This is a genomic window from Paucibacter sp. M5-1 (genome assembly GCF_027498415.2).
Lineage (GTDB): Bacteria > Pseudomonadota > Gammaproteobacteria > Burkholderiales > Burkholderiaceae_C > Roseateles_E.
Map to the genome: position 1 here is coordinate 3202650 of NZ_JAPZLM020000001.1, position 224285 is coordinate 3426934.

Consider the following 224285-nt stretch of genomic DNA (forward strand, 5'->3'; position numbering starts at 1 on the left):
GCCCCTATTTCTTCAACGCCGGTCTGTTCGACGACGGTGCCAAGCTGGGCCGGCTGGCCGGTTTCTACGCCCAGCGCCTGATCGCCTCGGGCCTGGCTTTCGACATGATCTTCGGCCCGGCCTACAAGGGCATCACGCTGGCGGCCGCCGTCTCGATGGAGCTGGCGCGGCTGGGCCACAACAAGCCTTTCGCCTACAACCGCAAGGAAGCCAAGGACCATGGCGAGGGCGGCACCCTGGTCGGCGCACCGGTGCGGGGTCGGGTCTTGATCATTGACGATGTGATCTCGGCCGGCACCTCGGTGCGCGAGTCGATCGCGATGATCCGGGCCGCCGGCGCCACGCCCTGCGGCGTGACGATCGCGCTGGACCGCCAGGAGAAAGCCGCCGAGAACGGCGTCGACATGAGCTGGTCGGCCGTGCAGTATGTGTCTGAGCAATTGCAACTGCCTGTGATCTCGATTGCCGGACTGGCGGACTTGCTACAGTATCTGCGCAGCACCAGCGACACGGTGGCCGCCGGCCACTCGGCGGCGGTGCAGGCCTACCGAGACCGATACGGAGTCTGATGCGAGCTTCCAGCCCTGCCCCTGCCGTCCTGCTGCTGCTGCTGGCCGAGGCCGGCCTGGTCTGGGCGCAGGCCAAACCGGCATCGATCGGGGCCATCTACAGCTGCACCACGGCCGATGGCCGGCGCCTGACCTCGGACCGGCTGATCGCCGACTGCAACAACCGCGAGCAGCGCATCCTGAACACCGATGGCTCGCTGCGTGCCATCGTGCCGCCGGCGATGTCGCCCGAGGAGCGGGCCGCCTATGAAGCGCGCGAGCGTCGCCTGGCGGCCGAGCGGGCTGCCCAGGCCGATGCGGTGCGGCGCGACCGCAATCTGATGACGCGCTACCGCAGCGCCGAGGCCCACCAGCAAGCCCGCGAGGCCGCGCTGGACGATGTCATCAAGGGCATGCGCCTGTCCGAGAACCGCATCAAGGACCTGGCCACCGAGCGCAAGCCCTTGCAGGACGAGGCCGAGTTCTACAAGGGCCGGCCGCTGCCGGCCAAGCTCAAGCAGCAGCTCGACGCCAACGACGCCTCGGCCGAGGCACAGCGCGTGCTGATCGAGAACCAGAAGGCCGAGCTGGTGCGCATCAACAAGAATTTCGACGCCGAGCTGGCGCGCCTGAAGAAGCTCTGGGCCGGCGCGCCCCCCGGCAGCCTGGACTGATCAGCCCATCAGCCAGGGCATGCGGGACATGCCCTGGCCTTCGCTAGGCGTCGCCCGGTCCGCAGGGACCGGCCTCGGTCCTAGCTCAGCTTCTTTTTCAGCAGCTCGTTGACCGCGGTCGGATTGGCCTTGCCCTTGGTGGCCTTCATGGCCTGGCCGACCAGGGCGTTGAAGGCCTTGTCCTTGCCGGCGCGGAACTCCTCCACCGATTTCTGATTGGCGGCCAGCACCTCGTCGAGGATGCGCTCCAGCTCACCGGTGTCATTGGACTGCTTGAGGTCCTTGGCTTCGATGATGGCGTCGACCTCGCCGCCCTTGGACCACAGCTCCTCGAACACCTGCTTGGCCGAGTTGTTGGAGATCGTGCCGTCCTGGATGCGCAGGATCAGCGCGCCCAGGGTCGCGGCGCTCACCGGGCTGCTGTCAATCTCGCGCTCCTCGGCATTGAGGCGGCGCGCAATCTCGCCCTGCAGCCAGTTGGCCACCAGCTTGGGCGCCTTGCAGATGTCACGGGCGGCTTCGTAGAAACGCGCGGTCGCGAGGCTGGCCGTCATCAGGCTGGCGTCATAGGCCGGCAGACCGTCGGCCTCCTGGAAGCGTGCGGCCATCACGGCCGGCAGCTCGGGCAGCTCGCCGCGCACCCGCTCCACCCATTCCGGCGCGATCACCAGCGGCGGCAGATCGGGGTCGGGGAAGTAGCGGTAGTCGGCCGCGTCTTCCTTGCTGCGCATCGCCCGGGTCTCGCCAGTGTCGGGGTTGAACAGCACGGTGGCCTGCTGGATCTCGCGGCCGTCCTCGATCTCGTCGATCTGCCAGTTGACCTCGTAGTCGACCGCCTGCAGCAGATTGCGGAAACTGTTCAGGTTCTTGATCTCGCGGCGCGTGCCATAGGGCTCGCCGGGCTTGCGCACCGAGACATTGACATCGCAGCGGAACGAGCCCTCCTGCATATTGCCGTCGCAGATGCCCAGCCACATCACCAGCGCATGCAGGGTCTTGGCGTACTCGCAGGCCTCGGCGCCGGAGCGCATATCGGGCTCGGAGACGATCTCCAGCAGCGGCGTGCCGGCGCGGTTCAGGTCTATGCCCGATTGGCCGTGGTAGTCCTCGTGCAGGCTCTTGCCCGCGTCCTCTTCGAGGTGGGCGCGGGTCAGGTTGACGATCTTCTTCTGCTCGCCGACGAAGAACTCCAGCTTGCCGCCCTGCACGACCGGGATCTCGTACTGGCTGATCTGATAGCCTTTGGGCAGGTCGGGGTAGAAGTAGTTCTTGCGCGCGAAGATCGACAGCGGCGCGATCTTCGCGCCCACGGCCAGGCCCAGCCGGATCGCTCGCTCGACCGCGCCGCGGTTCAGGACCGGCAGGGTGCCGGGCAGGGCCAGGTCCACCGGCGAGGCCTGGGTATTGGGCTCGGCGCCGAAGGCCGTCGAGGAGCCGCTGAAGATCTTCGATTGGGTGGACAGCTGGACGTGGTTCTCCAGCCCGATCACGACTTCGTAGCCGCGGATGAGTTTGCTCGTCATGTCAGATTCCTGCCGGGGCTTGTTGGTGCCAGTCGGTCGCCTGCTGCAAGGCATTGGCCGCGTGCAAGAGCTGACCCTCCTTGAAGTAGTTGCCCAGCAACTGCAGGCCCACCGGCATGCCGCCCTCGCCCAGGCCCACCGGCACGCTCATGCCGGGCAGGCCGGCCAGCGAACCGGGCAGCGTGAAGATGTCGGCCAGATAGGCCTTGACCGGATCGTCCGCGCCCTCGCCATGCTTCCAGGCGACGGTCGGCGCCACCGGGCCGGCGATCAGGTCGCACTGCGTGAAGCAGCGCTGGAAGTCGTCGGCAATCATGCGGCGCAGCTTCTGCGCCTGCAGGTAGTAGGCGTCGTAATAGCCATGGCTCAGCACATAGGAGCCGATCATGATGCGGCGCTTGACCTCGGCACCGAAGCCCTCAGCGCGGGTCTTCTTGTACATGTCCAGCAGATCGTCGTACTTGGCGGCGCGGTGGCCGAACTTGACGCCGTCGAAGCGGGAGAGGTTCGAGCTGGCCTCGGCCGGCGCGATGATGTAGTAGACCGGAATCGCCAGCTCGGTGCGCGGCAGGCTGACGTCGACCAGCGTGGCGCCGAGCTTTTCCAGCTCGGCCAGACCGGCGCGCACCGCGCGCTCGACATCGCCGCTCAGCGCGGCCGGGAAGAACTCGCGCGGCAGGCCGATGCGCAGACCCTTGAGCGGCTGGGCCGCCGTGGCACCATCGCGGGCCGCCAGCATCTGCGCATGGAAGTCCTGCGGTGGCTGCTCGATGCTGGTGGCATCGCGCTCGTCGAAGCCGCTCATCGCCGACAGCAGCAGGGCGCAGTCTTCGGCCGAGCGCGCCATCGGGCCGGCCTGATCCAGGCTGGAGGCGAAGGCGATCATGCCGTAGCGCGAGCACACGCCATAGGTCGGCTTGATGCCGGTGATGCCGGTGAAGCTGGCCGGCTGGCGGATCGATCCGCCGGTGTCGGTGCCGGTGGTGGCCGGCACCAGGCGGGCCGCCACCGCAGCGGCCGAGCCGCCCGAGGAGCCGCCCGGCACCCGGCTCGCGTCCCAGGGGTTGGCCACCGGCTTGAAGGCCGAGTTCTCGTTGGCCGAGCCCATCGCGAACTCGTCGCAGTTGAGCTTGCCCAGCGAGACCGTGCCGGCCGCGTTCAGCTTGGCGACGACGGTGGCGTCAAAAGGGCTGCGGTAGCCGACCAGCATCTTGGAGCCGGCGGTCGTGGGCATGTCGCGGGTGACGAAGATGTCCTTGTGCGCCAGCGGCACGCCCAGCAGGGGCCCTGCCCCGCCAGCAGCACGGCGCGCATCGGCAGAGCGCGCGCTGGCCAGCGCGCCCTCGGCATCGACATGCAGAAAGGCCCCCAGCGCCTCGGCGGAGGTAACACGTGCAAGAAGGTGTTGCGTGATTTCGAGGCTGGAAACCGTCTTGTCGGCAAGGGCACGGCCGAGTTCGGCGACGCCCAGGGTGTGCAGCATATTCATTCGATGACCTTGGGAACCAGGAACAGACCGTCTTCGACCGCCGGCGCGCTGCGCTGATTGAGCTCGCGCTGATTGCTCTCGGTGACCGCATCCTCGCGCAGGCGCAAAGCCACCTCCTGCACGGCGGACAGCGGCGTGTACAGCGGCTCGACGCCGCTGGTATCGACCGCGCTCATCTGCTCGACGATGGTGAAGAAGCCATTGAGCTGAGTCAGCAGCGCCTCGGGTTCGCCGCCTTGCAGCTCCAGCCGCGCCAGATGGGCGATGCGGCTCACGTCTTGTGGGGTCAGGGCCATGGGGTAAACGGTTTGGGGCCGGGAAAAACCAGGTCCGTAAGTGTCAGAAACTGAGGTCCCCTCGGGTCTGCCAGGGCAGGAAACCCAGAGGTGATCGGGTATTATCTCCGCTTATCTCCATGGTTACGGGGCTGCATGGCCGCAAGGTTCAAGCGGCCTCGTTGCATATGGTGCGAACAAATCCGCGCAGCCCTCAATCCGGCTGCACCGTTTTCAGAACCGCTCAGCCCCAAGCCAGCTCCAGGTCGATCTCACCCACAGGCTCAGATGCCCTGACTGGCGCTCCACACACACCATGTTCGCTTCCCTGCGTCGCTACTTCTCCACCGACCTCGCCATCGACCTCGGCACCGCCAACACCCTCATCTACGTGCGCGGCAAGGGCATCGTGCTGGATGAGCCCTCGGTGGTCGCCATCCGCCACGAAGGCGGCCCGAACGGCAAGAAGACCATCCAGGCCGTCGGCCGCGAGGCCAAGGCCATGCTGGGCAAGGTGCCCGGCAATATCGAGGCGATCCGCCCGATGAAAGACGGCGTGATCGCCGACTTCACCGTCACCGAGCAGATGCTCAAGCAGTTCATCAAGATGGTGCACGACTCGAAGATGCTCAAGCCGAGCCCGAGAATCATCATCTGCGTGCCCTGCGGCTCGACCCAGGTCGAGCGCCGCGCGATCCGTGAGTCCGCGCTGGGCGCCGGCGCCTCCGAGGTCTACCTGATCGAAGAGCCGATGGCCGCCGCGATCGGTGCCGGCCTGCCGGTGTCGGAAGCCTCGGGCTCGATGGTGGTCGACATCGGCGGCGGCACCACCGAGGTCGGCGTGATCTCGCTGGGCGGCATGGTCTACAAGGGCTCGGTCCGCGTCGGCGGCGACAAGTTCGACGAGGCCATCATCAACTACATCCGCCGCAACTACGGCATGCTGATCGGCGAGCCCACCGCCGAGGCGATCAAGAAGAACATCGGCTCGGCCTTCCCCGGCTCCGAGGTCAAGGAAATGGAAGTCAAGGGCCGCAACCTCAGCGAGGGCGTGCCGCGCAGCTTCACGATTTCGAGCAACGAGATCCTGGAAGCGCTGACCGACCCGCTGAATCAGATCGTCAGTGCGGTGAAGAACGCGCTGGAGCAGACCCCGCCCGAGCTGGGCGCCGACATCGCCGAGCGCGGCATGATGCTGACCGGCGGCGGCGCGCTGCTGCGCGACCTGGACCGTTTGCTGGCCGAGGAGACCGGCCTGCCGGTGCTGGTGGCAGAGGATCCGCTGACCTGCGTGGTGCGCGGTTGCGGCATGGCGCTGGAGCGCATGGAGCGCCTGGGCTCGATCTTCACCTCGGAGTAAGCGCCTCCATGAAGCGCTCCGAGCCGGCACGCTTCACGCGGGGCCGGCTTTTGCACATCTTGCCCCCCGCCTGAGCCATGCCACTGGGCACCCTGGATCGCACGCCACCCCCGTTTTTCCGCCAGGGCCCCTCGGCCCTGACCAAGCTGCTGCTGTGCGCGGCGCTGGCCATCTTCCTGATGGTGGCCGATGCCCGCTTCAAGCTCGCGACGCCGGCACGCGCCGCACTGGCCCTGGTGCTGCACCCGGTGCAGCGGGCGCTGCTGGCGCCGGTCGATGCCTGGGAGCAACTGGGGGACTATCTGCGCGGCACCGAGCGCGCGATGGCCGCCGAGGACCAGGCGCGGCGCCAGCTGGTGCAGCAGGCCGAGCGCCTGTCGCGCGCCGAGCAGCTGCAGGCCGAGAACCAGAGCCTGCGCGCGCTGCTGGCACTGCGCCCGGCGCTGCAGGTGCCGACCATCGCCGCCGAGGTCCTGTACGAGGCGAGCGATCCCTACTCGCGCAAGGTGGTGATCGACCGCGGCAGCCAGCAGGGCGTGCGCGCCGGCGCGCCGGTCATCAACGATGCCGGCGTGCTGGGCCAGGTGACGCGGGTCTATCTGCTGTCGGCCGAGGTCACGCTGCTCAATGACAAGGACGCCGCGATCCCCGTGCTCAACACCCGCAGCCAGCAGCGCGGCGCGGCCTTTGGCGGCACCGACGGCCTGGGCATGGAACTGCGCTTCATGGCCACCAACGCCGACATCAAGCAGGACGATCTGCTGACCACCTCCGGCCTGGACGGCGTCTATCCGCCCGGCCTGCCGGTGGCCCGCATCAGCGCGATCGAGCGGCGCGGCGACAGCAGCTTTGCCCGCGTCAGCCTGCGCCCGGTGGCCCAGCTCGACAACGTCCGCCATGTGCTGGTGCTGGGCGCGCTGGCCGAACTCGAGCACGCCCGCAACGAGGCCGTCGCGGCCTCGGCCGCCGCCGCATCGGCCCCGGCACGCGCCGGCAGCAAGGCCAGCGGAGGTCGACCATGATCATGCCGCGCGGCTCCGGCCAGCTGCTGCTGCCGGCCAACCCCCTCTTCATCGCGCTGAGCCTGCTGCTGGCCCTGGTGGTGGACATGGTGCCGGTCGGGCGCCAGAGCGCGATGCCCGATGTGCTGGCCCTGGTGCTGGTGTTCTGGAATGTGCACCAGCCGCGCCGGGTCGGGGTCGGCTGGGCCTTTGTGTTCGGTCTGCTGGTCGATGTCCAGCATGGCGCGCTGCTGGGTCAGCATGCGCTGTCCTATAGCGTGCTGAGCTTTGGCGCGATCGCGCTGCACCGGCGCCTGCTCTGGTTCAGCCTGCCGGTGCAGGCCCTGCACATCCTGCCGCTGTTCGTGCTGGCCCACGCGGTGTCGCTGGCGGTGCGGTTGATGGTCGGCGGCATGTGGCCGGGCTGGCCGCTGCTGCTGGCGCCGCTGTTCGAGGCCTTGCTGTGGCCCATCGCCACGGTGCTGCTGCTGGCGCCGCAACGCCGCGCCCCGGATCGAGACGCCAACCGGCCCCTGTGATGATGCTGCTGAAGAATTCCGAGCAGGAGCAGTCGCAGTTCCGGCTGCGCGTGCTGGCGGCGGTGGCCTTCGTGCTGTTCTGCTTCGGCCTGCTGGTGGCGCGCCTGGTCTGGCTGCAGGTGCTGCAGCATGACGAGCTGGCCGAGCAGGCCGAGAGCAACCGCACCGCCATCGTGCCCATCGTGCCCAACCGCGGCCTGATCAAGGACCGCAACGGCATCGTGCTGGCCAGCAACTACTCGGCCTACACGCTGGAGATCATGCCGTCCAAGGCCGGCGATCTGGACAAGACCATCGATGCCCTGTCCGAGGTGATCGAGATCCAGACGCGCGACCGCCGCCGCTTCAAGCGCTTGCTGGAGGAGAGCAAGCACTTCGACTCGCTGCCGATACGCACCAAGCTGACGGACGAGGAGGTGGCCCGCTTCACGGCCCAGCGCTTTCGCTTCCCGGGCGTCGAGATCAAGGCCCGGCTGTTCCGCAGCTATCCGATGGGCGAGGTCGGCAGCCATCTGATCGGCTATATCGGCCGCATCAACCAGGCCGAGAAAAAGGCCATGGACGACTGGGACGAGGAAGACATCGCCAACTACCGCGGCACCGAATACATCGGCAAGCTGGGCTTGGAGCAGGCCTACGAACGAGAGCTGCATGGCATCACCGGCTTCGAGCAGCTGGAGACCAGCGCCGGCGGCCGCGCGGTGCGGCGCCTGGCCCACAAGCCGCCGACGCCGGGCAACACGCTGATGCTGTCGATCGACATCCGGCTGCAAGCCCTGGTCGAGGAGCTCTACAAGGACCGGCGCGGCGCGCTGGTGGCGATCGATCCGCGCAATGGCGAGGTGCTGGCCTTCGTCTCCAAGCCGACCTTCGACCCGAATCTGTTCGTCGACGGCATCGATGCCGACAGCTGGCGCGAGCTCAACGACAACATCGACAAGCCGCTGTTGAACCGCGCGCTGCGGGGCACCTATCCGCCCGGCTCGACCTTCAAGCCGCTGATGGCGATGGCGGCGCTGACCAGCGGCAAGCGCGCGCCCGGCACCATCGTGATGGACAACCTGGTCTACAGCTTCGGCGGCCGCACCTTCGGCAGCCCGGAGGCGGACCGGCCCGGCCCCAAGGACATGCGGCTGGCCATCGTCGGCTCCAGCAATGTCTACTTCTACAGCCTGGCCAACGAGATGGGCGTGGATCTGATCCACGACGAGCTCGAACCCTTCGGCCTGGGGCGCAAGACCGAGATCGACCTGCAGGGCGAGGTGACGGGCGTGCTGCCTTCGCAGGCCTGGAAGAAGCGCTATTTCGCCCGCAGCCCGGCCAACCAGAAGTGGTTCCCCGGCGAGACCATCTCGCTGGGCATCGGCCAGGGCTACAACAGCTTCACGATGCTGCAACTGGCCACTGCCTATGCCACCGTGGCCACCAGCGGCCAGCGCTACAAGCCACGCCTGGTGCGCGAGATCGAGGACGTGGTCAAGCATGAGCAGCGCCGCGTCGCCAGCGACGCGCTGGAGCCGCTGCCGCTCAAGCCCGCCGATGCCGAGGTGATACGCAATGCGATGCATGGCGTGACGATGGAAGGCACCTCGCGCGCCGTCTTCATGGGTGCGCCCTATACCAGCGGCGGCAAGACCGGCACGGCCCAAGCCGTGGGCCTGCGCGCCGGCGAAAAATACAGCAGCATCAAGGCCGATGAGCGCAAGCGCGACCACTCGCTCTATGTCGCCTTCGCTCCGGTCGAGTCCCCGACCGTCGCACTGGCGCTGATCGTCGAGAACGCCGGCTGGGGGTCGACCGCCGCCGCGCCGATTGCGCGCCGAGTCTTCGACTTCCTGCTGCAAGGCGTCTACCCCAGCGAGGAAGATATTGCACTGACCCAGCAAGGCCTGACCAAGGCGCCGGTCGGCACGCCGCGCCCCATCGCTGCCGTGCCGCTGCCGGGTCAGGCGGCGGCGCCCGTGCCGGCGGCATCCGCCGCTGCTTCAGCCGCCACATCAGCCGCCTCGGGAGTCCGCCGATGAGCCATGTCTTCAACAAGCCCTCGCTGCTCAGCCGCCTGCGGCCCTGGGTCAGCGGCTTTGACGGACCGCTGCTGCTGATACTGGCCTGGCTCGCCGGCCTGGGCCTGATGTGCATGTACTCGGCCGGCTTCGACCATGGCACGCGCTTCGTCGACCATGCCCGCAATATGGCGCTGGCGGCGGCCATCATGTTCGTCGTCGCCCAGGTGCCGCCGCAGCGGCTGATGGCGCTGGCGATCCCGCTGTACACCGTGGGCATCGCGCTGCTGGTGGCAACGGCGCTGTTCGGCATCAGCAAGAAGGGTGCGACGCGCTGGCTCAATATCGGTATCGTGATCCAGCCCTCGGAGCTGCTGAAGATCGCCACACCGCTGATGCTGGCCTGGTGGTTCCAGCGGCGCGAGGGCCAGCTGCGCACGGCCGACTTCGTCATCGCGCTGCTGATGCTGGCCGTGCCGGTGGGCCTGGTGGCGCGCCAGCCCGATTTGGGCACCTCCATCCTGGTGTTCGCCGCGGGCTTTTATGTGCTGTTCTTCGCCGGCTTCAGCTGGCGCATCATCTTGCCGGCCGTCGCCGCCGGCGCGATCGCGATCACAGCCCTGGTGCTCAGCGAGGACCAGATCTGTCAGCCCGATGTCGAGTGGCCGGTGCTGCGCGAGTATCAGAAGCACCGGGTCTGCACCCTGCTCGATCCGCACAAGGACCCGCTCGGCAAGGGCTTTCACATCATCCAGGGCGAGATCGCGATCGGCTCGGGCGGACTGACCGGCAAGGGCTTCATGAAGGGCACGCAAACCCATCTGGAGTTCATCCCCGAGCGCACTACCGATTTCATCTTCGCCGCCTATGGCGAGGAGTTCGGCCTGGTCGGCGCTTTAGGCCTGCTGCTGGGATTTGCCGCGCTGATCGTGCGCGGGTTGATGATCGCGGCCGAGGCGGCCAACCCGTTCGGCCGCCTGCTGGCCGGCGCCATCACGTTGAGCTTCTTCACCTATGTGTTCGTCAATATGGGCATGGTCAGCGGCATCCTGCCGGTGGTCGGCGTGCCGCTGCCCTTCATCAGTTATGGCGGCACGGCGATGGTGATGCTGGGCCTGAGCCTGGGCATCCTGATGTCGATCGCGAAGAGCCGGCGCTTCATGTCGCGCTGAGCGCTTCGCGGCCCGGATGGGCCGCGAAGCGCACGGTGAAGCGTGCGCCAGGCCCTTGGCCGTCCTCCTGCGCCTGGCCGGATCGCAGCTCGCGGGTTTCGTCCAGCGTGATCTCGGCCTCATGCTGCTGGACGATCTCACGCACGATGGCCAGGCCCAGCCCCGAGCCGTCGACATTGGTGCCCAGGGCCCGGTAGAAGGGCTGGAACACCTGCTCGCGCTCCGACTCCGGAATGCCCGGCCCCGAGTCCTCGACCTGCAGCACCGTGACCTGGCCGAACGGGTCTTCGACGACGCGCACCGTCACCGTGCCATGCGGCGGCGTGTAGAGCAGGGCGTTGTCGACCAGATTGCGGATCAGCTCGCGGATCAGCAGCGGATGGCCGTTGATGCGCAGCGCGCTGTGCTCATCGTCCGGCCCCTCGAAGCCGAGGTCGATGCGCTTGTCCATCGCGCGCGGCACGAAGTCGCGCACCGTCTCCATCGCCAGCTCGGACAGATTGACCTCGCTGCGCCGCGCCGCATGCTCCTTGTCCTCGGCGCGGGCCATCGCGAGCAGCTGGTTGACCATATGGGCGGCGCGCTGGCTGGACAGGGCGATCTGCTGCAGCGAGCGGCGCAGCTCGGCCGGCTCGCTGCGACCCTCGTCGATCTCGCGCTGCGCGAACTCAGCCTGGGTGCGCAGGCCGGCCAGCGGTGTCTTCAGCTGATGGGCGGCATCGGCCAGGAAGTGCTTCTGCGCGCTGATCGACTGGTCGAGCCGGCCCAGCAAATCATTGATCGCGCGCACCAGCGGCGCGACCTCGTCGGGGATGCGGCGTTCGTCGATCGGGCTCAGGTCCGAACTCTCGCGCGAGCGGATACGGCGCTGCAGATCGTTCAGCGGTGCGATGCCGCGCGCCAGCGCCAGCCACACCAGCAGCACCGCCAGCGGCAGTATCACGAACTGCGGCAGTATCACGCCCTTGATGATCTCGTTGGTCAGGCGCGCCCGCTTGCCCAGGGTCTCGGCCACCTGGACCAGCATGGTCTGGGTCGAGCCGGCCTGGCCCTCGGGCGCCACCCATAGATAGGCGACCCGCACCGTGTCGCTGCCGACCTCGTCATCGCGAAAATGCAGCTCCCAAGGCACGATGGGATCGTCGGCGGCCGGCACCGGCAGCTGGCGGTCGCCGCTGAGGAACTCGCCGCGCAGACCCAGCACCTGGTAGTAGACCGTGTCGGCCTCGTCGGCCCGCAGCAGCGCGGCAGCCTCCGGCGACAGCGCGTAGCGGGAGCGCGCGCTGCTGCCGGCGCGCGGCGTCTCCGAGGCCGCCTGCAGGCCCAGATTGCGCGCCATCTCGCCGAGCTCGCGGTCGTAAGGCCGGTTGGCAATGCCCTGCGCCACCAGCCAGGTCAGCGCCACGCTGATGGGCCAGATCACCAGCAGCGGGGCGAGCATCCAATCGAGGATCTCGCCGAACAGCGAGCGTTGTTCGGTGTCTCCGGCCATTCAGCGGTGCAGGCTCAGCCTGGAATTTTTTCGAGACAGTAGCCCAGGCCGCGCACCGTGGCGATGCGTATCGGCCCCTGCTCGATCTTCTTGCGCAGCCGGTGGATATAGACCTCGATCGCGTTATTGCTGACCTCCTCGCCCCATTCGCACAGGCGCTCGACCAACTGATCCTTGCTGACAAGGCGGCCGGCGCGCTGCAGCAGCACCTCCAGCAGGCTCAGCTCGCGCGCCGACAGCTCGATCATCTGCTCATTGATATAGGCAACCCGGCCGGTCGCGTCGAAGCTCAGCGGCCCATGCTTGATGATGCTGGAGGCGGTGCCCAGGCCGCGCCGTGTCAGTGCCCGCACCCGAGCCTCCAGCTCCTGCAGCGAGAAGGGCTTGGCCATGTAATCGTCGGCGCCCAGATCCAGGCCCTTGACGCGCTGCTCGACACTGTCGGCCGCCGTCAGTATCAGCACCGGCATCGATGCGCCGCGCCCGCGCAGCTTGCGCAGCACCTCCAGCCCATGCAGCTTGGGCAGGCCCAGATCCAGAATCACCAGATCGAACTCGTGCGAGGCCAGCGCCGCATCGGCCTCGGTGCCCGAGCCGACCTGGTCCACCGCATAGCCGGAGGCGCGCAAGGAGCGCAGCAAACCATCGGCCAGCACTTGGTCGTCTTCCGCAATCAGGATGCGCATGCTTTGTCCCCAGTCTTTACGAGCATTCTAGGGACGCCCGGCCTGCTGACATTGCATGTCAGCAGCCAGCCCCTAAACTACTGTACGAATATACAGATTGCGCCATAATGCGCGCAGCCTCAACAGGAGAAAAACATGGACGCCCCCGTCAAAGCCATCAACACCGAAAAAGCCAAGGCCCTGCAAGCCGCCCTGTCCCAGATCGAGAAGCAGTTCGGCAAGGGCTCCATCATGCGCCTGGGCGAGGGCGAGGTGATCGAGGACATCCAGGTGGTGTCGACCGGCTCGCTGGGCCTGGACATCGCGCTGGGCGTCGGTGGCCTGCCGCGCGGCCGGGTGGTCGAGATCTATGGCCCGGAATCCTCGGGCAAAACGACGCTGACCCTTCAGGTGATCGCCGAGATGCAAAAGCTCAGCGGCGTCTGCGCCTTCATCGACGCCGAGCACGCGCTGGACATCCAGTACGCACAGAAGCTGGGCGTCAATCTGCAGGAACTGCTGATCAGCCAGCCGGACACCGGTGAGCAGGCGCTGGAAATCGTCGATGCGCTGGTGCGCTCCGGTTCGGTGGACCTGATCGTGGTCGACTCGGTCGCCGCGCTGACGCCCAAGGCCGAGCTGGAGGGCGAGATGGGCGATTCGCTGCCCGGCCTGCAAGCCCGGCTAATGAGTCAGGCGCTGCGCAAGCTGACCGCGACGATCAAGAAGACCAACTGCATGGTCATCTTCATCAACCAGATCCGCATGAAGATCGGCGTGATGTTCGGCAGCCCCGAGACCACCACCGGCGGCAATGCCCTGAAGTTCTATGCCTCGGTGCGCCTGGACATCCGCCGCATCGGCTCGATCAAGAAGGGCGAGGAAGTGATCGGCTCCGAAACCAAGGTCAAGGTTGTCAAGAACAAGGTGGCACCGCCGTTCAAGACTGCCGAGTTCGACATTCTCTATGGCGAGGGCATCAGCCGCGAGGGCGAGATCATCGACATGGGCGTGGTCGCCAAGGTGGTCGACAAGGCCGGCGCCTGGTATGCCTACAACGGCGAGAAGATCGGCCAGGGCAAGGACAATGCGCGCGAGTTCCTGCGCGAGAACCCCGATATCGGCCGCGAGATCGAGAACAAGGTGCGCGAATCGCTGGGCGTGCCGCTGCTGACGGTGGACGGGCCGGCTGACAAGGCTTGATGCTTCTTCGTCGGGCTGTGCCGAGTTGGGCACCTGACGCCGGCTTGCCATGAAGCCCCTGTCCCTGAAGATGCGGGCCATCACGTTGCTGGCGCAGCGTGAGCACAGCCGCAGCGAGTTGCGCCGCAAGCTGCTGCGCATCGCGCGGGCGCAGCGCGACGCGGCCGGCGCCGAGGCTGTAGAAGCGGCAGAGATCGAGACCGAGGTCGACGAATTGCTGGTCTGGCTTCAGGCCCAGGGCTATCTCAGCGAGGAACGTTTCGTCGAGTCGCGCATCCATGCCCGCGCCCAGCGCTACGGCCATCTGCGCATCCAGCAGGAGTTGGCCCAGCACGGGCTGAGCCTGAGCGCCGACAGCCAGGCATGGCTGAAGGACAGTGAATTCGAGCGCGCGCAGGCGATCTGGCAGCGCAAGTTCGGCAGCCCGGCCGAGGACGCCAACGGCCGGGCCAAGCAGACTCGTTTTCTGCTGGCGCGGGGCTTTTCAGCCGACGTCGTGCGCCGGGTTTTGCGTGCGTCACAGACCGGCTGACAGCTTCGCGACAGGCTTGCGGCGGCGCAGCATGCTACATTGCCGGACTGTGCAAAGCCTGCTCGCAGCCACAATAAGGGCCTGCGGGCCTGTTTTTGTGCGTCCGTGTTTGTCCAGCGCCCCATGTCCTTGCTCAACCCCTCCACTGCGCGCCGTCTGCTGCACCGTCGAGCTCTCGATGTGCAGGTCTATGCGCGCGACGACGGGCTCTACGAGGTCGAGGCCACGCTGAGCGACACCAAGACACGCGATGTCCCGATGGCCGGCGGCACCCGCCATGCCGGCGAGCCCATCCATGACATGCTTCTGCAGCTGGTCGTCGACACCGAGTTGACGATCCACGAGGCCGGCTCGCAGACGCGCTGGATGCCCTATCCCGGCGCCTGCGACCAGCATGACGATGCCTATGCGCGCCTGGTCGGCCTGAATCTGTTGAAAGGATTCCGGCTCGGCGTCAAGGAACGCCTGGCCGGCACCCGGGGCTGCACCCATCTGACCGAGCTGTGCCAGATCCTGCCAACTGCGGTGATCCAGGCCTTTGCCGGCCTCGTGATCGACACCCGCGAAGGCGATGGCTCGGGCCAGCCGCCCTTCCAGCTCGACAAATGCCATGCCTTGCGCCGCGACGGCGCGGTCGTGCGCACCCATTACCCTCGCTGGTATCGCGACGGCCAGGCAGCCTCTGCTGCCGGCGCCGCCACGCTGCCTGCGGCTTCCTCATCCTGACTTTTCCAAGAAGCGAGACCCCTATGAAGATTCACGAGTACCAGGGCAAGGAAATCCTGCGCCAGTTCGGTGTGCCGGTGCCGCGTGGCATCCCGGCCTTCACGGTGCAAGAAGCGGTGGAAGCCGCACAGAAGCTGGGCGGCCCGGTCTGGGTCGTGAAGGCGCAGATCCACGCCGGTGGCCGTGGCAAGGGTGGCGGCGTCAAGCTAGGCCGCTCGCTGGACGATGTGAAGAGCCTGGCCGAGCAGATTCTCGGCATGCAGCTGATCACACACCAGACCGGTCCGGAAGGCCAGAAAGTCCGCCGCCTCTATATTGAAGACGGCGCCGACATCAAGAATGAGCTGTATGTCTCGCTGGTCACCGACCGCGGCACGCAGAAGGTCGCCTTCATCGCCTCCAGCGAGGGTGGCATGGACATCGAGGAAGTGGCTCACTCCACGCCCGAGAAGATCATCACCGAGATGATCGACCCGCTGACCGGCCTGACCGAAGCCCAGTCGCGCAAGATCGCCGCAGCCATTGGCCTGACCGGCGCTTCGGTGGACCAGGCCGTCGACCTGTTCGCCAAGCTCTACAAGTGCTATATGGACACCGACGCGTCGCTGGTGGAGATCAACCCGCTGAACTGCGACTCCAAGGGCAATCTGATCGCGCTGGACGCCAAGTTCAACTTCGACGCCAACGCGCTGTTCCGCCACCCCGAGATCGTCGCCTACCGCGATCTGGATGAAGAGGACCCGGCCGAAGTCGAAGCCTCGAAGTTCGACCTGGCTTACATCTCGCTGGACGGCAATATCGGCTGCCTGGTGAACGGCGCTGGCCTGGCCATGGCCACGATGGACACCATCAAGCTGTTCGGCGGCGAGCCGGCCAACTTCCTGGACGTCGGCGGTGGCGCCACGGCCGAGAAGGTCACCGAAGCCTTCAAGATCATGCTGAAGAACCCCGAGGTGAAGGGCATCCTCGTGAACATCTTCGGCGGCATCATGAAGTGCGACACCATCGCCGAAGGCGTGATCACCGCCTGCAAGGCCGTGAATCTGTCCGTGCCGCTAGTTGTGCGCATGAAGGGCACCAATGAAGAGCTGGGCAAGAAGATGCTGGCCGAATCCGGCCTGCCCATCATCGCCGCCGATTCGATGGCCGAAGCCGCGACGAAGATCGTCGCCGCCGTCGCTTAAAGCCCTTTAGGAAAGAAATCATGTCGATCTACATCAACAAAGACACCAAGGTCATCACCCAGGGCATCACGGGCAAGACCGGTCAGTTCCACACCCTGGGCTGCCAGGCCTATGCCAACGGCAAGAACGCCTTCGTCGCCGGTGTGAATCCGAAGAAGGCCGGCGAGAAGTTCTCCGACATCCCAATCTACGCCACCGTCAAGGAAGCCGCCGGCCAGACCGGCGCCACCGTGTCGGTGATCTATGTGCCGCCCGCCGGCGCCGCCGCCGCGATCTGGGAAGCCGTCGAAGCCGACCTGGACCTGGCGATCTGCATCACCGAAGGCATCCCCGTCAAGGACATGCTGGAAGTGCGCAACAAGATGAAGGCCAAGGAAGCCGCCGGTGGCAAGCGCACCCTGCTGCTGGGCCCCAACTGCCCCGGCCTGATCACGCCCGAAGAAATCAAGATCGGCATCATGCCCGGCCATATCCACCGCAAGGGCCGCATCGGCGTCGTGTCCCGTTCGGGCACGCTGACCTATGAAGCCGTGGCGCAACTGACCGAGATCGGCCTGGGCCAATCGTCGGCCGTCGGCATTGGTGGCGACCCGATCAATGGCCTGAAGCACATCGATGTGATGAAGGCCTTCAACGACGATCCGGACACCGACGCCGTCATCATGATCGGTGAGATCGGCGGCCCGGACGAGGCTGAAGCCGCCCGCTGGTGCAAGCTGAACATGAAGAAGCCGGTGGTCGGCTTCATCGCCGGCGTCACCGCTCCTCCGGGCAAGCGCATGGGCCACGCCGGCGCGCTGATCTCCGGCGGTGCCGACACGGCCGATGCCAAGCTCGCCATCATGGAAGAGTCGGGCTTCACCATCACGCGCAACCCGTCGGAAATGGCCAAGCTGCTCAAGGCACTGCTGTAAAGACGACGCCACGGCCGCCCTCGCAAATGCGTAATTTCACGCATCGAGCCAGGGGGGCGTGGCATCGCACAATTAAGCAGCAGCCCGAGCGGCCGGACTGAGAAAAAGGGGCGACAGCCCCTTTTTCGTTTTCCGGCAGCGATCCGGCCGGCCTCGTTATAGTCGTTCACTGTTTCTGTGCCGGCCGCAGAACACCCAACAAAGCAAATACCCATGGACATGCTCTCCAGTCCCGAGTTCTGGCTCGCCGTCGGCCAGATCATCATGATCGACATCCTGCTGGGCGGCGACAACGCGGTGGTGATCGCGCTGGCCTGCCGCAAGCTGCCCGACGCGCAGCGTCGCAAAGGCATTCTGTGGGGCACGGCCGGCGCCATCGTGCTGCGCGTCGTGCTGATCTTCTTCGCGCTGACGCTGCTGAAGCTGCCTTTCCTGAAGCTGGTCGGCGGCATCCTGCTGCTGTGGATCGGCATGAAGCTGCTGATGCCCGAGCATGATGATGAGCATGCCAATATCCAGGCCAGCGACAAGCTGTGGGCGGCGGTCAAGACCGTCATCGTGGCCGACTTCGTGATGAGCCTGGACAATGTGATCGCGATCGCCGGTGCCGCCGAAGGCGCGGGTGGCGACCACCAGATGCCGCTGGTGATCTTCGGCCTGCTGGTCTCCATCCCCATCATCGTCTGGGGCAGCCAGCTGGTGATCAAGCTGATGGACCGCTTCCCGATGGTCATCACCTTGGGTGCGATGCTGCTGGGCTGGATTGCCGGCACGATGATGGTGGGCGACCCGGCGCTGGCCAGCTGGGTGCCGACCCAGGCCGGCGACAAGCCCGGCTCGACCGAGGTGCTGCCGGCGCTGTACTACGGCTGCGGCGTGGCCGGTGCGCTGCTGGTCTTGCTGTTCGGCAAGGCCATGGCCATGCGCAGCAAGGCCGCCTGAGGCACAGGCACGATGGCAGCGCCCGGCTTCTGGAAACGTGTGCTGGGCCGCAAGGCCAAGCCGGGCAGCCCGGGTGACAGCGTCAGCGGGCCCAGCACGCTGCCCAGCACCCAGCCCCAGCATTTCCAGACCGACAGCGGCGCCAGCCTCGACAGCTATGAGATCGGCCCCGAGCTGGGCCGCGGTGCGATGGCCGTCGTGCATCTGGCCACCGAGCGGGCCAGCGGCCGCCAGGTGGCCATCAAGCGGCTGGCGCTGCAGCGGGAGTTCGCGGCCGAGGACCTGATCGATGTGCGCCAGCGCTTCATGCGCGAGGCCCGCGCGGCTGGCCATCTGGCCCACCCTGACATCCTGCAGGTGCTCGACGCCGGCCCGACCGGCCAGGACGCCTGGATTGCGATGGAGTATGTGCAGGGCCAGGATCTGAGCCATTTCACCCGTGCGGGTGCGCTGCTGCCGGTGCGCGAGGTGCTGGCGCTGGCCATACGGCTGGCCCGCGCGCTGGCCTTCGCACACAGCCAGGGCGTGGTGCACCGCGACATCAAGCCCTCCAATGTGATGCTGGACCGCAGCAGCGGCACGCTGAAGATCATGGATTTCGGCATTGCCCGCATTGCCGACGGCAGCCGCACCCGCACCGGCCTGGTGCTGGGCACCCCCTCCTTCATGTCGCCCGAGCAGCTCGCCGGGCTGCAGGTCGACGGGCGCAGCGACCTCTATTCGCTGGGCGCGCTGCTCTACCAGCTGCTGACCGGCCAGCTGCCGCATCAGTCGGACTCGATGGCCCAGCTGATGTACCAGATCGCCAACCAGGCGCCGCCGGATGTGCGCCACCACCGGCCCGAGCTGCCAGAAGCGCTGGCGCTGGTGCTGGCGCTGGCGCTGGAGAAGCGCCCCGAGCTGCGTTACCGTAGCGGCGAGCTGTTCGCCCAGGACCTGGAGACGGTGCTGGCCCAGCTGCCGGCGGCCGATCTGGCAGGCCCGCCGGGCCGCGAGGATTTCACGGCCGCCGACCCGTTCGCGCAAACATTGCGTCTGAACCCCCAGGAACCGGGGCAAAATCCCTGACCCAAGCGACACAGCCCAGCCCGCCCATGACCGTGGAGATCTTCAGCGCTACCGATGTCGGCCGCGCCCGCGACAACAACGAAGACTCGGTGGCGCTGGACCCGGCCGTGAGCCTGGCCGTGCTGGCCGACGGCATGGGGGGTTACAACGCCGGCGAGGTCGCCAGCCAGATGCTGACCTCCTTCATCACGGCCGAGCTGGGCCGCTGGCTGAAGGAAACCAGCAACAAGGCCACCGCTGCCGACGTGAAGCGGGCGATGGACATCTGTGTCGACAACGCCAACCGCGCCATCTTCAACGCGGCCAACACCAATCCGCGCTATGCCGGCATGGGCACGACCCTGGTGCTGGCCGTGTTCCGCGACGAGGGCCTGCTGCTGGGCCATGTCGGCGATTCGCGCGCCTACCGTTTGCGCAACGGCCAGCTGAGTCAGCTGACCCGCGACCATTCGCTGCTGCAAGAGCAGCTCGATGCCGGCCTGCTGACCCCCGAAGAAGCCGCTTATTCCAACAACCGCAATCTGGTGACCCGCGCGGTTGGCGTCGAGGACACGGTGATGCTGGAGCTGCATCAGCACGAGGTTCAGCCGGGCGATCTGTTCCTGCTGTGCTCGGATGGACTCTCCGATATGCTGGACGACGACGCCCTGGCTCAGTTGCTCTTAAGCCACCCTTCGCTGTCGGAAGCGGCTCAAGCCTTGATTGATGCGGCCAATGACATGGGCGGCAAGGATAATATTGCGATTGTGTTGGCCCGCGCCGAGGGTCCCGCCCGGGCGACCGGCCGGACATGGTGGCCCTTCGGTCGTAAATAAGGTCGGGTCCGAATCGGCGGCTTGGAGCGGCCGGCCGGCACGCAAAACAGACAACAGGACTTGAGGTCAAGCATGGGCAAGCTGGTGGTTTCGCTCGATGGGGTGGTGATCAAGGAGGTGCAGATCACCAAGGACAAGACCACCCTGGGGCGGCGGCCTTACAACGACATCGTGATCGACAACCTGGCGGTCAGCGGTGAGCATGCTGTGCTGCAGATGGTGGGCGCCGATGTCTTCATCGAAGACCTGAACTCCACCAACGGCACCTATATCAACGGCAAGGCGATCAAGAAGCAGTTGCTCAGCAACAGCGACGTCGTCGAGATCGGCAAATACAAGATCAAGTTCCTGCTGGAAGACAGCGTGGACTACGAGAAGACCATGATCCTGAAGCCCGGCTCCGCCGTGCCCAGCGGTTTCGGTCTGCCCTCGTCCTTCGGCGCCCTGGGTTCGCCCGCCAGCACCGCGCTGCCGGCCACCATCAAGGTGCTGACCGGCGCGGCCGCCGGCCGCGAGGTCAGCCTGACCAAGGTGGTCACCACGGTCGGCAAGCCCGGCGTGCAGGTCGCCTCCATCACCAAGCGCCCCAGCGGCTATGTGTTCGCCCATGTGGAGGGCGGCGCCCGCCCCAGCGTCAACGGCATCCCCCTGGTCGGTGAATCGGTCGCGCTGAAGAGCGGCGATGTGATCGAGCTGGCTGGCACCCAGATGCAGTTCGTCCAAGCCGGCCTCTGAACCCGACGGCTGAAACCGGCAGCCTAGGCCGGGCCCGCCGTGCAGCAAATCACGCCACCGCCCGACATCGCCACGGCCGTCCCCTGATCGGCTGAGAAACGCGAACTACGCAGCTAGGCAGGGCTGCCCGGGGCGCGTAAATTGAGACGGCGCCCACAATCTCGTGCGCCATCTCCGACTCCGACGCATGAACATACATGTCCTGGGCTGCTCCGGCGCCATTGCAGCGGGCTACAAGACCAGCGCCTTCCTGCTCGACGACGACATCCTGATCGATGCCGGCACCGGTGTCGGTGACCTCGGCCTGGACGCCCTGGCCCGCATCGACCACATTCTGGTCAGCCACTCGCACCTGGACCACATCCTGGCCATCGGACTGCTGGCCGACACCGTGCTGCGCCTGCGCGCCCAGGCCGGCCGCCCGCCTATCCAGGTCCACGCGCTGGCAGCGACGCTGGACGCGCTGCGCCAGCACATCTTCAACGGCGTGATCTGGCCCGACTTCACCCGCCTGCCCAGCGCCGAGCACCCGGTGCTGAGCCTGCAGCCCTTCGAGATCGGCCAGCGCCTGAACCTGGGCGGCCGCGAGATCGAGGTGCTGAATGCCGAACACACGGTCCCGGCGGTCGGCTTTGCGGTCGACTCACCTGCCGGCTACTGGGTCTACACCGGGGATACCGGTCCCAACCCGGCCCTGTGGCAACGCCTGTCCGAGATCAAGGTCGCCCATCTGGTGATTGAAACCGCTTTTGGTGACGACGAGCGCCAACTCGCCCGCATCAGCCGCCATCTCTGCCCCACCGCGCTAGGCCGCGAACTGGCCCAGTTGGGCGGCAGCGTCGCGGTCCACATCACCCATATCAAACCCGGCGAGATCGACGCGGTGATGAGCGAGATCGGTGCCCTGAGCAGCCCGCACAGGATCAGCGCGCTGAAGGCCGGCGACATCCTGAGCCTCTGAACCGCGCCGGCCGCCGGGCCGACTGACAAAAATGGTCAGATCCCCGAAGCCAGGACAAAACGCGCGGCCCCGGGTGACCAAAATGGTCGCTTCAAGCCCGCAAGCCCCCAGAATTCCGTGAGATCCGTCACGGCAAAGGCGATCAAAAGCCTGGCACGGCCCCTGCATTCAGGGGGAGTGTCTCTACCCCTCAATGCATTTCTTTTCTTCCCAGGAGTCCCCATCATGAGCATGAAGCGCGTCCAACAAGGTTTCACCCTGATCGAACTGATGATCGTCGTGGCGATTATTGGTATCTTGGCTGCTGTGGCGATTCCGCAGTACAAGGACTACACCGCCAAGTCCAAGGCTGCCGCTGCGCTGGGGAGCTTGAACTCCCTGAAGACGGCGATCGGTTTGTGTGCGCAAGAGCAAGGCGCACTGACCAATTGCGACACCGGTCAACCCGGCATTCCGGCCTATACCCCCAGCAAGGAAATTACTGAAGCAACCGTCGCGGATGGCGTTATCACCGCAACGTTGGCCGCCGGTATCGGTGCCGCCGGCGCCGTGACGTTCACCGTCAGCCCGAACTTTGCAGCCAACGATACCAATTCGAATATCGTCTGGACGGTAAATGCTACCAACGTCACCACCGATGCAGTGAAGAATTATCTGATCAAGGGCAACGTGTAAGGGCCTCCGACTCCATACGTGACCATAGGGCAAGATACAGCCAGCTTTTACTGCTGTCTGAACTGAAACCCTCTCCAAAGAAAGCGCCTTCGGGCGCTTTCTTTGTTTTCTTGTTCCTGAGTGAGTCGAGCAGGAGCCATGCGCAATGGACTTCTGTCGCTCGTCGCGCCATAAGACAGGGACCTGTTTTCGCGATCAACCTTGTTGCCGTCCGCGAGGAACCGAAATGCGTCCAAATAGCGGCGCTATTTCGCAATAGCTAGCTCCGCCCCGCCCACCTGAAACACCCCCTCCCCGCCCCCTTCGCCCGATACAGCGCCTCATCCGCGCTGGCCAGCAGCTCTGCCGCCACAGGTGGGTCGCCGGACCCACCGTCATACGCCGCAATCCCCATGCTGGTCGCCAGCTGCAGCGGGCCGGTGGGCAGCTGCACCGGTGCCTGCATCGCATGCAGGATCTTGCCGGCCACCAGTTCGGCCTCGTCGGGCTGGTGCAGGCCCTCCAGGATCAGCACGAACTCGTCGCCGCCCAGCCGCGCCACCATATCGGTGCCGCGAACGCAGCGGCTCAGGCGCCGGGCAAACTCCTTCAGCACCTGATCACCGGCCGCGTGGCCGAGTCCGTCATTGATCTGCTTGAACTTGTCGATGTCCAGGAAGATCAGGGCCATGCCCTGGGAGTTGCGGCGGCTGCGGGCCAGCGCCTCGTCCAGTCGCTCGTCGAACTGGCGCCGGTTCGGCAGGCCGGTCAGTTCGTCGACGCGCGACAGCCGGTCCAGATGCTGCTCGACCAGCTTGGCCGCCGTGATGTCGGTGGCTAGCGTGTAGACGCCGGCCACAGAGCCGTCCTCCAGCAGATCGGGGATGTAGTCGGCGCGCAGCAGGCGCTTGACGCCGCCCGCCTCGGCCTCGGTCTCGAAGCTGGCCCGCTCGCCGTCCAGGGCCTGCTGCAGGGCCTGGCGACGCGGCTCATAGGCCTCGGGGCCGATCAGCTCGGGCAGACGCTGGCCCAGGGCGCGAGCCGGGTCGATGTCCATCCAGGGCTTGAAGGTCGCGTTCAGGAACTGCAGGCGCTGCTCGCGGTCGATATAGGAGATCAGCACCGGCAGGTTGTCGGCAATGGTGCGCAGCCGCCGCTCGCCCGCCTGCAGCTGGCGCAGCGCCTGCTGCAGCTCGGCGGTGCGCTGCTCGACGCGCTGCTCCAGCGAGGTGTTGAGCTCGGCCAGCGTTGCGTCCTGCCGGGCCTGGCGGGCCGACAGATCGGCCAGCGCGCCTGACAGCAGGGCCACCTCGCGATAGCCCCCCACCCGCGGCAGCGGCTCATCGCCCAGATGGCGCCGGGCCGAGATCACGGCGGCCAGGCGCTCCAGCGGCGCCGACAGGCGGCGCGCCAGCAGCCAGGCCAGCGGCACGGACAGGGCCACCAGCGCCAGCGCCACCATCACGATCTGGCCGCGCAGCCTCTGGTAGTCGGCCAGCGCGACGCTGGTCGGCGTGCGCATCAGGATGGTCCAGCCCAGGCCCGGGTAGCTGCCCTGGCCGCGCGTCGCGGCCGTCACCGCGAAATAGTCGATGCCGGCATCGCTGTAGCGCCGGGCCGTGCCTATCGTGCCCATATCGAGCGCCAGCTTGCGTCCTTCCAAAGCCGGGGGGCCCAGCAGCACCGTGCCGTCCTGCCCGATCACCAGGGCCTCGGCCGCATGCGACTCCATCGCCGCGTCGATCAGTTCGTTCTTGATCTGGCGCGCCCAGGCCCAGCTCAGATGCACGCCGAACACGCCCAGATAGCGGCCGCGCTCATCGCGCAGCGGCAGCGCAAAGTCGACAAAGCGCCAGGGCTCGCTCTGCTTGGGCAGCAGCTTCTCCAGCAGCACCGCCGCATGCACATCGCCGACGAAGGGGCCGGCCTTGCCGCCCTGCCACCAGGGCCGCTTAGCGACATTGACCCCTTCGAGCAGGCCGCCGCCGGCGGCCAGCACCTGGCCCTCGGCATCGGTCACGCCCAGCCAGGCGAAGTGACCAAAGCCCAGCCGGATCTGCTCCAGCGCGCGGCGCATCGCCGGCACATCGTCGTGGCGCTGAAACAGCTCCAGCTGCGACAGCACCTTGACCTCCTGGAACTGCTGGGCCATGCCGCGGTCCAGTGCATCACGGAAGTCCAGCGCGATCTGGCGCAGCGACTCGGTCGCGCGCCGCTCGGCATGGGCGCGTGCGAAATTCTCGATCAGCCAGGCGCAGCTCAGCACCGCCAGCAGCACCGCCGTCAGCACGGCCGCGGTCAGCCAGCTGCCCAGCGAGAGGCGGTCCTTGCGGGGGCGGGTCAGGTCTTGCGTCGCGACAGTCATGGGCCGCTTTGTAGCCCGGTCGTCGATGCACCGCAAGTCGGGCGACGGGCATCGCGCACCAAGCCAGCACATGGCCGATTCATCAGCCGCTGGCCGAACGCACCAAACTCGGGCAAGCTGCACTGCAGGCAAGCAAAGCAGGCCTGGGCACAGCCCTTGCGTCTATCGCGATTCAAGCCGACGGAGTCTTTCTCAACATGCATGCGCTCACCCTTCCCGCCCCGGGCCACTATGACGAGATGCTGCTCGCCGACGGGGCCATACGCCCCCATTACCAGGCCTTCGACCAGTGGCTGCAAGCCCAGACGCCCGAAGCCCTGGCCAAGAAGCGGGCCGAGGCCGACCTGCTGTTCCACAAGGTGGGCATCACCTTCGCCGTCTACGGCGACGAGGCCGGCGCCGAGCGCCTGATCCCTTTCGACACCGTGCCGCGCATCGTGCCGGCCAGCGAATGGCAGATGCTGGAGGCCGGACTGCGCCAGCGCGTCACCGCGCTGAACCGCTTTCTGTGGGACATCTACCACGATCACGAGATCATCAAGGCCGGCCTGATCCCGGCCGAGCAGGTCTTCGCCAATGCCCAGTACCAGCCGGCGATGCAGGGCCTGGACCTGCCGCACGGCATCTACGCCCACATCACCGGGGTCGACCTGATACGCCACTCGGACGGCGGCTACTACGTGCTGGAAGACAATCTGCGCGTGCCCTCGGGCGTCAGCTATATGCTGGAAAACCGCAAGATGATGATGCGGCTGTTCCCCGAGCTGTTCTCCCGCTATCCGGTGGCCCCGGTCGCGCATTACCCGACCCTGCTGCTCGACACCTTGCGGCATGCGGCCGAGGTCGAGAACCCGAATGTGGTCGTGCTGACCCCCGGCCCCTTCAACAGCGCCTATTTCGAGCATGCCTTCCTGGCCCAGCAGATGGGGGTGGAACTGGTCGAGGGTCAGGACTTGTTCGTGAAGGACGACTACCTCTATATGCGCACCACCGTGGGCCCGAAACGGGTCGACGTGATCTACCGCCGCATCGATGACGCCTTCCTCGACCCGCTGGCCTTCCGTGCCGACTCGATGCTGGGCGTGCCGGGTCTGCTGTCGGTCTACAAGCAGGGTCATCTGATCCTGGCCAATGCGATAGGCACCGGCGTGGCCGACGACAAGTCCATCTACCCCTATGTGCCCGACATGATCCGCTTCTATCTGAAGGAGGAACCCATCCTGCACAACGTGCCGACCTGGCAATGCCGCAAGCCGGCCGATCTGGACCATGTGCTCAAGCACATGGCCGAGCTGGTGGTCAAGGAAGTGCACGGTGCCGGCGGCTACGGCATGCTGGTGGGCCCGGCCTCGACGGCCGCCGAGGTCGACGACTTCCGCGCGCGGGTCAAGGCCAACCCGAGCAACTACATCGCCCAGCCGACCCTGTGCCTGTCGAGCTGCCCGACCTTTGTCGAGGCCGGGATCGCACCGCGCCATATCGATCTGCGGCCTTTTGTGCTGAGCGGCCGCGAGATCAGCATGGTCGCCGGCGGGCTGACGCGTGTCGCCCTGAAGCAGGGTTCCCTGGTCGTCAACTCCTCGCAAGGCGGCGGCACCAAAGACACCTGGATCCTGGAAGGTGTGGAGCCCCCAGGTTCACTTCGTTCACTGCCCCCCGAGGGGGCGCAGGCCTCCCTTGGGGCGGCCCGGCGGGAGTCCTGATCATGTTGTCACGTACCGCCTCCCAACTCTTCTGGATGAGCCGCTATCTGGAGCGCGCCGAGAACCTGGTGCGCATGCTCGATGTGACGCACTCGCTGTCCCTGCTGCCGCAAAGCCGTGGCGCGATGACCGAGCTGGCCGCGCCGCTGGCCGTCACCGGCACGCTGGAGTCCTTCACACAAAGCCAGTCCTCGCTGGACCCCGAGCATCTGTTCAACTTCATGGCGCTGGACCTGAGCAACCCGGCCTCGGTGCTGAGCTGCCTGAAGGGCGCGCGCGAAAACGCCCATGCGGTGCGCGGCCAGATCACCGCCGAGATGTGGGAGGCCATCAACAGCACCTGGCTGGAGGCGCGCAGCTTCCCCAAGCGCGGCATCCCCAGCGTCTCGAGCTTTTTCGACTGGGTCAAGGAGCGCTCGCACCTGTTCCGCGGCGCCACCTACGGCACCCTGCAGCGCAACGATGCCTACAACTTCATCCGCCTGGGCACCTTCATCGAGCGGGCCGACAACACCGCCCGCCTGCTCGATGTGAAGTCGCAGCTGATCGAGCCGGCGGTCGAGAGCCTAGTGCCGGTGGACGTGCCGGTCGAGAGCGCGCCCGACTTCTATGCCTGGAGCGCGCTGCTGCGCTCGCTGTCGGCCTTCGAGGCCTATCACGCGGTCTATCGCGAAAGCCTGGACGGCCGCCGCGTCACCGAGCTGCTGATACTGCGGCCCGATATCCCGCGCTCGCTGCGGGCCTGCTGCGACGAGATCGTCGCGATCCTGCCGCATATCGAGGCGAAACCGGGCGCGCAGGATGCCGGCCGCGAGGTCAAGCGCCTGGCCGGCCAGCTGGCGCTGCGGCTGGAGTACGGCGCGGTCGACGAGATCCTGGACGCCGGTGTGCACCGCTGGCTGACCCAGTTCCTCGAAGAATCGGCCCAGCTCGCCAACGCGATCCGCGAAGCCTATCTGGAAGCCAACTGATGCGCCTCGCGATCAGCCATGAGACGGTCTACCGCTACGACCACCCCGTCAAGCGCAGCACCCAGTACCTGCGCCTGACACCCACCGACGGCGCCGGCCAGCGCGTGCTGCGCTGGGTGCTCAGCCTGCCGGGCCGGGCCAGCCGGGGCAAGGACGCCTATGGCAATGTGATGCATGTGCTGAGCATGGACCGGCCGCACAGCGAGATCCGGCTGCGCGCCGAGGGCCTGGTCGACACCGTTGACGGCCCGCCCCGGCCCGACCCGCAGGATGCCTTCCCGCCCGAGCTGTTCCTGCGCGACTCGGCCCTGACCCGCGCCGATGCGGCGCTGCGCGCCTTCGCCCAGGCCCATGCCGGCGGCGTCGCCGCCGACACCCGCGACGGCCTGCTGGCGCTGATGCAGGCGCTGGGTGTGCAGATGCCCTACACCCCCGGCTTCACCGATGCCGCCACGCCGGCGGCCGAGGCTTTCGAGCGCCGGCTGGGCGTCTGCCAGGACCATGCCCAGGTGTTTGCCACCTGCGCGCGCCTGCTGGGCGTGCCGGTGCGCTATGTGTCCGGCTATCTGGCCACCGACGACCACCATGTGGCCAGCCATGCCTGGGCCGAGGCGCGGCTGACCGAGGGCTGGCTGGGCTTCGACGTCAGCAACCAATGCCTGGCCGACGGTCGCTATGTAAAGCTGGCCATCGGCGCCGACTATCTGGACGCCTGCCCGGTGCGCGGCATGCGCCTGGGCGGCGGCGGGGAGGCGATGCAGGCCCAGGTGCAGGTGACGCTGACGCCGCCGGCTCAGTAGTGCGGCGGCAGCTCGTCGCGCAGGCTGCGAAAGCCCACGCTCTCGGCCGGCGCCGTGGCGCGCTCGCGCAGCGCGGCCAGCTCGTGCAGCAGCGCATCGATCTGCTGCTGCTGGCGGATCACGGTCTGGTTCAGGTGGTCGACCAGGTCTTCGGTGAAGCTGGCCTTGATCTCCAGATCGGTGAGGCGTTGCTCGGTGTCTTGGGCTTTGTCCATGGCGATATTGGACCTCAAGCCGGCCCCTCGCTCACCACTGCGTGGTCGGCAGGGTGGCCAGCCCGGTCCAGCGCTTGATCATCGCTGCCAGCTGCGCGCGGTTGACCGGCTTGGTCATGAAGTCGTTCATGCCGGCCTGCAGGCAGCGCTCGCGGTCGCTGGCCAGCGCATCGGCGGTCAGCGCGACGATGGGGGTGCGCCGGCTGCCGTCCTGCTCGGTGGCGCGGATGCGCTGGGTGGCCTCGTAGCCGTCCATCTGCGGCATATGGCAGTCCATAAAGATGATGTCGTACTGCCCCTTGCGCGCCACCGCCTGGGCGGCCTGGCCGTCGTTGACCACATCGACCTGGCAGCCCAGCATCTTCAGCATGCCCTCGACCACCATCTGGTTGACCGGGTCATCCTCGGCCACCAGCACATTGACCGTCACCGCCTCATGGGCGCTCTCCAGCGGCGCGGCCACCGTGACGGCCTCCTCGCCGGCGACCTGCAGCGGCAGGTCGATCCAGAAGTGCGAGCCCTGGCCCACATCGCTGTCGACATTGACCTGGCCGCCCATCAGCTCGGTCAGCTCCTTGACGATGGCCAGCCCCAGGCCGCCGCCGCCGTGGCGCCGGGTGCTGGAGCTGTCGACCTGGGTGAAGGTGTCGAAGATGGTCTCCAGCTGCGAGGCCGGGATGCCGATGCCGGTATCGCGCACCGAGAAGCGCACGCGCAGCGGCTGCGCCTCCAGCACCAGCACCTCCAGGCGCACGCTGCCCCGGTCGGTGAACTTGACCGCGTTGTGCAGCAGATTCACCAGCAGCTGGCGCAGGCGTGTCGCGTCGGCCAGCACCCGGGGCGGCAGCTTGACCGAGGCATGGGCGCTCAGCGTGACCGGCTTGTCGCGCGTCGTCGCCATCACCAGCTCCAGCGCCTCGCCCACCAGGGCGCGCAGGTCCAGCACCACCGGCCGCAGCTCCAGCTTGCCGGCCTCGATGCGCGACAGGTCCAGCACATCGTCGATCAGGCCCAGCAAGGCGGTGGCCGAATGGTGGGCGGTCTGCACATAGCGCTGCTGGATCGGGGTCAGGGTCGTGCCCATCAGCAGCTCGGCCGCGCCGAGGATGCCGTTCATCGGCGTGCGGATCTCGTGGCTGGTGGCCGCCAGAAACTGCGACTTGGCCTGGTTGGCCTGCTCGGCCTGGCGCCGCGCCGCGTCCAGCTCTATGGTCTGCAGCTCCAGCGCATGGGCTTTCTGCTCCAGCTGCTCGACCAGCAGATGGGCGGTGCGCACCGCCTCGCGGGCACGCCGGCGCAGCCGCTCCATCACCAGGCCGGTGGCGGCCAGATAGACGCCCAGCAGATACATCGAGGCGGCAATGCCCAGGCGCTCGTTCCACAGGGCCCGGGCCGGGTCCAGCGCGGCGATGCCCAGCCCGTAGGCCAGATAGGCCAGCGTGATCACATGGACGAAATAGAAGGCGCGCCTGAAGCCGAAGCCGATCTGGTCGACCACCCGCACCAGCATGAAGTAGGCAAAGAACAGCTGCCCCTGCTCCAGCAGATAGAGCGTCGGCAGCCAGGCCAGCACATCGAGATTGAAGAAGACCAGGCTCAGATCGACCCGCCCGCTGCGCCCCCAGCCCAGGCGCAGCGCCAGCCAGCCCAGCAGCGCATAGCCCATATTGAAGGCCATCAGCACCATCAGCTCGGGCCGGGCCAGTCCGCCGCCGGGCATATTGAGCAGCGCGATCACGCTGAGGATCGCGAAACCCAGCAATCTCAGTGCCGGAATCTGCTGGGTATACAGCCGACGCGCCCGCGCCGCCTTGCGCTGGGCGAGCAGGCCCGCATCCAGCGTAAAGCCGGTGTCACGGTCGAGCACTGCTGCTGTCTTGCTGTCCACAAAGCCCTCGCTGCCAACGCATCGCCAAATGGCGGGCTTCGCAGAATACCCGGGCAATCCCTAGTCTGTCGTACTGTTGCCGACGTTTACATCTGGCCAGCTCAGACCGGTCCCAGCACCCGCATCGAGTAGTCGACCGCCTTCACATCCTTGGTCAGCCGACCGATCGAGATGCGGTCGACGCCGGTGGCAGCGATCCAGCGCAGCTGGTCAAGCTCGACCCCGCCCGAGACTTCCAGCAGCGCCCGGCCGGCCGTCACGGCCACCGCCTCGCGCATCATCGTCTCGCTGAAATTGTCCAGCAGCACGCTGAGCGCACCGGCGTCCAGCGCCTGCTGCAGCTCGGCGATGCTCTCGACCTCGATCTGGATGTCCACGCCCGCGTTCAGCGCCTGGGCCGCACGCAGCGCCGCTGCGACACCGCCGGCCGCCGCGATATGGTTTTCCTTGATCAGAATGCCGGCATAAAGGGCCAGGCGCTGGTTCGCGCCGCCGCCGATGCGCACCGCATACTTCTGCGCCAGGCGCAGGCCCGGCAGGGTCTTGCGCGTGTCCAGCACGGCGCAGCCGCGTGGATTGGTGCTGGCGCCGGCGATCGCGTCGACATGGGCACGGGTCAGGGTCGCCGTGCCGGACAGCAGTTGCAGAAAGTTCATCGCCGGCCGCTCGGCCGACAGCAGGGCCCGGCCGTCGGCCTCGATCTCGCAGACCACGGTGTCGGCGCTCATGCGCGCACCTTCCTCATACAGCCACTCGATGCGGGCCGTCGCATCGAGCGCGGCGAACACCCCGTCGAACCAGGGGCGCCCGCACAGCACGGCGGCCTCGCGCACCCGCAGCTGGGCCTTGACGCGGCGACCGGCCGGCACCAGCCGGGCGGTCCAGTCGCAGACCCCGATGTCTTCCATCAGCGCCTCGCGGATATTGCGCTCGCGGGCTTGGTCCAGGCTCTCGTTGTGATCGAACATCGCTCAGTCGGGGTCTTTGATCGTGAGGCTCAGATTATCCAGGCCCTCGATCACGCCGGTGATCACATCGCCGGGCTTGACCGCGCCGACGCCCTCGGGCGTGCCGGTGTAGATCAGATCGCCCGGGCCCAGGTGGTAGTACTGCGACAGATTGGCGACGATCTCGGGCACGCTCCAGATCATGTCCGACAGATCGCCGCGCTGCTTCTCGACACCGTTGACCGCCAGCGTGATCGCGCCGGCCTTCGGGTGGCCGATCTCGCTGGCCGGCACCAGCTCGGTGATCACGGCCGAGTTCTCGAAGCCCTTGCCGATGTCCCAGGGCCGGCCGTTGGCCTTGGCGGCGTTCTGCAGATCGCGGCGCGTCATGTCCAGGCCGGCGGCATAGCCCCAGATGGCCGCTTCGGCGGCCTCGGGCGCCACCTTGAAGACCGGCGCGCCGATCGCGATCACCAGTTCCATCTCGTAATGGAAATTGCTGGTGCCGGGCGGATAGGCGATGCTGGCGCCGGACGGCACCAGCGCATTGGCCGGCTTGCTGAAATAGAACGGCGGCTCGCGATCCGGATCGCTGCCCATCTCGCGGGCATGGGCGGCGTAATTGCGGCCGACGCAGAAGATGCGGGCGACGGCGTAGCGCTGGCGGCTGCCGCGCACGGCGACACTGGGCTGGGCCTCGGGAGCGAAAACATAGTCGGTCATGATGGGCGGGACGATGCTGTGGATGGCGCAGCATAGCCAAGTCGACGGGGAGCCGGGTTGCGGGCTTTGCGTAGTCGGGCAGCGCCCGTGCGCATCCCGGCTACCATCGCGCCCAATGCTGATGTCCAAGTCCCTGCCCGCCCTCGTGCTGCTGGCCCTGCTGGTCGGCTGCGCCAGCCGCGCGCCCGCCCCCAGTACCGCGCCGGCCCCGCGACCGACGCCGCCGGCCGGCGGCTGGCCGGCCCGCGATGGCCCCGATGCGGTGATCCCGCCCGATCTGCACAAGGTGCCCGATGCGGCGCCCAAGCTGGAAAACATCCGCAAGGGCGGGCCCAACAAGCCCTACGAGGTGCTGGGCCAGCGCTACGAGCCGATGGCGGGCGACGAGCCCTTGATCGAGCGTGGCCTGGCCTCCTGGTATGGCCGCAAGTTCCATGGCCGGCCGACCGCCAGCGGCGAGATCTACAACATGTATGCGATGACGGCCGCGCATCCGACCATGCCCATCCCCAGCTATGCGCGGGTGCGCAATCCGAAGAACGGCCGCGAGATCATCGTCAGGGTCAACGACCGCGGCCCCTTCCATCGCGGCCGCATCATCGACCTCAGCTACACCGCCGCGCTGAAGCTGGACCTGCTGCGCGGGGTCGGTGCGGTCGAGCTGGAGCGGCTGACCTATGAGGACATCCGCACCGGCGCCTGGATGCGCGGCAGCGAGCCGGCCGCGCCGGTCGAGCCGCCGCCCGTCTATGTGGCCAGCGAAGCCAGCGGCGCGCCGGCGCTGAGCACCACGGCCAGCGTCGCAGCGGTGCCGCCGGCCGCCATGCCCGCTGCCACCGCCGTGCCCACCACCGACCCCGCCGCGCTGCTGGCCGACGAGGCCCCGCTGCCGCAGATACGCACGGTAGCCGCACCGGGCTTCTGGGTGCAGCTCGGCGCGTTCTCGCAGCTGGCCGGGGCCGAGTCCTTTCGGCAGCAGCTGCTGAAGGAGGCCGACTGGATGGCCCCGTTGCTGGCCGTCTTCAAGGACCGCGCGCTGCACCGCCTGCAGGCCGGCCCCTACCCGACGCGCGAGGACGCGCGCCAGGCGGCCGAGCGGGTGCGCCAGGCGCTGGCGCTGCAGCCGGTGGTGGTGGAGCGGCGCTGACCCCCTAGGAAATTGGATAGCGGCTGCATCCGATCGGGGATGCGGGGCGTAAGGACAGCAGGTTGGCATTGGGCCAACCGCCATCCGGAGACGCCTCATGCAATGCAAAGCCTCATCCCAGGTGCGCCCGCGCGCCACCTTGATCGCGCTGGCCGTCGGCCTGTTGTTGGCCGGCGGCGCCCAAGCCTCCAGCCACCGCGAAGCCCCTTTCATCACGACCGTGCCCAAGGTCGATGCCAGCGACTTCTATATGTTCGCCAGCTACGAGGCCGGCCGCAGCGACTATGTGACCGTGATCGCCAACTACCTGCCGCTGCAGGATGCCTACGGCGGCCCGAACTACTTCTCGCTCGATCCGAACGCGCTCTACGAGATCCATATCGACAACAACGGCGACGCCAAGGAAGACCTCAGCTTCCAGTTCCGCTTCAAGAACAAGCTCAACAGCGTGACCTTGCCGATCGGTGACAAGAATGTCGCGATCCCGCTGATACAAGCCGGTGCGGTCAGCGAGCCGCGCGCCGCCACCCTCAATCTGAACGAGAGCTACACGATAGACATCGTGCGCGGCGACCGCCGCAGCGGCAGCCGCCAGGCCGTCAGCAATGCCAGCGGCGGCGGCACCAGTTTCGACAAGCCGGTCGACAACATCGGCGTCAAGACCATTCCGGACTACGCTGCCTATGCCGGCAAGCATGTGCACAGCATCAACATCCCCGGCTGCGCGATGCCGGGCAAGGTCTTTGTCGGCCAGCGCAAGGACCCGTTCGCGGTCAATCTCGGCACCATCTTCGACCTGGTCAATGCGCCGGTCGGCGTGATCACCGACCCGACGCTGATCGGCGCGGTCAAGAACACCATCGACGACAAGAACGTCACGACCCTGGCGCTGGAGCTGCACAAGAGCTGCCTGACCGCCGGCACCGAGACCGTGATCGGCGGCTGGACCACGGCCAGCCTGCGCCAGGCCCGCGTGCTCGACCCGAGCCCGAAACCCGGCCACCAGAGCACAGAAAAGGCCGGTGGCGCCTGGGTGCAGGTGTCGCGCCTGGGCATGCCCCTGGTCAACGAGGTGGTCATCGGCCTGCCCGACAAGGACCGTTTCAACAGTGCCAAACCCAAGGACGATGGCCAGTTCGCCACCTATGTGACGAACCCCAGCCTGCCGGCCCTGCTGGAGATCGCGCTGGCCCTGCCCGGCACCGCGCCGAAGAACCTGCCGCGCACCGATCTGGTCACGACCTTTCTGACCGGCATCAAGGGCGTCAACCAGCCCGCCAATGTGGTGGCCTCGGAGATGCTGCGGCTCAATACCGCGATCGCGCCGGTGCCGTTTGCGCAGCAGAACCGGCTCGGCGTGGTCGGCAACATCCTGGCCGGCGGCAACGATCTGGCCGGCTTCCCGAACGGCCGCCGCCCCAAGGACGATGTGGTCGATGTCTCGCTGATCGCGGTGATGGGCGGCCTGTGCATGGCCAATGGCGATACCAATGCGCTGGGCTTCGGTGCCGACTGCAAGCCCTCGAATGTGCCGCTGGGCGCCACCGCGCTGAAGCTGCACGACGCGGTCGACCAGGCCACGGCACCGCTGCTGGCCGGCTTCCCCTATCTGTTCACGCCGGTCGGCGGCACCAAGTAAGGAGCAGGCCATGAGAACCTTCAACAAGACGATTCTGCTCGGCTTGCTGGCCGGCGCGTTGCTGAGCGCCTGCGGTGGCAGCGATCATGAGGACGTGGTCGTCGTGCCGCCGCCGGTCGGCCCGGCCCAGGTGCCGGACAGCGCGCTGGCCTCGTCGGCCAGCTTCACGCAGTTCGCCATCGAGCAGAGCCAGACCGCCAGTGACAGCGCCGAGCCGCTGGGTGCCGACAATGTGTCGGTGCCGCCCAGCAGCGAGACCGACGAGCCGGTCTCGCTCGGCTGAGCCGGGGGCAGGGTCATGCGTATCACATTGTTCTTGCTGTGCTGCCTGGCCCTGCCAGCCGTCGCTGAGCAGCCCTACACCCCGACCAGCGACACCGAACTGGTGGAGCGACTGCCCAAGCGCCTCGGCGCCGAGCAGCGCCGCCTGCGGGACCAACTGGGCGCGGCCCCGACCAACCTGCCGCTGGCGCTGCAACTGGCGCGTGAGGCCATCGCGCGGTCGCGAGCGCTGGGCGACCCGCGCGAGCTCGGCCTGGCCCAGGCCGCGCTCGCGCCCTGGTGGAGCCAGCCGGCGCCACCGGCCCCGGTGCGGCTGCTGCGCGCGACGATTGCGCAAAGCCAGCACCGCTTCGACGCGGCGCTGGCCGATCTCGATGCGCTGCTGGCCACACCCGGCACCTCGCCGACCATCCAGGCCCAGGCCGAGCTGAACCGCGCCGCACTGCTGCAGCTGCGCGGCCGCCTGTCCGAAGCGCAGGCCGGCTGCCAGCGCCTGGCCGATTCACGCGGCGATGGCGCGCTGCATGGCCGGGTCTGCCTGGCCGAGCTGGCCAGCCTGCAGGGCGGGGGCGACGCGGCCGCTCAAGAGCTGGCGCGGCTGGCCCGCCAACCCGGCGCACCCGCCGGCTGGATCGCGCTGCTGCGTGCCGAGCTCGCACACCGACGCGGCGAACCGACGGCCGAGGCCCTGTACCGCAGCGCACTGGACCTGAACAACGATGTCTACACCCGCGCCGCCTATGCCGACTGGCTGCTGGAGCGCCAGCGCTGGCCCGAGGTGGTCGCGCTGCTGCAGGGCCAGGCGTCGGCCGACGCGCTGCTCTTGCGCCTGGCGATTGCCTGGCAGCGCAGCGGCGACACGGCCCGCGCCAAACCGGCCGTGGCCGAGCTGCAGGCCCGCTTCGAGGCCGCAGGGCTGCGCGGCGACGGTGGCCATGAGCGCGAGCTGGCCCGCTTCGCGCTGGACCTGCAAGGTGATGCCAAGGCCGCGCTGGCTCATGCCGAGGCCAACTGGGCGCAGCAGCGCGAGCCGGCCGATGCGCTGCTGCTGGCCCGCGCGAGGGAGGCCGCACGATGAGAGCGCTGACATGCCTGTTGTCGATCCTGCTGTGTCTGCTCGCGCTACCGGCCCAGGCCCACAAGCCCAGCGATGCCTATCTGCGCCTGAACCTGCAGGGTGCGACGCTGGAGCAGCGCTTTGACATCGCACTGCGCGATCTGGACCGCGAACTGGATCTGGATGCCGATGCGGACGGCGCGCTGCAATGGGGCGAGCTGCGCTCCCGCGCCCCGGCGATCCAGGCCCTGGCCGAGCAGGGCCTGAGCCTCGATCTGCGCGATGCCAAGGGCCAGGCCTGCAAGCCCGACGCCTATCGGCCGCTGCAGATCAGCTCGCACAGCGATGGCCGCTATGCGGTGCTGAGCCGCAGCTGGCACTGCGAAGCCCCGCCGCAAGACCTGACCCTGAACTACCGGCTGTTTGCCGCCAGCGACCCGACCCACCGCGGCATTGCCCGGCTGGAGCAAGGTACGCACGAGGCCCGGCTGCTAGTGCTGGCACCCGATGGCCGGCCACAGCAGCTCAAGCTGGGCGACGCCGCCGCCGCACTGGGACTCGGCGGCTTCTTCCTCGAAGGCGTGCACCACATCTGGATCGGTATCGACCACGTGTTGTTCCTGCTGGTGCTGCTGCTGCCGGCGGTGCTGCTGCGGCTGTCGGTCAGCTGGGCCCCGGCCCCGGTGTTGCGGCCGGCGCTGGTCGAGGTGGTCGGCGTCGTGACCGCCTTCACCGTCGCCCATTCGATCACGCTGGGCCTGGCCGTCTTCGGGGTGCTGGACCCACCATCGCGCTGGGTCGAATCACTGATTGCGGCCAGCGTGCTGCTGGCCGCGCTGAACAACCTCTGGCCGGTGGTCAAGCAAGCACGCTGGAAGCTGAGCTTCGTCTTCGGCCTGATCCATGGCTTCGGCTTTGCCGGTGCGCTGAGGGATCTGGGGCTGGGGCAGGGCGCGCTGGCCGGGCCGCTCTTGATGTTCAACCTGGGCGTCGAGGCCGGGCAGCTGCTCATCGTCGCGGTCTTCGTGCCGCTGGCCTGGTTGCTGCGAAAGCAAAGTTTCTACAGCCGCTGGCTGCTGGGCGGCGGCTCGCTGCTGGCGGCGGCGCTGGCCCTGGTCTGGCTGCTGGAGCGGGCCTTCGATCTCAAACTGCTGGAGTTGTCATGAAACACCGGATTGCCGCGCTGGCCCTGCTCGCGCCCTTGGGCGCGCTGGCCCAGGTCGAGAAACTCGACAAGGTCGAACTGCTGGGCCACTACCAGCTGGGCCTGGGCCAGGCCAGCGCCGCCAGCGAGGGCTCGGTGCGGGCCAGCCTGATCGAGGCGCGGCCGGTGTTGCGGCCGGCCGAGCTGCTGGAGTTCGTGCCGGGCATGATCGTCACCCAGCACAGCGGCGACGGCAAGGCCAACCAGTACTTTCTGCGCGGCTTCAATCTCGACCACGGCACCGACTTCGCGACCTTTGTCGACGGCATGCCGGTGAATATGGTCAGCCATGCCCATGGCCAGGGCTATAGCGATCTGAATTTCCTGATCCCCGAACTGGTCCAGCGCATCGACTACCGCAAAGGCCCTTACTTCGCCAGCGACGGCGATTTCGCCTCGGCCGGCAGCGCCCGGCTGCGGCTGCGCGACGAGATGGGGCCAGGTCTTGCCAGCCTGACGCTGGGCGGGCACGGCCATGCCCGCGCGCTGCTGGCCGATGGCGGCGGCGCCGGTGCCGGGCGCTGGCTGGGCGCGCTGGAGCTGCAGGGCAACGACGGCCCGTGGGAAACACCGCAGCGCGCACGCAAGTTCAACGGCCTCTTGCGCTACAGCGAGCGCACGGCCGAGGGCTCGCGCTCGCTGAGCCTGATGGCCTACCGCAACCGCTGGACCGCCACCGACCAGATTCCGCAGCGCGCGGTCGATGCGGGTGATCTGGGCCGCTTCGGCAGCCTGGACGCCAGCGACGGCGGGCGCAGCCAGCGCTGGTCGATCTCGGGCCAGCTGCAGCGCCAGATGGCCGATGGCAACTGGCAGGCCAGTGCCTACCTGATCCACTCGCGTCTGAACCTGTTCTCGAACTTCACTTTTTTCCAGGACGACCCGGTCAACGGCGACCAGTTCGAGCAGGCCGAGTCGCGCCGCGTGCTCGGTGGCGAGCTGAGCCGGCGCTGGCAGTTCCAGTGGGCCGGGGCCGAGCAGCAGATCAGCCTCGGCAGCCAGGCCCGCCACGACCGGCTGAGCCCGGTGGGCCTCTATGCCACCGCGCAGCGCCAGCGCCTGGGCACGACGCAGGAGAGCCGGGTGCGCGAGAGCAGCCTGGGCGTCTACGCCGAACTGGCCAGCGGCTGGACGCCCTGGCTGCGCAGCGTCGTCGGCCTGCGTGCCGACGCGGCGCGCTTTCACGTCGACAGCTCGATCGCGGCCAACAGCGGCCGAGCCAGCGACCGCCAGCTCAGCCCCAAGCTGGCCCTGGTGCTCGGTCCCTGGGCCAGCACCGAGTTCTTCATCAACTACGGTCGCGGCTTCCACAGCAATGACGCGCGCGGCACGACGGCGCGGCTCTCGCCCAAGCAGGGCACGGCGATAGACGCCGTGCCGGGTCTTGCCGCCAGCCGCGGCGGCGAGCTGGGCCTGCGCGGCGAGTGGCTGCCGGGCTGGCAGACCAGCTTGGCGCTGTGGCGGCTGGAGCTGGACTCGGAGCTGGTCTTTGTCGGCGACGCCGGCGATACCGAGGCCTCGCGCGCCAGCCGGCGCCAGGGCCTGGAGCTGAACAGCCACTGGCGCCTCGGCCGCGACTGGCAGCTGGACCTGGACTGGGCCGCCTCCCGTGCTCGCTACCGCGACCCGGCCCCCGAGGGCCAGCGCGTGCCCGGCGCGGTCGACAAGGTGGCCTCGCTGGGCCTGAGCTGGGCCGAGCCGGGCGCGCCCTGGTCGGGCCAGCTGCAGCTGCGCCATTTCGGCCCGCGCGATCTGGTCGAGGACGGCTCGCAGCGCTCCCGTGCCACCACCCTGGCCTACGCGCGCGCCAGCTGGCGTGCGACGCCGCGCGTCACCGTGAGCCTGGATGTCTTCAATCTCTTCGACCGGCGCGCCAGCGACATCGACTATTTCTACGAGTCGCGCCTGGCCGGCGAAGCGGCGCCGGTGGCCGACCGGCATTTCCACCCGGTCGAGCCGCGCGGCCTGCGCCTGACGGTGGCGATGGCGCTGCGCTGAGGCCACGGGGCGGCCGGCATGCCATGATGCCGCCCCATGGATCGCCCGACGCACCCCCTTCATGCCTCACCCGCGCTGCTGGCCGCCCTGCTGGCGGCCTGTGCACTGCCGCCGCTGATTGCCTACAATCTGACGCCGATGGCGACGCTGTTCAACCAGCTCGCCGCGCTGGCCGGCTGGGGACTGTGTCTGTACCTGCTGGCACCGGCGAGGCAGGGCTTGCGCCCGAACGCGGCGCTGCTGGCGCTGGGGCTGCTGCTGCTGGCGGCGCTGGTCGCGCCCAATGGCTTGTCGAGCGCCGCCGCGCTGGCCGCAGCGCTGCTGGTGCTGCTGGCCGGCCTGCGCGCCGGTGGCGACGCGCGGGCGCGCGAGCCGGTGATGGACCTGTTCTGCCTGGCCCTGCTGGTGGCCGGGCTGCTGAGCGTGGCGGTGGCCCTGGTCCAGGTGTTCGCGCCGGGCTGGGCCGATGGCAGCGTGATCGCACGCTCCGGCGTGGTCGGCCGGGCGGTCGGCAATATGCGCCAGCCTAATCATCTGGCCAGCCTGCTGATGTGGGCCTGCGTCGCAGCGGTCTGGCTGGCCAACTCGCGCCGGGGCCGGCCCTGGGCGGCCGCGCTGCCGGCGTTGCTGTTCGCCTTGGTGTTCGCCGTGGTGCTGAGCGCCTCGCGCACCGGCATGATCGGTGTCGGCCTGCTGGCGCTCTGGGGTCTGCTGGACCGCAAGCTGACCCGGCTCTCGCGCTGGGCCCTGGTGGCCACGCCGCTGATGCTGGGCCTGAGCTGGCTGCTGATGTCGGCCTGGGCCGCCAGCTCGGGCCAGGCCTTCGGCGCCGAGTCGCGGCTGGCCGAGGGCGCGGGTTCGCCCTCGCGCCTGGCCATCCTGGCCAATGCCTGGCGCCTGCTGCAGCAATACCCGCTGACCGGCGTGGGCTGGGGCGAGTTCAATCTGGCCTGGACCATGACGCCCTTCCCGGCTCGGCCCACCGCCTTCTTCGACCACACCCACAACCTGCCGATGCAGCTGCTGGTGGAGCTGGGCTGGCCGCTGGGCCTGCTGGTGATCGCGCTGCTGCTGTGCTCGGTCTGGCGCGCCTTCCTCTCGGGCCTGCGGGCGCCGGATGGCGAGGCGCCGCTGCTGCGCTGCGCCTTCATGATCGTGCTGATGATTGGTCTGCACAGCCTGCTGGAGTACCCGCTGTGGTACGTCTACTTCCTGCTGCCGGCCGTGTTCGCGCTGGGGCTGTGCCTGGGTGCCGCCGCGCCGACCAAAGCCGGGCAAGGCCTGACCCTGCCGGCCGGCGCGCTGCGCCCGGCCGGCGTGCTGATGATTGCCGGCAGTGCCTTCGCGCTGTGGGACTATCTGCGCGTGGTCGAGATCTATATGCCGCCGGCACAGTCCGCGCCGCTGGAGCAGCGCATCGCGCGCGGTCAGCACAGCCTGTTCTTCGGCGCGCAGGCCGACTACGCGGCCGCCACCAGCCTGCCCGCCGGCCCGGCCGCCTTGGAAGCGACCCGCCGCACCGCCCACCAGCTGATCGACACGCGGCTGATGATGGCCTGGGCCAAGTCCCTGCACGCCAGCGGCGACACCGACCGGGCCCGCTACGTCGTGCAACGCCTGCGCGAGTTCCGCAACAAGCAGGCCGAGGACTGGCTGGCCGAATGCGAGGAGCCCGAGGTCAGGGCGCTGAAGCCGCCGCCCTTCCAGTGCGAGCAGCCGTCGCGCGACTACGACTTCAGGGAGATGCGCTGAGCAGCGGCGCGGCCGACCAGTCGCCGCTCTTGCCGCCCTGCTTCTCCAGCACGCGGATCTCGCCCATCACCATGCCGCGATCGGCGGCCTTGCACATATCGTAAATCGTCAGCAGTCCGATCTGCACCGCCGTCAAGGCCTCCATCTCGACGCCGGTGCGGCCCAGCGTCTCGACCTGGGCCGTGCATTGCACGCTGGCGCCAGCCTCATCAATCTCGAACTCGACCGCCACGCGGGTGATGGGCAGCGGATGGCACAGCGGGATCAGCTCGGCGGTGCGCTTGGCCGCCTGGATCGCGGCGATGCGGGCAATGCCCAGCACATCGCCCTTCTTGGCCGTGCCGCTGGTGATCAGGGCCAGCGTGGCCGGCAGCATGGAGATGCGGCCGGCGGCGCGGGCGATGCGATGGGTTTCGGCCTTGGCCGACACATCGACCATATGGGCCTGGCCCTGGGCGTCGAAGTGGGTGAGTGCGGAAGTCATGGCAGCGGCAACAATCTGGAAACCTGCGATCTGCCATCATAGGCGCCTGACCTGCCTGGAGAATGCCGCGAATGCCTAGTTTGATGACCCGCCCGCGCCGCCTGGCCGTGGCCTTGTCGGCCGCCCTGATGCTGCTGCCGGGCCTGCCCGCAAAGGCCCAGGTCAATCTGCCGGCCCTGGGCGACTCGGTGTCGCAGGACCTGGACGTCAATGACGAGCGCCGCATCGGCGACCAGATCATGCGGCAGATCCGCATCGACCCCGACTATCTCGACGACCCGCTGCTGCTCGAGTATGTGCAGTCGCTGTGGACCCCTTTGGTGAATTCGGCCAAGCAGCTGGGCCAGATCGGCGACGACACGCAGCAGCGCTTCGCCTGGGACATCTTTCTGGTGCGTGACCGCAGCGTCAACGCCTTCGCGCTGCCGGGCGGTTTCGTCGGCACCCATCTGGGCTTGATCGCGATCACCAGCGCGCCCGACGAGCTGGCCTCGGTGCTGGGCCATGAGCTGGCCCACATCACCCAGCGCCATATCGCGCGCCGCATCGCCGGCGACTCGCGCAACAGCCTTCTGGCCACCGCCGGCCTGATCGCCGGCCTGCTGGTGGCCTCGCGCTCGGGCAGCCCCGATGCGGCCCAGGCCGCCATCGTCGGCAGCCAGGCCGTCGCGGCCGCCGCCTCGCTGAGCTTCTCGCGCGATATGGAGCGCGAGGCCGACCGCGTCGGCTTCAACTTCATGACCCAGGCCGGCTATGCGCCCTCGGGCATGGCCAGCATGTTCGAGCGCATGGAGCAGGCCTACCATCTGATGGACGCCGGCAACTACCCCTATCTGCGCTCCCACCCGCTGACCAGCGAACGCATCGGCGAGGCGCGCGCGCGCCTGGGCACCGGCACGATGGAGCGGCCGCATGGCCTGGCCCTGCATGCGCTGATGGCGGCGCGCTCGCGGGTGCTGATGGACCCGCGCGCTGAGACCTGGACCAAGCTGCAGGAGCTCGATGCCGGCGTGCGCGACAGCCGCGGCGGCACGGCCGGCAATGGCTTCGAGCAGCTCGGCGCGCGCTATGCCAGCGCGCTGGCCTCGATCAAGATGCGCAACTACGGCCGCGCCGACAGCGCGCTGCGCAGCGCCGAGCTGCTGCTGCAGATGATGGGCAGCGACCCGCGCTCGGCCCGCGTGCTGACCCTGGCGCGCGCCGAGCTGGCGCAGGCGCGCGAACAGGGCGAGGCCGGCTTTGCCGCGCTGGCGCCGCTGGCGCAGGACCGCTCGCGCGTGCTGCTGATCCAGCGCGCCCAGCTGGCCCTGGTGGACACGCGCCTGGCATCGGCGCGCGAGGCGGCCGACAGCTTGCAGACCCATGTCAGCCTGAACCCCAATGATGCCCAGGCCTGGGCGCTGCTGGCCCAGCTCTGGCAGCGCCTCGATCAGCCGCTGCGCGCGGTGCGCGCGCTGGGCGAGACGCGCGCGGCGGCCGGCGACCTCAATGGCGCGATCGACCGGCTGCGCTCGGGCCTGAATCAGTCGAGGAGCCGCAGCGCCGACCAGATCGAGGCTGCCGTCATCGACGCGCGGCTGCGCCAGCTGCTCTACGAGCGCCGCCAGCTGCTCAGCGAGATGTACCGCGGCAATGTGCCGCCGGGGGCCGAGCTGCCCAATCTGCAGGCACGGCCGCTGACACCCCGGCTGGCAACCCCCTGACGCAGATGACTCAGTGCTGGGTCACGCCGCTGGCTTCGGCGCAGATGGCCCAGATGCGGATCGCGCGGTTGTCGCCGCCATGGTTGCGCAGATTGCACTGGTAGACCTGGGTCGAGTAGTCGGGCCGCGGGCCGGCATAGTTCACATTGATCTCGTCCTGGGCGCTGTTGTTGTCGCGGTGGCCGCAGCCGCCGCCGACCAGACGGGTATTGCCGGGGCAGACCGCCGAATAGCCGGACCAGGTGTTGCCGGCCAGCGTGTGGGTGTGGCTGACATAGTGCAGATGCACCGGTCCGGCCGGCCCCTGATTGCCTTGCGGTCCCTGCGGGCCGACCGGCCCGGTGAAGCCGCGCGGCCCTTGCACGCCCTGGATGCCCTGGATGCCCTGCACACCGGGCGGTCCCTGCAAGCCTTGAACCCCTTGCGGACCTTGCGGCCCCTGGTCGGCCAGGGTCAGGTCCAGCCGGGCCACATGGGCGGTGCCGGTGTTCTCTTTGCTGTCGAAGAAGGCCACGGTGCCCGGGCTGTTCAGCGCGGGCTGCAGCTGCAGGCCATGGTTGCTGGCAGGGTTGGCGATCCAGCCCTTGACGGTCTTGCTGACGTCGAGGCTGATGAACTGCTGGGCCTTGCCGACCGCAAAGCTCTGGCCGCTGCCGGCACCGCCATTGACCGGCGCGGCCGCATGGCTGACGCCGGCCTCGTCCCAGGGCGCGTAGACACTCAGCAGCTCCAGCGTGCCGGGGGTGCCGACGCGGTTGACGTAGAGCAGCAGATTGGCCTTGACCAGCTGGGCCGGCTTCAGCCCGCTGGGCAGGCCGCCCAGATCGAAGCGCAGCAAGGCGCTGGCGCCGCCGCCCACGTTCAGCGTCGGCAGGGCACCGAAGTTCTGCGCCGGCAGGCCGGCGTTGATGTGCGTGTCGGCCACCAGCGGCGCATCCAGCGCGGCCGCCGGCAGGGCCAGGCCCAGCAAGGCAGCGCCGGCCAGGCGGCGGCGCCAGGCCAGCAGGCCCAGGCCGCCCAGCATCAGCGCCCAGGTGCCCGGTTCGGGCACGACATTGGCATGCAAGCTGAAGGCCCAGGCGCCGCTGCGCGGGCTGCCGTCGACATTGATGAAGCGTTGCTCGCTGCCCAGATAGCTCAGCCCGGTGTAGTCGGGCTGGCCGCTCATCAGATAGCCCTCGTCCCAGTTGGAGCCCAGCGGGGTATTGCCGTCCTGCGACAGCACCAGCCGGTAGCTGCCGGCCGCCAGGCTGATCGCGAAGCGGGCGTCCCAGCAAAAGCCGCTGACCGGATCGCCGGCCTCGCCGGGGCCGCAGCTGTTCTGGCTGCCGCTGGCCAGCGCCAGCAGCTCGCCGCTGGTCAGATCAAACAGCGACAGCACCGGCGCGAAACCGCCTTGCAGCCAGGAGCTGCTGAAGGCCTGCACGGGCTCATCGGCAGCCAGCGTGAACTGGGTGACGAAGAGCTGGTCGTCGGTGGTGAAAATGCCCTGGTAGTCCAGGGCGGCGGCGTCGGCCGCCAGGCTCAGGGTGAGGGCGCCTAGGCCCAGCAGGTACTTGCGCAACATGCCGATCTCCGGGTCGAACGCAGACATTGCGTCCTTCTCTTCGGATCAGACGTTTTTACGCCGCGGCCGGCGCCATCGATTCTGGGGGGGTCAGTCGCGCCCCGGGAACAGGCGCTCGATCACCACATCGATCAGCATGCCGCACAGGCTGTAGATCAGCGAGCCGATCAGCGCGGCCCAGAAGCCGGTGACTCTCAGGCCGTCGAGCACCGAGGCGGCGGCCCAGAACATCAGCGCATTGATGATGAAGAGGAACAGCCCCAGGGTGATCACCGTGACCGGCAGGGTCAGCAGCACCAGGATGGGCCGCAGCAAGGTGTTCAGCAGGCCCAGCACCAGGGCCGCGATCAGCGCGGCGCCATAGCTGGTGACGACCACACCGGGGTAGAGGGCGGCCACCAGCAGCAGGGCGCCGGCGAGCAAGAACCATCGCGTCAAGGTTTTCATGCCGCCTAGCATACAAGCGGGCGATGACGCGGCAGGGCTTCACGAATCGGGTCTTTCCCCTGGGGGCTTGCCGATTGATCTGGCGCAAACCCTGGCATACTCGCGGCCAACCGAAAGGGGAGTAGCTACACGACGCCTTGTCGTGGCGGCCGTCCGTCATTACGTTGCCAGCGCCCGCTGGCATCCGGACCCCGCAGCTGGTGGATGTGTCCCCCACATCCGCATCCTGCCCCGCAAGACCTTTCGGTCCGTTGCTTCATCAACTTTTCTACTTGCGGGAGTCTCTGCATGAGCTCGATTGCGCCCCTGTGGCTGTGGATTTTCTTTGCCGGCTCGGTGCTGGTGGCCTTGTTCGTCGACTTCGTCGTGCTGCGCAAGCAGGGCGCGCACGAGGTCAGCGTCAAGGAGGCGATCAACTGGTCGCTGGTCTGGGTGGCCCTGAGCCTGGCCTTCAACGGCCTGTTCTGGTGGGCCGTCAAGGACAGCACCGGCGACGCCGATCTGGCCACGACCAAATCGCTGGAATTCCTGACCGGCTATCTGATCGAGAAGTCGCTGGCGGTGGACAACATCTTTGTCTTCCTGATGATCTTCACCTACTTCTCGGTGCCGCCGGCCTACCAGAAGCGGGTGCTGATGTACGGCATCATCGGCGCCATCGTGCTGCGCACCGTGATGATTCTGGTCGGCAGCTGGCTGATCGCGCAGTTCCACTGGGTGCTCTATGTCTTCGGCGCCTTCCTGCTGATCACCGGCATCAAGATGTGGTGGGCCGCCGGCCAGGAACCCGATCTGGAGAGCAATCCGGCGCTCAAGCTGCTGCGCCGCCTGATCCCGGTGAGCCAGAACTTCGATGGCGAGCGCTTCTTCACCAAGGAGAACGGCAAGCGCCTGGCCACGCCGCTGCTGCTGGTGATCGCGCTGGTGGGTGTCACCGATGTGATCTTCGCGGTCGACTCGATCCCGGCGATCTTCGCGATCACCAACGATCCCTTCATCGTGCTGACCTCCAATATCTTCGCCATCCTGGGTCTGCGGGCGATGTATTTCCTGCTCGCCGCAATGGCCGCCAAGTTCCATCTGCTGAGCTATGGCCTGGCCGTGGTGCTGGCCTTCATCGGCACGAAGATGATGCTGATCGATGTGATCAAGATCCCGGTGCTGGCCTCGCTGGGCGTAGTGGTCGCGATCCTGGCCGTGACCATGGTGCTGAGCCTGCGCACCGCGCCGAAGATCACGAGCACCGAGCAGGCCGGCGAGCGCTGAGCCCGCGCCGAGCCCGGCGCCCCGGACGGCGAACGCCGTCCATCCATCTCCCACACAGCCCCCGGCGGTTCGCCCCGGGGGCTGTCGCATTCTGGGGACGGTCAGGGCGGGATCTTGGTAGAAATGCCCATAAGTAATAGGAATAGTTCGCATTAATGTTACGATTCCGGCCGATCTCAATCCTTGCGTTCGCGCCTTTGCTGTGACTCAAGCCACTCTTGCCGCCCGACCCGGCGGCGTCCCGGAAGCACCGCGCGCGGCGGCGGCCCTGCCGACGCCTCGGATCACTGCGCCGGCGCCGGTCGATGAGCTGGGCCCCACCGCGCGCCGTGTGCTGACCGGCGGCGTGCTGGCCGCCCATGTGCTGGGCGGCTGGGCCTTGCTGCAGGTCGATGCGGTGCGGCAGGCAGTGATCGAAGCGGCGCCCATCATGGTCAGCCTGATCGATGCGCCAGCGCCGCCCAAGCCCGCGCCGCCACCGCCGCCCAAGCCCCAGGTCCAGAAACCCCGACCGGCGCCCGCGCCGGTGATCGCGGCCGCGCCCAGCCCGGCCCCGGCACCGCCCGCCTTCGTCGTGCCCGCCCCCGAGCCGGCCCCGGCCCCGGTGGTGGCGGTCGCTCCCGCGCCGCCGGCCCCTCCGGCACCGCCGGCCCAGGTGGCGCCCGCCGTGCCCCGGCAGATCCCGCCCAGCGCGGTGCGCTATGTGGTCGAACCACGCCTGACCGTGCCGCTGCTGTCGCGCCGCCTGGGCGAGCAGGGCCTGGTGCACCTGCGCATCGTCGTCGACGCACGCGGCCAGCTGAAGGAGGCCTCGCTGAAGAAGTCCTCGGGCTTTGCCCGCATCGACCAGCAGGCCTTGCAAGACATCCGCAGCGCCCGCTTCGCACCCTATCTCGACAACGGCCAGCCGGTCGAATGGGAAACCACCGCCCTGCTGTCCTACGAGCTGGACCGCTGAACCAGAACACCAAGAACCCTGAGCATCATGGACGTCACCACCGCCACCACCACCGTCAACTCCGCCCAGGCCATGGGCTTCGGTCACTTCATCACCCAGGCCGATTTCGTCGGCAAATTCCTCTTCGGGGTGCTGGTGCTGATGTCGGTCGCCTCCTGGGCGCTGATCATCGCCAAGGGCCTGACCCAGTACCTGCGCAACAAGCGCAGCACCGGCTTCCTGGACTTTTTCTGGAACGCCCGCTCGCTGGACGCGGTGCAGGCCGAGCTGAACACCCATGGCGCGCGCGATCCCTTCTCGCATCTGAGCGCCCATGCGCTGCACGCCCAGGCCCACCATGCCCGCCACGGTTCGGCGCGGCTGGCCGAGGCCGGCACGGCCAATGATTTCATCACCCGCACCATCAAGAAGGTGTTGGATGAGGAGACCACGCGGCTGGAATCGGGCCTGACCACGCTGGCCACCATTGGCGCGACCGCCCCCTTCGTCGGCCTGTTCGGCACGGTCTGGGGCGTCTACCACGCGCTGCTGGCGATCGGCATGAGCGGCTCGGGCACGCTGGACAAGGTGGCCGGCCCGGTCGGCGAGGCGCTGATCATGACCGGCATCGGCCTGGCCGTCGCGATCCCTGCGGTGATGGCCTACAACGCCTTCAGCCGCAGCAACCGCGTGCTGTCGGCCCGGCTGGATGCCTTCGCCTACGAGCTGCACAGCTTCCTGACCTTGGGCGAGGCGCCCGGCGCCACGGCCCAGGGCCAGGCCGCCAATGTGCGCCCGCTGAAGCCCGCCACCGCGTCCTGAGGAGCCCACGATGGCATTCGCTTCCTTTGACAACAAGCGCGGCGGCGGGCCTATGGCCGAGATCAATATGGTGCCGCTGATCGATGTGATGCTGGTGCTGCTGGTGATCTTCATCGTCACCGCGCCGCTCTTGACCCATGCGGTCAAGCTCGACCTGCCCAAGGTCAGCTCGGCGGCCAACGAGCTGCAGCCTGACAAGATCGAGTTCGCGATCGACGCCGCCGGCCAGCGCTTCTGGAACGGCGAACCGGTCTCGCGCGAGGACGCGGCCCAGCGCTTCGCCGCCGAGGGCACCAAGCCGGTCCAGCCCGAAGTCCATCTGCGCGCCGATCAGAACGTCGCCTACCGCCTGGTCGCCGAAACCCTGGCCGACGCGTCCAAGGCCGGCCTGAGCAAGGTCGGCTTCGTCAGCGAGCCCGAGCGGCCCTAACACCCCGTCCCGATTTCAAGAACAAGGCGGCCAAGCCATCGCCAGGCCGCCATGGGCAGCGCCTTGCCCACCCCTCATCAAACTGGAGAGTCCTCATGTCCCGCATCAAACACAAGGCCACCCTGCTCCCCCTGGGCGCGCTGGCCGCCGGCTTCGGCCTGGCCTCCGCCGCCATCGCACAAACTACGCCGGTCGATCCGGTCAAGACCGAGAGCGCCCTGCCCGTGGTGCGCGCCAAGGCCAGCGCCGAGCGCGCCGGCAAGGACGACTACCAGGCCACCGAGACCCGCATCGGCAAGGGCAAGCAGCAGCTGCGCGACATTCCGCAGTCGGTGACCGTGATCACCGAGAAGCTGATCGATGACCGCAATCTCGACGACTTCCGCGATGTGCTGCGCTCCACCGCCGGCATCACCTTCCTGTCCGGCGAAACCGGCGAAGAGGACATCCGCCTGCGCGGCTTCTCGCTGAGCCAGGCCGGCGACATCTATGTCGACGGCATGCGCGACACCCAGATGACCGAGCGCGACACCTTCAACAACGACCGCGTCGAAGTGCTGAAGGGCTCGGCCTCGATGCTGTTCGGCAAAGGCTCGACCGGCGGCGTGGTCAACCAGGTCAACAAGCAGGCCCTGCTGATGAATCAGCACGAGGTCGACATGAGCATGGGAAGCGGCGAGGACCTGCGCCTGACCGGCGACTTCAACTTCAAGACCGGCGAGAGTTCGGCGCTGCGCATCAACGCCGTGCTGCAAGAAGCCGACAACTACGGCGCCAAGATCTCCAAGCACGGCATCGCGCCGACGCTGCGCTGGGGCATTGGCGAGGCCGACGAGTTCTCGGCCAGTTTCTACCACCTCGAGTTCGACAATGTGCCGAGCTACAACCACCCCTGGTTCATCGTCAACGGCACGATCAAGCCCACCTTGCCGGCCAAGAACTTCTACGGCTTCTCCAGCGACTATCTGCGCGGCAACACCACCTATGCCACGCTGAGCCATACCCACCGCTTCGGTGACGGCGGCGAGCTGCGCACCACCTTCCGTCAGGGCCGCTACGAGCGGGAGTTGTGGGCCAGCGTGATCCGTTTCGGGACCACCAACGGCGCGGCCACCACACCGGCCAATCTGAGCAACGCCACCCTCATCACCCGCGCGCCCAAGGGTCGTGTGGCGATCAGTGACATCACCACACTGCAAAGCGACTACAGCAACAGCTTCAGCTGGGGCGGCATGCGCCATGAACTGGTCACCGGCCTGGACTACAGCGACGAAGACGCCAAGCGCAACAACAACTTCGCCGGTACCACCAGCCCGCTGACCAGCACGGTCGGCACGCCCAATGACGGCGCCAGCCGTCCCGACACCCGTGGCAATCCGGTACTCAACAGCTTCGGCGCGCGCAATCTGGGCCTGTATCTGCAGGACATGGTCACCGTGGCGCCGGGCGTCAAACTGCTGGGCGGCCTGCGCGTGGACCGCTTCGAGGCCGAGTACAAGCTGCCCACCCGCAGCTTCTCGCGCTCGGACACGCTGTGGAGCCCGCGCGTCGGCGCGCTGTTCCAGCCCAATGAGTGGGCGTCCTACCATGTCTCGTTCGGCACCTCCTACAACACCGCCGGCGACACCTACCAGTTCGCACCCGGTGCACCGGGCAATGACCGCGCGGCCAACACCCCGGCCGAGAAGAGCCGCAACTTCGAGCTGGGCGCCAAGTTCGATCTGTTCGCGGGCCGCATGACCCTGGGCACCGCGCTGTTCCGCACCGAGAAGTACAACGAGCGCAACACCGACCCCGACACTGCGGCGACGCAGGAGCTGCTGTCCGGCAAGCGCCACGCCACCGGCCTGGACCTGGACATCGCCGGCCGCATCACGCCGAACTGGGAAGCCTTCGTCTCCTACACCTTCATTCCCAGCGCCAAGATCGACAAGAGCAATGTGGCACTCGCGGCCAACGGTGGTGGCTCGCAAGTGGCCGGTGACCGCCCGGGCCTGACGCCCAAGCACAGCGCCAGCCTCTGGACCACCTACCGCCTGACCCCGCAGATCCGCATCGGCGGCGGCCTGAACCACCGCAGCGAGCAGAACCCCGAGGGCGCGCGCAATGTCACGGCCGCCAGCTTCACGACGGTGGACCTGATGGGCGAGTACAGCTTCAACGAGAATCTGACGCTCAAGCTCAATATCGCCAACGCGACCGACAAGCTCTATGCCGATTCGCTGTACCGGGGCTTCTACATCCCCGGCGCACCGCGCACCGTGCAACTGAGCATGAAGGCCAAGTTCTGACCCACCCATGCTGCTCCACCTGAAACAAGTCCTGACCGCCGACGAGCTGCGCGAGGCCCGTGCGACTCTGGCGGCGGCCGATTGGGTGGACGGCGCGGCGACGGCCGGTGCCCAGGCCGTGCAGGCCAAGCACAACGAACAGCTGCCGCAGGGCAGCGCCGCCGCCCAGGGCCTGCAGGCCCTGGTGCTGCGCGCGCTGCACCGCAACGCGCTGTTCTTCTCGGCCGCCCTGCCCAAGAAGATCTTCAACCCGCTGTTCAATCGCTATGGCGCCAGCGGCCAGCACTACGGCCGCCATGTCGACGGGGCCGTGATGCATTCGCGGGCCACTGGCGAGCGGGTTCGCTCCGACCTCAGCTGCACCTTGTTCCTGGCCGAGCCCGGCGAGTATGAAGGCGGCGAGCTGGTGGTCGAGCACAGCTTTGGCCAGCAGCGCATCAAACTGCCGGCCGGCGACATGCTGCTCTATCCGGGCAGCAGCGTGCACGAGGTCAGCCCGGTCACGGCCGGCACCCGGCTGGCCAGTTTCTTCTGGGTCGAGAGCATGGTGCGCAGCGAGTCGCAGCGCAGCCTGCTGTACCAGATGGACATGAGCCTGATGCAGTTGCGCGCCGAGCATGGCGAGTCGGATGCCACGCTGCAGCTGACCGGCACGTATCACAACCTGCTGCGCATGTGGGCCGACACATGAACGGCCCGCGTCGCGAGGCCTTGCCCGAGGGCATTGCCGGCCTCGCCGACTTCGAAGCCCATGCGCGAGCGCGTCTCAGCGAGCCGGCCTGGGCTTACTTCAGCGGCGGTGCCGCCGACGAACTGAGCTTGCGCGCCAACCGGACCGCCTGGGACGCTCTGCGCCTGCATCCCCGTGTGCTGCGTGAGCTGGCCGGCGGCCACACGCGCACCCACCTGCTGGACCGCGAACTGCCGCACCCGATACTGCTCGCGCCGATCGCCTATCAGCAGCTGGCTCACGCCGACGGCGAGATCGCCAGCGCCTATGCGGCGGCGGCCCAGGATGCCGGCCTGATCCTGAGCGCGCAGTCGAGCACGCCGCTGGAGACGGTGGCCCAAGCGATGGCCGGCGGTGCCGGCCCTTTGTGGTTCCAGCTCTATATCCAGCCGGATCGCGGCTTCACGCGCGAGCTGGTGCAGCGCGTCGAGGCCGCCGGCTATCAGGCCCTGGTGCTGACGGTGGACGCGCCGGTGCAGGGTGCGCGCGACCGCGAGCGCCGCGCCGGCTTCAAGCTGCCTGCCCCTATCAGCGCGGTCAATCTGGCCGGCGCGATACCGCCCGCCCGAGCAGCGCTGGGCAGCGGACAGAGCGCCTTGTTCGACGGCCTGCTGAGCACGGCCGCGAGCTGGCGCGATGTCGAATGGCTGCACGGCATCACACGTTTGCCGCTCTTGCTCAAGGGCGTTCAGCATGCCGATGACGCACGCCAGGCGATGGATCTGGGCGCGGCCGGTCTGGTGGTCTCCAACCATGGCGGACGCACGCTGGACACGGTCGCGGCCACGGCCGAGCTGCTGCCCTATCTGGCCGAGGCCTTGCGCGCGCGCGCCGGCCCGCGCGCAAGCCTGCTGGTCGATGGCGGCATCCGCCGCGGCACCGACGTGCTGAAGGCGATCGCGCTGGGGGCCGATGCGGTACTGCTGGGCCGGCCTTATGTGCATGCGCTGGCCACCGCCGGCGCGCTCGGCGTGGCCCATGCGCTGCGCCTGCTGCGCGATGAGCTGGAGATCGCGATGGCCTTGTGCGGCTGCAAGCAGCTCAGCGAGGCGGGGCCGCATCTGCTCTGGCAAACACGTCCTTGAGCGCTATCTGATGCGAGGCCGCGACAAACATCGCGCTATTCCTTGCGACTTGGGGCATTCCTGCCCTAGTAAAGCCTTCTCAACGCTCTAGGCGCGCAGTACCATTGCCCTCGCTCGGTGCTAGAGAGAATTGAAGGCTCACGCGGTCTTCACCCTGACCCGGCACATCAACCAAACCCTTGATGGAGAGAATCGAAATGGCAACTGCGAAGAAGGCCGCGCCCGCTAAGGCACCCGCCAAAAAGGCGGCTCCGGCCAAGAAGGCTGCTCCGGCAGCCAAGAAGGCGGCGGCGCCCGCCAAGAAGGCCGCCGCCCCGGCAAAGAAAGCAGCTCCTGTTAAGAAGGCTGCAGCGCCGGCAAAGAAGCGCACTCCCAACGCCGCCTTCATGAAGGCACTGACCCCCAGCGCCGCGCTGGCGGCCATCGTCGGCGCAGCACCGCTGCCGCGCACCGATGTGACCAAGAAGGTCTGGGAGTACATCAAGAAGAACAATCTGCAGGACGCTGTGCAGAAGCGCATCATCGTCGCCGATGCCAAGCTGAAGGAAATCTTCGGCAAGGCCAAGGCCGATATGTTCGAGATGACCAAGCTGATCAACAGCCATCTGAAGTGAGACGCCGGCGCCTCGCGGCGCCGCGTCATGCATCAGGCCCGGTATCCCCGGGCCTTTTTAATGCCCGTTCGTGCCGAGCTCGTGCAGGGTCTTGGCCAGTTGCAACACATCGATGGGCTTGAGCCAGTAGGCCATGAAGCCGGCTTCCAGCGCGCCCGCGATCTGCTCCGGCAAGGCGTCGGCCGACAGCGCCACGCAGGGCAGATGCGCATGCGGCGTCTCTGCCCGCAGCCGCGCCAGCAGCTCCAGCCCATTCATATCGGGCAGGTTCATGTCGATCAGCAGCAGATCCGGCTTGTCTTCGCGCAGCGCCTGCAAGGCCTGAGCCCCGTCCTCGACGCAGTCCAGGCTCCAGCCCGGCAGGCGCCGGAACACCTCTTCCATCAACACGATGTTGATGCGGTCGTCTTCGACGTAGAGCACACGGCGCATGGGCGCGGAATCTGGCATGGGGACACTGGCGGATCGGGGACGGCGCAGGGTAGCAGCGAATCGGCCTCTCAGGCCGGCGTCTGGAGGCGGCGCTCCAGAAAATCGAGCCGGTCCTGGCCCCAGAAGATCTCGCCATCGAGCACATAGCTGGGCGCACCGAACACACCGGCAGCTATGGCCTGCTGGGTATGGGCGGCATAGTGCGCCTGCACGGCCGCGTCGTCGGCGTCCGCCAGGCGCTCGGCGGCCAGGCCTTGCTCGGCCAGCAGTTCTGTCAGCACCGCCGTATCGGCGATATCGCGCTGCTGGGCCCAGACGGCGCTCATCACCGCGCCGGCCAGGCGCAGTGCCGCCGCGCTGCCGTCGTGCCGGTCCACCGCGATGATCAGGCGGGCGGCCGCATCGCCGGAGACCGGAAAGAAGCGCGGCTGCAGATGCAGCGGCAGGCCCAGCCAGCTGCTGAAGCGCTGCAGCTCGACCAGACGATAGGCCTGCCGCTGCGGTGCCCGCTTGGCCAGCGGCAGGCCGCCCGAGACCGGAAACACCCCGCCCAGATCGACCGGCAGCACGCGCACCTCGGCACCGGTGCGTGCCAGCAGCGCACAGAAGCGGGCATGGCCCAGATAGGTCCACGGGGATTGCGGGGCGAAGTAGTAGTCGATCGTGCGGGGCATGGCATCTCCTGGGCTGCGCGCAGTCTAGTGCAGGGGATGGGGCTGTGCGAAGCGTGACTTATGCCGCAGGCGCGCTCCCCCGGCTGAGGGGGGCTTGTCGGCAAGGGCACCACAGCCCTCCACTTAAAATTTCTACATCGTCAAACGCTTGGCGACCAGCGGACGCGCTGGCAGACCAAGCCAACAAGATGCCCGCCCCCACGGGCTGATAAGGGAATAGGTCCATGTCCATACTCGTCACCATGGCGCTTGCTGCGTCGGGCGCAACTTTGCCCCAATGCTCCTGGGATAGGCCGGGGGTGAACCCCTTCATGGGCGATGTGGTGGCGGCCGTGGATCGCTACCAGGACATCCCGGCGGCCACCCGCGCCAAGCTGAAGGCGCGCATGCAAAAGCGCAACTACGACGAGATGGTCACGATCACGCGCGAGTCGATCAACGGCCAGGCCGAGTACAGCCCGCAGATCAATGCCATGCATTTCGGCCAGGGCAGCGTCTGCGGCACGGTGACCCGCGCCCGCTGGACCGACCAGATGCAGGAACGCGGCCTGGTCTATTGCGAGGACGGCGAGTGCATCCTGGTGCCCACGGTCTGCCGCAATGTCAGCCGCATCAAGCGCACCAAGCAGGCGGCCGCACCGGCCGCCGCCACCAATGTGGCGTCCTCGACCCGCGAAGGCGAAGACCCGCAGGCCCTGCTGGAGATGGACCCGACCGGCGCCGGTGTGCCGGGCGGCGGCGCGCCTGCGACCGTGGCGGGCAGCGAACCGAGCTTCTCTCAAGTCGCCGCCTTGCCCAGCGGCCAGCCGGTGGCCACCGGCCCGAGTCTGCCCGGGAGCTTCACCGGTGGCGGCCTGACACCGCCGCCAGGCGGCGGTCTGGGCGGCATCCCGCCGCTGCCGCCCGGCGTCACCACGCCGGTGCCCGAGCCCGAGACCTGGGCCCTGATGCTGGCCGGCCTGGCGACGGTCGGCTGGGTGGCCCGCCGCCGCCGCGCCTGAGCCTTCCGGCTCAGCGCTTCTTGGGAAGCAGCGCCTTCAGATAGCGGCCGGTATGGCTGCCCTGATGGGCGGCCAGGTCTTCGGGCGTGCCGGCCAGCAAGAGCTGACCCCCACCCGAGCCGCCCTCGGGTCCCATATCGATCAGCCAGTCGGCGGTCTTGATCACATCGAGGTTGTGCTCGATCACGACGATGGTGTTGCCGGCGTCGCGCAGCTGGTGCAGCACCTTCAGCAGCAGTGCGATATCGGCGAAATGCAGGCCGGTGGTCGGCTCGTCGAGGATGTAGAGCGTGCGCCCGGTGTCGCGCTTTGAGAGCTCCAGCGCCAGCTTGACCCGCTGCGCCTCGCCGCCCGACAAGGTGGTCGCGCTCTGACCCAGCTTGACATAGCCCAGGCCCACATCCAGCAGGGTCTGCAGCTTGCGCGCCAGCGTCGGCACCGCGCTGAAGAACTGGTGCGCGTCCTCGATGGTCATGCCCAGCACCTGGGTGATGTTCTTGCCCTTGTAGAGCACCTCCAGGGTCTCGCGGTTGTAGCGCTTGCCATGGCAGACATCGCAGGGCACGTAGACGTCCGGCAGGAAGTGCATCTCGACCTTCAGCACACCGTCGCCCTGGCAGGCCTCGCAGCGCCCGCCGGCCACGTTGAAGCTGAAACGCCCGGGGCCGTAGCCGCGCTCGCGAGCGGTGTTCATCTCGGCGAACAGCTCGCGGATCGGCGTGAACAGGCCGGTATAGGTGGCCGGATTGCTGCGCGGCGTGCGACCGATCGGGCTCTGGTCCACATTGATAACCTTGTCAAAGGCATCCAGGCCCTCGATCTCGTCGTGCGGGGCCGGGTCTTGATGGCTCTGATAGAGCTTCTTGGCCACGGCCGCATACAGCGTGTCATTGACCAGGGTTGACTTGCCCGAGCCCGAGACGCCGGTCACGCAGGTCAGCAGACCGACCGGGATCTCGACCGTCACGCCCTGCAGATTGTTGCCGCGCGCGTTGACAATCTTCAGCGAACGCGGCTCGGCCTGATCGGCCAGCGTGTGGCGCTTGGCCGGCACCGCGATGCGCTCGGCCCCGCTCAGATAGCGGCCGGTCAGCGAGTCCGGGTTCGCCGCCACCTCGGCGGGCGTGCCCTGAGCCATCACGCGGCCGCCATGCACGCCGGCGCCGGGGCCGAGGTCCAGCACATAGTCGGCCGCGCGGATCGCGTCCTCGTCATGCTCGACCACCAGCACCGAGTTGCCGAGATCGCGCAGATGGCGCAAGGTGGCGATCAGACGGTCGTTATCGCGCTGGTGCAGGCCGATGCTGGGCTCGTCCAGCACATACATCACGCCGGTCAGGCCCGAGCCGATCTGCGAGGCCAGGCGGATGCGCTGAGCCTCGCCGCCCGACAAGGTGTCCGCGCTGCGGTCCAGGCTCAGATAGTTCAGGCCCACATCGTTCAGGAAGCGCAGCCGCGAGCTGATCTCGCGCACCACCTTGTCGCCGATATCGGCCTTGGCGCCCTTGAGCTTCAGGCCCTCGAAGTAATGCAGGCAGTCGCGCAAGGTCGCATGCTCGACCTCGTAGATCGGCTTGCCCTTGAAACCCTCGGGCGCATCGGCCGGCTGCAGCACCACATGCCGGGCCTCGCGCCGCAGGCGGGAGCCTTCGCAATGCGGACAGGGCTTGGCCGCCATATAACGGGCCAGGTCTTCGCGCACCGCGCTGGAATCGGTCTCCTTGAAGCGCCGCTCCAGATTCGGCAGGATGCCCTCGAAGGCATGCGCGCGCTTGACCGAGCGCTTCTTGCCGTTCGCACTCTCGGCCTCGTAGACAAAGCTGATCTCGTCGCTGCCCGAACCGCGCAGCAGCACCTGACGCGCCGTCTCGGGCAGTTCCTCGAAGGGCAGTTCGATATCGAAGCCGTAGTGCTTGGCCACGCTCTCCAGCATCGAGAAGGTGTAGGCATTGCGCCGGTCCCAGCCCTTGACCGCACCGCTGGCCAGGCTCAGCGTAGGGAACGCGACGACCCGGTCCGGGTCGAAGGCGGTGACCTGGCCCAGACCTTCGCAGCTGGGGCAGGCGCCAACCGGCGAGTTGAACGAGAACAGCCGCGGCTCCAGCTCGGGCAGCGAGTAGCTGCAGATCGGGCAGGCGAACTTGCTGGAGAAGATGGTCTCGGCGCCGGTGTCCATATTCAGCACCAGGGCACGGCCCTCGGCCAGGCGCAGCGCCGCCTCGAAGCTCTCGGCCAGGCGCTGGCGCAGGCTGTCGGCACTGTCGGCCTTGAGCTTGACGCGATCAACCACCACATCGATATCGTGCTTCTCGGCCTTTTTCAGCGCCGGCAGATCGGGGGCCTCGACCGTCGCGCCGTCGATGCGAAAGCGCACATAGCCCTGGGCCTGCAGCGCCTCGAACAGATCGAGGAACTCACCCTTGCGGTCGCGCGCCACCGGCGCCAGCAGCAGCAGCTTGCTCTCCTCGGGCATGGACAGCACCGCGTCGACCATCTGGCTGACGCTTTGCGCCTCCAGCGGCAGGTGATGGTCGGGGCAGAAGGGCGTGCCGGCGCGGGCGTAGAGCAGACGCAGATAGTCGTGGATCTCGGTGACCGTGCCGACGGTGGAACGCGGATTGTGGCTGGTGGCCTTCTGCTCGATCGAGATCGCCGGCGACAGGCCTTCGATCACATCGACATCGGGCTTGTCCATCAGCTGCAGGAACTGCCGGGCATAGGCCGACAGGCTTTCGACATAGCGGCGCTGACCCTCGGCATACAAGGTGTCGAAGGCCAGGCTGGACTTGCCCGAGCCGGACAGGCCCGTGATCACCACCAGCTGGTTGCGCGGCAGGTCCACATCGATGTTCTTCAGATTGTGGGTGCGCGCGCCACGCACGCGGATCATCGCGGCTTCGGCGACGGGAGGGCGGCGGGCGCTGGAATGGTCGTCGGACATGGAAGCTGGGGGACGAGGTGGCTGACGGAGAACCCGCCATCATAGGCCGAGGACCCGGATTCGCGCGGCCTGATCGGGCCGGCCTGCTGACAAAGCTTGTCAGTACCGGCCGGCGGGTCTTGTCGATAGCTTGACAAACATTCGCACGGTCGTGCTAAATTCCGACTCATGGAAGCCAAGACCGAGCGCAGCGAGCTGACCCAGAGTGCCATCGTCGATGTCGCGCTGGAGATGGCCGCGCTCGACGGCCTGGAGAGCCTCAGCATCGGCGAGGTGGCCAAGCGGCTGAACCTGTCCAAGAGCGGGGTGTTTTCCCGCATCGGCTCGCGCGAGGGTCTGCAGCGCGCGGTGCTGGAGGAGTTCGACCGGCGCTTCCAGCAAGACATCCTGGTGCCGGCGCTGCGTGAGCCGCGCGGCCTGCCGCGGCTGGACGCCATCATGGCGGCCTGGCTGCAGCGCACCACGCTGGCCGGCCCGCGCGGCAGCTGTCTCTATGTGGCCGGCAGCTTCGAGTTCGACGACCGCGACGGCCCGCTGCGCGAGCTGCTGCTGGCCGGCGTGCGGCGCTGGCGCGGCGCGCTCAAGCGCAGCGTGCTGCAGGCGGTCGAGATGGGCCATCTGCGCGCCGACCTGGACGCCGAGCAGTTGGTGTTCGAGCTCGACGGCCTGTTCACCGCGCTGATGCGCGAGGCCCGCTTCCTGCGCGAGCCGCTGACGGCCCAGCGCGGCTGGGCCAGCTACCAGCGCCTGATCCAGCACTACAAGCCCTGAGTCCGCCCTGCAGACCATGGTCCTGCTTCACCCCACGCGCCGATTTCGCACGATCGTGCGAACAACATCGGCGCATTCACCCGTCAGGAGGCTTTGATGATTGAGCTGCTTTTGCTGATCCCGGTGGCGCTGCTGGCCTGGCGCGCCTGGCTGGGCCTGCGCCGGCTCTGGCGCGCCGTGCCGAACGACAACCGCGACTTCACTTTTCCGGAGTAAGCACGATGAGCGACAAGACCCTGCCCCCCAACCCGGCCGCGCTGTTCTATGCCGCCGGGGGCGGCCAACGCCTGCTGCGCGGCGCGCTGGAGCTGCTGCAGCGGCTCAGCCCGCGACTGGCGGCCGGCCTGGCCTACCAGTTCTTCATCACGCCGATACCCACCAAGCAGGCCGCACGGCGGCGGCCGGTGCCGCCCGAATGGCAGCCGCTGCACTGGTTTTTCGAGGGCCGGCGCCTGGTCGCCTGGCAGCGCCGCGACGCTGCGGCACCGGACATCATGCGCCCGCGTGTGCTGCTGGTCCATGGCTGGGCCGGCGATGCCCAGCAGATGCGGCCGCTGGGCGAGGCGCTGTGGCGCGCCGGCCTGGACCCGCTGCTGCTGGACCTGCCGGCCCATGGCCGCAGCAGCGGCCGGCAAAGCCATCTGCCGGAGTTTGTGCGCGCGCTGCGCTCGGCCGGCCAGCACTTCGGCCCGTTGCGCGGCGTGGTCGCCCATTCGCTGGGTGCCCTGGCCGCCAGCCAGGCGCTGGCCGGCGGGCTGGCCGCCGAGCGCCTGGTGCTGCTCGCGGCCTCGGCACCGCCACGCCAGGTGCTGGGCTGGTTCGGCGGCAGCTTCGGCCTGGGCCGCGCCGTGCAGGCGCTGATGCGGCAAAGGCTGGAGGCGTTGTCGGGCGGGCAGGGGCTGGAGATCTTCGAGCCGGCCTGGCTGGGCGCGCGGCTGAAGCAGCCGACCTTGCTGCTGCACGACAGCGAGGACCGCGCCGCACCGCTGGCCGCCGCCCAGGCGCTGGCAGCGGCGCTGCCCGAGGCCCGGCTGCAAGTCAGCAGCGGCCTGGGGCACCGCCGCCTGCTGGCCGACGCGGCGACGCTGGCAGCGGTGTGCAGCCACCTCGGCTAAGCGTGCAAACTGCGCAACTCCGCCCGGGCCTAGGGCCGGCCCCAGGTCTGGCGGGCCGGCCGCGTCCCTACACTGGCGCCACAAGCAGCAAGAGAGAGCCCCCGCGCCCCCATGATGAGCCCGCACCAGATTCAGGCCCGGCCTTGTGGCACCCGCCGTGCCGGGTCGCATCCCCAGGCGCGCAGCCACGCGGCTGCCTGAGTCCTGCCCATTCTCAAGCTGCCCGCGAATGCGCCGATAGGCCTGGTAATGAGCATGGTTTGCCCCGCGTCCTGGATGCCGCGCGGCCGCGTCCTGGCCCTGTGCCTGGCGCTGGCCGCGCCGCTGCTTGGCTGCCAGCCGGGCGGGCAGGAGGGCCGCAATGCGCCGACCGGCCAGCGTGACGAGGCGCTATGGCAGGAGATCGAGCAGAGCGAACGCCTGAGCCGGGGCCGGCCCCAGCAGCAGGAGCAGGTCCTGCAGACCCTGCAGGCCCGCACCGCGCCGGGCAGCGCCGAGCGCCTGGAAGTGCTCAGCCTGCGAGGGCTGACGGCCGGCCAGATGCGCGACCGCGCGCGCGTCGATGAACTGCTGAGCCAGCTGAGCCATTGGCCGGTCGAGGCCAACCGACCCTCGGCCGAGCTGGCGGCGGCCGTGATGCTGGCCCAGTTTCATCAGAACAAGGGCGATCTGCGCGAGGCGCTGAAGGCCCTGGCCCCGCTGGAGCAGCAAGGCCAGGCGCCGCGCGCACCGCGCGTGCTGCTGCGCGCCCATGCAACCTTGGCCACGGTGCAGAGCGACCGCGGCCAGATGGAAGAGGCGCTGGCCGCCGCGCTGGCCGCGGTGCGTCAGGCCGAGGGCCTGGGCGCCCACTGGCGCCGTGCGTCCGGCCTGAACGAGCTGGCCCGCACCTACCACCGCGCCCAGCAGGTCGAGCGCGCCAAGCAGATCCATGCCGAGGCCTTGCGTGCGGCCCAGCTCGACCCCGACCCGGTGCTGATGAGCAACGTGATGACGGTCAAGGGCATCCTGCACGCCGAGGATCGCGATGGCAGCGTGACCCGCCAGGCCTGGACCGAGGCGCTGAACTACGCCCGCGAGGCCAAGGCCGAAGGCTTGCAGGCAATGGGCCTGGCCAATTACGCCGACCACTATCTGCGCCTGGGCGACTACACGCGCGCGCTGGAGCTGGCCGAGCAGGCGCTGCCGCTGGCGCGGCGGGCGCAGAACCTGAATGCCGAGATCGTCGCGCTGCACAACCTGGGCATCGCCAAGATCGGCCTGAAGCGGGTCGCCGAGGGGCAGATCCATGTGCGCCAGGCCATCACGCTGGACGAGCAGCAGGGCGCGCTGGCCTATGCCGCCGATGGCTGGAAGGAACTGGGCCAGTATCTGGAGCAGGCGGGCGATTGGGCCGGCGCGATCGAGGCCCACCATCAGTACCGCCGCATCATCGACCAGGTGCTGCGCGACGACACCCGCAAGACCGTGCTCGAGGAGCAGGAGCGCTTCGATGCCGAACGGCGCGCCCGCGACATCGAGCTGCTCAACCGCGCCAACAGCCTGAAGGCCGAGCAGATCCGCGCCCGTGATCTGGAGCTCAAGTTGTGGGCCGCGCTGGCCGGCTGCGTGGTGCTGTCGGCCACCCTGCTGGGCCTGGCCTATCAGCGCATTCGCCGCACCAATCTGGCACTGGCCAGCAGCAACGAGCACCTGAAGATCCAGAGCGAGCGCGACCCGCTGACCGGCCTGGCCAATCGGCGCCATTTCCAGTCCGCCGTCCAGCGCCTGGCCGACAGCGGCAAGCTGGCCGGCACCGTCTATCTGATCGACATCGACCACTTCAAACGCATCAACGACCAATGGGGCCATGCCGCCGGCGACAGCGTGCTGATCGAGGTCGCGCAGCGCCTGCGCGCCGCGCTGCGCGAGGACGATCTGGTGGTGCGCTGGGGCGGCGAGGAGTTCCTGATCGTCGTGCCACCGCGCGACGCGGTCGACGCCCAGGTGCTGGCCCAGCGCCTGCTGGACCTGATCGGCGCGCCGCCGGTGGCCCATGGCGAGCGGCAGATCGGCATCAGCGCCTCGATCGGCTTTGCCAGCTTGCCCGTAGCGCCGCATGGCCTGGCGCTGAGCTGGGAGCGCGCCATCGATCTGGTCGACACCGTGATGTATCTGGCCAAGGCCCATGGCCGCAACAAGGCCTATGGCGTGCTGCACATCGACGCGCAGGACGAGGCCGAGCTGGGCCGGCTGTCCACCCGCATGGAAGCCGCCTGGCAGGAAGGCCGGGTCGGCCTGGTCGCGCTGCAGGGCCCGTCGGGCCAGGGCGCCTCATGAGGCGGCTCGCGCTTTCCCTCTTGCTGAGCCTGGCCGTGGCCCCGGCGCTGGCCGAGATCGACCGCACGCTGGACGCTCAGCTGGCCCGTCTGGTGCTGATGGCCTATGACCGGCCCGAGGCCGCGCTGCGCTCGCTGCGCGAACTGGCCCCGCATCATGCGCTGGCCCAGGACCAGCTGGCGATGGCCGAGGGCCAGATCCTGGTGCAGGGCGGCGACACCAGCGCCGCCCGCAAGCTCGTCGAGCGCCTGGCCGCGGTGGAGAAGACGCGCGATCGTGCCACCGTGCTGAGCGCCCAGCTGGCCGCGCGCGACGGCCTCAACAGCCTGGCCACCGAGACCGCGCAGCAGGCCCTGCGCGGGCTGGAGCGGCGCTGCGAGCGCGGCGCCGAGGCCGCCAGCATCGCGCGCGGCTGCGACTTTCGCAGCGCCTGGGCGGCGCTGCGCATCATCGAACGCGACCAGGCGGCCCAGGGCGCGCTGGCCCAGGCCGCGAGCACCTTGCGCTATGCGCTGGCGCTGGCGGAGGCCGGCGGTGACAGCTATCTGAGCGCCATCAGCATGGGCGCGCTGGCGCTGCTGAGCCAGGAACTGGATCAGGGTGACGAGGCCCGCCGCTGGCTGGCTGCGGCGCTGGAGCGCGCCGGCGACGATGCGCTGGCGATGGCGCGCACCAAGGTCACCGAGGCCCGCATCGCGGTGCGGCGCGGTGACAAGCCCGGCCAGCTGCGCGCCTACGAGGAGGCGTTGGCCTTCGCAAAGCAGGCCGAGTCGCCGCGGCTGGTGGCCCAGGTCCAGACCAATCTGACCGATCTGCATATGCACAACGGCCGTCCGGCGGTGGCGCTGGCGCTGGCGCGCCAGGCCCTGCCGGTGCTGCTGCGCCACAAGGACCTGCGCATCGAGCGCACCTTGCGCCACAACATGGCGGTGTCGATGATTCTGCTGCGCCAGTTCGACGCGGCACGGCGCGAGCTGGCGCGCGCCCAGGCCCTGACCGACGGCCAGACCGAGCCGGCGCGCCGCGCCACCCAGCTGCGCGAAATCGGCGAGGCCTGGGCCGCAGCCGGCCAGCCGCGCGAGGCCATCACGGCCTTCCATACCGAGCGTGCGCTCAGCGCGATGATCCAGGCCCGCAACCGCGAGGCTCAGCTGCAGGAGCTGCGGCTCAAGTACGACAGCGACCGCGCCCAGCGCGATCTTGACCTGCTGACGCGCGACAAGACCCTGAAAGACCAGCAGCTCGCCAACCGCGATCTGGCCCAGCGCGTCGGCATCGCGGTCGGCACGCTGCTGGCCCTGTCGCTGCTGCTGGCCGGCGTGATGCTCAAGCGCGTGCAGGCCGCCAACAAGCGGCTCAAGGCCAATCAGCTGCTGCTGCGCGCGCAAAGCGAGCGCGACCCGCTGACCGATCTGGCCAACCGGCGCCACTTCCTGGCCGTGATGGCGCAGCGCGCCCAGCGCCAGTTCGAGGGCGCGCTGCTGATGGTCGATATCGATCACTTCAAGCATGTCAATGACCGCCATGGCCATGCGGCCGGCGACATCGTGATCTGCGAGGTCGCACGGCGCATCTCGCAGGCGGTGCGCCACGAGGACCTGGTGGTGCGCTGGGGCGGCGAGGAGTTTCTGGTCTACGCGCCCGAGGTCGCGCAGGACCAGCTGCAGCTGCTGGCCGAGCGCATCCTGTTCAGCGTCGGCACCGAGCCGGTCGCCACCGAAGCCGGGCCGCTGCGCGTCACCGTCTCGATCGGCCATGCGCGCTTTCCGCTGCCACCCGGCCGGCTGGCGCTGGACTGGGAGCAGGCGGTCAACTGGGCCGATATGGCGCTCTACACCGCCAAGGCCCAGGGCCGCAACCGCGCGGTGGGCATCGCCGGCGTCGAGGCCGCCGACGTGCTCGCGCTGCAGCAGATCGAGGCCGACTTCGATGCCGCCTGTTCGGCGCAAAAGGTCAGCCTGCGCCACACCACCGGCCCGGCCGGGCGCTGATCGCTCGCGGCCCGGCGGGCTTGCCGCATACTTGCCCCGACCCCGAACAACAACGGAGACACCCCATGACGCAAGACCTGACCCGTCGCACGCTGCTCGTCGCGGCCGTCGCCCTGCTGCCTGCCCTGTCCCAGGCCCAGGCCCCAAGCCCAAGCGCCTGGCCCAGCAAGCCGCTGCGCATCGTCGTGCCCTTCGCGGCCGGCGGCACCACCGACATCCTGGCCCGCGCGCTGGCGCCCGAGCTGCAGAAGGCGCTGGGGCAGCCGGTCTTGATCGAGAACAAGCCCGGCGCCGGCGGCAACACCGGCGCGGCCGAAGTCGCTCGCGCTACCGACGGCCACACCATCCTGATGGGCACGGTGGGCACCCACGGCATCAACCAGTCGCTCTATCCCAAGCTGCCCTACGACCCGGTGAAGGACTTCGCGCCCATCACCCTGGTCGCGGCCGTTCCCAATGTGCTGGTCATCAACCCGGCCAAGGCCCAGGCGCTGGGCATCAATTCGGTGCAGGACCTGATCAAGGTGGCCAAGGCCAACCCCGGCAAGCTCAACATGGCTTCCAGCGGCAATGGCACCTCCATCCATCTGGCCGGCGAGCTTTTCAAGAGCATGACCGGCAGCTTCATGCTGCACTTCCCCTACCGCGGCTCCGGTCCGGCACTGATGGATCTGATGGGCGGCAACACCGACCTGATGTTCGACAACCTGCCCTCGTCGCTGCCCCATATCAAGGCCGGCAAGCTCAAGGCGATTGCCGTCACCTCTGCCCGCCGTAGCGAGGCCCTGCCCGAGCTGCCCACCATCGAGGAGGCCGGCGGACCGGCGCTGAAGGGCTATGAGGCCAGCTCCTGGTTCGGCCTGCTGGCGCCCATCAGCATGCCCGCCGCCCAGGTGCAGCTGCTGCAGCGCGAAACCGCCAAGGCCCTGGCGACCCCGGCCATCAAGGAACGCCTGGCCAGCCAGGGCGCGATCGCCAGCGGCATGCCCAGCAGCGAGTTCGCCGCGCTGATCCAGAGCGAGACCAAGAAGTGGGCCCAGGTGGTCAAGGTCTCGGGCGCCAAGGTCGACTGATGCATCTGTGGCAGCGCTGGCAGGACTACCGCCGGCAACTCCTGCGCGACGATCTGCTGGCGGCCCTGGTCGTCAGCGTGTTGCTGATCCCGCAAAGCATCGCCTACGCGATGCTGGCCGGCCTGCCACCCCAGGTCGGGCTGTATGCCAGCCTGCTGCCGCTGCTGCTCTATGCGGCCTTCGGCTCCAGCGCCCATCTGGGCCTCGGCCCGGTGGCGGTGCTGGCGCTGATGATTGCCCAGACCCTGGGCCAGGCGCCGGCCGGCGTCAGCCCCAGCGAGGCGGCCCTGGTGCTGGCCGCCGAAGTCGGGCTGATCCTGGCGCTGGCCGCCGCGCTGCGCCTGGATGCGCTGGCCGCGCTGCTGAGCGTGCCGGTGTTGCACGGCTTCGAGACCGGCGCCACCTTGTCGATTGCGGCCAGCCAGCTGCCGGTGCTGCTGGGCAGCCCGGCCAAGGGTTTCGAACTGCCGGCCCTGCTGCAGAGCGCCTGGCGCAGCGGCTTCGCCTGGCACGGCCTCAGCGCGCTCTACGGCCTGCTCGCGCTGGCCCTGCTGCTGGCGGCGCGGCGCTGGCTCAAGGGTCTGCCGGGCCGGCTCGCGCCCTTGCTGATACTGCTGGCCGCGATGGCCCTGGCCCATGGCTCGGATGCGCTGTCGCGCGGCGTGCCCCTGGTCGGCCAGCTGCCGCCGCTGCGCCTGCACTTCAGCCTGCCGCGCCTGGACGGCGCGCTCTGGCTGGCCATGCTGCCGGGCGCCTTGCTGGTGGCCCTGGTCGGCTATGTGTCCAGCCTGGTGGTGGCCGAGTCGCTGGGCCGGCGCGCCGGCCAGCGCATCGACGCACGCGCCGAGCTGCGCGGCCTGGCCGGCGCCAACATCGCCGCCGCGCTGAGCGGTGGCATGCCGGTGGCCGCCAGCTTCTCGCGCAGCGTGCTGATGTATGACGCCGGCAGCCGCAGCCGCATGACCGGGGTCTTCATCGCCGGCGTGATGGGCCTGGCCATGCTGCTGCTGGCCGAGCCGCTGGCCCAGCTGCCCAAGGCGGTGCTGGCCGCGACCATCATCGTCGCGGTGCTGTCCGGGCTCAAGCTCTCGCCCTACCGCGAGGCCTGGCGCTACGCCTGGCCCGAGGCGCTGCTGATGCTGACGGTCAGCGCGCTGGTGCTGCTGTGGAGCGTCGCGGCGGCGCTGGGCATCGGCGTGCTGGGCTCGATCGCGCTGCTGCTGCAGCGCACCGCGCGCCCCCATGTGGCCCTGATCGGCCGGGTGCCCGGCACCGAGCACTACCGCAATGTCGACCGCCATGCGGTCGAATGCCTGCCTGGCGTGCTGGGCCTGCGCATCGACGAAAGCCTGCTGTTCACCAATGCGCGCAGCCTGACCGAGGTGGTGCAGAGCTATCTGGCCCAGCAGGGCGAGCCGCCCGGCCGCGTCGTGCTGCAGATGTCACCGGTCAACGGCATCGACTTCAGCGGCCTGGAAGCCCTGCGCGAGCTGCACGAGGCCCTGCGCCGCCAGGGCATCCGCCTCGACCTCAGCGAGGTCAAGGGCCCGGTGCTCGACCGGCTGCGCCGCAGCGGCTGGCAGGACTGGTTCGCCGGCCAGGTGTTCCTGAGCCATCATCAGGGGATGTTGGCTGGGGATGCGGTCGGTTCGCCTCGATAGCCGTACCCCCCCCCAGAATCGGGGCTCCGATTAACGGCCCGCCAGGGAGCAGCCGCCATGTCGATGATTCTTCGTGAAGGCTTGTCGATCACGCCGCCGCTGCGCGCGGTCGTCGAGAAGCTCTGGGTCAGCGACGGCGCCGCCGCGCCGACGGTGCCGCGCGAGCACACCCTGCCCACCGGCGCGATGAGCCTGGTGCTGCGCCTGTCCGGCCCGCCGCTGCGGCTGTTCGATAGCGCCACCCGGGAGCTGGGTTTGTGCATCGTCGGTGGCGCCCGCGAGCGCCTTTATGTGCGCGCCGGCGCTGCGTCCGGCCGCGCGGTCGGCGCCCAGCTGCGGCCGGGCGCCAGCCAGTGGCTCTTCGGTGTGCCGGCACTGGAACTGGCCCATTGCCATACGCCGCTGGACCAGCTGTGGGGCAGCGCGGCCGAGGCATTGCGCCAGCGGCTGGCGGCCGAGGCCGCGCCGCTGCGGGTGCTGGATCTGTTCGAGGCGGCGCTGCTGGCGCGGCTGGCGACGCCGCAGCCGCGGCTGCCGGCCGCAGTGGCCTTTGCATTGGCGGCCTTCGCCCGGGGGCAGCGCGTCGACGCGGTGGTGCAGGCCAGCGGCTTCAGCCACCGCCATTTCAATGCGCTGTTCGGCGCCGCAGTCGGGCTGACGCCCAAGGCCTTCTGCCGTATGCAGCGCTTCCAGACCCTGCTGGCGGCGCTGGCCGCCGACCCCGCGCGGCCGCTGGCCCAACTGGCCCTGGACGCCGGCTATAGCGACCAGGCCCATATGAGCCGTGAGTTCAGCGGCATCGCCGGACTGACGCCCGGCGCCTACCGCCGCATCGCGCCGGCGCAGATCAATCATGTGCCCATGCCGCAGGCCTGAGGTCAAATTCCTTCAAGCCGGCGACGACGCGGCGCGTTAAGGTGGGTCCCAGATCCACTGCGGAGCCCGCTCATGACCATCAAGGAAGTGTTCGCCCAAGTGCGCGTGCGCCATGCCGCGCAGGCCATCGATTTCTACCGCCGTGCCTTCGGCGCCACCGAGCTGTTTCGCCTGACCGAGCCCGGCGGCCGGGTCGGCCATGTGGAGCTGGACTTCGGCGGCCAGGTGATCATGTTCTCGGACGAGTATCCGGAGATCGGCTGTGTCGGGCCCGAAACGATAGGCGGCACCTCGTTCTCGATCCACCTGCATGTCGACGATTGCGATGCGCTGATCGCGCGCGCCGTCGAGGCCGGCGCCACGCTGATCAGGCCGGCCCAGGACGAGTTCTATGGCGAACGCTCGGGCACCGTGCGCGACCCCTTCGGCCATTTGTGGAATATCGGCCATCATCTGGAGGACGTTACGCCGCAGGAGATGCAGCGCCGTTATGACGCGCTGTTCGGCTCAGGCCAGTAAGGCATCGATGCCGCGCAGAAAGCGCGCCAGCTCGATCGGTTTGGTCCAGTAGTCGTCGAAGCCCTGGGCGCGCGCGGCCTCGATATCGGCCGGCATCGCATTGGCCGACAGCGCGATCACCCGGCAGGCGCTCAGAGCCGGCGAGCGGCGCAGCGCGCGCAAGACCTCGCTGCCGTGCAGATCGGGCAGCTGCATGTCCAGCAAGACCACATCGGGGCGCAGTTGCAAGGCCAGCGCGATGCCGGCGCGGCCGGTGTCGGCCGTGCTCAGCGCCACCGCCGGGCGCAGCGCCAGCAGCTCGCGCACCAGCTGCAGATTGGTCGGGTTGTCCTCGATGCACAGCAGCTTCAGCCGTGCCTGCGCTCCGGCATGCGTCGGCTGCGTCGCCATCAGCGGCGGCAGCTCGTCCAGCGGTGCCGGGCGCGTGCCCTCCTGGTCGGCCGGCAGCCAGATGCGGAACTCGCTGCCGACCCCGGGCTCGCTGAGCAGCTCGATCTGGCCGCCCATGCGCTCGGTCAGCTGGCGCACGATGGCCAGGCCGATGCCGGTGCCGGCGATGCCCTCGAGTTCGGCGCCCAGCCGGTTGAAGGGCTCGAAGATGCGCTGGCGCACCTCCGGCGCCAGGCCGCGCCCGCTGTCGCGCACCACCAGCGCCCATTGCGCCGGCCCGTCTTCGGAGCGGCCGCGCGCCAACGTGCCGACCTCGACCCAACCCTGGGTGCGGTTGTACTTGATCGCATTGGTCAGCAGATTGATCGCCACCTGGCCAAGCCGGCGGCGATCGGCCCGCACCCGGCCCGGCAGCTGCGGCTCGGCCAGGCGCAGCGCGATGCCGGCGGCCTGGGCCGGCGCGGCCACCCATTCCAGCGCCTGCTGGGCCAGCGCCTGCAGCGACACCGGCTCGTCGGCCAGCGGCTGCTGGTCCACATCGATGCGGGCCAGGTCCAGCACATCGTCGATCAGGGCCAGCAGATGGCGGCCGGCCGCATCGATGCGGGCCAGGCGCTCGCTCTGGCGCTCGCTCAGCGGCTCGCTGGCGTCATAGGCCAGCAGCTGGGCGAAGCCGAGCACCGCGTTCAGCGGCGTGCGCAGCTCATGGCTGACCCGGGCCAGGAACTCGGACTGGGTGCGCTTGAGCTGCTCCAGGCGCTGGCTCTCCAGCAGCAGGGCCTGGGCCTGGTGGCGCCCGGTCACATCGACATTGATGCCGGTGCGGTAGCTCGGCCGGCCCTGCTCATCGCGCACGGTGCGGCCGCGGCTGACCAGCCAGTGCACCGAGCCATCGGGCCAGACCACGCGGAACTCCCATTCCAGCACCGCCTCGCTGTCGCCGCGCTTGTAGCGGCCCGAGATCTCGGCCCAGGCGGCACGGTCCTCCGGATGCAGGCACAGCTCGGCCAACTGATCGATAGGGCGCGGATCGGCGGGATCGAGGCCGCGCAGCCGGTACATCACCTCGCTCCAGTAGCTGTGCTGCGCATCGACACGCCGCCAGACGCCGACACCGGCCGCGCTGAGCGCGAACAGCGTGCGCTCGCGCTCCTGCTGCAGCTCGAACTCGACGCCGCGCCGGTCGGTCACATCCAGATGCAGGCCATAGGCGGTGTGCCGGCCATCGCGCAGCTCGTGCCGGGTCCAGCTGTGGACCCAGCGCACCCGGCCCTCGGGCGTCAGCACACGGAACTCGCTCTGATGGCTGATCTCGCCCTGGGTCTCGGCCTCGCGGTATTCGCGCTTCAGGCGCTCGCGGTCCAGCGGATGCACATGGTGGGCCCACCAGAAGGCCTGGCTGGGCGGCGGCTTCGTCGGATCGCAGTGGTGGATGCGGTACATCGGCAGATTCCACTCGGGCCGGCCGTCGTTGCCATGCAGGCTCCACAGCCCCAGGCCCGCCGCCTCGGCCGCCGAGACCATGCGCTCGCGCTCCGCGACCAGCACGCTGAGATCGAGCGAGACGCCCAACAGGCCCAGCAGCCGGCCGGCGGCGTCGCGCTGGGCCACGCGGCGGGTCAACACCGGGCACCAGCGGCCGTCGTCCTGGCGGTAGCGGGCCAGCGTGTCGACGCGCGCCTGGCCCTCTATCGCGGCCGCGCTGGCGCGCCGGACGGCCTCTCGGTCGTCGGGATGGATGCGCTCGCGCACCAGGCCCAGCGCGACACCCTGCTGCGGCGACGGCATGCCGGTGGGGCCGGCGCCATAGGGGTCGTAGCTGATGCGCTCGGTCTGCGTGTCGAGCCGCCAGATCGACAGCCCGGCCAGCTGCACGGCCTGCGCCAGGCTCGGGTCGATGGCCGCCGCCTGCCACCACAGCAGCGCGCCGTCCTCGACCAGCAAGGCCTGACCCTCGAAGTCCGCGCTGCCGAGTCGCCAGGGCCGCACCGCGTCGTCGGGGGCCTGCAGCACCGCCTGCGCCAGCGCCAGCCAGGCCGGGTCGGACGCATCCAGGCCCCCGGCCCATTGCAGCGCCGCCGCATTGGGCTCGCAGCGCAGCGCCGCCGCATCCTGTCGCCAGACGCGCAGCGCCGCTTGCCTTGCCTGACGCCAGAACGCTTCCATCATGGACCATCGATTGTGCTGCGTCCGAGTGTAGCGAGGCCGGGCCTGCTACGCTCCAGGCCCATGTCACCGCACTCTCTTGCTGCCCCGCTGCTGGCCCTGGCCCTGCTGATCGGCGCCGCGCCGGCCCAGGCCGCGCCGCTGACCCCGCAGCGCCTCTCGCCCCATGTCTGGATGTTCGAGGGCCTGTCGGCCGCCGGCAGCCGCGAGAACCGCAACAACATCTCCAACGCCGGCCTGATCGAGACCGCCGACAGCCTGGTGCTGGTCGACGCGCTGGGCTCGCCGGCGCTGGCGCGCGAGCTGCTGCAAGTCATCAAGACGCTCAGCCCCAAGCCGCTGAGCCATGTGATCCTGACCCACTACCACGCGGACCATATCTACGGCCTGCAGGAGTTCAAGAAGGCCGGCGCGCGCATCATCGCCCACCAGGCGGCGCGCGAATACCTGAACAGCGAGACCGCCGCCCAGCGCCTGCAGGCCAGCATCGCCGAAGGCCTGGTCGAGCCCGGCACCACGCTGGTGGCGGCCGATCAGTGGGTGGACCGCGAGACCCGGCTGAGCCTGGGCGGGCTGGAGATCCAGTTGATCCCGGTCGGGCCGGCCCACACGCCGGAGGACCTGAGCGTCTGGCTGCCGGCCGACAAGCTGCTGTTCGCCGGTGACCTGGTGTTCCGCGGCCGCATCCCCTTTGTCGGCCAGGCCGACAGCCGGCGCTGGGTGGCCTCGCTGGACCGCTTGCTGACCCGTCCGGCCGCCGTCATCGTGCCGGGCCACGGCCCGGCCTCCACCGAAGCCTTGCAGGACTTGCTGCTGACCCGCGACTATCTGGCCTATCTGCGCGCCACCATGGGCCGGGCGGCGCGCGAGATGACGCCCTTCGACGAGGTCTATGCTGCCACCGACTGGTCGCGCTACGAGACCTTGCCGCTGTTCAAGCTGGCCAACCGCATGAACGCCTATAACACCTATCTGCTGATGGAGCAGGAGAAGGACTAAAGCGCCGGTCACGCGCTTCTGTTAACTTCCGCGCTCGCTAGAACAAGGGGACCGTCGCATGAGCGAGACCAAAAACAGGCCGCAGCCAGCTGCGGCCGCACAATTACAAGGCATTCGACGCGGCATCGAGAAGGAAAGCCTGCGCGCGCTGCCCGATGGCCGCCTGGCCCTGACCCCGCACCCGCTGGCGCTGGGCTCGGCCCTGACCCACCCCCATATCACCACCGATTTCAGCGAATCGCAGCTGGAACTGATCACCGGCGTGCATGCCGATGTCGAGGCTGCGCTGACCGAGCTGCGCGAGGTCCACCAGTCGGTCTACCAGGTGCTGCAGGCCGAGGGCCAGGAGCGGCTGTGGGTCGGCTCCATGCCCTGCGGCCTGCCGACCGACGAAACCATCCCGCTGGGCCGCTACGGCCACTCCAATGTCGGCCGCGCCAAGAGCGTCTACCGCATGGGCCTGGGCCAGCGCTACGGCCGGCGCATGCAGACCATCTCGGGCATCCACTACAACTGGTCGCTGCCGGGCGTCACGACCGAGCAGTATTTCGGCCTGATCCGCAATTTCCGCCGCCACTCCTTCCTGCTGCTCTATCTGTTCGGCGCCTCGCCGGCCCTGTGTTCGAGCTTTGTCGAAGGCCGCGCACACGAGCTGCATCCGCTGGGCACTCACACCTATCACATGCCCCACGGCACCTCGCTGCGCATGGGGCGGCTGGGCTACCAGAGCGACGCCCAGGCCTCGCTCTCGGTCAGCTACAACAGCCTGGAGAGCTATGCGGCCTCGCTGCAGGAGGCGCTGATACGGCCCTATCCGGCTTATGAGAAGCTGGGCGTGCGCGGCGTCGGCGGCGACTACAACCAGCTCAGCCCCACGCTGCTGCAGATCGAGAACGAGTTCTACGGCACGATACGCCCCAAGCGCGTGATCCGCTCCGGCGAACGCCCGCTGCACGCGCTGCGCGAGCGCGGTGTCGAGTACGTCGAGGTGCGCTGCATGGACCTCGACCCCTTCGAGCCGCTGGGCATCAATGCCCAGACCATGCGCTTCCTCGACATCTTCCTCCTGCACTGCCTGCAGACCGACAGCCCGCCGGACAGCCCCGACGAGATCGCCGCGCTGGCCAACAACCAGCACCTGACCGCCGCCCGCGGCCGCGAGCCGGGCCTGCGCCTGGCCCGCGGCGGCGCCGAGATCACGCTGGCCGACTGGGGTGCCGAGCTGCTGGACGGCTGCGCGCCGATTGCGGCGGCCCTCGATGCGGCCCATGGCGGTACGGCCTACCAGGCGGCGCTGGCCGATGCCCGCCTGACCCTGGCCCAGCCCGATCGCAGCCCCTCGGCCCGGGTGCTGGCCGCGATGGCGCAGGACTTCGGCGACAGCCATGTGGCCTTCATCCGCGCCCAGTCCGAGCAGACCCGCCAGGCCCTGCTGGCCCTGCCCTTCGGCCCCGAGCTGCAGCAGCGCTTTGCCGCGATGGCCGAGGCCTCGGTGGCCGAGCAGCGCCGCATCGAGGCCGCCGATGTGATGGACTTCGAGAGCTACCGCCAGCGCTATCTGGCGCCGCAAAGCCTGTTTGTCTGACCGGCCGCCGGCCAGGCCCGCTCAGGGCTTCAGATAGGCATAGCCCTCGCGCGTCTGCAGCCGCGCCGCCCGTACCACGCCGGAAGGCGTGAACTCGGCGTCCATCACGAAGGCCTTCTTGTCGAGGTTGCGGTTCTTTAAGGTGATCTCGCAGACCTCGAACTTGACGCCGCGCGCCACCAGGGCCGAGACCAGGGGCGCGTAGTCGATATTCGGGTTGTTCTTGTCCTTGGCGCCTTCCATCAGAAAGTCCACGCCCTCGGCATGGGTCACGACGACGATACGGGTGTCGGGCGCCACATCCAGATGGTTGCGGATATTGCGCAAGCCCTTGGTGGCCTGCAGGGCCGCGTTGTCGATGTGATAGACGACCTTGTCGCCCGCAGCGGCGGTCTGGGCGATGGTGAACATGGGCAGGGCCAGCGCCAGGCCGGCCAGCAGGGCGGTTCTTCGGGTGTTCATCGCGGTCTCTCCATCAGTGAATCGGGCATCAGGGCAGGCGCAGCTCGGCCAGTTTCCAATGCAGCAGGCCGTCGCGCCTGAGCACCAGGTCGACCGGCTCCTCGTCCGGCTTGCTGACGCTGAAGACAAAGCGGTCGGCGCCCTCATAAGCCATGCGGGTCTGCAGCGTGCCGGGCGGCTCGCCGGCCATGCCGGTGACGGCGGCCACCGGCTGCTGGCCTTGCAGCAGCCGGGCCAGGCTTTCGGGCGTGATCAGGCTGTCCACCATCGGGCCCAGCAAGGCGCCGGCCACCGCCGCGCCCAGCACATTGGCCGGGGTCGGCTCACCCCGCTCGTTGCGCTGATCGCCGATCAGGCGCGCCCGCACCCCGGTCTTCAGGCTCTGGCGCAGCGCCGGGAAATCGACATAGCCGGCCAGCTTGGCGGCGTCCTGCGCCGCCGCCGCGCTGCGGATCTGGTGCAGGGCCAGATAAGGCGTGGCGTAGAAGCACAGGCCGGCCAGCAGGGCGGCCGCAAGGCTCAGCTGGTGCCGGCGCCGCATCACAAGCTGGCGTTGACGCGCAGCGATTCCAGCCGCAGCGCCAGCGACTGCTCGAGCTCGCTGAGTGTGCGCTGCAGGCGCTGGCGCTCGTCCGCATCGGTCGCCAGCTCGACGGCGGCGCGCAGACGCGCCCGCTCGTGAAACAGCTCGACCTCGGGCGGTGCATAACCGGCGTTCTTCAGGATCTTGAAAGGCATGCGCAGCGCCTCGGGCGTCGCGTGCCAACCCTCATCCTCGTCGAACGGCCGGCCATAGCCCTCGGCCGCGGCCAGTTCGCCGGAGGCGGCGGCCTCGCGCAGCTTGCGGGCAATCTCTTCATCGAGCGTCATCGCGAACCACCTACCTTTCCGACAGGGCCAGCTTGATGCCGAAGGACAGGAACAGCGCGCCGATGCCGCGGTTCAGCCAGCGCGCCGGCCCGGCGCCGAGGCGCAGGCGCTGGCTGGCCAGCGCGGTCGAGACCGCCAGGAAATGGCACCACAGCATGCCGTTGAGGTTGAAGATCGCGCCCAGCAGGATGAAAGCCAGGGCCTTGTGCGGCGCCTCCGGTGCGATGAACTGCGGCACAAAGGCCAGGAAGAACAGCGCCACCTTGGGGTTCAGCACATTGGTCAGAAAGCCCTGGGCGAAGATCTTGCGGTAGGGCAGCGCCGGGGTGAGTGCTGCTGGCGTGGCCGGGCCGGTCTGCTGGCGGCTCAGCAGCATCTGCAGCCCGATCCAGACCAGATAGGCCGCGCCCACCCACTTGATCACGGTGAAGGCCCAGCTCGACGCCGCCAGCAGGACCGACAGGCCCAACGCCGCCGCCAGCACATGCACGCAGGTACCGGCACCTATGCCCAGCGCCGCCGCCGAGCCGGCGCGCCAGCCCTGGGTGGCGCTGCGCGTCATGATCAGGATGGAATCCGGCCCCGGTGCGATATTCAGCAGCAGGCCGGAAATGATGAACAGGGTCAGGTCTTGGGTGCCGAGCATGATGAGCGACTGTAAGCCCTGCGGCAAGGCCGGACGATGGTCATGGCCGCTCCCCCAGCTCGAAACGCATGATGCAGAAGTCGTCCCGCACCTGCTCGTGCAGCTGCGCACCCAGCCGGGCGTAAAAGCCCGGCCCGTCGGTGCCAAAGTAGAGCCGGGGCAGGCCCAGGCGCTGCGCCTCGGCGAGCAGGGCGCGCACCAACGCGCTGCCTATGCCTTCGCCGCGCCGGCCCTGGCTGACCACCATGGCCGCCAGCCAGGGCCGCAGATGGGCGCGCTTCGCGTCATCGTTCTCGATCAGATTGATTGTGCCCAGCAACTGGCCGTCCTCGACGGCGATCAGGCTCAGCGGGATGCGGTCGGGGTCGGTGGCTCTGCGCAGATGGGCGACCAGATCGGCCACGCTGTAGCCACCCTCGACCTCGCGCCAGAACTCCTCATAGATCAGCCGCGCCACCGGCTCGATCAGCCCGGGACGCTGGTACAGAGGCAGTATCTCGAAGCTCATGCGGGCCGCAGTCCCTGGCCATGGCTGACATCGGGCTGCGACTCGTCGGGCAGCGGCGTGGCCGCATCCCAGTCCTGCAGCACCGCCTCGGCGCGGGTCTGGTCGGCCTCGTCCACCACCAGGCGCAGCAGGCCGCAGGCCGGCAGCTCACCGACCCCACCCAGCAGATGCTCGCCCAGCAGCCAGGCCTCCAGGCCCTGCTGCCGCAACAGGCCCAGCAAGAGGTGGCCCTCGATGGCACTGTCCAGCTGGCGCAAGGTGATACGGCTCATGGCGAGCCAGCTTACCCCAGCCCGCTCCGGCCAGCACGCACAATAGACTGGACACCATGCTCCACACCGCACACACCGCGCCGCTGCAAACCCTCTGGGCCTGGCTCGCCAGCTGGGGCCGGCTGCTGCATTTCGGCGCGCGCCTGCTGGTGCTGGCGCTGGCGCCGTCGAGCTACCGCCGCTCACAGCGCCAGTTGATCCTGCGAACAATCTATCTGGCCACCGCGCCGCTGCTGCCGGGCTTTGCGATCGCCTCGGCGGTCGCCGCGCAAATCGTCATCCGCATCGTGCTGGCCACCGCGCTGAGCTATGGGCTGAGCCGCTACGCGCTGGACGTGCTGGTGCGCACCCTGGTGCTGGAGCTGATCCCGCTGTCGGCCGCGCTGTTCGCCGCCGTGCGCTACACCTTGCCGGCCGCCGAGCAGGTGCGCCGCCAGCGCCAGCAGGGCCTGCACAAGGCGGCGCTGGCGCGCGGCCTCGACCCGCTGCGCGACGAGGTGCTGCCGCGCGCGCTGGCCGGCATGTTCGCCGCGATCACGCTGACCCTCTTGAGCAGCTTCATCACACTGGTGCTCAGCTATCTGGCCGTCTACGGCTTCAGCGGCTGGGGTGTCGAGGGCTTCACCCGCACCGTCGGCCAGGTGTTCAGCCCGGTGATCGTGCTGATCTTCGGCCTCAAGACGCTGCTGCTGAGCCTGGCCGTGGCCATCATCCCGATGGTGCCGCTGGCCCGCGAGGAAAGCCTGGCCGGCCGCGCCGACATCGCCCGGCTGGCGCGGCTGCTGGCCGTGGTGCTGCTGATCGAGCTGCTGTCCCTGGTGGGCAACTACTATTGAGCCATGACGGACAAGCAAGACCTGCCCCCCAGCGACGCCCCGCCGCCGGTTGCCAACCTGGACCTGAAGGCCCGGCTGCTGCTGCTGGCCGTGGCCCTGCTGCTGGCGGCGGCGGTGGCCTATGTGCTGTATGCGCGCGGCGCCTTCGAGCGGGCCCAGACCCTGGTGCTGGTGGCCGATAGCGCCGAGGGCGTGGTCGTCGGCATGGATCTGAGCTTCGCCGGCTTCGCGATCGGCCGGGTGCGGCGCATCGAGCTCTCCGATGCCGGCAAGGCCCGCATCGTCATCGATGTGCCGCTGAAGGACGCGCGCTGGCTGCGTACCAGCAGCGTGTTCACGATGGAGAGCGGCCTGGTCGGCGCGCCGCGCATCCGCGCCTACAGCGGCATCCTGGCCGACCCGCCGCTGCCCGACGGCGCCGAGCGCGAGGTGCTGATCGGCGACGCCGCCGCCGAGATCCCGCGCCTGATGGCCGGCGTGCGCGATCTGCTGGCCAATCTCAGCGCCATCACCGCCGACGATTCGCCGCTGAACAACACGCTGCGCAATGTCCAAGCCACCACCGCGCGCCTGAACGGCCCGGGCGGCGCGCTCGGCGCGCTGATGGGCGATGAGCAGGACGCGAAGAAGATCATCCAGACCCTGGACCGGACCAACACGCTGCTGGCGCGCCTGGACGGCCTGGTCGCCAAGGCCGACAGCCAGGTCTTCGGCGAACAGGGCCTGGTGCGCGACAGCCGCGCCACCGTGGCCCAGCTCAATAGCCTGCTGGGCGAAGCCCGCGCCAGCCTGAAGAAGGTCGAGGCCATCCTGCAGGACGTGCAAGGCATCACCGGCAACACCCGTGCCGCCACCGAAGACCTGGGCCAGCTGCGCGCCGAGGTCGAGGCCAGCCTGCGCAAGGTCGAGCAGCTGCTCAACGAGGTCAACCGGCGCTGGCCCTTCAAGCGCGACACCGAGATCAAACTGCCATGAAGCGTCTCGGCCTGGTCTGTCTGATCGCGTTCTTGGCCGGCTGCGCGAGCGGCCCGCCGCCGCCCGACTGGCAGATGAATGCCAAGAGCGCGCTGGAGCGCGCCACTGCGGCCTATCTGGCCGGCAACAGCCGGGTCGCGGGCCTGGACTTCGAGCGCGCCCGCGCCGAGCTGGCCCGCACCGGCCGCGCCGACTTGCTGGCCCGCGCCCTGCTGACCGAATGCGCCGCGCGCGTGGCCAGCCTGGAGTTCGACGACCAGTGCCCCGGCCTCGCCCCGCTGGCCGCCGATGCCGGCCCGGCCGAGCGCGCCTATGCCGCCTATCTGGCCGGCAGCAGCGACGTTCAACAGCAAGACCTGGCCCTGCTGCCCGAGGCGCAGCGCCAGGCCCAGCCGGCGGCCATCGCCGACCCGCTGGCGCGGCTGGTGTCCATGGGTGTGCGGCTGCGGCGCGGCGAAGCGGTCGATGCGGCGCTGGCGGTGGATACCGCCTCGGCCCAGGGCTGGCGCAGGCCCTTGCTGGCCTGGCTGCATCAGCAGCTCAGGCAAGCACAGGCGGCGGGGGATGCGGCGGGCGCCGAGCGAGCGCGGCGCCGCATCGCGCTGGTGCTGGGCCCCCAATGAGTCGCGGCATCATGGGCAACTGGCTCGGGGCAGCAGCGGTCTTGGTGCTGGCAAGCAGCGGCCTGCGGGCCGAGCCGACGCCAACACCCTATGGCTTTGCCGGGTTGAGTCTGGACACCACGGCGGCACAGCTGCGCCAGCGCTACCCTCAGGATGCGACGGGCAGCAGCTACATGACGCTGCCGTCCGAGCGCTCGCACGATCACATCTACAGCATCCAGATCGCCAGTCCCGATGGCTCGGGCCAGGGGCGGCTGCGGCTGGGTTTCGAGCGCCCGGCCGTGCAGGCCGCCGATGGCAAGGTCCTGAGCCCGGCGCGCCACCCGCGCTGCGACCAGCTCAGCACCAGGCTCAAGGCCCTGTACGGCCCCCCCGACCAGGTGCATGAGTACATCGAGGGCGACACCGACGGCTATCGCACCCGCATCCTGCGCTGGCAACAGGTGCTGCCGCAGCTGGCGCCGGCCCAGCGCGTCGAACACCTGGTGTTGCAGTGCGGGCGCAGCAAGACAGCGCGCTGGTTTCAGGCCGATGCGCTGGAGATCTCGCGCCATCTGCGCTAACTAGACGGCCCCGGCGCTGTCGTTGGCGAGACCTGACCCCACCCAGGATCGTCTTGTTGGCAGGACGGACAGGACGACATCTGCCTCGGAGGGCGCCTTCGCCCCAAAGGGTGATTCACCGACGTCGGGTTGCACCGGACACTTCTGTCTCCGGCCGATCCGCGCCCTCGAAAGCGAGCCCCTCATGATGATGAAACGCCTGCTGCTGCCTGTTGTTTCTCTTCTTGCCAGCCTGAGCCTGCTCGCCTGTGGCGGTGGTTCGAGTTCCGATGCCGAAGAGCACCAGCGCGCCGTCGCGCGCGCCAATGCCAAGGAGGCCGAGGCCCGTGCACTGGGCAGCGACTCGCCCTGCGAGCGGGTGCAGCAATGTGCCACCTTGAGCTATCTGCAGCCGAGCACGCCCTGCCCGAACTATCTGTACCAACCCTATTCCCTCACTGCCCCGACGGCCGTCGCGGCCAGCGCGGCCGCCGCCGAGCAACGAGCGCTGGCCAGCCAGGCCAATGCGCTCGCGCCGCCCTCGAACATCGCCTGCCCGGCCGCTGTCAATCCGGAGCCGCTGCTCGCCTGCACGGCGGGGCGCTGCCGGGCGGCTTCGTAGGCAAGCGTGACGCGCAGCGCCGGCCGGCATGGCAGTCCATCTCAACGGAAAGTAGGGCCGAGTGTCCAGCTCCCATATTGCAGAACCGAGCGTCCATCGAGGTATGGGTGAGCGCCCCGCCAGCCCACGGCTCGCAGGCGTTCTTGAGGGCAGATCTCGATCTAGAAATTTTGGCCCTGCCCCTCGGATCTAACTGCGCCTATCCGAAAGTGGGAGACCTGAGCCCGCCGCTTGACTCCGCCCGTTACGCCTTCATGAAATCGCGCTTGCTGGCAGGTTCAAAGAACATTTGAAGCTGACCGTGGTTCGAGATAAGACCAAGCGCATCTAGCCAGACAACGACAGCGAAGTACCGGTAACTGTAGAACCCCTGTACTGTTTGGTTTCCCTCCGCTGCCTTGTACCTATTCAGCATCCATGCCAATGCCTCCAATTCCAGCCTCAGCGGGACGGTGAGCGTGCCAAGTTCCTCCGTCAATGCGGCGGCCTTATCGGTCCAATGCCACTGCTCCCAATCTGGAGCAAGAGGATCGCGTTCTCTTCCGTCATTCACCTTTAGAGTGCCAAGCGCGGATATCAGTTCAAACATCGATCTCGGCCGCTTGACCAGTAATCTGAACTTATCTTCAGGCAGTTGGATAGGCTCGGCAAGCAAGGAATCAACTCGAATCGCCACAGAAGACATGACGCGCTGCATCTCCTCTAGGCCCGATTGGTGCCGCAAAACCTCAGTTTGCTCCTGTGCATGCTGAACCTGTCTCGCCTGCAAGATGATGGTGAACAAGATGCCCAAGAAGGCGAGCAGCGAGAAAATCGGATTCAGCGTCCCGCCCATGAAGTCGCCGAACGTGCCCCAATCACCTCTGCTTGTCGAAAGCTCCCAATCGCCCGTCCGATAGGAAAAATTGAAGACATAGGTGCACAGGGCAGCTGACCTGCCCGGTTTCTCCGAGACATTGATTTCTAGGAAGATGGCTCCCGCCCAAAGAGGAGCCCATGAAGAAGAGTCGATTCACGGAAGAGCAGATGGTCGCGATCCTGCGCGAAGCGGACCGCACCACGGTGGCCGAGGTAGCCAAGAAGCACAAGGTCAGCGCACCCACGATTTACGCCTGGCGCAAGCACTTCGGCCAGTTGGACGTGGCTGACGTCAAGCGACTCAAGGCCTTGGAGCTTGAGAACAGCCGACTCAAGAAACTGCTGGCCGAAGCGGCGCTGGACAACGCGATCCTGAAAGAGATCAACGCAAAAAAATGGTGAGCCCGCTGGCTCGGCGAGAGCAGCTTGCCTTCGTGCGCGCACGGGGCTTGAGTCTTCGCCGGGCTTGCGGGCTGATCGGTATGTCGCGTGCCACGCCCAGCTACAAGCTGCGGCTGCCTGCCAAGGATGCACCGGTCCTCGCGGCCATGAAGGAACTCTCGGCCCAGTACCCGCGCTACGGCTATCGGCGCATTCGCGTGTTCCTGCGCCGCAAAGGCTTCGAGCTGAGTTGGTCGCGAACGCATCGCCTGTGGCGCCAAGCGGGCCTGCTGGTGCCCAGGAAGCGCCCGCGCAAGCGCGTCGCGTCGGTGCGGCCACGCATCCACACACCGTTCAAGGCCAACATGGTCTGGGCGTATGACTTCGTCTTCGACACCACCGCCTGCGGCCAGCAAATCAAGTGTTTGACCGTCGTGGACGAGTACACCCGGGAGTGCCTGGCCATCGACGTAGCAGGCGCCATCCGGTCCAAGCGCGTGATCGAAGTCTTGTCGCGCTTGGTCAGCCTGCACGGCGCGCCGCTGTTCATGCGCTCGGACAACGGGCCGGAGTTCGTCAGCCAGGCAATCCTGGAGTGGATCTCGAGCGCCGGCATCGCTACCGTGCTGAACGATCCCGGCAAGCCCTGGCAGAACGGCACCGACGAGAGCTTCAACGGCAAATTCCGAGACGAGTGCCTGTCCATCGAGTGGTTCCGCTCGCGCCGCGAGGCCGCCGTGATCATCGAAACCTGGCGCCAGCACTACAACGAGGTCCGCCCTCACAGCAGCCTGCAATACTTGACCCCGGTGGAGTTCAAACAGCACCTCCGCCGAGACTTGCAACCCGCCGTCTTCTAGGAATAACTGTCTCGATTAAGCCGAGCAGGTCACAGCCAGCAAGGCTACGAATCCAATCCCAGCCAAAACGAACAGGCGCTTTGCCAGGTACTCAGCTAGATTGAACTGCTTCTCTTGCATGGTTGACCCTCCCAAGTATGGCGAATCAGTTTAAGCACGGATCAGCGCGATATCTCGCGGTCGAAGATGTAGGCGAACATCGGTTGAAAGCAAACGGGGGAACTGAGGGTCAGGTCTCACGTACTGCAGAACCAAACGTCTACCGGGATTTGGAGATCTGACCCGCCCGTGTGACCCAGACCCTGGAAGCCTGTCCCCGCCGGCCATCACTAGCATGTGACGGGCCTACCGGCCGAGCGCCGTATACCAATCAGGACCCGCCAGCAATTTCCCCGCCTGATCGATGTGTGTCCAATCTCTTGACCTCAAATATGCTTCGCAAAGCAGTCCGACGTCCGTTTGACGAAGCTCGACAGGCAATGCGTTCCAGAGCTCCGGGTCGTTATGGGCCAAGCCGTAGAAAGCCGCGGCTAGTTGTTTCCACTTGCTGTTCTGTTCGACCCACAAGTTATGCGCAAACAGCGGTGCATCGTTCATTGAGTCTCCTTGCCGATGAGGCGCTAGTGGTGGTGACTTCGGACTCTCCCTGGATCAAGAGTCAGGGCTAAGGGTCTGCGCGAGCTGAGGATCAGGTCTCAAACTGCAGAACCAAACGTCCATCGGGAAGCGGGCGGTCTAACCCCGCTCGCTTGAAAACCGCGCGTATCGTGCCGCCACTCACAAGCCTTCTTGTCATCTCAGACCGCTACCGCGCAGCTTGGCGAGAAACCGCCCCATATGCGGATCACTGCGCTGCAGCGGCACCTCGTCAAAAGCAAACCAGCGCACAGCCTCGAACTCGCCCGCATCGAAACGCGGCAGCGGCGCATGGCGGTCGCCTTGCAGGACGTACCAGAGCGACACGTCCTCATGGCCGGCGGTCAGGCCGACCGTGGTGGTGCAGGTGAGAAAGCGCGGCGGGCCGACCTCGGACTCGTCCAGCACCAAGTCCAGCTCCTCGGCCAGCTCGCGCGCCAGGGTACGGCGCGGCTGCTCCAGCGGCTCGACATGGCCGCCGCTGGGCAGCCACAGGCGGGCGTTGCGGTGGTCGACCAGCAGGATGTGCCCCTCGTCCACCAACGCGAAATAGGAGACCAGATGACGGGGCGGCGTGGCCGGCTTGGCGATGCGGCACAGCGGCGCGCCGCTGTCCACCCAATCCAGCATCTGCGCCAGCTGCTCCCGCTCCAACGCATCCCAGGGCTTGATTGACAGCAGCTCGGCGCGTATCTGGGCGCGGTGCTGGGCGGCGGGCGCCGGGTCCGCGATGCTCATCGGTGGAATTCAGCGTCCGCCGAAGACGGTCCGCTGGACCGCGAGGATGTGGCTCAACTGTGCCCCCGAGTCGCAAGAATTTCGTGATACCTGGAGTTCGACATGCCGCGCGCGGCCTCGTGCGCGAAGCTATGGCTCTCGCCTTCGGCAAACGACAGGGTCGGTCTTTCGCTACTTGGTCCAAATTGAATGCTGACCGACAGCCCGAGGGTCTCGCCATACGCGGCAACTTCATTGGATAGTTGTCCTATAGCGGGTGGTTCTTCGGATCCGTCAGCCTCGTACAGATCTAGGTATCTACTGAAGACGGGCCAATCAACTTCAGCCCACACCCCCCAGCCGTAATAGCCCGGCTGATCGGTGAAGTTAATCGGCAGCAGGCAACGGATGAAATATCGCTCACCAAATTGGCAGAGGTCACTGGTCCACTTGGCGTGCTGGTCGCGCTCAGCCTCCGGAATTTCCCAGACGACATCCGGCAAAGTGAACGCCGTGTCCGCAGAAAGGCCGCCATGTGACTCTCCGCAAACGGCACAGACGAAGGTGGTAGTCGAATCAGTCATGAGCAATAACGTGTTGTCGGTCAATTGTTTGCGATTCTTGCTCAAGACCTGAGCACCCATCCGCCCGTACCGCCCCGCCTCTCATTCCCCCGCTTGTTTGTAATTCCCGTCGCCCGCGCCAGCAGCCGCTGGGCATCGGCTTCAGTACCACAGCGCGCCAGCACGGCCTGCAGGCGCCGCGCCTGGTCGTCGCGCATCTGCATTTCGCCGGCCTCTTGATGCGCCCCCCCCCGCCGAAGCCCGGCCGGACGGCCTGACGTTCTGGCTCGCGGCCAAGATGGTTCAAGGACGATGGGAAGAAGCCGAACCAAGTCGGCTTGATGACCGCCCGACCCTGTGCATGCGGGAAGTCGCAGCGCCGCGACAAGAAGCCCAGGCGCCTGGCAGAACTGCAACCGTCTGCAACTGATCGTCAACAACTCCGATTGAAATGGCGGCTGACTGGTGGGAGGGCTGATCCGGCAGGGGGAAAGCCCGCTAACGCCACTGCCGGCAAGACTTCAGGGCCAGGCACAGCAGCCGGCATTTGCCTCAGGCGGCACGCCCGCACGGCACCGAATGCGGTGCTATTTCACGAGTCAGAAGACTGTGCGTTCCTCGCCATTCATATCCGCTTACAAGTCGACATCAGCCCAGACACGGGCACTGACACCATCTCGCGCAGTCGGCCGGCCGTCGTCGCCTGGCAGACGACAAAGAAGAAATAAACAAAGCGATAGCTAACGGCGGGATGGCTTTCGGTCGCCTTTCCCTCGTTGTCAGCACCACCGTGGGAATTGAACATGAACAGCAAGACCAACAGCGCCGTGGCCGCCGGCCCGCAACGGCACGCGCCTCGTCATCCGTGGGTCACGTCGGCCCTGCTCATCGCGCTTGCCACCGCGCTTGCGGCATGTGGCGGTGGCGGCGGTGGCAGCGAGACCTCGCCGCCTGCGGACGCGCCGCCCATCGGTGGGTCGCCGGCGCCCGAACCTCCAGCCTCCGCGCCGACGGTTGAGCCCGTGCTGGAGCCCGCACCGGTGGCCGCGCCGGTGGCCTTGCCCACGCCCACGCCGGTGGCAACCCCGACCCTCCCGCCCGCGCAGCAATTGCCGGTCGGCAGCATCGACCTCAGCAAGCCGGGCGTGGCGGTGAAGGTGGCCGCGGCGACCTCGTCGGCCGTCGAGGGCGCCCACACGGCCGCCCTGGCCATCGACGGCAGCAAGACCACGCGCTGGTCCAGCGCCGCAGACGATGCCGCGTGGATCCAGTTCGACTTTGGCGCCAAGACCCAGCTGGGCTATCTACAGCTGTCCTGGGAGAACGCGCACGGCAAGGAGTACGCGCTGCAGGGCTCGGACGATGGCCAGACCTGGTATCAGATCCGCTACGTGGTGGGCGGCAAGGGCGGCACCGAGGAGTTCTTCAACCTTAACGCCCATGTGCGCTATGTGCGACTGCAAGGGGTCGCGCGAGCCACGCAGTATGGCTACTCCTTGTTCGAGGTGACATTCAAATCGCCGGGCAGCGACAACTCACTGCCGGTGCTCGCCACGGCGGCGTTGCCGTTTCCGGCCAACGGGGCCGCACTCGCGCCCCCGCCCGCCGCGCAGGCACCGCTGGAAACGGTGCAGTTCTCGCTGCCCGATGGCACCCTGGTCACCCGCTTCGGCATGGTGGGCCGCTCCCGCCACGCGCGCGAGCGTGGCGAGGACTGGAACGAGATCGGCTACGGTGTCAACGAGACCGTCGACGCGACAGGCAAGCCGCAGGACAAGGGTCCGGGCGCCCACCTGAACTTCGTCGCCAACTACTTCAAGAACCGCACCTGGGGCGTGGAGTTCATCGACAACAGCCGGGTCGCCGGTGTCACCAAGCCGACCATCGTCGTCAACCAGTATTACCAGCAGGCACAGCGGGGCGGCGGCCACTCTTTCTTCCGGCGCTTCGACGAACCCGGTGTGACGGGCTATGGCTGGATGTCACCCGGAGAATTGCTGGACCGCTCGACCTACACGGCAGGCTTCAACGATGTGGCCGCTTGCGCCATCGTCGCAAAGCCGCCGCAGGACGCACTGCTCAATCCGAACGGCGGCTACAAGGGCGTCAAGGGCGCCAACGACGGCTGCAGCGTCGTGCTCGACAGCTATCCCGGCCACCGGGCGCTGGCCGCCAACGCCAACGGCGTGATGGCGCCGAACGGCGCCAGCGTGGCCTCGCGTGCGCTGAAGGTGGGCGACGCGATCGAGTTCACCGGCTCGTTCTTCTCGACCCGCGCGGCGATGGACGCGATCGGCGACAGCGGCGCCTTCCGCTACTACACCAACGAGGTGACCTATGTGGTGGGCAGCGGCCTGCGCCCCTGGTACGGCGTGCAGCCACGCCTGATGAACGCGCCGCTGCCGGAGGACACCCTGCAGGGCGGCCTCGGTTCGGTGTCCTATGACTACGCTGACAACGCGAGCTTTATGTTCCAGCAGCCGAACAACCAGATCGGCATGCAGAACATGCAGCGCTTCATGGAAGGGCGCCGCTGGATCCACACCCATATGTGGACCGGCGATCACAACGAGAGCGGCAACGACCGGAACCAGGCGGGCGTCGGCCTGCAAGGCCCGCGCTTCAACCAGGCCACCTGCTTCGCCTGCCACATCGGCAACGGCCGCAGCCTGGCGCCGAGCGCGATCAACCAGCGGCTCGACACGATGGCGGTGCGCGCCGCGACGACCGACGCCAGCGGGCAGCAGGTGCCGCATCCGATCTACGGCATGGCCGTCCAGATGAATGCGCGCTCGCTCGCCACCGGCGCCGCGCAGGACTGGGGCACCGGCGTGCGTGTGGCGGGCTTCGACCTGAAGACTGTGACGCTGCCGGACGGCACCGCGGTGACGCTGAGCAAGCCCAGGGTCGCATTCGACGGGCCGACGCCCAGCGTGTTCTCGCTGCGCAGCGCCCAGCCGATGATAGGCATGGGCCTGCTGGAAGCCGTCTCCGACGCCGAGATCCTCTCGCGCGTGCGCAGCACGCCTGACGCCGATGGCGTCAAAGGCCAGGCCAACTACGCCTACGACCCGGAGACCGGCGCGGTGAAGCTGGGCCGCTACGGCTGGAAGGCCTCCAAGGTCAGCCTGCGCCACCAGGCCGCCAACGCGGCCCTGCTCGACATGTCGGTCACCAGCCCGGTCTACCCGAACCGCGATTGCCTGATGGGCCAGTGCGCGCCGGCCAAGGTCGAACGGGGCCTGTCCGAGGACGACCTGACTCTGATCACGCGCTACCTGGGCCTGCTGGCCGTGCCGGCGCAGCGCAGCGTGGCCAGCGGCTTCCCCAAGGGCGTGGCCCCGCTGCCCTACCTGGACGTCAATCCGACCCAGGTGGCCGCAGGCGCCAAGATCTTCCAGAACAACCGTTGCACCGCCTGCCATGTCAGCGAGATGAAGACGGGTTCAGGATCCGAGTTTGCCGAGTTGCGCAACCAGATCATCAAGCCCTACACCGACCTGCTGCTGCACGATATGGGGGCAGATCTGGCCGACAACCTGGTCGAGGGGCAGGCGAGCGGCAGCATGTGGCGCACGCCCGCGCTCTGGGGCATCGGCTACACCGAGCGGGTCGCCGGCAATGCCGGCAAGGTGGGCTATCTGCATGACGGCCGGGCCCGCACGCTGACCGAAGCTATCCTCTGGCACGGCGGCGAGGCAACGGCGAGCCGGCAGCGCTTCGAGGCCCTGTCCAAGGCGGACCGCGAGGCCTTGCTGGCCTTCCTCAACTCGCTGTGACAGCCAGCTGCGGCGCATCAGGAATGGGCGAGCTGCCTCCCGCTCCGCAGCTTGCCCAGAAACCGCCCCATGTGCGTATCACTGCGCTGCAGCGGCACTTCGTCAAACGCGAACCAGCGCACAGCCTCGAACTCGCCCGCATCGAAACGCGGTAGCGGTGCATGGCGGTCACCTTGCAGGACATACCAGAGCGACACGTCCTCATGGCCGGCGGTCAGGCCGACCGTGGTGGTGCAGGTGAGAAAGCGCGGCGGGCCGACCTCGGACTCGTCCAGCACCAGGTCCAGCTCCTCGGCCAGCTCGCGCGCCACGGTACGGCGCGGCGGCTCCAGCGGCTCGACATGGCCGCCGCTGGGCAGCCACGGGCGCGCGTTGCGGTGGTCCACCAGCAGGATGTGCTCGCCATCCACCAACGCGAAGTAGGACACCAGATGGCGGGGCGGCGTGGCCGGCTTGGCGATGCGGCACAGCGGCGCGCCGCTGTCTACCCAGTCCAGCATCTGCGCCAGTTGCTCCCGCTCCAGCGCGTCCCAGGGCCGGATCGATAGCAGCTCGGCGCGCACTTGGGCGCGCTGAGCCAGATCGGTGGCGGCGGTCATTGGATCGGTGCTTGTCATCGCCTCTCATTCCCCCGCTTGTAATTCCCCGTCGCCCGCGCCAGCAGCCGCTGGGCATCGGCTTCGGTGCCGCAGCGCGCCAGCGCGGCCTGCAGGCGCCGCGCCTGGTCGCCACGCATCAGGGTAACGACCCGGCCATCGCGGCGGATCTGCAGCTCTCCTGACTTGTCATGCAGCAGCCAGCTGAAACCCAGCGGCTGCTCAGGCAAGCTGGCCATCGCGCCTCAGGGCCTGGCGGCAGGTGCCGGCGCCGCCGGCATCGGCCCAAAGGGCAGCGGGCTCTGCGCCGCCAGCCAGGCAATCACGGCCCAGGCGGCGACGTTCTGGCGCAGCTTGGCCGGGTCTATCTTGTCCAGCGTGTCGTTGGGCGTGTGGTGCCAGTCGAAGTAGTCGCTGCCGTCCTGGCTCAACTCCAGCGCCGGCCAGTTCAGGCGCCGCATCAGTAGCGCGGCATCGGGCCCGGGCGTGGCCTCGTTGCTGCCCGGGGCGATGCCCAGCGGCGCGAGCTGCTGGCCGATCTGGGCCACGATGCCCAGGGCCTCGGGCCGCACCCGGCTTTGCAGCCGGTAGACAAGACCTGCCCCCAGATCGCTCTCGCCAACGAACTGGTGCACCTGGGCCTTGTACTGCTCGGCATAGGCCAGCGCGCCGTCGAAACCGTTTTCCTCGTTGGCGAACAGCACCACGCGGACGGTGCGACGCGGCTTCAGGTTCGCTTCCAGCATCAGCTTGGCCGCTGCGGTGACGATGCCGACACCGGCGCCGTCGTCGAGCGCGCCGGGCCCCAGGTCCCAGCTGTCCAGATGGGCGCCCAGCAGCACCACCTCCTCGGCCAGCTCGGTGCCGGGAATCTCGGCGATGACGTTGTGCGAGGTCGCCGCGATGCCGGCCTCAGCGCGCAGCACCAGATGCATCTTGACCGGCTGGCCGTAACGCTGCAGCCGGGCGATCAGGTCGGCATCGGGCACCGAGACGGCCAACGCCGGGATCTTGCTGATGCCCTCGGCATAGCGGGTCGCACCGGTATGGGCCAGGCGGTCGCGGTCGGTGCCGATCGAGCGTATCGCCACGGCCAGCGCGCCGCGCTTGGCGGCCTCGACCGTGCCCTGGGCCCGCGCGGCCACCGCCCGGCCGTAGCCGCGCGCATCGCGCGTGCGCTCGGTCTTCTGGTCGATGAAGACGATGCGGCCCTTGGCGCGCTCGCTGGCGTCGGCCTTCAGCGCCTCCAGATCGGGGTAGTAAGCGATCTCGGCGTGCAGGCCCTCCTTGGCCGTGGCCACGCTATTGCCCAGCGCCGTCATCACCAGCGGGTGCGGAAACGGCGCGGTGATATGGGCGTGGGCCTCACCGCGCTTCCAGGCGCGCAGCGGCACCGGCTCGGCCCGCACATTCGAGAAGCCCAGCGCCTTCAGCCGCGCCAGCGCCCACTCGACCGCTCGCGCGTCGGCCAGCGAGCCGGCCGGCCGGGCGCCAACCTCGGTGACCAGCGAATCGACCAGCTCATAGGCCAGGCCATGATCGGCTGCCGCCGCGCGCAGCGCCTGAGCGGCCTGCAGCTCGGCGGGCGTGAAGGCCGGCGCCTCGGACTGGGCGCCGGCCAGGCCCGGCAGCAGGGTCAGGGTTGCCAGCAAGAGCCGGCACGCAGGAACTCGGAACGAAGCCAGCATTGTTTTCCTCCCCAGGGGTCTGTCTCGCAGCGGCGCCCAGCATAGCCGGGCTCGCGCTCCGCTTCGCGCCGTCACGGCGTCGATTCACGGCGCCGGCTCGCCATTCGTCGCCCGCCGCTGGCAGGGCCAAGCGCCGGTGCCGAAGATGAGACCCATCAACACAGACCGAGCCAGCACCATGACCATCAGCACCCCCACCGAGCAGGAACTGCGGGACCAAGCCAAGAAGCGCGTCGACATGAAGATGGGCTTTCTGGTGCATCTGACCGTCTTCGTCGCGGTCAATCTGGGCCTCATTGTGCTCAACAGCCTGACCGGCGGCCCGCGCTGGCATGTGTTCCCGCTGTGGGGCTGGGGCCTGGGCCTGGCCGTCCACGGCCTGGTGACCCTGCTGGCACTGATGAGCGGCGGGGGTCTGCGCGAGCGCATGATGGCGGCCGAGCTGGAGCGGCTGCGCCGCCAGTGAGTCGGCCCAGGCTCAGGCCGGAAAGGTCCTCACCAGCCACAGCGTCAGCAGCCCGGCCAGCAGCAGCCAGAGGGCGATGACCACGGCCGCGGCGGCCCAGCTCCTGGGTTTCTTCAGCAAGGCCTCGGCCCGCAGCCGGGCCCGCGCCATCACCGGCTCGGGCATGTAGCGGACCACCAGCCACAGCCCCAGCGGCACGATCAGCAGGTCGTCGAGATAGCCGAGCAGCGGGATGAAGTCCGGGATCAGGTCGATCGGACTCAGCGCATAGGCGGCCACGACCAGGGCCAGCAGGCGCAGTCCCCCGGGCGCGGCCGGATCGCGGGCCGCAAAATACACCGCCAGGACCTGGGACTTCAGCGCCCAGGCCCAGCGCTTGAGCAGCCCGCGGCGCCTTGCCATCAGTCCCCGAACACGATCTTCTTGCGCTTCTCGACCCACTCCTCGAAGTGCGGGCCGTAGACCTCTTCGACGCGGTTGCGCTTGACCTTGAAGGTCGGCGTGATGAAGCCGTTGTCGACGGTCCAGGGCGTCTTGACGACCACCAGGCAGTCGAGCTGCTCATGCGGGTCGAGCCGGGCGTTGACGTCGTCCAGATGCTGGTTGAGCTGGGTCATCAGCTGCTGGCGGTCGGCTTCGGTGCCGCTGCGCTCGGCGGCATCGGGCGACAGCATCACGATGCCCAGCGGCTGGCCCAGATTGGCGCCGGTGACCACACAGGCCTCGACCGCCGGGTGGGCGCCGAGCCGGTCCTCGATCGGCGAAGGCGCGACATACTTGCCCTTGCTGGTCTTGAACAAATCCTTGACCCGGCCGGTGATGCGCAGGCAGCCGTTCGCGTCCTGCTGGGCCTTGTCGCCGGTGCGCAGCCAGCCGTCCTCGGTGAAGGCCTCGCGGCTCAGCTCGGGCTCCTTGTAATAGCCCAGCATCAGCGCCGGGCTGCGCATCTGCAGCTCGCCGGTCTTGGGATCGAGCCGGGTGTCGACCCCGTCATAGGCCGGGCCCACCGTGCCCTGCTGCAAGGTGCCGGGCACGGTGATGTGGGAGACCGCCAGGTTCTCCGTCATGCCATAGCCCTCGTTGATGTTCAGACCCAGCTTGCTGTACCACTGCAGCAGGGCCAGCGGCATCGGCGCGGCGCCGCCGGCGGCGATGCGGCACTGGTCCAGGCCCAGGGCCTTCAGAATCTTGCGCCGCACCAGGCCGCCGATCAGGGGAATCGACAGCAGCCGGGCCAGCTTGGCCGGCGGCATCTTGGCCTGGATGCCCTGCTGGAACTTGACCCACAGCCGCGGCACCGAGAAGAACACGGTCGGCCTGGCGCGCTGCAGATCGGCGGTGAAGGTGTCCAGGCTCTCGGCAAAGAACAGCCGCATGCCGGTGCGCAGCCAGCCATGCTCGACCAGCACCCGCTCGACCACATGGGCCAGCGGCAGATAGGACAGCATGCGGTCCTCGGCATTCAGCGGGATGCGGCCCAGGCCGGCCTGCAGCGCCCAGGCGAAGGCGCCGAAGGTATGCATCACGCCCTTGGGGTTGCCGGTCGTGCCCGAGGTGTAGATCAAGGTGGCCAGCTCGTCGGCCGGGCGCAGCGGCTCGCCCTGCAGCGGCTGGTTGCGGGCGCAGATCGCGTCCCAGCCCTCGTAGGCGGCTTTCGCATCGTCGGGCGAGAGCGGGTAGCTGATGCAGGGCAAGCCTGCGGGCAGGCCCGGCTTCATGCCGGCCCAGCCGTCAAGCTTGCCGACGAAGCAGGCCTTGGCCTCGCTGTGATTCAGGATCTGCTTGATGGTCTCGGGCGCCAAGGTCGGGTACAGCGGCACCGAGACATAGCCGGCCATCCAGATCGCCAGATCGCTCATCAGCCACCAGGCGCAGTTCTTCGACAGGATGGCCACCTTGGAGCCCGGCTCCCAGCCCTGGCTCTTCAGATGGGCGGCCATGCGGCGCGCGCCATCGGCCACCTGGGCCCAGGTGAAGTCCTGCACCTGGCCATTGCCCAGGGGCTGGGTCAGCGTGATGCTGGACGGGCGGGTGCGCTCCCAGTGGTACAGGCGCTGCAGGGCCAGGCTGTCGGCAGGAATCGTGGTGGGCATGTGCATGTCTCCTCTTGGGGTTTGGCGCTGAGGCTATAGGCTGGGCGCCACCCTGCCTACCGGGTTATTGCGGGGCTAGGGCTGGATTCAGAGTCGCCGCTCTAGAAAGCCAGGGGCCAGCCGGCCCTCGCCCAGTGCACGGCGCAGCCCGTCCAGCTCATGGACCTCGGGCAGGCCGGCGGGGCGCAGCGCGTCGGCGCGCGCCAGCGCAGCCGCCGCGCCCGGCTCGCGCAGCAGCACCAGGGTGGCGGCCAGGTCCAGCTGGGCGGTCCAGGCCGCCACCTGCTGGGGCTCGGGCAGGGCGTCGAGATAGGCGACGCGACGCTCCAGCGCGGCCCGGCTGCCGGCCAGATCGCCGCGCGCGCGCAGCAGCTGGCCGCGCAGCTGCTCGCTGCGGCTGCGCAGCGCGGCACTGGTCTGCAGCACCGGATCGCTCTGCACCAGGACCAGCGCGCGCTCGGCCAGGGCCAGGTCTTGCCCCAGCAGGCCGACCCGCAGCAGGGCCAGGCCGGCCTCGACCCGCGCCGGCCCGCTGACCGCCGGGGTCGCGCCGATCTCGTCCAGCAGCGCGCCCGCCTGCGTGCGCAGCGCCGCGTCGACCAGGCCGGCCATGGCCCGGGCCTGCAGCAGCGCGGCCTGCTGCGGCAGGCGCAGCGTCGGGTGCGTGACAGCGGCGGCGCTCAGGCTGGCCTGGATCTGCTCGTGCAGCTGCAGCGCGCGGCCATGCTCGCCGCGGTCGGCGTGGTAGCGCGCCAGCTCGGCCCGCATGCCGGCGGCCATGTCATTGCCCGGCCCCAGCAGCGCCTCCATCTCGGCCAGCAGCGCGCTCGCGCGCGCCTCGATGCCGGCATATTTGGCCTGGCGGATCTGCACGGCCAGCAGATTGCGCCGCAGCACCAGCACGAAGCGGGCATAGCGCGGCGGCGCCGTGGCCCAGCGCGGCTCGGTGGCGCGCAGCAGGGCCTCGGCCTCGGCCAGCCGGCCCTGGGCCACGCGCAGGCTCTGCACATAGTTGTCGAAGAACATGTGCTCGAAGTCGCTGGGCTTGTAGAGCTTGTCGACGATGGGCCGGGCGCGCACCAGCGCCTGCTCGGCCTCGTCGAGCCGGCCGACGCGCGAGTAAGCCACGCCCAGCAGGTAGAGCGCAGCGGAGTGCGGGTGCGAAACCTCGCCGTGGCGCGCGATCAGGTCGGCCTGCAGCGGCTCGACCAGGGCGATCACCTTGGCCGGCGAGCCCTGCGAGGTGTAGATGCGCGCCAGGCCCAGGCGGGCATTCAGCGTGCGTTCGTCTGCGCTGCCGAAATGCTGCTGCGCATGCTCGATCAGCTGCTGAGCCAGCGGGATCGCGATGTCGTAGCGGTTCAGGTCGCGGTAGGTGCCGACCAGCACCTCCAGCAGCCGCGCCCGCGTCGCCGGGTCGTCGGCAAACTTGTCGCCCAGCTCGGCACGGCTTTTCTCCAGCAGCTCCAGCACCGTCGGCGGGCGGCCGCCATGGCGGTCGGGGTTGGCCGAGGCCAGCAGCTCGGTCAGGTAGCGGGTCACCTGATCGGACTGGCGCGCTGCGGCCTCGGCTCGCTGCCATTGCCAAAGGCTGATCGCCAGGCCGGTGCTGAGGCTGGCGCCCAGCAGCAGCGCGGCGATCGCCAGCTTGGCGTGGCGGCGCAGCCAGAGCCGGCTGCGATGGCGCCAGTCGTCCCGGCGGGCGCTGACCGGGCGGTGCTCCAGCCAGCGCTGCAGATCGTCGATCAGCGCGCCGACGCTGCCGTAGCGCTGGCCCGGCTGCTTGCGCATGGCTTTGGCCGCCACCGCCTCCAGATCGCCCCGGGTGCGCTCGAAGTCGGGCGGACGGCCCGGCCCCGGCCGCTGGCCCTCGGGCGGCAGCGTGCTGCGCGAGAGCCGTGCCGGCTCGGTGTGCAGCACCGCATGTTCGAGTGCGGTGCGCGAGCCACCGGCCTGGCCGAAGGGCAGCACGCCGCTGAGCAGCTCGTACAGCATCACGCCCAGCGAGTAGACATCGGCCGCGACGCCGATGGCCGCACCGGTGATCTGCTCGGGCGCGGCATAGGCCGGTGTCAGGCGGCGGCCGGCCTGGCGGGTCAGCTGGCTGTCGGTGCTGGCGCCGTCGTCGTCGAGCAGGCCGGCGATGCCGAAGTCCAGCAGCTTCGGGCTGCCCTCGGCCGTCACCATCACATTGCTGGGCTTGAGGTCGCGGTGCACGATCAGCTGCGCATGGGCATGCTCGACCGCCCGCGCCACCCCCATCAGCAGGCGCACCCGCTCGGCCACCGGCAGCCGGGCCTGGCGCACATGCTCGCTGAGCGTCAGCCCCGCCACATGCTCCAGCACCAGATAGGCGCGGCCGCCGCCGGGCTGGGCCTGGACGCCGGCGTCCAGCAAGCGCGCAATGCCCGGGTGGGTCAGCCGCGCCAGCACCGCACGCTCGCGTGCGAAGCGCTCGGCCAGGCCCGGCGCCGAGACATCGTCGCGCAGCAGCTTGATCGCGACCTGGGCCTGGTAGAGCCCGTCGGCGCGCTCGGCCAGCCAGACCTCGCCCATGCCGCCCTCGCCCAGCTTGGAGACCAGGCGCCAGGGGCCTAGCCGCTCGCCAGCTGCGGCGCCACCGCCGCCACCGGGCTCGGCCGCCAGCGCCCGGGCCAGGCGCTGCTGAAAGCCCTGGGCCGGTGCGGCTGCTTCGGATCGGTCGACGCTCTCGGCGGCCTGGTCGGCCGAGTCCAGCATGCGCGCCAGGCGCTCGGCCAGCTCCGGCTCCTGCGCCCGCAGCGCGGCGAGCCGGGTAGCGCGCTCGACCGCGCCCAACTCGACCAGCTCGTCAAAGCCGGCCGACAGGCGCTGCCATTGATCGCGCGCCAGCATCGGCCTCAGCCGGGAGTGCCGGCGCCGTCGCCCAGCAGCTCCTGGAGCAGGGCCCGCGCCTTGATCAGCTCGCGATTGACGGTGCGGCTGGACGTGCCGCGCAGCAGCGCCACCTCGGCAATCGTCAGGCCGGCAAAGCTGAGCATCTCGATCAGCTCATACAGACCCTGGTCCAGCGCCTGCATGCGCGCCAGCGCGCGGTCCAGCGCGATCAAGTCCACCATCTCGCTGCTAACCGCCGCCACCTGCTCGGCCGCCGACAAGGTCAGCATCACCGCATCGCCGCCGCGCTTGTCGCGCCCCTCGGCACGCACATGGTCGATCACCACCGAGCGCAGCACCCGGCCGACATAGGCGAAGAACTGGCCGCGCGAGGCGCCCTGCAAGCCCTCCTGCTCGGCGATGCGCAGAAAGCCCTCATGCACCAGGGCCGTGGTGTTGAGCCCGACAACCCGGCCCGACTGCGCCAGCCGCTGCCGCGCCACCCGCTTGATCTCGGGATAGAGCGTTGCATAAAGCCGCTGCAGCGCCTGGGCATCACCGCCCGAGCAATCCACCAGCAGCTGGGTGATCGCGCCCTGGCTCATCGCAGGCTCGGCCTTGCTTATTCGGCGGCGGCCGCAGCGGCCAGCGCATCCAGGGCCTGCTCCAGCGCGCCGGCCGCGAGCCCGGCGGCGCGCTCCACCGGCGCCTCGGCCAACGCGGCCGTGCCCTCGCGCTTGAGCCGCGCCACCCACTGGCCGGCCTCGCGCCCCTGGGCAAAGCCGCGGCTTTGCAGCAGCAGCTCGCCATCGGCGGCATTGAGCTTGAAGTAGAACTGGCCGTCGTCCTCGCGGTACTGCTTGAACACCGGCAGGGCCGACTTGGTCTTGGTCGCCACCTGCACCGGCGCGGCCAGCGGCCGGAAGCGGCGCAGGCCCACCGCCTCGCGCAGGCGCTGCAGCAGCGGCGCGGCCTGGGCGCGCGCCTTGGCGGCGCCGGCCATCAGCACCGCCTCGATCTGCTCGGGGTGGGCCATCAAGGCCTCGTAGCGCGTGCGCATCGGGCCGATCTCGGCGTCGATCAGCTCGAACAGCTGCTGCTTGGCCTCGCCCCAGGCCAGGCCGGCGCGCAGCGCCTCGCGGAAGGCCTGGCGCTGCGCGGGGCTCGCGAAAGCGTCGTAGATCTGCACCAGGTGCGAACCCTCGGGCTCCTTGGGCTCGCCGGGCAGGCGCGAGTCGGTGACGATGCGGGCGATGGCCTCGCGCAGACCCTTGGCCCCGCCCTCGAACAGCGGGATCACGTTGTCGTAGCTCTTGCTCATCTTGCGGCCGTCCAGGCCCGGCAGCAGCTCCATCTCCTCGTCGATGCTGGCCTCGGGCAGCACAAAGAAGTCCTGGCCGTCGCCGAACAGATGGTTGAAGCGCTGGGCCACATCGCGGGCCATCTCGATGTGCTGGGCCTGGTCCTTGCCGACCGGCACGCGGTGGGCGTTGAACATCAGAATGTCGGCCGCCATCAGGATGGGGTAGCTGTACAAGCCCATCGTGATGCCGGCGTCGGCGTCCTCGCCGGCCGCCAGATTGGCGTCGACCGCGCCCTTGTAGGCATGGGCGCGGTTCATCTGGCCCTTGGAAGTGACGCAGGTCAGCAGCCAGGTCAGCTCAGGGATCTCGGGGATGTCGCTCTGGCGGTAGAAGGTCACGCGCTCGGTGTCCAGGCCCGCAGCCAGCCAGGTGGCGGCAATCTGCAGGCGCGAGGCCTCGATGCGGCCGGGCTCGTCGCACTTGATCAGCGCGTGGTAGTCCGCCATGAAGAAATAGCTCTCGGCACCGGCCTCGCGGCTGGCGGCGATGGCGCGGCGCACCGCGCCGACATAGTTGCCGAGATGCAGGGTACCGGTGGTGGTGATGCCGGTCAGAACGCGCAGGGTCATGGTGGTGATCGGGGGTCGGGTGTGGGCCGGATTAGACAAAGTCGCTCGGATTGCTGCCTATTCTCCCAGCAAGCGCGCCGCGCTCGGCTTAGGATTCGCCAAAACACCCGTCCACCCCGATGACACCTCTGTTGCTGGTCAGCGCCGCACTGCTCGCCATGCTGGGCGGCGCGCTGCTGCTCTTGTGGCGGCAGGAACGCAGCCTGCGCTATGTGCGGCAATGGGGTTGGAGCTGGATTCTGCTGGCCCTGGGCCTGGGCGGCGGCCCGCTGCTCCAGGACCTGTTCGAGCCGGGGGCGGCGCGCAATCTGCAGGCTTTCGCGGCCTCGGCGGCGGTGATGGGCTCGCAGCTGCTGCAGCTGGCCGGCGCGCTGGACTACCGCGGCCGGCGGCTGCGGCCGATGCAATGGCTGCCGGGCTTCGTGCTGCTGATGTGCGTGCTGGCGGCGCTGGGCTCGCGCGAGATGAGCCAGGCGGTGCTGATGGGCGCGCTGGTGCTGGGCCTGGGCGCGCTGGCCAGCGCGGCGATTCTGTGGCGCGCCAGCCAGGGGCTGGAGCGCTGGGTCAGCGCCGGCTTCGTCGCGGTGGCCCTGGTGCACGCGACCGGCCCGCTGCTGGACCCGCAGGGCCGCTCGGTCATCACCTACAGCCTGGGCCTGATCGTGCAGACGGCGCTGGGCCTGGGCCTGATGCTGCTGTCGGTGAGCCGTGCCCATGGCCAGGCACGGCGCCAGGCCGAGCGCTTCACCCGGCTGGCCGAGCATTCGCTGCAGGGCCTGGTGGTGCTGCAGGACTACCGGGTCGTCTACGCCAACCCGGCGGCGCGACGCATGTTCGGCCACGACCCCGAGCGCGACCGGCCCGGCGAGACCGTGCTGGCCGAGCTGGTCTCGCCCGATCTGCGCGAGGCCGCGCGGCAGCGCCATCGCGCGGTGCTGGCCGACCCGCAAGCTCGCATCGAATGGGAGGGGCCGCGGCTGGGTTTCGACGGCCGGCTGCTCCATGTGCGCGGTCTGTCCAGCCATCTGGACTGGGACGGCCGGCCGGCCGAGCTGCTGGTGATGATCGACGACAGCGAGCGCCAGGCCGCCCTCGAAGCCTTGCGCCGCCAGGCCTTGCACGACGAGCTGACCGCGCTGCCGAACCGCAATTTCGCGGTCGAGCGCCTGCAGCAGCTGACGCGGCTGGGCGCGCCGCCGTTCGCGCTGGTGTCGGCCGATATGGACCGCTTCCAGCTGATCAACGAGTCGCTGGGCCATGCGGTCGGCGATGCCTTGCTGCAGGGCATCGCGCAGCGCCTGTGTGCCGAGCTGCCCCACAACGCGACGGTGGCGCGGCTGGGCGAGGACCAGTTCGTGATGCTGGTCGAGGGGGCGCCGGGGCGGGCCGAGGCGCTGGCCTTCGCCGAACGGCTGCTGGCGCTGATGGAGCGACCCTTCGCGGTCGACGGGGCCGAGCTGTTCGTCCATATGTCGGTGGGTGTGGCGCTGTTTCCGCAGGACGCGGCCGACGGCCCCGGCCTGCTGCGCGCCGCCGACTCGGCGATGCACCGGGCCAAGGCGCGCGCCGGCGCCACCTACGCCTTCTTCGACGCGGCGATGAACCGCGCCGCCCAGGCCCGCATGGAGGCCGAGCAGGCGCTGTCGCGGGCGCTGGAGGAGGGCCAGTTCCGGCTCGACTACCAGCCCAAGATGCTGGCGGTCTCGCGCGAGCTCTGCGGCTTCGAGGCGCTGGTGCGCTGGCAGCGGCCGGGCATAGGCCCGGTCAGCCCGGCCGAGTTCATCCCGGCGGCCGAGCGCACCGGCCAGATCCGCGCGCTGGGCACGCTGATCATCGCGATCGCAACCGCCCAGCTGCGCCAGTGGCTGGACCGCTTCGGCCGGCTGCTGCCGGTGGCCATCAATGTCTCGCCGCTGCAGTTCGAGGATCCGGAGTTCGTGCCGCAGCTGCTGGCCGCGTTGGAGCGCCAGCGCCTGCCGGCGGCGGCGCTGCAGATCGAGATCACCGAGAGCGCGGCGATCGGCCATGTCGAGCGGGTGCTGCCGCAGCTGGAGCGGCTGCGCACGGCCGGCGTGCTGTGCGCGCTGGACGATTTCGGCACCGGCCAGTCCTCGCTGACCATGCTGCGCCAGCTGCCCATCCATGCGATGAAGCTGGACCGCAGCATGATCGAGCCGCTGCCGCGCCAGGACGCCAGCGCGGTGGTGCAGGCGACCTGCGCGCTGGGCCATTCGCTGGGGCTGGAGATCATCGCCGAGGGTGTCGAGACCGAGGAGCAGGCCATGGCCGTGGAGGCGCTGGGCTGCACCCAGCTGCAAGGCTACTACCTGAGCCGGCCGCTATCGGCCGAGCGCGCCACCGAACTGCTGCGGCGCTTTGTCGACCTCCATCCGCCGCTCAATTCCTAGTGCGGGCCATCAGCTCGCCGAGCCGGATCGCGCCGCCCGGCTGCCAGCCGGGATTGAAGTCCAGGCCCTGGCGCTGCGGGAACAGCATCACGACGGTGGAGCCGAGCAGGAAGCGGCCCATCTCCTCGCCTTGCTTGAGCACGACCTGACCCTCGGGATAGGTCCACTCGCGCAGCTGGCCGGGGCGCGGCGGATTGACCTGGCCATGCCAGACCGTGGCCATCGAGCCGACGATGGTGGCGCCGACCAGCACCATCACAAAAGGCCCGGCCTCACCCTCGAAGACGCAGACCACCCGCTCGTTGCGGGAGAACAGGCCCGGCACGCCGCGCGCCGTGGTCGGGTTGACCGAGAACAGCGCGCCGGGCACATGGATCATGCGCCTCAGGCGGCCGTCGCAAGGCATGTGGATGCGGTGGTAGTCGCGCGGGCTCAGGTAGAGATTGGCGAAGAAGCCGTCGCGGAACTGCGCGGCCAGCGCTGCGTCGCCGCCGACCAGGGCGGTGGTCGAGAAGCTGTGGCCCTTGGCCTGGAAGATCTGATCGCCGGCGATCGCACCGAACTGGCTGATGCCGCCGTCCACCGGGCAGATCAGCGGGCCATCGGCCAGCGGCCGCACGCCGGGCTTGAGCGCGCGGGTGAAGAAGTCGTTGAAGCTGGCATAGCTGGCGATATCGGGATCGGCCGCCTCGGCCATATCGACCCGGTAGCGTGCGACAAAGCGCCGGATCACGGCCGTCGTCAGCGCACCCAGGCGCGCCGAGGCAAACAGGCCCGCCAGACGGGTTAGCGCCTGCTTGGGCATCAGGTACTGCGGCAATACGGCCAGACGGTCGGACACGGGAAATACCCCAGCTCAGTTCGGAAGGTGCGGGATTGTAGGGGGCGTGGTCTCGAAGCTGGGCGCCGCTCGCCGCCCCACAGGTGTGTATCAATTTCTGTATGATGTGTACGCCACCCAAAGACGAGGCCTCTCATGCGCACCAATATCGTGATTGACGACAAGCTGATGACGGCAACGCTGAAGGCGACCGGCATCAAGACCAAACGTGAGGCTGTGGAACTGGGTTTGCGGACCCTGCTCCGGCTGAAACAGCAGACCGAGCTGCGCAAGCTGCGTGGAAAGTACGAGTGGGAGGGCGATCTTGACGCGATGAGGCGGGACGCATGATTCTTGTCGATTCCAGCGTCTGGATCGACTTCTTCCGCAACCAGCCCACACCACAGGCCGAGTGGCTGGACAGTCATCTCGGCCATGAAAGCCTGGTGATGGGCGACCTGATCCTGGCGGAGGTCTTGCGCGGGTTCAAGGATGAGCGTGGTTTCAACGAGGCTCGTCGCCTGCTTGGCCGGCTGGAGCAGGTCTCGCTCTGTGGAGAAGACACGGCGGTGGAGGCGGCGCGCAACTTCCGCAAGCTGCGTGCACGCGGGGTGACGGTGCGCGGCACGATCGACGTGATCATCGCCACACGGTGCTTGACCGATGGGCTGGTGCTGCTTCACAGCGACCGCGACTTCGACGCCTTCGAAGAGCACCTCGGCCTGCGCGTGGTGCATTGCGGGGTCTGAACGGCCGGTCCCGCTACCATTGGCGACGCGCCTCCTCCGTCCTGCCTCTACCCCGTCCATGCCCTGCACCGAAATCCACAGCTCCTTCTACCGCTTCGTCGCGCTGAGCGACCCGGAGGGCGTGGCGGCGCGGCTGCGTGAGCTGGTGGCCGTGGGGCTGGGCGGCAATATCCTGATTGCGGCCGAAGGCATCAGCGGCGCGGTGGCCGGCGAGCCTGACGTGCTCCAGGCCTTCGAGGCGGCGCTGCAGAGCGACCCACTGTTCGGCGGGGCCTTCGCCGGCCTGGTGTTCAAGCACAGCGCCTGCGCGACCCGGCCGTTCACGCTGATCAAGGTGCATGTGAAGCCGGAGATCGTCGCCTTCGGTGTGCCGGGCGTCAGCGGTCTGCCAGCGCCCGAGCGGCCCGACACCCATGTGGCGCCGGCGCGCTGGCGCGAGCTGCTGGCTCGGCCCGATGTGCTGGTGCTCGACAACCGCAACAGCTTCGAATTCAAGCTCGGCCGCTTCGCCGGCGCCATCGATCCGGCGGTCACGCATTTCCGCGATTTCCCGGCCTATGTGAACGAGCATGCAGAGGCCTGGAAGCGCGAGGGCAAGACCATCGCGATGTATTGCACCGGCGGCATCCGCTGCGAGAAAACCGCCGCCTGGATGCAGGATCAGGGCCTGCAGGTTTACCAGCTCGACGGCGGCATCCTGAACTACTTCCAATCGATGCCCGAGCCCGAAGCCGATTGGCAGGGCGAATGCTTTGTGTTCGACAAGCGCATCGCGATCGACACCCGGCTGCAGGAAACCGCGACCAGTGCCGAGCAGGTCTATGCCGAGGAGCCGCCGTGGCGGCTGGCGCGCGCCAAGCGCCTGGACCCGGACGGTTGATAATCGACGCCAGTTTCCGTCCCTCTTGCTCGCAGTCGAAAGCCCCCGCGCCCCATGTCCAATCTGATCGTCCACGGCGGCACCCCTTTGAAGGGCCGCATCATCCCCTCGGCCAACAAGAACGCGGTGCTGCCGATCCTGTGCGCCACGCTGCTGAGCCAGCAGCCGATCCGGCTCAAGGGCGTGCCCGAGATCACCGACGTCAAGAAGATTCTCGAGGTGTTCCGCAGCCTGGGCAGCACGGTGGCGGTGGACTTCGCGACCGGCGTGCTCGATGTGCACCACCGCGACACGCATTTCGACCCGGCCGTCGATCGCCTGCCCGAGGAGATGCGCAGCTCCATCATGCTGGTGCCCGGCCTGATGGCGCGCTTCGGCGCCGCCCGCATCGAGGACGATGTCAAGGGCTGCACGTTGGGCGCGCGCGAGATCGATCCGCATGTCGAGGTGTTCGAGCGCTTCGGCGCCGCGGTCGAGCGCCACAGCGACGGCCTGCTGGTGCAGGTGGGGCATCCGGGCGACAGCGGCGCGAGCAAGCTGCGCGCCAACAATCACTGGACCGACTATGCCTCGGTCACCACCACCGAGAACTTCGTGCTCTGCGCCGCGCTGGCCGACGGCCGTTCGACCCTGATGAACGCCGCCTCCGAGCCGCATGTGCAGGAGTTCTGCGAGTTCATGCTGATGCTGGGCGCGAAGATCGAGGGCCTGGGCACGTCCAAGCTGACGATCACCGGCGTCGACGCGCTGCAGGGCGGCGAGTTCACCTTCGCCGAGGACTTCCACGAGATCGTCACCTTTCTGGCCCTGGGGGCGATCACCGGCGGCGATGTGCAGGTCAAGAACTCGACGCCCGAGCAGTTCCCGCTGATCGACCGCACGTTTGCCAAGTTCGGCGTACAGATCATCCACGAGGGCGGCTGGTCGCGCGCGCAGCTGCTGTCGCCGGACGGCAAGCTCAAGGTCAAGGAACCCTTCACCCGCAACATCCTGCAGAAGGTCGAGGCTGCGCCCTGGCCCTATCTGCCGGTCGACCTGCTGCCCATCTTCGTCGCGCTGGGCGTCAAGGCCGAGGGCAGCGTGATGTTCTGGAACAAGGTCTATGACGGCGCGATGGGCTGGACCTCGGAGCTCAGCAAGTTCGGCGCCCACGCCTTCCTGTCCGACCCGCACCGCATGGTCACCTTTGGCGGCAAGCCGCTGGCCGCCGCCGAGGTCGAGAGCCCCTACATCATCCGCGTCGCGATCGCGCTGCTGATGGTGGCAGCCAGCATCCCCGGCAAGTCCACCATCCGCAACGCCACGCCGATCCGCCGCGCCCACCCGCATTTCGCCGAGAACATCGGCCGCCTGGGGGCCCGCATCGAATGGGTGGACGGCGACTGAGGTCGGGCCGGCCAGCACCTCATGCGACGCCTTCTCGCGCGCGGCCTCGCCGCGCTGGCTTGCGCGGCGGCCGGTGCCCAGGCGCAGCCGCCGTCGCCGCCGACCACGCTGCGCTGGGTGGTGCAGCACATGCCGCCGCATTTCAGCTATGCCAGCGGCCGTGTGCCGCAGACCATCGAGGACCTGGGGCGTGGCGAGGTTGACGGTTTCCTGCGCCTGCTGATCCCGCGCCTGCCCGAGTACCGCCATGAGTTCATCGAGGCCGGCACGGTGCGCTTCGAAAGCCTGGCGCGCCAGGGCGAAACGCTGTGCAGCGTGCTGCATGTGCGCCGGCCCGAGCGGCTGGATTGGCTGTACTTCACCCATCTGCATCCGGCCCTGGCCTCGCGCGAGATCCATGTGATCGTGCACCGCGACAGCAAGGCCCGCTTCGAGCAGGGCGGCCAGACCCTGCAGCTCGCCGAGCTGCTGCAGCGCCGCGAGCTGGTCGGCCTGCTGCCGCGCGACCGCAGCTACGGCCCGCGCATCGACGCGCTGCTGCAGGCGCAAGGCACGAACGCGCCCAAGACCGTCGCCACCGGCCGCGGCATGCAGCTGCTGGCGATGCTGCGCGCCAAGCGCATGGACTACACGCTGGAGTACCCGGCCGCGGTCGACGAGTTCATGCAGAGCCTGGGCGGCCCGCCCGAGCTGCTCAAGCTGCCGCTGGCCGAGGGCCGCAGCACCACGATGGCCACCGCCGCCTGCAGCCGCACGCCCGAGGGCCGGCAGCGGATCGAGGCGATAGACCGGGCCGTGCGCACGCTGGCCGAGGACCCGCAGCGCGAGCGCTGGCTGCGCGAGTGGCGCGGCGCGGCACTGGACGAGGCCGAGCGCCGGCGACTGCTGCGCTATCTGGACGAGCGTGCCGGCGCCGGCCCGCAGATCGAGTAATGAGCCGTCCGCCCAAGCCCGAGCTGCCTCTGCTCGACGGCGTCAGCGCCAGCGCACTGGCCCTGGGCCCCGGCCCCTGGGCCTTGCTGCTGGACTGCCTGGCCGAGCGTCTGCCGCTGGTGTCGCGCGAGGACTGGCGCGTGCGCATGGCCGCCGGCCAGGTGCTGGACGAACAAGGCCGGGCCTTGCCGCCCGCGACGCCTTATCGCGCCGGGCGCCGTGTCTTCTACTACCGCCAGCTGGCGGCCGAGCCGGACATTCCCTTTGCCGAGACCCTGCTGTTCCAGGACGAGCAGCTGCTGGTGGCCGACAAGCCGCATTTCCTGCCGGTCACGCCCAAGGGCCGCTATGTGCAGCAGACCCTGCTGACGCGGCTGAAGAAGACCACCGGCATCGCGACCCTGACGCCTATCCACCGCATCGACCGCGAGACCGCCGGCCTGTGCTTGTTCGCCGTGCGGCCCGAGGACCGCGACGCCTACCAGCGCCTGTTCCGCGAGCGCGCGGTCGACAAGGTCTACGAGGCCATCGCTGGCTACAGGCAAGACTTGGCGCTGCCGCTGAGCTACCGCAGCCGCCTGCAGGAACGCGCCGATGCCTTCATGCAGATGGCGGAGGTGGCCGGCGAGCCCAATGCCGAGACCCATATCGCGCTGCTCGAGCGCCTGGGCGACAGCCTGGCCCGCTACGAGCTGCGGCCCAGCACCGGCCAGAAGCACCAACTGCGCGCACAGATGAGTGCGCTAGGCCTGCCCATCGTCGGTGATCGCATCTATCCGGTCCTGCTGCCCGAGCAGGTAGAGCCCGACTACACCCGGCCGTTGCAGTTGCTGGCGCGCGAGATCGCGTTCACCGATCCGGTCACCGGCCAGGCACGCGCCTTTTGCAGCGCGCGCACGCTCAGCCCCGCAGCAGCAGCGCCCGGCTGAACTGCAGAAACTCGTCCAGATGGGCGGTGATCACCTTCACCGTGATCGGCAGCAGCAAGGCCTGGTAGTCGTGAACCGCGATATTCCGGAAGCCGACCATGGCCTTGAGCGCGTCGGCCAGCGAGGGCTCGATCCATCCCGCTTGAGCCAGCAGGGCAAACACATCGCGTGCGCTTTGCGGCACGCCCAGACGCTCGCGGCGCACCAGGTGCTGGCCCATGTCCAGCGCGGCCTCGCAGGCGCGCTGGATGTTCAGGATGGCGGCATCCTGGCGGGTGAAATCGCTGGCGAAGCCGGCACCGGCCGCCGCATATTCCTCGCGCGCCCGCGCCACGCAGCGCTCTATCGTCGCGGCCTTGTTCAGCAGCACGTCATCGGCCATAGACCCTGCCCTCCCTGGCAATATCGGCGAGCAGACCCGCGCGGGCGGCATCCAGCTCGGTCTTCTCACTCAGCACATAGCATTCAAACAAGCCGGCGGCCAGGCCATCGGCCCACAATCGCCGGCCGGTGGTGAGCACCTGGTACTGCATCACCGTGCTGGCCGCGCGCAGGTCCAGCAGATCGACGGCACAGGCCGCCGTTTCGGCCAGCTCGCCCGACAAGGTCCACAGCTGCACGGGGTCGGCATAACCGGCCACCAGCACGGCCAGGTCGAGATCGCTGTCGGGCCCGGCCGTGCCCTGCACGCGGCTGCCGAAGGCGTAGATCGCCAGCAGACCCGGCAAGGCAGTGCGCAGCCTGCTCACCAAGGCCTCGGCCCGCTGAGAGTCCAACGTGAATTCGCTCATGGCCTCATTCTCTCAGCAGCGCCGCCAGCGCCTTCGCGTCCAGCACCGTCGCCTCGTCCTGGCCTTCAAGGATGCCGTCGGCCAGCCCGCGCTTGTCGCGGTGCAACTCGATGATGCGTTCCTCCACCGAGCCGGCCGTCACCAGGCGGTAGACCGTCACCGGGCGCTGCTGGCCCATGCGGTGGGCGCGGCCCATGGCCTGATCCTCGGCGGCCGGGTTCCACCAGGGGTCGACGATCAAGACATAGTCGGCCATCGTCAGGTTCAGGCCGAAGCCGCCGGCCTTCAGACTGATCAGGAAGAGCTCGCCCTCGCCCTTCTGGAAGGCCGCGACGCGCTTGGCCCGCTCGGCCGCCGGCGTGCTGCCGTCCAGGTACTGGTAGGCCAGGCCCATGCCATCCAGCCGCTCAGCCAGCAGCTTCAGGAAGTCGGTGAACTGGCTGAACACCAGGGCCTTGTGGCCGCCGGCCACCAGCTCCTGCACGATGTGCTCGAACTCGGCCATCTTGGCGCCGACCAGGCCGGTCTCCGGCGCCACCAGGCGCGGGTCGCAGGCGGCACGGCGCAGCCGCATCAGCTCGGCCAGCACCTGCATGGGCTTGCCCTCGCTGCGCTCGACCTGTTCCTGTGCCTGGCGGCGCAGCGCCTCCAGAAAGCTGCGCTCCTCGCTGCCGGGCTGCACCAGATGGACGATCTCGGTACGCGGGGGCAGGTCTTGCAGCACCTGGGCCTTGGTACGGCGCAGCAGAAAGGGCGAGACCAGGCGGCGCAGCCGGGCGCGCACCGCGGCATCCTGCTGGCGCTCGATAGCCCCGGCAAAGCGCTCCTGGAACTGCGGCGCCGTGCCCAGGAGCCCGGGGTTGATCAGGTTCATGATGGACCAGAGATCGGCCAGCCGGTTCTCGACCGGCGTGCCCGACAGCGCCAATCGGAAACCGGCCTTGAACTCGGCCACCGATTTGGCCCGCTTGGTCGCGGCATTCTTCAGCGCCTGGGCCTCGTCCATCACCAGCGTGGCCCAGCTCTTGTCGGCAAAGCGCTCGGCATCGATCTGGGCCAGCGCATAGGAGGCGATCACGATATCGCCGGGGCCGGCCTGCTCGATCTGGGCGGCGCGCTCGCCGTCCTCGCCATACAGCCTACAGCGCAGGCCCGGCGCGAATACGGCCGCCTCGGCCAGCCAGTTGGCGCAGACCGAGGTCGGCGCCAGCACCAGGGCCGGGCCTTGCTCGGCGCGGGCGATCAGCAGGGCCAGGGTCTGCACCGTCTTGCCCAGGCCCATATCGTCGGCCAGGCAGGCGCCCAGGCCCGCATGGGCCAGCCGCGTCATCCAGGCATAGCCTTCCAGCTGATAGCCGCGCAGCTCGGCGCGCAGGCCCGGCGGTGCGGCGGGCTGCAGCGCGGCGGCCTCGGCCAGCGCATCCATGCGCTCGCGCCAGGGCCTGTCGCCCTCGACCGCCATGCCCTCCAGCGTCTCGTCCAGCCAGCTGGCGCCGGCCCGGGGCAGCTGCAGCTGGTCCTTCTTCGCGAGCGCCAGCGCATCGAGATCGCGCAGCTGCTGGCGCAGCTGTTCGCTGAGGGCCAGGTATTGCCCCTCGCCGAGGCTGACGAAGCGGCTGCGCGAGGCCCGCGTCAGCGCCATCAGTTGCTGCAGGCTCAGCACGCGCTGCTCATCGACCCGCGCCTCGCCGACCAGGCCCAGCCAGTCGCGCCCGCTGCTGACCTGCACGGCGAGGCCCGCGCTGTCCAGCGGTTTGACGCGCAGCGGCTTGCCCTTGGGCCAGTCCAGCGCGGCCACGCCGGGCAGGCCCGGCAGCAGCTCGACCGCGCGCAGCGCCAGCTCGGCATCGTCGAGCAGCCAGGGCGACTCGGGGCCTAGCTCGGCGTCCAGAAAAGGCAGGGCCTCCAGCACCGCAGCGCGGTGCGCGCTCTCGGCCGCCAGATCGCGTTCGGTGGCCAGGCTGACGCCCTCGTGCATGCACATCAGCCGCGAGCGGCCCAGGCCCGGCGTCACGGCCGGGCCGAAGGCGCCGAAGGGCTGGGCCACCAGCTGCAGCTGCAGGCCCTCGCCCAGCGGCGTCAGCTGGGCCCGCAGCCGGCTGTCGCCCGCGACCAGCTGGCCGGCCGCCGCATCGCTGTGCAGCTGGAAATGCCCGCTGAGCACCTGCAAGGCCGCGCCCAGCTCCGCACCGGCGCTGGCCGGCACCTTCCAGCCCTGGGCCACCAGCTCGGCGACGCGGCGCTGCGGCGCGCCTATGCGTATCAGCCGCGCACGCTGCGGGCCGTCGCGCAGCACCCGCAGGCTGTTGCGCTTCTCGATCTCGGTCTCATGGGTCGTGCCCTGCCAGGCTATCAGCTGTGGCGGCTCGGAGGCGCTCAGCGGCGGATGGATGCGGAACTCGAACTGCTCGCCGCCCTCGGGCGCGGGCCGGCGCAAGACCTCCAGCTCGGGCTGGGCCTCGACCAGCTCGACCCACTGGCCCGGCGCGTCGGCGAACATCACGGCCGGATGGCCGACCAGCGCGATCGCCGCCTGCGTGACATCGATCTGATAGGTGTGCGTGCTGCCGTAAGCCGGCCGCTCCAGATGGCGCAGCACCGCGTTGTCGCGGGCATCGTGGCCGCCCGACTTCTTCAGCTTGGCCCAGCCCACGGCCTTCAGCTTGAGCTGGCCGCGCGCGCCCTGGCTGCGCTCCAGCGCCTGCACGCTCTGCACCCGGCCCAGGCCGTCCAGCGTCAGCTGCCAGGCCAGCTCGGTCGGCGCGGCCACCGGCTGGAGCGCCGCGCTGCGGTCCAGTGCGACGATGGCCGCCAGCGCATCGCGCCAGGGCTCGCGCGGCGCGCTCAGAAAGCTGGCCGGCTGTGGCAGGCCGGTCAGTTCGAGCTGGGGTTCGCCCAGCTCCAGGCGCCGCAGCGCGCCGGCCACCAGGGCCGCCAACCAGAGCTGGCGCGAGGCCTGCAGCCGCTGCAGCAGGGCCTGGGCGGCGGCCGCTGTCCAGCCCGGCGCCGGCCGGCCCAGCCAGGCGGCCAGCAGCAGGCGGTTAGCCGCCAGCCCCAGCGCATGCTCGCGTGCCTCCAGCCCCGGCAGATAGGCCAGCGCGCTCTCGTCCAGGCTGTCATCGCCCAGGCGCGCACCGATCACATGGACCCACAGCCCCCACCACTCGTGGGCGCTGGGCTTGCGCGTGCCCGACTCGGCGATGCAGAACTTGCGCGCCGTCTCCCAGGCCTGCGGCTGGTCCTGGGCCAGCAGGCTCAGCACATAAAGCCGGCCCTGCTCGGGATCGAGCAGGCCACGGCGCAGCCCGCTGGTCTGGCGCAGGGTCTTCAGCGCCTGCTCATAGGCCTCGGCGGCGGCCGGCCACGCGCCGCGCAGCGCCAGCCGGGCGGCCTCGAACACGGCCGGCATGGGCTCGCCGGCCAGCAGCTCGTCCACCCGCTCCAGCGCCAGCGCCTGCAGCTCGGTCTCGGCCAGGCGGCTGCGCTGCTCCGGCGTCAGAGGCTGCGGCTCGGCCGGCGCCGGACGCCCCTGCATCAGGCTGCGCTTGAGCTCGCGCGCCTGGTCCAGCATCTGGGCCTTGCTCAGCGCGGGTCGGCCGTCCAGCGTGGTGAAGACGGGCGCGGCGCTGGGATTCTTCGGTTTGACCATGCGGCATTCTGCCGCCTGCGTTCCGGGCGCCCGTTCAGGCCATGCCGGGATTGCCGGCCGCGCCGACCAGGCTCGGGTTGTTGAGCTTGCGCGCCGCGATATGAGCCGGGCCGCTACCCTTGGCCTGGCTCTTGAACCATTGCTCGACCAGGTCCCAGACCGGCTTGGTCCCGGCCTTGGCCGCCTCTTCGCCAACCGGCGCCCAGCCGGCCACCTTGTAGGTCTTGTCGGCCTCTATCGTCTTGCCGCCCAGCCGCATCTCGCTGATGCGCGCGCCCATGCCGGCCTCGGGCGTGCAGCTATAGCTCAGGCCGCCGACCCGCACCATATCGCCGCCCTGCTGGTAGTAGGGGTCGGGGTTGAAGAGGTTGTCGGCCACATCCTCCAGCACCGTCTTGATCATCGCGCCGCTCATCTCGGTCAGCGTGGTGTGCGGATAGGTGATGGCGGTCTGGTCCATCAGGAACTCGCGCGTGATGGTCTGGCCCGGCAGCAGGCTGGTGCCCCAGCGGAAGCCCGGCGAGAACGCGATCTCGGCCCCCTGCACCTCCATCAGCGCATCGCACAGCAGCTGGTCCCAGCTGCCGTTGAAATTGCCGCGCCTGTACAGCAGGCCGTCGGTGATGGCCAAGGGTTCGGCCAGGCGGGCCTCGAAGGGCGCGCGCACCTTCTTGATCAGCGCCGCCATCTCGGCATCGGCCGGCAGCAGATTGGCGAACACCGGCAGCAGCTGGTACTTGAGCTCGGCGGCGCGGCCATCCTTGACACGGATGTCCAGCACGCCGAGGAACTTGCCATTGCTGCCGGCATTGGTCACCAGGGTCTGGCCGCCGCGGTTCTTCACCGCCACCGGCACCGGCACGCCGTCATGGGTGTGGCCGCCGAGGATGGCGTCCAGGCCCGAGACCCGCGAGGCCAGCTTCAGGTCCACATCCATGCCGTTGTGGCTCAAGAGCACGACCACCTGGGCGCCCTTGGCGCGCACCGTGTCGATGACCTTCTGCAGCTCCTCGTCGCGGATGCCGAAGCTCCAGTCCGCCACCAGATAGCGCGGGTTGGCGATCGGTGTGTAGGGGAAGGCCTGGCCGATGATGGCCACCGGCACGCCATTGATTTCCTTCAGCGTGTAGGGCGCGAACACATCGTCGCCGAAGTCCTGGGTCTTGACGTTCTGAGCAACGAAATCGATCTTGCCCTTGAAGTCCTTCTCGACGATTTCCTGCACCCGCTGCTGGCCATAGGTGAACTCCCAGTGGCCGGTCATCACGTCGACGCCCAGCAGCTTGCAGGCATCGACCATGTCCTGCGCCTGGGTCCATAGCGAGGTCGCCGAGCCCTGCCAGGTGTCGCCGCCGTCCAGCAGCAGCGCGCCGGGCCGGCCGGCGCGCAGGCGCTTGACCAGCGTGGCCAGATGGGCGAAGCCGCCGACCTTGCCATAGCGGCGCGCGGCACGCTCGAAGTCCAGGTAGGTGAAGGCATGCGCCTCGCGCGTGCCGGGCCGCAGGCCGGCGGCTTTCAGCAACTGCTCGCCGACCAGATGCGGCAGCCGCCCCTTCAAGGCCCCGAAGCCGAGGTTGACGCTGGGCTCGCGGAAATGAATGGGCAGCAGCTGGGCATGGCAGTCGGTCATGTGCAGCAGCGAGACCGCACCGGGGCCTTTGAAGGGCGCCGGCGCGTCGTAGGGCGTGGCCGCCTGGGCCTGGCGCGCGAAGCCGAAGCCGGCCACCGAGGCCGCACCCAGGACATTGAGCAGATCGCGTTTGCTGAGATTCATGGCGGCTCCATCAGGGGCGTGACAGCGCCTTCCCAAGCGGCGCTCGGGGATCCGGCTCTGCCGGGCCCACGAGCGCGCCCCCTTGAGGGGGCGGCCGCAGGCCGTAGGGGGTGGGCTATTGATTCACGGGGGACTTGGGGTCCAGCAGCAGGGCCATGATGTCGCGCATCTGGCCCTCGTTCAGCACGCCGGCATGGCCGAAGCGCGGCATGCCTGAGCAGGCGCTGTAGGCCTTGGCGTTCCACAGCTTGCCCCAGGTGTATTGCACGATGGCCGCCGTCTCCGGTGCCGCCGGGTTGCTGACGCCGCGCAGCTTGCCGTACTGGTAGAGGCTGGGGCCAATGGTGCCGAAGCTGATCTCGGCCTTGCTGATCTGGTGGCAGTTGTAGCAATTGCCGCCGCTCGGTGCGCCGGCCGCATCGGTCCAGGTCATGCCCCGGCCGTTTTGCGCCAGCTTCTCGCCCTCGCGCCAGTCGCCCAGATACTGGCCATTGGCCGGCCACTTGATCGAGGCCAGCGCCTCGGCCTCGATGCGCTTGGTTGTCGCCTCGTCGGGCTGCTTGTCGCTGGAGCAGGCTTTCTGTGCCAGGTCTTGCTCGATGCGGTCGAGCTTGGCGATGCCCTGCTCGCGGAAGGAGCTCTTCACCATCGCCAGCGCCTCGGCGTCCAGCTCGGCCGAGCTCGGCAGGCTGGCGCAGCCGACCAGCACCAGGCCCGCAGCGGCCAGGCCGCCCCAGAGAATTGCATTCTTCTTGTTCATGATGCGCGGCTCCTTCAACGCTTGATCGACGGGGCGATCGAGACCGCGCCCTTGCTGTTGATGCCCATATAGCTGGCCAGCGCCACCGTCACATCCGAGCCATAGCCGGGGAAGGGGAAGCGCTGCTGGCGGAAGCAGTCGTTCAGGCGCCGCTGCATGCCCCACAGCTCGCCGCTGGAGACGCGATAGGCCGGCCAAGCCGCGAAGCCGATGCCGTCGCCGGGGTTCTTGGTCAGGTCGGGCAGGTCCTGCAGGCGGATGCGCTTGCCGGTCTCGCTATGGCAGGAGGCGCAGGCAAAGTCGTAAGGGCCGCCGCGGAAGAAGAACAGGCGCTTGCCGACCTCGTACATCTTCTGCTCCTGCGCATGGGCCACCGGCAGATTGAACTTGAGGCCGCGCGACTCGGCGGCGATCCAGGCCACCAGGCCTTCGATATTCTTCTGCTCGTCGGCGCCGAAACGCGTGGCGGCGATCTGCTTCGCATCCAGGCCCTGCAGCGACTCCATGCAGCTGAGCAGCCGCGACTCCAGATCCTGCACCAGGCCGGTGTCGGCGAAATAACGCGGCAGCTCGACAAAAGCGCCCTTGACGACGCCCGGGCCCTTGCCCAGATCGCAGCGCTCCATCGAGACATTCTTGGGGCCGCGCTTTTGCTTCCAGAGCTCCTCGCCCTTGGCCTCGAACAACTCGGCCGGGTTGCCATCGGCCAGCATCGCGCGGTACTGCGCGATCGCGTCGGCCGACGAGGTCTGGGCCTGGACGCAGCTGGCCGCGAGCACGCAGCCCAGGGCCCATGCCGACTTGCGCATCGTCATCATGCTTGTCTCCTTTTGTTGTTCGGACCCGGCGCAGCCTATCAGGCCACCGTCGCTTCGTCGCTGCGCTTGTCGCCCTTGTTGTCGACCCAGTTCACGGTGATCTTGTCTCCGGCCTTGGCGCCCTTGACGGTGAACTGCAGGAACGGGTTCTTCGACACCGCCGGGCCCCATTGCGCGGTCAGCACGGTCTTGCCATTCAGCGCGGCCGTCACCTCGGTGATGTGCCAGGCCGGGATGGTCTTGCCGGCGGCATCCTTGCGCTGGCCGGTTTCCATCTCATGACTCATCAGCACACGCACCACAGCATTGCCACCTTGCGCCTGGGCGCGAATTCGCATCGGATCTGCCATTGCTATCTCCTAATTCAGTTATCAGCCGCCACAACCACCCAGGGTGACCTTGACTTCCTTTTGAGCGAACAGCACCTTGTTGTCGCCGGTGATCGCCACGGCGAACACATTGGAGGTCTGGCCCATCTTGACGCGCGTGCTCATGCTGGCCTCGACCGCATCGCTGACGTCGAAGGAGGCAGCCAGGATGTTGGGGTTCTTCTCGACCAGCAGCAGCAGGCGCTTGACGCCGGCGGCCGAGCTGGCCACGCCCAGCGGCACGACGGCGCCGTTCTCGGCGATATCGGGGCCGGTCAGCGTGACCTCCTTGCTCTCGGTCGGCTTGCCCAGGCCCAGGGCCTTGAGCATCTCGTCCATGGACTTGGCATCGAAGGCGGCGCGGTTGAAGGCGGCCTGCGCCTGCGCACTCAGCGGCAGGGCGGCGGCCAGCAGGCCGGCCACCAGGACGCTGTGTTTCATCATGTCTCGGCGGGTTTGCATGGAGTCTCCTTATCGGGGGGTGAGCGGTATTGTCGGGTGTCGGCGGGGGACTTGAAGGGCAGGCTTGTGCGAGCTACGGCCTGGCACCGGCCGCCAGCCAGGCGGCAATGGCGGCCAGATCGGCCTCGGGCAGGGCCTGCGGCGGCATCGGCACCGCACCCCAGATGCCGGTGCTGCCGCTCTTGAGCTTGGCGGCGTAGTACTCGCGCGCATCGCTGCGGTCCTTGTATTTGGCCACCACCTCGCGGAACGAGGGGCCGACCACCTTGCTGTCGGTCTGGTGGCAGGCCATGCAGGCGTGCTGCTGCAGCAAGGCGCTGACCGGCTTGGCGGCGGCGGCGGCCTGTGCCGGCGGCGCCTTGGGCTGGGTGTCGATGCCGCGCTGCGGTCCGACCAGGCGCTGCTGCTGGGCCAGATTGCCATGGGCGTCGCGGGCGAAATCGGGCAGATAGGACGCGACCTTGGCCTCGGGCGCGCAGTTCTTCACACAGGCCGAGCCCTGCACATCGGGCTTGGCGCCGGCCGCGAACTCGGCACCGGGCCACAAGGCATGGCGGGTCGATTTGCCGTTGCGATTCGGCAGGCGCTGCTGCACCTCGGCGATGTTCTTGTCCGAGAGTTCGCCGTCCGAGGGCAGCACATCGGCCAGCGACAGCATATAGGCCGTCACCGCATAGACCTCGTCGGGCTTGAGGGACTTGGGCGCGGTCCAGGGCATCGCGCGGTTGATGTAGTCCCACAGGCTGGATAGCTGGGAGACTTTCATCATCGTCGTGCGGCCGGGGAAGCTGTTGTCGCGCAGGCTGGCGACACGACCGTTCTTGATGTCCTCCTTGGTGGTGCCGCCGATGAGCGGGCTGAACACCTCGTTGGACTCGCCGAAGACACCGTGGCAGCCGGCGCACTTGGCCTCCCAGAGCTCCTGGCCCTGGGCCACCGTGCCGCGCCCGGGCGGCAGGCCCTTGAAGTCGGGCCGCACATCGATGTCCCAGGCCTTGATCTCGGGCGGGGTGGCGCTGCGGCCTATGCCTTCAAACTTGGGCGCCTGGGCCGAGGCAAGACCTGTCACCAGCGCCAGTGCCAGCGTCAGGGTTTTAAGAGAGCTGGACATTCTTGACCTCGCCGCTCTCCTGCACCAGCCAGGTCTGGATCGCGTTGTTGTGATAGATCGAGCGCCGACCACGCACCGCGCGCAGCTGGGCGTAGTTGGGCTGTACATGGCCGGTGTCGTCGGTGGCCCGGCTCATCACCAGGGTCGCCTGGCCGGCCCAGACCCAGTCGAGGTTGAAGCGGGTCAGGCAGCGGTCCAGCACCGGGGTCTCCAGCCGGGCCGGCCGCCAGTTGCGGCCGCCGTCGACCGAGACATCGACCTTGGCGATCTTGCCGCGGCCCGACCAGGCCAGACCGCTGATGTTGTAGAAGCCTTTGTCCAGCAAGACCTGACCCCCGCTAGGCGTCGTGATCACGCTCTTGACCTCCTGGATCGAGGTGTACTGGCGGTGCAGCCCGTCGGGCATCAGGTCGATGTAGTGGATGTTCTCGTCCTTGCTGGCCCAGGGCTGGTCGCCGACCTCGATGCGGCGCAGATACTTCACCCAGCTGACGCCCTGCACGCCGGGCACCACCAGGCGCAGCGGATAGCCGTTCTCGGGTCGCAGCATCTCGCCGTTCTGGCCATAGGCCAGCAGCACCTGGCCGCTCCTGACCAGCTCCATCGGGATGGTGCGCGTCATCGCCGAGCCGTCGGCGCCCTCGGCCAGCACGAAGCGGGCGCGCTTCAAATCGACGCCGCACATCTCCAGCACATCGATCAGGCGCACGCCGGTGAACTCGCTGCAGCTGAGCATGCCGTGGCTGTACTGCACGGTGGGCACGGCCACATTGCCCCACTCCATGCCGGTATTGGCGCCGCACTCGATGAAATGAAAGCGCGACACGCTGGGCAGGCGCATCAGTTCGTCCATCGTGAACACCATCGCCCGCTTCAGCATCTTCTCGTCCGAGCCGTTGACCATCAGCCGGTGCGTGCTGGGGTCGATGTCCCACCAGCCCTGGTGATGGCGCTCGAAATGCAGGCCGCTGGGCGTGACGATGCCGAACAGGCCCTGCAGTGGCGCGAAGGACACCGAGGCCTGGCGGGTCTGCGTCAGGCCCGGGCTTTGGCGACGCTGCAGATTGCTCTCGTACTTGGACGGCTTGCCATAGCCCTCCAGCGCCACCGGCTGGCCCAAGCTCAGCGCATGTGGCGGCAGGTTCAGGATGTTGGGGTCGCCGCCCTCGGCAGGCACAGGGTTGGCCTGGGCGCGCAGCGCACCGGTGGCCAGCGCCGCACTGGCCGCCGCAAAGGCGCCGCGCAGGAAACGGCGCCGCTCGGCCGGCCCCTGCTGCTGCATCAGGGTCAGGTCTTGCCGGCTGAGGAAGCCCTCGGGCGCCCGCCGCAGCCGGCCGGTCTTCTCATTCATCGTCTGGTCTCCTTCAGCCCCGGGCCATCAGCAGGCGCTCGGCGGGCTCGACCGCCTGCGGGTCATCCATCTCGATCGCGATCTGCGTGCAGACCGCGCGGCACAGCGCGACGGCGCGCTCGTTGCTGACGCGGTAGAACATCTGCACCCCGTCGCGACGCCGCGCCAGGATGCCGGCGCGGTAGAGGTGGCCGAGGTGCTGCGACATATTCGGCTGCGTGGTCTCGATCTCGAGCAGCAGCTCCGACACGCTTTTCTCGCCGTTGCACAGCGCGCTGATGATCTTCAGCCGCAAGGGCGTGGCCATCAGCCCGAACAGCTCGGCGGCGATCTCGTACACCCGGTCGGCCTCGGCCGGCGGCTCTGTCTGGGGTTTCATGGCTTCACATCAACATATAAGCAATTACTAATTTATACCTCTTGAGCCTGATCAAGCCTGGGATATACCCTGGGCGCTATGGCCACCGCACAGGGCTTGCCCCCATGCACAATTTGACTCACCGCCATTGCCTTGCAGTCCGGCATCGTGAAACTCCCCTTCAGCGCCACCAAGCACCTTGCCCCCGTCAGCAGCGGGTCGGTGAAGACGCGCACGCTGGCCGTGCTGGTCCTGGTCGGCCTGCTGGGCGTGGCCCTGGCGGCCTGGCTGCGCGCCGGCCATGAGGCCAGGCTGGCCACCGAGCATGTGCTGGGCATGGCGCTGCAGGACCTGCTGCTGGTGCTGGCCCTGGGCTTGGCCAGCGTGCTGATGCTGGAGCGCCTGCTGCTGCGGCCGCTGCGCCGTCTGGCCGAGCGCGCCCACAGCTTCGATCCCAGCCTGCCGCCGAGCTCGCTGTCATGGCCCGACACGCAAGGCGGGCCGCGCGAGCTGCACCAGATCAACAAGGCCTTCGAGCGGGTGCATCAGAGTCTGGGAGCCCAGCTGCAGCAGGAACAGTCGGAGGCCGCGCGCCTGCGCAGCGAGGTCGAGCAACACGGTCGCGTGCTGGCGCAGACGCAACAGGCGCTGGACGCCGCCCGGCGCGAGCTGGCGGCGCTGAGCCGTTCCGACACCTTGACCGGCCTGGCCAACCGCCGCGAGTTCGACGACGCGCTGCGCCGCGAGTTCAAGCGCGCCCAGCGCCAGCACAGCCGGCTGGCGCTGGCGGTGATGGACCTGGACAGCTTCCGGGCCTACAACGAGCAGCAGGGCCGGGCCGCCGGCGACGCGGCGCTGCAGGCCTTTGCCAGGCTGCTGGGCGAGCGCTTCAAGCGCGATACCGATGTGGTCGCGCGCCTGGGCGGCGAGGAGTTCGTCGCGCTGCTGCCGGGTTTCGATATGGAGATGGCCCAGGGCCTGATGGAGCAGCTGCGCGAGGACTGGCGTGTGCTGGCGCTGGCTCATCCGACCAGCCCGGCCGCCGACAAGATCCTGACCGTCAGCATCGGCCTGGCGGCCTACAGCGCCAGCCACCCCTATCTGAGTCCGCAGGCCCTGCTGCAGGCGGCCGACGAGGCCCTCTACATCGCCAAGCATGCCGGTCGTGACCGGCTCAGCCTCGCGGCTTGACGGCCCACCCCCGACGGCGCTACGCGCCACCCCCTCAAGGGGGCAGAGCCCGATGGACCGGCAAAGCCGGATCCATGGGCTCAGCTCGGTCGAACCAAGCTCCCGCCGCGTGACGACGGGTTCAGCGTCCTCTGGACTGCGCTTCGTTGAGCTGCTCGCTGACGCGGCGCGCGGCGCGCAGCACCAGAGTCTCGTCGAGCTGGGCCTGGGGCGCGATCGCGTGGGCGACCTCTTCCAGGTCCGCCGGCTTGTTCATCAGCACCCAGGCGATTGCCGAGATCGCGCAGATGCTGCGGCGCTGGGCCGCCTCGGGGATCAGCAGGCCATCCTGGATCTGCACATGGTGACGCACGCTGGTGACCGCCGCCGGCGCCAGGCCCCAGCTCTCGCACAAGGCCGCACCCAACGCGTCATGGCTGACGCCGAAGGCCGTGTGCTCCAGCTGCACCAGCTCGGCATCGGTCTGCGCGGCGCGCAGCATGGCCGGGTAATGGGCCGAGGCATGGCGGTACAGCACCGCCTTGCCGCATTCCTCGAACAGGCCGGCCGAATGCGAGGCCCAGGGATCCACACCCAACATCTGGCCCATGCGACCCATCAAGAGGCCGCGCTGCGAGGCACGGGTCCAGACCGGCTCCAGCTCGGCGGCCGGCGGAAACGCGGCCCGCAGCCCCATCTCGAAGGTGATGGCCGCGACCTCGCGCATGCCCAGATAGGTCAGCGCCTGGTGCACGGTCTGCACCCGGCCCTGCAGGCCATAAAGCGAGGAATTGACCGCCTTCAGCACGGCGGCGGCCAGCGCCATATCGGTCTCGACCAGGCCCGAAATCGCCGGCAGGTCCACGTCTTCCGCCGCCATCAGCAGCGACAGCTTGACCAACACCTCGGGCTGGGTGGGGATCTCGATGTCCAGGGTACGAAGTTGTGGATCGACAGGCATGGTCTCTTGTTTATCGCTTGGGGCCAGGGACTGAATAGTAGCGCCGCTTGGCTCAGCGTAGAAACGCATCCCAGCCAGTTTTCAGAATCAGCGCACTGACGACGACGACAAACATCCCGCGCACAAAGCCCGCGCCATGTTTCAAGGCCATGCGCGTGCCCAGGAGGCTGCCCAGCACATTGGTGACGGCCATCACCGCCGCGATATGCCACCAGACGTGGCCCTTCATCGCGAACAACAGCAGGGCCGCGGCATTGGTGGCCGTGTTCAGCAGCTTGGCGCTGGCCGAGGCATGCAGGAAGTCGAAGCCCAGGAAGCGCACGAACAGGAAGACGAAGAAGCTGCCGGTGCCGGGGCCAAAGAAGCCGTCGTAGAAACCGATCACCAGGCCGATGGCGCTGGCCAGCCAGGCCTCGCTGGCGCCGCTGTGGCGCGGCGCGTGTTCGCGGCCCAGGTCCTTCTTGGCCAGCGTGTAGATCAGCACCGCCAGCAAAATCAGCGGCAGCGCCTTGCGCAAGCCGCTGGGGTCGACCAGGGTGACCGACCAGGCGCCGGCGAAGCTGCCCAGCAGCGCGGCGCCGGCGGCCGGCAGCAAGGCATGCCAGGGCAGGGTGACGCGGCGCGCGAACTGCGCCGTGGCCCAGGCCGTGCCCCAGATCGCGCCGCCCTTGTTGGTGCCGAACAGCGTGGCCGGCGCGGCGCTCGGAAAGACGCTGAACAGCGCCGGCACCAGCACCAGCCCGCCACCGCCGACCACGGCATCGACAAAACCGGCCAGCAGGGAGGCCAGGGCGACGGTGACAAGCTCAAGCATGCGACGTGATTCCGGACGGCAACAATAAAACGGGCACCATCAAGGTGCCCGCGAATGGTGACAGTGTCACTGAAATCGTTCGAATTGCTTTGAATTGCTTGCTTTGTTTGTCTCCTCAGCCCCGCCTAGCAGCCGCTGTTCGCACAACGACTGCATCGAGTGAGATGGAATGTAGGGATTCAAAGCCATGCACGCACTTGGGGTTTTCACTTGTGACAAAGCTCTTTTTTGGTGCGTGAGCAGGCGCTCACTGTTCCGATCAATGCCTTCAAGCATGAAGATGTCATTTTTCTGACACGCACCCATCGCGACGATCCCAGCGGGGATCGCGCAAATTTGCGGCGCTCGGCGTGGTGTGGATGCCGACAAGCGCGGTCGCCGGAATGGGTTTTTTCCGGGCTTGGCCGGTGGCGGCGCATGGAAAGATCGCTGCATGCGCTTTTCACCGATCATGGCCCTGACCCTGCTGCTGGCCGGCTGCGGCGGTGGCAGCTCCGGCGGCGATGCCGCCCCCCCTGTGGCCGCACCGCCCGTGCCGACCCTGAGCCTGCCCAGCACCGCGCTGAGCGCGGCCGAGCTGGCGGTGCTGGTCGCCGAGGGCGATGCCTTGTCCGAGGCCATCGCCAGCCACTACCAGACGGCACGCGGCCTGGCGGCGAGCCAGCTGATACGGCTGTGGCTGCCGAGCCGCTCCGATGTCATCTCGGCGGCCGACTTCGCGCTGCTGAAGGCCGAGATCGACGCCAGGCTGCCCGGCAGCGCGCAAGCGAGCTTGCTGACCTGGACCGCCCCTTCGCGGGTGGCCGGCCCCAGCTGCTCGATGAGCATCACCAGCGCTTTGGCCCTGGGCTTCGATGAGCGCTACTGCTCGAACCGCTGCGGCGCCACCGCCGCCTCGCCGCTGTACGACTCGGAGTCGCGCCGGCCCTGGACCGATCACCGCATCCGGCCGGCCATGATGCTGGGCGCCCGCACACTGGAGGCCGCCCAGGCCCTGATCGCTCGCGGCCTGGCCGCCGACGCCAGCCAGCCCGGCGGCGACGGCTATCTGCTGCGCAGCAGCGACGCGGCCCGCAGCGTGCGCTACCCCGACTATCTGGCGCTGCCCGCCGCCTGGGCCGGCCGCCTGCGGCTGGAGTATCTGGACAATGTGGCCGGCAGCGGCAGCGACAGCCTCAGCGGCCGCAGCAATGTGCTTTTCTACTTCACCGGCCTGAGCCGGGTGCCGGGTCTTGCCGGCAACAGCTTCCGCCCTGGCGCGGTGGCCGATCATCTGACCTCCTTCGGCGGCCATCTGCCCGACGGCAGGGGTCAGATGCCCGTCACCGCCTGGCTCGATGCGGGTGCGACGGCCAGCTACGGCACGGTCGAGGAGCCCTGCAACTTCACGCAGAAGTTCTCGCGCGCCTCGGTGCTGATCGACCATTACTACCGTGGCGCCAGCCTGATCGAGGCCTACTGGAAGTCGGTGCAATGGCCGGGCCAGGGCCTGTTCGTCGGCGAGCCGCTGGCCCGCCCCTTTGCCGACGCGCCTTCGTTCACGATAGACGGCGGCCAGTACCTGATCAGCACGCGCGCGCTGCGCCCGGGCAGCGCCTACGCGCTGGAATACCAGGACAGCGCCGGCGCCTGGATCGCGCTGGCCGGCCTGACACCGGAACGCGCCCAGATGCAGACCCTGCGCGCGCCGTTGCCGCCGGCCGGCACCACCCGGCTGCGCTGGGTCGGCCCCTGCCCCACCGACAGCGCGCAGCGCTGCACGCTGGCGAGCAGCGGCTGAGCCGGCGCCTGGCGACTCAGTCCAGGCTGATGCCGGCCTTCTTGACCAGCTTGGCGTAGCGCTCCTGCTCGCTGCGGAAGAAGCTGGCGGCCGCTTCCGGCGTTGTCGGGTTGATCACATTGCCCTGCCTGGCCATCGCCTCGCGGACCTCGGGGGCGGCCAAGGCCGCCGTGAACGCCGCGTGGAAGCGCTTGACCTGGGCCGGCGGCAGCCGGGCCGGGCCGACCACCGCGAACCAGCCCTCGATCGCATAGTTCGGCAGGCCCTGCTCGGCCACCGTGGGAATCTCGGGCGCGGCCGGCACCCGCGCGGCGCTGCCGACGCCGATGGCGCGCAAGGCCCCGCTCTTCAGATGGCCCTGGATCGAGGGCAGTGACAGCACGCCCAGGTCGACCTGGCCGCCGATCAGGTCGGCCACCATGGGGCCGACGCCCTTGTAGGGAATATGGCGCATCACGACGCCAGCCTCGTCGACAAACATCTCGGCGCCCAGATGCAGGATGGTGCCGTTGCCCGAGGAGGCATAGTTGTAGACATCGGGCTTGGCCTTCAGCAAGGCCACCAGTTCCTTGACGTTGGTGGCCGGCAGCTTGGCCGGATTGACGACCAGCACAAAAGGCGTCGCGCCCACCACCATGATGGGCGTGATGTCGTTCAGCGCATCGAACGGCATCTTCTTGTAGACGCTGGGGTTGACCACATGGTTGTTCGAGACCACGCCCAGGGTCAGGCCATCGGGCGCGGCCTTGACCAGGGCGGCGGTGCCGGTGATGCCGCCGGCCCCCGGCAGGTTCTCGATCACCACCGCCTGGCCGCCCAGCGCCTTGGACAGCGCCGGCGTGACGGCGCGGATGATGGTGTCCACGCCCGAGCCGGCACCGACCGGCAGGATCAGGCGCAGCGGTTTGTCGGTGGCGCTGTCGGCATGGGCGCCGCCGACAGCGAGGAGGGCAGCGAGCGCCACCAGGGCGCGGCGGTTGAGAAAGCTCATGGTTTTTTGTCTCCGGTTGTTGTTGTGTCGGGCGAGCGTCAGGCGATCGGTGCTTTCAGGCGGGCAAGAATCTCGTCGGTGTGCTGGCCGATGCCGGGCAGCGGCATGCGCACCCCCGGCCGGCGCCCGCCCATCAGCAGCGGCAGCAGCACGACATCGGTGCAGCCGCCATCTTCCGTCTGCATCGGCGCCAGCCCGCCGCTGGCACGCAGATGCGGGTCGTCCAGCAGCTGCTCGGGCCGCATGATGGGCGCATAGGGCAGGCCCACGGCCTCCAGCGCGGCGCTGAGCTCGCCGATCTCGCGCGTCTTCAGGCTCTCGCCGAGTTGTTCCAGCAGCTGCGGCCGCACAGCGACGCGCTGCGCATTGGTCTGCAGCGCCGGATCGGCGGCCAGGTCGGGGCGCTCCAGCAGACGGCACAGGGTCAGGTATTGCTTGTCGCTGACCGCGCCGATGAAGAGCTGCTCGCCGTCCTTCAGGCCGAAGACGTCGTAGACGCTCCAGGCCGAGACCCGCGAGGGCATCGGCGGCGGCGGCTCGCCGGTCATCGAGAACTGCTGCATATGCTGGGCCGACAGGAACACACAGTTCTCGAACAGCGCGCTCTGCACCTCCTGGCCGCGGCCGGTGGCCTCGCGCTCGCGCAGCGCGGCCAGCACGCCGATCGCGCCGAACATGCCGCCCATGATGTCGTTGACCGAGGTGCCGGCCCGCAGCGGCCTTCCCTTCGGACCGGTCATATAGGACAGGCCGCCCATCATCTGCACCACCTCGTCGAGCGCGGTGCGGTGCTCGTAGGGCCCGGGCAGAAAGCCCTTGTGCGAGACATAGATCAGGCCCGGCTGGGTGGTGGACAGGCTCTCGTAGTCCAGGCCCAGGCCGCTCATCAGCCCGGGGCGGAAGTTCTCCAGCACCACATCGCTGGCGGCGATCAGTTCCTTCGCGGTGGCGCGGCCGGCCTCGCTCTGGATGTCCAGCACGACACTCTTCTTGTTGCGGTTGAAGCTGCGAAAGAAGCCGATGCCCAGGCCCGGCAGGCGCCGCGTCTTGTCGCCACCGGGCGGTTCGATCTTGATGACCTCGGCGCCAAGATCGGCCAGGATCATGCCGCAGGTCGGGCCCATCACCATATGGGTGAACTCGAGCACGCGGATGCCGGCCAGCGGCAGTGGTCGTTGGTCGTCTTCGGTCATGCGCTTCTCACATCCATGGTCTTGGGCAGGCCGGCGCGCCAGAGGCTGCCGTGCAGCGGCTCGCCCTCCAGCCAGCCGGCGACGCGCCGGCGCAGGGCCAGCAAGGCATTCAGATCGACGCCGGTCTCGCAACCCATGCTGGCCAGCATGAAGGCCAGGTCCTCGGTCGCGGCATTGCCGCTGGCGCCGGGCGCATGGGGGCAGCCGCCGATGCCGGCCAGCGAGGCGTCGAAGCGGGTCACGCCCACCTGCAGCGCCGCACAGACATTGGCCAGCGCCAGGCCGCGGGTGTCATGGAAATGGCCGCAGCAAAAGCGCTCGCCGGCGATCTTGCGCGCGGCTTCGCAGAGCTCGCGCACCGCACGCGGGTCGGCAAAGCCCACCGTGTCGGCCAGGCTGACGCGATCGGCGCCGGCGTCCAGCAAGGCCTGCATCAGGCGCAGCACCTCGGCCGGCTCGACCCGGCCCTGCAGGGTGCAGCCGAAGGCCGTGCCGACGCCGCCTTCGATCAGCGCCCGGCTGCCGGCCGCGTCGCGGGCGGCGCGGATGCGGGCCAGCTCGGCAACCACCTCGTCCGGGCTCTTGCGCAGATTGGCCTGGCTGTGCAGCGCGCTGGCCGACAGCGGCAGGATCATCAGATCGGCACCGCCGGCGATCGCCGCCTCCGCGCCGCGCAGATTGGGCACCAGCACCGAGGCGAACAGGCCGGGCAGCTCGCGCTTGGCATAGTCGAGCAGCGCGCCGGTGTCGGCCAGCTGCGGCAGCAGCCGCGCCGGCACGAAGGAACCGAGCTCGATCTCGCGCACGCCGGCCGCGTATTCGGCGCGCAGCCACTCGATCTTCTGCGCGGTGGGCAGCACGCGCTGGAGGCTTTGCAGGCCGTCGCGCAGGCCGACCTCGCGGATCTGAACCGTCTGGGCTGTCATCGGTTTTGTCTCCTTGATGCCCGGACTCTAGAGATTCCCGGCAGCTTCACAAGTGGTATGTTGTCAGCCCTGAAGTGCCGAATCGGAATTCCAGACATGCGCGACCTCGACCTGAAAACCCTGCGCCTGCTGGTGGCCGTCTGCGAACACCAGAACATCAAGCAGGCCGCGCTGCAGGAACACATCGAGCCCTCGGCGATCAGCAAGCGCATTGCCGCGCTGGAGGCCGATCTGGGCACGCCGCTGCTGCTGCGGGGTCGGCGCGGCGTGCTGCCGACACCGGCCGGCCAGGCCCTGCTGGAACATGCGCGCAGCATGCTGTTCACGATGGAGCAGGTCGAGCAGGACATGGCCGCCTTCAGCGCCGGCACGCAAGGCCATGTGCGCTTGGTCGCCAGCGCCTCGGCGATTGCCGAGCGCCTGCTGGACGATGTCGCCGCCTTTATGCGCGCGCCGGAAAACCGGCTGATCAAGGTCGATATCGAGGAGCGCTTCTCGCGCGACCTGGTGCGCATCGTGCGTGACGGCAGCGCGGCACTGGGCGTCTGCTGGGACAGCATCGCCTTCGAGGGCCTGGCCACCCGGCCTTACCGACGCGACGAGCTGGCGCTGGCCGTGCATGCGGAGCACCCGCTGGCGCGCCACAAGAAGCTCGCCTTCGCCGACACGCTGGCGCACGAGCATGTGGGCCTGCAGCCGGCCACCGCGGTGCACATGATGCTCAGGCGCGCCGCGGCCCAGGCCGGCGGCAGCCTGCATTACCGCGTCATCGTCTCCAATTTCGATGCGGCCTTTCGCGTCGTCGCGGCCAATCTGGGCATCGCGGTCGTGCCGCGCCAGGTCGGCGGTGCCTATCTCGAACGGGGCGTGCGTCTGATCGCGCTCAGCGACGCTTGGGCGCAGCGGCGCTTCGCGGTCTGCTTCCGGCCCGGCGGGCTGTCGGCGGCGGGTGAGCGCATGTGCGAGTACCTGGCAGCCATGGCCGAGCGCTGAAAGCGCCTAAAAGCCGGCTTTTTCCACGGCTGCCCCGGGCGGCGATCCACTACGCTGGACCGCTTGTCAGCACGCCACCCCGTTTCGGAGAAGCCTTCATGCAAGACATGACCCCATCGCCAGCGAGTTCGCTGGGTCGCCACAGCGTGGCTTTTCGCCTCTGGGCCTCGGTGATCGCGGTCATCGTCGCGCTGATCGCGGTGATCACTTTCGCGGCGGTACGCAGCGGCAAGGTGCAGGAGCAGACCACCGCCGTGGCCGCCGCGATGGACGCCAAGGTCGACGCCGCCAGGCGCTGGGCCGGCCTGACCACCACCAATGTCGTGCGGGTGCAGGCCACGGCCGCCAGCACCGACCCGGCCGTCGATGCCTTGTTCAAGGAGGTGATTCCTGCCACCATCGGCGAGATCAGCAAGGTCCAGAAAGCCATCGAGGCGATGGAGCTGAGCGACAAGGACAAGGCCTTGATGGACAAGGTCGCGGCCGAGCGCAAGACCGTGCTGGAATCACTGGCCAAGATCCGCAGCATCAAGGCCACCGATCCGGCCGCCGCCGCCCAGGAGCTGAGCGCGCGCTTCAATCCGGCGGTCGATGTGTATCTGAAATCACTCAACGAGTTCGCTGAGGAGCAGGTCCGCGCCAAGGCCGAGATCCTGGCGGAGCTGGCCGAGCAGCGCAAGAGCACGGTGCGCATCGCCGGCGTGTTGATCGCGCTGGTCGTGATCGGCCTGATCGCCGGTGCGGTCTGGCTGGTGCGCTCGATCCAGCAGCCGCTGGCCCAGGCCATGCAGGCGGCCGACCAGATCGCCGGCGGCGACCTGACGACCTCGGTGCATGTGAGCCGGCGCGACGAGTTCGGCCTGCTGCTCGGCTCGATGGAGCGCATGGTGGCTCAGCTGCGCAGCGTGGTCGGCGAGGTGCGCCAGGGCATCGAGTCGGTGTCCACCGCCTCCAGCGAGATCGCCACCGGCAACCATGACCTGAGCGCCCGCACCGAGCAGACCGCCTCCAGCCTGCAAGAGACCGCCAGCTCGATGGAAGAGCTGACGGCCACCGTCGGCCACTCGGCCGACACCGCCCGCCAGGCCAACCAGCTGGCCGGCTCGGCCGCCGAGGCTGCGGTGCGCGGCGGCCAGGTGGTCGAGCAGGTGGTCAGCAATATGGCCCAGATCACCGAGAGCTCGCGCAAGATCGGCGACATCATCGGCACCATCGACGGCATTGCCTTCCAGACCAATATCCTGGCGCTGAATGCGGCGGTGGAAGCCGCGCGCGCCGGCGAACAGGGCCGGGGCTTCGCGGTGGTGGCCGCCGAGGTGCGCTCGCTGGCCCAGCGCTCGGCCGAGGCCGCCAAGGAGATCAAGACCCTGATCGGCGCCTCGGTGGAGCGGGTCGAATCGGGCGCGCAGCTGGTCGAGCAGACCGGCACCGCGATGCAGGACATCGTCACCAGCGTCAAGCGCGTGACCGACCTGATCGGCGAGATCGCCTCGGCCGCCACCGAGCAGCGCGACGGCATCGCGCAGGTCAATGTGGCCGTCACCAACCTCGATCACATGACGCAGCAGAACGCCGCGCTGGTGGAAGAGTCCGCCGCCGCCGCGCAGTCGCTGCGCGAGCAGTCGGCACGGCTGGCCGAGGTGGTGTCGGTCTTCAAGGTCGATCAGCAGTTCCAGGCCAGGGCCGCCATCACGGCGCCGTCGCCGAAGCCGATCACCAAGAGCGCGCCGCGTCCCGCGCCGGTGGCGGCGAGGAAGCCGGCACCGCCGAAGCCGGTCGCCCGTCCTGCGCCGGCTCCCGCGCCCAAGGCCAGCCCGGCGCCGACCACCGACGAGTGGGAATCCTTCTGAGCCCTCGCGCCGGCAGGCGCTCGGTCCTTCGGCAGGCGTCGGACAAGCCGCAGGGCTTGTCCTCGGTCCTGCCTCAGTCCCAAACTGGCGCCAGGCCCTCTGGATTGACCAGACGGCCCCCACGCTCCAGGCCCGCGATCTGCGCCATCTCGTCCGGGCTCAGCACCAGTTGCTGCGCCAGCAGATTGCTGGCCAGGTTCTCGCGCTTCGTCGAAGACGGGATGACCGCATAGCCCAGCTGCAGCGCCCAGGCCAGCACGACCTGGGCCGGCGTGGCGCGGTGCGCTGCGGCGATGCGGATGATCAGCTCGTCCTTCAGCACCGCCCCATAGGCCAGGGTCATATAGGACGTGATGGGCACGCCCTGGCTGCGCGCGAACTCGACGAGTTTGCGGTTCTGCAAATAGGGATGCAGCTCGATTTGATTGGTCGCGATGGGCTCGGCGCCGACCGCGGCGATCGCCTGCTTCAGCAGATCCACCGTGAAGTTCGAGACGCCGATCTGGCGGGTCAGGCCTTGCGCCTTGGCCTCCATCAAGGCCGCCAGGGTCTCGGCCAGCGGCACGGCGCCGCCCGGCGAGGGCCAGTGGATCAGGGTCAGATCGAGGTAGTCGGTGCGCAGCTTGGCCAGGCTGTCCTTGATGCTGGGGATCAGCCGCTCGCCGGCCAGTTGCTCGGTCCAGATCTTGGTCGTCAGGAAGAGTTGCTCGCGCGGCACACCGCTCTCGGCGATGGCCTGGCCGACCTCGGCCTCGTTGCCATAGATCTGGGCCGTGTCGATGGCCCGGTAGCCAAGTTCCAGCGCGGTGGTGACCGAGTCGATCACGACCTGACCCTTCAGGCGGAAGGTGCCGAGGCCGAAGGAAGGAAGGGTTTTGTTCATGGTTGTTCCTTGATTCATGTCAGTGGCCGACCGGCGCCGGTCCGCCGCGCGACGGGCTGGTAAAGCCGCTGCGCCTGTCCAGCGCGCCGCTCCAGGCCGTCAGGCCCAGCGCGCCCAGCACCACCAGGGCCCCGATCCAGGGCGTGTTCAGAACGCCCCAGCGCGCGACGATCTCGCCGCCCAGCAGCGCGCCGCCGGCAATGCCCAGATTGAAGGCCGCGATATTCAGGCCCGAGGCCACATCGATGGCGCGCGGCGCGTGGATCTCGGCCTGCTGCACCACATAGACCTGCAGCCCGGCCACATTGCCGAAGGCCACCGCGCCCCACAGCAGCACGGTCAGCACCACCAGCGGCTTGGATGCAGCGGTGAAGGCCAGCAGCAGCAAGACCGCGGCCAGCAGCGCGAAGATGATCTTCAGCGCGCCGATGGGCCCGCGCTGGTCGGCCAGCTTGCCACCCCAGAGATTGCCCACTGCGACCGACACCCCGTAGGCCAGCATCACCAGGCCGACGGCGCTGGCATCGAAGCCGGCGACGTCCTGCAGGATGGGTGCCAGATAGGTGAAGGCCACAAACGAGCCGCCGTAGCCGACCGCCGTCATCGCATAGACCAGCAGCAGGCGCGGCTCACGCAGCACGGCCATCTGCTGCAACAGCGAAGCCGGCTTGCTGTGCGCGATGTTTCTGGGTACGAAGAGCAGGCTGCCGACGAAGGCAATCAGGCCCAGCGCGGCGACCGCCAGAAAGGTCGCGCGCCAGCCGAAGTGATGGCCGATGAAGGTGCCGAGCGGCACGCCGGTCACCAGGGCCACGGTCAGGCCGGTGAACATGGTCGCGATCGCGCTGGCGGCCTTGTGCTTGGGCACCAGGCCGGTCGCGATGGTCGAGCCGATCGAGAAGAACACGCCGTGCGCCAGGCCGGTGACGATGCGGGCGGCGATCAGGCTCTCATAGCCCGGTGCCTGCCAGGCCAGCAGATTGCCGGCGGTGAACAGCAGCATCAGACCCAGCAGCAAGGCCTTGCGCGGCACGCGGCCGGTCAGCGCGGTCAGCACCGGCGCACCGATGGCGACGCCCATCGCATAGAGGCTGACCAAAAGGCCGGCCGAAGGCACGCTGACGCCGAGGTCGGCGGCCAGCGTCGGGATCAGGCCGACGATGACGAACTCGGTCGTCCCGATGGCAAAGGCGCTGAGGGTCAGCGCCCAGAGGGCAAGAGGCATGATGAGGAACTCCGGGATGCTTGAAAGAAAGTGGCCGCAGTGTGGCCGCGCCGCCTTTGCAGATAAACCCCGGATCCGGCGATAGATTCTTGAATAAACTTCAAGAATGAAGACCACGCTCGATGAATTGCAGACCCTGGTCGCCGTGGTCGACGGCGGCTCGATCACCGCCGCCGCCGAGCGCCTGGGCCAGACCGTCTCGGCCGTCAGCCGCTCGCTGGCGCGGCTGGAGGAGAAGCTGGACACCAGCCTCTTGAGCCGCACCACGCGCCGGCTCGCGCTGACCGAGGAGGGCCAGGTCTTGCTGAGCCGGGCGCGCAAGATCCTCGGCTCGGTCGAGGAAGCCGAGGACCAGCTGGCCCAGCGCCGCCAGAAGCCGGCCGGGCGGCTGCGTGTCAATGCGGCCTCGCCCTTCATGCTGCATGTGCTGGTGCCGCTGCTGGGTGACTTGCGGGCGCGCTATCCCGAGCTGGAGCTGGAGCTCAACAGCGATGAGCTGAACATCGACCTGCTGGAGCAGCGCACCGATGTGGCTTTTCGGATCGGCGCGCTGCGCGACTCCACGCTGCACGCGCGGCCGCTGGGCAGCAGCCGGCTGCGCGTGCTGGCCAGCCCGGCCTATCTGAAGGCGGTGGGGCGGCCGCGAACGGTGGCCGACCTGGCCGGCCTGAGCCTGCTGGGCTTTGCGCAGCCCGAGAGCCTGAACGACTGGCCGCTGCGCCACCCGCAGGGCGACGCGCTGCGCATCACGCCCAGCCTGCAGGCCTCCAGCGGCGAGACCCTGCGCCAGCTGGCGCTGGCCGGCCAGGGCCTGGTCTGCCTGGCCGACTTCATGACCCAGGCCGATCGCGAGCGCGGCGATCTGGTGCAGGTGCTGGTCAAGGACACGGTCGAGGTGCTGCAGCCGATCAACGCGGTCTACTACCGCAACACCCAGCTGGCGGCCCGCATCGCCTGCTTTCTCGACCATGTGGCCGAGCGCGTCGCCGGCTGCGCCTGGGTGCTGCGCTAGCGGCCAACACTCGACTCAGGCCGGCGGCGGCGACATCAGGCGGCGTTCGCCGAGCAGCGCCGCCAGCAGCACCCCGGCCGCCATCGCCAGGCCGCTCAGCAGCCCCCATAGCAAGGGCATCAGGATGACCTGCAGCCATTCGCCGGAGGGCAGGTCCGGCTCCGGCGGATCGCCGGCCAGGATCGCGGCGCCGCACAGCAGCCAGATCAGCCAGGCCAGGCCCACGCCATAGAGGCAGCAGGCCGTGTTGCGGCGCCGGCTGCGCCGGTGCGAGCGCAGCGTCAGATAGCTCCAGCCCAGCGCCAGCAGGAACAGCAGCAAGGCAAAGACGGCCGCCTCGGCCAGCAGGTCCGGCAGGCTGCCACGACCGATGGGCCTGGGGCCGCGCGTCAGCAGCACGCTCAGCAGCCCGCCGACGCTGCACAGGGCCAGTCCCGAGATGAAAGCACCGAGAGTCCGCAAAGACTGCATAGTGTCGAAGCCCCCTGCTCAGCAAGAGCCCGTCTGATAGCAAGAAGCCGGCCATCGAGCCGCGCGGGGCGGCGGGGGGCGACCGGAGGAAAAACCGCACCAGGGCCGCGAGCCCGCGACACAGATCGGTGCACCGGCGCCCCGCTCAGCGGCGCCGCGTCAGGCCTTGCAGCAGGACATGGCGCCGCGCCAGCACGCCCGCCACCAGCACCCCGACCAGCACCGCCAGCCCGTTGAGCAGACCCCATAGCGGCGGCACCTGTGGCGACAGCAGCAAGGTGCTCAGCGGCATGGCAACCAGGGATGTCGTCTCGGCCGCGCAGACCACGCCGTACAACAACCAGGCCAGCCAGGCCAGGCCCAGGCCGCCCAGACACCAGGCGGTGGCGGGCCAGCGGCCGCGCCGGTAGGGCCGCAGCGTCACATAGCTCCAGCTCAGGGCCAGCACAAAGATGGGCAGGGCATAGACGGCGGCCTCGGCCAGCAGCTGCGGCAGGCTTTCCGAATGCCCCCACAGCGCGGTCAGCCCCAGCGGCAGACGCAGACCGGCCAGCGAGCCGCCCAGCATCACCGCGGTGCTGTAGAGGGCCAGCCCGGAGGCGAAGGCAGCGATGCGCCGCGAGTGTTTCATGAGGCCCGACAAACTAGGGATGGACGTTGCCCAATTCTGATGGACAGCGCCGCGGCGAAGCGGGCCCACCCCCCCATCTCAAGGGCCGGTCTTACCCCTGCGGCGCGCCCAAACCGTCCAGCAGTCGCTGGAAGGCCAGCCACAGCGGCGGCTGCTCCCGGGCCTCCAGCTGCTCCAGGGCCAGGGCCGCCGCCTCCAGGGTCGAGAGCTGATGCGCGCGCTGGGCCTTGCGGATCGCGTAGCGCGAGGCCGGCGGCTGCTCCCAGCTCAGCCGCGGCAGGGTCTGCAGCAGCGGGTTCAGCGCCAGCATCTTGCGGCTCTTGCGCCAGGTGCCGTCCAGCACGATCAGCCGGCTCGGCGCGGCCGGCAGCGGCGGCCCGGGTCGCACCGGGTCTTGCGGATAGAGCAGCACCGCGCCGTCCAGCAGCGGCGCCAGCTCGGCCGGCTCGAAGACCTCGCCGACCAGCAGCCGGCTGCGCGCCAGGCACAGATGCAGCAGCCGCGCCGTGCCCTTGGCCTGGCGCTCCTCCAGCGGGTGCTGCAGGATCAGCAGCTCCAGCGCGTTGTCCACCGGCGCGGCCAGTGCGCAGATGCAATGGCTTTGCGGGCGCAGGCAGCGCGTGCAGCGGGCACGGGTCATGGTGGCCGTGGCGCTCAGGCCGGACCGAGGCTGTCGAGCAGGCTCAGGAAACGCGCCACATCCAGCGGCTTGGTCAGATAGTCGTCGAAGCCCGCCGCCCGGCCGCGCGCCAGATCCTCGGGCTTGGCATTGGCGCTGACCGCGACCACCGGGATGCCGCGGGTGGCCGGGTCGGCGCGCAGGCGCTGCAGCACCGCATAGCCGTCGAGCTCGGGCAGATTGATGTCCAGCAATATCAGCGCCGGCCGCTGCTCGGCCGCCAGCGCCAGGCCGCCGTGCGCGCCCAGCGCCTTCAGCAGCTCGATGCCGGGCCGCATCGCAACGATGCTCTCGACCAGATGCAGATTGGCCGCGTTGTCTTCGATGCACAGCAGCCGCCAGCTCGGCGCGCTGTCGGGCGGCAGGGCCGGCGCCGGTGCCGATGCGGGCAGGGGCAGTGCCTGCGAGCCCTGCGCCAGCGGCAGCTCGATCCAGAACTCGCTGCCCACACCGGGCCGGCTCTCGACCCCGATGCGGCCCTCCATCAGCTCGACCAGGCGCTTGGCAATGGCCAGGCCGATACCCGTGCCCTCGATCGCGGCCTGGTCGGCCGCCAGCCGCTCGAAGGGCACGAACAGCCGCGCGCGCTGCTCCGCGCTGAGGCCGACGCCGCTGTCGGCCACCGTCAGTCGCAAGCGCCCGCCCAGCGTCCGGCTGCCTATCGTGACCCAGCCCTCGCGCCGGTTGTATTTGATCGCGTTGGACAGCAGGTTCAGCAGCACCTGCTTGAGCCGCACCGGATCGGCCCAGACCAGCAGCGCCTCGGCGCCGGGCTCGGCCTGCATGCGGATGGCGCGCGCCTGGGCCTGCGGGCGCAGCAGCGACAGGCAGTCGGCCAGCAGCGGCGCCAGCGCCACCGACTCGGGCGCCACCGCGAACTTGCCGGACTCGATGCGCGCCAGGTCCAGCACCTCGTTGATCAGGTCCAGCAGATGCTCGCCGGCCTTCAGGATCTCGCGCAGATAGTCGGTCTGCCCGGGCTCGCGCAGCTGCAGCTCCAGCAGCTGGCCGAAGCCCAGGATGGCGTTCAGCGGTGTGCGCAGCTCATGGCTCATGCGCGAGAGGAAATCGCTCTTCGCGGCATTGGCCCGCTCGGCCTCCTGCTTGGCCTGCAGCAGCTCGGCCGTGCGGTCCAGCACGCGCTGCTCCAGCTCCTCATTGAGCTGCTGCAGCGCCCGCTCGGCCTGCTTGCGCGCGGTGATGTCGGTGATGCTGCCGCGTATCAGGCGCTGGTCGGCCGCCGGCATGCGCACCAGCCGCACCTCGCAGGCCACATCGCGGCCGCTGCTGTGCCTGTGCATCCATTCGAACACCGGGCTGCCGCCGTCCAGGGCCTGACGCATCCAGCCCTGGGCCGCCGCCAGGCTGGGCCGGCCGTCGGGCTGGGTCGGCGGGCTCAGCTGGCCGGGGCTGCAGCCCATCAGCTGATCGCGCGGCAGGCCGAACAGGCGCACCGCGTTCTCGTTGACCTCGCAGTAGCAGCCGGCATCGGCGTCGAACATCATGATGGCCTCGGGCGCCAGCTCGATCTGCAGACGGAAGCGCTGCTCGCTGTCGGCCAGGGCCTGGGCGGCGCGGCGCCGCTCGGTCACGTCCATGGTGGTGCCGAACAGGCGCAGAGGCTGCCCGGCCGCGTCATGCTGAACCCGGCCTATCTCCTCCAGCACCCGCTCGCCGTCGGGGCGCAGCACGCGAAACTCGATGCGGTAGGACGGTGTCTGACCCGGCAACAGCGGCCGCTCGACGGTGGCGCGCAGGCGCTCGCGGTCGTCCGGATGCACGACCTGCAGCGCCAGGTCCAGGCTGGGCCGCACCAGGCCGGGCGTGAAGCCGAACAGGCGGAACTCCTCGTCCGACCAGGTCGACTGGCCGCTGATGACGTCGTAGTTCCAGTTGCCCAGATGGGCCATGGTCTGGGCCTCGGCCAGCAAGGCCTCGCTGCGCGCCAGCTGATCGCGCGCCAGCCGCTTCTCGGTGACATCGCGCAGCACCGCCAGCAGGCATTGCTGGTCCTGCAGGGTCACCAGCATCGGGCTGACATCGGCGTAGAAGACCTCGCCGCTCTTGCGCCGGAACGCCAGCTCCTGGGCCAGGCTGAAGTCGCCCCGCTCGATGCGGGCCATCACCTGGCGCATCCGCGGTATCGCATTGGGCGGATGCAGCTCGGGCGGCGTCAGCGCCAGCATCTCGGCCTCGGTATAGCCCAGCATGCGGCAGCAGGCCGGGTTGGCCATCAGCAGCCGGCCATCGGCCACCCGGGCCACCAGAATGCCTTCCTGCGCCTTGTCGTAGATGGCACGCAGCGTGGCCTCGCTGTCCTTGAGCCGGCGCTCCAGCTCGCGCTGCTCGCCGACCTCCCAGAAGATGCCGCAGACCCCGACCGCCCGGCCCTGCGCGTCGAAGATGGGCGTCTTGATCGTGTGGACCGTGCTGTCCATGCCTTCGTGCACATCCTGCTCGTCGAAGGCCTCGACCTCGCCGCGCGCCATCACCCGGGCATCGTCGGCGCGGTATTTGTCGGCCCATTCACGTGGATGCAGCGCGTAGTCGTCGCGGCCGATGATCTCGGCCGGCGTGCGGCCGAAGCGCATCGCGTAATGCTTGTTGACGGCCTGGTAGATGCCTTGCGCATCCTTGATGAAGACGCTTTGCGGGATGTGATCGATCAGCGCGGCATAGCTGGCGCGCTCGTCGCCCAGCGGGTGGGGCGCCTCGGGGGCGGGGTCGGGACGCGCGGCAGACGACATACGGGGCAGGTCTGGGTTCTATGCTGGTTTGCCGGGCAGTATCGGGGACGGGGCTTGCCTAGGGCAACAAGGGCTTGTCATCCAAAAGCGCCTCTATCCTGGCCATCATCGCGCGGTAGGCCGGCGCCTCGGGGCCGCCGTACTGCTGCCGGAATTCGGCGGCGCTGAGGAACTCGGGCAGATCGGAGACATCGGGCAGCAGCTCGGCCTCGGCGAGGCCGGCGGCCAGACGCTGCTGCAGCGCCTGCGGGCGCTGCACGGCCAGCAGCCCCAGCCGGCTGCCGGCGCGGTCGGCGGCGATGTCGTTGAAGCTGAAGCCACTGCCGCCGCGAACATCGGCCTGCTCCTTGTAGAGCCCCACGGCGTCGGCCAGCGGCCCGCCGCCCTCGGCCGCCAGCACCGCCGAGATCAGCAGATGCAGCGGGAAATCGGGCCGGCCATAGAGCTGCACCTCCAGCGGCCGGGGCTGGGGCCAGCCGCGCGCGGCCGGCACCAGCCGGCCCAGGCCCTGGCCGCTGGCATAGGCGGCCAGGCTCAGCAGCGCGGCGCGGTTCTCGGCGGCCGCGTCCTGGCCAGCGGCCGTGCGCTCGGCGGCCAGCTGGAACAGCGGCGTCAGCAGCGCGACCACCGACACCGGGCTGGGCTGCTTGGCGGCCAGCTGCACCAGCCGGTCCGAATAGGCGCGCAGCCGCGCCTGATCGGCGGCCGGCAGCAGCGAGTCCAGCATGCGGCGGTAGCTGTCGGCATGCCATTCATAGGCCAGCTGCACCCGGCCGTGCTCCAGCGCCACATGCTTGATCATCTGGCGCAGCAGCCGCGCTTCCTCGAAGGCCGCGACGCGCGCCAGCGCCCGCTCGCGCAGCAGCGCGGTCAGCCAGTCGGGCAGCGGCAGCCGGCCCAGGCGCAAGTCCACGATGCGCGGCAGGCCGCCGTTCTGCACCAGGCGCGCGCTGGCATTGAGCCAGAACGGTCCGCCCAGCGCCAGGCTGGCGCGGGCCAGCGCATGGCCGTCCTGCAGGCTCAGCCGGGCCGCCAGCTGCGGGTGGCGGCTGGACAGATAGTTCAGCAACAGGGCCAGCTCGGCCTCCGACACCTGGACCGAGCGCAGCTCGCCCGGCGGCCCGAGGCGCGGGTCGTTGCGACGTAAAAAGTTGCGCGCCTTGGCCACATCGGCGGCCGAGATCGCCGGGGGCTGGGGCACGGCCGGCGCGGTCTGCAGGGCCAGCGCCACGGCCAGCAAGGCCGTCAGCAACAGCGCGGACAAGAGGTAGAGGGAGCAGCGAAAAAGCAATGTCATTGGCGCGCAGTCTGCCAGCTTTGCCAGTCGGGCCCGGCCTTCGGTCGAACACTAGAATGCCCCGGCACGCCCGCCTGCCTTCTCGCCAACCCGGAATCTCCTGCCATGCGTTTGATCACCTCCTCGCTGATTGCCCTCGGTCTGGGCAGCGCCCTGCTGGCCTCGGCCTCGGCCCAGGTCACCGTCAAGGACGCCTGGGTGCGCGCCACCGTGCCGCAGCAAAAAGCCACCGGCGCCTTCATGCAGCTGAGCGCCGCCAAGGACAGCCGTCTGGTTTCGGTCAGCTCCAGCGCCGTGCCCATCGTCGAGCTGCATGAGATGGCGATGGACAACCATGTGATGAAGATGCGCCAGATCCCGGCGCTGGAGCTGCCGGCCGGCAAGAGCGTCGAGCTCAAGCCCGGCGGCTATCACCTGATGCTGATGGACCTGAAGCAGCAGGTGAAGGTCGGCGACACGCTGCCGCTGACCCTGGTGTTCGAGGACAAGGCCGGCAAGCGCGAGACCGTCGAGGTCAAGGCCGCGGTGCGCGCGCTGGGCGCGGCGGCCGCCAAGCACGACGGCCATAGCGAGCACAAGCACTGAGCGCCGGTCTTCTTCAGAAGCTGTAGCGCGCCTTCGCGTAGTAGTAGGCGCCGTTGAAGCCGATCGGCGACAGCACGTCGTAGGGGAAGTTGCCGAAATAGCCGATGTCGGCGATCGAGCGGCTGGGGTAGCGGTCACCGATATTGACGCCGCCGACGCTGAGGCTGAAGGCCGGGCTCAGCTTGACTTCGGCTTCCAGATCGAGCTGCCAGCGCGCCGCATAGGTCTGGGTCGGCGTGAAGCCGCCGCCGAAGTCAAACACCCGCGTCGTGCTGCCGTGGCGGGTCGCGCGGGCCTGCCAGTGCCAGGCCCCGCCCTGCCAGTTGGCGCCGATCACATGGCGCAGCCGTGGCGCGGCACCGCTCAGGGTGTTGCGCTCCTCGGTGCCGACCAGGGGCCGGTCGACGCCCAGCGCCACCAGCGCGGCCGGCGTGTTCTGGATGTTGCGCAAGGTGGTCTTGCTATAGGACGAGGCCAGGCTCCAGCGCAGCTCGCCGCCCAGCGCCGCATGGCGCCACTGGCCGACCAGGTCCAGGCCCCGGGTGTGGGTGTCGACCGCATTGGTGAAGAAGTTGACGCTGTCGACCCCGCGCTCGCCGAACCGGCCCTCGATCAGCGCGCTCAGCGCCTCGCTGGACAGGCGCTCGGACAGGGTGATGCGCTGCTTGACCCGCACCGTGTAGGCGTCGACCGAGAGGCTGCTGTTGGCGCTGGGTTGCAGGGTCAGGCCCAGGCTGGCGTTGCGCGCCTTCTCGGCCCGCAGGTCCTGGGCGCCCAGCGCGCGGGCAATCGCCCCGTTGGCCGGCAGGGTGCGCACCTGGCTCAGCGCGCCGCCGTCGCCGCGGTCGGTGACGGTGAAGCTGAAGCCGGTCTGGGCCAGCGAGGGCGCGCGGAAATTGCTCGACAGCGCACCGCGCAGCGCCACCGCGGGCGTGAAGGCATAGCGGGCCGAGAGCTTGGCGGTGGTGGCGGCGCCGAAGTCGGAATAGTGGTCCCAGCGCAGCGCGGCGTCGGCAAACAGTTCGCGCGTCAGGTCGGCGCTGAGGTCGGCATAGAGCCCGGTGACGCGGCGCGACAGCCGGACCGCATCACGCGGCTGCAGGCCCGGCGCGGCCTGGGCACCGGCCGGGCCGTCGAAGGCGCCCACCGCATAGGAGGCCGGGTCGCCGGGCCGGGTCTCGAAGCGCTCGTGCCGCGCCTCGCCGCCCAGCGCCAGCGTCGCCGGCTTGGCAAGACCTGGCAGCAGCAGCTCGCGCGTGAAATCGGCGCTGGCCGTGAGCTGGCGGCTGCCGAACTCGCCGAGATGAAAGCGTGTCGGGCTGGCCGCGCCCAGCGAGGTGTTCAGCGTGTGGCGCAGGCCGTAGTCGAAATCGTTCTGGCCCAGGTTCAGGCTGGCGTCATAGCTCCAGGCCGGGCCCAGCGCGCCGCGCAGCCCGGCCACGGCCTGCAGATCGCGGTTCTTGCCGGTGGTCTGCGGGCGAAAGCCGTTCGGGTAGAGGGCTTTGACATTGGCCCAGCTGTCCGGATAGCGGAAGTAGGCCGCGCCCAGGGTCTCGCGCTGGTCCCAGGTGGCGAAGGCATAGGCCTCGTCGCCGCCGGCCAGGCTCAGGCCGCTGTTGAGCCAGAGGCTGAGCTTGTCGGTCTCGGGCTCGCCGGGCGCGTAGTTGCGCTGGCCCACGGTGGCCAGATTGGCCGGCGTCGGCTCTTCCCAGGGCGGCAGCTGGTCGGGGCCGGCGCGGTTCGTCGCGTTGCGGTGCGCCGCCTCGGCGCCCCAGCGGATGAAGCCGGCGTCGCCGAGCCGGTGGCCCAGCTTGGCGCGCAGCTCGCGGCTCTGGCCATCGGTGAGGCGCTGGCCGGTAGGCTTGAAGTCGGTGTGATGGGCGCCGAGCGTGGCCTCGATCTCGCCACTGTTGCTTCCATTGTTGCTGCGCGCGTCGTCGAGGATGATGTTGATGACGCCGGCGATCGCGTCCGAGCCGTACTGCGCGCCGGCCCCGTCGCGCAGCACCTCGATGCGCTGGATCGCCGACAGCGGGATCGAGTTGAAGTCCACCGGATTGGTGCCCTTGCCGGTCTTGGATTCCAGATTGACGATGGCGCTGTTGTGGCGGCGCTTGCCGTTGATCAGCACCAGCACCTGGTCCGGCGAGAGCCCGCGCAGCTGGGCCGCGCGCACATGGTCGCCGCCGCCCGAGTTGGACTGGCGCGGGAAGTTGAACGAGGGCAGCAGGGCCTGCAGCGCGGCGGCCAGATTGCCGTCGCCGGCCACCGCGCGGCGCAGCTCCTGCTGGCTCAGCACATCGATGGGCACGCTGGAGTTCAGCAGCGTGCGGTCCTTGGCGCGCGTGCCGGTGACCAGCACGCCGTCGAGGCTGTGCTGGGCCAGGGCCGGGCCTTGGGTGATCAGGGCCAGCAGGCTGGCCAGGGCGATGCATTCTTTTGTTCTTTTCATGACGGCGGGGGGATAGGGCAAGAAGTGACCCCGGCGAGGCTAAGGCGCCGACGGCGCGGCGCCAACAACGCATTGGGAATATGCTCATGCAGTCGCGCCGACGCATCAGATGGCGTGTCGATGGGCAGGGCGGTCGGCGTAGCATCGCGCCCCATGTCCGAACCCTCCATCGCCCTGCCCGAGCGCCGCCTCGATGTGCGCCATGCCGTGTCCGTCTGTGTCGGCATGGTGATAGGCGCCGGCATCTTCAAGACCTCGCCGATGGTGGCCGGCGCGCTGGCCAGCGATGCGCAGCTCTACCTGGCCTGGGCCTTCGGCGGCCTGCTGTCCCTGGTCGGCGCGCTGTGCTTTGCCGAGATGGCGGCGGCCTTTCCCGATGCCGGCGGCGACTATCACTTTCTGCGCCGCGCCTATGGCCAGCGCCTGGGCTTTCTGTTCGCCTGGTCGCGCTTCGCGGTGATACACACCGGCTCGATGGCCTTGCTGGCCTTTGTGTTCGGCGACTATCTGGCCCAGGCGATCGATCTCAGCCCCTGGCTCGGGCCCTATGCCAACGCGGTGCTGGCGGCCGGCCTGATCGCGCTGCTGACCGCGCTGAACCTGGCCGGCGTGCGCGTGGGCCTGGGCACCCAGCTGGGCCTGATGAGCGTGGTGCTGGGCGGGCTGGCGCTGCTGGGCGCGGCCGGCCTGTCGCTGGGCGACATGCCACCGCAGACGCCACTGGTCACGGCCGGCGCCACGCCCGACTGGGGCACGGCGATGATCTTCGTCTTCCTGGCCTATGGCGGCTGGAGCGATGCGGCCACCCTGTCGGCCGAGATGCGCGACGCGAAGCACGGCATCGTCAAGGCCTTGCTGATCGGCCTGGCCCTGGTGATGGGCCTGTACCTGCTGGCCAACTGGGCCTATCTGCAGGGCCTGGGCCTGGCCGGCCTGGCGGCGAGCCCCGCACCGGCCGCCGACCTGATGCGCACGGCCTTCGGGCGTGGCGGCGAGTTGTTGATCGTCGGCATCGTCACCTTGACCGCGCTGTCGGTGATGAACGCCATTCTGATCGCCGGGCCGCGCACCACCTATGCGGCGGCGCGCGACCTGGCGCGCGAACTCCACCTGGGCAAATGGAACGCCAAGCGCGGCACGCCGACAGCTGCCGTGCTGGCCACCAGCGGCGTCGCGCTGGCCCTGGTCGCCTTCGGCGCAGCCACGCGGGGCGGCTTCTCGACCATGGTCGACTACCTGTCGCCGGTCTACTGGTTCTTTTTATGCCTCAGCGGCGCCGCCGTCATCGTGCTGCGCCGCCGCGAGCCGGACGCGCCGCGGCCCTTCAAGGTGCCGCTGTACCCGCTGCTGCCGCTGCTCTTTGTGGGCTGCTGCGCCTATCTGCTTTATGCGAGCCTGGTGTATGTGAAGGCGGGGGCGTTGGTGGGGGTGGCGGTGCTGGGGGTGGGGGCGGTGGTGTTGGGGCCGATGACGCGGGGGGCGCGGTAGGGGGTGGGCGGTGCCCGGACATCGGCTCGGCCGGGCATAGGTGGACGGGGCCGGGCTCGGGGGCATTCGTGGGCGGAGAATCGGGTGCGGGTTAGGTCGAGGCTGATTGCACCCAGTTGCGAACTCCCGCTTAGAGTGTCGCCCAGGTACTCTGATCGTTTGGGCCGCGCCAGTGCATCCATCGAGGCTCGTACCTGGCAACCAGCCGAGGCAAAGGTGACTGGCGCACGCTCTGTGGCGTCGGCCAGACTTACCTCGCAGTGATGAATGCCGGGCTGAACACGCTTGCCTGCAATCACAGGCGTGCAAGCTCCTACCGGCCTAACCACGAAGATCAACGCCTGTCGAGACTGTCAAATTACGACGCCGCGTTTGGCGGATCTGATGGCACTGTATAAACATCCAAAATACGGCCAAATGCCGGATTAGCGGAGCTTGCCGGCGGGTGTGGTGTGCTGCATCTGATAGACAGCAACCCGTGAAAAACGGACACGCCTGGGCGCGGTGCTTAGACAACAGTTTGACGCACCGACTCTCTGTCAAGGCCCGCCTCACGAGCAGCTCGCAGCGGGCTGCTTCTGTGGGTATTGACAGCCAATCCCCTCATACCGATGCCCTAGGACGGGTTTATATATAGTTATCCACAATTAAGTGGGTGGTGTGCACATGTTATCCACAGCGTTTTGCACAGTTTGGTGGGTAGACTGCGAGCCAGTAAGAGGAGCCTGATGAGCGCCACAACTAGAAAGCCGGTGAAGTTTGAAAAGCCTCCTGTCGTGGAGGTGTCTTGTGGCGTTACGTTCCGAATGGATAAACCTCTTAAATCGGGCCATGCGGGACTGTACTGGTCGCGCGTTCGTGACGAGTTCCCTCGTTGTGAGGACGCTGCGCCGATCACCGCCCTGTTCGAGACTACCGACGGCGCGCCCAGCGTTCAGTACGAGGTCCTCGACATGCCGGAGCTCCGCCGAACCTGGCTGTTGAACGCCGCCGGGACACACTTGCTCCAGCTCCAGGAAAATCGCTTCATATTCAACTGGAAGCGGAACAGCCTCGACGAGCATTACCCCTCATACGACACTGTCATCGCGGACTTTTGGAAGCAATGGCACCAGTACCGCGACTTCCTCGTCGAACAGGGACTCGGTGCGCCGGTTGCGGTTCAACTGGAGTTGACCTACTTCAATGTGCTGCTGGGTGCCGTTCACTTCCTTCGAGACCATCGTCGGGAAGCTGCCGCTTCTAGGTTCCTCCCGACCTCCGAAGCGATCAATTACCGCGACCAGTTCCTGCTCCCAGAGAACTGTGGCCGGTTACATGTGAACGCGTTGTCTGCTCGACACGTACAGAGCGGTGCGACAGCCCTTCGCCTTGACCTAACCGCACGAGGCCTCCCTAAGGAGGCTTCGGAGCAAGTGTGCAAAGAGTGGTTCGACTTGGCGCACGAGTGGATCACTCACGGATTTGCCGATCTAACTACACCCGAAGCCCACGAGCTTTGGGGGAGGACTGCGTAAATGGAAGCCGTTTTGACCTCCTGGAAGGCAGAGATGCCCACACAAAGTGTTGGGCGCCGAGCCTGGCAAAAGGTCACCACCTTGAAGGCGGGTATCTCCTGGGGCGACGTCGAATTCTTCCAGTCAAGCACGGAAGCCTTGCCCGGTGTCGTCATCACATCCGAGGTTGCGGCCACGGAAGACAAGCGACGCATCATCCAAGGAATGTTCGTCCAGTTCGCCGCTGCTCAGGAAATCTCAAAAGCCACCCAACAAGCTGCTGCGACGGTGCTGTCGTCGCTACCTGCAGAGGCTCAACTGCCCAAGGTAGCCGTTGACGATGGCGGCGTGCTGATGACTTGGGCGGTTGAGGGCAATGGCCGGACGCTCTTAATGGTGGTGGACAATGTGTTGCATGCGGTCGCCAACTCCGGCACACCTGAGGCAATCCATCTCGCCGACATACCCTTCGATGGAATTCTGCCGACGGAGATCCTGAGCGCCATCCCTCGGTAAGCCGAACTCGGTATGGTCGAGGAGATTCCCCCCGAGGACCAAGTCAGTCGGCACATCGACGCTCCCCACAAGTGGAAGCCGGCGGAACAAGAGTTCGAAGAGGCACGACTCTTTGAATTCCCCCGAGATGAACCTGAGTCGGTAGTCTGGCGGCACTACGCCCCTTCAATTGCAGAAATCCACCAGATGGGTTGCCAGCGGCAGGCAGAGAAGCGCCCGGCGAAGCCGAGCTACACGTACGTCGGAGCCATCACCGCCACAGCGGAGGCGATCAGGGCTATTCGGGTCAAGGGTCACGGTTTTCAACTTGAGCATGCGCCTGAGGAAGGGCTATGGCACGCGCACGTGTCGTATCTCAAGGAGCCCAACGCGGAATTCAATAGGGCGCACAAGCTGGACTTGAAGGAGCATCTCCGCAAGGCGTTCGGCCCTTTGGAATCACACAGCTGCACCGATTGAGCCCGGGGGAGCCACGTGGGACGAGGGCGTGCGCTCAAATGCCCAGTCGTGGCGGGGTCAAGTCGTGGCGGGGTCAAGTCTTGAATCTGATGTGCAAATTCAAGACCTGACCCTACTCGGCCCCTACTCGTTCCTGTCCAGGACGATGAAGCAGGATGCGCACATGCCCCCAGGGCATTTGTGCCACAGGCTGTGGGACAAGTTCAAGCTGCGGGCTGAAGAAGGCTTAGAACTGCCGAATGGCAAACAGGCTGGTGCGCGAAAAGCCCTTCATGCCGGGGTAGCTGGCCTGCAAGTCCAGCGCCATCTGCTCCACCGCCGCCGTGCCCCAGGCGCGCTCGCGCTGCCAAGCGTCCAGCTGGCCGGCCAATGTCCCAATACAGGCCCAGCAACTCGGCATTCACCGCCAGCACGGCACGGGTTTGCGAGGCCTGGATGCGCTGTTTGATGGCGGCCAGTGCCTGGCGGTAGTCGGTGTGATGGGTGATGTTGCTCATACCCTCAAACTCCCTGCTGGGGTTTCTTCATCGTCTTTGGCCAGTCGAAGTGTGTGACTCATAGGGCAGGCCGCGGCGCACCGACCACCTTCTGTCCTGTAGCCCAAGCAAGACCAGGAACCAGCTGGTCGACGAATCAAGCTTCTGCAAAGCAGCCGGCCCTGGATGATTGCATATGGCCGGCCGGAGACAATCACCGCCGCCATGTCCTCCGCCCCCCCGCCGTCCACGCTCACCCCCCGCCTCTGGCCCCCCGACGAAGCCACGCTGCGCACGCTGTTCGAGCGCGGGCGGCTCAAGCGCGGCGCTGAGTTGACGCACCAGCTGAGCAATATCCGGCAGGACGCGCACGGCGCCAGCGCGCGCTTCCCCGGCCCGCGCGGCCAGGTCTACGAGCTGGCGCTGCAGGGTGTCGTGGGTCGCGATGGCGAGCCGCACTACAGCGCGCTGTGCAGCTGCCGCACCGCGCGTTTTTGCGAGCACGCGGCGGCGCTGATGTTGAAACTGCAGACCGAGGCGGATGCGCCGCTGCGCGCGCAGCTCTTGCACACCTGGGTCGAGGCGCTGCGCCGCAAGGCCGGCCGTGCCGAGCTGCAGCAGCTGCCGCGTCTGCCCGAGGCCGATGCGGCCAAGCTGATGGATCTGCTGCTGGGCGATGCGATGCCGCCTGCACCTGCGCCGCGGCCCGAACCGGCAGCGCCCGAGCCCGTCGGTGAGTCCGCCCGGTTCCGCCCGCGCCTGACCCTGAAGACCCTGGGCCGTGGCGACGGTCTGCTGGGTCTGAGCCCCAGCGGCGGAAAACTGGGGCCGCGCGGCGATGTGGTCACGGTCGCCCAGGTGGACTGGACCTACCGGCTGGCCGATGGCCTGCTGTGGACCACGCCGGCGCCGCGCTCGCTGCTGAACAGCCGGCCGGGCGCGACGCAGACGCTGGACGGCGGGCGCAGGCTTCAGCGCGATCTCGGCGCCGAGGCCGAGGCGCGCGACCAGCTCTGGGCCCTGGGCTTGCTGCCGCTGGACCCGGCCGCGCTGCAATGGCGCAGCCCGGCGGCCGTAGCCGGGCACGAGAACCTCTGGACCCTGCTGCAGGAGGAGTTCTTCGGCGAGTTCTGGACCGAGCGGGTGCCCGAGCTGCAGAAGCTGGGCTGGGCGGTCGAGGCGCGGCCCGGTTTCGCGCACCGCGCGGTGGCCGGCGAGGCCTGGCGCATCCGCATCGATCCGCTCAGCCTGCCGGCCCGCGAGGGCGCCTGGCTGCTGAGCCTGGGCGTCGAGATCGAGGGCGAGAGCCTGGATCTGGCGCCGATGATTGCCGACCTCTTGCGCCGCGATGCGCGCTGGTTCGATGCCGAGCAGATCGCGGCCATCGACGACCTGTCCATCATCCTGCTGCACGCGCCGGGCGGGCGCCGCATCGAGGCGCCGGCGTCCATCCTCAAGCCCATACTCGGCGCGATGGTGGACCTGCTGGCCGACCCCAAGCGCGCCGAGGGCCCGCTGCAGCTCAGCGACTGGGATGCCGGCCGGCTGGAGCTGCTGGACCAGGGCCGCGCCGGCTGGCAGATCCAGGGCGACGCCGGCCTGCGCCAGATGGCCAACAAGCTGCGCGCGGCCGGCTCGCCGCGGCCGGTGGCGCCGCCCGAGGGCCTGGGCCTGACGCTGCGCGGCTACCAGCTGGCCGGCCTGGCCTGGCTGCAATACCTGCGTGAGCAAGGCCTGGCCGGCATCCTGGCCGACGATATGGGCCTGGGCAAGACGGCCCAGGCCCTGGCCCATCTGCTGCTCGAAAAGCAGGCCGGCCGCATGGCCGATCGGCCGGCGCTGGCCGTGCTGCCGACCTCGCTGCTGTTCAACTGGCTGGCCGAGGCGCGGCGCATCGCGCCGGAGCTGCGCGTGCTGCTGCTGCACGGGCCCGAGCGCCATGCGCACTTCCCGCGCCTGGCCGACTACGACCTGGTGCTGTCGACCTATCCGCTGCTGTGGCGCGATATCGAGGCGCTGGCCGCCCAACCCTGGCATCTGCTGATCCTCGACGAGGCGCAGACGGTCAAGAACGCCGGCAGCCGCGCGGCCAAGGCGGTGCGGCGCCTGCGCGCGCGGCACCGGCTGGCGCTGACCGGCACGCCGCTGGAAAACCATCTGGGCGAGCTGTGGGCGCAGTTCGACTTTTTGATGCCGGGCTTTCTGGGCGACGAGCGCAGTTTTTTCAGGCTCTGGCGCAAGCCCATCGAGGTCAATGGCGAGAGCCTGCGCGCCCAGCTGCTGAGCGCACGGGTGCGGCCCTTCATCCTGCGCCGGCGCAAGGAGGAGGTGGCCACCGAGCTGCCGCCGCTGACCGAGGTGACGCGGCGGGTGCGGCTCTATGGCCAGCAGCGCGATCTGTATGAGAGCGTGCGGGTGGCGGCCGATACCCAGGTGCGGCGCGTGCTGCAGCGGCGCGGCTTTGGCGCTTCGCAGATCACCGTGCTGGACGCCTTGCTGAAGCTGCGCCAGGTCTGCTGCGACCCGCTGCTGCTGAAGGATGTGGAACAGATCAAACCCGACACCGAGCGCGCCAAGCTGGAGCTGCTGGCCGAGATGCTGCCGGAGCTGCTGGCCGAGGGGCGGCGGGTGCTGGTGTTCTCGCAGTTCGCCGAGATGCTGGGGCTGATCGCCGCGCAGCTGCGGCAGCAGGAACTGGACTTCCTGGTGCTGACCGGCGCGACGCCGGTGGCGCAACGCGGCGAGATCGTGCGGCGCTTCCAGGCCGAGGCCTGCCCCCTGATGCTGATCAGTCTGAAGGCCGGCGGCGTCGGCCTGAACCTGACGGCGGCCGACACGGTGATCCATGTCGACCCCTGGTGGAACCCGGCCGTCGAGGCCCAGGCCAGCGCGCGGGCGCACCGCATCGGCCAGGACAAGCCGGTGTTTGTCTACAAACTGGTGGTGGAAGGCAGCATCGAGGAACGGATGCTGGAGCTGCAGGCCCGCAAGCTGGCGCTGGCCGAGGGCGTGCTGGGCAGTGACGGGGCCGATGCGGCCAAGTTCACCGAGCAGGATCTAGAGCGGCTGCTGGCGCCGCTGGCCTGAGAAATGCACCTTAGCGGTGCATTTCCGGTTCAGCGCTTGCGGTCGAAACGCAGGGCGCGGGCCAGGCTGCGGCGGTCGCTGCCCAGGCTGCCGGGCTCGAAAGCCTCGTGCTTGCGGCCTTTGTCGGTATTCAGCTCCGCCATTGCCAGGGGGCGGACTTGAGATTCGTTGCGTTGCTGTTGGTGCTGCTGACTTTTCATGGCTGATGCCTTCTTCTCCAGCCCGACTTGGTGCAATTACCTGCGGGTACGGGCACAACGCCGTCCAAACTGGGGCGGTTGACAGCGACTTGCAACAAATCTTTGCCGCTTTCTCGCTACAGTGCAGCGCCATGCCGCCCAACGCCCCCGCCGCCCTGCCCGCCACCACCCTGGTCGCCTGCCTGTGCGCCGGCTGGTGCCGGGTCTGCGACGACTACCACGCGGTCTTTGCCGCGCTGCGCGAGCAGCACCCGGGCTACCGTTTTGTCTGGGTCGATATCGAGGACGATGCCGAGCTGGTCGGCGATCTGGAGGTCGAGACCTTCCCGACCCTGCTGGTCGGCCAGGGCCAGCAGCTGCGCTTCATCGGCCCGGTGACGCCCCAGCTGGCCACCGCCCAGCGCCTGCTGGCGGCGCTTGGCGCCGGCCCGGCCACCCCAGCCAGCCCCGCCGCCCAGGCCCTGCTGTCCCGGCTGCAACAGAGCTGTTGAGCCGCATGCGGGAGAATGGGCGACCTGCTCAACCCCATCAGCCATGACGGTTCAACTCAAAAAGTCTGCCCCCGCCAGCGCCATCGCCATCACCGTGGTCGACCGCGCCGCCTTCCAGGCCCTTGCCCCGCAACTCCCCGCGCCGACCCGCCACTGGCTGGCGACGCTGGGCTTTGTCGGCGCGCCCGACAGCCTGGCCCTGGTGCCGGGGCCGGACGGCAAGCTGGGCCGGGTGTTCGCCGGCGTGGCCCACGCCCATGCGCCGTTCGCGCTGTCCGCGCTGCCGCAAGCCCTGCCGGAAGGCGTCTACGCCCTGGCCGAGGATGGCCTGGCGATGGACGCCGAGGCGGCCGCGCTGTCCTGGGAACTGGGCGGCTATCAGTTCGACCTCTACAAGCCGCGCCGCCGCCCGCCGGCGGTGCTGACCCTGACGAACAGCCCGGCGGCCCAGCGCGGCCTGGCGCTGGCCACCGCGATGGCCGCGACCCGCGACCTGGTCAACACCCCGGCCGAGCATATGGGCCCGGAGGAGCTGGCCAAGGCCGCCCAGCTGGTGGCCAAGCAGCACGGCGCCAGCTTCAAGCAGATCGTCGGCGACGCGCTGCTGAAGCAGAACTTCCCGGCCATCCATGCGGTGGGCCGCGCCAGCCACCGGGCACCGCGCCTGATCGAGCTGAACTGGGGCTCGCCCAAGGCACCGCTGCTGAGCATCGTCGGCAAGGGCGTCTGCTTCGATACCGGCGGCCTGAACATCAAGGGCGGCGAGGGCATGCGCCAGATGAAGAAGGACATGGGCGGCGCCGCCAATGCGCTGGGCCTGGCCAGCTTGATCATGGCCTTGAAGCTGCCGGTGCGCCTGCAGGTGCTGATCCCGGCGGTCGAAAACGCGATCTCGGGCAATGCCTACCGCCCCGGCGACATCGTGCCGACCCGCAAGGGCCTGCATATCGAGATCGGCAACACCGATGCCGAGGGCCGCGTGATCCTCAGCGACGCGCTGGCCTATGCCTCGGAGCACAAGCCCGAGCTGATCATCGACCTGGCGACGCTGACCGGCGCCGCCCGCGTGGCCCTGGGCGCGCAGCTGCCGGCGCTGTTCAGCAAGCATTTCGATACCGCCCGCGACCTGGTCGACCTGGGCCTGAAGCTGGACGACCCGCTGTGGCATATGCCGCTGTGGGCGCCCTACAAGGCCAGCATCGAGAGCACGATCGGCGACATCGTCAACACCGGCAAGACCCCGCTGGCCGGCGCGGTCACCGCCGCGCTGTTCCTCGAGTACTTCGTGCCGGAGAACCAGGACTGGCTGCATATCGACCTGTTCGCCTGGAACGATGTGGCCCGGCCGGGGCGCCCCATCGGCGGCGAGGCGCAGACCATACGCACGCTGCTGGCCTATCTGGAGCAGCGCTTCACGGCCTGAGCCCGTGGCTTGGCGCCGGGCAGCGGCGTCTCGTCGCAGCCCGGTGGCCGGCGCCGCCGCGCTGCGGCACAGTGGCGGCCATCGTCACAGTCCGGCCCCAGCCGCCGCCCGCCATGCTGATCAACGCCCTCGTCGCCTTTGTGCATTTCCTGGCCGTGTTCGGCATCGTCGCCGCGCTGGCCTATCAATGGCTGAGCTTCGGCCCGACGCCCAGCCTGCAAGAGGCCCGGCGCCTGGCCCAGGTCGACCGGATCTACGGCCTCAGCGCCGTGACCCTGCTGCTGGCCGGCTTCGCCCGCGCCTACCATTTCGAGAAGGGTTGGGCCTTCTACAGCGCCAATCCCTTCTTCCATCTGAAGCTGGGCCTGTTTGTCGCGATCGGCCTGCTGTCCATCATCCCCACCGTCACCTTCATCCGCTGGGGTGCCGAGCTGAAGGCCGGCCGCGCACCGCAGGTCAGCGCGGCCCAGCACCGGCGCGTGCGGCTGAGCCTGAATCTGCAGCTGGGCCTGTTGCTGCCGCTGAGCCTGTGCGCCTCGCTGATGGCCAAGGGCATGGGCTTCTAGCGCTCAGTCGCCGGCCCGTATCCACGCCGCCGCCCGCTCGGCGATCATCAAGGTCGGCGAGTTGGTGTTGCCGCTGGTGATGCTGGGCATCACGCTGGCATCGATGACGCGCAGCCTCGCGACGCCGCGCACCCGCAGCCGGCTGTCGACCACGGCCAGCGCGTCGTCGGCGCGGCCCATCTTGCAGGTGCCGACCGGGTGGAAGATCGTCGTCGCGATATCGCCGGCCAGGCGGGCCAGCTCCTCGTCGCTCTGGTACTGCGGGCCGGGCTTGAACTCCTCGGGCTTGTAGGGCGCCAGCGCCGGCTGCGCGACGATGCGGCGGGTCAGCCGCAAGCTCTCGGCGGCGATGCGACGGTCCTCGTCGGTGCTCAGATAGTTGGGCGCGATCGCCGGTGCGGCCTGCGGATCGGCCGAGCGGATCTGCACCGTGCCCCGGCTCGTCGGGTTCAGATTGCAGACGCTGGCGGTGAAGGCATTGAAGCCGTGCAGCGGCTCGCCGAAGGCATCGAGCGAGAGCGGCTGGACGTGGTACTGCAGATCGGGCCAGGTCTTGTCCGGGCTGCTCTTCGCGAAGGCGCCCAGCTGCGAGGGCGCCATGCTCATCGGCCCGCTGCGCTTGAACGCATATTCCAGGCCGATCAGGGCCTTGCCGAACAGGCTCCCGGCCCGCGTGTTCAAGGTCTTGGCGCCGGCCACCTTGAAGACCGCGCGGATCTGCAGATGGTCTTGCAGATTGGCGCCGACGCCGGGCAGGTCCTGCCGGACCTCGATGCCGTGCTGTTGCAAGAGTGCCGCCGGCCCGATACCGGAGAGCTGCAGGATCTGCGGCGAGCCGATCGCGCCGGCCGCAAGCAAGACCTCGCCGCCGGGCTCCAGCGCGACGGTCTCCAGCCCATGCGGCGTCATCACCACGGCGCCGCTGCACTGCAGCGCGCCGTCGACGCCGCGGTCCAGCGTCAGCCGCTGCACCTGCGAGCCGGTCCACAGCTCGAAGTTGGGCCGGCCGTAGCAGGTCGGGCGCAGAAAGGCCTTGGCGGTGTTCCAGCGCCAGCCGGCGCGCTGGTTGACCTCGAAATAGCCGACGCCCTCGTTACTGCCGCTGTTGAAATCCTCGGTGGCCGGGATGCCGGCCTGGGTGGCGGCCTGGGCAAAGGCATCGAGGATGTCCCAGCGCAGCCGTTGACGCTCGACCCGCCACTCACCGCCATGGCCGTGCAGGGCCTTGAACGCCTCGCTGCCCTGGCCGCCGTCGAGCCGCCAGTGGTTCTCGTGCTTCCTGAAGAAGGGCAGGCTTTCGTCCCAGCGCCAGGCGGGGTCGGACGTTGCCTGGGCCCAGCCGTCGTAATCGCGGGCCTGGCCGCGCATATAGATCATGCCGTTGATGCTGGAGCAGCCGCCCAGCACCTTGCCTCGCGGGTAGCGCAGCGCGCGGCCGTTCAGGCCGGCGTCGGGCTCGGTCTGGTACAGCCAGTCGGTGCGCGGATTGCCGATGCAGTAGAGATAGCCGACCGGGATGTGGATCCAGTGGTAATCGTCCTTGCCGCCGGCCTCCAGCAGCAGCACGCGCTTGGAAGCATCGGCACTGAGCCGGTTGGCCAGCAGGCAGCCGGCCGTGCCGGCGCCGATGATGATGTAGTCGAAAGTCAGAGCCATGCCGCGATGCTGGCGCAGTCGGCAGCGCGCGGCAATGGCGTTCCTACCGACTCGAGGCCGCGGCCGTTGCAGACGCGCCCAAGGCATACCAATCGAGGCGCCGTGTCAGCACCATGACAGCGGCCAGCACGATAAAGAGCAGCAGCGCACCGACGATCAGCGAGGCCTGTTCCAGGCTCAGCAGCACATAGAGCGCCGCATACAGCCCGGCGACCCCGGCGCCGAAGCCCAGGCCGCGCTGCCAGGTCCCCAGCATCGCCGCACCGTAATAGCCCAGCAGCCCCACCGCCGCACCGGCCGCCAGCAGATAGGACAGGCCGAAGCCGAGGTGCTCGGACAGGCTCAGCAGCAGCAGGAAGAACAGACTCAGTGCCAGGCCCACCAGCAGGTACTGCACCGGGTGCACCCGCCGGCCCGACATCAGCTCGACCAGGCCGACGCAGACAAAGGTCAGGAGGATGAACATCAGCCCGTACTTGATCGCCCGGTCGCTCATCACATAAGGATTGACCGGATCGACCATCGCGAACTCCAGCGTGTCGATCTCCTGATTGCCGCTGCCGCCCAGGCCGCCGACGACCTTGTGCTGCAGCACATCGGCCGGGGCCGTGCTGGCCAGCTCGGAGACCTGCCACTGCGCACTGAAACCGGCCTCGCCGATCTCGCGCGAGCTGGGCAGGAAGCGCCCGCCGAAGCTGGGGTGCGGCCAGTCGGAGCGCAGGTTCAGGCTCGTCGCGGCGGCGGCGGGCACCAGGGCAAAGCGCTGGGTGCCGGCCAGCTCCAGGCTCAGCTGCAAGCTCAGCGGCGCGTCCAGCGCCAGGGTCTCGGGCAGCGGCGCATGCAGACCGCGCACATAGGCCGGGTGGCCGGTGCCGGGCTTGACGGCCAGGGCCTGCTCGCCGAGCTTGAGCGTGGCCGCCCGCAGGCCGCGCGCATCGCTGCTGGCCAACATGGCCTGCACCGGGCCGCATTGCACCCGACCACCGGGCTGCTGGGCACGCGGCGGCTCCAGCGCTTGCAGCGAGGCCCATTGGGCATCGAACTGCAGGCGGCCGGCGTAGCCATTGACCTTGAAGATGCCGCGGTAGCGCGCCTCCTGGTTCAGCGCACCGCCGACCTGCAGGCGCTCGGGCACGGCGCTGATGACGAAATCGCGCTTCGCGGTGCTGCGACGGCGCTCCTGGTTCTCGTCCATCACCAGGGTCTCCCACTCTTCGCTGCACTGGCGCAGCAGCAAGGGCCCCAGCAGGGTCTGCGCACCGGCCTGGGCCTGCTCGACGCTGGCCACCGCCTCCTGCTGCCGAGCCTGGCGCTCGTCGACCAGCCAGCCGATGCGCAAAAGCACCACGCTCAGCAGCAGGCTGACGCCTGCCAGGATGAGCAGTTTCCAAACCACGGCGCGCGATCCCATACGGACTCCTCTGTGTTGTGACACAGGCAGTCTCGCGAACGCCGGTGTGGCGACGAGGAAGTTTGTGAAGCGGCGATGAAGTCAGGCCAGCGGCAGGCTTAGGCGCACCCGCAGGCCGGGCTCGGCCGGCTCGAATTCGAGGCTGCCGCCGTGCAGGGCCGCGACCTGGCGCACGATGGCCAGGCCGAGACCAGAACCCTTGCGCAGACTGCCGGGCCGGGCGGTCGAGAAGAAGCGCTGGCCCAGCTGAGGCCAGGCGGCCGGCGGCACGCCGGGGCCCTGGTCGCGCAGCGCGAACACGGCTCGGCCGTCGACCGCCTGCAGGCTCAGTTCCAGCAGCGAGCCGGCCGGCGCGAAGTCCAGCGCATTGCTGAACAGATTGCTCAGCGCCAGCGCCAGCAGCTCGCGGTCAGCATTGACCTCCAGCGCCTCTCGCGCCAGCCACAGCAGGGTCAGGTCTTGCTGCTGAAGGCGATCCCGCAGCGGGGCCAGCACGGCCTCGACGAGCGCGTCGAAGCGCAGCCGCTGCGGATGCGCCGGGCCCTGCTGCATCTCCAGCTTGGAGAGCTCCAGCAGGCGCTCGACCAGCTCGCCCATGCGCTCGCTCTGCGCCACCACCTGGCCGGCAAAGCGCTGGCGGTCGGCCGGGGCCAGCTCGTCCTGCAGCAGCTCGCCGGCACCGCGCATCGCGGCCAGCGGGCTTTTCAGCTCGTGGGTGAGCGCGCGCACCGTGTGCTCGATGTGCTCGCGCCCGTCGAGCCGCTCGCGCATCGCCGCCATCGCCCGCGCCAGCTCGCCCAGCTCGCCGGGCACGGCCGGCGGCGGCTGCTGCGGCTGGCCGGCCTGCACCTGGCGCGCATAGTCGCGCAGCCGCCGCACATGCCAGACCAGCCACAGGGTCACCGCCACGCCCAGCGCCATCGAGAGGCCCAGCAGCGCCAGCCCGGCGATCAGGATGCGGCGCTCGGCCCGGTCGATGAAGCGCTGCACCGTGGCCAGCGGCTTGGCCACCGTGACCACGCCGATGACCGCGCCCTCGCGGCGCACCGGCGCGGCCACATACATCACCGAGCTGCGGTCGTCGCCCTCGGTGAGCCGGGTCGAGCGCGCGCCATAGTCGCCGCGCAGCGTGCGCGCCACATCGCGCCAGCCCGAGTAGTCCTCGCCGACGGCCGGACGCGGGCCCGAGTCGAGCAAGACCCGACCCTGGGCGTCGGTGACATAGATGCGGAAGTCCAGGCTCTGCTTGCGCAGGCCCCAGATGTGGGCGTCGACCGGCCGCTGCGCATAGTCCTGCACGCGCTGCGCAAAGCGGCTGCCGGCCAGGTCGGCGCCTGCCGGCAGGGCCGCGATATCGTCCTGCGCCAGCTCGGCCAGCAGATTGGCCGTGTCCACCATGATGTCTTCCATCACCTCGCGCACGCTGGGCTTCACCTCGGCCAGCACGAGGCGCAGCACGACAAAGGCCGACAGGCCGGCGATCAGGAAGAAGCCGAAGAGCAGACGCAGGCCGAGGCGCATCGATCAACCCTGCCGGCCGGGCCGCCCCAAAGGCAGGGTGCGCCCCCTCGGGGGGCAGCGAACGGAGTGAGCGTGGGGGCTCATTTCATTCGAGTGAATAGCCGAGGCCACGATGCGTGCGTATCGGGTCCAGCTCGGGCGCCACCGCGCGCAGCTTGGCACGCAGGGTCTTGATATGGGTGTCGACCGTGCGGTCGCCGCTGTCGGCCTCATGGCCCCAGACGGCGTCGAGCAGGGTCTCGCGGCTGTGGATGCGCTGCGGCGCGGCCAGCAGCCGGCTCAAGAGGCCCAGCTCGCGGCGCGTCAGGTCCAGCAGCTGGCCGCGAAAGCGAATGCGCGAGCCCCCCGCCTCGATCACGAAACCCTGCGGCGCCGGCGCCGCCACCGGGGCCTGCGCGCGCCGCAGCAGCGCCCGCACCCGCGCCACCAGCTCGCGCGGGCTGAAGGGCTTGGCCAGGTAGTCGTCGGCGCCCAGCTCCAGGCCCAGCACCCGGTCCAGCTCCTCGCTGCGGGCGCTGAGCATCAGGAGCGGCAGCCGGCTGCCGGCGGCGCGCAGCTCGCGACACAGGTCCAGGCCATTGCCGTCGGGCAGGCCCACATCGAAGATCGCCAGCGCGGGCTCGTGCTGCGCCAGCCGCGCGCGGGCCTCGTGCAGCCAGCTGCAATGGGCGAGCACAAAACCCTCGCGCTGCAGCGCGAAGACGACGGTCTGGGCGATGGCCGGGTCGTCCTCCAGCAGCAGGATCTCGCTCATCAAGGGACGATCAGCGGGCGATGTGGGAGGCCAGCACCGGGAACAGCTTGGTCAGCCCATCGGCCAGCAGCTCCACCGCCAGCGCGGCCAGGATCAGGCCCATCAGCCGGGTCATGATGTTGATGCCGGTCTGGCCCAGCACCCGCGCGATGCGGCCCGAGGCGGTGAACACCGCGAAAGTCACCAGGCCGACCACGACGCCATAGCCGACCAGCACACCCAGCTCCCACCAGTGGCGGGTCTTCTCGGCATAGATGACCATGGTCGAGATCGTCGCCGGGCCGGTCAGCAGCGGGATGGTCAGCGGCACGACCGCGATGCTGGCGCCGGCGTCGGCCTTGTTGGCGCCCTCGGCGACATCTTCCTTGCGGGTCTCGGCCGGCTGGGCGTTCAGCATCTGGATCGAGCTGATCAAGAGCAGGGTGCCGCCGCCGACCTGGAAGCTGGCCAGCGAGATGCCGAAGAACTCGATGATCTTCAGGCCGGCCAGCGCGCTGATGCCTATCACCAGAAAGGCCGTGAAGGCGCTGACCCGTATCGTGCGCTGGCGCTGCTGGCGCGTGAAGCTCTGCGTGAAATGGATGAAGAAGGGCACGACGCCAATCGGATTGACGATGGCCAGCAGTGCGATCAGGGGTTTGTACAGATCCATCGCGGCATTGTCAGCGCTGGGCCAGCGCGCGCAAATAGGCCAGACCCTGGGCCGCCCGGGGGCCGTACCAGCTCAGCAGCTCGCCATCGACCAGCTGCACACGGGCCTGCGGACACAGGGCCTGGGCCAGGGCCAGATGGGTCTCGTCGAAGCGATAAGGCTCGGAGCTCAGCAGCACGCGGTCGATCTGGCCCAGCCAGGGCTCGGTGCCGGCCAGCACCGGATAGCGCGCGGCACCGGTCTCGCCGCCCTCGACCGCCGGCCAGCTTTGCCAGCCGACCTGGGCCAGCATGCGGGCGATATAGGTGTCGCGCGCCACCGTCATCCAGGGCTCGCGCCAGATCAGATACAGCACCCGCTGGACCGGCCAGGGCTGCGCCGCGCAGCGCGCCAGCTCGGCGCGCAGGACCTGGGCCAGCGCCTCGGCGCGCTCGCGCACGCCGGGCAGGGCGCCGAAGGCATCAGCCATCTGCGTCAGCAGCGCCAGATTGTCGGCCGGGCCTTGCGGATGGGTGATGACGATCTCGGGCACGAACTCGCGCAGCGCCTGCACCGTCTCAAGCCGGTTCTCGTCCATATTGACCAGCACATGGGTCGGTGCGAGCCGGCGCAGCTTGGTCAGATTGACATCCTTGGTGCCGCCGACCTTGGGCACGGCCGCCATCACCTCGGCCGGGTGGATGCAAAAGCCGGTGCGCGCCACCATCCAGGGCGCCAGGCCCAGGGCCGCCAGCAGCTCGCTCAGGCTGGGCACCAGGGAGGCGATACGCACGGGGTTGCTCACAGGCCCTCGTCCGGCACTTCGCGCAGCGCCAGATAGACCGCGCAGCAGCCGCGCAGATAGATCAGGGCCGGCAGCACCAGGGCCAGTGCGAACACGACGCCGCCGCCGACCAGGGCCGCCATGCCCTGCGGGCTGCCGGCCACCGGCGCGCCGGCCGCGCCCAGGCTGCGCAGGCCGTAGCCGAACAGCCCGGCCATAAGCTGCTGCGGCGGCAGGCTGATATCGGCGCCCCAGATCGCCAGCAAGGACATGGCCCGCGCCCCGCTGATCACGACAAAGCTGACCGCCGCGCTGACCACGGCCGTCAGCAGCAGCACCGCCGCCATCAGCACCGCGGCATCGAGCAGGCCGCCGCGCAGCTGGCGCGCCAGCAGGCGCAGCGTGGGCCGCACCGTCTGGCCGGCCCAGACCGAGGGCCCCGTCAGCGGCCCCACCAGCACCAGCACGGCAAACGAGCTCAAGCCCAGCAACAGCACGCCCAGCGGCACCGTCAGCGCGAACAGCGGCGCGCCCAGCCAGGGCAGGCGGGCCGCCCACAGCAGGCCCAGCAGGGCCGCGAGCACCAGGCCCAGCCCACCCAGCACCACGGCCAGGCTCAGCAGCACCCGATGCGCCACCAGCAGCGCGTCGCGCAAGGCGTCCTGCACATCGCGCACCGGCCGGCCCAGCGCCTGGTCCATCAGCAGCAGGCCGGTGGTGTTGACCCCATAAAAGGCGACCGTCAGCGCCAGCCCGGCCCAGACCACGCCCCAGGGCGTGTCGCTGCGCGCCAGCGCCGACTCGGCCATCGCCAGCAGCAGGCCGGCCACGCTAAAGGTGCTCAGCAGGGCATAGAGGGCCGGGCCGTTGCGCGCGGCGTCCAGGCTGGAGAGCACGCGGTTGAGCGCCTGGAGCGAGATTTTCTGGGACATGGATGGGGGAGCTCGGTGGCCGCGATGATAGCCAGTCATCACTACGTCTTCGTGGCGGCTGCCGGTGTGCGATCGGAACGGTTTTCCGGGTTTTCTCTCAGAAGCTGAAAAACAACACTTGACTCTTGCGCTTTGCGCCGGCCTGGACCCATCACCCATAATCGTTTACCTGTGTCTGGAAGCCGCACCTTCGCTTGAATGGTTCACGATGGAGAAGCTCCACATGGTTTTTTGGTATTGAAAGGGCTTCCCCATGGGAAACAAGCTTTACGTAGGCAACCTGGCCTATAGCGTGCGCGACGAATCGCTGCAAGAAGCATTCGGTCAATTTGGCACTGTGACCTCCGCAAAGGTCATGATGGATCGTGATACCGGTCGTTCCAAGGGCTTCGGCTTTGTGGAAATGGCATCCGACGCCGAGGCGCAATCCGCCATCAACGGCATGAACGGCCAGGCCCTCGACGGCCGCGCCATCGTCGTGAACGAGGCCCGTCCTCGTGAAGAGCGTCCGGGCGGCTTCGGCGGCGGTGGCCGTTCGGGCGGCGGCGGCTTCGGTGGCGGCGGTGGCCGTTCCGGTGGCGGCGGCTTCGGCGGCGGCGGCGGTGGTGGTGGTTACGGCGGCGGTGGCGGCGGTGGCCGTTCCGGCGGTGGCGGCTACGGCGGTGGCGGCGGTGGCCGTTCCGGCGGTGGCGGCTTCGGCGGTGGCAACCGCGGTGGCTACTGAGCTGCACTGCAGGCATGAATGACAAAGGCGCCCTCGGGCGCCTTTTCTTTTTTCCGCTGCGCGTCATGGAAGGCCCCAGCCGGCCGTCATGTCCATAAGCGGGCCATATCGGCCCGCTGCCACCACGAGGACCACGCCATGCATGACTATCTGATGCTCTTGCACGAAACCCCGGCCGACCAGCCGACCATGAGCAAGGACGAGTTGCGCGCGCTGATCCAGCGCTACAGCGACTGGGCCGAGACGCTGCGCCAGCAGGGCCGGCTCAGCGCCGGCCACAAGCTCTGCGATGACGGCGGGCGCCAGCTGCGCCGCCCCGGCGCCCAGCTGCTGGCCAGCGACGGGCCCTGGGCCGAGGCCAAGGACGTGATCGGCGGCCTCTTCATCATCCGGGCCGAGAGTCTGGCCGAAGCCGAGGCCCTGGCCGCCACCTGCCCGCACCTGGGCGGCAGCAGCTGGATCACGCTGCGTCAGATTGAAGCCCTCTGACTTTGATCAGCTGGTCAGGCGCGAGTTCCCGCGCCTGACCGCCCAGCTGCTGCACGGCCTGGGCCTGGCCCATATCGCCGTGGCCGAGGACGCGCTGCAGACCGCGCTGCTGCGCGCCGCGCGGCTCTGGCCCCTGCAAGGCTGGCCGGATAACCCGGCCGGCTGGCTCTACCGCGTGGCCTGGCGTGCAGCGGTGGATCAGCTGCGCCACGAAGCGCCGCTGCGGCCGCTGGATGAGGCCGCCGACTGGCCCGATCCGCGAGCAAGCGCCGGCGAGCGCTTTGCCGCCGAGCTCGATGATGAAGAACTCCAGCTGCTGTTCGCCTGCTGCCATCCGGCGCTGCCGCTGGCCAGCCAGGTCGCGCTGGCGCTGCGCTTGCTGACCGGCCTGCCGCTGCGGACCATAGCCGCCGGCCTGTTGTGTGGTGACGCCGCGCTTGCTCAGCGCCTGGCACGCGCCCGTCAACTGCTGGCTACGCAAGACCTGGCCCTGCCGCCGCCAACCGAGCTGGCGGCGCGCCGCGCAGCCGTGCTGGCAACGCTTTACCTGATGTTCAACGAGGGCTACCAGAGCGCCGGCCAGGGCCCTGCGGTGATCACCAAGGAGTTGTGCTGGGAGGCGATCCGGCTGGCGCGCGCGCTGGCCGCCCACCCGAGCAGCGCGGCCGCCGAGGCCGACGCCTTGGCCGCCCTCTTGCTGCTGCATGGCGCGCGCCTGGACGGCCGGCTCGATGCGATGGGCGATCTGGTGCGGCTGCCGGAGCAATCGCGTGGCCGCTGGGACCGCCGCATGGTGGAGATGGGCCTGCGCCATCTGCAACTGGCCGCACGGGGTCAGGTCTTGAGCAGCTATCACCTGCAGGCCTGCATCGCTGCCGAGCATGCCCGCGCGCCCAGCTGGGAGGCCACCGACTGGGCTCGGCTGCGGCACTACTACGAGGCCTTGCTGGCGCTGGACGGCTCGTCCTGTGCACGCCTGGGCCATGCGGTGGCACTGGCGCATACCGAGGGGCCTGCGGCCGCACTGGCCCGGCTGGACGAGGACTGGGCGCAGCTGGGCCAGCAGCCCACGCCCTATGCCTGGGCCGCGCGGGCGCAATGGCGGCGGGCCTTGGGCCGGCCGGACGAGGCCCGCGCCGACTATGCCGAGGCGCTGCGGCGTGCCCGCCATCCCGCCGAGCAGCGCCAGCTCCAGTCCCTGCTCGACGCTTGCGGCTGATCAGTGCCCCTGGCGATGCTTGCGCGGCCGGCCGGCCAGCAGCTTGTCGAACAGCGCATTGGGCAGGGCCCGCATCAGCTTGGCGACCACGCCCATCTGCCAGGGGATCACGCGGTAGCTGGCGCCGGCCGCGATGGCCTCGAAGGCGCGTGCCGCGAAATCGTCCGGCTGCATCAGGAAGGGCATGCTGTAGCGGTTCTGGCGCGTCAGCGGCGTGTCGATATAGCCCGGCGAGATCGTCACGACCTTGACACCGAAGGGCCGGCATTCGCCGCGCAGGCTCTCGCAATAGCTGATCACCGCCGCCTTGCTGGAGCAGTAGGCCGCATGGCCGGGCAGGCCGCGGATGCCGGCCACGCTGCCTATGCCCACCAGCGCGCCGCTGCCGCGTGCCAGCATCGCCGCGACAAAGGGCTGGAAGGTGGCGGCCAGGCCGATATTGTTGGTCTCGTATATCTGCCGCATCACCTCGATGTCCGCCAGCTCGGCCGTGTCCATGCCGATGCTGATGCCGGCATTGGCGATCACGACATCCGGCAGGCCCTGGGTCGCGATGCAGGCGCGGCCGGCGCCGGTGATGGCGTCGACATCGCGCACATCGGCGCCGTAGACGGCCCAGCGCTCGGGGGCCAGGTCTTGCGCCTGGGCCCAGGCGCGCAGCTCGTCGACGCGCCGCGCCACCAGGGCCAGGCGCCAGCCGGCGCGGTAGTACTGCAGGGCCAGGGCCTGGCCGATGCCGCTGGAGGCGCCGGTGATATAGACCAGTTTCATGGTGTTGCGACGGGCTTGCGCGCGCCGGGCGGATCGAAACGGGCGCTGCTGCGGCCGCCAAAGCCCAGCTTGCCGCTCAGATGGTCGTACTCGAACGAGGCCGCGCGCACCTCGCCGCCGGCATAGCGCAGCAGCACCGGCAGATGCGAGCGCAGCTTCTCGCTGCTCAGAAAGGCATGCAGGAACTCGCCGCGCACCTCCAGCGCCGGCCGCTGGGACAGCCCGCCCTCGCGCAGCGGCTCGAAGCGCTGCACCGTGACATCGCCCAGCAGCTGCATCTCGCTGCCGTCGCCGTTGCCGACGGCACGCCGCGCGGTGGCCAGCAGCATCGCGCCGTCGGCCGCGAAGGCGCGCAGGCGCACGCCGTCGATCTCCAGCGTGTCGGTATCGGGATAGTGGCGCATCTCGCTGCCCTCGACCCTAAAGCGCAGCGCGCCGGCGGCATCGAAGCGCTGCAGCTCGAAGCCCTGCATGCGGTAGTCGGGCACATGGCGCGGCGGCACCGGCTCCATCGGCCCGTCCAGCAGCGGCGTGTTCTTGACCAGCCACCAGGTGCCGGCGGCCAGAAAAGCCATCAAGAGCAGCGGCAGATAGGCCGAGGCCAGCGACTGCAGCCGCCACAGCCAGCTCTGCGGCAGGCGGCGCCGGCTCGGCGCCGGCGGCGGGGCCAGGGTCACCATCAGGGATGGCCCCCGTCCAGGGTCTCGAGATGGCTGCTCAGCAGGGCCTGGTAGCGGCCGGCCGCCATCAGCAGCAGATCGCAGCATTCGCGCGCCGCGCCATGGCCGCCGGGCGCGGCGGTGATGTGGTGGGCCACGGCCCGGACCTCGGCATGGGCCTGGGCCGGTGCGCAGGCAAAGCCGGCGCGCGTCATCAGGGGCAGGTCGGGCCAGTCATCGCCCATCGCGGCGACCTCGCGCCAGTCCAGGCCCAGCTGGTCCAGCAGCGGCTGGGCCACGGCCAGCTTGTTCTTGGCGCCGTAGACGGCATGCCGGAGCCCCAGGTCGGCGACGCGGCGGCGCACCGCCGGCGAATCGCGGCCGGTGATGATGATGGGGGTGATGCCGCCCTGGTCCAGCAGCTTCAGGCCGTGGCCGTCCAGCGTCGAGAAGGCCTTGAAGCTCTCGCCCTGCTCGCCGATATAGATGCGGCCGTCGGTCAGCACGCCATCGACATCGAAGATCGCGGCCTTGATGGCAAGACCCGGCCCCTGGGCCTTGAGCAGCAGCTCGGGGGGAAATTGCAAGCTGGCCCGCATCAGATCACCTTCGCCTGCATCAGGTCGTTGATGCTGATCGCGCCGACCAGGCGCTGCTGGGCGTCGACCGCCAGCACCAGCGTGATGCGCGCGCGCTCCATCAGGTCGGCGGCATCGACCGCCAGCGCGTCGGCCGAGACCGTGCGCGGGTGCTTGGACGCCACCTCGCCGGCCTTCAGCGCGCGCAGGTCTTCGCCACGCTCGATCAGGCGGCGCAGATCGCCGTCGGTGAAGATGCCCAGCACCTCGCGGTCGGCATCGACGACGACGGCCGCGCCCAGGCCCTTGGCCGACATCGTGCGCATCATCTCGCTGAAGCTGGCCTCGGGTGCCACGGTCGGCAGTGCCTCGCCGCTGCGCATCAGGTCATGCACATGGGTCAGCAGCTTGCGGCCCAGCGCACCGCCCGGGTGGGAGCGGGCGAAGTCTTCTTCCTTGAAGCCGCGCGCGTCCAGCAGGGCCACGGCCAGCGCGTCGCCCAGCGCCATCTGGGCGGTGGTGCTGGCGGTGGGCGCCAGGTTCAGCGGGCAGGCCTCCTGGTCGACCTTGCTGTCGAGCACGAAGTCGGCGTGCCGTGCCAGGCTGGAGGTGGCGCCACCGGTCATCGCGATGATGACGACGCCCAGGCGCTTGAGCACCGGCAGGATGGCGTTGAGCTCATCGCTCTCGCCCGAATTGGACAGGGCCAGCACCACGTCCTTGGTCGTGACCATGCCCAGATCGCCATGGCTGGCCTCGGCCGGGTGGACGAACAGCGCCGGCGTGCCGGTCGAGGACAGCGTCGCGGCGATCTTGCGGCCGACATGGCCGCTCTTGCCCATGCCCATCACCGCGACCCGGCCGGAGCAGTCCATCACGGCCTGCACGGCGGCCGAGAACGAGGGGCCCAGACGGGGCAGCAGGCCGGTCAGCGCGGCGGCCTCGATCTGCAGCGTCTGCCGGGCCATGGCCAGGGCGCGCGCGGCGTCAAAGGGCGGGGAATGCGTCATCCGGCCAGTGTAGCGGCGGCGCCGGGCGCTGTAGTGGCCGGCTATTACCCATCGCAGGGCGCGCGTTTCCACAATCGGCACGACGGCATCCGCCGTCGCCAAACAGGAGACTGTCGATGAGCGCGAAGAAACTGCTGCTGCTGGCCGGCGACTATGTCGAGGACTACGAGATCATGGTGCCCTTCCAGGCCCTGCTGGCCGTGGGCCACCGGGTCGATGCGGTCTGCCCCGGCAAGGTGGCCGGCGACCATGTGCTGACGGCCATCCACGATTTCGAGGGCGCCCAGACCTATTCCGAGAAGCCCGGCCACCGCTTCACGCTCAACGCCACCTTTGCCGATGTCCGGCCCGAGGACTATGACGGCCTGGTGATCCCGGGCGGCCGCGCCCCCGAGTACCTGCGCACCGTGCCCGGCGTGGTCGCGCTGGTCCAGCACTTCGCCCGCGCCGACAAGCCGATCGCGGCGATCTGCCATGGCGCCCAGCTGCTGGCCGCCGCCGGCGTGATACGCGGCAGAAAAGTCTCGGCCTATCCGGCCTGTGCGCCCGAGGTCGAGCTGGCCGGCGCCAGCTATGCCCAGATCCCGGTCGACCAGGCCGTCACCGACGGCCGCCTGGTCACCGCACCAGCCTGGCCGGCCCACCCGGCCTGGATCGCGCAATTCCTGGCGGTGCTGGGCACGCGCATCGAGCTTTGACGCAGAATCGTCCACGCCCTCAGGAGCCGACCATGTGCGAAGTCTTCATCAGCGCCAACCCCGAGTCCTATGAGTCGCGCACCCGCTCGCTGCGCCTGCATGGCGTGGTCACCAGCATCCGGCTCGAGAACCTGCACTGGGAAGTGCTGGAGGAGATCGGCGCGCGCGACGGCATGGGCGTGACCCAGCTGATCGAGAAGCTCTACGACGAGCTGGTGCAGGCGCGCGGCGCGGTCGGCAACTTCGCGTCCTTTCTGCGGGTCAGCGCGCTGCGCTATATGGCTTTGCAGGCGCGCCAGCGCATTCCCGTCGATCTGGCGGTGCCGATCCGCTCGCTCGACGCCCACCAGGTCTTGCAGGACCTGCCGGACAGCTGGGCCCGGCGGCCGCAGCGGGTGGATCTGGCCTAGGCCGGCTGCGCCAGCGCTGCGGCCGCCAGTGCCATCGCCTGGTCCGCCAGCGCCGCATCGGCGCCCGCCACCTGGGCGGCCACCGTCAGACCTTCGCCGATCAGGAACAGCGTGGCGGCCGCCCGGGCCGGCGCGGCCAGCCCGGCCTCCTCACACAGGCGCTGCAGATAGTCGCGCAGGCTCTTCTTGTGCTCGGCCGCGATCACATGGGCCGGATCGGCCGCATCCGCATATTCGGCGGCGGCATTGATGAAGGCGCAGCCGCAGAAATCGGGCTCGCGGCTCCAGCAGCAGACAAAGTCGATATAGGCCAGCGGCCGCTGCTGCGTCGGCCGGCGCTCGACATGGGCGCGTATCCGGGCCAGCAGCAGCTCGTGGCGGGCCCGCAGCGCGGCATGCACCAGGGCCTCCTTGGTCGGGAAATAGCGGTACAGCGTCTTCTTCGTCAGCTCGCCCTCGCGGCTCAGTTGGTCAACGCCGGTGGCATGAAACCCCTGGCGGTAGAACAGCTGCATCGCTCGCTGGACCAGATGCTCGGCCTTGCTCATGCGTGTCTGACTCCTGGTTGGCAAGAGTGCCAGTATCGGCCCGACGGGGTCGCAAGTAAACCGATCGGTTGACTTAGGTATACCGATCTGTTTACCATTGCGGTTATTGATGCCACCGGAGCCAAGCCATGCCCTCGTTTCTTGCGCGCCTTAAGCGACTGCCGGCCTCGCGTGCACCGGCCAGTCCGCCGCCGGCCTTCGTCCTGTGGTCGGCACTGGGCGCGACGCTGGCAATCGCGCTGACCGGCTGGCTGACCCAGGCCAGCGGCTACCCCTGGCAGATGGCCCCGTTCGGCGCGAGCTGCGTGCTGGCCTTCGGCCTGCCCGACAGCCCGCTGGCCCAGCCGCGCAGCATTGTGGGCGGGCATCTGGTGGCCAGCTTGGTCGGGCTGCTGGTCATGCTGGTGCTGGGCGATAGCTGGTGGGCGGCGGGCATTGCCGTGGGCCTGGCGCTGGCGCTGATGCAGATCACCCGGACCGTACATGCGCCGGCTGGCGCCGACCCGCTGGTGGTGTTCGCCAGCCAGGCCGGCGCCACATTTCTGCTGACGCCGGTGCTGGCCGGCTCGCTGGCCATCGTGCTGGTGGCCTTGCTGGTCAACAACCTGCGCCAGCGCGGCAGCTATCCGCGCTACTGGAGCTAGCGGCCCGGTCGGGCCGCAGGCTTCAGGGGTAGAGGCCGCGCTCTTCCCGGGCTTCCAGCACCCGCGTGCAGGCCACGACGAAGGCCGCCGTGCGCAGCGGGATGCGGTGCTGCTCGGAGGTTTCCCAGATGTGCTTGAAGGCGCCGGTGATGATCTTGTCCAGGCGGACATTGATCTCGTCCTCGGTCCAGAAGAAGCTGCTGAAGTCCTGCACCCACTCGAAGTAGGACACGGTCACGCCGCCCGAGTTGGCGATCACGTCAGGAACAACCACGATGCCGCGGTCGGCCAGCACGGCGTCGCCGTCCGGCGTGGTCGGGCCGTTGGCGCCTTCCAGCACCAGCCGGGTCTGCAGGCCTTCGGCGCGGGAAGCGGTGATCTGGCCTTCCAGTGCGGCCGGGATCAGCACATCGCTGCGCACCTTCCAGAAATCGTCATTGGCAATCGCATCGCCACCGGCAAAACCGCCGACGCCGCCGGTCTTGGCCACATGGTCGAGCAGGTTCGTCATGTCGAAGCCCGACTCGTTCAGGATGGTGCCGGTGTGGTCCTGCACCGCGACGATCTTGGCGCCGTTGGCGGCGAACAGCTTGGCGGCGATCGAGCCGACATTGCCGAAGCCCTGCACCGCGATGCGGGCGTTATCCATCGGGATGTTGAGGCGGCGCATCGCCTCGCGGCCGATCACGAACACGCCGCGGCCGGTGGCCTGCACGCGGCCCAGCGAGCCGCCCAGCGGGATCGGCTTGCCGGTGACGACGCCGGTGGCGGTGGCCCCGGTGTTCATCGAGTAGGTGTCCATCATCCAGGCCATGATCTGGCCGTTGGTGTTGACGTCGGGAGCCGGGATGTCCTGCTGCGGGCCGATGATGATGCCGATCTCGCTGGTGTAACGGCGCGTCATCTTCTCCAGCTCTTTGAGCGACAGCTGCTTGGGATCGACGCGGATGCCGCCCTTGGCGCCGCCGTAGGGCAGGTTGACCGCCGCGTTCTTGATCGTCATCCAGGCCGACAGCGCCATCACCTCTTCCAGCGTGACGTCGGGGTGGTAGCGCACGCCGCCCTTGCCGGGGCCGCGGGTCAGGCTGTGCTGGACGCGGTAGCCCTCGAAGTGGGCGATGGTGCCGTTGTCCAGCTCGATGGGGATGTCGACGATCAGCGCGCGCTTGGGTCGGCGCAGCGTCTCGACCCAGCGTGCCAGATGACCCAGGTAGGGTTCAACGGCGTCGATCTGGGACAGATAGGTACCCCAGGGACTGTTGCGCGTGGGCGAGACAAAGGACAGATTGGGCATGTAATGCTCCGGTAACTTTTCGGTGGCGCGAACGGTATCGCGAACCCGGCTCGCCACGCCAGCGATTCCAAAGCCGAGTGCACATGCGGCCATGCGGCGAACGCATAGACATCAAAAGTGTGCGCCGTATGCCTTGTTTGGGCAAGGTTGTTGCCGGGATGCCCACTCAGAAATGCCCCAACACCCCCAGCCGACGCGCCCGCCGCTCCAGCACGCCGTAGATCAGCAGACCGGCCAGCAGATAGGCCAGCGAATTCAGCGCGATCCAGCCGAACACGCTGGCCGGCAGCGCGGCGCCGGCGGCCGAGGCGCGCGCCGCCGCCGCTCCCAGCGCATAGGGCAGCAGGGCCTGGGCATTGATCGGGTAGGCGGGCAGGGCCACCAGGCCGATCACGGCCGGGTAGCAGACCACCAGCAGCAGCTCGGCCTTCTTGACCAGCAGCAGCAGGCCGCCCAGCGCATAGCCGACACCGATCAGCGCCGGCACCGCCAGCAGCGCCGCCGCCAGCACCGGGCCGTGGCTGATCTGCAGCCGGCCGCCCGCCAGCCATTCGGCCAGCCACAGGGTCAGCCCCAGCATCAGCAGCCCGCCCAGCAGCTTCAGCAGGGCGCGCAGGCTCAGCAAGGCCCAGAGCGGCAGCGGCCCCAGGCTGAGCTGCTCCAGGCTGCGCTGCTCGGTCTCCTCCTGCACATCCTGGCAGACGCTGCCAAAGGCCGAGGCCGCGAACAGCCACAGCACAAAGCCAACGATCAAGCCATCGGCCTCGCCCGAGGCCAGCGCGCTGCCGTTGACCGACAGCACGGCATAGAGCAGGCCGCCGAACAGGCTCAGCAGCAGGCCCAGGCCCAGCAGGCCCTCGAACCAGTAGCGCCGCTGCAGATAGAAGGCTCGACGCAATTCATTGGCCAGATGGCGCGGCCAGCGGCTCAGCATGGCGAGGCCTCCGCCGCACCGACCAGGCTCAGATACTTGTCGCGCAGCGCGATGCGGCGCAGCTCCAGCCCATGGCTGGCCGCCAACTGGGGCAGCAGGGCGGCCAGCAGCGCGCAGGCCTGGGCCTGGTCGCGCAGCGGCAGCTGCCAGACGCCCGGCGTCTCGGCCGCCTGCCAGGCCAGCGGGCCCAGGTCCAGCGGCAGGGCCGGCAGCACGGCGTCGGACGGCTGCAGGCGCAGCACATATTCATGCTCCAGGCGCAGGAACTCGGCCTTGCTGCCGTCGAACACCTTCTCGCCCTGCTTGATACAGACAATGCGCGAGCACAGGCGTTCGATGAAATGCAGATCGTGCGAGCTGATCAGGAAGGCGCTGCCCTGGGCCGCCGCATGGCGCACCAGGGCTTCGAGCCGCTCGACGCCGGACAGGTCCAGGCCCAGGGTCGGCTCGTCCAGCAGGGCCAGTGCCGGCTTGTGGATCAGCACGCCCAGCAGCGCAGCGCGCAGCTTGTTGCCGGTGGACAGCTGGCGCAGCGGCGAGTGCACATCGGGAATGTCCAGCAGCGCGGCCAGCGCGTCGAAATGCGCGCGCTCGAAGCGGGCCTCGCGCAGCGCGCAGAAGTAGCGCGCGTTCTCCAGGGTCGACAGGCGCTCGTAGCCGGCGCCGCGCCCTTCCAGCAACACCCCGAACTCACGCAGATGCGGGCCCTGGCGGCCGGCGGCCAGGGCCCGGCCGCGCCAGCCGAGGCTGCCCCCGTCGGCGCCGCACAGGCCGGTCAGCAGCTTGATGCAGCTGGTCTTGCCCGAACCGTTGGGCCCCAGCAGGCCGACGATCTCGCCGGCCGCCAGGCTCAGCGAAAAGTCGCGCAGCGCCGCAATCTCGCGGCCCGCGCGCCGGTAGGTCTTGCTGGCGCCATCCAGGCGCAGCAAGGGCTCGTCGCTGACGCTCATCTTGGTCTTCACTCCCTGCCTCATCTCGTGCGCGCGCTGGCGCGGATGCTTGTGCGGCGGAATATGCACGCACCGTCTGAACGCAGCATGAAGACCGGCCGGCGCCGCCCGGGCACCGCTTAACATGAAGCCATGATCACCTCGCTGGACCTTGCCCTGCTCTATCTCGTGGCCGCCGTGCTGGGTGTCGTGATCTGCCGCTCGCTGAAGCTGCCGCCGATGCTGGGTTATCTGGCGGTGGGGGTGCTGATCGGGCCGAACGCGCTGGCCCTGGCCGGCGACACCTCCAGCATCCGCTACCTGGCCGAGTTCGGCGTGGTGTTCCTGATGTTCGTGATCGGGCTGGAGTTCAATCTGCCCAAGCTGCGCAGCATGCGCTCGCTGGTGTTCGGCCTGGGCCTGCTGCAGGTGCTGCTGACCGTTGTTGGCACGGTGGCCGGGCACTACCTGCTGCAAGCCGGCTTTGCCTACTTCGGCCGCGAGTGGGAGCTGAGCTGGCAGGGCTCGCTGGTGCTGGGCGCCGCGATGGCGATGAGCTCGACGGCCATCGTCGTCAAGCTGATGGCCGAACGGCTGGAGCTGGAGAGCGAGCACGGCAAGCGCGTGATGGGCGTGCTGCTGTTCCAGGATCTGGCCGTGGTGCCGCTCTTGGTGATGATCCCGGCGCTGAACAGCAGCGGCGGCGCGATGGCGGTTTCGCTGGGCTGGGCCACCTTGAAGGCGGCGGTGCTGCTGGGCATCCTGCTGGTCGGCGGGCAGAAGGTAATGCGCTGGTGGCTGACCCTGGTGGCGCGGCGCAAGAGCGAAGAGCTGTTCATGCTGAACCTGCTGCTGGTGACGCTGGGCCTGGCCTGGCTGACCGAGCACGCCGGCTTGTCGCTGGCGCTGGGCGCTTTTGTCGCCGGCATGCTGATCGCCGAGACCGAATACAAGCATCAGGTCGAGACCGATATCCGGCCCTTCCACGATGTGCTCTTGGGCCTGTTCTTCATCACCATAGGCATGAAGCTGGACTGGCGGCCGGTGCTGGAGCAATGGCATCTGGTTTTCCTGCTGACCTTGGCGCCGACCCTGGCCAAGTTCGTGCTGGTGGCGGGGCTGGCGCGGCTGTTCAAGGCGCCGGCCGGCGTGTCGCTGCGCACCGGCCTGTATCTGGCCCAGGCCGGCGAGTTCGGTTTTGTGCTGCTGACCCTGGGCGCCCAGCACCAGCTGATCGCGCCGCAATGGGTCAGCCCGGTGCTGGCCAGCATGGTCTTGTCGATGCTGGCCACGCCCTTTCTGATCATGTACAGCAACCGCATCGTGATGAAGCTGTCCAGCAGCGACTGGATGATGCAGTCGCTGCAGCTGACCAGCATCGCCAAGAAGGCGATCAAGGCCGACGCCCATGTGATCATCTGCGGCTACGGCCGCAGCGGCCAGAACCTGGCCCGGCTGCTGGAGGGCGAGCACATCCCCTATATGGCGCTGGACCTGGACCCGGACCGGGTGCGCCAGGCGGCGGCGGCCGGCCAGAGCGTGGTGTTCGGCGATGCGGCACGGCTGCAAAGCCTGATGGCCGCCGGCCTGGCGCGCGCCAGCGCCGTGGTCGTCACCTATCACGACACGCCCTCGGCGCTGAAGATCCTGCAGCTGGTGCGCTCGCATGCGGCCCAGGTGCCGGTGGTCGTGCGCACCATCGACGATACCGATCTGGAGAAGCTGCGCGCCGCCGGCGCCACCGAGGTGGTGCCCGAGGCGATCGAGGGCTCGCTGATGCTGGCCAGCCATGCGCTGGCGCTGGTGGGCGTGCCGATGCGGCGCGTGATCCGGCTGACGCGCGACGCCCGCGATGCCCGCTACGGCCTGCTGCGCGGCTATTTCCACGGCGCCGACGACGACAGCGCCGAGGATCGCCAGCAGGAGCGTCTGATCTCGGTCACGCTGCCCCAGGCCAGTCCCTTTGCGAAGCAGCCGCTGGAGGCCCTGGCCCTGCATGCGGTGGGCGTCGGCGTGGTCTCGCTGCGGCGCGCGAGCGGCGCGGTGGTCGCAGCCCAGGACAGCCTGCTGCTGGGCGGCGGCGACACGCTGGTGCTGTCGGGCACGCCGGAGGCGCTGACCCTGGCCGAGGAGAAGTTGCTGCGCGGCTGAGCGGGCTCAAGTGCTGAAGGGCGGGTCCCCTGCGGGACAGCCTGCCGCCTGGGCGACAGGCGCGGGCGGCGGCTTGCGCCACACTCGCGGCACGGCAGCCAACAAGGACGCGTCACCATGAACTTCGACTACAGCCCCAAGGTCCAGGAAATGCGCGAGCGCCTGCTGGCCTTCTTCGATCAGCACATCTACCCGAACGAGCCGCGCTTCCACGCCGAGGTCGAGGCCAACCGCCGCGCCGGCAATGCCTGGCTGCCGACCACGCTGATCGAGGAGCTCAAGCCGCTGGCGCGCCAGGCCGGGCTGTGGAATCTGTTCCTGCCGCAGTCGCCGCGCGCGCCGGAGGGCCTGTCCAATCTCGAGTACGCGCCGCTGTGCGAGATCATGGGCCGGGTGCATTGGGCGCCCGAGGTCTTCAACTGCTCGGCCCCGGACACCGGCAATATGGAGACCATCGCCCGCTACGGCAGCGAGGCCCACAAGGACCGCTGGCTGGAGCCGCTGCTGAAGGGCGAGATCCGTTCGGCCTTTCTGATGACCGAGCCTGAGGTGGCCTCGTCGGACGCGACCAATATCCAGTGCCGCATCGAGCGCGAGGGCGATGAGTATGTGATCAACGGCACCAAGTGGTGGTCATCGGGCGCCGGCGACCCGCGCTGCGCGATCTACATCCTGATGGGCAAGACCGATCCGGGCGCCGGCCGCCACGAACAGCAGTCGATGGTGCTGGTGCCGGCCGACACCCCGGGCATCACGATCAAGCGCGCGCTGTCGGTGTTCGGCTACGACGATGCGCCGCACGGCCATATGGAGATCGTGCTGAAGGATGTGCGGGTGCCGGTGGCCAATATCCTCCTCGGCGAGGGCCGCGGCTTCGAGATCGCCCAGGGCCGGCTGGGCCCCGGCCGCATCCACCACTGCATGCGCAGCATCGGCGCGGCCGAGCGGGCGCTGGAGCTGATGTGCGAGCGCGCGATTGCCCGCAGCGCCTTCGGCAAGACCATCGCCCAGCAGACCGTGACCCAGGAGCGCATCGCCGAGGCGCGCTGCAGCATCGAGCAGGCCCGGCTGCTGACCTTGAAGGCCGCCTACATGATGGACACGGTGGGTAACAAGGTGGCCAAGGCCGAGATCGCGATGATCAAGATCGTCGCGCCGACGATGGCGCTGAAGATCATCGACTGGGCGATCCAGGTCTATGGCGGCATGGGGGTCTCGCAGGACACGCCGCTGGCGATGATGTGGGCGCACCAGCGCACCCTGCGTCTGGCCGACGGCCCCGATGAGGTGCACCGCAACTCGCTGGCCAAGCTGGAGCTGGCCCGTCATATGAAGCTGCCGGCCGACAAGGTCGAGATGCCCATCACAAGAGGCGGCTGAAACAAACTCCCCCCCTAGGGGGTCTGTCGCTGCGCGGGAGGGGCCGCTAGCATCCGTCGCTTGTTCCGCAAAGCCCCACGATGCAACGCCCCAAGCTCTCCCGCGCATGGCCGCCCCTGGCGTTTGGCCTGGTGCTGGCCCTCCAGGCCACGGTGCTGATCAGCAGCCTGGGCGGCTGGGTGGACCGTGCCTGGCTGCCCTGGCTGAGCATGGCCAGTCTGGGCCTGAGCGCGCTGGTGGCCGGGCTGGCCCTGATGGCCATGGCGCACGCCCGGGCCCGCGCCGAGCGCGCCCAGCGCACGCTGGAAGAAGCCATCGACGCGCTGCCGGCCAGCGTCGAGATCTTCGACGCCCAGGACAAGCTGGTCGCCTTCAACAAGCGCCTGGTCGAGATCTATCCCCATATGCTGCGCGAGTTCGAGCGCGGTGCCAGCTTCGAGGAGCTGGCGCGCGCCTCGCTGGCCATCAAGGGCGTGCCCGAGGCGATCGGCCGCGAGGAGGAGTGGCTGACCGAGCGCAAGCGCAACCGCGGCCAGCAGCGCGCGCCGCTGCTGCAGCGCGTGCATGACGAGACCTGGCTGCGCATCTTCGAGCGCCGCACGCCCTCGGGCGGCATGGTGGGCGTGCGCCTGGAGGTCAGCGACCTGGTCCATGAGCAGCAGCGCCTGGCCGCCAGCCAGGCCCATCTGCAGGCCCTGATCAATGCGGCCACCAACGGCATCGTCACGCTGGACACCGGCGGCCATATGCTGGAGGTCAACCCCGCCTGCGCCCAGCTCTTCGGTTTCAGCGCGCCGGAGCTGCGCGGCGGCCATCTGAGCATGCTGATACAGGGCGTTCCCAGCGCCCCGCAAGACCTGACCCGGAACGCGTCACTGAGTGGCGGCAGCCAGGAGTTCAGCGCCCGCCACCGCGACGGGCGCGAGCTGGCGGTGCATCTGTCGGTGGCCGAGGTGAAGACCGCCACCACCCATCTGTTCGTCGGCATCATCACCGACTTCAGCGAACGCAAACGCCAGGAGATGCGGCTGCGCCAGGCCAACGAGCTGCTGGCCCGCCAGTCCACCACCGACGGGCTGACCGGCGTCGGCAACCGCCGCCTGTTCGATCAGGCCCTGCAGATCGAGTGGCAGCGCAGCGCCCGTGCCGGCAAGCCGCTGGCGATGCTGCTGGTCGATATCGACCACTTCAAGCAGTACAACGACCACTACGGCCATGTCGCCGGCGACGACTGCCTGCGCCGCGTCGCTACCTTGCTGCGCAGCTGCGTCGGCCGCGGCGGCGAGCCGGTGTGCCGCTACGGCGGCGAGGAGTTCGCGGTGCTGCTGGTCGACACCGATCTGGCCGGCGCCCAGGTGGTGGCCCAGCGCATCCTCGACAGCGTGCGCCTGGCCGCCATCGAGCACGCCGCCTCGCCGGTGCGCCACAGCGTCTCGCTGAGCATTGGCGTGGCAGCGCGCGTCGCCGAGGCCCAGCTGCCGGCCCTGCACCTGATCGAGCTGGCCGATGCCGCGCTCTACCAGGCCAAGCAGGCCGGGCGCGCCCGCATGGTCTGCAGTCCGCTGGTGGCCTGATTTACCATCGGCGCCTATGCCGACCACCGCCGCCGACTACATCAAGAGCCATATCCGCACCGTGCCCGACTGGCCCAGCGCGGGCGTGCAGTTCCGTGACATCACGCCGCTGCTGTCCAATCCGCGCGTGTTCCGCGTGCTGATCGACCAGTTCGTGCACCGCTATTTCGATGCGAAGCCGACGGCCATCGCCGGCCTGGACGCACGCGGCTTCATCATCGGCTCGGTGCTGGCCTATGAGCTGAACATCGGCTTCATCCCGATCCGCAAGAAGGGCAAGCTGCCCTTCACGACGGTGGAGGAGACCTATGAGCTGGAATACGGCAGCGCCACGGTGGAGATGCACACCGACGCCGTCAAGCCCGGCGACCGCATCGTGCTGATCGACGACCTGATCGCCACCGGCGGCACGATGATGGCCGGCGCCAAGCTGCTGCAACGCCTGGGCGCGCAGGTGGTGGAGGGTGCGGCCATCGTCGACCTGCCCGAGCTCGGCGGCTCCCAGCGCCTGCAGCAGAGCGGCCTGCCGCTGTTCACGCTGGTCGACTTCGACGGCCACTGAAGGACAATAGACCATGGCCAAACCCATTCCCCGCCTCAGCCGCGACCAGATCGACGCGGTCATCAAGACCGCCTGGGATGACACCCCGCCCTATAACAAGGTGCTGATGCAGCACGCTATCGGCCAGGGCGAGTTGGTGCAGCTGATGAAGCGCGAGCTGACCTCCAGCGCCTACAAGCTCTGGGCCGCCCAGGGCAAGGGCGTCAAGCCACCGAAGGCCAAGTCGACCTGGCCGCACGGCCGCTGATGCCGCAGGCCCTCAATGTGCTGGGCACGCCGCTGGTGCCCTGCTCCTACGACCCGCTGACCGGTTTCTTCCGCGACGGCTGCTGCCATACCGATCAGCACGACCTCGGCAGCCACGTGATCTGCGCCAAGCTCACGGCCGCCTTTCTGCAGTTCTCGGCGCTGCGCGGCAACGACCTCAGCACGCCCCGCCCCGAACAGCGCTTCCGCGGCCTGAAGCCGGGCGACCGCTGGTGCCTGTGCGCGCTGCGCTGGCGGCAGGCCTATGAGGCCGGCGTCGCGCCGCCGGTCGTGCTGGAATGCACCCATGCGCGGGCACTGCAGTACGTCAGCCTGGAGCAGCTGCGCACGGCGACCGTGTAAGCCCGGGGCTCCTCGCGCCCCAAAAAGAAGCCCGGCAAACCATCACGGCTGCCGGGCAAGTCTCAGGGCCATTGAGGGAGGGAGGAAGAGCACCCTGAGTGAGGCCAATTTACCAACTCGGGGCGCCGCTGCGCGTAGGACAAGGCCGCATTCGAGGCATCGGCCCGGCGTACGCTCACTTTCCGATACAAATTACGGTGGTTGACCGCTAGGCCGCATGAATGCTGGGTTCCTCCTTCTGTCGAAATGCAGCATGGACTCAAACTTGGACTCAAGCACGCCTGGGTGCTTTTCAAATAGTCTGAGCGGCGACTTTTAGGTGGGGCGGATCGCTACCAGATCTGCATGACATCAGCCGTCCATCCGCAAGTCCCAGGCTCGGCCCCAAATCGTGATCAGCTCTTCCGCGCCTCGGGTGCCGGCTGCTGGTGGCCAACTTCTTCAGAATGGCTGCATCATCAAAACGGGCAGCGTTGAGCTGTTCCAGCGGTTCGATGGTCGGTGAGGCGGCCATGGATCAATGTCCGATATCGATAGAAAACCGTAGATGTCTATGCACCTTGGTCACGACATACATAGATTTCTGAGAAATTTATGCACGTCCTGACGGCCGCCGGCCACATCGAGAGCAGCCCCGGCTTGGTTACTGGGTTCTCGCTGCGGCAGATCCAAACGCTCCAGCTCCGCGAGACACGCAGGATCTAGGTCGAAGGGCAAGACCTCCAAACTCAGCCCGCCACCGAAATCGAAAGGGGCCAGCGGGTAATCGCAGCTGGCCGGAGTGCCTGACTTCTGGCTCCCCCCAGGTACCCCGCCGATCCTCGTTCGGCAAAGTGGGCACCATGAGCCAGTCCACCCTCTTCGAGCCCGGCGCGTCGACGCTGGCCTACCAAATCTACGTCGAGCTTGAAGAGGTCAGGCCCAAGGTATGGCGGCGCTTCCTCGTCCCAGCCTGTCCCCCACAGCAGAGTGACGTGCAAGCGATGGGACCACGCTGCGCTTGGCCTGTCCTTGCGAAGCAATCCGCCGGCACTGATTCGCGAGCAACTGGCAGAGATGAAGTTCAGCACTGCTGCAGACCTCCACGACCTACCTGACGGACGCGCGGTGCGCTTTGCCGGCCTGGTGACGGTTCGACAGCAGCCTGAAACCGCCAGCGGCGTCACGTTCATCAGCTTGGAAGACGAGACGGGCGATGTGCAGTTGGTGGTCTGGCGCGATGCGCTTGAACGGCAGCGGCCGGAAATCCTTGGGTCAAATCTCTTGGCGGTGAAGGGGCGTTGGCAGAAGGAGGGCGAGGTCAGGAGCATCGTCGTCGGCCACGCGAAGGACCTGACTTCAATGCTTGGAAGCCTCAGCGCGCCGAGCAGAGACTTCCACTAACGAACTCTTTATGAGTTGGCCTAGCCATTCGGGCTTCCACCATAAATCCACGTCTGTAACGCTCTGTATAAACTCCTCAGCGGAGGAAGTCCGGCGCAAGAGGCCGGGCCAATGATGACATACAAAGCAGAGCCCGATATCTCCCACTCAAAGGGAGGACTCATTCGCCAATTTCGAGGCGACCCGAACTGTGCGGCCTTCTATGCCTGGGTACTAAATTACTTAGGCCAGCTCGCGGCTGCCGGCCACGCACCACCAACCCCACCACTTGTTGAACTGACAAACGGCCAAAAAGGAAACATTGGGGAATTCATAACTTTCTTGGTGGCACGAAATGAAAAATTCGGCGCCGCCAACTACACACCGTCACTAGCCGGAGCTCTAATCCCTCTTCAGCCTGGGACCGCAGTAGGCCTGGATATCATGGTCCTCTTCCTTGACCCAGTAGGCAACACAGCGAATGACCGCCTGTACATACAAGAAGTAAAAGCAACTGGAGCGGAAGAATTAACCTATGCCGAAGCGCTAGTAAAGGACTACAAGAAGCTCCTTGACGATACCCAACCCTCCACCGCACTACAAAGCAGAATTAGCGCAATAAAAGCCAAACTCCACCTAGAGTTGAATTGGCCACTAGCTAAAATTCAACGAGTTGAGGATATAGCGCAACCCGATGCAAAACACTGCACGCGAATTCGGCTGATGCCAACACTGGTGCACGATTTGCGACACGGAGACCCGGCTGCCGCACTGAATAAAGTTATCGACCAAATCTACCTTCAAGGATGGCCAGATGGGACAATCGAGGGGTGGAGCATAGCAATCACGCGCTTGAATGAAGCCATGGTGCAAATGGCAAACAGGAAGTCATTCACACCATGATTACGCTTCCATCATTTGTTGATTTCAACACCAGCGCCGCGGCGGCGCTAGCAAAGGCTAGAGGAGTAACTCCCGCCTCAGATACCAGAGACCCCTGGGACGTCGCAGTCGCCCTAAAGTGCATGTCAAGCTTCCAATTATTGGAAGACGAAGAAATTGCAGCACTCGACGAGGAAGCATTTGCTGCGCCACTTATCTCAGCCGCTCGGACATTACTTTCAACGGCAGAACAGCTTTCGCTCGCGGACTCCGAGAACCACGAGCAGACGAGCGAACTCACGCTACTTTCCGCAATTGCGTTCGCAATGTGCGGCAACTTCCCGAGTGCAGCTGCCGCATTGAAGGGAGTTGCCCATGAGTTCCAAATTCGTACACCGCTTAAGTGCGTTGCCTCTGTCATTTGCAATTCTCGCGCAACCTTGGCAGTTCAGGAGAATGACCCCATCGCTGGAATCGATGGCTTCCGCTTTCATTGGTTCTACGCTCTTCGAAAGCGAACCATGCATGAGCGAGCTACCCACTACCAGCAGGCTGAAACAATTTTAAAGAACATTGCAACCCGAGCCGACGCAAACACCTTTGACAAATCCTTCGCACTTAGTCTACTGATAGCTGCGCGCCAAGCATTTCGCCTCGCCACTGCAAATATCTACAACGCTCCTGGAGGCATGCCAGATTGGTTCGTAGAAAACTCAATTTCCAACGGCCTTGTAACACTACTCCCTCCCCAAAGAAAACTACTCATTGATAATGGAATAACAACCGGCAACCAAAACTCCCTGCTAACTCTACCGACAAGCACGGGAAAAACATTCATTGCAGAATGCGCCATTGCTGCGGCAAGTCAACGTGGCGGCATATGTGTTTATGTGGCACCGTATGTGGCAATTGGCGAGCAAGTTCGGAATTCGTTGAACGAAAAGCGATTCGCCGACCGAATGCAGGTGGTCTCCATGTTTGGCGGCTTCAAGTCGGAATTCATTCAAAACGCTTTTTCAACCGCCGTCATTATCGCCACGCCCGAAAGGTTTGACAGCTGGTTGCGAACGACTGAGCAACTCGCAAGTTTGCGCTTGGTTGTCATGGATGAAATTCACATCATTGAGAACGGGATACGCGGCAGCCGTGTGGAAGGCCTGTTAAGTCGTCTTCGAATACTACAGTCAAGACTTACCGAGCTACGAATCATGGGCCTCTCCGCAGTGCTCCCAGAGACTTCTGCCCTATCAAATTGGCTGGGAATCGCGGATGAACAGGTTCAACGGATCGGCTGGAGGCCCACAGCTCGCCGATTGGCAACATGTGATTCCGTTGGAAATCTGACGTGGATTCACGGAAACGACGCGCTACGTCCCGCTTGGGCCAATCCTGACACGGCCATCTCAGTGCCGCACAGAATCACGCTACCCGAAGACGTCTATCCTTCAATAAATACAAACAGTCTTGAGATTTCTGCCGCGAAGAATGTTCGCACTATTACCTTGGAGCTACTCAGTCGTCTTGGCATAACTGGCCTCGTTGTATGCCCTCGGCGCTCTGATACACGAGCACTTGCACGAGAAGTTGCCACGACATTTCCTGAGACCGAAGATGAAGAATTGAAATCGTTGGCGAGAGAAATTCGTGCACGCCACGCTTGGCTTGCTCCTCTTGCAAGCTTTATAGAACGCGGCATTGCATATCACAACGCTTCATTGCCGCATGCAGTTCGGCGTTCAATTGAAAAGGCCATTAGGGAAGAGCGATTTCGCTTGGTTTGCTCGACAACCACGCTAGCCGAGGGCGCAGACTTTCCGTTCCGATGGACGCTTGTTTCTCATTGGCTATCGAGCTTCCGCAACGGTGGCGCTCCAATGAGGTCAATGACTTTTCGAAATATTGCAGGTAGAAGCGGTCGTGCCGGCTGGTTCACAGAAGGCGACACTGTCATCTTCGAAAACACCATCGGTCCGAAGGAAGCCTTTGGGGGAAGAGGAAAGCATCCTGAACCAACTCGCCTGACAAAGGTGATGTTCTCGTCCGCCCCTGTGGCATCCACACTGGGCGTCGACTGGGAAGTCGAATCCGAAGAAGAACAGCGAAGGACAGCGGGCGCCTTCGCCTCACAATTGCTGGCTTGCATCCGCGAAAACCCCAACTTGTCAAATATTGGTGAAGTATTTGCAAATGCCACCTATTCTTCACGCTCGGCAGGCCCTGCGACAATAATGCAGGTTGTAAATTCGACTCTTGCTTACATTCTCGACGCAACGCAACCGGGCGGAGCACTCGCTGAGCAGAATAGCCCGATAAAACTAACATCGCTTGGGCACGCCTCCAATCAGTGCGGATTCTCGCCACGCTCTGTTCGCGCGATATTGAGATTCCTCTCAGAGTCAAGAGCCCCCTTGCAAGATCCTGAGTTCCTGTGCTCTCTCCTAGTTACATTTGGGAGAATAGATGAGCAGCCCAACTACATTCTTCACAAAGTAGTTGGCCAGGACAAGCATCTTTTCCCCATGAAGGAGGCAGACCTCCCTTACGTTATTCGCGCCTTCCTAAACGGAGTTGATGTTCGAAAGATATTCGACGGACTGCCAGCACGAGCCACGTCCAAAGCCAGCCCGGATAACGTCGACAAAAAATTCGATGAGTTCGTCACATTTGTTGACTCGGTTATGGCTAGTTTTCTCCCATGGCTTCTTAGGGCAATGGATTTACTTGCACCTTTCGCACATCCAGACGCGCGAGACGGAAACTGGTTGAGCTTGGCCGTCGCACTTGAGGCCCGGTCGGTTGATGCGGACGACGCCAATTCAGAACCGGCTAATGACTTCTAGCTTTGGCTTGCTTCAATGCGAACTGCTCTGAACAACTTGGATAACAGATGTGCTATTCCGCCCAAGTCTGGGCCGACCTTGGCCTCGGCGCCGGCGCCGGCGGCGCATCCTGAGGCCGCAGATTCGCGCCGCGGCGGAGTTCGAGCTGGTCGTCACAGCCTCGGCAACGATACTCTTCGCCGCGCACGGCAACGGATGCATGCACCAACTGGTCGTCAGTACTGAGTCCGAAGGGGAGGAGGATCGGATTGAGTCGGAACATGGTGCAGATCAGCATACCTGCGCCAACGCCGCCCAAGCCGCCGGCCCCCGCCACGCAACGGCGACGCGTTCCGTCTGATTGGCGTAGTCCCGGTGGCCCAATTTCAGGCCAATCTATGCCAACCATGGTTCATGAGGACAAGTATCTTGTTGTCCCGACAGGAATTAATTTCTGGCCAAAGCCGGAACTCGCACTTATTTATTGCCAGACTTTGGCGAAAAGGACGTCAGAAAACTCATTTCGGCACCGTAGTTGCCGTCGTCAAGTATCTAGTCAAAGATCGGCTAAGAATTGGACAGAGCTCTAGCGAACTCTCGGCTAATCTTGGAAGCGAGTCACATCAGGGTGGCTTTTTTGTTGGCCGTACGAACTTTGTACGGACATTGAGTACCCTTCCTCGGAATGGAGCAAGCTCAAGCGCTACGTCGAGGACGGCCGCTACAGCATCGACAACAACGTGCAAGAGAACGCGATCCGGCCGTTCTACGTCGGCCGCCACAGTTGGTCATTCAGCGACACGGTGGCCGGCGCCGATGCCAGCGTCAACCTGTACTCGCTGCTTCAGAACTGTCCGGTCAACGGCATCGACGGATACCCGTATCTGTGTGCGCTGTTCAAAGCGTTGCCCACCGCCCAGACAGCCGACGGCTTCCCGGCGTTGCTGCCCTGGCGGATCGATCCCACCTCAGCCTGAAGCCCTTACGCTGCGGCCTGGGTCCTCGCAAATACGTGGTTCATTGACCGCTTACCGACCTGGCAGCGGGTGGCGTTGCACGCAATGCAGGAACGGCATCACGGCTCCGCTTGAAGCTTCATTCCGCGAACAAACTGGAGCTAGTCGAAATCGTCGTGGAGCGCGAGACCAAAGTAGGTCAACGCTTCTTCTTCTGATTGCCCTCGATGCGCTGGCTGCCTTCTGTGGCAGTACTGCGCTGGGGAGGGAACGTCAGGGTCGCCACTTTTGCCGACTCCCCCATCAATGTCCGTAACTGCGCTACCTCCCGGCGAGCAGCCTGGAATTGTCCCATGAAGGAATGATGAACTTGTTTCATTTAATGCTCCTGGCTCGAGTAGGGCTCGGCGGAGGTTTGGTCCCGTCGACTACAAACGCCTCAGCAAGGGTGTAGGTAAAAACGAGCCGTTTGATTCGGGGCGTTGCCAACAGCTCATCAACCTCTTTGATCTTACCGTCTACCGTCTTGCGGACTCCGAAACTCTCAAAGAAATCCATATATCGACGAGGAGCGACGCCGACGAAGGCACGGAAGTTGGCCCGTCGCGGCGAGGGTTCAGCAGGTTCGACGCTGATGGAGTCACCGTACAGCTCTGCCGTTCTGCTCTTCTCATAGGGTTCGATGAAAACAACCTCTGAGATGCCTGCCGCCACGATGTGCCGGGCGCAGATGTGACAGGGAAAAGTCGTGCAGAAGAGTCGAGCGTCCTGCAGTCGGACGCCGGAACGCGCTGCTTGGGAGATCGCCGCCATCTCCGCGTGAACTGCACGGCCAAATTCGATAACGTCGAAAAGCTGGGCATCCCTCAGGTACGCGCCCTCTGCGAACAGCGCATCATGGGCCAGTTCGGAACTGGGTCTCCTGCGAGCAACGGCTGCCAGCAGGCCAGGTTTGCGCTGCATCCGGTTGAAGGCATCCTCGACGATCTCCCGCTTTATGTCGACGTTTGAATCGCTTCCCCGTTCGAAGTCCCGCATAAGACCATCGTCGTTGGACCAGTACAGACCTCCCCCGAATCGCGGGACTTCATTGCAGCCGGTCGACAGGATCTCGCCCTCCGACGAGACGACGGCAGCTCCCACTTGTCGCGAGAGATCGAGCGAACGGAGGGCCGAAGCCTTTGCAAGAAACATGGCCTGTTCATCGCGGCTCGGCGAAATGTAAGGGTTGCCGAACGTGAGCTGGACCAAGCGCTTCAACTGCCGTTCCAGCTCTGGCCTTGATTCGCTGGTCACGAAGTAGTCTGCCAGGGGAAATGTCTTGCCCACTCGCTGGCCGAGCTTTCTCTCTTCTTCCTCGTAATCACGGCCGATAAGCTCCGTCGCGAATTCTTCCGCTTTCGCTCGCTCAGGTCCAAGCGACGGCGCGAGCAGCTTCCTCAGAAACTGTAGGCGCCAGCTCCGCGATGCGTAAACAGAAATCAACGTGAAGGCCTTGCCATAGACCTGCCGAAAGATCTCAACCTCCTCCGGCCGCTTGAACGAGCGCACGAAATAGGCTCTCCTTGGGGCAGGCTTCAAGGCATCATTCGTCTGCTTCTGTCTTGCCTCCCTGACAGCGGCTATTCCGAGGCGAGCAACGATGTCGGGCTGCCCCGATTCCTCTCTGAGCCCCGTGCCTCGGTCCATCAGCGTCTTGATGCGCTTGTACTCATTTGGGAATGAGCCTGACTTTCCCAGGTATGTCGTGATTTTTTCGCTCAGACGGACTTCGCTGACCTCGTACTGCACGGCTCGAAGCTGGGATCTGAGGGCATCGCAGACCTTGTTCAGATCAATACCGGTCGGGCCAACGAAACCAAAGACAAGTTCAATGTTCGCCGGATCCGATGCATCCATCAACTCGTTCAACCTCGCCTGGGTCAAAGGCGATCCTGACGAGGTCGAATCCAATGATTCGACTGCATTCTTCGTCCCCCTGCGTGTCGCCATTTGCGCTCGCCCTCCGGTCTTTTGAATGTTCGTCGAGCAAATCCGCCGACGGCGTGCATCAGGGTCCACATCAACGGCGTCAAAGGCAATACCCACAAACGCTGATGTGCCGCGATCGGACACGACGGCCACTTCTCCTTGTTCCTCCTGCGTCGCAAAGGTGCAACCTGGCAAGGTCCGAGTACCCGCAGGGGACCGACGCCAGTCAATGTGAGATGCCGCCGGATGGAGGCTGAGCATCGCTGCTCAACCAGTCCAAGTTTTCTGCCACCCCCGCCTTGCCGCAGTCGCGGAACTTGCACCGCTGCAGAGGAGCCATCTGTGGCGTGACACCAACCGTCAAACACGCTTGACTGAGAACTACCTCACGGGCGAGCGAGACAAATCCGACAGACTTCTCGAAGGCGGTCGGATTTTCCGTGTCCAAGCTTCAAGGCGAAAAGCGCAGGCCAATAATTCCTTTAAACCCCAATACAGGAACAGGGAGAACCACCACATGGCATTGCGCACGCCGCTATTCATCGTTGCTCTTGGAGTCATTGCATTCGGGCTGTATCTGCTCGTCAAGGTCCGAAGCAGCAAGACCACCCTCAAGATCTCTGGCATTGGGGAGATTTCGACCGCATCAGTAGGACTGGTCACGCTGGTAATCGGCGTTGTGCTGAGCTACTTCTGCATTCAAGCTGACGAGAGGCGCGAGAACGCCGCTGAGGCCCGTAAGGCTCGGGAACGACAGGCCGCTGTTAGCGCTTTGCCTCCTCCACCATCGGCCAGCGTCAGCCAGTCTTCCACCGGTGACGGAAGTCCCAACATCGGCGTCGTCACCGGCGGTTCAGTGACCGTCCAAGTTGACAAGTCCAAGGCCGAACGATGAGATTGCGCACCGTCACACGGGGGGTGCTGTCGCTGATCGCATCGCTTTCGGTACATGCACCAAATGCCGCTGCCGAGCCCACGAAACTCTCCCCCGTCGGTAAGCCCCGGGTGCAGCAGTCCTCCCACGGCTGTGCCAGTCCGAACATCACCGATAACTCTGGGCACATACAGATAGGAGTGACATGCCAAAACATCACCATCCTGGGACAAAGGAATCGCATGAGTTCCCTGGAGATCAACCAGGAGCGATTGCTGCTGGCACAGAACCCCACTGAAGTGCGCGTCACCGGCGCGTACTTGCAGTCATGGCTACCGGACAGTGACCGAATCAGCCTGACGCTAGAGTTTGAGAACCCTCGCAACATTCCAATTCCGGAGATCGAGATCGATTTTCTCGATCCCAAGAGTGGCCCCAGTATCCCCATGCTCAAGCCGATAGCGTTCACTCCAAGCCAGGTATACCGCGAGGTCGGCTCGCACAAGTTCAGCCTGGCAGCTGGCGGAAAAACGGCACTGCCGGTTGCATTCCTCGATGAGATTGCTGCTCGCCATTCCAGCGATCCCGACATGTGCGCCTTTGATGCCGCGTTGTCGTTGGAACCACCTGCCCTCGATTCGCAGGCCAGAATGCGGCCCAGTAGCGGTGCCAAGCAAACGCGCTACCTACCTCTTCTTCTGCGAGTACGCTTCAAGTCGATCTTTGAGCAGCGGCAGTCCTCAACCCGGTGGGTATGGATCGTTTACGGGCGGGGCAGTGAGGGCATGCTGTTTTGGTATCCGAGCAAGAAGAGCTGGAACAGCTTGGTCTGTGCTCTGTGATCGCCTTGTTCTCCTTCTCGCCAAGGAAATGGCGCAGCCCGCGCCAACGCGTTGGCAACGGATTGCTCAAAGTTCTGGGCAGCAATTGGATCTCGGCTTTTCGGCGCTGCTGCTTCACTCTTTCGTCGTGGATCAAATCACAGGCGCACGGGGGGCGTAGGTAGGGGCAAACCGAAATTTATGCAGGCATTCGCAGTCATACTGAGCCATTGCGCTTGGCATCGGGCCGAGGGCGCTGCATTCAAATCAACCGGGGGGACCCATGTGGAAAGACAAGCTCATCCTGTGTGATGGCGAGCAACTCAGGCACAAAGGCTCGAAGACTGCTGGCTTCATGGGGGAAACGGACATTGATACTTACTCAATAGTCAAGGCGGATGGGACCGAGACAGGTATGGTCAAAGTTGAGGACCACACCGCAGTTAAGGGGTTCAGGCGAACGATAACGGTCGTGCAAACTGACAGCAATGGCAAGGAAGTGGTGCATACCAGCTTCACCCCGAACTAGACATGGCTGAACAGATGCCCTCGTCACTGGCTTGCCTTGGCGAGAGCCGCCCTCGTCTCCCAGCGGCCCAAAGTGGTCTGACAGAGTGGATTTGCACAGAGGCGCGGGCCTGCTAGGCACGAGCTCCGCTGTTTGGGGCTGACCGTGCCCGCAACGCTTCATAGAGCTGCGCCGGACCCAGCAGGATGTCCTTCAGGCCATCGCGAACGCGCTCCGAGCCCAAGGCCTGCGTGCTCATGGACTGATGGGCCTCGAAGGCGTCGATGATGGCGTCCATCAGCGCCTTGCCGAGGTCGGGCGAGTTGGCGAACTGTTCTTTGGTATTGCTGGCCGCCTGCTGCATCAGCGTGTCGTTCTCCAGCAGCTTGCCCCGGAGCACGCCATTCACGTAGACCAACTGGTCGTCGTCGCTCAGTTCGCCCTCGAACAAGCCGTTGACCTTCTGGATGATTTCCGCCAGGTAGGCCTGCTGCTTCTCCTGCACCGAGCCGCTGCCTACGGCATCCATTGGCGCCAGCTTGTAGCTGCCGTCCGCATTCAGATTCAGCGGCTGTTTGCCGGCCTTCTTCAGCGTGTGGTGGGTCAGGACCACCTTGCTCAAGTCCACCGTGTCGCGTTCGCGGCCGAAGTCCAGCAGCGGGATGAGCCGCTTGAAGAACAGGAAGCGTTTCTCGATGTCGGTGTTGCCGTAGTCGAAGATTTGGCTCAGGAAGGCGTACAGCCGCACATAGGCGCCCATGTCGTTCTTGAACAGCAGCAAGGCATCGAGCGCGTCCTTGGCCGCCTGGCTGACCTTGCCATCCTGCGCTGCATCGGCGGCGGCCTTGCTCTGCTGGGCGGCCTTGTATCGCTTGAGAAGCCGGTCGGCGACCGGCGCAATGGCCGCGTCCAGCGCTTTCTGCGTGCCATTGGGGTCCAGGTCCACCTTGGCCACTCGCTCGACCTCGAAGTCATCGTAGTTGCCGCTGGCATCGAGCTTGGCGCGCAGGTCGTAGACCAAGTGTGGGTCAGTTGCGGCCTCCAGCTCAGCGGTCTCGAAGTAAGTCTTGAAGGCCTTCAAGATGTCCGTGGGCTCGTTGACGAAGTCGAGGATGTAGGTGCAGTCTTTCTTCACGCCGTCAGCCTCGTAGGCGCGGTTCAGGCGCGACAACGTCTGCACCGCCTGGATGCCTCCCAGCATCTTGTCGACGTACATGCCGCACAGCAGCGGCTGGTCGAAGCCGGTCTGGAACTTGTTGGCCACCAGGAGCAGGTGGTAGTCGGGCTCGGCGAAGGCATCACGGATGTCGCGGCCCTTGAGTCCTGGGTTCAGGTCCTTGCTGGTTTCGGTGACGGCCTGTGGGTAGCTCTCCGGGTCGTTCACCTCGCCCGAGAAGGCCACCATCACGCCCAGCGGATAGTTCTGCTTCTGGATGTAGGCGCGTATGGCCTTCTGCCACCGCACCGCTTCCTTGCGGCTACCCACCACCACCATGGCCTTGGCGCGGCCCTGCAGCAGCGGCTGCACGTTCTCTCGGTAGTGCTCGACAACCACCTGCACCTTGCTGGCGATGTTGTAGGGGTGCAGTCGAACCCACTGCATGATGCCCTTCATTGCCGCGCTGCGCTCGACCTGGCTCTCGTCGTATTCCTGGCCGTTGTGGGCCAGCTTGAATGCCAGCTTGTAGCTGGTGTAATTCTTCAGCACGTCGAGGATGAAGCCCTCTTCGATAGCCTGGCGCATCGAGTAGACATGGAAGGGCTGCGGCAGGCCGTCGGGGCCGGGCCGGCCGAACAGCTCCAGTGTCTTCTGCTTGGGCGTGGCGGTGAAGGCGATGTAGGTTAGGCCCTTGGCCCCGGCCCCGGCACCGTCGCCGCTGCGCGCCGCCATCTGAGCGGCCAGCAGCGCCTCGGTATCCACCTCGCCGCCGTCCTGCAGGTCGGCCCATTCCTGCGCAGACAAGAGTTGCTTAAGCTTGGCTGCCGCCTCTCCGGTCTGCGAGCTGTGGGCCTCGTCGGCAATCACTGCGAAGCGCTTGCCTTCGGTGGCAGCCAGCTCCTGCACGGCCTGCAAGGCGAAGGGAAAAGTCTGGATGGTGCAGACGATGATTTTCTTGCCGTCCTTCAGTGCCTGCGAAAGCTGAGCGCTCTTGCTGCCCGTCTCGTTCGTGATGCTGGCCACCACGCCGGTTGTGCGCTCGAAGTCGAAGATTGCCTCTTGCAGCTGCGCGTCAAGCACGTTGCGGTCGCTCACCACCAGCACGCTGTCGAACATCTTCTGGTGCGCGGCATCGTGCAGGTCAGCCAGGAAGTGGGCCGTCCACGCAATTGAGTTGGTCTTGCCCGAGCCGGCCGAATGCTGAATCAGATAGCGCTGACCCGCACCCTGGGCCAGCACATCGGCCACCAGTCGGCGCGTCGCATCGAGCTGGTGATAGCGCGGAAAGATGACTGCCTTGAGCTGCTTCTTGTCGTCCCGCTTGCCGATGAGATAGCGATGCAAGATGTCGAGCCAGCTCTCACGCGCCCAGACCTCTTCCCACAGATACGCCGTCGCAAAGCCCTCGGGGTTCGGCACGTTGCCGGCACCGCCGGAATTGCCCCGGTTGAAGGGCAGGAAGTGCGTTGCCGGCCCGGCCAGGCGGGTGGTCATCATCACCTCGCTCTGGCTGACTGCGAAATGCACCAGCGCCCCGCCGGGGAAACCCAGCAGCGGCTCCAGCACGCCCCCCTTGGGCTGCGGATGCCGGTCGAAGCGGTACTGGTCCACCGCATCACCAACGTCCTGCGTGAAGTCGCTCTTCAGCTCGGCGGTGGCTACAGGAATGCCATTGAGGAACAGCACCAGGTCCAGCGCCGCCTTGGGGTTGTTCGGCGAGTGGCAAACCTGCCGCACCACGCGCAGCCGGTTGGCCGCGTAGTTGGCCTGGATGGAGGGGTTGATGGCCAGCGCCGGCTTGAACTGCGCCAGCATCAGCGGTTCTTTCAGGCCGAGCATCTCTACGCCGCGACGCAGCACGTCCAGCGTGCCACGGTCGGGCAGGTTCAGGCTCTTGCGCACCCGCTCGGCAAGCACCTGGGGCAGGGCGGCGCCATGGGTCTTGGCCAGGCGCTGCCAACTGTCCGGCTGCGTGGCTTCGACCCAGGCCAGCAGGTCGGGCATGAACAGGCCATTGGCCCGGTCGAACAGGGCGGCATTGCCTTCGCCGTACAGCCAGCCGTTCGCGGCCAGGTGGGCGCAGATTTCGGCTTCGAAATGGACTTCCTTGTGCAGAGCCATGCTTCTTGTTCTCTCCCTTGCTTGCCGGCTGCTAACGCTGGCCCTCAACTCGCGGCAGGTGCCGGCCCCAAAATGAATCGCGCTTGCTCCCTGCGCAGCATCTGGTACGGCGACATGAAATCCACGCCCAAGCCGATGCACACATTGGGTATCTTGATTTTCCTGGTCGATGGCGACGCCACTTCGTGCGTAACCAGCGTGTGATGACCGGCCAGGGCTGCCGCAACGAGCCAGAAATCAGCCACCTGCATGAAGGTGTTCACTGCGGCCGGCTCGTACCCCTGCTGAAGCACCCAGGCACTGACCCGTTGCGCGGCGACAAGCACGGCGGCATCGGGCTGCGGGAAGAAGCCATCATCTTGAGCGTCTGCCCAAGCCGCCAGCTCATCACCACCAGCGCTCAGTTCGTCGCCCACTTGCCGGATGCTTCGCAAGCGGCCTGCGGCATACCCCTGCGCCAGCCAGTCCCAGAAGCCAGGGCAGAAGTCGAACCCGTATTGCAGGTTCTTGGCCTGGATGAAGACGTTGGCGTCGAGCAGGTAGGCCATCAAGTCGGGAATCCCAGCGTTCGACCCAGCTCGTTGAACGTGCCCGGCTTAGCGATGCCCAACATGCGGAAGGCATCGCGGTACAGGGTGCGACCTTCCAGGGTGCTGGCCACCAGGGTCTGGGCAAACCGCTTGCTGACGCGAGCGACTGTCGTGCGGTAGAAGTCGCCGCCGCCAGCATTGCGCGCCGCCAAGGCCTTGATGCGCGCCTCCTCGGCGCGGTAGGCGCCCCAGAAGGCATCGCGGTCTAGCCAGCCCACGTCCAGCATGCGACGCAGCACCACCAGGCTGCTGACCTTGAAATGCTTGGCCAGGCGTTTGAGCGCCAGGTCTATGGTTTCGTCCTGCTGCAGTGCGGCGCGGAACTCTGCGTGCGGCACCAGCAACTCGGCCGCTACGCGATTGCACCAGGTCTCCGTGGCATGGTCGGAGGTTTCGGACAGCGTTGCGTCAGACAGCGCCGTTTGCCCCAGCCACAGGTGCGCCAGTTCATGCGCCAGCGTGAACATCTGAGCCGCCTTGCTGTCGGCGCCATTGATGAAGACAAGCGGCGCGATGCCATCGGCCAGCGCGAAGCCCCGGAACTCCTGCGGGTCCAGGTGGCGGTTGTTGTTGTTCATCACCACGCCGCTGACCATCACCATCACGCCCGCCTGCTCGGCTTGTGCGATGAACAGCCGTAGGGCCTCGGTCCATGTAGGGCACTCGCGCCGTGCCTGCACGCTGAAGCCGAGCCGCTGGCGAATCAGCGCTGCCGCTTCGGCCGGCGGCGTGGCGAGCGTCACGCTACCTACAAAGGGCAGAGGCGCCTCACCATTGACCAAGGCCTCGTCCCGATACCAGGTCTGCCGCGTCTGGCAGGTGTAGATGACATCCAGAAGGTCGGCGCTCAGGCGTGGCATGCCCCGGCCCATGGTCCGGAAGTCCGGAATGGGAACGGCCTCTTCGGGCGGCGCCGGCAGGAAGAAATAGCCCAGCGGTGCGTGGGTGGCCTGCGCGTATTGCTCCAGCTGGCGCAGCGTGGGCTGCACCGCGCCCGTTTCCCACTCCGCGAGGTGCGGAAAGCGCGCCGCCAGCTCGGCCTCGTCCAACCGGGCGCGCTGGCGTGCCCAGGTGAACAGAGCAGGTTGGATTGGGACGCGGGTCATGGTTGGAGTAGCTTATCGCAGTGGCACATGGCGCACGTCAATTTGGCCGGTGACGGCAGCGGCGATGAGGGCGCTGCGGCGCTCTTGGAGCAAGGCGATGCCGTTCTTTGCCTCGGACACAAGAGCATCGAGCTTTGCCTGTTCCGCTTCCACATGGGCGACGATGCGGCCCTGTTCAAACGGCGGGGGCAGTGCAATCGCCATCTTTCCTAGCCGGCTGATGTAGATGTGCTTTATGGTGGTGCCGCCCGCGTCAAACACCATACGCTCCTGATAGACGCCACCAGCCAGTGCTATGGACAAAAAGCGAGGTAGGGCAAGTTTGCTATCGACGCGGAGAGAGGCGACGGACTGGTTGATACAGGCCTCGGGGCCATCGAACAGTGCGACTCGGCCAAGAGTTCCGTCTTTGGTCACCAAGATGTCACCGAGCTTAGGTCGACTCTTCTCGGTCAGTTCGTTGCGAAACGCTTCAGCCGACGTTCGCCGAGCAGTCTCGTAATTCACGCTTCCCATCGCAACATCGTTGGCCGTGAGCAAGTACGGACCGTCGTCTGTCGTAGGCATGGGATTGGTGAATCCGTACGAAATCGCCAAACAAAGAAAGCCAAGCGGTTTGACGTCCCAATGCGCCGGCACCTCTCCCAGCCACGCAACGTCGGAATCCTTCATCGGCGCGCTGGGGTTGAGGCCCTTGGTGACGGCATGGGAGATGGTGGCCTGGCGCTTTTCGGCCAGCAGGGCGATGAGCTTTTCCTGCTCGGCAATCAGTGCGTCGATTTTGGCGGTTTCGTGGTCGAGGAAGGCGGCGATAGCCGCTTGCTCCGACGGACTTGGCAGCGGCAAGACAAAGCGGAGGAATTCATCCTGCGACAGGTTCTGCATGCTTGCGCTTGTTCCGGCGCAAGCCATCTGCACCTGAGCTCTGTATGAGGGCGAATTGGTCCAGCAATGGACAAACTTTGCCGACGCACCTACGAAGTGGACCTGCCACAAGCGGTCAGGTAGGAACAGATTCTCAGCGCTTTCCGCGACGAAGCCTGCTGCCCCAACCAGGGCTGGCGTATTCATGCGGCTGACAATCAGGGTGCCGGCTGTGACTGGGCACGCAACTCGGCTAAGCTCATCTTCAACCACAGCCTTGTTCTCGCTGGGGTCGAAATTTCCAGCGTAAACACAGCTGGTTTTCAGAACGCCCGGTTCACCCGAACTAGCTGGGGCATCAACAGCGTTCACACTGACACCCGACTCAATACGAGAAACGACGCGCTTCAACACAGACGGCTCCCAGTGCACCGGCACCTTGTCGAACCACGCCACACCACTGTCCTTGTACTCCCCGTACCTCGGCAAACTCATTCCGCCAGCTCCTCCAACATCTTCATGATGCTGGACGTGACAGTCTTCAGCTCTTCGTCGATGACGTGCAGGCTGCGCGGTGGCTCGAAGACGTAGAAGTGCCGGTTGAACGGAATCTCGTAACCAACCTTGCTCTTTTCGTCGTCAATCCAGGCGTCCGGCGCATGCGGCAGCACCTCGCGTTCGAAATAGGCCCGGATGTCCTCACCCAGTGGCACGTTCTCGGTGTCCCGCAGCGCGCTGTCCGCCTGAGGCTTGCCCTTTTGCTTGCCCTTGAGCCCGAGCACGACCTGCCCCTGCTCATCCCGCAGGGGGCGCTCGACGGTGATGGTGGTGTAGCCGAAGTCCTGGTTCTTGAAGATGCGCGAGATGGGAACTTTTTTGAGCTTGCCACCCTCGGGCGCGGTGGGCAGGTTGTCGGTGCCCGTGACCAGCTGCGGCTCGCCCTGGGCCAGGCCTGCAGCGTCGAACACCGTGACCAGCTCGGCCTCGGTGAAATCGCCGAACAGGCGCGTGACGGTGGCGATGTGCGCCTCACTCATCTCCTTGCGCTTGGACCCGAGGCTCTTGCGCATCTTCTGCCAGAAGCTGCTCGCGTCGATGAGCTGCACGAAGCCCTTGCGGTCCGCCGGCTTCTTGTTGGACAGAATCCAGATGTAGGTGGCGATGCCGGTGTTGTAGAACATGTCGGTGGGCAGGCCGACGATGGCCTCCACCAGGTCGTTCTCCAGCACATAGCGACGGATTTCGCTCTCGCCGCTACCGGCGCCGCCGGTGAACAGGGGCGAGCCGTTCAGCACGATGCCGAAGCGGCTGCCGCCGTCCTTGGCCGGACGCATCTTGGACAGCAGGTGCATCAGAAACAGCATTGAGCCGTCGCTGACGCGCGGCAGGCCGGGGCCGAAGCGCCCGTCGAAGCCCTTTTGCTCATGTTCCTGGCGCACTACCTTCTCGACCTTCTTCCACTCCACGCCGAAGGGCGGGTTGGACAGCATGTAGTCGAACTTGGTGTGGGCGTGGCCGTCGTCGCTGAGCGTGTTGCCGACGACGATGTTCTCCACCGGCTGGCCCTTGATGAGCATGTCCGCCTTGCAGATGGCGTAGCTCTCGTCGTTCAGCTCCTGGCCGTACATGGTCAGCCGAGCCTGCGGGTTGTGCTCCAGCAGGTACTCGCCCGCGACCGACAGCATGCCGCCGGTGCCGGCCGTCGGGTCGTAGATGGTGCGGACCACGGCGTTGCCCGGCGCGAGCACGTCGTCGTCTTCGATGAAGAGCAGGTCCACCATCAGGCGGATGACCTCGCGCGGGGTGAAATGCTCCCCGGCGGTTTCATTGCTGATTTCGGCGAACTTGCGAATCAGCTCCTCGAACACCGCGCCCATGGCGGCGTTGTCCACGGCCTCGGGGTGCAGGTCGATATTGGCGAACTTCTCGACGACCAGGTACAGCAGATTGGCCTTGGCCAGACGCTCGACCTGCGTATAGAAGTCGAAGCGCTCGAAGATGTCGCGCGCCGCCGGCGAGAAGGCTTGCACGTACGCATACAGGTTCTGGCGGATGTGGTCCTGGTCGCCCAACAGCGTGACCAGGTCCAGCGGCGAACAGTTGTAAAAGCTCTGGCCCGCCTTGCGCAGCAGGAAAGGCTCGGGATTCAACCCAGCCTTGGACTTGGCTTCGAACTCCTTGAGCACGGCGGGCTTGGTCGCTTCCAGCACGCAGTCCAACCGGCGCAGCACGGTGAAGGGAAGGATGACGCGGCCGTACTCGGATTGCTTGTAATCGCCGCGCAGCAGGTCGGCGACCGACCAAATAAAGGACGACAGCGCTTGATGATTCATGTAGCCCCAGATTCGCAAGAGGCCTGCGGCCTCCAAAATTGTCTGATTTTGTCAGCAAAGCTAGCTTCGGACTCTTTGGCAAACCCAGTGCAGCCGGCATTCCGTGCTACTGGGGTGGGCACCACTGCCTAGGTCGCACACCGTTGTTAACCACATCGAACCGCAGCGCCAATCCGGCCTCAGCATCCGTGGCGTACCCAACCGATGCGCGACATCCAAATGCTGGCGCCCAGCCTATCCTGCAATAGGTGTCTTTTGAAATGCATTGATTCGGCTTGAGGGCCACTTTTCCGCCGCAAAGGCAACGCACAGCCGCCCCCTAGGCGCCCGCAAGGCGACCGAGCCGACGGGGACCCGACGCCCATCCGCCGCAAAGCCGACGCCTTCGCCGCACACCAGCCTTTCAGCCACTCCAAAGCCGCCGCAAAGCCGCTGATTAATCGCAAAAATCAGCACGCGAGCGCGCCCCCACCGCGCCTAAGTTTGTTGCACCACCACCGCGAGGCCCTGCCGTGGAACTGCAACCCAAACGCCCACCCGGTCGCACCGACCGTAAAGCCGCCCGCTACAGCGCCGACATTGCCCGGCTTCGCAGCGCTGGCTACACCTACGAGGCGATCCGCGAAGCGCTGGCCGATGTAGGCATCACGGTGAGCACCAGCGCCCTGCGCCGCGAGGTGCGCCGGCTGCGCCAACGCACACCCCAGGTCCCCTTGCCCCAGCAGCGCACGCCGGTGGCGCCCGCCGACGCGGTGCCCTCACCTTCACCCTTCCACTCGCCGTCTGCGGCCGGCTCGCCCATGCGGCCTTCTCAGGTGGCGCCGCTCCCGCGCGCGCCGCCTGGGACCCCGCCGCCAGATGAAGGCAAGCCCGCCGCACCGCTCGTCGAGCACACCCGCGCCGCCGCCGAAGCCTTCTTCACCGCCAATCCCAGCCGCCTGCTACATCCCCACAAGGACAACCCATGAAACTCGCTGTCATCAACTTCTCGGGCAACGTCGGCAAGAGCACCGTCGCCCGCCACCTCCTGGCCGCACGCATCCCCGGCTGCCAGGTCATCGCCGTCGAGAGCATCAATGCCCAGGACAGCCCCTCGATCACGATCCGGGGCCGTGAGTTCGCCCAACTGCAGGACGCCCTGCTGACGGTGCCCGACCTGGTCGTCGATGTCGGCGCCAGCAATGTCGAGGAACTGCTGGGTGTGATGCGCCGCTATCACGGCAGCCACACCGACTTCGACGCCTTCATCGTGCCCACTGTGCCCGACCGCAAGCAGCAGCAGGACACCGCTGCGACGCTGGCGGAGCTGGCCCGCATCGGCGTGCCCCCTGAGCGGCTGCGGCTGGTCTTCAACCGGCTGGAGGAAGACGAGCCGGTCGAGCGGGTCTTCGAGACCCTGCTAGCCTACTGCGCCGCCTCAGGTGTCGTGCAGCCACGCCTGGCCGCCTGCCTGCCCTATAACGAGGTGTATGCGCGGGTGCGGGGCACCGACTGCTCCTTGATCGAGCTGGCAGCCGACCCCACCGACTACAAAGCCGCCATCGTCAGTGCTGGCAGCCCGGCAGAGCAGATGGCGCTCGTGCAAAAGCTCGCCACCCAGCGACTCGCCCAGGGCGTCGTCCCGGAGCTTGACGCCTGCTTCGCTGCGCTGGAACTCATGGAGTTGGGACAACAGGCACCGAGCGACCAGGTGGACCTGTTCGCCTCTCGCCGACCCCGCTCGGCATCAGCACGGCCGAGGGCATGATGGGCACGTCCACCGCCCGCGAGGCGCTGATCATCGAGGCCATCGGCGAAGTGGCCCGACTGATCAACCAGGTCGAAGCCTTGGCACCGGAGATGCTGAAGACCGGCCAGGCCTTGCGCAAAAGCGACGCCCAGCTGCACCAGACCCTGGCCGGCTTCGAAGCCCGTTTGGCCGCCATCACGGAGCGCACCAAGACTCAGGCCGTCCAACACCTGGAGGCACAGATGAGCGCCTCCGCGCAGCAGATGTTGGGGCGGCAGTGCGCGGCGCTGATTGAGGCGGCACACCGGGTCTTCCAGGACCAGATCGGCGCCACCATGCGGGAACAACAGGTCGTCCTGAACAACCTGCGGGGCCTCCTCCACCAGCTGACCCAGGAACGCGCCGAGCGCTGGGTCCCCTGGGCAACGCATGCGTCGGCCGCCGCCCTGGCCTCCATGCTCACGATCCTGGTGCAATGGCTGGGGCGGTGAATGCCCCGGCGATTCTGCGACCGGCGTGACACGCGCCCAAGCGTGGCGCGACGGTCGAGCCAAGGCGATCCGTCCCCAGGCGGCCCGGCTTCGGGCGTGGCGGGTGCCAGGGGTGCCGATCTGGCAAGCCAGTTCGGCAAGCGGGCCCTTGCCGCGCCAGCGGGAAGGATGAGGCCCGCGCTCCCCTGGCACGGGTACGGGCCGCCTGGACTACCTCGGCAGCAGTTCCAGCCGATCCGGAAGTTCTCGCACCCGCAAGTCGTGCAAGGTGGCCACCGCTTGCGCAAAGCCAGCACTGTCACCGGTCTTGAAAAGGCCGCTGATCCGCAGCGCCGCCAGGCTGGGGTCCGCCATGATGGGCGTCGTGCTGTAGCGGTTCATCTCGGCCAGCGCTTGCGGCAGCGACGCGTTGTCGAAGACCGCCTCGCCGCGCTTCCAGGCCAGCACCTGGTCCATGCGCGGCCGGTCTCTCTGGGGCTGTGTGGGTGTTGCCTTCGAAGCGTTGCCACCAGGACCTTGATCGCCTCGCACGCGCAGCCGCTCGCCGGCCGCCATCACGATGGGCGGCACGATCTTGGGCGTGTCGGCGCGTCGCTCGGCCTCGCGCACCACCACCTGGCCTTCCACCAGCGTGACGTCGAGCGACTGACTCGCACCTGCACCTGGCGGTGTCAGCCTCACCACGAAGGCCGTCCCGGTGGCGGTGACTTCCGTGCCGGCGGCCTGCACAACAAAAGGCCGGCTTGCATCCTTGGCGACCTCGAAGAACGCCTCTCCGCCTTCCACGCGCACGCGGCGCTGGGTCTGGCTGAGTTCCACCTGCACCCGGGTCGAGGTGTTCAGCGACATCCGGGTGCCGTCCTTCAGGATCACCAAGCGCTGCTCGCCGATGCCGGTGTCATAGCTGTCGATGTCGCGCCAGGGCTGGCCCACCAGCACAGCGACCACGAGGACCGTCGCGGTGAGCGACAGCGCGAGCGCCCAGGGGCGCGGCCAGCCCCATCCCCTGGTGCCAGCATTCGCGGGGCCGGCGCCCTGCCCTTGCCCACCTTGGCCCTCAGGCCTGCTGGCCGCCGCTGCCCGAGCCACGGCGGCACGGTCAACGCCCGCCGCTTCCATCCACAGATCCGTCCCGCGCTCGAAGGCCAGCCGGTGTGCCGCCGACTTCGCCTGCCAGGCGCGGCATTCGCGTTCCATGTGATTCGATCGATCCGGCCCGTGCAGCCGGGCGATCCAGACCGCCGCCTCGGCCGCGATCTCTCGCGTCACGACGGGCTCGGACCCTTGTCTTTTTTCCCCCTGCCCGTCCCGCCCCTCTGCGCCAATCACGTTCGCCAGTCCTGCATCCCGGTGATGAGTTGCATCGTAACTTTGGCGATGTGCTTCTCCACCGTGCTGATGCTCAGGCCGTGCTGATCGGCGATCTCCCGGTAGGTCAGCCCGTCCAGGCGGTGGGCCAGGAAGATGTCCCGGCTCCTCTCGGTCAGGCGCCCCAAGCAGTAGTGCAGCCGCGCCAGGCGTTCACGCCCCAGCACCACCGCCTCGACGCTCGGTGCCGTGTCGGCCAGCACGACTTCCTCAGCCAGCACCTCCTCGCCGTGATGGACCCGCATGCGGTGCGCATCGATCGACAGGTTCAACGCAATGCGCATCATGAAGGGTTCGGGATCGGCCACCGCCTCCCGCTCCCGCTCGTAGTGGGTCAGCCGCACCCAGGCTTCCTGGACGATGTCTTCGGAATCCTGAGTCGAGCTGCCGCGCCGCCGCAGGGCGTTTCGGACGCGTGCGAAGACCGGGGGTAGATGCTTCTTCATGGTGAACCCTCCATGTGTAAACCACCTTGCTCTGCAAAGTCGCCTCAAATGTACCATTTATGCGGGTGCATATATGCGCCTGAAAATCGACATTTCGGAGGGTGCGCAAAGCCCAGGATCAAAACGTATTGAAAGCAGCGGCGGCCGAGATAAAGGCCCGCCGCGCCCGCATTGAGATCAGCCAAGAAGAACTGGCTCACCGTGCTGACGTACATAGGTCTTTTATTGCGAGGCTTGAGGTCGCTGATACGCAGCCCTCACTTGCAGTGTTGCTTCGGCTTGCGGATGCGCTCGAAACAGATCCAGGCGAGATGGTCCGAGCCATTGCAAAACGCCTGAAACAAGAACGCGCCTCTGCGCCGGGTACTTAGCGCTGCGTCTTGAAGTCGCGTAGGCGAGATCCTCAAAGTTACGGGTCGTGCGAAACCGACTGCAGATGCGCCCTCTTCTGCCACATCGACCGTCGGCTCAAGGCTGATCTGAGTCATTCGCCGGCCGACGCCCGAGCGGCAGCATCCGCGAATGCCGGTCATTGGGCGCCGCAGACCCCTACCGGGGGCTTCGCGCCCGGAGCCGGTTGAGCGACAGCGGCGCAAGCATCTTGCCGGCACGAACGATCGATCCCGTTTGCCGCGCCAGACAGTCAACCCCAAGCTGACCATTTCCCCCTAGACATCAGCTAGGCTATGCGAAAAACTCAAATAGCTTGATGAATCCGCTGAGGAGCTCGGCCAGTGTCGATGCATAGAGCAAACAGAACAGCATGGCCGTCAATTCGATCAGCGCGAACTGTGAAAAGGACTGTGCTTTTGGCTGCTTGCGAACGAGAAGCTTCGTGAGCCCACGCTTGGGCATCTGGTAGATCAAATCCTCGAACTGTAGATGCCGGAACACTCTGACGAGCGCTAACGGCACGGCGACGAGGAAGAGCAGAGCCGGCAGTGCTTGTTCAAGAGTCGGTGACGTCGTGTCCAGACCAGGTAGCACGCTGTTTGAAAAGACAGGTGCGGCCGCGATGAGCCCTGCCTGTAGGAAGTAGGCGAGGCCAAGTAGAACAATGCTCGAAGTTCCCAGCGCTACGCCTACCCGAACAACTCGCTTTCTGTACTTCGGACTAAGCTTGGTGTACGAGCGTTGCGACTCGATAAAGATGAGCAACAGCCCAGCAGTCATCGCGCCGATCACCCAATCTAAGATGGTTACACCGGTCTTGTGGACGAAGAATGCCCCTACGAGCGCGACAAGGCGCGAAAGCATCTTCCACGAAACGCGATTGTCTTCAGGCAACCCTGCCCATATTGATTCGGTGATTCCTTGGAGCTTCTTCATTTTCCTGCTTGATTGCGTCTAGTACTTCCATCTTTCAAGTTGATATCTGGCGACCGCTGCTCCAGACCAATCTTTGGGGTAAGAAATTCTCAGCGAGCGCGCCCAGGAGAGAGCCATGCGAAACCCCAAATCGCCTTCACTCCACAGCGTCCATGCGCATCTAAGAGTCCAGAGCTTTTCATGCATCAAGTCTTACCGATACACATTCACCTGACTTAAAGGCGACCAACAGAGCCAAAACTTAACCTCTTGTGTTGGAAATAGGTCTGTATGCAGCCCGAATACATTGACCGTGTGAGCGCGTCCATCCGGAACCTCATCCATGTAGTCGAGGCAGAGGCCGGCGTTCCCATCGTGGTGGCGCCCGATCGTGAGTTGAACAGCGGGGGACTATTCGGCGAAGGAAACCTGGAGGTCGTTGTTCGTTCACGGGAGGTGTGGCTTCAAGCGCACACCAATGGTTACTTCCCCGACGGGGCTGTCCGCCACGAAGTGTTGCATGTGAAGCGGTGCCACATCGACGGCACACCTCAGCTGGTTCTTGCAGATGAAGTCCACTGGGACAGGTTAAAAAAGGGATGCACCCCGCACATGATCTGTTCATTGCGCCGACGTGCAACTTCTGCGGACGTGACAAGGCCACGCTTTCCGTGGTAGTGCGCGATACCCGTCTCGCTGCCAGTGGCGTTCGAGCCGAGCAACCGGTTAATGTCACTCGGCGTGAGTTGGTCGCGAGAGGGCGACGGGCCGCTCTCGCTGCAGAGCCGAAGTCCGCTGAACTTCAGCATCAGGCTGATCTGAGTCGTTCGCGCTTCAGCGTCCGAGCGACCGCTCCTGCCAAAAGCAGCCGTTGAACTCCGCTGGCTTCGCCGGCGGCCTCATCGCGGAAGCCGTTGTTCGACCGAGATGCAAGCATCCCCTGCGTGAACAACCGATACCTGCCTGCGGCAGAATCGGCCGCGGGAGGAAGCCATGGCTGAGCCGGCAGAGAAGGTTAAGTGGCACTGCAACCTGTGCTTGCGAAAGACGAAGCACACGGTGCTCTATACGATCACTAAGCAGGACGTGACGGAGACTCACGAAGACGACTTCGATGTTGAAGAAACTGTCTACATACTCGCTGAGTGCGATGGCTGCGAGTACGTCACGATGCAAACGTCTTGGTCGATCAATGGCCAAGGGGACATGGTTGACCAATATCCACCTGCCCTGACTCGTCGCAGACCGCCATGGTTGCATGAACTGTTCCTCGAAGACTTTCTTGGTGAGCAGAGCAAGTACAAGCTCTTGCAAGAGCTTTACACCGGCATAGGAGCACAGAACTGGTGGCTGACAATGCTAGGCGTCCGCTCCCTGCTCGAGTTCGTCATGGTCGAGAAAGTCAGCGATAACGGCAGCTTCGTCAAGAATCTAGAGAAGTTCCTTGAGGGTGGCTTTATCAGCAAGATTCAATTGGATGCTCTAGGCCCGCTAATTGAGGCCGGGCACGCTACGACGCATCGGGGCTATCAACCGACCGCAGCGGACGTCAACGTGGTTATGGACATCCTTGAGAACGTGCTTGAGTCCATCTATGCGACGACGGCGAAGGCGAAGAAGCTCAAGGTGCCGCCTAGGACAAAACCGGCGGCGGCACCAGCCAACAAGTCATAGAGACTTGTGGCAGCGCATGGCTATTGCGTGGGCGGAGTCCAGTAGGGCAGCGTTGAGGCGCCTGGGTCGTCCAAGACGATTGCGACACTTTGCTCAGCGCGCGTGACAGCCACATAGAAGATGGACGCGGCAAGCGGCTCCATGCAGGTTCCACGACGAATGAACTCAGATATGTTCGAAGTGGGTGCGATCAGCACGCGTTGAAACGTCGCCCCCTTGGCTACCCTGAAATTCATGAAATCCAGCTGCAGCGTCTTCGCCGATGACACTGCGTGCCGCAGGCTCTGCGGCTTGAACGCGGCCATGTAGGCGTCAACGTGCTCTGCCCGAAGAAGGAACACGCCATCGTGCCCGGTGTTCGTCTCGTTCATCGATGTCGTGCTTGGGAAGGCCCATGAGGTGTCGAATATGAGGTCCGAAAACGCAGCAATCTTCGGATGACACCGCCAAGTCACCGAACTCTCGTCGATGGTGACCAGACCACGCTTCTCGCGACTGCGAAACCATTTGATGGCGTCGGCATAGGCGTATTGCCTGTTCTTCGTGCTCCGGTCGTTGGTGGCCAGTACGGATTGCCGGATGTCTCCAACCATCCAGATGTCGAGCTTGGACGTCAAAAGCGCATCGATGATGTCCCAGTCGTGCGCGCTCAGATCCTGTACTTCGTCGATCAGAATCTCGTCATAGATGCCTTCGAGCCTGCGCATGAGAGCACCGCGGCTATCGCCGATCAACTCGGATGCCAATCGTCCCAGTTCCGACCTATAGACGGCTCCGCCACTGTCGAGGAACCGCGCCTTGCCTTTGGCCATGCGGAAGGGCCTGCCGTCGAAGTTGAAGCCGAGCACACGTTCTCCACCGAACTTGAACGGAAGAAATGGCTTAGCAAAATGCCTGAGGAGGAAGGTAAACCAACCCAGTACCTCCACGTTCAGATAGTCGCCCGCGTAGCGACTGAGGCGCTCTTCCAGTTCCTGCTGGTTCTTCTGGGTGTACGTCAATATGACGACGCGCCGATTCTTCGGCAACGTCGAACAATGCTCGACGATGCTCTGGGTCTTGCGCGATCCCGCCACCGCCAGCGTGACGCGCTTAGCCATATATGAACTTGGCCGCCTGGAGCATGTACGCCGGCGGCGTCAGCGCATGCGCTGACATGGCTATGCGCAGTGCGGCCTCCGTTTTCTCGCGGCTCATCCAGGTCGAGATATCAGCATTGGCTGTGATGCCAAGCATGGTGCGCAGATGGGCCTCACCGCAGTGGTGGATCAACTGAGGTTCCAGCGTTTTTCCATGGAGCACGTCGCCGATGAACACCTCGCGTTGCCCCGCGGCAAGCCATTGGGTGAGCGGCTTTCGCAGCTCTGCAGGTTCAATGCCGTCGTTGTCGCGCATCGCCGCCACACGCTTGCCCAGCCTATGGCACAGCTCAAGCCCGCGTGCTAGCGACAGTCCGCGCATGCTGACAACATCGATTCCGCACTCGATCGGACGCTTGCCGTGCAGATCCTTGAAAACCCGTTCGAAAATGATCTCGTCGGAGGGCCCCTCGACCAGGACGATCTTGTCGGCCAGGACGAGGCGCAAGGTATCGAAGCCGGGCAGCTTCTTGAAGTACTCCACGGTTTCAGGACTCAGCTCGTTGAGTTTGACAGGCGCCTTGGGACCGAGGAGCTGAAGTGCCTCCACGCCCAGCCGGTTCAGGACGCTTGAACTGTGCGTGGTTATGAAGAGCTGTTGATCGTCGCTGGCCAGCGCCGACATCCTGTGCAACAGCGTTGCCAGACTCGTATGGCTCAGATGGTTTTCCGGCTCTTCGATGGTGATGTACTTGGATCGGCCGGCGTGCCGGTTCATAGCCAGCGCGATCTTGATAGCCGACTGCTGACCCTGACCAGCCATGGTGAACGGAACGCCAGCGACGTGCGGCGACACGGACTCCTCCCAAGAGGTTCTGGCGGTCTGGTCCATCGCGAGCGCGATGGGTTGCGCGTGAAGTGACGCGTGGATCTGGCTGATGCGGTCATTGACCGTTTTGAAGGCGGAATCTGAAAGGGCCGCCTTGGCTTCACGGTATTGAAGGGAAATGCTGGCGCGCTCGTGAGGTTCTAGCTGGCTTCCTAGGATCTGACGGAGGTGGAAGTCGATGCCGCCGGAGCTTCGAACCGTTCGTGCGTCGATCACCGCGGTGGTCAACGCTCGAGGCCGCATGTTCAGTTTCTGGTCGGCGAATGACGTCCACTCAACGCAGTAGTACTCGACAGGCAGAAGGATTGTCGGCTTCGCCGCCCATGCCTGCAGCTCTGACCAGTACTCCTTGTTGGGGAAGCAGCGAAGTCGGACGCCCGGGGTGGCCTCGGTGGGAACGCTGGAGTTGTGAGCGCCACACAGTTCCTGAAGCTCTGGCACATCAGCCAGGAAGATTTCGATATCGATCTCAGGCAGTCGAGGCAGCTTGCCTTTCGCCTTCTCAGCGATGAACTCGGCAACACCGTCGGCATTGAACCAGTGGGGGTTCAACTCCTCGGCAGCACTGCGACCGTTGATCCGGCCGGTTAACGCCAGGACGATGGCTTCGATGAGGGTGGACTTGCCAGATTCGTTGGCGCCGACGATGAGGTTGAGCTTGGCATTTGGAACGATGGTCAGATCTCGGTGAATCCGATAGCCCCGAACGCGAATCTTCTTGATCACATTTCCTCCCTTGCACTCGACGTGGTGCGTCAGGCAATTTTGCGGCATGTAGCTGTGCAGACACTCGAGCCAGTGGAGACACTGTTGGATTTCCCACTCACCACCCCTGCATGACCCGCCAAGCCAAGAAGGACCTCGAACGCCTATACCTCGACCGGGTCCGTGACCTCCTCACTGACTTTCCGCCGGGTGCCATCGACGAGCGCGAACAGCCGGATTTCTTGGTCAAAACGGCCGACCGTGTCATCGGGATCGAGATCACCGAACTGCACCGCGCCAATGACAGCCAGCCCGTTCCCATGCAAGGCCGGGAGGCCATTCGCGACCAGATCGTGCAGCGCGCAAAGGCGCTGTACGACGGCAAAGGTGTACCGCCCATCGACTGCTGCGTCCACCTGAAGGACTTGTCCTATCGTCGCACGGACATTGAGCCCCTGGCTGCCAAGATCGCCTCATTAGCCGCGCGCAACATCCCGCCCGAAGGCACGCTTGCGAGGCGCGAGCAATACGACTGGGTCAACCGCGAGTACTTTCCCGAGGAGGTCGACTACATCCGGGTGGCGCGCTTCGAAGGCCTGACCGAGAGCTTCTTCGGCACTGCAGGTTCAACATGGGCAGAGCCGCTGACGCCGGACAACGTTCGCGCGGTCATCGACACCAAGGATGGCAACATCGACGCGTACATGCGTCAGTGCGACGAGGCTTGGCTGGTGATCGTCACCGACAGCCGGACCATGTCGACCTGGTTCAACAGCGCGGAACAGGTCAAGGTGGCGGCCTTCACGACGCGCTTTGCCAGGGTATTCATCCTGCGCAATCTCGGCAGAGAAATCATCGAGCTGACTACGGCACGCCCATAGCGCTCGCGGCTCGACCTACTTGTACTACCTCTCATGCAGAAAGCACCTTCTGCCCGTGCATAGAGCTGTCACACCCTTGAGGATTCGCTCGGTGAGCGGCGGCCGGGCAGCTTGAATGACTGCTTTCCCCTTGCAGCGATCAGCGCCGAAGACATGTCGACGATGCACGCATGGCCGCTTCCAGCGACAACCGTGCACTCGACGTCTTGCCACGGAGACAGCAATCGCTGCGAAGCCGAAGTCCGGACTTGGTCGGCAGCCCAAGGCTGCTCAGAGACACTCGCTGATGAATGACGAACGTCGGCGGTCGCAACAAGCGGTCAGTGGGGCCGGCCGGCAATGTGCGGCCGGTGTGAATCCCAAACCGGCCGTTCAACAACAGGTCGAGCTGCGCAGCGCTACAAAGGACCGGGGTGGAGGCCATCAATGACCGCTGCTGATGCCGCCGGACTGGCACTCAGGAGCCGCTGCGGAGCTAGCAGATCACAATCTCGCAGCCAGAAATCTGCCAGTCAACACTTGAGTTAGGCATCACTGTGGCGGTACTTGCCGTGCCTTTAACTGATGGACGAACTGGACGAAGTTTCGTAGCGACGAACGCTCAACGTCAGTGATGCGGTCAGAGTCGAAGTGCATCACGTCATTTCTTAGCTGACGAACCACATCAAGCTCTTTCACAAATACCGCTCGATCTGCTCTAAGTCCAAGCCTTGTCCAGTTCTCGGGGTTCTCAATCAAGCGGATGTGCTCGCCAAGGGTCAGGTCAGCCACTGACTCGATGAGTCTGTCAGGATCGTTCTCGTTTCGAACAGCAGCCAATTGCGGTTGCGTGAATCGGCCATCAATCAGCGAGCGGATGTGATTCTCGATCTCGCCTATCAGAAGAAACGGTTCGGCCAGATCCTGAAACTGCTGACTCAAATCGGTGGTAGTCAAGATGCCTGTTATCACCCGCTGCTCATTGCGAACAAGCACATACGAACTCTCAATGATTCGATTGATGACTTGGAAGAGCGAATCCGTATCCTTGACTTCAACATGCGGCCGCATGCATTCGCGCACGAATTGAGGCGCAGGCTGCCCCAATGTCATTGCAGGCCCGATGCTGTCCCAGCTCACGACACCCCGTACATCACGTTCATTCGTCATCACCGGAAGCTGCGAGTAGTCATGTCGAAGCATGAGTGTCACTGCTTGCTCAAGCGGAGCATCTGGCCCGACGATGACAAGCCTCAAACGTGGATCGAGAAGTCGACTGACGCGATAGGCAGGCTCCACACCGGCTCCACCCACAAACTGAGCCGACTCTGGCTCCAGCGGTTGCGGCGGCTCTGGCGCTTGGTCGTCTGGCCTTGGTTCGGGCTGCGCTTCTTGCTGAGCCTCGGCTTGCGGTGGTAACGGCGGTAAGGCGAACTGAACGCGACCGTCAATGTGTGAGCCCTCGAAGTCCGGCACGGTCAGTAGACCTGCCTGCTCGAGAGAGCGACGGATGTGCCAATTGACGTTAGTGCCGCGACGAAGTGCATCGAACCATCCGATCAGTTCTCGCACAGAAATTGCCTCTGGCGTTCGGCCGTTTCGAAGGGTCTCAGCGATTTCGCCCAACAGGCGGTTCCTTGCTTCAAGTTCCATACGTTGTGCCTGTAAATGGCCTCCCTGTGAAGCCTACTCGAAAGCCGTCTGGCGTAACCGGCTGCTTGTGACCGGCAGTGTGTATTCGCCGCCGCCACAGGATCAAGTTGGAATCCGAGTCGGACAAATAGTCGCATACTCTCGAACGGCTACTCTGATAGCTCTATATGGAGCTCAGGGAAGGGAGATGGTGAGGCCCTCTGCATCGGATCCAATGCCTTGTTGACCTCAGATTGAGCGCGCGTTCTCACACAGTCTCGGCTGAAGGCAGTCGTTCGTAGACCACGCACGGAACAACTGCTATCAGGCTCAAGCCGCCATAGCTTGCCCAGTGGCCGCTCCGCCTCTGCTCGGAAAACGGTGGGATGAGCGGCCCAGAGCTTTCGCCCCCTTAGATGTCGCCGCCGCCAAACATCCACCTGATGAGGCGTTGCCACCAATTAACAGACTGCGCCATGCTGGTCTCCATGACCGGATCAGCGGCACCTTTGGCTGCATTGCTTAGCGACACCGTGCGCCGAAGGTCGGCGGCATCTCGCCGCTGAACGCTTGCGATCTGCCTAGCACTCATTGGGGCGGCCCAACGTACCTGATTGCGCTCGATGATGTAGTGCGATCGGCACGCATAGTCCCAGTTGCCGATCGACGGCCACAACGACACCACCTCTCCTTCGCGCGTAAGCCCCCACTCTGCGGGGGACAAAGGGGTGACCACCTCTTCACCGCATCCGCAGCAGCACTTGTGTGAGCAAGTCTTGTAGCGGTCGCTGATGTACAGCACCCCTTCCTCAAGATCGTCAGGAATGAACTCGACGAAGCTCGGTCTGATCCTGGCAGCTATCACTGCGAGCCCTCCTTGCCGGTCTCGCCACGCGTGAGGGACTGCGTGGCAACGGTGTACGCGGTATGGCACGAACGCGCGACGTCCTCATAGAAGCCAAAAAGCTGCTTCCACTTGATCACGGCGAGCTGAGCGTTCAAGGCGTTCAAATCGGCCACCTGGATGTTCTGCCGATAGAGCGCATCGCCGTTGTCGGGGTCCATCGGAATGGACCGTGCAAGGTGCTCATTCGCGTCAGGAGTGATGGTCGTCACACGGCAGGTGCCGTCGAGCTCGAGCGTCCGAGGGTCCATCACGACATCCATACCGACGTCGATGAACGGAATGCCCTGTCCCGCCAGGTACTCGCACACAGTTTTCCGCGCGTCGCCGCGGTCAACGCATACAAACACGAAGTCAAAGCCAGCCAGCTCGGCGACGTTGTCGTCGTCGAGGCAGTAGGGATGTGGGACCAGCCCCCTGCGCATCGGATCGTAGAGACGGACGTAGTAGTCCACCTTCTTCAGCCGCTCACGCAGGACTTCCTTCGTCGCAGCGGCGGGGGCACGAAATGCGTTGTGCTGCTTGAACACGTCGCCATCGAAAAGGTCGATCTGCCATACCGGCGTCTTGGCCACCTGATCCAGCACGTATCCCCCCGTGCCACCGAGCCCGACGATCGCGACCTTCCGCAGCTTCAGCCGGGCCGACGTCGCGACGATTTCGGCGCGGACGCTCGACGTGTCGGCGTAGCGAAAAACCGATTCCTCTTCGCGGGGCTCGATGATCCGCCTGGTGCGTGCGTCCGCATCACCGTCGAGGGCTCTCGCCTGGCTCTCAATCAGGGTCACGTAGTGCGTGATCTTCTCGTAGTGATTCGGAAAGCCGCTGCTCGAGAACTCCTCAGGCTTGTTAGAGAAGCGATGCTGCGCGACGCACCCTTCGAACACGTGGAACTCTTGCGGCCGCGTCTCAGCGACCAGTTCCGTCAAGGGTGTCCCATCAGATCGGCAGGGGAATCCCCCCACCCACCAGACCTGGTGATCGTCACCAGGCGCGGTGGGCGGGAGAATGGCCCCGGCGTCCTCGACGTACTTGCACACCAACATGCCCAGATGAACTTCTCGCTTAGCGTTCACGTAGGGCACCGAATGCACCAGGAGATGCTGCTGTCGCACCTCGGCCTCGAAGCCGTCGTTGAGGAGCCGTTGCATGGCCGCCTCAGCTGCGGTTGGTACGGCGGACACGGAACTCCATGCCGTCGTGGACGGGCGTCTTCTGGCCGGGCGCCAGCGTACCGTCATGCCCGTTGGGGTTCGTGTATGCGACGGTGTAGATGATGTCGAACGGGCCCTCAGGATAGGCAAGGCGTACCGCCTCGTCATACGTGATGAGCGGTCCTTCGACCTGGCGGGGCTTGCCGTTGACGACGATGTCGTGGCGCTTGGGGTTGGGTTTGGCCGCAGGGGCCGCTTGATCAAGGGTATCCATCGGAATCTCCGAAAAATGCGGGGGCCGTCCGCCGGCTCAGCCAGCGGGTTGGACGCACTTGACGAAGGGTGGATCGCTACGGAGAATCGTGGTCGCCAAACCTGGACGAGTTGCGTAGCGCTCGTTCACCCGACAGCCGAGTGCGATTTCGTACTCGGCTGTTTTCTATTGGTGCTTCATGTTTTGCTCCTTCCTGTCTCGTTGAAATTACACGTAGCGGGTCAGGCCTTGTCCTTGGGCGGACAAGGATCGTTGCCGTAGGAGTCCCGGGCGCGGATGCGCCCGTTTTCCCCATGGATCAGCAACTCCCCTTGGCCCTGCCGCGCCATCTGGCGGGCGGCATCGATCGCCTGGGCCTGGGTGTCGAACAGGCCGCTTGCCCGCTCGCCCCCCTCCCTGAGCGCGCCCCATTGAGGCCCGCGGCGAACCACGTGAACGTTGTTTCGGCTACTCATGTCGTCCTCCAGAAGGTTGACGCAGGAAAGTTTACAAACAACAATTAGAACCGTCAATCTGTAAACCGGTTGGCAATTGCCCAAGGAGGTACATCGATTGAACTGGAGGCACACACATGATCGGCAACCGACTGAAGCGCGCAAGGGATGCCATGGGCTTCTCCCTGCGGGAACTGGAAGCAGCGATCGACGGGCTGGTGTCAGCCCAGGCCATTGGCAAGTACGAGCGAGACGAGATGATGCCGAGTTCCACGGTATTGCTGGCCCTCGGGAAGGCGCTGAACGTAAGACCTGACTATCTGTTGGCGACGCGTGAGATCGAGCTGACGGGCATCGATTTCCGCAAGGCACCTCACACGGGCGCGAAGGAAGAGCGCGCCGTGGAGGCTGCGGTCCTTGACCGTGTTGAAAGGTACTTGGAGCTTGAGGAGTTGCTGCCAGACTTGGACGCAGCATGGGAAGCCCCAGACGCGCCGGAGTTCCACATTCGTCGCGTCGAGGATGCAGAACTGGCGGCGGACAAGCTGAGAGAGCTTTGGCGGCTCGGCATCGACCCCATTCCGCAGATGGCGGAACTGATGGAACAAAAAGGGATCAAGGTCATCGCCATCCAGCTCGCGGAGGAAGTGTCCGGCTCCAAGGCGTTCGTGCAACGTCCTGGCCAGCCGAACGTTCCGGTAATCGTCGTCAACGGCAAGCACAACGGCGTGCGGCAGAGGTTCACGCTTGCGCACGAACTTGCACACCTGGTGCTGAAGTGCGTAGGTTTGAGCGACAAGGAAGAAGAGAAGGCAGCCGATCGATTCGCCGGTGCCTTCTTGATGGCCAAGGAAATGATGAAGCGACTGCTTGGCGCGAACCGTACATTCATATCACTTGGGGAGTTAGCAGAGCTTCAGAGACTGTTCAAGGTCAGCGTGGCATGCCTTGTTGTGCGCTGCTCCCAACTTGAGGTGTTGTCCAAGGCTGCGTACGGGAAGTTGTTCGGAGTGATACGCGCACGCGGCTTGAACGCGCAAGGTGCGAAAGAGCCAAACGACATACCGCCGGAGCGCCCACAACGCATGGAGCGCCTCTGCTTGCGGGCCGTAGCCGAGGACGCGCTGTCCGAGGCCAAGGCGGCCGAACTGCTCCACATGACCGTTCGCGATCTGAATCGCCTGATGGGGCAGGGGGTGTAGTCCATGACCATCCTCGTCTCGGACACCTCCGTGCTCATTGACTTAGCGCGCGGGAACCTGCTGGTGCCAGCTTTTGCTAGCGGCTTGAGCATGGTGGTTCCGGACTTGCTGTACGAGGACGAACTCAAGGACACAAACGGTCCGTATCTGAGGACATTGGGACTGGGCGTTCTGGCTCTCGACCCTCCCGAACTGCAACTCGTCCAAACCATCAAACGCCGACGCTCAGTACTTTCGCTGGCCGACTGCTTTGCCCTGGTCCTGGCCTTGCGTCAGGACCATGCGTTGGTGACGGGGGATCGCAATCTCCGCAACGAAGCGGAGAAAGAGAAGACCGCGACCTACGGCCTTCTCTGGTTGCTAGATCAACTTGCCGTCCTGGGCGTGGATCGCAGCACCCTCCACCAAGGTTTGTCCGGCATAGCGGCAAGCGTGAAATGTCGCCTGCCTAAAGACGAGGTGGCGCGACGCCTGACTGCGTGGAGCCCATAGTCTTGCGGAGCGAACTGTGTCGGCAAAGGAGCAGTAGCAGCCTGTCACCTTGTCCAGCCGAATGGCAGCAACCGCTGCAGGCCTGCCCGTCGATACAGAAGCGCATGTCAAGGCTGCTTGGAGTCATCCTTATGGCGCGGCGCTTATCGCCCCATTGCGCAAGCGACGTGCTGAATGCTTGGTCGGCTCCGCAGCAGGTTCTGTCCTTCGGCCGCTGCGCGCGAACTCCCGCTGACTACCAGCGCAAGTCGACCTCCTACGACCTCCTCTTGCCGATCACGTCGAGCAGCCGCGTGCGAATGTCCCCCGCCAGCTTGCCGTGATGCGCTTCGCGGTGGTCGTTCGGGCAGATCGCCACGACGTTGTCAACGCTGTCGGGGCCACCTTCGGACAATGGGATGACGTGGTGCGTCTCCAAATAGACGCTTCCGTTCGGCAGTTGAAAACCTGGCTGCTTGCACAGCTCGCACAGTCCCATCGCCACCGCGAGAACGCGCCTTCTGACACTGGGATCGCGAACGAACACTGAGCCGGCCGGCACATCCTTCTTCTTCGGGGTTGCGTCAGCGTTTTCGGTGCAATCGTACTGGTCGACATACGGAGCCGTTGGCGCACCACGGCGAAGAACGATCCCTCCGTTTGCCTCACCACTGACTACAGCCCATGGGAGTGGATCCAGGATCTGATGATCGACGGTGCGCGTCTTCTTGCCAGTCTTCGTGATACGAGGAGGACGTGCCTTCATGACGATCACGCGGATCGGCAGCTTCCCGTCGATCGCTATATGGATCGCTTGCCGCATGTGCTCGCGTCGCTTTACTCGCGACCCAGTCGGCTCCTTGCGTGCATCCGCGATAAGGTTTAGATGCTGTTCGATATGTCCGTTGCTCTCGATCAGCTTGTCGTGCCACAGCTTGAGCACTACAACGCGGCCTGGCTGAAGGAATGACCATTCGTAGCAATACTTTGGATTTGACGCCTCGTGCGCCGCGCCCTTGGCGAAGTTCTTCCAGTCGCTGACATCGACTCCCGCTTCTCGCACCAAGTCGAATACACGCAGGTGCTCTCTTGGTGTGATTTCAGCTGGGATCGGCATCGATGAATCCTTGGTTGTTGGGCGGTTAGGAACAGGTTGGAGGCAGCTGTGGAACGCTTTCCATTTACGCACGGGTCCATGGCTCACATTCTCACTGCTGGCTCGCGGCGCAAGGGCCGTCGACATCTGCCGATGACCGCTTGAGGGGCGTGAACGTGAATCAGTGCCTCCAGGGCGATCGACCGATCTCGCTGCACTGCAGTAGTCGATCGATCACCGGTTGAATTCAGGCCCAGGTACGTCTCTGGAGACGACCAGCTCAACATCGCGAACACGCGAATGCGCCGGCACCTCACGCTCCCGTTTTCGGCTGTGCTCCTTCGCGAAGGTCGAGCCCCGAATGAAGCTGGCGATGCGCTCCGCCAGCTCGCGATCACCGGCCTGATCCGAGGTCCTGAGCGCGGCCACGATGTGAGCCCAAGCCCGCAGCGCGCCCATGCGGCTGCGCAGGTAGGCATCGCCTGATTTCATCGATTCGGGGGTACTGCGCAGCCGTCCGTCCTCCCTGGCCTTGCGTTGCCACAAGTGCTCGTGGCGGCGCGCCTCCCCTCGGGTGGCCTGGCGCGTGGCCTCGGCTTCAATGCCGTAGCCACGCAGCCGCTCCGCAAAGGTTTCGCGCCACCGATGCAGATCGGCCTTGCGCGGGTTCAGACGCCTGCCACCCATGGACTCGGCCCGCACGCTCAGATGAACGTGCGGGTTCTCCTGGTGCTCGTGCAGCACCATCACATAGAAGTGGTCCTTCAGCTCGATCTGGGCGAACTCCCGAGCGGCCATCAGGACGATCTGCGGATCGGTGCCGCGTGGCATCGACAGCATCAGATTGAAGGCCTCCCGGCGAGGGCTGGTCTCCTCGATCAGGGAGCCGCCCAAGCGCCACTGCTCGGCCAGGTCATGCAGCGCTTCCTTGTCCTGTCGAACCACGCCCCGCTCGTCCTCGAAGGCCAGCTGTCCGTTCTTGCTGATGTAGCGGAAGTGGGCCGCGATGGCACCCATGCCTCGGCCACCACCGGTCACCTTGACCATTACCTGCGGTGCACGCCGGGTCACGGTAGCCTCGATACGCCGACGGATCACGGCAGCCTGGCGACGCCACAAGGTATTCAAGCGCGGCGGCTCCACCTTGACGATGCGGTTGCCGGGATAGAACAGCCGCTCGCCCCATTGCACCAGCACACCATCGATCACCGAGGAAGAGGTCGGGGGCACCATGCATTTCACCCGGCATCGGACTTGCGAGCCGGACAACGCCATGACGCCGGCAATGCCGCCATCTGGGGCGCGGCCGAGGCCAAGTGCTGACCCACGTCTGCGGTCAGCCCTGCCACCAGGACATCGAAGCCCGCCGACTCAGGGGAGGAGGACTGTTCCAGTGCGCGCCCCAGGGACTTCAGACCGCTACTCAAAGCCGCCAGCTTGGCGTTGGATCGCACCAGCGACAACACGAGCTCCCTCGGGCTGGCACCCAGCGGTTTTTCCTCTGAATGCGCATCCAGGAGTTGCGCGACATACATCCCCTGCGACAACTCGGCCGCACGCGCGGCGCGGGCCAGCTTGGCGGCCCGGTCGGCGGGCAGGCGCAAGGTCAACTTGGCTAACGGGGCGTCTGTGTGCAGCGCAACCGATGCGGCCGGCGCCGTGTCAGTCGCACCGACAGGCGAAGCGCCAACAGCCTGCGCGTCCAGCCACTCACTGAGGACGGTTCTGGCGAGCGCAGCCGCACTCATGCGGCGCGAGCGCGCGATGGCGGCCAGTGCCGGACCGTGCCGACGGAAGTCAATGGTCAGCCGCTGGCGACGGCTGCTGCTGCGCGATGTATGGGCACGGGGCTGGCGGACGAAGGTGGCGTTTCCCATGACACAAGTTTGCGTTGGGTTCGGCGCTCGGCGCGTGCTGATTTTTGCTAAGAATCAGCACCAGGCGCTGCTGAAGCAGGGCGGCCAGTGCCTCCACCAGGGTCTGCGAATGCCGACGACAGAGTCATCATCGCCTCCTCCACACGAAGGCCCGATGGCTACCGCAGTCTCACCAAGTGATCCTTCTCGCCCTTCTTGACTTCCACGATGGCATCCATCGCCTTCAGCATCTCGCTGAAGCTGGCATAGCCCTGGCCCTTCAGGTCAAAGGTGGAGTCCAGTCGCTTCATCATGGGCCAGACGCTGGCCTTGTGAACCCAGGCCTCGCCTTTCGATTCGGCCAGAAGACGAATCGCGCGCCGCAGCATGTCGGCCGTCGGATCGATAGGAGTCGACGAGACCTCTCTTGCATCGACTGGCTTTGCGTCCTGCTCAGGTGCGGGTTCGATCAGCGTGTCGTAGTACCTGAATTCATGGCAGCTCTTGGCCCAATGCCGGTTGGTGTTCTTGCGGTTGCCGATGCCGACCAACGTACGCCCCGCCGCCTTGATCTTCTGTGCAACCGGCATGAAGTCGCTGTCACCGCCCACGATGATGACGGTACCGATGTGGTCAAACCGGCTGATGTCCTCGGTCGCGTCCAGGCAGAGCTTGATGTCGGCTCCATTCTTGGCCGACGCACCAGGGGGGAATAGCTGAATCAACTCGACGGCGTTCTGCAGCAACGCGTCCCTGTAGCGCCCGAAGAACTGCCAGTTTCCGTAGGCGCGATTGATTGCCACGGGCCCAAAGGACGCGCCTAGCTCGACCAAGGCCTGCACGTCGATCAATGGCTCTTGCGCCTTGAATCGGTTGTCCTGCTTTGCGTAGGCCCCTTCACCGTACTTCGCCTCGACGAGACCAGCATGCAAGTTCTCGAAGTCCCAGTAGATCGCTACCGAGCGGCTTCCAGCGTTGTCATAAGCATCCAAGCGATCCTCCCCTTCTTTTCTCAAAATACTAACGGGAAAGGAGACGGACCGCTCGGGCGCGGACCGAAGTTATGAGCCTCAGTGGGCTCCGAACAATGACGCGGTTTGCACAGCCCGATGCGCAATGGCCTCGGCGGAAGCTTGCAGCTCATCCAGCGGAAAGGTGCCGACAGTGACACCGGCATAGCCAACCTCGAAGCCAAGGATATCGCCGGTAATGTCAGCAGCCTCCTCTATGGCTTCGCGAATGCTGGCGAGTCCCGCACCGCTCAGCATTGCTTGTCCTTGGTGCGTCAGTCGGTATTCGTACAAGCCTGGCTGCATCCGCATGATGTCCAAACGCGGAATGAATCCTTGTCCTCGTTTAGGTTCAGGGGCCAGCTCAGATGCCGAACTTGGTGGTCGGTCATCTGACCCCGCCGAGTCCGTACCCGTATCTGGTTTGGGGCGCGAACTCGTAGAGGACTCAGTCCGGGTGTTCGGCCGGGACGAGTAGACGGAGTGGCCTGCCACCTGGACCTCCCGCGCCTCTTCCATGTCGATGAACGTGCCTTTCATCCACACCATCCGTGGTGCGAAGAAGAACTGGCCGAAGACGTTTCGAAAGGCCATCTCCAAAGAACTGGGCACGTCGCTTCCCGTGTAGCGGAAGAGTCGGTAGTTCGTCAGCTCCTCCTGTGCCGCCGTCAACAGATCGGAAGGCGGCAACTTATCGACCAGCGCAACGCCGTCTTCGTGGTCCTTCGCATGCACGAACTGGTTCCAAAGATCGGAAGCTGCGAGCGGCCATACATCGTCACACTCGGCAAGTTCGGCGCCGAGCGCAACACCATCGACATCCTTGACATCCATTGCGAACACCAGGCCGTGCCTGAAGGCTTCCTGATCGATATCCGATACAGGCTGGCGCGCATTGAGCTCACGGAGATAGGCGGCCAGCACAGCCGGTAGCGCAGGACGAGCGCCAGGCAAACGCTTGGACTGTTCGAGGCACTCAGTCACGTGCTTCCAACTGGAGTAACCGTGGGCGTGCGCAACACTTTCGAGTGCGACCCCGAGGGAGGTGCCGGACGCTTTGCGCTGCTGCTTAGCCAGGCGCTTCAGTTTTTCGGCTGCGGTAGCCGTAGTGGGGATGAAATTCACAAGACGCTCCAGACGTTGAAGCGGAATAGCCCGGTGCCCACTGCCGAGTTCCGCCGTTACGTTGGAAGCTCATGCGAATAGAAAGCGACTGTCGTCCCGGCGAACCGAGTGGGCCATGGTGGGCAGCTGGCGCAGACAAGCGCACCGGACTATTCTAAGAGTCGCTCGGCAACACACACCAGCCAGCCGCCGATAGTCCTCCCACGGACAACACGGCGTGCATCTCAAGCATGGCCACGTCCTCCCCACCCGCGTGGATTCCATCTATGGGTGGTGTCCGTAGCAGTTCGACCAGCACACCAATACCGGGGCCCCGGCGTGACGATGCCCGCTCGGCCATGAAGCAGCCCAAGCCCATAGAACCCTATAGAACCCTATAGAACTGCCCATAGCTGCTCAGACTTCACCCGCCAGCGTGTAGCTGGCCCAGCGCCGTTCACCCTGCTGCTTCAGCACGCCCTTGGCCTTCAGCCGCCGCAGCAAGGTGGCCGCCTGGTCACTGGACAAGCGGCACAGCTCCATCACATCGCCCCGGACAATCCGGCCATGCTGGCGGATGTAGCTCAACACCATCTGTTCATGCTGGATCGCCGAGAAACCGGCCTGACGCGTGTAGGCGGCTTGGCCGCCCGCCAACCGGTACACCTGAGCCGACAGCATGTAGCTGCGCCCCCGGGTGGCGCCGTGAGGCTCTACCAGGCCGGCCTCGGTCAGGGCCTCCAGCGTCTGCCGTGCCTGAGCCACGTCGCGCTGGATGTAGGCGGCCAGCTCTTCGGCCGTCAGCCGCCTCTGGGTACGCAGCGCGCTGAGGGCAATCAGGCTGTCGATCGGCAGCTCACTGCTGCCGCCCCGCTCGGCGTCCACCACCAGGCGCCGGAATTCCAGATCCGCCGGGTCTGTCGGCAAACGCAGCACGACATCCTCACGCGAGGTACGGCTGTAGTCCGGCGCCGGTCGGCCGAACTTCAGCAGACCCCGAAAAATCTTGTTCACACCTCGCCCCGAGCGCTCGACCACGCCGATGCGCTTCATCGCGTCCGCCAGTTGCGGATTGCGCGGATGGGACTCGATGGTCAGCAGATTGCTCAGCGTCACGCCATCGACCAGGCCGCCGGGATTGCTGACGACCAGGGCGCCGTCTTCCAGCCGCACATGCACGGCCCCCAGGCGGTGATAGTCACGATGGATCAGCGCATTCGCCACCGCCTCGCGAAACGCCCCCAGGTCCACCAAGGGCACGGGCACCCGGAACAGCCCCACTTGCAGCTCATCCTCAGGGTTGTAAGGCCGGAAATTGGTCTCCAGCCAGTCCAGGGCCTTGAGCAGCGGGAAACGCCGGAACTCGTTGAAGCGCACCGACTCGCGCGCCAGCACCTGAAAGGCGAACTCGTGGGTGGGCACCAGCTCGCGTAGCGCCGGCTCGCGGCCGATCAACAGCAGGCCCGTCAGCGTGGGTGCGCGGTGACCGCCGGATAGACGCCCGGTCAGCCCCAGCGCGCTGTCCAGCGCCTCATCGTCCAGCCCCAAGAGCACTCGGTCGCCGCCATACTGCTGCACGCTCTGGCGCAGGCGCTCCCGCTCTAGCGGGTCCAGGTCTGCCAAGGTGGCGCCGGCCACGATCTGGGCAGAGGCGTCCAACTGGCCGAAGCTGCTCGCGCGGCTGGCGCGGTCATGCGGCAGCATGGCCACGCACTCGGGCTCACCATCGGCCTTCAGGCGACGACGCAGGTAGACGCCGCCGGTGGTCGCCACCTCGCCCTGGGCCTTGGGCACGGCGATATGGGCCACCACGACATTGCCAAATTGCACGGGCGTGACAGTCACCGCCAGCGATGGCGAAGTGCGCGCGGCCACCAGGCCGGCCATACCCATCAGCTGTCGGTGCTCGACATGCAGCCCCGTCGGCGCGCCGTCGTCCTCCACGCCCAGCCACAGCTCGCCGCCCTCGGCGTTGGCGAGACAGACGATGGCTTCGATCAGGTCGCGGTCTGGCAGGCGCGTGCGGTCGCTCTTGAACTCGACGGTCAGGGACTCACGGGCAGGCAGCTGCGGTGGGGGCATGACTTGCTTTCAGGCTGGATGCGCTCGTTGTTGCAGAGTCAGCGGCATGTGATGCGCTGTGAAGCATCAGGCCTGGCGGCTGAACCGACCCATGATGACCTTGCCGGATGTGATCAGGGACTCGATGTAGTCCGCCCAAAACTGCAGCATCTCGCGCCGCTGCGGCGCGTACTCGGCCCGGTTGTAGACGCCGCGCACGCCACCAATGATGTGATTGAGGGCCTTCTCTACCACGTCCGATGGCCAGCCATTCTCATGTAGCAGAGTCGAGGCCGTGCGGCGCAGATCGTGGACGGTGAAGGCTGGGATGGCCTGCCCCTGCAGGGCAACTTTCAGCGCGGTGTTGATCGAGTTGTGGGCAAAGGTCTTGGTCAAGCTGCCCCGACCCGGCAACACCAGTTCGCTGGTATCCGCCAACACCTTCAGTTCCCGGAACAGCTCGACCGCCTGGCGCGACAGGTACACGATGTGAGGCTTGCCGGTCTTGGAGTGCTCGGCGGGGATGTGCCATTCGGCCTGCTCAAAGTCGACATCTGACCAGCGCGCCAGCAGCAGCTCGGACTTACGCACCATGGTCAGCAGGATCAGGTGCAGTGCCAACTTGAACTGCCGGCGGATGTTGGACTCGATGGCGGCACGCAGAAAGTCCCTGATTTCTTCGGGCGACAGGGCCCGATCGCGGGACTTGGACCTGTGGACATGACGCATGGGCAGCGCCAACACCGGATTGATCGGGGCGAGCCCACACGTCAGCGCATAGTCAAACATCCGCTTCAGCACACTGCGCAGCTGGCCAGCTGCGGCATCGAAGCCCTCATCCTTCTTGCGCCAGATGATGGTCCGCACATCCTCCGTGGTGACCTCCCGCACGGGCTTGGCGCCGATCACGGGCAAGATGGACTTCTCGAAATAGCGGCGCGGACTCGACACGTCCTGCCGGTCCTTGGCCACCACCTCCCGGAAGAAGCGCTCGCCGAACTCGGCCACCGTGATGGTGTCGGGCGCCGGAACCTTGGCCAGCTGCTTTTGCTCCGCAGGGGAGTGCCCTAGCGCCACGGTGCGGGCGGCCTCATCCCGCTTCAGACGGGCATTGCGCAGCGAGAGGGCAGGGTACTTGCCGAGAGTTAGCTTCTCCTGCTTGCCATCGAGGCGATAGCGGTAGCGCCAGATCACGCTGCCCGTCGTCAGCACCTCGACATACAGGCCTCGATCATCAGCGAGTGTGTAGGGCTTGTCTCTGGGCTTGAGCGCCTTCAGGGCAACTTCTGTAAGGGCCACGACTGCCTCCGTGAGTCCATGGAAACAGCCAAATTGTCGAACACTTCGAATATGGACTCAAATTTGGACTCAAAGACCCTTGGATGTTCTGGCACTTCCACAAGCAATCATGGACTCAAATTCTCTTTAAGTCGTTGAATTTACAGGGTATTTGCGATCTGCATGGGACGTTACGGAACGTCCTGGAACATGCTTTTTATTTCCCGATACAAAACCGGCTGAATATCTCGCCGAGCAAATCGTCGGCCGAGAACGCGCCGGTGATCTCGCCGAGGGCGTCGTGCGAGAGCCGCAGCTCTTCGGCCAGCAGATCCAGGGCCGGCGGCTGCTGGGTGGCCACGGCCTTGGCCAGCTCCAGATGCTCGCGGGTGCGCTTGAGCGCCTGGACGTGGCGCTCACGGGCGATGAACAGGCCCTCGGGCGTGGCGTGCCAGCCGACCTGCTGCAGCAGGCGCTGGCGCAGCTCGCTCAGGCCGGCGCCGGTCTTGGCGGACAGCGCGACAGCGCCTGGGGCCAGGTCTTGCCCATGGGTGGTGTCGACCTTGTTGAAAACCTGCAGGATGCGGCCGGCATCGACGCCCTGCAGGCGCTCGTTGATCAGGCGGTCCTCGGCCTCGTAGTCCGCCTGGCCAATACGGCTCAGATCGTGCAGGAACAGCACGACATCGGCATCGGCGATCGCATCCCAGCTGCGCGCGACGCCGATGCGCTCGACCTCGTCCTCGGTCTCGCGCAGGCCGGCGGTGTCGCTGATGTGCAGCGGCACACCCTCGATCTGTATGGTCTGGCTGACCTTGTCGCGCGTGGTGCCGGGTATCGGCGTGACGATGGCCAGCTCGGCACCGGCCAGCGCGTTCAGCAGCGAGCTCTTGCCGACATTGGGCTGGCCGGCCAGCACCACCTTGATACCCTCGCGCAGCAGCGCGCCCTGCTGCGTGCGGTCCAGCACGGCCGCGAGCCGGGCATGCAAGCGGTCCAGCTGACCCAGCGCATCGGCCTGCTGCAGAAAGTCGATCTCTTCCTCCGGGAAGTCCAGCGTGGCCTCGACCAGCATGCGCAGCTTGATCAGCGCATCGCGCAGCTCGCCGACCTCGCCGGACAGCGCGCCAGCGAGCGCACGGCTGGCGCTGCGCGCGGCCGCCTCGGTACTGGCGTCGATCAGATCGCTGACGGCCTCCGCCTGGGCCAGGTCGAGCTTGCCGTTCAGAAAGGCGCGCTGGGTGAACTCGCCGGGCTCGGCCAGGCGCATGCGCATGCCGGTGCCGGCCTCCATGCAGCGCGCCAGCAGCAGCTGAAGCACCACCGGCCCGCCATGGGCCTGCAGCTCCAGCACATGCTCGCCGGTATAGGAGTGCGGGGCCGGGAACAGCAGGGCCAGGCCCTGGTCTATGGCCTCGCCATCGGCCGCGCGGAAGGGCAGGTAGCTGGCCTCGCGCGGCTTCAAGGTCTTGCCGCACAGGGCCTGCACGATGGGGGTCAGGTCTTGCGCCGACGAGACGCGCACGATGCCCACCGCGCCTCGTCCGGGAGCAGTGGCGATGGCGACGATGGGATCTTGGTGGCGGGACAGCATGGGCGAATTTTCACCGATGGCGGCCACCTCTCACGAAAAACGCCGACCTTGGGGTCGGCGTCCGGGATATGTCGCGGTGTATGGCGCGGGGGAGGCTGTCAGCGGGCGCTCGCGTGAGCCCCGCTGATGGGCCTTGTCGCCTGGCACTGTCGTCTTTGACAGGCCGGTGACTCTCTGCCCCGCATGTGATCGATTAAAGGCCTGGCGGCGCGAATAAAAAAGCCCCCAAGTGCGGGGGCACCCGGGGGCTTCGTGAAATGCTGGCGCCAGCGGCTATTTGTTGACGCCGAGCTGCCGGTTGATCATCCACTGCTGGGCGATCGACAGGATGTTGTTGGTCAGCCAGTACAGCACCAGACCGGCGGGGAAGAAGAAGAACATGAAGCTGAAGGCCAGCGGCATGATCCACATCATCTTGGCCTGCATCGGGTCCGGCGGCGTCGGGTTCAGCCAGACCTGGAACAGGCTGGACAGCGTCATCAGGATGGGCAGCACGAAGAACGGATCCTTGGCCGACAGGTCGGTGATCCACAGAATCCAAGGTGCATGGCGCATCTCGACGCTGGACAGCAGCACCCAGTACAGCGCGATGAAGAAGGGCATCTGCAGGAAGATCGGCAGGCAGGAGCCGATCGGATTGATCTTCTCCTCGCGGTAGATCTTCATCATCTCCTGCTGCATCTGCTGCGGCTTGTCCTTCAGGCGCTCGCGCATCTCGGTGATGCGCGGGTTGACCGCCTTCATCTTGGCCATGCTGCGGTAGGCGCTGGCATTGAGCCAGTAGAACGCGATCTTCAGCAGCACCACCAGCGCGATGATGGACCAGCCCCAGTTGCCCAGCAGCTTGTGCAGCTGGTCGAGCAGCCAGAACAGCGGCTTGGACAGGATGGTGAACCAGCCATAGTCCTTCACCAGCTCCAGGCCCGGGGCCAGCACGGCCAGCTTGTTCTCTTCCTGCGGGCCGACGAAGAGCTGGTGGTCGGCGCTGACGCTGGCGCCGGGCGCCAGCTGGGCCAGCGGGAACAGCATGCCCACCGAGTACAGATTGTTGTCGACCTTCTTCGCGTAGAACTCACGCGGGCTGTCGCCCTTGTGCAGCCAGGCGCTGGCGAAGTAGTGCTGGACCATCGCAACCCAGCCATCGCTGGCATTCTTCTCGACGCTGGCCTTGCCCTTTTCGATGTCCTTGAAGTCGAGCTTCAGGAACTTCGACTTGTCGGTATACATCGCCGGGCCGGTGAAGGTGAAATAGAAGCTCGACTCATTGGGCAGCGGATTGCCGTCGCGCACCAGCTGGGTATAGAGCTGGGGCGTCAGCGGCGCGGCCGAGGTGTTGAGCACCTCATGCTTGACGTCCACCGCATAGTCGCCGCGCTTGAAGGTGTAGGTCTTGACCAGCTTGACGCCGCCCTGCTCGGGCGACTCGAAGCGCACGACCAGGCTTTGCTCACCGTCCTTCAGGCTGCGCTCCCCGGGCACCAGGCTCATCGGGGTCAGGTGGCTGGGCGCGCCGGCCACACCGACCAGGCCGGTCTGGGCCAGGTAGACGCGCTGGGCGCTGCGGTCCAGCACGACGATATGGCCGCTGGCGTCGGTCTCGTCCTTGTGCTTGAGCAGTTCCACCCGCACCAGGCTGCCGCCCAGGCTGTCCAGCGTGGCCTTGACCACATCGGTGCTGATGACGACGGTTTCACCGGTGCTGCTCGGTGCCGCAGCGGTCGGCGCGGCGCCCGGTGTCGCGGCCGCGCCCGGCAGAGTAGCGGCGGTGGGCAGCGCGGCGGCGCCGGGTGCCGAGCCAGCAACGGCCGCCGGCTTCGGTGCGGCGGGGCTGAACATCGAGGGGTGACCGTTGTGCTTTTGCCAGCCGTCCCACAACAGGACAAGCGACATGGTGAAGACCACCCACAGCACGGTGCGGCGTATATCAGTCATTGGGACGCTTCAGGATTGGAGGAGGAGGAACGGACGCCAGACCCGCAACCCAGACGGGTGAACAGGCCGGGCGGATTGTCGGGCACAGCATCATGCCCGCCCAAGCAGAAAGGATTGCAGCGCAGGATGCGAGCCGCCGCCAGATACGTGCCGGCAGCCGCGCCATGCTTGGCCAGCGCCTGCATCGCATAGGCCGAGCAGCTTGGCTGGTAGCGGCAGCCGGCCTGCAGCCAGTGGCTGAACAAGAGCTGATAGCCACGCACCAGCCCCATCATGAAGCGCTGCGGCAGCGAGGCGGGCGGGCGGTCCATATCGCTCAGGCCTGCGGCCGGGCACGGGCCGGCCGCTGTTGCTCGCGCTGCGGCGCGCGTGCGCGCTCGAACAGCTGGGCCAACTCGACGCGCGCAGCCGTGCGCAGCGCCTCGGACGAGGCGCTGGGGAACTGCTTGATATCGAAGGGCGCACGCAAGCGCACCACCCACAGGCCTGGCAGCAACGGCTCTTCGGCCGCGGCCTGGGCCACGAAGGCGGCGCGGATCTGGCGCTTCAGCAGGGTACGGGTCACGGCGCGGCGGGCATGGCGTTTGGGCACCACGCTACCCAGCCAGCAGCCTTGCGGCAGCGCCTGAGCACGGCCCTCATCCACAAGCATGTGGATGTCCGGTGCATCGCCTGTTGATAACTCGACCGCATCTGTGGACAACTTCTTGCCCGGCAGGATGGGGCTGGCCGCAACATGGTGCACAGCGAAATGGCTGCTGCGAGCACGGCTGGGCGAACCCAGCACGCGCTCAAAGTCGGCCGATCGCAGGATGCGGCCGATCACGCTGTCGTGTCCCGACTTAGACAGCCAAACGCTTGCGGCCCTTGGCGCGGCGCGCAGCGATGACGGCGCGGCCGCCGCGGGTCTTCATGCGGACGAGGAAGCCATGGGTACGGGCGCGACGGGTCTTGGAAGCTTGGTAGGTGCGTTTCATGATGAAACCTCTTGAGGTCTAAAGACGCTACAACGCAGCGAGGAATCCTCGCCCGCGAGAGCGGTTGTGGGCAAATCGTTACGAGATGCGCTGGGCATCCCGGCCGCCGAAGCCGCGCCGGTCTGCCGTACCCTTGACGGGTCGGCAGGCCGATACGGCCCAGACGGCCACCGATGTGCGCCGCGCCGGCCCTGCCTTGGGGCCGACATGGGACAAGACCCATCAATCCACATGCTAGTGCAAAGAACAAGTCCGCCCGTGCGCAACCATCCGGCGTCCGGAAAACCCGCGATTACACCAAACTTTGGCGCCCCGGTCAATCAAGAGGGATCGCCATCCCGGGTTATCGGGGGCTTGACCGCGCCCAAAAATCTGTGGATAACCTGCGATTCGGCCGCGTCAAACCCGTACAATCCGGCCGCTCAAGAACAAGTTTTCCACAATGAGCGCAGACATGTCTGGGGCAGAACTTTGGCAGCGCGGCTGTGAGCGCCTGGCTGCCGAACTGCCCGAACAACAATTCAATACCTGGATACGCCCGTTGCCCCCGGCCGATGTGGCCGACGGCAGCGGCGCCGACGCGGTGGTCGTCTCGTTGCGCGTGCCCAACCGCTTCAAGCTCGACTGGATCCGCAACCAGTATGCGGGCCGCATCGAAGCCATCCTGACCGAGCTGGCCGGCAAACCGGCCCGCCTGGAGCTGGCCCTGGCCGCGCGCGAGCCGGTCGGCCGCGTGGCCCAGCCCCTGCCCGCCAACCAGCCGATCGCCGTCGGCCAGGTGCTGCACAACGGCCTGCGCCCGGTCAGCCCGCCACAGCCCGAACCCGTGCCGGCGGCCCCGGCCGCGCCGCGCGACCCGCAACAGCCCGTCATCCACAGCAATCCGGCCCTGGGTCCGCCGCCCAGCGCCAGCCGCCACCGCCTCAATACCGCGCTGACCTTCGACACCCTGGTGCCCGGCCGTGCCAACCAGATGGCGCGCACCGCGGCCCTGCATGTGGCCGGTGCGCCGGGCGCGATGTACAACCCGCTGTTCATCTACGGCGGCGTCGGCCTGGGCAAGACCCATCTGATACACGCGGTCGGCAATGCCTTGCTGCGCGACAAGCCCGATGCGCGGGTGCTCTATCTGCATGCCGAGCAGTTCATCTCGGACGTGGTGAAGAACTACCAGCGCAAGACCTTCGACGAGCTGAAGGCCAAGTACCACTCGCTGGATCTGCTGCTGATCGATGATGTGCAGTTCTTCGCCGGCAAGGACCGCACGCAGGAG

Annotated in this window: 211 protein-coding genes (2 of these 211 cut by a window edge); 105 read left to right on the forward strand and 106 right to left on the reverse strand. The window is 67.2% G+C overall.

Going from position 1 to position 224285, the window contains the following annotated elements; translation table 11 throughout:
• Together pyrE and O5M90_RS14960 are read left to right on the forward strand one after the other, a co-directional pair.
• Positions 1-569 carry the 3' portion of an orotate phosphoribosyltransferase gene (pyrE, locus tag O5M90_RS14955; RefSeq protein ID WP_269839374.1) on the forward strand. The gene continues 112 nt to the left of window position 1, outside the view, so 569 of the gene's 681 nt are visible here — the last part of the coding sequence; its start codon lies beyond the left edge, outside the window; the stop codon is at positions 567-569.
• Positions 569-1222, forward strand: a complete 654-nt coding sequence (locus O5M90_RS14960) for a hypothetical protein (RefSeq protein ID WP_440402137.1) — start codon at positions 569-571, stop codon at positions 1220-1222. Before pyrE ends, O5M90_RS14960 begins: the two co-directional genes overlap by 1 nt.
• A gap of 80 nt (positions 1223-1302) precedes the next feature.
• Here O5M90_RS14960 and gatB read toward each other — a convergent pair whose 3' ends face one another.
• Genes gatB through gatC form a run of 3 tightly spaced genes read right to left on the reverse strand, consistent with a single transcriptional unit; the run spans position 1303 to position 4530 of the window.
• The gene (gene gatB, locus O5M90_RS14965) at positions 1303-2745 is read right to left on the reverse strand and encodes an Asp-tRNA(Asn)/Glu-tRNA(Gln) amidotransferase subunit GatB (RefSeq protein ID WP_269839376.1); all 1443 of its coding nucleotides are present in this window, start codon (positions 2743-2745) and stop codon (positions 1303-1305) included.
• A gap of 1 nt (position 2746) precedes the next feature.
• Entirely contained in the window at positions 2747-4234 is a 1488-nt protein-coding gene (gatA, locus tag O5M90_RS14970) for an Asp-tRNA(Asn)/Glu-tRNA(Gln) amidotransferase subunit GatA (RefSeq protein ID WP_269839377.1), read from the reverse strand.
• Positions 4231-4530, reverse strand: coding sequence for an Asp-tRNA(Asn)/Glu-tRNA(Gln) amidotransferase subunit GatC (gene gatC, locus O5M90_RS14975; RefSeq protein ID WP_137945425.1), 300 nt, complete (start codon positions 4528-4530; stop codon positions 4231-4233). The genes gatA and gatC overlap by 4 nt, the downstream gene beginning before the upstream one ends.
• 295 nt (positions 4531-4825) lie before the next feature.
• Between gatC and O5M90_RS14980 the strand changes: the two genes are divergently transcribed.
• The 5 genes from O5M90_RS14980 to rodA all read left to right on the forward strand — a co-directional run bounded on the left by O5M90_RS14980 (position 4826) and on the right by rodA (position 10584).
• Positions 4826-5869 carry a rod shape-determining protein gene (locus O5M90_RS14980; protein WP_137945426.1) on the forward strand — a complete coding sequence of 348 codons (1044 nt, stop codon included), beginning with the start codon at positions 4826-4828 and terminating at the stop codon, positions 5867-5869.
• 77 nt (positions 5870-5946) lie between these two features.
• Positions 5947-6891, forward strand: coding sequence for a rod shape-determining protein MreC (mreC, locus tag O5M90_RS14985; protein WP_137945427.1), 945 nt, complete (start codon positions 5947-5949; stop codon positions 6889-6891).
• The gene (gene mreD, locus O5M90_RS14990) at positions 6888-7409 is read left to right on the forward strand and encodes a rod shape-determining protein MreD (RefSeq protein WP_137945428.1); all 522 of its coding nucleotides are present in this window, start codon (positions 6888-6890) and stop codon (positions 7407-7409) included. Before mreC ends, mreD begins: the two co-directional genes overlap by 4 nt.
• The gene (gene mrdA / locus O5M90_RS14995; RefSeq protein WP_137945429.1) at positions 7409-9433 is read left to right on the forward strand and encodes a penicillin-binding protein 2; all 2025 of its coding nucleotides are present in this window, start codon (positions 7409-7411) and stop codon (positions 9431-9433) included. Before mreD ends, mrdA begins: the two co-directional genes overlap by 1 nt.
• The gene (gene rodA / locus O5M90_RS15000; protein WP_137945430.1) at positions 9430-10584 is read left to right on the forward strand and encodes a rod shape-determining protein RodA; all 1155 of its coding nucleotides are present in this window, start codon (positions 9430-9432) and stop codon (positions 10582-10584) included. Before mrdA ends, rodA begins: the two co-directional genes overlap by 4 nt.
• Here the strand turns inward: rodA and O5M90_RS15005 are convergent.
• A complete protein-coding gene (locus tag O5M90_RS15005; RefSeq protein WP_269839378.1) occupies positions 10571-12076 on the reverse strand; it encodes a sensor histidine kinase in 1506 nt (501 codons plus the stop codon). The genes rodA and O5M90_RS15005 overlap by 14 nt on opposite strands.
• A gap of 14 nt (positions 12077-12090) precedes the next feature.
• Positions 12091-12762: a response regulator gene (locus tag O5M90_RS15010; RefSeq protein WP_137945432.1), complete on the reverse strand. Its 672-nt coding sequence runs from the start codon at positions 12760-12762 to the stop codon at positions 12091-12093.
• Between the two features lie 135 nt (positions 12763-12897).
• Here O5M90_RS15010 and recA point away from each other — a divergent pair, with 135 nt between their 5' ends.
• From recA to O5M90_RS15065, 11 genes are all read left to right on the forward strand, one after another.
• A complete protein-coding gene (gene recA, locus O5M90_RS15015; RefSeq protein ID WP_137945433.1) occupies positions 12898-13944 on the forward strand; it encodes a recombinase RecA in 1047 nt (348 codons plus the stop codon).
• 49 nt (positions 13945-13993) lie between these two features.
• Positions 13994-14476 (forward strand): recombination regulator RecX, encoded by a 483-nt coding sequence (gene recX, locus O5M90_RS15020; RefSeq protein WP_269839379.1) that lies wholly within the window; start codon positions 13994-13996, stop codon positions 14474-14476.
• 123 nt (positions 14477-14599) lie between these two features.
• The gene (locus O5M90_RS15025) at positions 14600-15202 is read left to right on the forward strand and encodes a DUF2889 domain-containing protein (RefSeq protein ID WP_137945435.1); all 603 of its coding nucleotides are present in this window, start codon (positions 14600-14602) and stop codon (positions 15200-15202) included.
• Between the two features lie 23 nt (positions 15203-15225).
• Positions 15226-16386 (forward strand): ADP-forming succinate--CoA ligase subunit beta, encoded by a 1161-nt coding sequence (sucC, locus tag O5M90_RS15030; RefSeq protein ID WP_269839380.1) that lies wholly within the window; start codon positions 15226-15228, stop codon positions 16384-16386.
• Between the two features lie 20 nt (positions 16387-16406).
• A complete protein-coding gene (gene sucD, locus O5M90_RS15035; RefSeq protein ID WP_137945437.1) occupies positions 16407-17300 on the forward strand; it encodes a succinate--CoA ligase subunit alpha in 894 nt (297 codons plus the stop codon).
• Positions 17301-17513: 213 nt separating this feature from the next.
• On the forward strand, positions 17514-18242 hold the full coding sequence (locus O5M90_RS15040) for a TerC family protein (protein ID WP_137945438.1): 729 nt from the start codon (positions 17514-17516) through the stop codon (positions 18240-18242).
• Positions 18243-18254: 12 nt separating this feature from the next.
• Positions 18255-19310 (forward strand): serine/threonine-protein kinase, encoded by a 1056-nt coding sequence (locus O5M90_RS15045; RefSeq protein WP_269839381.1) that lies wholly within the window; start codon positions 18255-18257, stop codon positions 19308-19310.
• Between the two features lie 26 nt (positions 19311-19336).
• Positions 19337-20125: a Stp1/IreP family PP2C-type Ser/Thr phosphatase gene (locus O5M90_RS15050; protein WP_137945440.1), complete on the forward strand. Its 789-nt coding sequence runs from the start codon at positions 19337-19339 to the stop codon at positions 20123-20125.
• 72 nt (positions 20126-20197) lie between these two features.
• Complete coding sequence (locus O5M90_RS15055) at positions 20198-20860, forward strand: FHA domain-containing protein (protein ID WP_137945441.1); 663 nt, start codon at positions 20198-20200, stop codon at positions 20858-20860.
• A gap of 187 nt (positions 20861-21047) precedes the next feature.
• Positions 21048-21821: an MBL fold metallo-hydrolase gene (locus O5M90_RS15060; RefSeq protein ID WP_269839382.1), complete on the forward strand. Its 774-nt coding sequence runs from the start codon at positions 21048-21050 to the stop codon at positions 21819-21821.
• A gap of 225 nt (positions 21822-22046) precedes the next feature.
• The gene (locus tag O5M90_RS15065) at positions 22047-22496 is read left to right on the forward strand and encodes a pilin (RefSeq protein ID WP_332909467.1); all 450 of its coding nucleotides are present in this window, start codon (positions 22047-22049) and stop codon (positions 22494-22496) included.
• Positions 22497-22755: 259 nt separating this feature from the next.
• Here O5M90_RS15065 and O5M90_RS15070 read toward each other — a convergent pair whose 3' ends face one another.
• On the reverse strand, positions 22756-24840 hold the full coding sequence (locus tag O5M90_RS15070; RefSeq protein ID WP_269839383.1) for a diguanylate cyclase domain-containing protein: 2085 nt from the start codon (positions 24838-24840) through the stop codon (positions 22756-22758).
• A 197-nt stretch (positions 24841-25037) separates the two neighbouring features.
• Between O5M90_RS15070 and O5M90_RS15075 the strand changes: the two genes are divergently transcribed.
• From O5M90_RS15075 to O5M90_RS15085, 3 genes are read left to right on the forward strand one after another with little or no spacing between them, the layout of a single operon-like run.
• Entirely contained in the window at positions 25038-26543 is a 1506-nt protein-coding gene (locus O5M90_RS15075) for a circularly permuted type 2 ATP-grasp protein (RefSeq protein WP_269839384.1), read from the forward strand.
• Positions 26544-26545: 2 nt separating this feature from the next.
• The gene (locus tag O5M90_RS15080; RefSeq protein WP_137945445.1) at positions 26546-27514 is read left to right on the forward strand and encodes an alpha-E domain-containing protein; all 969 of its coding nucleotides are present in this window, start codon (positions 26546-26548) and stop codon (positions 27512-27514) included.
• On the forward strand, positions 27514-28314 hold the full coding sequence (locus O5M90_RS15085) for a transglutaminase family protein (protein WP_269839385.1): 801 nt from the start codon (positions 27514-27516) through the stop codon (positions 28312-28314). Before O5M90_RS15080 ends, O5M90_RS15085 begins: the two co-directional genes overlap by 1 nt.
• Here O5M90_RS15085 and O5M90_RS15090 read toward each other — a convergent pair.
• The 4 genes from O5M90_RS15090 to O5M90_RS15105 all read right to left on the reverse strand — a co-directional run bounded on the left by O5M90_RS15090 (position 28308) and on the right by O5M90_RS15105 (position 32087).
• A complete protein-coding gene (locus O5M90_RS15090) occupies positions 28308-28529 on the reverse strand; it encodes a SlyX family protein (RefSeq protein WP_137945447.1) in 222 nt (73 codons plus the stop codon). The two genes, O5M90_RS15085 and O5M90_RS15090, sit on opposite strands and share 7 nt — an antisense overlap.
• A 31-nt stretch (positions 28530-28560) precedes the next feature.
• Positions 28561-30417 carry an ATP-binding protein gene (locus O5M90_RS15095; protein ID WP_137945448.1) on the reverse strand — a complete coding sequence of 619 codons (1857 nt, stop codon included), beginning with the start codon at positions 30415-30417 and terminating at the stop codon, positions 28561-28563.
• A gap of 101 nt (positions 30418-30518) precedes the next feature.
• Positions 30519-31385, reverse strand: coding sequence for a carboxylating nicotinate-nucleotide diphosphorylase (nadC, locus tag O5M90_RS15100; protein ID WP_269839386.1), 867 nt, complete (start codon positions 31383-31385; stop codon positions 30519-30521).
• 3 nt (positions 31386-31388) lie between these two features.
• A complete protein-coding gene (locus tag O5M90_RS15105) occupies positions 31389-32087 on the reverse strand; it encodes a fumarylacetoacetate hydrolase family protein (protein ID WP_137945450.1) in 699 nt (232 codons plus the stop codon).
• Positions 32088-32208: 121 nt separating this feature from the next.
• Between O5M90_RS15105 and O5M90_RS15110 the strand changes: the two genes are divergently transcribed.
• The 7 genes from O5M90_RS15110 (at position 32209) to O5M90_RS15140 (ending at position 41166) form a co-directional block, all read left to right on the forward strand.
• Entirely contained in the window at positions 32209-33234 is a 1026-nt protein-coding gene (locus O5M90_RS15110) for a septal ring lytic transglycosylase RlpA family protein (protein WP_269839387.1), read from the forward strand.
• Positions 33235-33331: 97 nt separating this feature from the next.
• On the forward strand, positions 33332-34873 hold the full coding sequence (locus O5M90_RS15115; protein ID WP_269839388.1) for a DUF4331 domain-containing protein: 1542 nt from the start codon (positions 33332-33334) through the stop codon (positions 34871-34873).
• A gap of 10 nt (positions 34874-34883) precedes the next feature.
• Positions 34884-35156 (forward strand): hypothetical protein, encoded by a 273-nt coding sequence (locus O5M90_RS15120; protein WP_269839389.1) that lies wholly within the window; start codon positions 34884-34886, stop codon positions 35154-35156.
• A 15-nt stretch (positions 35157-35171) separates the two neighbouring features.
• Positions 35172-36233, forward strand: coding sequence for a hypothetical protein (locus O5M90_RS15125; protein WP_269839390.1), 1062 nt, complete (start codon positions 35172-35174; stop codon positions 36231-36233).
• Positions 36230-37378 carry a HupE/UreJ family protein gene (locus tag O5M90_RS15130; protein ID WP_269839391.1) on the forward strand — a complete coding sequence of 383 codons (1149 nt, stop codon included), beginning with the start codon at positions 36230-36232 and terminating at the stop codon, positions 37376-37378. The genes O5M90_RS15125 and O5M90_RS15130 overlap by 4 nt, the downstream gene beginning before the upstream one ends.
• The gene (locus tag O5M90_RS15135) at positions 37375-39414 is read left to right on the forward strand and encodes a TonB-dependent receptor (RefSeq protein WP_269839392.1); all 2040 of its coding nucleotides are present in this window, start codon (positions 37375-37377) and stop codon (positions 39412-39414) included. Before O5M90_RS15130 ends, O5M90_RS15135 begins: the two co-directional genes overlap by 4 nt.
• Positions 39415-39450: 36 nt before the next feature.
• Entirely contained in the window at positions 39451-41166 is a 1716-nt protein-coding gene (locus O5M90_RS15140; RefSeq protein ID WP_269839393.1) for a PglL family O-oligosaccharyltransferase, read from the forward strand.
• Here the strand turns inward: O5M90_RS15140 and moaC are convergent.
• Positions 41150-41650 (reverse strand): cyclic pyranopterin monophosphate synthase MoaC, encoded by a 501-nt coding sequence (gene moaC / locus O5M90_RS15145; protein WP_269839394.1) that lies wholly within the window; start codon positions 41648-41650, stop codon positions 41150-41152. The two genes, O5M90_RS15140 and moaC, sit on opposite strands and share 17 nt — an antisense overlap.
• Before the next feature lie 71 nt (positions 41651-41721).
• On the opposite strand from moaC, the gene O5M90_RS15150 reads away from it, so the two are divergent.
• Complete coding sequence (locus tag O5M90_RS15150) at positions 41722-43353, forward strand: M48 family metalloprotease (protein ID WP_269839395.1); 1632 nt, start codon at positions 41722-41724, stop codon at positions 43351-43353.
• A 10-nt stretch (positions 43354-43363) separates the two neighbouring features.
• Here O5M90_RS15150 and O5M90_RS15155 read toward each other — a convergent pair whose 3' ends face one another.
• Together O5M90_RS15155 and O5M90_RS15160 are read right to left on the reverse strand one after the other, a co-directional pair.
• Positions 43364-44947: a DVUA0089 family protein gene (locus O5M90_RS15155; RefSeq protein ID WP_440402141.1), complete on the reverse strand. Its 1584-nt coding sequence runs from the start codon at positions 44945-44947 to the stop codon at positions 43364-43366.
• 63 nt (positions 44948-45010) lie between these two features.
• Positions 45011-45367, reverse strand: a complete 357-nt coding sequence (locus O5M90_RS15160) for a phage holin family protein (protein WP_137945461.1) — start codon at positions 45365-45367, stop codon at positions 45011-45013.
• Positions 45368-45655: 288 nt separating this feature from the next.
• On the opposite strand from O5M90_RS15160, the gene O5M90_RS15165 reads away from it, so the two are divergent.
• The 8 genes from O5M90_RS15165 to O5M90_RS15200 all read left to right on the forward strand — a co-directional run bounded on the left by O5M90_RS15165 (position 45656) and on the right by O5M90_RS15200 (position 53542).
• Positions 45656-46633 carry a TerC family protein gene (locus O5M90_RS15165; protein WP_137945462.1) on the forward strand — a complete coding sequence of 326 codons (978 nt, stop codon included), beginning with the start codon at positions 45656-45658 and terminating at the stop codon, positions 46631-46633.
• 202 nt (positions 46634-46835) lie between these two features.
• Positions 46836-47591, forward strand: a complete 756-nt coding sequence (locus O5M90_RS15170) for an energy transducer TonB (RefSeq protein WP_269839397.1) — start codon at positions 46836-46838, stop codon at positions 47589-47591.
• A 27-nt stretch (positions 47592-47618) separates the two neighbouring features.
• Positions 47619-48392 (forward strand): MotA/TolQ/ExbB proton channel family protein, encoded by a 774-nt coding sequence (locus O5M90_RS15175; RefSeq protein ID WP_262968727.1) that lies wholly within the window; start codon positions 47619-47621, stop codon positions 48390-48392.
• 10 nt (positions 48393-48402) lie between these two features.
• Entirely contained in the window at positions 48403-48822 is a 420-nt protein-coding gene (locus tag O5M90_RS15180) for an ExbD/TolR family protein (protein WP_137945464.1), read from the forward strand.
• Positions 48823-48917: 95 nt separating this feature from the next.
• Positions 48918-51113 carry a TonB-dependent receptor gene (locus O5M90_RS15185; RefSeq protein WP_269839398.1) on the forward strand — a complete coding sequence of 732 codons (2196 nt, stop codon included), beginning with the start codon at positions 48918-48920 and terminating at the stop codon, positions 51111-51113.
• Positions 51114-51120: 7 nt separating this feature from the next.
• Positions 51121-51804 (forward strand): Fe2+-dependent dioxygenase, encoded by a 684-nt coding sequence (locus O5M90_RS15190; protein ID WP_269839399.1) that lies wholly within the window; start codon positions 51121-51123, stop codon positions 51802-51804.
• Entirely contained in the window at positions 51801-52928 is a 1128-nt protein-coding gene (locus O5M90_RS15195; protein ID WP_269839400.1) for an alpha-hydroxy acid oxidase, read from the forward strand. The genes O5M90_RS15190 and O5M90_RS15195 overlap by 4 nt, the downstream gene beginning before the upstream one ends.
• A 197-nt stretch (positions 52929-53125) precedes the next feature.
• Positions 53126-53542: an SWIB/MDM2 domain-containing protein gene (locus tag O5M90_RS15200; protein ID WP_137945468.1), complete on the forward strand. Its 417-nt coding sequence runs from the start codon at positions 53126-53128 to the stop codon at positions 53540-53542.
• A 57-nt stretch (positions 53543-53599) separates the two neighbouring features.
• On the opposite strand, the gene O5M90_RS15205 is transcribed toward O5M90_RS15200, so the two are convergent.
• Together O5M90_RS15205 and O5M90_RS15210 are read right to left on the reverse strand one after the other, a co-directional pair.
• Positions 53600-53992 carry a response regulator gene (locus O5M90_RS15205; RefSeq protein ID WP_440402143.1) on the reverse strand — a complete coding sequence of 131 codons (393 nt, stop codon included), beginning with the start codon at positions 53990-53992 and terminating at the stop codon, positions 53600-53602.
• Between the two features lie 50 nt (positions 53993-54042).
• The gene (locus tag O5M90_RS15210; protein ID WP_269839402.1) at positions 54043-54648 is read right to left on the reverse strand and encodes a 2-hydroxychromene-2-carboxylate isomerase; all 606 of its coding nucleotides are present in this window, start codon (positions 54646-54648) and stop codon (positions 54043-54045) included.
• Between the two features lie 242 nt (positions 54649-54890).
• Between O5M90_RS15210 and O5M90_RS15215 the strand changes: the two genes are divergently transcribed.
• Positions 54891-55649, forward strand: a complete 759-nt coding sequence (locus O5M90_RS15215) for an MHFG family PEP-CTERM protein (protein WP_269840080.1) — start codon at positions 54891-54893, stop codon at positions 55647-55649.
• Between the two features lie 10 nt (positions 55650-55659).
• Here O5M90_RS15215 and uvrA read toward each other — a convergent pair whose 3' ends face one another.
• Positions 55660-58590, reverse strand: coding sequence for an excinuclease ABC subunit UvrA (gene uvrA, locus O5M90_RS15220; RefSeq protein WP_269839403.1), 2931 nt, complete (start codon positions 58588-58590; stop codon positions 55660-55662).
• 168 nt (positions 58591-58758) lie between these two features.
• Here uvrA and O5M90_RS15225 point away from each other — a divergent pair, with 168 nt between their 5' ends.
• The 8 genes from O5M90_RS15225 to O5M90_RS15260 all read left to right on the forward strand — a co-directional run bounded on the left by O5M90_RS15225 (position 58759) and on the right by O5M90_RS15260 (position 68915).
• Complete coding sequence (locus O5M90_RS15225; protein WP_269839404.1) at positions 58759-59361, forward strand: TetR/AcrR family transcriptional regulator; 603 nt, start codon at positions 58759-58761, stop codon at positions 59359-59361.
• A 221-nt stretch (positions 59362-59582) separates the two neighbouring features.
• Complete coding sequence (locus tag O5M90_RS15230; RefSeq protein WP_269839405.1) at positions 59583-60476, forward strand: alpha/beta hydrolase; 894 nt, start codon at positions 59583-59585, stop codon at positions 60474-60476.
• 249 nt (positions 60477-60725) lie between these two features.
• Entirely contained in the window at positions 60726-62795 is a 2070-nt protein-coding gene (locus O5M90_RS15235; RefSeq protein WP_440402144.1) for a diguanylate cyclase, read from the forward strand.
• Entirely contained in the window at positions 62792-64786 is a 1995-nt protein-coding gene (locus O5M90_RS15240; RefSeq protein ID WP_440402145.1) for a diguanylate cyclase domain-containing protein, read from the forward strand. The genes O5M90_RS15235 and O5M90_RS15240 overlap by 4 nt, the downstream gene beginning before the upstream one ends.
• Before the next feature lie 65 nt (positions 64787-64851).
• Positions 64852-65859, forward strand: a complete 1008-nt coding sequence (locus O5M90_RS15245) for a Bug family tripartite tricarboxylate transporter substrate binding protein (RefSeq protein ID WP_269839408.1) — start codon at positions 64852-64854, stop codon at positions 65857-65859.
• A complete protein-coding gene (locus O5M90_RS15250; RefSeq protein WP_269839409.1) occupies positions 65859-67520 on the forward strand; it encodes a SulP family inorganic anion transporter in 1662 nt (553 codons plus the stop codon). Before O5M90_RS15245 ends, O5M90_RS15250 begins: the two co-directional genes overlap by 1 nt.
• Positions 67521-67577: 57 nt before the next feature.
• Entirely contained in the window at positions 67578-68396 is an 819-nt protein-coding gene (locus tag O5M90_RS15255; protein WP_269839410.1) for an AraC family transcriptional regulator, read from the forward strand.
• A 72-nt stretch (positions 68397-68468) separates the two neighbouring features.
• Positions 68469-68915, forward strand: coding sequence for a VOC family protein (locus O5M90_RS15260; protein ID WP_137945479.1), 447 nt, complete (start codon positions 68469-68471; stop codon positions 68913-68915).
• Here the strand turns inward: O5M90_RS15260 and O5M90_RS15265 are convergent.
• A complete protein-coding gene (locus O5M90_RS15265) occupies positions 68904-71474 on the reverse strand; it encodes a hybrid sensor histidine kinase/response regulator (protein WP_269839411.1) in 2571 nt (856 codons plus the stop codon). The two genes, O5M90_RS15260 and O5M90_RS15265, sit on opposite strands and share 12 nt — an antisense overlap.
• 60 nt (positions 71475-71534) lie before the next feature.
• On the opposite strand from O5M90_RS15265, the gene O5M90_RS15270 reads away from it, so the two are divergent.
• Positions 71535-72470: an MBL fold metallo-hydrolase gene (locus O5M90_RS15270; RefSeq protein ID WP_269839412.1), complete on the forward strand. Its 936-nt coding sequence runs from the start codon at positions 71535-71537 to the stop codon at positions 72468-72470.
• A 58-nt stretch (positions 72471-72528) separates the two neighbouring features.
• Positions 72529-74055, forward strand: a complete 1527-nt coding sequence (gene gshA / locus O5M90_RS15275; protein ID WP_269839413.1) for a glutamate--cysteine ligase — start codon at positions 72529-72531, stop codon at positions 74053-74055.
• A 21-nt stretch (positions 74056-74076) separates the two neighbouring features.
• Here the strand turns inward: gshA and O5M90_RS15280 are convergent, their stop codons facing one another.
• The 6 genes from O5M90_RS15280 to O5M90_RS15305 are packed head-to-tail and all read right to left on the reverse strand — an operon-like array spanning position 74077 to position 76813.
• The gene (locus O5M90_RS15280; protein WP_137945483.1) at positions 74077-74517 is read right to left on the reverse strand and encodes a DsrE family protein; all 441 of its coding nucleotides are present in this window, start codon (positions 74515-74517) and stop codon (positions 74077-74079) included.
• A gap of 28 nt (positions 74518-74545) precedes the next feature.
• Complete coding sequence (locus tag O5M90_RS15285; RefSeq protein WP_137945484.1) at positions 74546-75058, reverse strand: DUF2939 domain-containing protein; 513 nt, start codon at positions 75056-75058, stop codon at positions 74546-74548.
• Positions 75058-75387 (reverse strand): DnaJ family domain-containing protein, encoded by a 330-nt coding sequence (locus tag O5M90_RS15290; protein WP_269839414.1) that lies wholly within the window; start codon positions 75385-75387, stop codon positions 75058-75060. The genes O5M90_RS15285 and O5M90_RS15290 overlap by 1 nt, the downstream gene beginning before the upstream one ends.
• A 10-nt stretch (positions 75388-75397) precedes the next feature.
• Positions 75398-76033, reverse strand: coding sequence for a LysE family translocator (locus O5M90_RS15295; RefSeq protein WP_269839415.1), 636 nt, complete (start codon positions 76031-76033; stop codon positions 75398-75400).
• Between the two features lie 40 nt (positions 76034-76073).
• A complete protein-coding gene (locus tag O5M90_RS15300) occupies positions 76074-76541 on the reverse strand; it encodes a GNAT family N-acetyltransferase (protein WP_269839416.1) in 468 nt (155 codons plus the stop codon).
• Positions 76538-76813 (reverse strand): putative signal transducing protein, encoded by a 276-nt coding sequence (locus O5M90_RS15305; protein WP_262968707.1) that lies wholly within the window; start codon positions 76811-76813, stop codon positions 76538-76540. Before O5M90_RS15305 ends, O5M90_RS15300 begins: the two co-directional genes overlap by 4 nt.
• 56 nt (positions 76814-76869) lie before the next feature.
• Here O5M90_RS15305 and O5M90_RS15310 point away from each other — a divergent pair, with 56 nt between their 5' ends.
• The 5 genes from O5M90_RS15310 to O5M90_RS15330 all read left to right on the forward strand — a co-directional run bounded on the left by O5M90_RS15310 (position 76870) and on the right by O5M90_RS15330 (position 80411).
• On the forward strand, positions 76870-77649 hold the full coding sequence (locus O5M90_RS15310) for an MlaE family ABC transporter permease (RefSeq protein ID WP_269839418.1): 780 nt from the start codon (positions 76870-76872) through the stop codon (positions 77647-77649).
• A gap of 3 nt (positions 77650-77652) precedes the next feature.
• Entirely contained in the window at positions 77653-78624 is a 972-nt protein-coding gene (locus O5M90_RS15315; RefSeq protein WP_269839419.1) for an MlaD family protein, read from the forward strand.
• Positions 78621-79247, forward strand: a complete 627-nt coding sequence (locus O5M90_RS15320; protein WP_269839420.1) for a hypothetical protein — start codon at positions 78621-78623, stop codon at positions 79245-79247. The genes O5M90_RS15315 and O5M90_RS15320 overlap by 4 nt, the downstream gene beginning before the upstream one ends.
• 11 nt (positions 79248-79258) lie before the next feature.
• On the forward strand, positions 79259-79810 hold the full coding sequence (locus O5M90_RS15325; RefSeq protein ID WP_269839421.1) for a hypothetical protein: 552 nt from the start codon (positions 79259-79261) through the stop codon (positions 79808-79810).
• Between the two features lie 184 nt (positions 79811-79994).
• Positions 79995-80411: a hypothetical protein gene (locus O5M90_RS15330; RefSeq protein ID WP_269839422.1), complete on the forward strand. Its 417-nt coding sequence runs from the start codon at positions 79995-79997 to the stop codon at positions 80409-80411.
• A gap of 244 nt (positions 80412-80655) precedes the next feature.
• Here the strand turns inward: O5M90_RS15330 and O5M90_RS15335 are convergent, their stop codons facing one another.
• Positions 80656-81246, reverse strand: a complete 591-nt coding sequence (locus tag O5M90_RS15335; RefSeq protein ID WP_269839423.1) for a hypothetical protein — start codon at positions 81244-81246, stop codon at positions 80656-80658.
• A gap of 161 nt (positions 81247-81407) precedes the next feature.
• Between O5M90_RS15335 and O5M90_RS15340 the strand changes: the two genes are divergently transcribed.
• Positions 81408-82510, forward strand: a protein-coding gene (locus O5M90_RS15340) for an IS3 family transposase (protein WP_269838922.1) whose coding sequence is annotated in 2 segments (ribosomal slippage) — positions 81408-81666 and positions 81666-82510 — 1104 coding nt in all. Because the reading frame shifts where the segments join, the coding sequence is not laid out codon by codon here.
• A 345-nt stretch (positions 82511-82855) separates the two neighbouring features.
• Here the strand turns inward: O5M90_RS15340 and O5M90_RS15345 are convergent.
• The 3 genes from O5M90_RS15345 to O5M90_RS15355 all read right to left on the reverse strand — a co-directional run bounded on the left by O5M90_RS15345 (position 82856) and on the right by O5M90_RS15355 (position 84492).
• Positions 82856-83107, reverse strand: coding sequence for a hypothetical protein (locus O5M90_RS15345; RefSeq protein WP_269839424.1), 252 nt, complete (start codon positions 83105-83107; stop codon positions 82856-82858).
• Positions 83108-83302: 195 nt separating this feature from the next.
• A complete protein-coding gene (locus tag O5M90_RS15350; RefSeq protein WP_269839425.1) occupies positions 83303-83884 on the reverse strand; it encodes an NUDIX domain-containing protein in 582 nt (193 codons plus the stop codon).
• A 53-nt stretch (positions 83885-83937) separates the two neighbouring features.
• Positions 83938-84492 carry a DUF2199 domain-containing protein gene (locus O5M90_RS15355; protein ID WP_269839426.1) on the reverse strand — a complete coding sequence of 185 codons (555 nt, stop codon included), beginning with the start codon at positions 84490-84492 and terminating at the stop codon, positions 83938-83940.
• A gap of 737 nt (positions 84493-85229) precedes the next feature.
• On the opposite strand from O5M90_RS15355, the gene O5M90_RS15360 reads away from it, so the two are divergent.
• Positions 85230-88205, forward strand: a complete 2976-nt coding sequence (locus O5M90_RS15360; RefSeq protein WP_440402147.1) for a di-heme oxidoredictase family protein — start codon at positions 85230-85232, stop codon at positions 88203-88205.
• A 17-nt stretch (positions 88206-88222) separates the two neighbouring features.
• On the opposite strand, the gene O5M90_RS15365 is transcribed toward O5M90_RS15360, so the two are convergent.
• The 3 genes from O5M90_RS15365 to O5M90_RS15375 are packed head-to-tail and all read right to left on the reverse strand — an operon-like array spanning position 88223 to position 90489.
• Positions 88223-88822 carry an NUDIX domain-containing protein gene (locus O5M90_RS15365; protein ID WP_269839428.1) on the reverse strand — a complete coding sequence of 200 codons (600 nt, stop codon included), beginning with the start codon at positions 88820-88822 and terminating at the stop codon, positions 88223-88225.
• Entirely contained in the window at positions 88819-89040 is a 222-nt protein-coding gene (locus O5M90_RS15370; RefSeq protein ID WP_269839429.1) for a hypothetical protein, read from the reverse strand. The genes O5M90_RS15365 and O5M90_RS15370 overlap by 4 nt, the downstream gene beginning before the upstream one ends.
• A 6-nt stretch (positions 89041-89046) precedes the next feature.
• Entirely contained in the window at positions 89047-90489 is a 1443-nt protein-coding gene (locus O5M90_RS15375) for a M20/M25/M40 family metallo-hydrolase (protein WP_269839430.1), read from the reverse strand.
• 178 nt (positions 90490-90667) lie between these two features.
• Between O5M90_RS15375 and O5M90_RS15380 the strand changes: the two genes are divergently transcribed.
• Entirely contained in the window at positions 90668-90955 is a 288-nt protein-coding gene (locus O5M90_RS15380; protein WP_137945500.1) for a 2TM domain-containing protein, read from the forward strand.
• Positions 90956-90967: 12 nt separating this feature from the next.
• Here O5M90_RS15380 and O5M90_RS15385 read toward each other — a convergent pair whose 3' ends face one another.
• The 5 genes from O5M90_RS15385 to O5M90_RS15405 form a co-directional block, all read right to left on the reverse strand.
• Entirely contained in the window at positions 90968-91357 is a 390-nt protein-coding gene (locus O5M90_RS15385) for a YkvA family protein (protein ID WP_269839431.1), read from the reverse strand.
• The gene (locus tag O5M90_RS15390) at positions 91357-93048 is read right to left on the reverse strand and encodes an AMP-binding protein (protein ID WP_269839432.1); all 1692 of its coding nucleotides are present in this window, start codon (positions 93046-93048) and stop codon (positions 91357-91359) included. The genes O5M90_RS15385 and O5M90_RS15390 overlap by 1 nt, the downstream gene beginning before the upstream one ends.
• Before the next feature lie 87 nt (positions 93049-93135).
• Positions 93136-95922 (reverse strand): serine/threonine-protein kinase, encoded by a 2787-nt coding sequence (locus O5M90_RS15395; protein WP_269839433.1) that lies wholly within the window; start codon positions 95920-95922, stop codon positions 93136-93138.
• Positions 95923-95927: 5 nt separating this feature from the next.
• Positions 95928-96509, reverse strand: coding sequence for an ECF-type sigma factor (locus tag O5M90_RS15400; protein WP_269839434.1), 582 nt, complete (start codon positions 96507-96509; stop codon positions 95928-95930).
• Between the two features lie 17 nt (positions 96510-96526).
• Positions 96527-97837: a tryptophan--tRNA ligase gene (locus O5M90_RS15405; protein ID WP_269839435.1), complete on the reverse strand. Its 1311-nt coding sequence runs from the start codon at positions 97835-97837 to the stop codon at positions 96527-96529.
• A 119-nt stretch (positions 97838-97956) separates the two neighbouring features.
• On the opposite strand from O5M90_RS15405, the gene O5M90_RS15410 reads away from it, so the two are divergent.
• Complete coding sequence (locus tag O5M90_RS15410) at positions 97957-100245, forward strand: putative bifunctional diguanylate cyclase/phosphodiesterase (protein ID WP_269839436.1); 2289 nt, start codon at positions 97957-97959, stop codon at positions 100243-100245.
• Here the strand turns inward: O5M90_RS15410 and asd are convergent.
• Positions 100235-101086 carry an archaetidylserine decarboxylase gene (gene asd / locus O5M90_RS15415; RefSeq protein ID WP_269839437.1) on the reverse strand — a complete coding sequence of 284 codons (852 nt, stop codon included), beginning with the start codon at positions 101084-101086 and terminating at the stop codon, positions 100235-100237. The genes O5M90_RS15410 and asd overlap by 11 nt on opposite strands.
• A gap of 135 nt (positions 101087-101221) precedes the next feature.
• On the opposite strand from asd, the gene O5M90_RS15420 reads away from it, so the two are divergent.
• The 6 genes from O5M90_RS15420 to O5M90_RS15445 are packed head-to-tail and all read left to right on the forward strand — an operon-like array spanning position 101222 to position 105942.
• Entirely contained in the window at positions 101222-101416 is a 195-nt protein-coding gene (locus tag O5M90_RS15420; protein WP_137945508.1) for a type II toxin-antitoxin system VapB family antitoxin, read from the forward strand.
• Positions 101413-101814 carry a type II toxin-antitoxin system VapC family toxin gene (gene vapC / locus O5M90_RS15425; RefSeq protein WP_137945509.1) on the forward strand — a complete coding sequence of 134 codons (402 nt, stop codon included), beginning with the start codon at positions 101413-101415 and terminating at the stop codon, positions 101812-101814. The genes O5M90_RS15420 and vapC overlap by 4 nt, the downstream gene beginning before the upstream one ends.
• Before the next feature lie 58 nt (positions 101815-101872).
• Positions 101873-102694 (forward strand): oxygen-dependent tRNA uridine(34) hydroxylase TrhO, encoded by an 822-nt coding sequence (gene trhO / locus O5M90_RS15430; protein WP_269839438.1) that lies wholly within the window; start codon positions 101873-101875, stop codon positions 102692-102694.
• A gap of 54 nt (positions 102695-102748) precedes the next feature.
• Positions 102749-104080: a UDP-N-acetylglucosamine 1-carboxyvinyltransferase gene (locus tag O5M90_RS15435; RefSeq protein ID WP_262968689.1), complete on the forward strand. Its 1332-nt coding sequence runs from the start codon at positions 102749-102751 to the stop codon at positions 104078-104080.
• 21 nt (positions 104081-104101) lie between these two features.
• Complete coding sequence (locus tag O5M90_RS15440) at positions 104102-105013, forward strand: hypothetical protein (protein ID WP_269839439.1); 912 nt, start codon at positions 104102-104104, stop codon at positions 105011-105013.
• Positions 105013-105942 carry a pseudouridine synthase gene (locus O5M90_RS15445; protein ID WP_269839440.1) on the forward strand — a complete coding sequence of 310 codons (930 nt, stop codon included), beginning with the start codon at positions 105013-105015 and terminating at the stop codon, positions 105940-105942. Before O5M90_RS15440 ends, O5M90_RS15445 begins: the two co-directional genes overlap by 1 nt.
• Here the strand turns inward: O5M90_RS15445 and hepT are convergent.
• The 11 genes from hepT to O5M90_RS15500 all read right to left on the reverse strand — a co-directional run bounded on the left by hepT (position 105914) and on the right by O5M90_RS15500 (position 117405).
• Positions 105914-106324, reverse strand: a complete 411-nt coding sequence (gene hepT / locus O5M90_RS15450) for a type VII toxin-antitoxin system HepT family RNase toxin (protein ID WP_269839441.1) — start codon at positions 106322-106324, stop codon at positions 105914-105916. The genes O5M90_RS15445 and hepT overlap by 29 nt on opposite strands.
• Positions 106314-106733 carry a type VII toxin-antitoxin system MntA family adenylyltransferase antitoxin gene (mntA, locus tag O5M90_RS15455; RefSeq protein ID WP_262968685.1) on the reverse strand — a complete coding sequence of 140 codons (420 nt, stop codon included), beginning with the start codon at positions 106731-106733 and terminating at the stop codon, positions 106314-106316. The genes hepT and mntA overlap by 11 nt, the downstream gene beginning before the upstream one ends.
• Before the next feature lie 4 nt (positions 106734-106737).
• Positions 106738-110382 carry a DEAD/DEAH box helicase gene (locus tag O5M90_RS15460; RefSeq protein WP_269839442.1) on the reverse strand — a complete coding sequence of 1215 codons (3645 nt, stop codon included), beginning with the start codon at positions 110380-110382 and terminating at the stop codon, positions 106738-106740.
• 34 nt (positions 110383-110416) lie between these two features.
• Complete coding sequence (gene soxB, locus O5M90_RS15465; protein WP_269839443.1) at positions 110417-112156, reverse strand: thiosulfohydrolase SoxB; 1740 nt, start codon at positions 112154-112156, stop codon at positions 110417-110419.
• Positions 112157-112271: 115 nt separating this feature from the next.
• Entirely contained in the window at positions 112272-112916 is a 645-nt protein-coding gene (gene soxX / locus O5M90_RS15470; protein ID WP_269839444.1) for a sulfur oxidation c-type cytochrome SoxX, read from the reverse strand.
• A 14-nt stretch (positions 112917-112930) separates the two neighbouring features.
• Positions 112931-113731, reverse strand: coding sequence for a sulfur oxidation c-type cytochrome SoxA (gene soxA / locus O5M90_RS15475; protein ID WP_440402514.1), 801 nt, complete (start codon positions 113729-113731; stop codon positions 112931-112933).
• A gap of 41 nt (positions 113732-113772) precedes the next feature.
• The gene (gene soxZ, locus O5M90_RS15480) at positions 113773-114084 is read right to left on the reverse strand and encodes a thiosulfate oxidation carrier complex protein SoxZ (RefSeq protein WP_137945518.1); all 312 of its coding nucleotides are present in this window, start codon (positions 114082-114084) and stop codon (positions 113773-113775) included.
• Between the two features lie 21 nt (positions 114085-114105).
• Positions 114106-114564, reverse strand: coding sequence for a thiosulfate oxidation carrier protein SoxY (gene soxY, locus O5M90_RS15485; protein WP_137945519.1), 459 nt, complete (start codon positions 114562-114564; stop codon positions 114106-114108).
• 73 nt (positions 114565-114637) lie between these two features.
• Positions 114638-115675 carry a c-type cytochrome gene (locus tag O5M90_RS15490; RefSeq protein ID WP_269839445.1) on the reverse strand — a complete coding sequence of 346 codons (1038 nt, stop codon included), beginning with the start codon at positions 115673-115675 and terminating at the stop codon, positions 114638-114640.
• Positions 115659-117026 carry a sulfite dehydrogenase gene (gene soxC / locus O5M90_RS15495; RefSeq protein WP_440402150.1) on the reverse strand — a complete coding sequence of 456 codons (1368 nt, stop codon included), beginning with the start codon at positions 117024-117026 and terminating at the stop codon, positions 115659-115661. Before soxC ends, O5M90_RS15490 begins: the two co-directional genes overlap by 17 nt.
• 13 nt (positions 117027-117039) lie before the next feature.
• Positions 117040-117405: an ArsR/SmtB family transcription factor gene (locus O5M90_RS15500; protein ID WP_137945522.1), complete on the reverse strand. Its 366-nt coding sequence runs from the start codon at positions 117403-117405 to the stop codon at positions 117040-117042.
• Between the two features lie 201 nt (positions 117406-117606).
• Here O5M90_RS15500 and O5M90_RS15505 point away from each other — a divergent pair, with 201 nt between their 5' ends.
• Positions 117607-118575: a GGDEF domain-containing protein gene (locus tag O5M90_RS15505; protein ID WP_269839446.1), complete on the forward strand. Its 969-nt coding sequence runs from the start codon at positions 117607-117609 to the stop codon at positions 118573-118575.
• 121 nt (positions 118576-118696) lie between these two features.
• Here O5M90_RS15505 and O5M90_RS15510 read toward each other — a convergent pair whose 3' ends face one another.
• The 3 genes from O5M90_RS15510 to O5M90_RS15520 form a co-directional block, all read right to left on the reverse strand.
• Positions 118697-119515 carry an HDOD domain-containing protein gene (locus O5M90_RS15510; protein ID WP_137945524.1) on the reverse strand — a complete coding sequence of 273 codons (819 nt, stop codon included), beginning with the start codon at positions 119513-119515 and terminating at the stop codon, positions 118697-118699.
• A 52-nt stretch (positions 119516-119567) separates the two neighbouring features.
• Positions 119568-120329 carry a sulfite exporter TauE/SafE family protein gene (locus O5M90_RS15515; protein WP_137945528.1) on the reverse strand — a complete coding sequence of 254 codons (762 nt, stop codon included), beginning with the start codon at positions 120327-120329 and terminating at the stop codon, positions 119568-119570.
• A gap of 66 nt (positions 120330-120395) precedes the next feature.
• Positions 120396-120782: a hypothetical protein gene (locus O5M90_RS15520; RefSeq protein WP_272645431.1), complete on the reverse strand. Its 387-nt coding sequence runs from the start codon at positions 120780-120782 to the stop codon at positions 120396-120398.
• On the opposite strand from O5M90_RS15520, the gene O5M90_RS15525 reads away from it, so the two are divergent.
• Positions 120763-122109, forward strand: a complete 1347-nt coding sequence (locus tag O5M90_RS15525; protein WP_440402153.1) for a TIGR03790 family protein — start codon at positions 120763-120765, stop codon at positions 122107-122109. The genes O5M90_RS15520 and O5M90_RS15525 overlap by 20 nt on opposite strands.
• Positions 122110-122125: 16 nt before the next feature.
• On the opposite strand, the gene O5M90_RS15530 is transcribed toward O5M90_RS15525, so the two are convergent.
• The 3 genes from O5M90_RS15530 to O5M90_RS15540 are packed head-to-tail and all read right to left on the reverse strand — an operon-like array spanning position 122126 to position 125219.
• On the reverse strand, positions 122126-123100 hold the full coding sequence (locus O5M90_RS15530) for a Bug family tripartite tricarboxylate transporter substrate binding protein (RefSeq protein WP_269839448.1): 975 nt from the start codon (positions 123098-123100) through the stop codon (positions 122126-122128).
• 38 nt (positions 123101-123138) lie between these two features.
• Positions 123139-124293: a CaiB/BaiF CoA transferase family protein gene (locus O5M90_RS15535; RefSeq protein ID WP_269839449.1), complete on the reverse strand. Its 1155-nt coding sequence runs from the start codon at positions 124291-124293 to the stop codon at positions 123139-123141.
• Complete coding sequence (locus O5M90_RS15540; protein WP_269839450.1) at positions 124290-125219, reverse strand: hydroxymethylglutaryl-CoA lyase; 930 nt, start codon at positions 125217-125219, stop codon at positions 124290-124292. The genes O5M90_RS15535 and O5M90_RS15540 overlap by 4 nt, the downstream gene beginning before the upstream one ends.
• 96 nt (positions 125220-125315) lie before the next feature.
• Between O5M90_RS15540 and O5M90_RS15545 the strand changes: the two genes are divergently transcribed.
• Together O5M90_RS15545 and O5M90_RS15550 are read left to right on the forward strand one after the other, a co-directional pair.
• Positions 125316-126212 carry a LysR family transcriptional regulator gene (locus tag O5M90_RS15545; protein WP_269839451.1) on the forward strand — a complete coding sequence of 299 codons (897 nt, stop codon included), beginning with the start codon at positions 125316-125318 and terminating at the stop codon, positions 126210-126212.
• A 98-nt stretch (positions 126213-126310) separates the two neighbouring features.
• Positions 126311-128062 (forward strand): methyl-accepting chemotaxis protein, encoded by a 1752-nt coding sequence (locus O5M90_RS15550; RefSeq protein ID WP_269839452.1) that lies wholly within the window; start codon positions 126311-126313, stop codon positions 128060-128062.
• Between the two features lie 73 nt (positions 128063-128135).
• On the opposite strand, the gene dkgB is transcribed toward O5M90_RS15550, so the two are convergent.
• A complete protein-coding gene (dkgB, locus tag O5M90_RS15555; protein WP_269839453.1) occupies positions 128136-128945 on the reverse strand; it encodes a 2,5-didehydrogluconate reductase DkgB in 810 nt (269 codons plus the stop codon).
• A gap of 19 nt (positions 128946-128964) precedes the next feature.
• On the reverse strand, positions 128965-130170 hold the full coding sequence (locus tag O5M90_RS15560) for an MFS transporter (protein WP_269839454.1): 1206 nt from the start codon (positions 130168-130170) through the stop codon (positions 128965-128967).
• Between the two features lie 106 nt (positions 130171-130276).
• On the opposite strand from O5M90_RS15560, the gene O5M90_RS15565 reads away from it, so the two are divergent.
• Positions 130277-131182: a LysR substrate-binding domain-containing protein gene (locus O5M90_RS15565; RefSeq protein WP_269839455.1), complete on the forward strand. Its 906-nt coding sequence runs from the start codon at positions 130277-130279 to the stop codon at positions 131180-131182.
• A 15-nt stretch (positions 131183-131197) separates the two neighbouring features.
• Here the strand turns inward: O5M90_RS15565 and O5M90_RS15570 are convergent, their stop codons facing one another.
• The 5 genes from O5M90_RS15570 to O5M90_RS15590 all read right to left on the reverse strand — a co-directional run bounded on the left by O5M90_RS15570 (position 131198) and on the right by O5M90_RS15590 (position 137007).
• A complete protein-coding gene (locus tag O5M90_RS15570) occupies positions 131198-131653 on the reverse strand; it encodes a hypothetical protein (protein ID WP_269839456.1) in 456 nt (151 codons plus the stop codon).
• Between the two features lie 145 nt (positions 131654-131798).
• Positions 131799-132284: a hypothetical protein gene (locus O5M90_RS15575; RefSeq protein WP_269839457.1), complete on the reverse strand. Its 486-nt coding sequence runs from the start codon at positions 132282-132284 to the stop codon at positions 131799-131801.
• A 91-nt stretch (positions 132285-132375) separates the two neighbouring features.
• Positions 132376-132924: a tRNA-uridine aminocarboxypropyltransferase gene (locus O5M90_RS15580; protein WP_269839458.1), complete on the reverse strand. Its 549-nt coding sequence runs from the start codon at positions 132922-132924 to the stop codon at positions 132376-132378.
• A gap of 14 nt (positions 132925-132938) precedes the next feature.
• Complete coding sequence (locus tag O5M90_RS15585; RefSeq protein WP_269839459.1) at positions 132939-135710, reverse strand: PAS domain-containing hybrid sensor histidine kinase/response regulator; 2772 nt, start codon at positions 135708-135710, stop codon at positions 132939-132941.
• Positions 135711-135768: 58 nt separating this feature from the next.
• Positions 135769-137007: a hypothetical protein gene (locus tag O5M90_RS15590; RefSeq protein ID WP_269839460.1), complete on the reverse strand. Its 1239-nt coding sequence runs from the start codon at positions 137005-137007 to the stop codon at positions 135769-135771.
• 105 nt (positions 137008-137112) lie between these two features.
• On the opposite strand from O5M90_RS15590, the gene O5M90_RS15595 reads away from it, so the two are divergent.
• Entirely contained in the window at positions 137113-137592 is a 480-nt protein-coding gene (locus O5M90_RS15595; protein ID WP_269839461.1) for a copper chaperone PCu(A)C, read from the forward strand.
• Positions 137593-137605: 13 nt separating this feature from the next.
• On the opposite strand, the gene O5M90_RS15600 is transcribed toward O5M90_RS15595, so the two are convergent.
• Positions 137606-140044 carry a TonB-dependent receptor plug domain-containing protein gene (locus O5M90_RS15600; protein WP_269839462.1) on the reverse strand — a complete coding sequence of 813 codons (2439 nt, stop codon included), beginning with the start codon at positions 140042-140044 and terminating at the stop codon, positions 137606-137608.
• A gap of 153 nt (positions 140045-140197) precedes the next feature.
• Between O5M90_RS15600 and O5M90_RS15605 the strand changes: the two genes are divergently transcribed.
• The 4 genes from O5M90_RS15605 to O5M90_RS15620 all read left to right on the forward strand — a co-directional run bounded on the left by O5M90_RS15605 (position 140198) and on the right by O5M90_RS15620 (position 144003).
• Positions 140198-141532 carry an APC family permease gene (locus O5M90_RS15605; RefSeq protein ID WP_269839463.1) on the forward strand — a complete coding sequence of 445 codons (1335 nt, stop codon included), beginning with the start codon at positions 140198-140200 and terminating at the stop codon, positions 141530-141532.
• Between the two features lie 728 nt (positions 141533-142260).
• Complete coding sequence (locus O5M90_RS15610) at positions 142261-143049, forward strand: TIGR04255 family protein (protein ID WP_269839464.1); 789 nt, start codon at positions 142261-142263, stop codon at positions 143047-143049.
• Entirely contained in the window at positions 143050-143544 is a 495-nt protein-coding gene (locus tag O5M90_RS15615; RefSeq protein ID WP_269839465.1) for a hypothetical protein, read from the forward strand.
• Between the two features lie 12 nt (positions 143545-143556).
• Positions 143557-144003: a hypothetical protein gene (locus tag O5M90_RS15620; RefSeq protein ID WP_440402156.1), complete on the forward strand. Its 447-nt coding sequence runs from the start codon at positions 143557-143559 to the stop codon at positions 144001-144003.
• A 226-nt stretch (positions 144004-144229) separates the two neighbouring features.
• Here O5M90_RS15620 and O5M90_RS15625 read toward each other — a convergent pair whose 3' ends face one another.
• Entirely contained in the window at positions 144230-144403 is a 174-nt protein-coding gene (locus tag O5M90_RS15625; protein ID WP_269839466.1) for a DUF1016 N-terminal domain-containing protein, read from the reverse strand.
• A gap of 592 nt (positions 144404-144995) precedes the next feature.
• Here O5M90_RS15625 and O5M90_RS15630 point away from each other — a divergent pair.
• From O5M90_RS15630 to O5M90_RS15645, 4 genes are all read left to right on the forward strand, one after another.
• On the forward strand, positions 144996-147566 hold the full coding sequence (locus O5M90_RS15630) for a DEAD/DEAH box helicase (RefSeq protein WP_440402515.1): 2571 nt from the start codon (positions 144996-144998) through the stop codon (positions 147564-147566).
• A 331-nt stretch (positions 147567-147897) separates the two neighbouring features.
• The gene (locus tag O5M90_RS15635) at positions 147898-148257 is read left to right on the forward strand and encodes a thioredoxin family protein (protein ID WP_137944948.1); all 360 of its coding nucleotides are present in this window, start codon (positions 147898-147900) and stop codon (positions 148255-148257) included.
• 43 nt (positions 148258-148300) lie between these two features.
• Positions 148301-149680, forward strand: coding sequence for a leucyl aminopeptidase family protein (locus O5M90_RS15640; RefSeq protein ID WP_269839467.1), 1380 nt, complete (start codon positions 148301-148303; stop codon positions 149678-149680).
• A gap of 113 nt (positions 149681-149793) precedes the next feature.
• Positions 149794-150246, forward strand: coding sequence for a DUF2214 family protein (locus tag O5M90_RS15645; protein ID WP_269839468.1), 453 nt, complete (start codon positions 149794-149796; stop codon positions 150244-150246).
• A gap of 3 nt (positions 150247-150249) precedes the next feature.
• Here the strand turns inward: O5M90_RS15645 and O5M90_RS15650 are convergent, their stop codons facing one another.
• The 7 genes from O5M90_RS15650 to O5M90_RS15680 form a co-directional block, all read right to left on the reverse strand.
• The gene (locus tag O5M90_RS15650; RefSeq protein ID WP_269839469.1) at positions 150250-151902 is read right to left on the reverse strand and encodes a GMC family oxidoreductase; all 1653 of its coding nucleotides are present in this window, start codon (positions 151900-151902) and stop codon (positions 150250-150252) included.
• 43 nt (positions 151903-151945) lie between these two features.
• Positions 151946-153313: a cell envelope integrity protein CreD gene (creD, locus tag O5M90_RS15655; RefSeq protein ID WP_269839470.1), complete on the reverse strand. Its 1368-nt coding sequence runs from the start codon at positions 153311-153313 to the stop codon at positions 151946-151948.
• Positions 153314-153394: 81 nt separating this feature from the next.
• Positions 153395-154834 carry a two-component system sensor histidine kinase CreC gene (creC, locus tag O5M90_RS15660; protein WP_269839471.1) on the reverse strand — a complete coding sequence of 480 codons (1440 nt, stop codon included), beginning with the start codon at positions 154832-154834 and terminating at the stop codon, positions 153395-153397.
• 85 nt (positions 154835-154919) lie between these two features.
• The gene (gene creB / locus O5M90_RS15665) at positions 154920-155588 is read right to left on the reverse strand and encodes a two-component system response regulator CreB (protein WP_262968655.1); all 669 of its coding nucleotides are present in this window, start codon (positions 155586-155588) and stop codon (positions 154920-154922) included.
• 10 nt (positions 155589-155598) lie between these two features.
• The gene (locus O5M90_RS15670; RefSeq protein ID WP_137944941.1) at positions 155599-156240 is read right to left on the reverse strand and encodes a MarC family protein; all 642 of its coding nucleotides are present in this window, start codon (positions 156238-156240) and stop codon (positions 155599-155601) included.
• Positions 156241-156250: 10 nt separating this feature from the next.
• Positions 156251-157012, reverse strand: coding sequence for a helical backbone metal receptor (locus O5M90_RS15675; protein WP_269839472.1), 762 nt, complete (start codon positions 157010-157012; stop codon positions 156251-156253).
• Positions 157013-157020: 8 nt separating this feature from the next.
• Entirely contained in the window at positions 157021-157935 is a 915-nt protein-coding gene (locus tag O5M90_RS15680) for a hypothetical protein (RefSeq protein WP_137944939.1), read from the reverse strand.
• A 253-nt stretch (positions 157936-158188) separates the two neighbouring features.
• On the opposite strand from O5M90_RS15680, the gene O5M90_RS15685 reads away from it, so the two are divergent.
• The 3 genes from O5M90_RS15685 (at position 158189) to O5M90_RS15695 (ending at position 160367) form a co-directional block, all read left to right on the forward strand.
• The gene (locus O5M90_RS15685; protein WP_137944938.1) at positions 158189-158659 is read left to right on the forward strand and encodes an RNA recognition motif domain-containing protein; all 471 of its coding nucleotides are present in this window, start codon (positions 158189-158191) and stop codon (positions 158657-158659) included.
• Positions 158660-158797: 138 nt separating this feature from the next.
• Entirely contained in the window at positions 158798-159148 is a 351-nt protein-coding gene (locus O5M90_RS15690) for a YciI family protein (RefSeq protein ID WP_269839473.1), read from the forward strand.
• Positions 159135-160367 (forward strand): RNA polymerase sigma factor, encoded by a 1233-nt coding sequence (locus O5M90_RS15695; protein WP_269839474.1) that lies wholly within the window; start codon positions 159135-159137, stop codon positions 160365-160367. Before O5M90_RS15690 ends, O5M90_RS15695 begins: the two co-directional genes overlap by 14 nt.
• On the opposite strand, the gene O5M90_RS15700 is transcribed toward O5M90_RS15695, so the two are convergent.
• From O5M90_RS15700 to O5M90_RS15715, 4 genes are read right to left on the reverse strand one after another with little or no spacing between them, the layout of a single operon-like run.
• Complete coding sequence (locus tag O5M90_RS15700) at positions 160368-161138, reverse strand: SDR family oxidoreductase (protein ID WP_269839475.1); 771 nt, start codon at positions 161136-161138, stop codon at positions 160368-160370.
• Positions 161135-161818: an LPS export ABC transporter periplasmic protein LptC gene (lptC, locus tag O5M90_RS15705; protein ID WP_269839476.1), complete on the reverse strand. Its 684-nt coding sequence runs from the start codon at positions 161816-161818 to the stop codon at positions 161135-161137. Before lptC ends, O5M90_RS15700 begins: the two co-directional genes overlap by 4 nt.
• A complete protein-coding gene (locus O5M90_RS15710; protein ID WP_269839477.1) occupies positions 161818-162396 on the reverse strand; it encodes a KdsC family phosphatase in 579 nt (192 codons plus the stop codon). Before O5M90_RS15710 ends, lptC begins: the two co-directional genes overlap by 1 nt.
• Entirely contained in the window at positions 162396-163385 is a 990-nt protein-coding gene (locus O5M90_RS15715; RefSeq protein WP_269839478.1) for a KpsF/GutQ family sugar-phosphate isomerase, read from the reverse strand. Before O5M90_RS15715 ends, O5M90_RS15710 begins: the two co-directional genes overlap by 1 nt.
• Before the next feature lie 116 nt (positions 163386-163501).
• Here O5M90_RS15715 and O5M90_RS15720 point away from each other — a divergent pair, with 116 nt between their 5' ends.
• Together O5M90_RS15720 and O5M90_RS15725 are read left to right on the forward strand one after the other, a co-directional pair.
• Entirely contained in the window at positions 163502-164083 is a 582-nt protein-coding gene (locus tag O5M90_RS15720) for a DJ-1/PfpI family protein (protein ID WP_137944931.1), read from the forward strand.
• Positions 164084-164115: 32 nt separating this feature from the next.
• Positions 164116-164493 carry a ribbon-helix-helix domain-containing protein gene (locus tag O5M90_RS15725; RefSeq protein WP_269839479.1) on the forward strand — a complete coding sequence of 126 codons (378 nt, stop codon included), beginning with the start codon at positions 164116-164118 and terminating at the stop codon, positions 164491-164493.
• Here O5M90_RS15725 and O5M90_RS15730 read toward each other — a convergent pair.
• Complete coding sequence (locus O5M90_RS15730; RefSeq protein ID WP_137944929.1) at positions 164490-165041, reverse strand: TetR/AcrR family transcriptional regulator; 552 nt, start codon at positions 165039-165041, stop codon at positions 164490-164492. The genes O5M90_RS15725 and O5M90_RS15730 overlap by 4 nt on opposite strands.
• Positions 165042-165169: 128 nt before the next feature.
• On the opposite strand from O5M90_RS15730, the gene O5M90_RS15735 reads away from it, so the two are divergent.
• Complete coding sequence (locus tag O5M90_RS15735; RefSeq protein WP_262968646.1) at positions 165170-165685, forward strand: HPP family protein; 516 nt, start codon at positions 165170-165172, stop codon at positions 165683-165685.
• 22 nt (positions 165686-165707) lie between these two features.
• On the opposite strand, the gene O5M90_RS15740 is transcribed toward O5M90_RS15735, so the two are convergent.
• The 3 genes from O5M90_RS15740 to O5M90_RS15750 form a co-directional block, all read right to left on the reverse strand.
• Positions 165708-166979 carry a Glu/Leu/Phe/Val family dehydrogenase gene (locus tag O5M90_RS15740; RefSeq protein ID WP_137944927.1) on the reverse strand — a complete coding sequence of 424 codons (1272 nt, stop codon included), beginning with the start codon at positions 166977-166979 and terminating at the stop codon, positions 165708-165710.
• A 166-nt stretch (positions 166980-167145) separates the two neighbouring features.
• A complete protein-coding gene (locus tag O5M90_RS15745) occupies positions 167146-167913 on the reverse strand; it encodes a hypothetical protein (RefSeq protein WP_269839480.1) in 768 nt (255 codons plus the stop codon).
• Complete coding sequence (locus O5M90_RS15750) at positions 167907-168875, reverse strand: ATP-binding cassette domain-containing protein (protein ID WP_269839481.1); 969 nt, start codon at positions 168873-168875, stop codon at positions 167907-167909. The genes O5M90_RS15745 and O5M90_RS15750 overlap by 7 nt, the downstream gene beginning before the upstream one ends.
• A 120-nt stretch (positions 168876-168995) precedes the next feature.
• Here O5M90_RS15750 and O5M90_RS15755 point away from each other — a divergent pair, with 120 nt between their 5' ends.
• The 10 genes from O5M90_RS15755 (at position 168996) to O5M90_RS15800 (ending at position 181158) form a co-directional block, all read left to right on the forward strand.
• Complete coding sequence (locus O5M90_RS15755; protein ID WP_269839482.1) at positions 168996-170993, forward strand: cation:proton antiporter domain-containing protein; 1998 nt, start codon at positions 168996-168998, stop codon at positions 170991-170993.
• A 117-nt stretch (positions 170994-171110) separates the two neighbouring features.
• Positions 171111-172373 (forward strand): acyl-CoA dehydrogenase family protein, encoded by a 1263-nt coding sequence (locus tag O5M90_RS15760; protein WP_269839483.1) that lies wholly within the window; start codon positions 171111-171113, stop codon positions 172371-172373.
• Positions 172374-172453: 80 nt separating this feature from the next.
• A complete protein-coding gene (locus tag O5M90_RS15765; RefSeq protein ID WP_137944922.1) occupies positions 172454-173947 on the forward strand; it encodes a GGDEF domain-containing protein in 1494 nt (497 codons plus the stop codon).
• Between the two features lie 16 nt (positions 173948-173963).
• On the forward strand, positions 173964-174509 hold the full coding sequence (locus O5M90_RS15770; protein WP_269839484.1) for an adenine phosphoribosyltransferase: 546 nt from the start codon (positions 173964-173966) through the stop codon (positions 174507-174509).
• A 13-nt stretch (positions 174510-174522) separates the two neighbouring features.
• On the forward strand, positions 174523-174756 hold the full coding sequence (locus O5M90_RS15775; RefSeq protein ID WP_137944920.1) for a DUF2805 domain-containing protein: 234 nt from the start codon (positions 174523-174525) through the stop codon (positions 174754-174756).
• The gene (locus tag O5M90_RS15780; RefSeq protein WP_137944919.1) at positions 174756-175118 is read left to right on the forward strand and encodes a DUF2237 family protein; all 363 of its coding nucleotides are present in this window, start codon (positions 174756-174758) and stop codon (positions 175116-175118) included. Before O5M90_RS15775 ends, O5M90_RS15780 begins: the two co-directional genes overlap by 1 nt.
• Before the next feature lie 1056 nt (positions 175119-176174).
• Positions 176175-176501 carry an OB-fold nucleic acid binding domain-containing protein gene (locus tag O5M90_RS15785; RefSeq protein WP_269839485.1) on the forward strand — a complete coding sequence of 109 codons (327 nt, stop codon included), beginning with the start codon at positions 176175-176177 and terminating at the stop codon, positions 176499-176501.
• A 111-nt stretch (positions 176502-176612) separates the two neighbouring features.
• Entirely contained in the window at positions 176613-177383 is a 771-nt protein-coding gene (locus O5M90_RS15790) for a hypothetical protein (protein ID WP_269839486.1), read from the forward strand.
• Positions 177380-180202: a DEAD/DEAH box helicase gene (locus O5M90_RS15795; protein ID WP_269839487.1), complete on the forward strand. Its 2823-nt coding sequence runs from the start codon at positions 177380-177382 to the stop codon at positions 180200-180202. Before O5M90_RS15790 ends, O5M90_RS15795 begins: the two co-directional genes overlap by 4 nt.
• A gap of 644 nt (positions 180203-180846) precedes the next feature.
• A complete protein-coding gene (locus O5M90_RS15800; protein ID WP_269840083.1) occupies positions 180847-181158 on the forward strand; it encodes an IS66 family transposase in 312 nt (103 codons plus the stop codon).
• Between the two features lie 178 nt (positions 181159-181336).
• On the opposite strand, the gene O5M90_RS15805 is transcribed toward O5M90_RS15800, so the two are convergent.
• A complete protein-coding gene (locus O5M90_RS15805) occupies positions 181337-181516 on the reverse strand; it encodes a hypothetical protein (RefSeq protein ID WP_269839488.1) in 180 nt (59 codons plus the stop codon).
• The gene (locus O5M90_RS15810; RefSeq protein WP_440402159.1) at positions 181513-183261 is read right to left on the reverse strand and encodes an anti-phage dCTP deaminase; all 1749 of its coding nucleotides are present in this window, start codon (positions 183259-183261) and stop codon (positions 181513-181515) included. Before O5M90_RS15810 ends, O5M90_RS15805 begins: the two co-directional genes overlap by 4 nt.
• Before the next feature lie 364 nt (positions 183262-183625).
• On the opposite strand from O5M90_RS15810, the gene O5M90_RS15815 reads away from it, so the two are divergent.
• The 3 genes from O5M90_RS15815 to O5M90_RS15825 all read left to right on the forward strand — a co-directional run bounded on the left by O5M90_RS15815 (position 183626) and on the right by O5M90_RS15825 (position 185332).
• Positions 183626-184003 carry a hypothetical protein gene (locus O5M90_RS15815; RefSeq protein ID WP_269839490.1) on the forward strand — a complete coding sequence of 126 codons (378 nt, stop codon included), beginning with the start codon at positions 183626-183628 and terminating at the stop codon, positions 184001-184003.
• Complete coding sequence (locus O5M90_RS15820; protein WP_269839491.1) at positions 184000-184824, forward strand: hypothetical protein; 825 nt, start codon at positions 184000-184002, stop codon at positions 184822-184824. The genes O5M90_RS15815 and O5M90_RS15820 overlap by 4 nt, the downstream gene beginning before the upstream one ends.
• Before the next feature lie 262 nt (positions 184825-185086).
• On the forward strand, positions 185087-185332 hold the full coding sequence (locus O5M90_RS15825) for a hypothetical protein (RefSeq protein WP_269839492.1): 246 nt from the start codon (positions 185087-185089) through the stop codon (positions 185330-185332).
• A gap of 112 nt (positions 185333-185444) precedes the next feature.
• Here the strand turns inward: O5M90_RS15825 and O5M90_RS15830 are convergent, their stop codons facing one another.
• From O5M90_RS15830 to O5M90_RS15850, 5 genes are read right to left on the reverse strand one after another with little or no spacing between them, the layout of a single operon-like run.
• A complete protein-coding gene (locus tag O5M90_RS15830; protein ID WP_269839493.1) occupies positions 185445-188591 on the reverse strand; it encodes a type I restriction endonuclease subunit R in 3147 nt (1048 codons plus the stop codon).
• Between the two features lie 44 nt (positions 188592-188635).
• Positions 188636-189139, reverse strand: a complete 504-nt coding sequence (locus O5M90_RS15835; RefSeq protein WP_269839494.1) for a DUF4411 family protein — start codon at positions 189137-189139, stop codon at positions 188636-188638.
• A complete protein-coding gene (locus O5M90_RS15840) occupies positions 189139-190287 on the reverse strand; it encodes an ImmA/IrrE family metallo-endopeptidase (protein ID WP_269839495.1) in 1149 nt (382 codons plus the stop codon). The genes O5M90_RS15835 and O5M90_RS15840 overlap by 1 nt, the downstream gene beginning before the upstream one ends.
• Positions 190288-190299: 12 nt before the next feature.
• Positions 190300-191646 carry a restriction endonuclease subunit S gene (locus O5M90_RS15845; RefSeq protein ID WP_269839496.1) on the reverse strand — a complete coding sequence of 449 codons (1347 nt, stop codon included), beginning with the start codon at positions 191644-191646 and terminating at the stop codon, positions 190300-190302.
• A complete protein-coding gene (locus tag O5M90_RS15850) occupies positions 191643-193484 on the reverse strand; it encodes a type I restriction-modification system subunit M (RefSeq protein WP_269839497.1) in 1842 nt (613 codons plus the stop codon). Before O5M90_RS15850 ends, O5M90_RS15845 begins: the two co-directional genes overlap by 4 nt.
• 512 nt (positions 193485-193996) lie before the next feature.
• Here O5M90_RS15850 and O5M90_RS15855 point away from each other — a divergent pair.
• Genes O5M90_RS15855 through O5M90_RS15865 form a run of 3 tightly spaced genes read left to right on the forward strand, consistent with a single transcriptional unit; the run spans position 193997 to position 195704 of the window.
• Positions 193997-194452, forward strand: coding sequence for a hypothetical protein (locus tag O5M90_RS15855; RefSeq protein WP_269839498.1), 456 nt, complete (start codon positions 193997-193999; stop codon positions 194450-194452).
• Positions 194449-195231, forward strand: a complete 783-nt coding sequence (stbB, locus tag O5M90_RS15860; protein WP_269839499.1) for a StbB family protein — start codon at positions 194449-194451, stop codon at positions 195229-195231. The genes O5M90_RS15855 and stbB overlap by 4 nt, the downstream gene beginning before the upstream one ends.
• Positions 195231-195704 carry a hypothetical protein gene (locus O5M90_RS15865; protein ID WP_269839500.1) on the forward strand — a complete coding sequence of 158 codons (474 nt, stop codon included), beginning with the start codon at positions 195231-195233 and terminating at the stop codon, positions 195702-195704. The genes stbB and O5M90_RS15865 overlap by 1 nt, the downstream gene beginning before the upstream one ends.
• Before the next feature lie 210 nt (positions 195705-195914).
• Here O5M90_RS15865 and O5M90_RS15870 read toward each other — a convergent pair whose 3' ends face one another.
• Together O5M90_RS15870 and O5M90_RS15875 are read right to left on the reverse strand one after the other, a co-directional pair.
• Positions 195915-196973, reverse strand: coding sequence for a FecR family protein (locus tag O5M90_RS15870; RefSeq protein WP_269839501.1), 1059 nt, complete (start codon positions 196971-196973; stop codon positions 195915-195917).
• Between the two features lie 56 nt (positions 196974-197029).
• On the reverse strand, positions 197030-197518 hold the full coding sequence (locus tag O5M90_RS15875; protein WP_269839502.1) for an RNA polymerase sigma factor: 489 nt from the start codon (positions 197516-197518) through the stop codon (positions 197030-197032).
• 101 nt (positions 197519-197619) lie between these two features.
• Between O5M90_RS15875 and O5M90_RS15880 the strand changes: the two genes are divergently transcribed.
• Positions 197620-197889, forward strand: coding sequence for a helix-turn-helix domain-containing protein (locus tag O5M90_RS15880; RefSeq protein ID WP_440402161.1), 270 nt, complete (start codon positions 197620-197622; stop codon positions 197887-197889).
• A 313-nt stretch (positions 197890-198202) separates the two neighbouring features.
• Here the strand turns inward: O5M90_RS15880 and O5M90_RS15885 are convergent, their stop codons facing one another.
• Positions 198203-198847 carry a hypothetical protein gene (locus O5M90_RS15885; protein ID WP_269839503.1) on the reverse strand — a complete coding sequence of 215 codons (645 nt, stop codon included), beginning with the start codon at positions 198845-198847 and terminating at the stop codon, positions 198203-198205.
• Between the two features lie 972 nt (positions 198848-199819).
• Between O5M90_RS15885 and O5M90_RS15890 the strand changes: the two genes are divergently transcribed.
• Positions 199820-200500 (forward strand): DUF4145 domain-containing protein, encoded by a 681-nt coding sequence (locus O5M90_RS15890; protein ID WP_269839504.1) that lies wholly within the window; start codon positions 199820-199822, stop codon positions 200498-200500.
• A 20-nt stretch (positions 200501-200520) separates the two neighbouring features.
• Here the strand turns inward: O5M90_RS15890 and O5M90_RS15895 are convergent, their stop codons facing one another.
• Both O5M90_RS15895 and O5M90_RS15900 read right to left on the reverse strand, forming a co-directional pair.
• Positions 200521-201600, reverse strand: a complete 1080-nt coding sequence (locus O5M90_RS15895; RefSeq protein ID WP_269839505.1) for a UvrD-helicase domain-containing protein — start codon at positions 201598-201600, stop codon at positions 200521-200523.
• The gene (locus O5M90_RS15900) at positions 201593-203194 is read right to left on the reverse strand and encodes an ATP-dependent nuclease (protein WP_269839506.1); all 1602 of its coding nucleotides are present in this window, start codon (positions 203192-203194) and stop codon (positions 201593-201595) included. Before O5M90_RS15900 ends, O5M90_RS15895 begins: the two co-directional genes overlap by 8 nt.
• Positions 203195-203304: 110 nt before the next feature.
• Between O5M90_RS15900 and O5M90_RS15905 the strand changes: the two genes are divergently transcribed.
• On the forward strand, positions 203305-204054 hold the full coding sequence (locus O5M90_RS15905; RefSeq protein ID WP_269839507.1) for a hypothetical protein: 750 nt from the start codon (positions 203305-203307) through the stop codon (positions 204052-204054).
• A gap of 531 nt (positions 204055-204585) precedes the next feature.
• Here the strand turns inward: O5M90_RS15905 and O5M90_RS15910 are convergent.
• The 5 genes from O5M90_RS15910 to O5M90_RS15930 form a co-directional block, all read right to left on the reverse strand.
• A complete protein-coding gene (locus O5M90_RS15910; protein WP_269839508.1) occupies positions 204586-205686 on the reverse strand; it encodes a CBS domain-containing protein in 1101 nt (366 codons plus the stop codon).
• Between the two features lie 391 nt (positions 205687-206077).
• Complete coding sequence (locus O5M90_RS15915; protein WP_269839509.1) at positions 206078-206530, reverse strand: DUF6527 family protein; 453 nt, start codon at positions 206528-206530, stop codon at positions 206078-206080.
• Positions 206527-207720, reverse strand: coding sequence for a ThiF family adenylyltransferase (locus O5M90_RS15920; RefSeq protein ID WP_440402162.1), 1194 nt, complete (start codon positions 207718-207720; stop codon positions 206527-206529). The genes O5M90_RS15915 and O5M90_RS15920 overlap by 4 nt, the downstream gene beginning before the upstream one ends.
• A gap of 7 nt (positions 207721-207727) precedes the next feature.
• Positions 207728-207997 (reverse strand): multiubiquitin domain-containing protein, encoded by a 270-nt coding sequence (locus tag O5M90_RS15925; protein WP_269839513.1) that lies wholly within the window; start codon positions 207995-207997, stop codon positions 207728-207730.
• Positions 207998-208218: 221 nt separating this feature from the next.
• Positions 208219-208452 carry a DUF2188 domain-containing protein gene (locus O5M90_RS15930; RefSeq protein ID WP_440402163.1) on the reverse strand — a complete coding sequence of 78 codons (234 nt, stop codon included), beginning with the start codon at positions 208450-208452 and terminating at the stop codon, positions 208219-208221.
• 116 nt (positions 208453-208568) lie between these two features.
• On the opposite strand from O5M90_RS15930, the gene O5M90_RS15935 reads away from it, so the two are divergent.
• Positions 208569-209633 (forward strand): XRE family transcriptional regulator, encoded by a 1065-nt coding sequence (locus O5M90_RS15935; protein ID WP_269839514.1) that lies wholly within the window; start codon positions 208569-208571, stop codon positions 209631-209633.
• A 3-nt stretch (positions 209634-209636) separates the two neighbouring features.
• The gene (locus O5M90_RS15940) at positions 209637-210125 is read left to right on the forward strand and encodes a hypothetical protein (RefSeq protein WP_269839515.1); all 489 of its coding nucleotides are present in this window, start codon (positions 209637-209639) and stop codon (positions 210123-210125) included.
• A gap of 256 nt (positions 210126-210381) precedes the next feature.
• On the opposite strand, the gene O5M90_RS15945 is transcribed toward O5M90_RS15940, so the two are convergent.
• The 12 genes from O5M90_RS15945 to rpmH all read right to left on the reverse strand — a co-directional run bounded on the left by O5M90_RS15945 (position 210382) and on the right by rpmH (position 223012).
• Entirely contained in the window at positions 210382-211221 is an 840-nt protein-coding gene (locus O5M90_RS15945) for an HNH endonuclease (protein ID WP_269839516.1), read from the reverse strand.
• 213 nt (positions 211222-211434) lie between these two features.
• Complete coding sequence (locus O5M90_RS15950) at positions 211435-212433, reverse strand: relaxase/mobilization nuclease domain-containing protein (RefSeq protein ID WP_269839517.1); 999 nt, start codon at positions 212431-212433, stop codon at positions 211435-211437.
• A 5-nt stretch (positions 212434-212438) separates the two neighbouring features.
• On the reverse strand, positions 212439-213077 hold the full coding sequence (locus O5M90_RS15955) for a hypothetical protein (RefSeq protein ID WP_269839518.1): 639 nt from the start codon (positions 213075-213077) through the stop codon (positions 212439-212441).
• 158 nt (positions 213078-213235) lie between these two features.
• Positions 213236-214048: an NYN domain-containing protein gene (locus O5M90_RS15960; RefSeq protein WP_440402165.1), complete on the reverse strand. Its 813-nt coding sequence runs from the start codon at positions 214046-214048 to the stop codon at positions 213236-213238.
• A 78-nt stretch (positions 214049-214126) separates the two neighbouring features.
• Positions 214127-215191, reverse strand: coding sequence for a hypothetical protein (locus O5M90_RS15965; RefSeq protein ID WP_269839519.1), 1065 nt, complete (start codon positions 215189-215191; stop codon positions 214127-214129).
• 396 nt (positions 215192-215587) lie between these two features.
• Positions 215588-217252, reverse strand: coding sequence for an ATP-binding protein (locus O5M90_RS15970; RefSeq protein WP_269839520.1), 1665 nt, complete (start codon positions 217250-217252; stop codon positions 215588-215590).
• 66 nt (positions 217253-217318) lie between these two features.
• On the reverse strand, positions 217319-218530 hold the full coding sequence (locus O5M90_RS15975) for a tyrosine-type recombinase/integrase (protein ID WP_269839521.1): 1212 nt from the start codon (positions 218528-218530) through the stop codon (positions 217319-217321).
• A gap of 196 nt (positions 218531-218726) precedes the next feature.
• Positions 218727-220103, reverse strand: a complete 1377-nt coding sequence (gene mnmE, locus O5M90_RS15980; RefSeq protein WP_269839522.1) for a tRNA uridine-5-carboxymethylaminomethyl(34) synthesis GTPase MnmE — start codon at positions 220101-220103, stop codon at positions 218727-218729.
• Between the two features lie 273 nt (positions 220104-220376).
• Complete coding sequence (yidC, locus tag O5M90_RS15985) at positions 220377-222035, reverse strand: membrane protein insertase YidC (protein ID WP_137944917.1); 1659 nt, start codon at positions 222033-222035, stop codon at positions 220377-220379.
• Positions 222032-222346 carry a membrane protein insertion efficiency factor YidD gene (yidD, locus tag O5M90_RS15990; protein WP_137944916.1) on the reverse strand — a complete coding sequence of 105 codons (315 nt, stop codon included), beginning with the start codon at positions 222344-222346 and terminating at the stop codon, positions 222032-222034. The genes yidC and yidD overlap by 4 nt, the downstream gene beginning before the upstream one ends.
• A 5-nt stretch (positions 222347-222351) precedes the next feature.
• Entirely contained in the window at positions 222352-222861 is a 510-nt protein-coding gene (locus O5M90_RS15995) for a ribonuclease P protein component (protein WP_269839523.1), read from the reverse strand.
• Between the two features lie 16 nt (positions 222862-222877).
• Positions 222878-223012, reverse strand: coding sequence for a 50S ribosomal protein L34 (gene rpmH / locus O5M90_RS16000; RefSeq protein ID WP_054021782.1), 135 nt, complete (start codon positions 223010-223012; stop codon positions 222878-222880).
• A 454-nt stretch (positions 223013-223466) separates the two neighbouring features.
• Between rpmH and dnaA the strand changes: the two genes are divergently transcribed.
• Positions 223467-224285: the 5' portion of a chromosomal replication initiator protein DnaA gene (gene dnaA, locus O5M90_RS16005; RefSeq protein ID WP_269839524.1), read on the forward strand. 660 nt of this gene lie beyond the right edge of the window; only the first 819 of its 1479 coding nucleotides appear in the window; it begins with the start codon at positions 223467-223469; its stop codon lies off the right edge, out of view.

Excerpts from the sequence above, each read along its gene's own strand:
- O5M90_RS15205 (WP_440402143.1), bottom strand. The coding sequence starts at position 53,992 with ATGCCAGATTCCGCGCCCATGCGCCGTGTGCTCTACGTCGAAGACGAC.
- yidC (WP_137944917.1), bottom strand. The coding sequence starts at position 222,035 with ATGACTGATATACGCCGCACCGTGCTGTGGGTGGTCTTCACCATGTCG.
- O5M90_RS15090 (WP_137945447.1), bottom strand. The coding sequence starts at position 28,529 with ATGGACAAAGCCCAAGACACCGAGCAACGCCTCACCGATCTGGAGATC.
- O5M90_RS15620 (WP_440402156.1), top strand. The coding sequence starts at position 143,557 with ATGGTCGAGGAGATTCCCCCCGAGGACCAAGTCAGTCGGCACATCGAC.
- O5M90_RS15955 (WP_269839518.1), bottom strand. The coding sequence starts at position 213,077 with ATGGGAAACGCCACCTTCGTCCGCCAGCCCCGTGCCCATACATCGCGC.
- sucC (WP_269839380.1), top strand. The coding sequence starts at position 15,226 with ATGAAGATTCACGAGTACCAGGGCAAGGAAATCCTGCGCCAGTTCGGT.
- soxY (WP_137945519.1), bottom strand. The coding sequence starts at position 114,564 with ATGCAAACCCGCCGAGACATGATGAAACACAGCGTCCTGGTGGCCGGC.
- recA (WP_137945433.1), top strand. The coding sequence starts at position 12,898 with ATGGACGCCCCCGTCAAAGCCATCAACACCGAAAAAGCCAAGGCCCTG.
- O5M90_RS15720 (WP_137944931.1), top strand. The coding sequence starts at position 163,502 with ATGAGCGCGAAGAAACTGCTGCTGCTGGCCGGCGACTATGTCGAGGAC.
- O5M90_RS15520 (WP_272645431.1), bottom strand. The coding sequence starts at position 120,782 with ATGATCGGTGAAAAGCGCATGCAGCGATCTTTCCATGCGCCGCCACCG.
- O5M90_RS15875 (WP_269839502.1), bottom strand. The coding sequence starts at position 197,518 with ATGAAGAAGCATCTACCCCCGGTCTTCGCACGCGTCCGAAACGCCCTG.
- gshA (WP_269839413.1), top strand. The coding sequence starts at position 72,529 with ATGAGCGAGACCAAAAACAGGCCGCAGCCAGCTGCGGCCGCACAATTA.
- stbB (WP_269839499.1), top strand. The coding sequence starts at position 194,449 with ATGAAACTCGCTGTCATCAACTTCTCGGGCAACGTCGGCAAGAGCACC.
- sucD (WP_137945437.1), top strand. The coding sequence starts at position 16,407 with ATGTCGATCTACATCAACAAAGACACCAAGGTCATCACCCAGGGCATC.
- O5M90_RS15300 (WP_269839416.1), bottom strand. The coding sequence starts at position 76,541 with ATGAGCTTCGAGATACTGCCTCTGTACCAGCGTCCCGGGCTGATCGAG.
- O5M90_RS15365 (WP_269839428.1), bottom strand. The coding sequence starts at position 88,822 with ATGACAAGCACCGATCCAATGACCGCCGCCACCGATCTGGCTCAGCGC.
- rodA (WP_137945430.1), top strand. The coding sequence starts at position 9,430 with ATGAGCCATGTCTTCAACAAGCCCTCGCTGCTCAGCCGCCTGCGGCCC.
- O5M90_RS15650 (WP_269839469.1), bottom strand. The coding sequence starts at position 151,902 with ATGGCTCTGACTTTCGACTACATCATCATCGGCGCCGGCACGGCCGGC.
- O5M90_RS15200 (WP_137945468.1), top strand. The coding sequence starts at position 53,126 with ATGGCAACTGCGAAGAAGGCCGCGCCCGCTAAGGCACCCGCCAAAAAG.
- O5M90_RS15560 (WP_269839454.1), bottom strand. The coding sequence starts at position 130,170 with ATGCCTCTTGCCCTCTGGGCGCTGACCCTCAGCGCCTTTGCCATCGGG.
- O5M90_RS15785 (WP_269839485.1), top strand. The coding sequence starts at position 176,175 with ATGAAGTTCAGCACTGCTGCAGACCTCCACGACCTACCTGACGGACGC.
- O5M90_RS15830 (WP_269839493.1), bottom strand. The coding sequence starts at position 188,591 with ATGGCTCTGCACAAGGAAGTCCATTTCGAAGCCGAAATCTGCGCCCAC.
- O5M90_RS15790 (WP_269839486.1), top strand. The coding sequence starts at position 176,613 with ATGATGACATACAAAGCAGAGCCCGATATCTCCCACTCAAAGGGAGGA.
- O5M90_RS15760 (WP_269839483.1), top strand. The coding sequence starts at position 171,111 with ATGAACTTCGACTACAGCCCCAAGGTCCAGGAAATGCGCGAGCGCCTG.
- O5M90_RS15440 (WP_269839439.1), top strand. The coding sequence starts at position 104,102 with ATGCGACGCCTTCTCGCGCGCGGCCTCGCCGCGCTGGCTTGCGCGGCG.
- O5M90_RS15250 (WP_269839409.1), top strand. The coding sequence starts at position 65,859 with ATGCATCTGTGGCAGCGCTGGCAGGACTACCGCCGGCAACTCCTGCGC.
- O5M90_RS15625 (WP_269839466.1), bottom strand. The coding sequence starts at position 144,403 with ATGCCGAGTTGCTGGGCCTGTATTGGGACATTGGCCGGCCAGCTGGAC.
- O5M90_RS15120 (WP_269839389.1), top strand. The coding sequence starts at position 34,884 with ATGAGAACCTTCAACAAGACGATTCTGCTCGGCTTGCTGGCCGGCGCG.
- trhO (WP_269839438.1), top strand. The coding sequence starts at position 101,873 with ATGCCCTGCACCGAAATCCACAGCTCCTTCTACCGCTTCGTCGCGCTG.
- O5M90_RS15185 (WP_269839398.1), top strand. The coding sequence starts at position 48,918 with ATGTCCCGCATCAAACACAAGGCCACCCTGCTCCCCCTGGGCGCGCTG.
- O5M90_RS15240 (WP_440402145.1), top strand. The coding sequence starts at position 62,792 with ATGAGGCGGCTCGCGCTTTCCCTCTTGCTGAGCCTGGCCGTGGCCCCG.
- O5M90_RS15630 (WP_440402515.1), top strand. The coding sequence starts at position 144,996 with ATGTTGAAACTGCAGACCGAGGCGGATGCGCCGCTGCGCGCGCAGCTC.
- soxB (WP_269839443.1), bottom strand. The coding sequence starts at position 112,156 with ATGAATCTCAGCAAACGCGATCTGCTCAATGTCCTGGGTGCGGCCTCG.
- O5M90_RS15435 (WP_262968689.1), top strand. The coding sequence starts at position 102,749 with ATGTCCAATCTGATCGTCCACGGCGGCACCCCTTTGAAGGGCCGCATC.
- O5M90_RS15890 (WP_269839504.1), top strand. The coding sequence starts at position 199,820 with ATGGCTGAGCCGGCAGAGAAGGTTAAGTGGCACTGCAACCTGTGCTTG.
- O5M90_RS15010 (WP_137945432.1), bottom strand. The coding sequence starts at position 12,762 with ATGCGCATCCTGATTGCGGAAGACGACCAAGTGCTGGCCGATGGTTTG.
- mreD (WP_137945428.1), top strand. The coding sequence starts at position 6,888 with ATGATCATGCCGCGCGGCTCCGGCCAGCTGCTGCTGCCGGCCAACCCC.
- creD (WP_269839470.1), bottom strand. The coding sequence starts at position 153,313 with ATGGGATCGCGCGCCGTGGTTTGGAAACTGCTCATCCTGGCAGGCGTC.
- O5M90_RS15775 (WP_137944920.1), top strand. The coding sequence starts at position 174,523 with ATGGCCAAACCCATTCCCCGCCTCAGCCGCGACCAGATCGACGCGGTC.
- O5M90_RS15690 (WP_269839473.1), top strand. The coding sequence starts at position 158,798 with ATGCATGACTATCTGATGCTCTTGCACGAAACCCCGGCCGACCAGCCG.
- soxA (WP_440402514.1), bottom strand. The coding sequence starts at position 113,731 with ATGACGATGCGCAAGTCGGCATGGGCCCTGGGCTGCGTGCTCGCGGCC.
- O5M90_RS15175 (WP_262968727.1), top strand. The coding sequence starts at position 47,619 with ATGGACGTCACCACCGCCACCACCACCGTCAACTCCGCCCAGGCCATG.
- O5M90_RS15060 (WP_269839382.1), top strand. The coding sequence starts at position 21,048 with ATGAACATACATGTCCTGGGCTGCTCCGGCGCCATTGCAGCGGGCTAC.
- O5M90_RS15910 (WP_269839508.1), bottom strand. The coding sequence starts at position 205,686 with ATGGAACTTGAAGCAAGGAACCGCCTGTTGGGCGAAATCGCTGAGACC.
- O5M90_RS15920 (WP_440402162.1), bottom strand. The coding sequence starts at position 207,720 with ATGCAACGGCTCCTCAACGACGGCTTCGAGGCCGAGGTGCGACAGCAG.
- O5M90_RS15360 (WP_440402147.1), top strand. The coding sequence starts at position 85,230 with ATGAACAGCAAGACCAACAGCGCCGTGGCCGCCGGCCCGCAACGGCAC.
- O5M90_RS15570 (WP_269839456.1), bottom strand. The coding sequence starts at position 131,653 with ATGCAGTCTTTGCGGACTCTCGGTGCTTTCATCTCGGGACTGGCCCTG.
- hepT (WP_269839441.1), bottom strand. The coding sequence starts at position 106,324 with ATGGCCGATGACGTGCTGCTGAACAAGGCCGCGACGATAGAGCGCTGC.
- creC (WP_269839471.1), bottom strand. The coding sequence starts at position 154,834 with ATGCGCCTCGGCCTGCGTCTGCTCTTCGGCTTCTTCCTGATCGCCGGC.
- O5M90_RS15925 (WP_269839513.1), bottom strand. The coding sequence starts at position 207,997 with ATGGATACCCTTGATCAAGCGGCCCCTGCGGCCAAACCCAACCCCAAG.
- O5M90_RS15190 (WP_269839399.1), top strand. The coding sequence starts at position 51,121 with ATGCTGCTCCACCTGAAACAAGTCCTGACCGCCGACGAGCTGCGCGAG.
- O5M90_RS15080 (WP_137945445.1), top strand. The coding sequence starts at position 26,546 with ATGTTGTCACGTACCGCCTCCCAACTCTTCTGGATGAGCCGCTATCTG.
- O5M90_RS15970 (WP_269839520.1), bottom strand. The coding sequence starts at position 217,252 with ATGCCCCCACCGCAGCTGCCTGCCCGTGAGTCCCTGACCGTCGAGTTC.
- O5M90_RS15525 (WP_440402153.1), top strand. The coding sequence starts at position 120,763 with ATGCGCTTTTCACCGATCATGGCCCTGACCCTGCTGCTGGCCGGCTGC.
- O5M90_RS15375 (WP_269839430.1), bottom strand. The coding sequence starts at position 90,489 with ATGCTGGCTTCGTTCCGAGTTCCTGCGTGCCGGCTCTTGCTGGCAACC.
- O5M90_RS15840 (WP_269839495.1), bottom strand. The coding sequence starts at position 190,287 with ATGACCCGCGTCCCAATCCAACCTGCTCTGTTCACCTGGGCACGCCAG.
- yidD (WP_137944916.1), bottom strand. The coding sequence starts at position 222,346 with ATGGACCGCCCGCCCGCCTCGCTGCCGCAGCGCTTCATGATGGGGCTG.
- O5M90_RS15685 (WP_137944938.1), top strand. The coding sequence starts at position 158,189 with ATGGGAAACAAGCTTTACGTAGGCAACCTGGCCTATAGCGTGCGCGAC.
- O5M90_RS15530 (WP_269839448.1), bottom strand. The coding sequence starts at position 123,100 with ATGAGCTTTCTCAACCGCCGCGCCCTGGTGGCGCTCGCTGCCCTCCTC.
- O5M90_RS15605 (WP_269839463.1), top strand. The coding sequence starts at position 140,198 with ATGTCCGAACCCTCCATCGCCCTGCCCGAGCGCCGCCTCGATGTGCGC.
- O5M90_RS15225 (WP_269839404.1), top strand. The coding sequence starts at position 58,759 with ATGGAAGCCAAGACCGAGCGCAGCGAGCTGACCCAGAGTGCCATCGTC.
- O5M90_RS15635 (WP_137944948.1), top strand. The coding sequence starts at position 147,898 with ATGCCGCCCAACGCCCCCGCCGCCCTGCCCGCCACCACCCTGGTCGCC.
- mreC (WP_137945427.1), top strand. The coding sequence starts at position 5,947 with ATGCCACTGGGCACCCTGGATCGCACGCCACCCCCGTTTTTCCGCCAG.
- mntA (WP_262968685.1), bottom strand. The coding sequence starts at position 106,733 with ATGAGCGAATTCACGTTGGACTCTCAGCGGGCCGAGGCCTTGGTGAGC.
- O5M90_RS15575 (WP_269839457.1), bottom strand. The coding sequence starts at position 132,284 with ATGAAACACTCGCGGCGCATCGCTGCCTTCGCCTCCGGGCTGGCCCTC.
- O5M90_RS15005 (WP_269839378.1), bottom strand. The coding sequence starts at position 12,076 with ATGGCCGGAGACACCGAACAACGCTCGCTGTTCGGCGAGATCCTCGAT.
- O5M90_RS15795 (WP_269839487.1), top strand. The coding sequence starts at position 177,380 with ATGATTACGCTTCCATCATTTGTTGATTTCAACACCAGCGCCGCGGCG.
- O5M90_RS15895 (WP_269839505.1), bottom strand. The coding sequence starts at position 201,600 with ATGGCTAAGCGCGTCACGCTGGCGGTGGCGGGATCGCGCAAGACCCAG.
- O5M90_RS15845 (WP_269839496.1), bottom strand. The coding sequence starts at position 191,646 with ATGAGTTTGCCGAGGTACGGGGAGTACAAGGACAGTGGTGTGGCGTGG.
- O5M90_RS15385 (WP_269839431.1), bottom strand. The coding sequence starts at position 91,357 with ATGGCAAGGCGCCGCGGGCTGCTCAAGCGCTGGGCCTGGGCGCTGAAG.
- O5M90_RS15940 (WP_269839515.1), top strand. The coding sequence starts at position 209,637 with ATGACCATCCTCGTCTCGGACACCTCCGTGCTCATTGACTTAGCGCGC.
- gatB (WP_269839376.1), bottom strand. The coding sequence starts at position 2,745 with ATGACGAGCAAACTCATCCGCGGCTACGAAGTCGTGATCGGGCTGGAG.
- O5M90_RS15805 (WP_269839488.1), bottom strand. The coding sequence starts at position 181,516 with ATGAAACAAGTTCATCATTCCTTCATGGGACAATTCCAGGCTGCTCGC.
- O5M90_RS15550 (WP_269839452.1), top strand. The coding sequence starts at position 126,311 with ATGCAAGACATGACCCCATCGCCAGCGAGTTCGCTGGGTCGCCACAGC.
- O5M90_RS15345 (WP_269839424.1), bottom strand. The coding sequence starts at position 83,107 with ATGAACGATGCACCGCTGTTTGCGCATAACTTGTGGGTCGAACAGAAC.
- dkgB (WP_269839453.1), bottom strand. The coding sequence starts at position 128,945 with ATGAACAAAACCCTTCCTTCCTTCGGCCTCGGCACCTTCCGCCTGAAG.
- recX (WP_269839379.1), top strand. The coding sequence starts at position 13,994 with ATGAAGCCCCTGTCCCTGAAGATGCGGGCCATCACGTTGCTGGCGCAG.
- O5M90_RS15180 (WP_137945464.1), top strand. The coding sequence starts at position 48,403 with ATGGCATTCGCTTCCTTTGACAACAAGCGCGGCGGCGGGCCTATGGCC.
- O5M90_RS15565 (WP_269839455.1), top strand. The coding sequence starts at position 130,277 with ATGAAGACCACGCTCGATGAATTGCAGACCCTGGTCGCCGTGGTCGAC.
- O5M90_RS15305 (WP_262968707.1), bottom strand. The coding sequence starts at position 76,813 with ATGAGCCGTATCACCTTGCGCCAGCTGGACAGTGCCATCGAGGGCCAC.
- O5M90_RS15850 (WP_269839497.1), bottom strand. The coding sequence starts at position 193,484 with ATGAATCATCAAGCGCTGTCGTCCTTTATTTGGTCGGTCGCCGACCTG.
- O5M90_RS15055 (WP_137945441.1), top strand. The coding sequence starts at position 20,198 with ATGGGCAAGCTGGTGGTTTCGCTCGATGGGGTGGTGATCAAGGAGGTG.
- O5M90_RS15310 (WP_269839418.1), top strand. The coding sequence starts at position 76,870 with ATGCTCCACACCGCACACACCGCGCCGCTGCAAACCCTCTGGGCCTGG.
- O5M90_RS15770 (WP_269839484.1), top strand. The coding sequence starts at position 173,964 with ATGCCGACCACCGCCGCCGACTACATCAAGAGCCATATCCGCACCGTG.
- O5M90_RS15905 (WP_269839507.1), top strand. The coding sequence starts at position 203,305 with ATGACCCGCCAAGCCAAGAAGGACCTCGAACGCCTATACCTCGACCGG.
- O5M90_RS15780 (WP_137944919.1), top strand. The coding sequence starts at position 174,756 with ATGCCGCAGGCCCTCAATGTGCTGGGCACGCCGCTGGTGCCCTGCTCC.
- O5M90_RS15820 (WP_269839491.1), top strand. The coding sequence starts at position 184,000 with ATGAGATTGCGCACCGTCACACGGGGGGTGCTGTCGCTGATCGCATCG.
- O5M90_RS15490 (WP_269839445.1), bottom strand. The coding sequence starts at position 115,675 with ATGTCCAGCTCTCTTAAAACCCTGACGCTGGCACTGGCGCTGGTGACA.
- vapC (WP_137945509.1), top strand. The coding sequence starts at position 101,413 with ATGATTCTTGTCGATTCCAGCGTCTGGATCGACTTCTTCCGCAACCAG.
- O5M90_RS15945 (WP_269839516.1), bottom strand. The coding sequence starts at position 211,221 with ATGCCGATCCCAGCTGAAATCACACCAAGAGAGCACCTGCGTGTATTC.
- O5M90_RS15740 (WP_137944927.1), bottom strand. The coding sequence starts at position 166,979 with ATGCCCAATCTGTCCTTTGTCTCGCCCACGCGCAACAGTCCCTGGGGT.
- O5M90_RS15050 (WP_137945440.1), top strand. The coding sequence starts at position 19,337 with ATGACCGTGGAGATCTTCAGCGCTACCGATGTCGGCCGCGCCCGCGAC.
- O5M90_RS15335 (WP_269839423.1), bottom strand. The coding sequence starts at position 81,246 with ATGGGCGGGACGCTGAATCCGATTTTCTCGCTGCTCGCCTTCTTGGGC.
- soxZ (WP_137945518.1), bottom strand. The coding sequence starts at position 114,084 with ATGGCAGATCCGATGCGAATTCGCGCCCAGGCGCAAGGTGGCAATGCT.
- O5M90_RS15235 (WP_440402144.1), top strand. The coding sequence starts at position 60,726 with ATGAGCATGGTTTGCCCCGCGTCCTGGATGCCGCGCGGCCGCGTCCTG.
- O5M90_RS15460 (WP_269839442.1), bottom strand. The coding sequence starts at position 110,382 with ATGGTCAAACCGAAGAATCCCAGCGCCGCGCCCGTCTTCACCACGCTG.
- O5M90_RS15585 (WP_269839459.1), bottom strand. The coding sequence starts at position 135,710 with ATGTCGTCTGCCGCGCGTCCCGACCCCGCCCCCGAGGCGCCCCACCCG.
- O5M90_RS15065 (WP_332909467.1), top strand. The coding sequence starts at position 22,047 with ATGAGCATGAAGCGCGTCCAACAAGGTTTCACCCTGATCGAACTGATG.
- O5M90_RS15700 (WP_269839475.1), bottom strand. The coding sequence starts at position 161,138 with ATGAAACTGGTCTATATCACCGGCGCCTCCAGCGGCATCGGCCAGGCC.
- O5M90_RS15135 (WP_269839392.1), top strand. The coding sequence starts at position 37,375 with ATGAAACACCGGATTGCCGCGCTGGCCCTGCTCGCGCCCTTGGGCGCG.
- O5M90_RS15215 (WP_269840080.1), top strand. The coding sequence starts at position 54,891 with ATGGCGCTTGCTGCGTCGGGCGCAACTTTGCCCCAATGCTCCTGGGAT.
- O5M90_RS15245 (WP_269839408.1), top strand. The coding sequence starts at position 64,852 with ATGACGCAAGACCTGACCCGTCGCACGCTGCTCGTCGCGGCCGTCGCC.
- O5M90_RS15155 (WP_440402141.1), bottom strand. The coding sequence starts at position 44,947 with ATGTCTGCGTTCGACCCGGAGATCGGCATGTTGCGCAAGTACCTGCTG.
- mrdA (WP_137945429.1), top strand. The coding sequence starts at position 7,409 with ATGATGCTGCTGAAGAATTCCGAGCAGGAGCAGTCGCAGTTCCGGCTG.
- O5M90_RS15835 (WP_269839494.1), bottom strand. The coding sequence starts at position 189,139 with ATGGCCTACCTGCTCGACGCCAACGTCTTCATCCAGGCCAAGAACCTG.
- O5M90_RS15165 (WP_137945462.1), top strand. The coding sequence starts at position 45,656 with ATGAGCTCGATTGCGCCCCTGTGGCTGTGGATTTTCTTTGCCGGCTCG.
- O5M90_RS15730 (WP_137944929.1), bottom strand. The coding sequence starts at position 165,041 with ATGAGCAAGGCCGAGCATCTGGTCCAGCGAGCGATGCAGCTGTTCTAC.
- O5M90_RS15280 (WP_137945483.1), bottom strand. The coding sequence starts at position 74,517 with ATGAACACCCGAAGAACCGCCCTGCTGGCCGGCCTGGCGCTGGCCCTG.
- O5M90_RS15285 (WP_137945484.1), bottom strand. The coding sequence starts at position 75,058 with ATGCGGCGCCGGCACCAGCTGAGCCTTGCGGCCGCCCTGCTGGCCGGC.
- O5M90_RS15515 (WP_137945528.1), bottom strand. The coding sequence starts at position 120,329 with ATGCTTGAGCTTGTCACCGTCGCCCTGGCCTCCCTGCTGGCCGGTTTT.
- moaC (WP_269839394.1), bottom strand. The coding sequence starts at position 41,650 with ATGACTTCCGCACTCACCCACTTCGACGCCCAGGGCCAGGCCCATATG.
- O5M90_RS15160 (WP_137945461.1), bottom strand. The coding sequence starts at position 45,367 with ATGAAAACCTTGACGCGATGGTTCTTGCTCGCCGGCGCCCTGCTGCTG.
- O5M90_RS15115 (WP_269839388.1), top strand. The coding sequence starts at position 33,332 with ATGCAATGCAAAGCCTCATCCCAGGTGCGCCCGCGCGCCACCTTGATC.
- mnmE (WP_269839522.1), bottom strand. The coding sequence starts at position 220,103 with ATGCTGTCCCGCCACCAAGATCCCATCGTCGCCATCGCCACTGCTCCC.
- soxX (WP_269839444.1), bottom strand. The coding sequence starts at position 112,916 with ATGAACAAGAAGAATGCAATTCTCTGGGGCGGCCTGGCCGCTGCGGGC.
- O5M90_RS15715 (WP_269839478.1), bottom strand. The coding sequence starts at position 163,385 with ATGACGCATTCCCCGCCCTTTGACGCCGCGCGCGCCCTGGCCATGGCC.
- O5M90_RS15070 (WP_269839383.1), bottom strand. The coding sequence starts at position 24,840 with ATGACTGTCGCGACGCAAGACCTGACCCGCCCCCGCAAGGACCGCCTC.
- O5M90_RS15545 (WP_269839451.1), top strand. The coding sequence starts at position 125,316 with ATGCGCGACCTCGACCTGAAAACCCTGCGCCTGCTGGTGGCCGTCTGC.
- O5M90_RS15315 (WP_269839419.1), top strand. The coding sequence starts at position 77,653 with ATGACGGACAAGCAAGACCTGCCCCCCAGCGACGCCCCGCCGCCGGTT.
- O5M90_RS15680 (WP_137944939.1), bottom strand. The coding sequence starts at position 157,935 with ATGTCCCAGAAAATCTCGCTCCAGGCGCTCAACCGCGTGCTCTCCAGC.
- O5M90_RS15370 (WP_269839429.1), bottom strand. The coding sequence starts at position 89,040 with ATGGCCAGCTTGCCTGAGCAGCCGCTGGGTTTCAGCTGGCTGCTGCAT.
- O5M90_RS15745 (WP_269839480.1), bottom strand. The coding sequence starts at position 167,913 with ATGCTGAGCCGCTGGCCGCGCCATCTGGCCAATGAATTGCGTCGAGCC.
- O5M90_RS15085 (WP_269839385.1), top strand. The coding sequence starts at position 27,514 with ATGCGCCTCGCGATCAGCCATGAGACGGTCTACCGCTACGACCACCCC.
- O5M90_RS15325 (WP_269839421.1), top strand. The coding sequence starts at position 79,259 with ATGGGCAACTGGCTCGGGGCAGCAGCGGTCTTGGTGCTGGCAAGCAGC.
- O5M90_RS15765 (WP_137944922.1), top strand. The coding sequence starts at position 172,454 with ATGCAACGCCCCAAGCTCTCCCGCGCATGGCCGCCCCTGGCGTTTGGC.
- O5M90_RS15500 (WP_137945522.1), bottom strand. The coding sequence starts at position 117,405 with ATGAAACCCCAGACAGAGCCGCCGGCCGAGGCCGACCGGGTGTACGAG.
- uvrA (WP_269839403.1), bottom strand. The coding sequence starts at position 58,590 with ATGTCCGACGACCATTCCAGCGCCCGCCGCCCTCCCGTCGCCGAAGCC.
- O5M90_RS15195 (WP_269839400.1), top strand. The coding sequence starts at position 51,801 with ATGAACGGCCCGCGTCGCGAGGCCTTGCCCGAGGGCATTGCCGGCCTC.
- O5M90_RS15025 (WP_137945435.1), top strand. The coding sequence starts at position 14,600 with ATGTCCTTGCTCAACCCCTCCACTGCGCGCCGTCTGCTGCACCGTCGA.
- O5M90_RS15255 (WP_269839410.1), top strand. The coding sequence starts at position 67,578 with ATGTCGATGATTCTTCGTGAAGGCTTGTCGATCACGCCGCCGCTGCGC.
- creB (WP_262968655.1), bottom strand. The coding sequence starts at position 155,588 with ATGAGCGAGATCCTGCTGCTGGAGGACGACCCGGCCATCGCCCAGACC.
- rpmH (WP_054021782.1), bottom strand. The coding sequence starts at position 223,012 with ATGAAACGCACCTACCAAGCTTCCAAGACCCGTCGCGCCCGTACCCAT.
- O5M90_RS15405 (WP_269839435.1), bottom strand. The coding sequence starts at position 97,837 with ATGACCCTGCGCGTTCTGACCGGCATCACCACCACCGGTACCCTGCAT.
- O5M90_RS15295 (WP_269839415.1), bottom strand. The coding sequence starts at position 76,033 with ATGCTCGGCACCCAAGACCTGACCCTGTTCATCATTTCCGGCCTGCTG.
- O5M90_RS15580 (WP_269839458.1), bottom strand. The coding sequence starts at position 132,924 with ATGACCCGTGCCCGCTGCACGCGCTGCCTGCGCCCGCAAAGCCATTGC.
- O5M90_RS15510 (WP_137945524.1), bottom strand. The coding sequence starts at position 119,515 with ATGCCTGTCGATCCACAACTTCGTACCCTGGACATCGAGATCCCCACC.
- O5M90_RS15420 (WP_137945508.1), top strand. The coding sequence starts at position 101,222 with ATGCGCACCAATATCGTGATTGACGACAAGCTGATGACGGCAACGCTG.
- O5M90_RS15230 (WP_269839405.1), top strand. The coding sequence starts at position 59,583 with ATGAGCGACAAGACCCTGCCCCCCAACCCGGCCGCGCTGTTCTATGCC.
- O5M90_RS15270 (WP_269839412.1), top strand. The coding sequence starts at position 71,535 with ATGTCACCGCACTCTCTTGCTGCCCCGCTGCTGGCCCTGGCCCTGCTG.
- O5M90_RS14960 (WP_440402137.1), top strand. The coding sequence starts at position 569 with ATGCGAGCTTCCAGCCCTGCCCCTGCCGTCCTGCTGCTGCTGCTGGCC.
- O5M90_RS15260 (WP_137945479.1), top strand. The coding sequence starts at position 68,469 with ATGACCATCAAGGAAGTGTTCGCCCAAGTGCGCGTGCGCCATGCCGCG.
- O5M90_RS15590 (WP_269839460.1), bottom strand. The coding sequence starts at position 137,007 with ATGACATTGCTTTTTCGCTGCTCCCTCTACCTCTTGTCCGCGCTGTTG.
- O5M90_RS15395 (WP_269839433.1), bottom strand. The coding sequence starts at position 95,922 with ATGCTGGCGCGCGATCAATGGCAGCGCCTGTCGGCCGGCTTTGACGAG.
- O5M90_RS15210 (WP_269839402.1), bottom strand. The coding sequence starts at position 54,648 with ATGCCCCGCACGATCGACTACTACTTCGCCCCGCAATCCCCGTGGACC.
- O5M90_RS15735 (WP_262968646.1), top strand. The coding sequence starts at position 165,170 with ATGCCCTCGTTTCTTGCGCGCCTTAAGCGACTGCCGGCCTCGCGTGCA.
- O5M90_RS15110 (WP_269839387.1), top strand. The coding sequence starts at position 32,209 with ATGTCCAAGTCCCTGCCCGCCCTCGTGCTGCTGGCCCTGCTGGTCGGC.
- O5M90_RS15755 (WP_269839482.1), top strand. The coding sequence starts at position 168,996 with ATGATCACCTCGCTGGACCTTGCCCTGCTCTATCTCGTGGCCGCCGTG.
- O5M90_RS14980 (WP_137945426.1), top strand. The coding sequence starts at position 4,826 with ATGTTCGCTTCCCTGCGTCGCTACTTCTCCACCGACCTCGCCATCGAC.
- O5M90_RS15930 (WP_440402163.1), bottom strand. The coding sequence starts at position 208,452 with ATGAGTAGCCGAAACAACGTTCACGTGGTTCGCCGCGGGCCTCAATGG.
- O5M90_RS15645 (WP_269839468.1), top strand. The coding sequence starts at position 149,794 with ATGCTGATCAACGCCCTCGTCGCCTTTGTGCATTTCCTGGCCGTGTTC.
- O5M90_RS15600 (WP_269839462.1), bottom strand. The coding sequence starts at position 140,044 with ATGAAAAGAACAAAAGAATGCATCGCCCTGGCCAGCCTGCTGGCCCTG.
- O5M90_RS15640 (WP_269839467.1), top strand. The coding sequence starts at position 148,301 with ATGACGGTTCAACTCAAAAAGTCTGCCCCCGCCAGCGCCATCGCCATC.
- O5M90_RS15725 (WP_269839479.1), top strand. The coding sequence starts at position 164,116 with ATGTGCGAAGTCTTCATCAGCGCCAACCCCGAGTCCTATGAGTCGCGC.
- lptC (WP_269839476.1), bottom strand. The coding sequence starts at position 161,818 with ATGGTGACCCTGGCCCCGCCGCCGGCGCCGAGCCGGCGCCGCCTGCCG.
- O5M90_RS15320 (WP_269839420.1), top strand. The coding sequence starts at position 78,621 with ATGAAGCGTCTCGGCCTGGTCTGTCTGATCGCGTTCTTGGCCGGCTGC.
- O5M90_RS15595 (WP_269839461.1), top strand. The coding sequence starts at position 137,113 with ATGCGTTTGATCACCTCCTCGCTGATTGCCCTCGGTCTGGGCAGCGCC.
- gatA (WP_269839377.1), bottom strand. The coding sequence starts at position 4,234 with ATGAATATGCTGCACACCCTGGGCGTCGCCGAACTCGGCCGTGCCCTT.
- O5M90_RS15670 (WP_137944941.1), bottom strand. The coding sequence starts at position 156,240 with ATGGATCTGTACAAACCCCTGATCGCACTGCTGGCCATCGTCAATCCG.
- O5M90_RS15130 (WP_269839391.1), top strand. The coding sequence starts at position 36,230 with ATGAGAGCGCTGACATGCCTGTTGTCGATCCTGCTGTGTCTGCTCGCG.
- O5M90_RS15125 (WP_269839390.1), top strand. The coding sequence starts at position 35,172 with ATGCGTATCACATTGTTCTTGCTGTGCTGCCTGGCCCTGCCAGCCGTC.
- O5M90_RS15040 (WP_137945438.1), top strand. The coding sequence starts at position 17,514 with ATGGACATGCTCTCCAGTCCCGAGTTCTGGCTCGCCGTCGGCCAGATC.
- O5M90_RS15105 (WP_137945450.1), bottom strand. The coding sequence starts at position 32,087 with ATGACCGACTATGTTTTCGCTCCCGAGGCCCAGCCCAGTGTCGCCGTG.
- O5M90_RS15150 (WP_269839395.1), top strand. The coding sequence starts at position 41,722 with ATGCCTAGTTTGATGACCCGCCCGCGCCGCCTGGCCGTGGCCTTGTCG.
- O5M90_RS15045 (WP_269839381.1), top strand. The coding sequence starts at position 18,255 with ATGGCAGCGCCCGGCTTCTGGAAACGTGTGCTGGGCCGCAAGGCCAAG.
- O5M90_RS15710 (WP_269839477.1), bottom strand. The coding sequence starts at position 162,396 with ATGCGGGCCAGCTTGCAATTTCCCCCCGAGCTGCTGCTCAAGGCCCAG.
- O5M90_RS15290 (WP_269839414.1), bottom strand. The coding sequence starts at position 75,387 with ATGACGCTCGATGAAGAGATTGCCCGCAAGCTGCGCGAGGCCGCCGCC.
- O5M90_RS15410 (WP_269839436.1), top strand. The coding sequence starts at position 97,957 with ATGACACCTCTGTTGCTGGTCAGCGCCGCACTGCTCGCCATGCTGGGC.
- gatC (WP_137945425.1), bottom strand. The coding sequence starts at position 4,530 with ATGGCCCTGACCCCACAAGACGTGAGCCGCATCGCCCATCTGGCGCGG.
- O5M90_RS15535 (WP_269839449.1), bottom strand. The coding sequence starts at position 124,293 with ATGACCGAAGACGACCAACGACCACTGCCGCTGGCCGGCATCCGCGTG.
- O5M90_RS15390 (WP_269839432.1), bottom strand. The coding sequence starts at position 93,048 with ATGCCCACCACGATTCCTGCCGACAGCCTGGCCCTGCAGCGCCTGTAC.
- O5M90_RS15445 (WP_269839440.1), top strand. The coding sequence starts at position 105,013 with ATGAGCCGTCCGCCCAAGCCCGAGCTGCCTCTGCTCGACGGCGTCAGC.
- nadC (WP_269839386.1), bottom strand. The coding sequence starts at position 31,385 with ATGTTCGATCACAACGAGAGCCTGGACCAAGCCCGCGAGCGCAATATC.
- O5M90_RS15265 (WP_269839411.1), bottom strand. The coding sequence starts at position 71,474 with ATGATGGAAGCGTTCTGGCGTCAGGCAAGGCAAGCGGCGCTGCGCGTC.
- O5M90_RS15815 (WP_269839490.1), top strand. The coding sequence starts at position 183,626 with ATGGCATTGCGCACGCCGCTATTCATCGTTGCTCTTGGAGTCATTGCA.
- O5M90_RS15935 (WP_269839514.1), top strand. The coding sequence starts at position 208,569 with ATGATCGGCAACCGACTGAAGCGCGCAAGGGATGCCATGGGCTTCTCC.
- O5M90_RS15075 (WP_269839384.1), top strand. The coding sequence starts at position 25,038 with ATGCATGCGCTCACCCTTCCCGCCCCGGGCCACTATGACGAGATGCTG.
- O5M90_RS15865 (WP_269839500.1), top strand. The coding sequence starts at position 195,231 with ATGGGCACGTCCACCGCCCGCGAGGCGCTGATCATCGAGGCCATCGGC.
- O5M90_RS15400 (WP_269839434.1), bottom strand. The coding sequence starts at position 96,509 with ATGAGCCAGGGCGCGATCACCCAGCTGCTGGTGGATTGCTCGGGCGGT.
- O5M90_RS15950 (WP_269839517.1), bottom strand. The coding sequence starts at position 212,433 with ATGGTGCCCCCGACCTCTTCCTCGGTGATCGATGGTGTGCTGGTGCAA.
- O5M90_RS15330 (WP_269839422.1), top strand. The coding sequence starts at position 79,995 with ATGATGATGAAACGCCTGCTGCTGCCTGTTGTTTCTCTTCTTGCCAGC.
- soxC (WP_440402150.1), bottom strand. The coding sequence starts at position 117,026 with ATGAATGAGAAGACCGGCCGGCTGCGGCGGGCGCCCGAGGGCTTCCTC.
- O5M90_RS15350 (WP_269839425.1), bottom strand. The coding sequence starts at position 83,884 with ATGAGCATCGCGGACCCGGCGCCCGCCGCCCAGCACCGCGCCCAGATA.
- O5M90_RS15825 (WP_269839492.1), top strand. The coding sequence starts at position 185,087 with ATGTGGAAAGACAAGCTCATCCTGTGTGATGGCGAGCAACTCAGGCAC.
- O5M90_RS15140 (WP_269839393.1), top strand. The coding sequence starts at position 39,451 with ATGGATCGCCCGACGCACCCCCTTCATGCCTCACCCGCGCTGCTGGCC.
- O5M90_RS15540 (WP_269839450.1), bottom strand. The coding sequence starts at position 125,219 with ATGACAGCCCAGACGGTTCAGATCCGCGAGGTCGGCCTGCGCGACGGC.
- O5M90_RS15610 (WP_269839464.1), top strand. The coding sequence starts at position 142,261 with ATGAGCGCCACAACTAGAAAGCCGGTGAAGTTTGAAAAGCCTCCTGTC.
- O5M90_RS15615 (WP_269839465.1), top strand. The coding sequence starts at position 143,050 with ATGGAAGCCGTTTTGACCTCCTGGAAGGCAGAGATGCCCACACAAAGT.
- O5M90_RS15380 (WP_137945500.1), top strand. The coding sequence starts at position 90,668 with ATGACCATCAGCACCCCCACCGAGCAGGAACTGCGGGACCAAGCCAAG.
- O5M90_RS15885 (WP_269839503.1), bottom strand. The coding sequence starts at position 198,847 with ATGAAGAAGCTCCAAGGAATCACCGAATCAATATGGGCAGGGTTGCCT.